Here is a 230,686-nt window from a genome sequence, read left to right as displayed (position 1 = left end):
TGGTGGACGTGGTCCGCGCCGAGGCGGCAGCCGTCCTCGGCCACGACAGCCCGGCCGAACTGAACGAGCGCCGCGCCTTCCGCGACCTCGGCTTCGACTCGCTCGGCGCGATCGAACTGCGCAGGCGACTCGGCAAACTCACCGGCCGGCCGCTGTCCAACACCATGGTCTTCGACCACCCCACGCCCGAGGCGCTCGCCAAGTACGTGCGCGCGGAGATCTCCGGCACCCGGGACGGCGTGACCGGTCCGGTGGCCGCCATCGCCGCCGACGAGCCGATCGCCATCGTCGGCCTCAGCTGCCGCTACCCCGGTGGCATCACCGACCCGGAACAGCTGTGGCGACTCGTCGCCGACGGCGTGGACGCCATTTCCGGCTTCCCGCCCGAGCGCGGCTGGCCCGAGACCGCCATCTACGACCCGGACCCGGACAACCCGACCACCACCTACACCACCCAGGGCGGCTTCCTCACCGACCCGGACGCCTTCGACCCCGCCTTCTTCGGCATTTCCCCGCGCGAAGCGCTGGGCATGGACCCGCAGCAGCGGCTGCTCCTGGAAGTCACCTGGGAGGCGTTCGAGCGGGCCGGACTGGACCCGCAGACCTTGCGTGGCACGCTCACCGGCACCTACGTCGGCTCCAGCTACACCGAATACGGGGCAGGCCAAGAGGTCGACGGCCAGGTCGTCACCGGGACCATCCCGAGCATCCTCTCCGGCCGGGTCGCCTACGTGCTCGGCCTGGAAGGCCCCGCGGTCACCGTGGACACCGCGTGCTCCTCCTCGCTGGTGGCGATTCACCTTGCCGCGCAGGCACTCCGCAACGGTGAGACCACCCTCGCCGTCGCCGGTGGCGTCACCGTGATGCCCAACCCGGGCCCGTGGATCGCCTTCAGCCGTCAGCGCGCCCTCGCCTCCGACGGCCGGTCCAAGGCCTTCTCCGATGAGGCCGACGGCATGGTGCTGGCCGAGGGCATCGGCATGCTTGTCCTGCAACGACTTTCCGACGCCCGCCGCGACGGCCGCCCGGTGCTCGCGGTGCTCAAGGGCTCGGCGATCAACTCCGACGGCGCCTCCAACGGCCTCACCGCCCCCAACGGCCCGTCCCAGGAACGCGTCATCCGGCAGGCCCTGGCCAACGCCCGGCTCACCGCCGGCGACGTGGACGTGGTCGAGGCGCACGGCACCGGCACCGCGCTCGGCGATCCGATCGAAGCCCAGGCCCTGCAACGGACCTACGGCCTGGAACGCTCACCCGAGCAGCCGCTGTGGCTGGGCTCGATCAAGTCCAACATCGGGCACAGCCAGTCCGCCGCCGGTGTCGCCGGTGTGATCAAGATGATCATGGCGATGCGGTACGGGCAGCTGCCGAAGACCCTGCACGTGGACACGCTGTCCACACACGTGGACTGGAGTGCCAGCGCGGTCACTCCGCTGGCCGAGCCGGTGGAGTGGGAACGGCGGGACCGGCCGCGCCGGGCCGCGGTGTCCTCCTTCGGCATCAGCGGCACCAACGCGCACGTCATCCTGGAACAGGACGACACCCCGCCCGCGCCCGCCACGGTTCCGATGACCCCGCCAGCCGCCGTGCCGCTGGTGCTGGCAGCCAAGAGCGAGAACGCCTTGCGCGGTCAGGCCGAACAGCTGTCCACAGTGGACGCCTCCGCGCTGGACCTGGGCTACTCGCTGGTGACCAGCCGCTCCACCTTCGACCACCGCGCGGTGCTGATCAGCGACGCCGAGGGTCACGAAGACCTGGTGCGCTCACTGGCCAACGGCGAGTCCGCGCCCGGGGTGATCAGCGGGGTGGCCGATATCGACGGCCGCACCCTGTTCGTCTTCCCCGGTCAGGGCGCGCAGTGGCTCGGCATGGGCGCGAAACTCTTGGACGAGTCGCCGGTCTTCGCCGCCCGGATGGCCGAATGCGCCGCCGCACTCGACCCGTTCATCGACTTCTCGCTGCTCGACCTGGTCCGCGGCGCGCCGGACGCGCCCAGCCTGGAACTCGTGGACGTGGTGCAACCCGCCTCTTTCGCGGTGATGGTCTCCCTGGCCGCGCTGTGGCAGTCCTATGGCGTGCGGCCGGACGCGGTGCTCGGCCACTCCCAGGGTGAGATCGCCGCCGCGGTCGTCTCCGGCGCGCTCTCGCTGCCCGACGGCGCCCGCGTGGTCGCCTTGCGCAGCCAGGCGATCCGGCGGCGGATGGGTGGCTCCGGCGGCATGATGTCGGTGGCGCTCTCCGCCGAAGAAGTGCTGCCGCGACTGGGTGAGCACCTGCACCTGGCCGCGTTGAACAGCCCGCGCTCGGTGGTGGTCTGCGGTGTGCCCGAGGCCCTGGACGCACTCGGCGAACAGCTGGCGGCGGAGGAGATCCGGTTCCGCCGGGTCGCGGTGGACTACGCCTCGCACTCCCCGCACGTGGCCAACCTGAGCGCCGACCTGCTCACCGACCTCGCGCCGATCCAGCCCCGCGAATCACAGATTCCCTTCTATTCCACGGTGACCGGCGACTGGCTGGACACCACCGGCATGGACGCCGAGTACTGGTACACCAACCTGCGCGAGCAGGTCGGCTTTGCCCCGGCGGTGCGCGCCCTGATCAAGGCCGGGTACCGGCGGTTCATCGAGGCCAGCAGCCACCCGGTGCTGACCATGGCCGTGCAGGAGACCGCCGACGAACTCGGCAAGCCCATCGTGGTCACCGGCACCCTGCGCCGCGAGGACGGCGGTCTGGACCGGGCGCTGACCTCGGTGGCCGAGGCGTTCGTGCGCGGTGTCGACGTGGACTGGACCGCGGCCTTCGCCGGAACCGGCGCGCGGCGGGTAGACCTGCCCACCTACGCCTTCCAGCACGACAGCTTCTGGCTCACCCCGATCATGCCTACCACCGAGGCCAGCGCGTCCGACGACGCTGCCTGGGCGGCACTGGAAGCGGCCGATCCGGCCGAGCTGGCCGTGGACTTCGGGGTGGACCCGGCCTCGCTGGCCAGCGTGCTCCCGGCGCTGACCGACTGGCGGCGGCGACGCGGTCAGGCGGCCACCGTGGATTCCTGGCGCTACCGGGCCCGCTGGGTGCCGCAGAAGATCGGCCGCAAGTCGCAGCTGACCGGAACCTGGCTGCTGGTCACCACCGGCGCCGAGGACCCACTCGCCACCCAGATCGCCGAAGTCCTTGCTGGGCAAGGTGTTGAGGTCCAGCGACTGGACAACCCCGGCACCAACCGCGACGAGATCGCAGCCCGCCTGGGTACCGAACCCGTCGCCGGAGTGCTCTCCACCCTGGCCATCGACGAATCACTGGTCCCCGAGCTTTCCGCGCTGCCACAGGGCTTGTCCGCCACCCTGGCGCTCACCCAGGCCCTCGGCGCGGCTGCCGTCGAGGCCCCGCTCTGGCTGCTCACCCGCGGCGCGCTCGCCATCGGCGGCTCGGACCAGGTTTCCAGGCCGGTGCAGGCCATGGTCAGCGGCTTCGGCTGGACCGCGGCCCTGGAACACGCCGACCGCTTCGGCGGCGTCCTGGACCTGCCCGCCGAACTCGCCGCCGCCGACCACAACGTCGTGGTGGCTGCACTTTCCGGCGACATCGCGGAGGACCAGCTCGCCGTGCGCGGCGGCAGCCTGTACGCCCGCCGGGTGGTGCCCGCGGCCCCCGCGAACGGCCAGCACCGCTGGACCCCGCGCGGCACCGCGATCATCACCGGCGGCTCCGGCACCTTGGCCCCGCACGTGGCCCGCTGGGCCGTCGAGCAGGGCCTGACCCACCTGGTGCTGCTCAGCCGTGGTGGCGCGGAACACCCGCGCTCGATCGCACTGCTCAGGGAACTCGCCGAACTGGGCATCGAGGCCGAGGCCGCCGCCTGCGACGTCACCGACAAGGCCGCGCTGATCGCGTTGCGCGATCGCCTGGTCAGCCAGGGCCGGGATATCCGCACCGTGATCCACGCGGCCGCGATCATCGAACTGGCCTCGATCGAGGAGACCAACCCGGTCGACTTCGACCGGGTGCTGGCCGCCAAGGTCACCGGCGCGGCCAACCTGGACGAGGTCTTCGCCGACACACAACTTGATCGGTTCGTGCTGTTCTCCTCGGTGGCCGGGCTGTGGGGCACCGGCAGGCACGCGGCCTACGTCGCGGGCAACGCCTACCTGCACGCCCTCGCCGAACGCCGCCGCGCCCAGGGCCGGGCCGCCACCGCCGTGTTCTGGGGCATCTGGGCCGATGACAAGGAACTGGGCCGGGTCGACCCGAGCCAGATCGTGCGCAGCGGCCTGACCTTCATGGAACCCGCGCTCGCCCTCACCGGGCTACGCGCGGCGCTGGACGCCGATGAGACCGCGGTCGCGGTGGCCGATGTGGACTGGGCCACCTACTACCCGGTCTACACCGCCGCCAGGGCCACCACCCTCTTCGACGAGATCCCGGCAATCCAGCAGCCCCAAGCAGAAGCGGTCACCGCCGGGCCCGCCGCTGGTGGCGAACTAGCCACCACGTTGCTCGCCCTGGCCCCGTCCCAGCGGGAGCAGAAGCTCCTGGAGCTGGTGCGGGCCGAGGCCGCGACCGTGCTCGGCCACAAGTCCGGCGACGCGCTGCCCGATCACCGGGCCTTCCGTGAGGCCGGGTTCGACTCGGTGATGGCAGTCGACCTGCGCAACCGCCTGGCTAGGGCCACCGGGCTCACCCTGCCCGCCACCCTGGTCTTCGAGCACGCCAACCCGACCGCGCTGGTCGCCTTCCTGCTGGGCGAACTGCTCGGCAACGCACCGGCAATTCCCTCCGCCGCAACAACTTCGGTCGCGGTGGACGACGAGCCGATCGCGATCGTCGGCATGGCCTGCCGCTACCCCGGCGGCGCCAACACCCCCGAGGGCCTGTGGCAGCTCGCTGTGGACGGCGTGGACGCCATCTCCGGCCTGCCCACCGACCGCGGCTGGATCACCGACGGCTTCGCCGACGCGCAGGGCGGATTCCTGCACGAGGCCGCCGACTTCGACCCCGGCTTCTTCGGTGTCTCGCCACGGGAAGCCGTCGCCATGGACCCGCAGCAGCGCCTGCTGCTGGAAACCGCCTGGGAGGCGTTCGAGCGTTCCGGGCTGGATCCGCACGGCCTGCGCGGCAGCCGGACCGGCACCTTCATCGGGGCCAGCTACACCGACTACAACGTGGCCGCGGCCGCCGCCGTACAGAGCGAGTCCGACGCCGCCGACGTGGCCGGGCACCTGGTCACCGGCGCGCTGCCGAGCATCATCTCCGGCCGGATCAACTACCTGTTCGGCTTCGAGGGTCCCTCGCTGACCCTGGACACGGCGTGTTCCTCCTCGCTAATGGCTATCCACCTGGCCGCCCGCTCGCTCAAGACCGGCGAGAGCAGCCTGGCCCTGGCCGGCGGGGTGGCGATCATGTCCACACCGAACTCCTTCATCGGCTTCAGCCGCCAGCAGGTCCTCGCGCACGACGGGCGGTGCAAGGCCTACGCGGACAGCGCCGACGGCATGACCCTGGCCGAGGGTGTTGGCCTGGTGCTGCTGGAACGACTCTCCGACGCCCAGCGCAACGGGCACCAGGTCCTTGCCGTGCTGCGTGGTTCGGCGGCCAACTCTGACGGCGCCTCCAACGGCCTCACCGCTCCGAGTGGCGCGGCCCAGCAACAGGTCATCGTGGACGCATTGGCCGCCGCCCAGGTCAGTCCGGCCGAGGTGGACGCGGTGGAGGGCCACGGCACCGGCACCGCGCTCGGCGACCCGATCGAGGCCCGCGCGCTGCTGGCCACCTACGGGCAGGACCGGGAGCGGCCGCTGCTGCTCGGCTCGGTCAAGTCCAACATCGGGCACACCCAGATGGCCTCCGGCGTGGCCAGCGTCATCAAGATGGTGCAGGCCCTGCAACACGGTGTCCTGCCCAGGACCCTGCACGCGGACACCCCGTCCACGCACGTGGACTGGACCGCCGGGTCGATCGACCTGCTGCACGAGCAGACCGACTGGCCGGAGACCGGCAGGCCGCGCCGCGCGGGCGTGTCCTCCTTCGGGCTCAGCGGCACCAACGTGCACCTGGTCCTGGAACAGGCCCCCAAACAGCCCGAAGGGGCCGCCGCCGAACAGGTCGACGGCCCGCTGCCCGTGCTGGTCTCGGCCCGCAACCCGCGTGCCCTCCAGGCCCAGGCCACCCGACTACTGTCCACTGTGGACTCCTGCGCGGCGCTGACGGTGACCGATCTGGCCGCCGCCACCGCCACCGGCCGCGCGGTGTTCGAGCACCGGGCCGCCCTGGTCGCCGCCGATCTCGACGAACTGCGGCAGGGCCTGATCGAGCTGAGCGCAGGCCGACCGGCTCCCGGGCTGGTCACCGGCCGGGCGCGGCGGGGTCGCACCGCGTTCCTGTTCACCGGACAGGGCAGCCAGCGCGCCGGTATGGGCGCCGAGCTATACCAGCGGTTCGAGGTCTTCGCCGACGCGCTCGACGAGGTCGCCGCGCACCTGGACACCGAACTGGACCGCCCGCTCCGTGAGGTGCTCTTCGCCGAGCCGGACAGCCCCGAGGCGGAGTTGTTGCACCGCACCGGGTTCGCCCAGCCCGCGCTGTTCGCGGTCGAGGTGGCGCTGTTCCGGCTGCTCACCTCCTGGGGCATCACGCCGGACTACGTCACCGGCCACTCCATCGGCGAGCTGGTCGCCGCACACGTCGCCGAGGTGCTCTCGCTCCCCGACGCCTGCATGCTGGTCGCGGCCCGCGCCCGACTGATGGACGCACTGCCTGACGGCGGCGCGATGACCGCGGTGGAAGCCACCGAGGACGAATTCCTGGCCCTGGAACGGGATCGGGTGTCCATCGCCTCGATCAACGGCCCCCGCTCGCTGGTCGTCTCCGGCGACGCGGACGCCGTGGACGAGGTGGCCGAGCACTTCAAGGCCATGGGTCGCCGGACCTCGCGGCTGAAGGTGAGCCACGCGTTCCACTCGCCGCACCTGGACCCGATGCTGGCCGAGTTCGCCGCGGTCGCCCGGACGCTGACCTACCGGGCCCCGCGCCTGGCCGTGGTGTCCAACCTGACCGGCGCCCTGGCTACCGCGGAACAGCTGTGCTCGCCCGAATACTGGGTGCAGCACGCCCGGCAGGCGGTGCGGTTCGCAGACGGCATCGCGTACCTGGCCGAGCAGGGCGTGGCCAACTTCGTCGAACTCGGCCCGGACGGTGTGCTGTCCGGCCTGGCCGAGGGCTGCCTGCCCGAGGACGTCGAGTCCCTGCGCATCCCGTTGCTGCGCAAGGGAGGGCCCGAGGTTCCGGCCACCCTCAGCGCGATCTCGGCCCTGCACGTACACGGCGTATCTGTCGACTGGGCCGCGTTCTTCACCGGCTCCGGCGCCCGCCGGGTCGAGCTGCCCACCTACGCGTTCCAGCGCGAGCGGTACTGGCCGAGCGCGCCTGCGGTCACCCGTCAGTCCACTGTGGACGATCTGCGCTACCGGGTGGACTGGCGCAAGCTGGCCGAGGTGTCCGCATCCACGCCGGAAGGCCGTTGGCTGGTGCTGGCGGGCGAAGGCGAGCCGGACTGGCTGCCCGGCCTGCTGGACCTGGTCGCCGAGTCGTCCGAGCGGGTCACCGTGTCGAACCGGGCAGACCTGGCCGGACTGGCGGACAGCCCGGTGCGCGGCGTGCTGCTGCTCACCGCCCCGTCCCTGCCACAGACCGCGCTTTCCTTGCAGGCACTGACCAACGCGGGCATCACCGCGCCGGTGTGGTGCCTGACCAGTGACGCGGACACCAACCCGGAACAGGCCGCGATCTGGGGCTTCGGCCGGGTCGCCGCACTCGAATACCCCGACACCTGGGGCGGTCTGGCCGACCTGCCCGCCGAGGTCAGCGCGGACGTGCTGGCCCGGCTGGCCGCCGTGGTCACCGGCGGATTCGGTGCTGAGGACCAGGTCGCGGTGCGCCCCGAGGGTGTGCTCGGCCGCAGGCTGGTCCGCGCCGCCAACGCCGCCGAAGGCCAGTACCAGCCCAGCGGCACCGTGCTGGTCACCGGCGCGACCGGCGGCATCGGTGGGCACCTGGCCCGCTGGCTGGCCCGCGAGGGCGCGGCGCACCTGGTGCTCGCCAGCCGCCGTGGCGGCGAAGCCCCTGGCGCGCAGGAACTGGTTGCCGAACTGACCGAGCTGGGTGTCCAGGTCACCATGGCCGCCTGCGATGTCGCCGACCGGGACGCCCTGGCCGCACTGCTCGCCGAACACCCGCCGAACGCGGTCTTCCACGCGGCAGGCGTGGTCGAGGACGGCGTGATCGACAGCCTCGGCCCGGACGCCTTCGACCGCGTGCTGGCCGCGAAGGCGTTGTCTGCCAAGCACCTGCACGAACTGGCCACCGACCTGGACGCGTTCGTCCTGTTCACCTCCACCGCCGGCGTGATCGGCGGTGCGGGCCAGGCCAACTACGCCGCCGCCAACGCCTACCTGGACGCACTGGCCCAGACCCGCCGCGCCGCCGGACTCCCGGCCACCGCGGTGGCCTGGGGCCCGTGGGCCGGGGCAGGCATGGCGGCCGAGGCGGGGACCGAACGGATGCGGCGCGCGGGCCTGTTCCCGCTGGCCGCGAGCCGGGGAATCGGCGCGCTGGCCAAGGCGATCGGCGGCGAGGCCACCCTCACCGTGGCCGATGTGGACTGGTCCCGATTCGCCCCAGCCCTGGCCGCCGCCCGCCTGATGCCGCTGCTGACCGAACTGCACGTGGCCCCCCTGGCCGCGGCCGAACCCGAGGCCCAGCACGGAGCCAAGCTGCGCACCGAGTTGCAGGGCCTGTCCGGCCCGGCCCGGGTGCGGCGGATGGCCGAACTGGTCCGCGGCCAGGTCGCGATGGTGCTGGGGCACAGCGGAATCGACACCGTGGACGTGGAACTCCCGTTCCGCGACCTCGGCTTCGACTCGCTGACCACCCTGGAACTGCGCAACGGCCTGGCCACCGCGACTGGCCTCAAACTCACCGCCTCCCTGGTCTACGACCACCCGACCCCGCGCGAGCTGGCCGCCTTCCTGATCAGCGAACTGCTCGGGTCCGCCACGGCGGCGCCGGTCCAGGTGGCCGCCCGCAACGACGAGCCGATCGCGGTGGTCGGCATCGGCTGCCGCTTCCCCGGCGGCATCAGCTCGCCCGAGGAACTCTGGGACCTGCTGGTGCAGGGCCGGGACGGCATCGTGGACTTCCCGGCCGACCGCGGCTGGGACCTGGAACTCCTGGCCGCGGCCGGATCCGCCACCACCCGCGGTGGCTTCCTGCCCGGCGTGGCCGACTTCGACGCCCCGTTCTTCGGCATCTCCCCGCGCGAGGCCATGGCCATGGACCCGCAGCAGCGCCTGCTGCTGGAAACCGCCTGGGAGGCCCTGGAACGCGCCGGAGTCGACCCGAACTCCTTGCGTGGCAGCAACGCCGGGGTTTTCGTGGGCACCAACGGCCAGGACTACCTGACCCTGCTCGGTCAGGCCGCGGACATGGAACGACTCGGCGGGCACGTGGCCACCGGCAACACCGCCAGCGTCATGTCCGGCCGCCTCGCCTACACCTTCGGCCTCGAAGGCCCGGCCATCACCATCGACACCGCCTGCTCCGCCTCCCTGGTCGCCCTGCACTGGGCTGGCCGCGCGCTGCGGGACGGCGAATGCTCACTGGCCCTGGTCGGTGGTGTGTCGGTGATGTCCACGCCGGGCTCGTTCATCGAGTTCAGCAAGGCGGGCGGACTCGCCGCCGACGGCCGCTGCAAGCCCTTCGGCGCGGGAGCCGACGGCACCAGCTGGTCCGAAGGCGCGGGCATGCTGGTCCTGGAACGGCTTTCCGACGCCAGGCGCAACGGCCGCCAGGTGCTTGCGGTGATCAAGGGCTCGGCGATCAACTCCGATGGCGCGTCCAACGGCCTCACCGCCCCCAACGGACCGGCCCAGCAACGGGTCATCCGAGCTGCCCTGGCCGACGCCGGACTGCGACCGTCCGAAGTGGACGCTGTCGAGGCGCACGGCACCGGCACCACCCTCGGCGATCCGATCGAGGCCCAGGCCCTGCTCACCGCCTACGGCCAGGACAGGCAGGAGCCGCTGCTGCTCGGCTCGGTCAAGTCCAACCTGGGCCACACCCAGGGCGCGGCGGGTGTCGCGGGCGTGATCAAGATGGTACTCGCGGTGCGCAACGGGGTGCTGCCCAAGACCCTGGGCGCGGACGAACCCTCACCGCACGTGGACTGGTCCGCGGGTTCCGTGGCCCTCAACACCGAGAACACCGAATGGCCCGCCATCGACCGGCCGCGCCGTGCTGGTGTCTCGGCCTTCGGTATCAGCGGCACCAACGCGCACGTGATCATCGAAGGCGTCCCGGCCGAGCCGGAAGTCCCGGCGCAGCCGGAACCCACCGTGGTGCCCTGGCTGATCGGCGCGGGCTCGGCAGCCGCGATCACCGCCCAGATCGACCGGATCACCGCCTACGCCAACGGAAACCCCGAACAGTCCCGCGCGGACATCGGACTCGCTCTCGCCACCCAGCGGGCCGCGCTGCGGCACCGCGCGGTGCTGCTCAGCACCCCCGACGGCCTGATCGAGGTCGCCAGGGACACCGCCGCAGCACCGGGTGAGACCGCGTTCCTGTTCACCGGCCAGGGATCCCAGCGCCTCGGCATGGGCCAGACCCTGCACCAGCGCTACCCGGTCTTCGCCACGGCACTGGATGAGGTGCTCGCCGAGTTCGACACCGTGCTGGACCAGCCACTGCGAGACGTGTTGTGGGGCACCGATCCCGCCGCACTCACCAGCACCGACATGGCCCAGCCCGCGCTGTTCGCCATCGAGGTCGCACTGTTCCGGCTCCTCGCATCCTGGGGCGTCACCCCGGCCTTCGTCACCGGCCACTCCATTGGCGAACTGGCCGCCGCACACGTCGCCGGAGTCTTCTCCCTGTCCGACGCCTGTGCGCTGGTCGCGGCTCGCGGACGCCTGATGGCCGCGCTGCCTGCCGGTGGCGCGATGGTCGCGGTGGAAGCCGCCGAGGACGAGGTCAGCGACCTGGTCAACGGCCGGGTGTCCGTGGCCGCGGTGAACAGTCCCGGTTCGGTGGTGCTCTCCGGTGAGGCGGACGCGGTGCACAACGTCGCGGCCAAACTCGCCGGGATGGGCCGCCGCACCACCACCATGCAGGTCAGCCACGCCTTCCACTCCGCGCTGATGGACCCGATCCTGGACGAACTGCGCGCGGTCGCGGCCAAGGTCAGCTACCAGGAACCGTCGATCCCGGTGATCTCCGGGCTCACTGGCCAGCTCGCGACCACCGAACAGCTGTGCTCGCCGGACTACTGGGTCCGGCAGGCCCGCGAGGCAGTCCGGTTCGCCGACGCCGTGCGCACCCTGCACGACCTGGGCGCGCGCACCTTCGTCGAGGTCGGCCCGCACGGTGTGCTCACCCCGATGGCCGAACAGTCCCTGCCGCAGCGCACCGCCCTGGTCACCCCGGTGCTGCGCGGCGACCGGGACGAGCAGCAGACCCTCCTGACTGCTCTCGGCCGACTGCACGCCCACGGAGCCACCGTGGACTGGCCAGCCTTCTTCGGCCCGCGCACCGCCATCGTCAACTTGCCCACCTACGCCTTCCAGCACGAGCGCTACTGGCCCGAACTGGCCGCACCCGCCCCGGCCGCGCAATCCCAGGCGGACGGCGAATTCTGGTCCGCGGTGGAACAAGGCGACCTGGCGTCGCTGGCCAGCTCGCTGGAACTGGACGAGCAGGCCCTGGCCGCGGTGCTGCCCGCACTGTCCACGTGGCGGCGCAAGCAACGCGAACAGCAGGCCGCCAAGTCCTGGACCTACCAGATCGGCTGGACCCCGCTCCCGGCCGCCGCAGGCGTTGCGCTGCAAGGCAAGTGGGCCGCACTCGTGCCTACCGACTGGGCCCAGGACGAGTGGACCACCGCCGTGATCACCGCACTCGGCGAGGCCGTCACACCGGTGGAGTACACCGGCCCGGACAGCCTGCCCGCCGGCGTCTCCGGCATCGTGTCCCTGCTCACCGAGCAGTGGCCCCAAGATGTGGCCGCCGAGGTCCAGGCCCCACTCTGGTGGCTCACCCGCCAGGCGGTCACCGTGACCGACAACGACCCGGAACCCGTTGCAGCCCAAGCAGCCCGCTGGGGCGCGGGCCGAGTAGCCGCACTGGAACAACCAGAGCGCTGGGGCGGTCTGATCGACCTGCCCGAGCCGTTCACCCCGAACCTGACCGAACCCCTGCTGGCCGCCCTCACCGGCACCGAGGACCAGATCGCCATCCGGTCCACCGGCGCACACGCCCGGCGACTGACCCGGGCCCAGCTCGGCGACGCGGTGTGGACGCCCAGCGGCACCGTGCTGGTGGTCGACGCACACGGCGGCGCCCTGGCCCGGCAACTCGCCGAGGCCGGAGCCGGGCACGTGGTGCTGGTCGGCGCGGAGATCGACGCCCAACTCTCCGCCGAACTGGCCGGACGCGGAGTCGGCCTGACCCAGCTCGCGGGCAACCCGGGCAACCGGGAAACCCTTGAGGTGGCACTGGAATCCGTACCAGCCGACCAGCCGCTGACCGCCGCCGTGGTCTCGGTCGCTGCCACCGCGTCCACTGTGGACGATGCGGTCGCCCCGGCCGCCGCGCTCGACGAACTGTTGCGGGACAAGGAACTCGACGCACTCGTGTTCTCCGCCCCCATCTCGGCCACCTGGGGTGCGGCCGGACGCGCGGTGGAAGCCGCCGCTGGCGCCCACCTGGAGGCACTGGCCGCCCGCCGACGTCACCGTGGACTCGCCGCCACCGCGGTCACCTGGGGTGCCTGGCGCGGCGGCGAGGACAGCGACCTGCTGCGCCACCTGGAAGCCAACGGCCTGCTCGCCGTCGACCCACTGGCCGCGGTGACCGCCTTGCGTGGACTCGTCGCCGCGGACCGGCCCTCGGTGGTCGTGGCCGAGGTCGACTGGAGCAAGTTCGCCCCGGCCTTCACCACCAAGCGCGCCAGCCGGTTGCTGACCGGCGTGCCCGAGGCCCGCACCGCGCTGGCCGAAGCCGAACGGGAAAGCCGGGACACCGCCTCCGCCGCGGCCGAACTACGTGACCGCCTGGCCGAACTCCCAGCCGAGGAACGCCCGGCGGTGCTGGTCGAACTGGTCCGGGAACGGGCCGCGAACGTGCTCGGCCTGGCCGGAGCACACCTGGTCGAGGCGGACCGGGCCTTCCGCGAACTCGGTTTCGAGTCGCTGACCGCGGTCGACCTGCGCAACCAGCTCGGCGCGGCCACCGGCCTGGAACTGCCGGTGACTCTCGCCTTCGACCACCCCACCCCGGTGGAACTGGCCGAACACCTGCTGGCCGAGCTGCTCGGCGATCCGGATGAGGATCCGGACGAGTACCCACCGCCCGCCGAAGCAGGCGAGCACCACGAGGCCGGGGAGATCGACGGGTTGGACGTCGACGATCTGGTGCGGCTGGCGCTGGGCGCCACGGACGAAGAGGGGCCGAGGGCGTGAACGACATGGCAGCCCAGAACAACAAGGTCGTCGACGCGCTGCGCGCGGCGCTCAAGCAGGCCGAAACGCTGCGCCAGCAGAACGCGAAGCTGGAATCCGCGGCGGTGGAGCCGATCGCCATCCTTGGCATGGCCTGCCGCTACCCCGGCGGCATCGCCTCCCCCGAGGACCTGTGGCAGCTCGCGGAGAGCGGCGTGGACGCCATCGGCGACATGCCCACCGACCGCGGCTGGGACTTCGCCGCCCTGGACGCACTGCCCGGCCAGGGCGGTCCCGAGGTGCCCCGGTTCGGCGGATTCGTCGACGATGTGGCCGGATTCGACCCGACCTTCTTCCGGATTTCCCCGCGCGAGGCGCTAATCCTGGACCCGCAGCAGCGGCTGCTCCTGGAAGTCGGCTGGGAAGCCCTGGAACGCGCCGGTATCGACCCGGTCGGCCTGCGCGGCGGCGACACCGGCGTGTTCGTCGGCGGCGGCACCGGTGACTACCGGGTGCCGATGGGCGCGATCGAATGGCAGACCGCCCAGTCCAGCAGCCTGCTCTCCGGCCGGGTCTCCTACATCTTCGGCTTCCGCGGCCCCACCCTCACCGTGGATACCGGCTGTTCCTCCTCCCTGGTCGCCCTGCACCTGGCGGCCAGGGCACTGCGCGCGGGGGAGTGCTCGATCGCGCTGGTCGGCGGCGTCAGCGTGCTCTCCAGCACCGCAGGGTTCGTCGAGTTCGCCGCCCAGGGCGCGCTGTCCTCTGACGGGCGCTGCAAGGCTTTCGCCGAGGCCGCGGACGGCACCGGCTGGGCCGAGGGCGCCGGAGTCCTGGTGCTGCAACGGCTTTCCGAGGCGCAGGCGCAGAACCGGCGCATCCTGGCGGTCATCCGCGGCACCGCGATGAACTCCGACGGCGCCTCCAACGGCATGACCGCGCCCAGCGGACCGGCCCAGCGCCGGGTCATCCGGGCCGCGCTGCGCAACGCCCGGCTCACCCCGGCCGAGGTCGACATCGTCGAGGCGCACGGCACCGGCACCACACTCGGCGACCCGATCGAAGCTCAGGCCCTCCTGGCCACCTACGGCAAGGACCGGGAAACCCCGCTGCTGCTGGGCTCCATCAAGTCCAACATCGGGCACACCCAGGCCGCGGCCGGGGTCGCGGGCATCATCAAGGTGGTGCAGGCGATCCGGCACGGCGCGGTGCCCAAGACCCTGCACGTGGACCGCCCCAGCTCGCACATCGACTGGACCGCGGGCGCGATCGACCTGGTCACCGAGACCACTGCCTGGCCAGAGGTGGACCGGCCGCGCCGCGCGGGCGTGTCCTCCTTCGGTGCCAGCGGCACCAACACACACGTCATCGTCGAACAGGCCCCCGAAGCCGCCGAACCGCCCGCGGTGGCGCACCCGCCCGCGGTGGTGCCCTGGGTGCTCTCCGGCCGCACCGAAGCCGCCCTGCGCGCCCAGGCCGCCGCCTTGCTGTCCACTGTGGACAGCCGACCGGTTGACCTTGGTTTCTCGCTGGCCACAACACGATCCACTTTCACCAGCCGCGCCGTGGTGCTGGACCCCGCCGGGCTGGCCGCACTGGCCAACGGCGAGCGCGACTCCGGCGTGATCGAGGGCTCGCCGGTGGCGGGCAAGACCGCGTTCCTCTTCCCTGGTCAAGGCGCGCAGCGACTTGGCATGGGACAGGCGCTGTACGCGCGGTTCCCGGCCTTCGCCACGGCTTTCGACCAGATCGCGGACGCCTTCGAGGGCCACCTCGGCGGCTCGCTGCGTGAGGTGCTCTGGGGCGCGGATCCCAAGCGGCTGGAGAACACCGGCTGGACCCAGCCCGCGTTGTTCGCCATCGAGGTCGCGCTGTTCCGGCTGCTCGAATCCTGGGGTGTGCGACCGGATCTGCTGATCGGCCACTCGGTCGGCGAGATCGCCGCCGCACACGTGTCCGGGGTCTACTCCGCCGCCGACGCCTGCGCACTGGTCGCGGCCCGCTCGCGGCTGATGTCCGCGCTGCCCGCCGGTGGCTCGATGGTCGCGGTGGACGCCACCGAGGACCAGATCACCCCGCTGCTCACCGAGTACCCCGAGGTGGCCATCGCGGCCGTCAACGGGCCGCGCTCGGTGGTGCTCTCCGGAGTCGCGGCCGCCGTCGGCGAGCTGGCCGAGATCCTGGCGAACCGCGGGCACCGCACCAAAACCCTGCCGGTCAGCCACGCCTTCCACTCCCAGCTGATGGAACCGATGCTGGCCGAGTTCCGCACCGCGGTCGCCGCGCTGACCCCCGAGCGCGCCCGCATCCCGATCTGCTCCACGGTCACCGGCGAACTCGTCCGGGGCGAGCAACTCGACGCCGACTACTGGGTCGCCCAGGTGCACCGCACGGTCCGCTTCGCTGACGGCGTGCGCACCCTGGCTGCCGCGGCCGTGGCCCGGTTCGTCGAGGTCGGGCCCGGTGGTGCGCTGTCCTCGATGGTGCACGAGACCCTGGCCGAGACCGAGGGCGAGCGCGCGGTCATCGCATTGCTGCGGGACGACCGCGAGGAACGCGACGACAGCGCCGAGGAAATCGTGCTGCTGCGCGGCCTGTCCCGGCTGCACGTGGCCGGCGGCACCGTGGACTGGGCCGAGTTCTTCCGCGACTCCGGCGCCACCGTCGTCGAACTGCCCACCTACGCCTTCCAGCGCGAGCGCTACTGGCCGGTCGGCGAACAGCGCACCAACAACGCGGCCGGACTCGGCCTGATCCCGATCTTCCACCCGATGCTCGGCGCGGTCACCGCCTCCGCCGAGGACGGCAGCCTCCTGGTCAGCGGCCGGTTGTCCGTCGGCGACCAGCCCTGGCTTGCCGACCACCTGGTAGGCGGCGAGGTGTGGTTCCCCGACGCCGGACTGATGGAACTCGTGCTCACCGCGGCCGATCAGGTCGGCTGCGACCGGATCGGCGAACTCCGGGTGTCCCGCCCGCTGATCGTCAACGAACAACTCGCGCTCCAGGTCCGGGTCGGTCCGGCCGACGACCTGGGCCGCCGCCCGGTCAGCGTGCACTCCCGCCCGGCCCGCAGCGACCGGGAGTGGACCGAACACGGCACCGCCACCCTCACCCCCGGCGACCCCGCCCCAGCCGATGCCCTGCCGTGGCCGCCGCCCGGCGCGGAACCGGTGAGCCTGGACAACCACCACGAGGTCCTCGACCGCGGCCCGATGTTCCACGGCCTGCGCGAGGTCTGGCGACTCGGCGAGGAAATCCACGCCGAGGTCGCCCTGCCGGAAAGCCTGAACAGCCGCAGCCAGGAGGCCGCCGCCTTCGCCCTGCACCCGGCCCTGCTCGACGCCGCGTTGCAGGCCAGCGCCTTCCTGCCCGGCCGCACGGCACTCGCCCCCGGCACCATTGGTGAATGGCACGGCGTCACCCTGCACGCGGCCGGTGCCGCGGTGCTGCGGGTGCGCTGGAGCGAGGGTCCCGACGGACTTGAGCTGTCCGCGGTGGATCCCGCCGGTGGCCCGGTGTTCTCGGTGGACGCACTGCGCACCCGAGACGCCGAACAGGTTGCCCGGCCCGGCGTGACCGACTCGCTGTTCGCGCTGGATTGGGTTGCCCTGCAAGCGAATGGCACCGCACCGACCTGGGCGATGCTCGACTCGCTCGGCGACGGCCCGGTGCCGGAGGTCGTCTTCGCGCCCCTGCACAGTGGCGGCGCGGAGCAGGCCGGGGAACTGGCGGGACAGGCCCTCGAACTGGTGCAGCGCTGGCTCACCGAGGACCGCTTCGCCGACTCGCGCCTGGTCGTGGTGACCAGCGGCGCGGTCGAGACGGTCACCGACCTCGGCGCGTCCGCAGTCTGGGGCCTGGTCCGCTCCGCCGCCTCCGAACACCCAGGCCGCTTCGTACTGCTCGACGTCGACTCCCTGGACACCCTCGAACTCGCCCTGTCGGGCCTGACCGGCGACGAACCCCAGCTGCTGCTCCGCGACGGCGTCCTGCGCGCCGCCCGCCTCACCCGCCTGCCCGCCCAGTCCGAACCCACCGCCTGGGACCCGGACCAGACCGTCCTGATCACCGGCGGCAGCGGCGAACTCGCCGGAGTGCTCGCCCGCCACCTCGCCGAACGTGGCCAGCAGCGGATCGTGCTCGCCAGCCGCCGCGGCGCGGACGCCCCCGGCGTGGCCGAACTCCGCGAAGCCCTCGGCCACCGGGTCGAGTTCGCCGCCTGCGATGTCACCGATCCCGTTGCGGTGCAAGAACTCGTCGCCCGGATCAGCCCGCTCACCGCCGTGGTGCACACCGCCGCGGTCATCGACGACGGCGTGGTCGAATCCCTCACCGCCGACCGCCTCGCCACCGTGTTGCGCCCCAAGGCTTCCGCCGCCTGGTACCTGCACCAGGCCACCCTCGGCCAGGACCTGGCCGCGTTTGTGCTCTACTCCTCGGCCGCCGGCGTGCTCGGCAGCCCCGGCCAGGGCAGCTACGCCGCGGCCAACAGCTTCCTCGACTCCCTCTCTGCCTATCGCCGCGACCTCGGCCTGCCCGGCAGCTCGATCGCCTGGGGCCCATGGGAAGCCGGGCTCACCACCGGCCTGGGCACCGAGCACAGCCGCCGCCTGGCCGCCAAGGGCCTCGCCCTGATCGACGCGGCCCGCGGCAACGCCATGTTCGACGTGGCCTCCGCCGCCGACCGCGCGATCGTGGTCGCCGCCACCGCCGTGGGCGGCGGCACCGCCACCGGACCCGTCCCGGCCATCCTGCGCAACCTGGTCCGCACCGGCCGCCGCACCGCCGCCGCCACTGGCAGCACCCCCGGCACCACCACCCTCAGCGCCCGGCTGGCCGCACTGCGCCCAACCGATCGGTCGGATTACCTCACCGAAATCGTGCGCACCGAGGTGGCCGCCGTACTCGGCCACCCCTCGATCAAACTGGTCGGCCCCAAACAGGAGTTCCGCGAACAGGGCTTCGACTCGCTGTCCGCGGTCGAACTACGCAACCGCCTCGCCGCGGTCACCGGCCTGAACCTGCCGGCCACCCTGGTCTTCGACTACCCGACCCCGATCCAGGTCGCCGCCTTCCTGCTCACCCGACTGGACGGCGCGGCCGAGGACACCGCCACCCCGGCCACCCGGGCCGGCGTGGCACACGACGATCCGATCGTCATCGTCGGCATGAGCTGCCGCTACGCCGAGGGCATCGCCTCGCCAGAGGACCTGTGGCAACTGGTGCTAGACGGCGGCGACGCGATCGGCGGCTGCCCGCCCGACCGCGGCTGGGACATCGAAGGCGCCGAGTCGCTGCGCGGCGGGTTCCTGGCCGACGCGGCCGGGTTCGACGCCGGGTTCTTCGGCATCTCCCCGCGCGAGGCCATCGCGATGGACCCGCAGCAGCGGGTGCTCCTGGAAGTCTCCTGGGAGGCCCTGGAACGCGCGGGCATCGACCCGACCAGCCTGTCCGGCAGCCCGACCGGCGTCTACGTCGGCGCGGGCGACGCCAACTACGTCTCGCTGCTGGCCAGCGAGGGCAGCTCGGTCGCCGGATTCATCATGACCGGCACCACCTCCAGCGTGCTCTCCGGCCGGGTCTCCTACGTGCTCGGCCTGGAAGGCCCCACCCTCACCGTGGACACGGCCTGCTCCTCCTCACTGGTGGCCATCCACCTCGCGGCGCGGGCGCTGCAGTCCGGTGAGTGCACCCTGGCCCTGGCCGGTGGTGTCGCGATCCTGTCCACCCCCGGCCCGTTCGCCGAATTCGCCAAGCAGGGCGGGCTTTCCGCCGACGGCCGCTGCCGCTCCTACTCCGACGACGCCGCTGGAACCGGCTGGGCCGAGGGCGCCGGAGTCCTTGTCCTGGAACGCCTTTCCGACGCCCAGCGCAACGGCCACCAGGTCCTGGCCGTGGTCAAGGGTTCCGCGGTCAACTCCGATGGCGCCTCCAACGGCCTCACCGCCCCGAATGGCCCGTCCCAGCAACGCGTCATCCGCGCCGCCCTCGCTGACGCCGGACTGTCCACAGTGGACGTAGATGTGGTCGAAGGCCACGGCACCGGCACCCGCCTCGGCGACCCGATCGAAGTCCAGGCCCTGCTGGCCACCTACGGCCAGGACCGCGCCCAGCCCCTGCTGCTCGGCTCGATCAAGTCCAACCTCGGCCACACCCAGGCCGCCGCCGGTGTCGCCAGCATCATCAAGATGGTCCAGGCCATCCGGCACGGCGTGGTGCCGCGCACCCTGCACGTGGGCACCCCATCCACCCACATCGACTGGACCGCGGGCGACATCCAGCTCACCATCGACCAAACCGACTGGCCCACGGTCGACCGCCCCCGTCGCGCGGCAGTCTCCGCCTTCGGCGTCAGCGGCACCAACGCCCACCTGATCATCGAACAGCCCCCGGCCACCACACCCGTTGCCGCCACGGCGGTTCGCGAAGGCTCCCCGGTCCCACTCCTGGTCTCCGCCCGCTCCGCCGCCGCCCTGGACGCCCAGATCGAACGCGTGCAAGCGATCCTGGACTCGACACCGTCCCTTGTGGACCTCGCCTACTCCCTGGCCACCACCCGCGCCACCCTGGACCACCGCGCCGTCCTGCTCAACGGCACCCCCCTCGCCCGAGGCGTGGTCACCGAGGGCCGCACCGCCTTCCTGTTCTCCGGCCAGGGCTCCCAGCGCCTCGGCATGGGCCGCCAGCTGCACGACCGGTTCCCGGTCTTCGCCCAGGCCTTTGACGCCGTACTCGCCGAGTTGGCCCAACTGGTACGCCCGGTTGGCCCAAGTGGGCGTACGAGTTTGCCCAAATGGGACGAGCTGATCGACGTGATGTGGGGCGAGGACCCCGAACTGCTTGCGCAGACCGGGTGGGCGCAGCCCGCGCTGTTCGCGCTGGAAGTGGCCCTGTTCCGGCTGATCGACTCCTGGGGCGTGCGCCCCGACTACCTGGTCGGCCACTCCATTGGCGAGGTCGCCGCGGCCCACGTGGCCGGGGTGCTCACGCTGACCGACGCCTGCGCGCTGGTCACCGCGCGGGCCCGGCTGATGCAGGCACTGCCCACCGGCGGCGCGATGATCGCGGTCCGGGCCACCGCCGCCGAGGTCGAACCCCTCCTGGCCGACCAGCCCGGGGTGTCCATCGCCGCGGTCAACGGACCCACCAGCGTTGTCCTGTCCGGGGCCGAGGACGCGGTCACGGCCAGTGCCCAGATCCTCGCCGACCGTGGTCACAAGACCAAGCGGCTCACCGTGAGCCACGCCTTCCACTCGCCGCTGATGGACCCGATGCTGGCCGAGTTCGGTGACGCGCTGGCCGGGATCTCCTTTGCTGAAGCCACCATCCCGGTGGTCTCCACGCTGACCGGCAAGCTCGCCACCGCGGACGAGTTGCGCAGCCCGGCGTACTGGGTCAACCAGGTCCGCGGCAGCGTGCTCTTCGCCGACGCACTCACCGAGCTGGCCGCGCACGACGTCACCGCCGTGATCGAGATCGGCCCGGACGGCCTCCTAGCAGCCGCCGCGACCGAGATCCTGCCCAGCGAGGCGATCTCCACCAGCCTGCTGCGCGCCGACCAGGCCGATGAGGAAACCGCGCTGCTCCGCGGCCTGGCGACGGCCCACGTGGCCGGGGTCGGTGTGCACTGGCCGGACCTGATCGACGGCGGCACGGTCATCGACCTGCCCACCTACGCCTTCCAGCACCAGCGGTACTGGCCCGGCGCCTCTGCTCGCCCCGGCGACCCGGCCGGACTCGGCCAGTCCCCAACTGGGCACCCGCTGCTCGGCGCCTCCGTACCGATGGCCGACGACTCCGGCGTCACCCTGACCGGCCGGATTTCCCTTGCCACGCAACCGTGGCTGGCCGAGCAGGCGCAGACCGCCCTGCTGGAAATGGCCATTCGCGCTGCCGACCAGGTTGGCTGTGGGGGAGTGCGGCGGCTGACCACCGAGGTCCCGCTGACCCTGCCCGCACGTGGCGGCCTGCAGGTCCAGGTGCGGGTGGACGCCGCGCACACCATCACCCTCTACTCCCGCCCGGACGGCGACCCGGAGGCAACGTGGGTGCGCCACGCCGCCGGTGAGCTGAACCCGGGCGGGTACCAGCCCGTCCCCGCCGCAGACACGGAACCGTTCGTCGAGGTCGAGCTGCCGGAGACGGTGCGCGACGGCGGCGAGTACGGCCTGCACCCGGTGCTGCTCGGCGCGGTCCTTTCCGCCGCCTGGCCGGACGAACGCGTCCCGGTGGACTGGGAAAGCGTGACCCTGCACGCCTTTGGCGCCTCGGCCCTGCGCGTCCGGCTGACCCCGCTCGACGACGACCGGATCGCGATCGAGGCGACCGACGGCGCTGGCCTGCCAGTGCTGTCCGTGGCCGCGGTACGCGGTCAGGAGATCGCCGAGTCGTCCACTGTGGACGGTCAGGTCCTGTTCGGCGTGGACTGGGTCGCGGCCCCCGAGGTGCCCGCGGCGAAGATCGACGTGGCCGAGCTGGACGCGCTGGGCGATGACGTGCCCGGCCTGGTGCTGGGCCGGATCAACGCCGACGCCGACATGTCCACGCTCACCACCCGGGTGCTCGGCCTGGTGCAGAGCTGGATTGCCGAGGACCGCTACGCCCACGCCCGCCTGGTGTTCGTCACCCGAGGCGCGGTCGGCGAGATCACCGACGACGGCCTGGCCGCCGCAGCCCTCTGGGGCTTGGTGCGCTCCGCCCAGACCGAACACCCTGGCCGCTTCGGCCTCTTGGACGTCGAAACCGACGCCGACCTGCCGATTGCCTTGCCAGTACTGGCTTCCGGCGAACCGCAGGTCGCGGTGCGCGGGGGAGCGGCACTGGTCGCCCGCCTGCGCAAGATCGTCATCCAGGACACCGACAGCACCTGGGATCGCGACGGTTCCGTGCTGCTGACCGGTGGCACCGGTGCGCTGGGGCTCGCCCTGACCCGCCACCTGATCTCCGCGCACGGCCAGCGGCACCTGGTGCTGGCCAGCCGCCGTGGCCCGGATGCCCCTGGCGCGGGGGACATCCTGGCCGAGTTCGGCGACCGGGTTTCGCTGGTGGCCAGCGATCTCACCAACCCCGAGGCCGTGCGCGGACTCGTCGACGGCATCCCGGACCTCACCGCGGTCGTGCACCTCGCGGGCGTGCTGGACGACGGCATCGTCGACCGCCTCACCCCCGAACGCCTGGCCGCCGTGCTGGCCCCCAAGGCCGAGGCCGCCTGGCACCTGCACCAGGCCACCCTGGACCGCGAGCTGGCCGGGTTTGTGCTCTACTCGTCCTCCGCGGGCGTGATGGGCTCGCCGGGCCAGGCCAACTACGCCGCCGCCAACACCTACCTGGACGCGCTCGCCGAGTACCGCCGCCAGCGCGGCTTGCCCGCCACCTCACTCGCTTGGGGCGCTTGGGAATCCGGCATGGCGGGCGAACTCGGCGAGGACGACCTGCGCCGGGTGAACGCCACCGGCGCCCGCCGGATCTCCGCCGCCCAGGGCATGGCCCTGTTCGACGCGGCCCTGGCCACCGACCGCGCGCTGATCGTGCCGCTGCTGCTCGGCGGCAGCGCCGCACCCGGTGGGGCCGAGGTGCCGCACCTGCTGCGTGAGCTGGTCAAGACCGGCCGCCGCAAGGCCGTTGGCGCGCAACAGCAACCGGGTTCCGGACTGGCCGCCAAGCTGGCCCGGCTGGCCGCGGACGAACGCCTGGACTACCTCACGGAACTGGTCCGGGTGCAGGCCGCCGCGGTGCTCGGACACGCCGGGGCCGAGGAGGTGGACGCGCGCCTGGACTTCCGGCAGCAGGGCTTCAGCTCGCTGACCGCGGTCGAACTGCGCAACCGCCTCACCGAGGCCACCGGGCTGCGCCTGCCCGCCACCCTGGCCTTCGACTACCCGAACCCGGACCAGGTCGCCGCCTACCTGCTCGACGCCATCGAGGGCACCGCCGCCGCGGCCACCCCGGCCGTGGCCAGGACCATCGCCACCGACGACGACCCGATCGTCATTGTCGGCGCGGGCTGCCGGTACCCGGGCGGGGTCGCCTCGCCGGAAGACCTGTGGCAGCTGGTGCTCAACGGCACCGACGCGGTGGCCGATATGCCCGCCGCCCGCGCCGGTGACCTCGGCCTGCCCGCGGGCGCGCAGCCGCCCAGCGGCGGGTTCCTGGACGATGTCGCCGGGTTCGACGCGGCCTTCTTCGGCATCTCGCCGCGTGAGGCCACCGCGATGGACCCGCAGCAGCGCCTGGTCCTGGAAACCGCCTGGGAGGCGGTGGAACACGCCGGCATCGCCGCCGACCGCTTGGTAGGTAGCGCGACCGGGGTTTACCTCGGCTCCTCCGACCCGGCCTACGCCAGCATCGTCGCCCGCGACCCGCGCCTGGAGGGCTTCGCCATGACCGGCGCGGTCTCCAGCGTGATCTCCGGCCGGATCTCCTACACCCTCGGCCTGGAAGGCCCCTCGGTCACCGTCGACACGGCCTGCTCCTCCTCGCTGGTCGCGGTGCACCTCGCGGTGCGTGCCCTGCGCTCGGGTGAGGTCTCGCTCGCCCTGGCCGGTGGCGTGACCGTGCTGTCCTCGCTGTCGCCGTTCTCCGAATTCGACAAGCAGGGCGGTCTGGCCTCCGACGGCCGCTGCCGCTCCTACTCCGACGACGCCGACGGCACCGGCTGGTCCGAAGGCGCCGGAGTCCTTGTCCTGGAACGACTCTCCGACGCCCAGCGCAACGGCCACCAGGTCCTCGCGGTGGTCAAGGGCACCGCGGTCAACTCCGACGGCGCCTCCAACGGCCTCACCGCCCCGAATGGCCCGTCCCAGCAACGCGTCATCCGCTCCGCCCTCGCCGACGCCGGACTGTCCACTTCGGACGTTGACCTGGTGGAGGGCCACGGCACCGGCACCCGCCTTGGCGACCCGATCGAAGTCCAGGCCCTGCTCGCCACCTACGGCCAGGACCGCGACCAGCCCCTGCTGCTCGGCTCGATCAAGTCCAACTTCGGCCACTCCCAGGCCGCCGCCGGCGCCGCGGGCATCATCAAGATGATTTACGCGCTGCGTTGCGGAATCGCGCCACGCACCCTGCACGCGGAGAACCCGAGCGGGCACGTGGACTGGACCGAGGGCGCGGTGCAACTCCTGCCACAGCGCCGCGACTGGCCCACGGTCAACCGCCCGCGCCGCGCCGGAATCTCCTCCTTCGGCATCAGCGGCACCAACGCGCACGTGATCCTCGAACAGCCCCCCGCGACCGCACCCGCGCCAGCCTCCCTCGCCCCGGAAACCCCGCTGCCCCTGGTGGTCTCCGGCAAGTCTGACGCCGCGCTGCTCGCCCGGATCGACCAGGTCAACACGCTGCGGGACGAGGTCCCGGCGGTGGAACTGGCGCACGCGCTGGCCACCACCCGGGTCGCCTTCGACCACCGGGCCGTGCTGCGCGACGGCGCGGTGATCGCCAAGGGCCGGGTCACCGAGGGCCGCACCGCTTTTGTCTTCTCCGGCCAGGGCTCGCAACGTCTCGGCATGGGCCGCGAGCTGCACGACCGGTTCCCGGTCTTCGCCGAGGCTTTTGACGCGATCCTCGCCGAGTTGGCCCAACTCGTACGCCCGGTTGGCCAAAGTGGGCGTACGAGTTTGCCCAACTGGGCCGATGTGCGCGAGGTGATGTGGGGCGAGGACGCCGAGCTGCTGGCGCAGACCGGCTGGGCCCAGCCCGCGCTGTTCGCGCTGGAAGTGGCCCTGTTCCGGCTGCTGGAATCCTGGGGCGTTCGCCCGGACTTCCTGGTGGGCCACTCGATTGGCGAGGTGGCCGCGGCGCACGTGGCCGGGGTGTTCTCGCTGCGCGACGCCTGCGCGCTGGTCACCGCGCGGGCCCGGCTGATGCAGGCGCTGCCCGTCGGCGGCACGATGGTGGCCGTGCAGGCCACCGAAGCCGAGGTCGAGCCACAGCTCACCGCAGGCGTGGCGATCGCGGCGATCAACTCGCCCGAGGGCGTGGTGCTCTCCGGTGCCGAGGACGCGCTGCTCGCCTTGGCCGAAGTGCTTGCCGCCCAAGGCCACAAGACCAAACGGCTCGCCGTCAGCCACGCCTTCCATTCGCCGCTGATGGACCCGATGCTGGCCGAGTTCACCGCCGCCATCGCCGGGATCACCTTCGCCGAACCGGCCATCCCCGTGGTGTCCACCCGCACCGGCCGCCGCGCCGGTGGCGAAGACCTGCGCACCCCCGAATACTGGGCGGCGCAGGTGCGCGACACCGTGCGCTTCGCCGACGCGATCACCGTGTTGTCCGCGGCCAAGGTCAGCCGATTCCTGGAGCTCGGCCCGGACGGATCCCTGTGTGCCGCAGTGCAAAGCTCCCTGGAAACCGGGGTGATCACCGCGCCCACGCTGCGCAAGGACGTCGCCGAGGATGAGGCCCTGCTGCGCGGTCTCGGCACGCTGTACGTGGCCGGTGGCAAGGTCGACTGGACCGCGCTGTGGACGAGTCCCGGCGCCCCGGCCCCGGCGACCCTGCCGCTGCCCACGTACCCGTTCCAGCACCAGCGGTTCTGGCCGACCATCACCACCCGGATGGCCGACGCCGCCGGACTCGGCCTGGCCGACACCGCGCACCCACTGCTCGGCGCCGCGGTCGCACTGGCCGACGGCGGTGGCGTGGTACTCACCGGGCGGCTCTCGCCCACCGACCACCCGTGGCTGCGCGAGCACCGCGACGGCGAGACCATCGTGTTGCCCGCCGCCGCCCTGCTCGAACTCGTGGTGCGCGCGGGGGATGAGGTCGGCTGCCCACTGGTCAAGCGGCTGGCGGTGTTGTCGCCGTTGGTGATTCCCGCTGACGGCAGTGTGCAGGTGCAGGTGCGGGTCGATCCGGGCAGCAGCGGCTGCCGTCGCGTCACCGTGCACTCCCGCCGGGAGCACACCGGTTCCTGGACCCAGCACGCGCTCGGCAAACTCGGCGAGGACCAGCCCGATCCGGCCATGGAATTCGCCGCGACCTGGCCGCCCGCCCAGGCCCAGCCGATCGACCTGACCGACTGCTACGAACAGTTCGCCGACTCCGGCTTCGAGTACGGTCCCGCCTTCCAGGGCCTGGAAGCGGTGTGGGTACGCGGCGACGAGGTCTTCGCCGAGGTGAGCCTGCCCGAGGAAGCCGACAGCGCGGAGGCGTTCGGGCTGCACCCGGCCCTGCTCAGCGCCGCCCTGCTGGCCCTGCCACTCACCAGCTGGGCAGGCCAGACCTGGCGGGAACCCGTTGCCTGGGAAGGGGTTTCGCTGCTCGCAGGGGGCGCGACCACCCTCCGAGTCCGGTTCGCGCCGGTCGGCGAGGACGGCCTCACCCTCGAAGCCGCCGACCCGGCCGGACGACCGGTGCTGAACGTGGATGTGTTGCGGCACCGCGAAATCGAAGGCCGCGCGCACAACCGATCCACCCGCGAATCCAGCCCCGGCTCCCTGCTGGTGGTGGACTGGCCACAGGGCCAGGAGACCGACGCCACCCCGGTCAGCACCGCCGTGCTCGGCGGCGGCCTGGACCTCAGCCACCTCCGCCAGGCCGACACCCTGGACGAACTGGCCGCAGGCCCGGTGCCGGAGCGGGTCCTGGTCCGGGTGCCCGCCGGTGGCGGCGAACCGGCGGAGGTCCGGCGGGCCACGGCCTGGGCCCTGGAACTGGTGCAGCGCTGGATCGCCGACGAGCGTTTCGCCACCTCGAAACTGGTGCTAGTCACCAGCGGTGCGGTGGCCTGTGCGGGCGAGGACGTCACCGACCTGGCCGGTGCCGCGGTCTGGGGCCTGACCCGCTCCGCAGGCGCCGAACACCCCGGCCGCTTCGCCCTGCTCGACGTCGAGTCCACCCAGGAAATCGAACTGGCCACCGCCGCCCTCGCCGACGAACCCCAGGTCGCGGTCCGCGCCGGCGTCGCCAGGGTGGCCCGCCTGGCCGCCCCCACCGACCACAGCAGCACCGACCGCCCCTGGCACCCCGACGGCACCGTGCTGATCACCGGCGGCACCGGCGGCCTGGGCGCCATCCTGGCCCGCCACCTGGTCACGAACTCGGGCCAGCGCAACCTGATCCTGACCAGCCGCCGCGGCCCAGACGCCCCCGGCGCCACCGAACTGACCGCCGAACTCACCGACCTGGGCGCGACCGTCTCCATCGTGGCCTGCGATGTCGCCGACGCGGCCGCGGTCCGCGATCTTGTCCACGGCATCCCCGACCTCACCGCGATCGTGCACGCCGCCGGTGTGCTCGACGACGGCGTGGTGGAAAGCCTTACCCCGCAACGACTCACCGCCGTGCTGGCCGCCAAGTCCGAAGCCGCCTGGCACCTGCACCAGGCCAGCAAGGACCGCGACCTGGCCGGGTTCGTCCTGTACTCCTCCCAGGCGGGCATCATGGGTTCCCCCGGCCAGGCCAACTACGCCGCCGCCAACGCCTACCTGGACGCCCTGGCCGCCCACCGCCGCCACCACGGCCAGGCAGCGCTATCCCTGGCCTGGGGCCCCTGGACGGTCGGCATGGCCGCCGCCGAACAGGACACCGGCGGCCGCCGAGCCGCCGCCCTGGGCGCCACCCGGATGACCGCCGACCTGGGCATGACCCTGTTCGATCAGTCCCTGACCAGCCCAGCCGCCCTGCTGGTCCCTCTGGTCACCACCGGCGCGGGCACCGTCGTCACCACCGAGGTCCCGCACCTGCTGCGCGGCCTGATCCGCACCCGCCGCCGCGCCGCCGTCCGCACCAACGGCGCGGGCACCGCCGACACCCTGCGCGGCCTCAACCCGCAGGAACGCCTGCGCGCGGTCACCACCATGGTCGTCACCGAACTGGCGGCGGTACTCGGCCACCAGTCCAGCGAAGCCATTGAACCCGAACAGAAGTTCGCCGAACTCGGCCTGGACTCGCTGACCGCCGTCGAACTCCGCAACCGCCTGTCCGCCCTGACCGGCCTGCGCATGCCCGCCGCGCTGGCCTTCGACTACGCCACCCCCGCCCGGCTTGCCGAACACCTGACCGAGCAGCTGGATTCGAGTGCGGCGGCGGAGTCCGGCCCAACTGTGCTGAACGAGCTGGACCGCCTGGAAGCCGCGATGGCAGCGGCCGAGGCGGACGAGGTCACCAAGGCCGGGGTCACCTCACGGTTGCGCCAGCTGCTGAACCGGTGGTCCGGTCCGGCGGAGGAGCAGCCGCAGGTGGCGGACCGGATTTCCTCGGCCAGCGCGGATGATCTGCTCGCGTTCATCGACAACGAGTTGGGCCGACGGGACCGCTCCTGAGATTTCCCGGGTCGTGTTCGCCGACCGGCCCGGGGATCAACGCCGGAAGGCGCCCGCACGGTACGCGGGCGTCTTCCGGCGTCAGCTGTCGGTGCCGCTCACTAGGATTCCGCCGTGCACGAGACCCAGGGCCGGTGGGCCGCGATGGTGGAACAGAGCCAGCACGGCCAGGAGGCCTACGTCTGGGCGCTGGGCCCGATCCAGCCCGCGGCCAGCCGCGAGCACGCCAGGGCGGTCGCGGCTGAGCTGGCCCGGAACTACCGCCCGACCCACCCGCGGCGGCTACGGCGCCGGACGGTGTTCCAGCAGAGCGAGGACACCCTGTTCGTCGTGCTGGAGGGCATGACCAGCAAGTACCACCTGCGAATCAGCGTGGTCGAACTGGTCGCCGACCTGGACGCCGAAGGCAGGCCGTTCCAGGGCTGAGGTTATTGCCGCACAACTAGCCGGCCTCAGTGCACAGCGCGAGGTAGCGGTCCAGGTACAGCGGCCAGCCCGCGTCGCCCGCGACGCCGTCGGCCAGGGACTCCCAGCCGGGGCCGTGCCGGTCGATGTTGCGGTGCTCCAGCTCCACCCGGGTGCGCTGCGGCGTCTCGGCGATGAACCGGATCTCGACCTCGCTGGTGTTCTCCGGTTCGGTCTCGACCTGCCACTGTGGACTGATGTCCCAGCTGAACACCACCCGGTCCGGCGGCTCATAGGTCAGTACGCGCGCCCAATGGCATTCGCTGCCGTCCACGCCGCGATCGTAGATGTGCCCGCCGACCCGCGGTTCGAAGACGGTTTCGGAGATTTCCGCACCGAGCAGGTTGTGCTCGGCGGGCTTGAAATCCCCGAACCGCCGGGTGAACACGTCAAAGGCCCGCTCGACCGGCGCCTCGACCACGATCTGCTTGCGTACCACCGCGGTTACCTGGGTCATGAACCCTCCTCAGTCGATTGTTCGACTACGTCCTCGTAGCCGCTCAGTGCTCGGTTCCAGAACGTGTCCAGCTGATCGCGCAACGCGGCCACCCCGGCCGGGTTGAGCCGATAAATCCGCCGGGTGCCCGCCATCCGATCGGTGACCAGACCGGCGTCCTTCAGCACTTTGAGGTGCTGGGACACCGCAGGCCTGCTGACCGGTAACTCCTCGGCCAGCTCCCCGACCGCACGCGGCCTCTCGGCCAGGCATTCCACGATGGCGCGCCTGGTGCGATCACCCAGCGCGTCCCATCCGTCCCCAACTTGGTTAGCGCCCACGAACGGTAAGTATTGACTTACGGTTGCGTCCGAGTCAAGGCCGCGGCCACTCGCCGAGCGCGGCGTAGTCGGCGTCGGCGAGCCCCAGTCGCGGATCAACCCGGTGCAGCGGGGCAGGTCCCGGATGGTGTGCCGACACCCAGGCCCGATCAGCGTCGGTGATCTCGTCATCGACCCAGAGGAACGCCCGCCCCGCCGCCCAGTCGACCAAGGCCCGGGTCTTCCAGTGCAGTCCGGCGCGCTCGTCCTGCTCCTCGAACTCAGCGGATTCCGGCCACTCGACGACCGCCAGCTGTGACAGCCCGAGCCGGGGCGCGATGCACTCGTTCGCCTCGTTCATCCAGGTCGTCGCCCAGACCAACTCGCAGTCGAGCGCCGTCAACCGGGGTCCGTGCTGGGGGTTGATCCTGGCCAGCAGTGGGTTCCCGCCGGACTCGGGATTCGCGTACAGCTGGGACTCGCCATCGAAGGGGATGAGCGGTCCGTCGACGTCGAGGAAGAGCAGTGGCCGCACCCCCCATATACTAACCCGGTTAGTACTTGGGAGGTGTGATGCGCGGTCTGGGTGAGCTGGAGAGCAAGGTCATGGACGTCCTCTGGGACGCCACCGAACCCCTGCGCGTCCGCCAGGTCCTGGACCGCCTCGCCGACCCCCGGCCACTCGCCTACACCACCGTCATGACCATCCTGGACAACCTGCACGGCAAGGGACTCGTCCGCCGCGAACGCGCAGGCCGGGCCTACGAGTACCTGCCAGCGGAGACCCGGGCCGAGGTCGGCGCGCGGTTGCTGCGGGACGTGCTCGACTCCAGTGGCCACGCCGAAAGCGTCCTCCTGCACTTCGCCCGCTCGGCCTCACCGGCCGAGACCGACATCCTGCGGCGCGCGCTACGCAAGCGGCGGGACCCGTCATGACCCTGGCGCTCGGACTGCTGCTCGCGGCGGTGCTGGTCGCCACGGTCGGGCCGGTGTACCTGCTGGGCACGGTGCGGCCGAGTGTGCGGCCGGGGCTGGCGCTGGCCGGGTGGATCAGTTCACTGGTGCTGGTGCCGCTGTGCGCGGTGATCTCGGCGACCCTGCTGCTCCTGCCCTGGTGGAGCGGGTTGGACGGGGCGATCGGGATGGCGGACAGCTGCGTCAACCTGGTGCACGCCGAGGGTGTGGTGGACTGGCTGGATCTACTCCGGCTCGGCGCCGCGCTGGTGTTGTTCGGGCTGCTCGGCTGGGTCGGACTGGTCGCGGTGCGGATGGTGCGGGCGCAGCGCCGGTGGCGGGACGAGCACGTGTCACTGCTGCGGTCGGTGTGCCGGGCCGGGCGGGATCGGGTGCTGTGGCTGGAGGAGGACCAGCCGGTCGCCTACAGCGTTGGCGGCCGGTCGGGTTGCGTGGTCGCGACGCGCGGGGTGGCCGCGTTGAGTGCGCCGCAGCGGGACGCGGTGCTGGCGCACGAGTACGCGCACCTGCGCGGTCGGCACCATCTGCTGGTGTTGCTCGCCGGGATCATGGGCGCGGCGTTGCCGTTCATTCCGTTGTGCCGCAAGGCCGCGGGCACGGTTCCGGTGCTGGTGGAGCTGGCCGCGGATGCCGCCGCCGCCCGGGAACACGGGCCGGGGCCGGTGCGGGCGGCGTTGCTGGCGGTGCGTGAGCACGGCACGCCGGCCGCGGCGCTGGCCATGTCCAGGGACGCCGTGGACGCCCGGTTGTGCTGGCTGGACCAGCAGGGTGGTGGGCTGCGCTGGTTGCCGGTGCGCTGGGACTACCCCGTGGCCATGCTGTTCGCGCTGGCCCCGGCCGTGGCCGCGGCCGCACTCGTCGCCTGCGCGGTGCTGGCCTACTGCATCGGGGCCGCCGGTTACTGACCGCGGACGAACTACTAAGCTACTAAGTAGGTTAGTAGTATGTGTCCCGGAAGGACGGTGCGGACGAGCATGCGGCGGAACCCGGTAGGACGGGATGGCTGGCTGGCCATCGTGGTCGCGGTGGCCGCGATCGGCCTGGTGGTGTACCTCATCGTGCGCCCGGCGGGAGAGAACTCCGGCCCGGCCGCCACCTCCTCGGCGGGTCAGAACACGACCAGTTCACTCGCCAACCTCGCCCGCCGGACCTCGGGTGATCCGCTGGCCCAGGGCGTGGTCGGCGCGCCGGTGGTGCTGGTCATCTACTCCGACTACCGCTGCCCGTTCTGCGCGAAGTTCAGCCGCGAGCACGAGCCCGCGCTGGTCAAGCAGTACGTCGGTGACGGGACGCTGCGCATCGAGTGGCGGGATCTGCCGATCTTCGGCGAGCCGTCCATGCTGGCGGCCAGGGCCGGGCGGGCGGCCGCGGCGCAGGGCAAGTTCTGGGAGTTCAACCACGCGGTGTACGCCGAGGCCCCGGCCAAGGGCCACCCCGACCTGACCCCGGAGGTGCTGCGCGAGTTCGCGCGCAAGGCGGGCGTGCCCGATCTGGGCCGGTTCGCCACGGACCTGGGCGGCACCGCCTTCGACGAGCAGATCGGCCGGGACGCCGCCGAAGCCCAGTCCCTCGGATTCACCGGCACCCCCGCCTTCATGATCAACGGACGTCCGATCGTCGGCGCCCAGCCGGTGCAGCGGTTCCAGGAGATCATCGAAGCGGCGAAGTCCCGGCCGTGACCGACATCGGCCTGCTCGGCGCGCTCTTCGGCGGGGTGTTGTCGCTGGTCAGCCCCTGTTCAGCCTTGCTGCTGCCGTCGTTTTTCGCCTACGCCTTCGATCGCACGGCAGCCCTGCTCGGCCGCACCGCGGTGTTCTACGCCGGGCTCGCGCTGGTGCTGGTGCCGCTGGGCGCCGGGGTCGGCGCGATCGGCTCGCTGGTCACCCGCTACCGCGACACCGTCACCCTGGTCGGCGGGATCGTGCTGGTGCTGCTGGGGGTGATCACCATCCTGGGCAAGGGTTTCGCCCTCGGCGCGGCGCAACGGGCGGCGGCCCGGATCCGGATCTCCTCCACCGCCTCGGTGTTCGCGCTCGGCGCGGTGTACGGGCTGGCCGGGTTCTGCGCCGGGCCGCTGCTCGGCGCGGTGCTCACCGTGTCCGCGGCCGGCGGCGACCCGGTCTACGGCGGCCTGCTGATGGCCGTCTACGCCTTCGGCATGGCCGCCCCGCTGTTCCTGCTCGCGCTGCTATGGGACCGGTTCGACCTGGGCAACCGCGGCTGGCTGCGCGGCCGCACGATCACCATCGGCACCTGGTCAACGCACAGCACCAGCCTGCTCTCCGGACTGCTGTTCATCGGCATCGGCGTGCTGTTCCTGCTCACCGACGGCACCGCCAACCTGGGCGGGCTCGCCGACGTGGACAGCCAGTTCTCGCTGCAGGTCTGGCTCAGCGGGATCAGCGCCCGGGTACCCGATCTGCTGCTGGTCCTGCCGGTGGCAGGGCTGGTGCTGGCAGTGCTGTGGCGGCGGATCCGGGCGCGCTAACCTCGACCGGTGATCGGTCGGTTCGGCTTGGCGTTGCGGCAGGCCAGGACGCTGGCCGGGCTGACCCAGGAACAGCTGGCGGAACGGTCCGGGGTCGGCGTCCGGACCATCGGCGGCCTGGAAACCGGCACCCGCGGCGACCCACGCCCATCCACCGCCCGGCGCCTGGCCGACGCCCTCGAACTGGATCCGCCCGACCGCGCCCGGTTGCTGGCCGCCGCCGTGGACGACCCGGCCCAACCGACCGGTCGGGACGATCTGCCCGGCGACCTCGCCGATTTCACCGGCCGGACCGCGGAAATCGACCGGCTGCTGGCTGTGGGCGACGGCCGGGCGGTAGTGATCGAGGCCATCGACGGCATGGCGGGCGTGGGCAAGACCACCCTGGCGGATCCGGAATTGGTACCCATATTGTGACCTGCGAAGACTGCCAAGCGATCGGCTTCCGGCCCCGTCAGTGACCATCGGCCGGGGTGACCGGCTGAGGTAGAGGTAGGCACCCGGGCTCACACATTGTGGCTATGGATCTTGGGAAACTGGTGGGGTACGGGTAGGGCCCGCTACCTGGCTCTACCCGCTACCTGGCAGGTCACCACGGCTACGGCCTTTCAGTGGAGGGTCTGCCGGGGCCTACCTCAGCAGAGGCTGGCAGACCCTGGCGGTCCTTCGCGGACTGCGGAGCCATGGGCCAGGATGGCGGCATGAGCCTGCTGATGTTGGGCGGATCGTGGTTCTTCGGCCGGACCATCGTTGAAGCCGCGCTGTCCCAATGACGGGATGTCACGCCGTTTCGCCGTGGCTAGACCGGTCATCGTGTCCCGGGGTCAAGCGGATTCCCGTGAGCCGACTAGATCAACTCGTCAACAGCTTTGAACCGGTCGTCAGTCCGGGCCGAGGGCATTCGGGACGCGTACACCTTGGCCCTGTTCAGGGTGGCCTTGGCCGCGTCCAGTGCGCCTGTCCGGGCGTGAGACTCGGCAAGCCAGGACAGATACAAGGCCACCTCACGTGAGTGCGCGTCCGGATAGGTGGCCACGGCCGCTGTCAGCAACGGCTCAGCCGCGCCAGGGTCGCCGAGTTCGATCATGCATCGTCCCGCCATGACGTCGATTTCGGCTCTGTTAAGCCAATAGACCCACTCCGGCTCGTTGATGTCAGGTGATCGCCGTTCGTATGCGTCGTCTACCGCGTCCAATGCCCGTCGCGTCGCGTCGCGGTCCCGAGTCCGGGCGCTAGCCCATGCCACCCGTTCCAGTAGCAGGGCGCGTACTAGCGGCGTAGCACCGTTCGAGCCCTTGACTGCGGTACGGGCGAGCAACAACCCGTCAGCAGCCTTCCCCGTGTTGGACAACTGGTAACTCAGGGACGAAAACAGTTGTGCTGCAAGGCAATGGTTGTCCGCAGCGTCAGCGGCTGAGACCCCAGACAGGTAGTACCGCTGGGCCTCTCCGTATCGCCCTGCGTCGCTGGCGACCCACCCGGCGAGTTGGGACAGTTCCCCTGCTGCCGTGAGCAGTCTCCGGCCGGTCACCTCGGTGTAGGAACCGTTCCGCACCAACGCTCTCGTCTCGCTCAGCTCTTTGACGATGGCAGGCAACAGGTCGGCGCTTCCTACGGTGTCATCCAGGTGCCTGAGTTCGATGACGCGGGCCTCTGCAGCGTCGGTCAGGCTTACTGCCACCCTGCGCCCCGAACGACGCTGTACGGCCAAAGGAGAGTCCTGGACAAGCCACTCGTGGGCGCGGCGTACCGGATCACTACCGATCGCAACGCCTAGGGCCTGTTCGTAGGCGCTGATCACGTCCGGCACGGGTCGACGCCTTCCGTTCTCGATCAGGCTGAGGTACGACGTGCTGTAGTGCACCAGCTCCGCCATACGAGCGAGGCTGACGCGAGCACCCTCCCGCGCCGCCTTCAGCGCGCTTCCCAGCTCCGACACCGAGCCCCCGTTGTCAAGGTCTGTAAACGGCCAAACCGTTCCGATCGCCGACAGCAACCACAAGACTACTCCCCGGGTGGGACGGCCCGGTTGGTGATCGAGTCCCCCGACTCTTCGCCCAAATCCCAGTCGAGGTGATCCCCACCGAACACGCGGAGAAGGAGCAGAAGGACATGGGTGAGGCCAGTATTGCCATTGCAGCTCTTGTGATCCTGTTGTTGGCCGCCTCGCCGGTCGTGCGCGCGGTTTGTCAGCGGCGACGTGCGAGAGCCGCCGCAGAGACAGCCGTCCGCAACCGGAACGGCGGGTGATCGACACATGAGCAGACGCGCTCGGAGTGCGCGGCGGCTGGCCACGCTGTTGACGCAGAAGTCCGGCACCTTCGTACGGATCTCCTATGACCGCGACACACGCCAATACCGGGTCGTCTGGGCCAAAGGCCCAGACGTGCGCCAGTTGCGCGCGACCGCGACCGCGTGCGCTGATCGGGTACCCGATCTAGACGTCTACGCCCTGCGCTGGGAACGTGACCAGTGATGGCAACCGACCTGGAACGAGATGCCATGTCAGCCGTGCGAAAGCTCGTGCTGTTGGGGTTCACCGGATCAAGCATCGGTGACCCTGCGCTACCTGATGTGCTGATGTACGGGCGTCGAAATCTCGACATGCTGGACGCAGTTCGGGTGTTCGGCCCGGATCAGGCGGAAGCTGTCCGCATCGTTCAGGGCCGACTTGTTCACGAGGTGTCCGGAACACTTCCCGATGTGGTTCAGGCTATCGCGCGGTGGTCATCAATAGTTGCCCACGACGGGCGGAAACTCGGATGAGCCACGAATCGGCGGAGGACACGAGATTGGTAGTCGAGGTCACCGAGAAGTTCTGGACACACACCCTGATGTATCGGGGTAGCGTTCCCGCTCTGGTGATTGACTACGGCGGGTATCAACTAGTCCTGACGGCTCACCGGATGACGGCCTACCGTGCGAAGGAATTCGCACTCTCCTTGGCATCAGCCTCCCTTGGGTTCGCCGGTCTCTGCAACCACCTACTTCTTGATACACAGTCGGGTGATCCCTTGCGTGGATGGACCGACGCAGAGGATACGGGAGGTAACAGCACTCGCTAGAATGGGACAACAGGTCAGAACTATCACTACTCAGTCCATGGAGGATGGCAATGGGTGGAGAGAAACACTCTGTTGAGGACGACAAGCAAACCGGGAAGGGCGACGGCGACGTTGACCCCAAGGAGTACGAGAGTAAGTGAACTCTAGCACCGGTAGCGGAAACCCTTCCGCTTTGGCCGCTAAGCTGCGCTCGGGTGGTGATCTGCCAGCCGAGCGCGCTTCGATATTCGAGACAGTAGCCCGAGAACTGTTCGTCCAGGACCGAATTTGGGTACAACAAACTGACGACGGTCCCTATCAGCCGATAGACCGTGCGATCGAGCCTGAACGGTGGCTAGCCGCCGTTTACTCGAATCGTGTGATCGTGACGCAATTCGATGACGGCCACACCACGTGGCCCGACTCCGGCTACCGGCCTACGTCGTCCGCGTCCATGCCCTCTGCGGTCGCTGGGATGCTCGCAGAGTTGGACGTCCAGCCCGGTCATTCTGTTCTGGAAATTGGAACTGGGACCGGATACAATGCCGCTCTTCTCGCTGAACTCGTCGGCCAACAGGGGCAGGTGACTACTGTAGAGGTAGATACAGCGATTGGTGTCAGAGCGAATAAAAACCTAGAGTCGGCTGGATACATTCGCGTCGACGTTCGTGTCCAGGATGCTGCAACCGTTGCTGTAACGGGTGAATTCGACCGAATCATCGCGACTGCTGGTATTCATATCGGGCACGTGCCCTACTGGTGGGTCGAATCTACTCGCGCGGACGGCGTGATCTTGGCTCCAATGCGTGCCGATCTCGCATCCGGCCCGCTCGTGAAATTCGTCGTCGGCAAGGACGGAACTGCCCTCGGTAAAGCGGTGTCCATGCGAGTCGGCTTCATGGAGATCCGTTCTCATCGAGTGGCGTCTCTAGCATCTGAAAAATTTCGATGGGACGACGAAATCGCGGACCGGTCATCTACTGAAGTCAGCCCCTTTAGTATTCTCCTATACGAGGCACCCCGTTGGGCTGCGGCCGTGGCCGTTCCATCCTGCCGGTACAGCCTGGAGAAAAAGGTACCAGAAAGGGACCACGGGATAGCCTGGCTAAACGATCCCCTCACGGGATCGTGGGCAAGTATCGTTCCCGGATCGAACGGGCAGTACATTGTGCGACAATTCGGTCCACGTCGCCTATGGGACGAAACAGAGGCTGCCTACGTATGGTGGAAGCGCAAGGGAGAGCCGCCCATTGAATCATGGGAATGGAGAGTCACCCCCGATCGGCAGACAATTCAACTAGAAGCCAACTAGCCTCGAAGCGACGAAAGACTCCGACTCACGTAGCCCCGACCGCACCACCCCGACCGGTGAGGGCGGAGGCCAGAGGCATCCACGCATGCCACAGCCTCCGCCCTCACCGTTGTTGATCTACTAGCCGCCTACTGCGCGGCTATTGCAGCCCTATTACACTGGGCTTACCCGACTCGGCCGCGTCACTGTCCACACAGGACCGGACAGGTGCCGCCCCGGCGCATCACGGTCGGCAACACCACCGCGCACAGGGCAGAGCCGCGGCACGCGGTCATCCGCAGCGTGCGCCGTGGGCGTGAGCGCCCAGCGAGCGTCCTGGCTACGGTCCGGACCCCGGTCCGATCGAGTGACCTGTTAGAGCGGTAGCCCCTAGCGTCGCTGTTGCTGCTGGTCAGTGGCTATTGCAGGGCTACCGGTGCTTCGCCCGACTCGGTACCTATTAGGGATCTGATTCAGTTCGGCGCGGGCCGGGCGGGCGCGCAGCCCGATCCCCTCTGGGGGCTGTTTGCTTCCGCGATGTCCAATAACGGTGTCACGTTTGGTTTTCAGGGCATCAGGGTTGTTGACCACGGCAACCCGCTTCCCGTGCCCTGGAGGCCGTGATGTCAGCCGACGCCGTTCCCGGTCACCGCGACCACATCCCGCAGGCTCTCCCGGCCGCTGAGAGGCGGCAGGGCCGCTCCGGCGGGCCTGGCCCTGCCCTGGGGGCGCGGGTGTTCTCTCCGCCCCGTCTGCGGGCCTACCGCCACCGCCGTGCCCTGGCACAGCGCGCCCTGGCCCGGCTGGCCAGGGTCAGCGCGGAGCGGGTCCGTGCCGCTGAAGCCGGGACACACACCCCGGCCGGGCCGGTGCTGGCCCGGCTGGCTACGGCGCTGGAATGCAGCCCAGCCGACCTGTGCGCGCCGGAGGCCACCGCGTGCGACAACGCCCACTATTGGGCGGTGGTGGCCGCCACCGCCCCGCCGATGACCACACGCGATATCGACAGCGTGGGGGCGACTCTGCGGCGGATCTCCGGCCAGGACAAAGCCGCCTGACAGACGCTGCGGACCGCCTCACGGACACGGACCGGGCTGAGCTTCACCCCACGCGCCGACTCCGCGACACGGCGACGCCTGGCCGCCGCGCCCGGCGCACTGGAACGACCCGAACCGGGCGGGTCGGCTGAGCCGACAAGGGCGAGTGATTCACCGTCCCATTCTGTATCCCATTCTGTGTCCCATTCACTGTCCCGTATACGGCGGGACAGTGAATGGGACACCCCAACCGCCACTAAACCGCAGGTAACCCCGTCCGAGGAGGACTGACGCCGCAACTCCGACTGGCTTCTATAGCCACTCATTCCAGTGTGCATGCCCTGCCGGGCAGCGTCGCTGACGCGATCGCAGCCCAGCCAGCGAGTCCGTCCCGCTCCGCCTACTCGCCGAACTCCTCGACCCACGCCTGAGACGGAACCAACCGCAACCGCGCCACATCGAACCCATTGCCGCCCTTGGCCGTGGCCTTGTCCAGCACGATCCGATCCGTGCCCAGCGCACGGGTCAGCAGCACGCGCCGTTCCGGAATCTCGCCCTTCTTCCACTGACGTTCCACCTCTTCCGCAGACATCGCTTTCACGGGCCCGTCGATCTGGCCGCCGGTCAGCCGTTCCCGGGTCGCGAGTAGTTCTTTCAGGCGTTTCGACAGCGGGCGGTTCGCCGCGTCGAACTCGTCAATGTCGATTTCCTCCGCACCTAGCCGCTCCGCCAGGCCGCGCTGAATCCTCTTGATTCGCTCAATGCTGTCCGTGGTCGTGTTCAGTTCCTCGGACACGGCTTCGCGTGCGGCGGAGATCGCGGCGGCATAACGGGAATCGGACAGGCGTGCGATCACCAGTTCTCGCAACTGCTCATCGATTCCCGTCATCGAACCCTGAACCTTGCCGCAGCCTTTGCGGTCGAGTCGGCACCGGTAGGAGCGTTTCCCGTCAGCCTGGCAGCGGGAATACATGGTGACTCCGCACGTGCCACACCGGAGAATTCCGGAGGCCAGGCACTTCTCGCCGACGACGTTCCCTCTCCGGCGGGCCGCGAACTTCGCGCGCAGTTCATAGAACAGCTCCGGCTCGATAATCCTGACGTTCTCGTGGTCGCGCATCTTGCCGACGATGACCCCGTCATGCTCGATCAGTCCCGCGTTGCTGGCACGGTTGAGGATAGCGGCGACTGCTTGGGGGCTCATGGGCTGGCCGGAAACGCTGAGCAGATTAATGTCGATCCAGTGTCGCCAGATCGCTTTCAGTGCCACTCCGTCAGCGTGATCCTGACATGCTTTCGCGATCTGCTCACGTTCCCAGAGAACCTGCTCCGCTGGTGCCTCGGTCATCGATTCCAGGGCGTCTCCCGTTTCCATGCGCTTTTTCCGTTCCCCGACCACGCGTCGGTTTCGCCCCGGGAATCCCAGGGCCCGTGAACCGCCGTTGGTGAGTCCTTGCTCGCGGTTTTCCTGCTTCCGTCGTTTCACGCGTCGTTGGGTGTCATCGCTGGAGCGTGCCGCGTGGGCAACCTCAATCCGCAGGATGAACCGGTCATCCGGGTCGGACAGGTCCCGTGAGCCGTGGGAGGAGATGACAACGAAGCCGTTGTCGGCGAGTTCGATCAGGGTTTCCAGGTCTTTCGGTCTGCGGAACAGGCGGTCAACGTGCCACACGCAGATACCTTGGGAGATTCCGGCGCGGACCCGTTCGAGCAGCTTTTCCCAGTCCGGCCGGACCACTCCCTTTTTCCACGCGCTCAAGCCGTCGGACAGCTCAAGGCCCAGCTTGCCGACCTTCGCGATACGGATGCGGTTGTCGTCCCACTGGGTCTCGATCTTCTCCAGCTCGCCCGTGTCCGGCACCCGGGAGAGACGGCCGTAGGAGTCGATCACAGGGAGGAACAAGGGGTTCTGACCTGCGGTAACGTCGTTTGGCTGGCTCATACGACCAGAGTAGGGTACCGAAGTGGGTTCCGCCCTCGCCGTGCACCTCGCGCACCGGCTGGCCGAACGCTATCCCGACGGCCGGTTGTTCCTGGACCTGCACGGACACGCCAGCGCCGAACAGGCCACCGATCCCGTTGCGGCACTGGAGGTGCTGCTGCGGGCGCTGGGCGTGCCGGGGGACCGGATTCCGGTCGGGCTCGCCGAACGGTCCGCGCTGTGGCGGGCCGAACTGGCCGAGCGGAAAGTGCTGGTGCTACTGGACAACGCCGCCGGCGCGACCCAGGTCCGCCCGCTGCTGCCGGGCTCGGCGGGCTGTCTGGCCCTGGTGACCAGCCGCGGCAGCCTGGCCGACCTGGACGGCGCGCAGGTGCTCTCCCTGGATGTGCTGCCCGAGGCGGAGGCCATCGCGCTGTTCGCCAGTGTCGCCGGAGCGGAACGGCTTGCCGGACAACAGGAATCCGTCGCCGAGCTGGTCCGGCTGTGCGGCTACCTGCCACTGGCCATCCGGATCGCCGCCGCCCGGTTGCGCAGCCGTCCAGTGTGGACAGTGGCCTATCTGGCCGGGCGACTGCGCGACGGCCTGACCGAGCTGAGCACCGGCGACCGTGGCGTGGCCGCCGCGTTTTCCCTGTCCTACCAACACCTCACGCCCGAACAGCAGCGCTTGTTCCGGTTGCTCGGCCTGCATCCTGGACCGGACATCGACGCGCAGGCCGCCGCCGCACTCGCCTGCCGCGCCTCGCACGCCACCGAACGGCTGCTGGAGGACCTTGTCGACGCGCATCTGTTGCAGCAGTGCGTGTCCGGCCGCTACCGCTTCCACGACCTGGTCCGCAGCTACGCCGCCACCGCCGCGGCCACCGACCCGGACCGGCAGGCCGCGCTGACCCGCCTGGTCGAGCACTACCTGCACACCGCGCACGCCGCCGACCGCCTCCTGGAACCCCACCGCGAACCGTTCCCGCTCGAACCCACCGCCACCGCCCGCCCGCCCGTCAACCCCGCCGCCTGGTTCGACGCCGAACAGGCCAACCTGGCCGCGATCCACCAGCTGGCCAGCACGCACGACCTACACCTCCAGGTCTGGCAACTCGCCTGCGCCCTGGACGTCTTCCACCGCCGACGCGGCCAGCTGCACGGCGCACTCACGGTGTGGGAAGCGGGCCTGACCGCCGCCGAAGCCCTCCACGAGCCCGCAGCCCGATCGCGTGCCCACCGCCTGCTCGGCCACGCCCACGCCCGCCTCGGCCACCACGCCGAAGCCGTGCGGCACCTCCGCCAGGCCCTGGACCTGGCCGAACACACCGGCGACCTGCTCGCCCAGGCACACACCCAGCACACCCTCGCCTGGGCCAGCGAACGCCAGGGCGACAACCAGACCGCGCTCGACCACGCCACCCAAGCCCTGCACCTGTACCGGAAACTCGCCCTCACCCGGCGGGAAGCCCAGGCGCTCAACGCGGTCGGCTGGTACCACGCCCTGCTCGGCGAGTACGAGCAAGCCCGCGTGCACTGCGAGACCGCGCTGTCTCTGCACCGCGGCCACCAGGACGGCGCCGCGACCCTGGACGCACTGGGCTACACCCTGGACAGCCTCGGCTACATCGCCCACCACACCGGCAGGCACCCCGACGCCCGCGACTACTACCAGCAGGCCCTCACCGTCTTCCGCGACCTCGGCAACACCTACGAGGAAGCCAACACCCTGGCCAAACTGGCCGCCGCCCAGCACTCCCTCGGCGCGGACGACCAGGCAGGCGACTGCTGGCGGCAAGCCCTGCGGCTGTACCGGCAGCAGGGCCGCCGTCCCGACGCCGACCGCATCCGGCACCAGCTGGCCGCCCTGGCGAAGTAACCGGCCACAAATGGCCGATTGCCGCCCTGGTCCGCCACTCGCCCCGGCCAGCACGCTCAGCGGGTCCGCCCAGGAACCGAGGAGCCGCAGTGCCCGCCACCACAACAGACCAGCTCACCGGCACCGAACACCGGCTGCTGCACGCGATCGGCCGTGGCCGCACCAACGCCGAGATCGGCGCCGAGCTGACCCTCACCGAGGACGCGGTGGCCAGCCACATCCAGCACCTCCAGACCAAACTCCACCTCCGTGACCGAGCCGCCCTCATCGTCTACGCCTTCGACCACGGCATCACCACCCCCCAACCCACCCCGGCCCCCGCAGCCCGCCTGCGAATCTCCGTCCTCGGCCCCCTGCGCGCCTGGCGCGGCGCCCAACTCCTTGACCTGGGCCCAATCCGCCAGCAAAGCCTGCTCGCCGCACTGCTCCTGCGCCCCGACACCACCGTCAGCCAGTCCGAACTACGCGACCGGGTCTGGGGCCTGGAACCACCACTGGCCAACGTGATCCAGGTGTACGTCTACAAACTCCGCAAATCCCTGCGCCACAACACAAACCCGGTGATCGAACACAACCGCCGCGGCTACCGCCTGCCCAGCAACGCAATGGACCTCGACCTGACCACCCTCACCAAGCTGACCACCCAGGCCGAATCCGCCGAACACTCCGGCGACCTGCCCGCCGCAGCCCGCGCCTACCAACGAGCCCTGAACCTGTTCCGCGGCAACCCCTTGCCCGGCCTGCCCGGCCCCTTCGCCGAAACCGAACGCCTCCGCCTCACCGACCGCCGCCTCACCCTGTCCCTGGCCAAAGCCCGCTGCCAACTCCACCTCGGCCACGAGGTACTCGACGACCTGTGGTCCCTCACCGCCGTGCACCCCCACCACGAACCCCTGGCCGCCCTGCTCATGCAGGCTCTCGCGGCAAGCGGCCGCCCCGCCGACGCCCTGGCCGTCTTCGACCGGTTCCGCGCCCGGCTCGCCACGGACCTGGATGCCCGCCCGGGGCCGGAATTGCACCGGATGCGGGCGGCGGTGCACCGCGGCGTGGTGGCGGAGCAGCGCGAGGACTCCGCCACCACCTGCGGCGTTACCTGCTGCCGCAGAGCGCGGACTCGATCACGTCCACCGGCGTGGGCTTGATCGTGGTGAACTCCCAGGCGTTGGTCATCATCGAGGCGTACCGCCCGTCCTCGGTCGCCGCGGTGATCGAGGTGTAGCCGGAGAAGCCGTAACCGTTGTGGAACCAGGCCTGTCCGCCACACGACAACGAGATCAGCTGCAACCCGAGCCCAACCCCCAGCCAGCGCGGATCAGCGGGGTTGGCGATGGTCGCGATCTTGCGCATCTCGGTCAGCGCGGCAGGCGAGACGACCTGCCCGGCCAGCAACGCCCGGAAGAACTTGGTCATGTCCGCCAAGCTGGACACCATCGCCCCCGCGGAACTGGACAGCGAAGGCTCGGCGCCCACCGGCATCGTGGTGGTCTCGGTCCAGAACTGCACCGGCCCAAACCGGACGCCGCGGTAGCCGGGGATGAACGGCGCGGGCAACGTCCGATCGCCCGCCGCCGAGTAGACGGTCCGGGTCAGCCCGAGCCGGTTGATGATCCGGCTGGTGACCGCCTCCCGCATGGAAACCCCGGTCACCTGCTCGACCAGCAACCCATTCACCATGTACCCCAGATTGCTGTAGAGCACCTGGGCCCCTGGCGCGGACGCCGGCGGATAAGTCTGCAATGCGAGCTTGACCAGACTGCGCGGCTCCACACTGCCATCCGGCTTGAGCAGCCCCGCCACCTTCGGCGCGAAGTCCAGCACGTTCAGATCCGGAATCCCCGCCGTGTGCTGCAAAATCTGCCGAACGGTGATCCGATTCCCATCATAACCGTTGCCCTGCACCAATCCGGGCAGGTACCGCTCGATCGGCGCGTCCAGCACCACCTTGCCCTCATCGACCAGCTGCATGACCACCGCGGCGGTGAAGGTCTTGGTCTGACTGGCGATCCGGAAATGCTCATCGGACTTGATCGGCCGCGCCGCACTGATCGACGCACTACCCGCGGTCAGATGCCAAGACCCGGCCGCGTTCCCCGCGTACACCGCCGCCCCCGGCCCGGCATGCGACTGGTAGCCATTGAGCGCCGCCTGGGTGTCCGCGTGGTCACCGGCGGCCTGCGCGGTGCCGCCCGTGGCGACCAGCGCCAGCCCGGCCACCAGGGCGACAGCCAGCGACCGGCGCCCACTGTGTCTGATCACGAAGTACTCCTCCTCCGTAGCCTTCGTCCTACGGGCGAAGCGTGGCAGCGGGGGGTGAAATCCGGATGAGATCGCTGGTGGGGCCGTCTATCCGTGGCTCAGTTCGCCGATCCGGTGGGCCGGGTCATCGAGCCAGATCCAGGTCGCGCCCGGGGTCACGGTCATGCCGAACCGTTCCCAGCCCGGCCGGCCCAGCTCCCGCCAGCTGAGGAGTGCGGCCTCCAGGTGACCCCATAGCTGCTGCGGACCGCCTTGGCGGACCGTGCGGTAGTCACCATCGGCTGCCAGTTCGACGTCGCACCAGGACCCGTCGGTGGCCGTGAGGAAGTTCGCGACGGGCTGACCGGTGTCCGGGTCCAGCCGCAGACCGGACCGGATACCGCCGGGCAGGTGGAAGTGGGCGAGGAACCAGGCGACCAGGTTGTCGAACGGGGAGGCGGGCAGCCTGGTCGAGGAGAGCCTGCCTGCGCGGTGGTCGTATCCCGCAGCGGCCGCATCGAGCGGGAAGTGGGCTGACCGCATGGGCATGAAGGTCGCCCATTTCGGCAGGAATCGTCCTTCGAGCCGATCCGCCTTCCTCTGGAGCAGCACCAGGTTTCCCGCGTTGACCAGCGGCTTGACGTCGACCAGCGCGATGCCGCCGACGTGCAGCTGCGCAGCCCAGCTCCACGGCACCGTAGGCATCGCGCAGGTGGCGATGATCCGGTCGTACGGGCCGTGCTCCGGCAGGCCCGCCGCGCCATCGGCGGTGAGCAGCGTCGGTCGGTGTCCCAGTGTGGCAAGCCGGTCCCGGGCGAGATCCACGAGATCCTGGTCCACATCCACGGAGTAGACGTTGGCGGCGCCCAGCGCGTGCGAGAGCAGGGCCGCGTTGTAGCCGGTACCGGTGCCGATCTCCAGCACCCGGTGGCCGTCGTCGAGGTTCAACGCTTCCAGCATGCGGATCATCAGGCTCGGCGTTGTGGTTGACGATCGGGTCACCTGCTGGCCGTTCTCCTCCGCGAGCGCGGTCACCAGTCCGGTGTTGGCGTAGACGGCGGAGAGCCACTGTTCACGTTGACCGGGATCGTCACCGTCGATGAGCTGCCACGCGGTGCCGGTCTGCTGATGGACGCGCGGGGCCAGCCGGTGCCTGGGCACGGCCGTGAGCGCCCGGTGCCACCGCCGGTCGTGCAGCACGCCGTCCGCGGTGAGCTGGTCGGCGAGTCGCTGGGCGCGGGCGGTCCAGTCCTCGGTCATGCGGGGTGTCCTTGGGAGAGTAGATCGGCAGGTGGGTCTGGCAGGGGTGGGTCGACGAGTTCGATGCCGATCGCGACCACACCCAGTGCTTCGCGTTCGGGTGGGTAGATCTGGCGGATGTTGGCCAGCTGCTCCGCCCGCGTCGCGAGCGGGTTGACCGAGGCGATGGGCTCGTGGTTGAACATCTCCTCGAAGCCGGTGTACCGGTTGACCCGGGTCACGCGGGTGAGCACCTGCTCGCCCTGGCAGCGGAACCGGATCAGCGAACCCGGCTTGATCTTGCGTCGGCTGGAGTCGTTGACGCGGATCTCGGTGGTCTTGCGGCCGGTGGCGATCAGGTCGAAGTAGCGTGTGTAGATGCCCATCTCGTGGGCGCGGACAGCGGGTTCGGCGGGGCGCGCGGTCATCAGCCTGCCCAGTTCCTGTGGTGTGGATGATGGTCGGTGCCTGGTCGGCCGCGTCCAGCTTGCACCGATGACCTATCGTACTCGATTCGCCACTGTGGGTAGCCGGTCGGTGAACGCGAAAAACCCGGGGGACACCCCAGCGCCGTGGGGTGCCGCCCGGGTCCGGGAACCGATCAGATCACCGGCTGCGGTAGAAGTCGCGCACCTTGTCCACGATGTACTCCTGGTCCTCCGCAGTCAGCCCCACATACGTCGGCAGATAGAACCCGGAAGCCGCGAACCGAGCCGCGTTCAAACTCGTCCACGAAGCGTCGAAGTACCCCGGCTGCTGGCTCATCGGCTTGAAGAACCGGCGGGTCTCAATGCCCTCGGTCTTCAGGTGCGCCCGCAGCGCCTCGCGATCCTCGGCCAGCACGTCGTACATCCACAGCACATCGCGCGGCGGCATCACCGTGATGCCCTTGATGTCGGCCAGGCCTTCGTCGTAGCGGCGCTCGATCTCCTTGCGGGCGGCCAGGAACTCGTCCAGCTGCTCGGTCTGGGCGAGGGCGACCGCGGCCTGCATGTCGGTCATGCGGAAGTTGTAGCCGAGCTTGCGGTGCAGGAAGCTGTGGTCGGGGGAGAAGGCCATACCGCGGAGGTGGCGCATCTGGGCGTCCAGCACGGGGTCGTTGGTGACGCAGACGCCGCCCTCGCCGGAGGTGATGATTTTGTTGGCGTACAACGAGAACGCGGCGATGTGCGCGACCGGGCGGACGCCGTGGGACTCGGCGGAGTCCTCGACCACCTTGAGGTTGTACTCGTGCGCCAGCTCCATGATGGGGTCCATGTCGCAGCGGCGGCCGTAGATGTGCACCGGCATGATTGCCTTGGTGCGCGGCGTGATCTTCTCTTCGATCTTGCTGACGTCGATGTTGAGGTCGTCGGCGCAGTCGACGAAGACGGGGGTGGCGCCGGTGTAGGTGACCGACCAGGCCGAGGCGATCATGGTGAACTCCGGGACGATCACCTCATCGCCGGGGCCGACGCCGATGGCGCGCATGGCCAGGGTCAGCGCGGCGGTGCCGGAGGAACAGGCCACGCCGTGCGACATTTGGTTGTAGCTGGCGAAAGCCTCCTCGAACTTGCGCACGTGCGGGCCGAGCGAGGAGATCCAGCCCTGCTGGATACCGGCCGTGACGTACTCGAGTTCGCGACCGGCCAGGGCCGGCATGGAGACGGGGTACCGGTAGCTCATGAGTTGCTCGTCTCGGTGAGTTGCGGGAGGGACAGGAGCAGATCCGCGGCGGCGGTGCGCCCGCCGGCCTTGGTCATCGCAGCGGCGAATCGCTGGGAGGCTTCGGCGTAGGTCTTCTGGCCCAGCACCGGGAGCAGCTTGCCGGTCAGGTCGTCGGCGTTGATCTCGGCTGGCCGGTCCACGGTCAGCCCGAGGCCCATGCTCTGTACCCGGACCGCCTGGTCGTAGCAGTCCACCCACAGCGGCCGCACCACCTGCGGTTTGCCGAAGTAGACGCTCTCGTGGAAGGCGTTGCCGCCGCCGTGGTTGACGAAGACCCGGACATTCGGGTGTGCCAGCACGTCAAGCTGGGAGGGCACCCAGCCCTCTACCCGGAGGTTGGCGGGCAGGTCGGCGGGCAGCAGTGGTTGCTGGGACTTGGGTAGCGACCACAGCACGTGTGCCTTGCCCTCGACCCGGCGGGCGACCTCGACCAGCGCGGCCACATCGCTCTTGGTGAGCCGGGTGATCGTGCCGAAACCCATATAGACGACGTTCTGCTGCCCGTCCAACCAGTCGGTCAGTTCGTCTGCAGGAGCCTGGGGGAGCGGTGGCACCATGGCGCCGACGAAGCTGAACTTCGCCGGCACGTCGAAGGGGTAGTCCAGGTCGGGCAGGGAGTAGCAGAGCACCCTCTCCGCCCGCTCGAACCCAGCCAGTGGCTTGCGCGCCTCCGGAGACACGCCCAGCTCCTGGCCGATCCTGGCCGCGGCCTGCACCCGTTTGCCCATGCTCGGGGTGAGGAACAGAGCCAGGGTGCGCAGCTGGAACAGCTTGTTGCGCAGCTTCTGCCCGGCCGACATGGGGTACGGCAGTGCCGACCGAGGGGTCGGGAAGTCGTCGGGGGTGTAACTCGGGCCGAACGGGGTGGTCCGGCTGACGATGTTGCTGGCCACGAACGGGCAGCTCAACACGTACGGGATGCCCTTGGTGATGGCGATGTCCAGTGCGTGCCTGCACATCACGTCGATCACCATCAGCGCGGGCCGATGCTGCTCGACCGCGGCTTCGAGCTGCTTGTGTTTGTCGACGGTGATCTCGGGCTTCATGTTGTGCCGCAGCAGCGCGCGGAAGGCGCCGAAGCGCGAGCGCTGGGTTACCGACCGATAGGTTGGTTCGTCCCACGTGGTGGGAGAAAGCTCCGGGACCTGCTCGCCGAGCGAGACGAACTCGATCTTGCTGGCGGCGGTCAGCGCCTCGACGTCGGCCCGCCGGACCTCGTCGCTGGCGAAGATCACGTCCTGCACACCGCGCCGGGCCAGCTCGCCTGCCAGCACCAGCATCGGGTTGGCCAAGCCGGCCGCCGGCAGGCTGACCAGCATGATGGGCTTACGCGTTCGGTCAGCGACCTCTGCCATGCGAACAGAGTGAAGCCCGCCCATCCCGGAAACTGCTAGAGATTGCGCGCGCCCGTGTCTGGGGGAATCCGCAGTTGGCCGTTTGTAACGTCGCTCCGGGAATCCCCTGGGAAACGGCGGCAAGGTGGTCGGGATGCGAAGTGAGGCCGATACATGTCTGGCACACGTGCGCGCTGCCGCGGCCACGCGGCTAGGAATGGCCGCGGACGCGGTCCCAGCCGAGGTGGCACTGCGTGAGCTGGGTCTGGACTCGGCCGGTCTGACCGGCCTGACCGAGGAGTTGTCCCGCCTGCTGGGGCGGCCGGTGCCCGCCTGGGCGCCCTACCGGCACCCCACGGTGGCCGCGCTGACCGCCTTCCTGGACGGGGCCCCGGCCCCGGCCGTGGCGGTCCAGGCGGCTCCCACGATGCGGGATGAGCCGATCGCGATCGTCGGGCTGGGCTGCCGCCTGCCGGGCGGCATCGGCTCCCCTGGTCAGCTCTGGGAGGCGCTGCTCGGCGAGGTGGACGCGATCGGGCCGGTGCCGGCCGACCGCTGGAACGCCGACGCCTGGTTCGACCAGGACGTGGCCCAGCCCGGCAAGATGACCACCCGCCGCGGTGGGTTCCTGGACGACATCGCCGGGTTCGACGCGGCCTTCTTCCGGATGTCACCCGCGGAGGCCGAGCACACCGACCCGCAGCAGCGGATCACCCTGGAGGTGGCCTGGTCCGCGCTGGAGGACGCGCGGATCGTGCCGACCGGGCTGACCGGCACCCGGACCGGGGTGTTCCTGGGCACCATGTGGCAGGAGTACCAGCAGGCCACCGGTGCCGACCCGAACGCGACCGGCTCGCATTCCGCGGTCGGCTGGGACACCTCGATCGTGCCCGCCCGGGTCGCCTATGCCCTTGGCCTGCAAGGCCCCGCGCTCTCGGTCGGCTCCGCGTGCAGCTCCTCCCTGGCGGCGGTGCACCTGGCCGCGCACAGCCTGCGCCGCGGCGAGTCCGACCTGGCCCTGGCCGGTGGCGTCAACCTGATGCTCACCCCGCACACCACGGTCGCGATGACCAAGTTCGGCGGGGTCAACCCGGATGCCCAGTGCCGGGCCTTCGACGCCGGTGCCAACGGCTACGTGCGCAGCGAGGGCTGCGGCATCGTGGTGCTGCGCAGGCTGTCCGACGCGCTGCGCGAGGGCGACCGGATCTACGCGGTGCTGCTGGGCAGTGCGATGAACAACGACGGCGCCTCCAACGGCCTCACCGCGCCCAACCCCGAGGCGCAGACCGACGTGCTGCGCCAGGCCTGGCAGTCAGCAGGGATCGCGCCCGCCCAGGTGTCCTATGTGGAGGCACACGGCACCGGCACCAAGCTCGGCGACGTGATCGAGGCATCCGCACTCGGCGAGGTTTTCGCGCCGGACCGGGTGGAGCCACTGCGGATCGGCTCGGCCAAAACGAACTTCGGCCACCTCGAACCCGCCGCCGGGGTGCTCGGCCTGCTCAAGACCGCGCTCTCGTTGCACCACGGCGAACTCCCGGCCAGCCTGCACTTCGAGGCGCCCAATCCGGCCATCGACTTCGCCGCCGAACGCCTCCAGGTGGTCACTGATCGTTCTGCCTGGCCCGAGGGCCCGCGCTACGCCGGGGTCAGCGGTTTCGGCTTCGGCGGCACCAACGTGCACCTCGCGCTGGCCCAGCCACCCGCCCGCCGCCGGAACCTGGTCGCGCTGGCATCGGACACCGCCGAGCAGCTCTGGCGGGACATCGCCGACACTACCCGCGGACCGGCAACTTCGATGCTGCACAAGGGATCCGGCCCGCACCGCGCCTTCGCTGCCCTGGACCGGCCCGGCGACCTGGCCGACCTGCTGGCCCGCGCCACCGTCGGCGAGGCCACCGGCGCGCCGCTGGTCTTCGGCTTCTCCGGCCACGGCAGCCAGTGGACCGGCATGGGCCGAGACCTGCTGACCCAGCCCGAGTTCCGCTCCGCACTGTCCGAAGTGGACGCACATCTGGCGCCGGTGCTCGGCCGGTCCGTGCTGGCCGACCTGACCTCCGCCCGGCCCCTGGAAAGGGTCGAGGTGGTGCAGCCCGCGCTGTTCGCGGTGCAGGTCGCGCTCTTCCGCACCCTGGCAGTCTGGGGCGTCCGGCCCGCGGCGGTGTTCGGGCAGAGCGTCGGTGAGGTGGCCGCCGCGGTCGCCGCCGGTGCGCTGACCACCGCCCAGGGTGCCCAGGTCATCGGCCTCTGGTCCCGCCTGGTCGGCGAACGCGCCTCCGGCACCGGAACCGTGCTGGTTTGCGACCTCGACGTGACGGAGGCAGAACAACGCTTCGGCGACCGGCTCACCCTCGCCGGGGAACTGTCGCCAGGACAGGTGGCCCTGTCCGGGCACACCGCCGCCATCGCCGCCGCCGAACAGGAACTCGGCGAGGCCGGGATCTTCACCGCGCGGGTGGCCATCGACTACCCCTCACACAGCCGCGAACTCAGCCCCCTGGCCACTGAGCTGATCACCTTGCTCGGCGATCTCACCCCCGCCGAGACCACGATCCCCTTCATCTCCACCGTCACCGGCGCCGAACTGGCCGGGACCGCCCTGGACGCGGCCTACTGGGCCCGCAACATGTGCGAGCCGATGCGCCTGGTCAAGGCCGTGCGCGCACTCCCAGAGGGTAGCCGGGTGGTGGAGATCGGCCCACACCCGGTGCTGCGCGTCTCGGTCGCCAAAACCCTTGGCAGCGAAGTGTTCTGGACCTGCCGCCGGGACCGCTCCGCACCGGAAACCCTGGAAGACCTGCTCGGTCTACTGTGGACAGACGGCGTGGACGTTGATTGGATCGCGGTCGACGGCGGCACTGACTCCGGCGAACCGGTGGCCTGGCCGCTCTCCGCCCAGTCCGCCCCCGCCCTGCGCGCCCAGGCCGACGCCCTGCGCACACACGTCACCGCCACACCCGGCCTGCGGATCGCTGACATCGGCCACTCCCTGGCCACCACCCGCACCGCCTTCGAACACCGCGCGGTGCTCGTCGGCGACCGCCAGGAACTCCTCGACGGACTCGCCGCGCTGGCCGCCGGCGAGGAAGCACCCGGACTGGTCCTGGGCCGGGCCAAGGACCAGCCCGGCCCGGTGCTGGTCTTCCCCGGCCAGGGCTCGCAGTGGGCGGGCATGGCCCTGGACCTCCTGGACAGCGCCCCGGCCTTCGCCGCCGCCCTCGCCGACTGCCAGCAAGCCCTCAAGCCCTACACCGACTGGATCTTGACCGAGGCGCTCGCCGACGAGGACGCCCTGCGCCGAGTGGACGTGGTGCAGCCCGCGCTGTGGGCGGTGATGGTCTCGCTCGCCGCACTCTGGGCCGCCCACGGCGTGCGCCCGGCGGCGGTGGTCGGCCACTCCCAGGGCGAGATCGCCGCCGCCTGCGCGGTCGGCGCGCTCTCCCTGGAAGACGGCGCCCGCATCGTGGCGCTGCGCTCCCAGGCCATCGCCCGCACCCTGGCCGGACGCGGCGGCATGGTCTCCACCATGCTCTCCCGCGCCGAAGCCGTTGCCCGGCTGGAAGAATGGGACGGCCGGATCTCCCTCGCTGCCGCCAACGGACCCGGCTCCACCGTGGTCTCCGGCGACCCCGAGGCCCTCGCCGAGTTCATCACCCAGCTCGAAGCCGATGGCGTGCGCGCCCGGCAACTCCCGGTGGACTACGCCTCGCACTCCGCCCACGTCGAGTCCATTGTGGACGAACTCCTTGACGACCTGGCCCCGATCCGGCCGCGCAAGGCCCAGGCCGCCTTCTACTCCACCGTCACCGGCGAGGCCCTGGACACCCGCGGCCTCAACGCCCAGTACTGGTACGACAACCTCCGGTCCACAGTGGAGTTCGAGGCCACCATCGGCGCGCTGATCGAAGCGGGGCACCGGATCTTCATCGAGGTCAGCCCGCACCCGGTGCTCACCATGGGCATCCAGGACGCCAGCCCCGAGGCGGTCGCCTTCGGCAGTCTGCGCCGCGAGGACGGTGGCCACCGCCGGTTCATCACCGCGCTCGCCCACGCCCAGGCGCACGGCCTGCCGGTGGACTGGCACCTGCCGACCGCTCGGTTGGTAGACCTGCCCGCCTACCGCTTCCAGCACCAGCGCTACTGGCTGGAGAGCACCCCCGCGGTCACCCCGGCCGCCGCCCAGCCCGCCGAATCCTTCTGGAACCTGGTGCAACAGGCTGATCTCGACGGTCTGCAGAGCCTGCTGGCCGTCTCCCCCGCCGCCACCCTGCCCGAACTCGTCGCCGCCCTGGCCGGCTGGCACCGCAGGGAGAACGCGGCCAGTGTGATCGGCAACTGGCGCTACGCCACCGCCTGGCGTTCGGTCGCCGAACCCACCGCCCGCCCGGCCACCGGCACCTGGCTGGTGCTGGCGCCCAAAGGCGAAGGACCGTGGGTGGAGGCCGTCGATGTCCTTGCCCAGCAAGGAATGCGGCTGATCACCCTGGAATGCGAGCACCACCCGAGCCGGGAAACCCTCGCCGCCGTCTGCGAATCCGCCCTCGGTGAGGACCTCACCGGCGTGCTCAGCCTGCTCGCGCTCATCCCCGGCGACCGGATCGACCACCCCGGTGTGCCCGCTGGCTACGCGGCCACTTTGCTTGCCGTGCAAGCACTTGGCGACGCCGGGGTCAGCGCGCCGCTGTGGTGCGTGACCAGCGGCGCGATGATCACCGACCCCGGCGACCACGAGGTCCGCCCGGACCAGCGGATGATCTGGGGAATGGGCCGGGTCGCCGGACACGAGCACCACGACCGCTGGGGCGGCCTGATCGACGTGCCCGCGCTGCCCCGCGAAGGCAGCTGGCGGCAACTGGCCGCCGCGCTCACCCGCGGCGACGGCGAGGACCAGCTCGCGCTGCGTCCCTTCGGCACCCTGGCCTGCCGCCTGGTCCGCCCCGCCGACCAGCGCGCCGACCACGCCGACTGGCGGCCGCGCGGCACCGTGCTGGTCACCGGCGGCACCGGCGCGCTCGGCGGGCACGTGGCCCGCTGGCTGGCCGACCGCGGTGCCGACCGGATCGTGCTGGTCAGCCGCCGCGGCCCGGCCGCACCCGGCGCGGCCGAACTGCGCGCGGAACTCACCGCCCGCGGCGTGCACACCCGGATCGAGGCCTGCGACGTCGCCGACCGGGTGCAACTGCGCACCCTGCTGGACCGGATCGGCGACCTCGACGCGGTGGTGCACACCGCCGCCGTGCTGGCCGACGCGCCACTGCACGCCCTGCACCTGGAACAGGTCGCGGTGGCCCAGCGGGCCAAGATCGCCGGCGCGTGGAACCTGCACGAGCAGACCGCCGGGATGAACCTGTCCGCGTTCGTGCTCTTCTCCACCATCGGCGCCACGGTGGGCATTCCCGGTCAGGGCAACTACGCCCCGGCCAACGCAGGCCTGGACGCGCTCGCCGAACTGCGCCGCGCCCAGGGCCTGCCCGCCACCTCGGTCGCCTTCGGCGCCTGGGACGGCGAGGGCATGGCTACCTCCGCGGTGCGCCCCACCCTGGAACGGCACGGCATCAACTGCATGGACCCGGAACTGGCCCTGCGTGCCCTGCAGGAGGCCATCGACGGCGGCCGCGCCACCCAGCTGGTCGCCGACATCAACTGGGACCGCTTCACCCCGACCCTCACCGCGTTGCGCCCCAGCGCGCTGCTGGCCGACCTGCCCGACGCCCGCCGCACCGCCCCCGCCGAAACAGTGGCGGAGCAGAGCCTGACCGAACGGTTGGTAGCCCTGCCCGCCCGCCGCCGTCCCGAACTGGTGCTGGACGTGGTGCTGCGGCACACCGCCATCGTGCTCGGCTACCGGCGCGGCGACCGGCCGGAGGAGACCAGCACCTTCCGCGATCTGGGCATCGACTCGGTGACCGGGGCCGACCTGAGCAAGCGGATCAGCGCGGAAGCGGGTCTGCGGCTGCCGGTGACCCTGGTCTTCGAGCAGCCCACCCCGGTCGCGGTGGCACAACACCTGTTAGCCCAGCTCGACCTCGACGTGTCCGAGGACGTCCCGGCCGTGGCGGAAGAAACCGCCGCGCCGATGGAGGACGTCTCCGACGACGAACTGTTCGACCTCATCGACAGCATCACCATGAGCCGGAGGAACACGTGACGGCGACCGAGCAGAAGCTGCGTGAGTACCTCAAGCGGGCTACCAGCGAACTGAACGCGCTCCGCGAGGAGCGCGCCCGGTCGAGCGAACCGATCGCGGTGCTCGCGATGAGCTGCCGGTTCCCCGGTGGCATCAGCTCGCCCGAGGACCTCTGGCGCCTGCTGGCCGCCGGTGAAGAGGCCATCGGGCCGCTGCCCGGCGACCGCGGCTGGGACCTGGACAGCCTCTACGACCCGGACCCCGACAACCCAGGCACGCTGTACGCGCGGGCAGGCGGATTCCTTGACGCCGCAGGCGAATTCGACGCCGCCTTCTTCGGGATCTCCCCGCGCGAGGCCCTGGCCATGGACCCGCAGCAACGCCTGCTGCTGGAAAACGCCTGGGAGGCCCTGGAACGGGCCCGGATCGTGCCGGAGTCCCTGCGCGGCAGCGATGTCGGCGTCTACATCGGCACCAACGGCCAGGACTACGCCGGACTGACTCAAGGCAGCGGCGACTCCGAGGGCCACGCCCTCACCGGCGGCGCGGCCAGCGTCCTCGCGGGCCGGATCTCTTATGTACTAGGGCTGGAAGGCCCCGCCGTCACCGTCGACACCGCCTGCTCCTCCTCACTGGTCGCCCTGCACAGTGCGGTGCGCGCACTGCGCGCGGGGGAGTGCTCCCTCGCCCTGGCCGGTGGTGCCACCGTGATGGCCGGACCGCAGCTCCTGGTCGAGTTCAGCCGCCAGGGCGGACTCTCCCCGGACGGGCGTTGCCGCGCGTTCAGCGAGGACGCCGACGGCACCGGCTTCTCCGAGGGCAGCGGCCTGGTCCTGCTCCAGCCACTCTCGGCCGCATTGGCTTCCGGCCGCCCGATTCTCGCGGTCATCCGCGGCTCCGCGATCAACTCCGACGGCGCCTCCAACGGCCTGTCCGCACCGAGCGCGAACGCCCAGCAGCGAGTCATCCGCGCCGCACTGGCCGACGCCGAACTGGACGCCGCCGAGGTCGACCTCCTGGAAGCGCACGGCACCGGCACCCGCCTCGGCGACCCCATCGAAGCCCGCGCTTTGCTTGCCACCTATGGCAAAGCCCGCTCCGGTGGCACGCCCGCACTGCTCGGCGGCGTCAAGTCCAACCTCGGCCACACCCAGGCCGCGGCCGGTGTCGCCGGATTCATCAAGATCGTCGAAGCCCTGCGCCGCGGCGAGGCCCCTCGCTCCCTGCACGCCCAGGAACCCAGCAGCCGCGTCGACTGGTCGGTAGGCGGCATCAACCTGGTCGCCGAACACCAGATCCTGCCCGCCACCGACCGCCCCTACCGGGCCGGAATCTCCGCCTTCGGCATCAGCGGCACCAACGCCCACATGATCGTCGAACAGGCCCCCGCCACCGAACCCGCCGACGACTTGGGCCAACTCGTACGCCAAGTTGGCCCAAGTGGGCGTACCGGTTTGCCCAAGTGGGACGGTCCGATCGTGCCGTGGGTCCTGTCCGGACACACCGAGACCGCGTTGCGTGCCCAGGCCGAGAGCCTGGCCGAGGCCGTGGCCGGACACCGGCCGGTCGACGTCGCCTGGTCCCTGGTCTCCACCCGCGCCCGCCTGGCCCGCCGCGCGGCGGTCATCGGCTCCGACGCGGACGAGCTGATCGCCGGACTGCGCGCGATCGCCGCCGGTGAGTCCATTCCGGGCGTGGTCACCGGATCCGCGCTCTCCGGCAAGACCGCCTTCGTCTTCCCCGGCCAGGGCGCGCAGCGCTCGGCCATGGGCGCCGAGCTGTACCGCACCTTCCCCGCCTTCGCCGCCGCCTACGACGCGGTCTGCGCGCACCTCGATCCGCTGCTGCCCCGCCCGCTGCGTGAGATCACCTTCGCCGCCAAGGACACCCCGGAAGCCGAACTGCTCAACCAGATCGGCTTCACCCAGCCCGCGCTGTTCGCCTTCCAGGTCGCGCTCTACCGCCTGGTCGAATCCTGGGGCGTTGTCCCGAACTACGTGCTCGGCTACTCCACCGGTGAACTCGCCGCCGCCCACGTCGCCGGGGTCTGGTCCCTGCCGGACGCCTGCTCGCTGGTGGCCGCCCGCGGCCAGCTGATGCAGTCGCTGCCACCCGGCGGCGCGATGCTCGCGGTCCGGGCGTCCGAGCAGGATCTGTTGCCACTGCTGGAAAACCGCGAGCACGAGCTGGTCGCCGGACTGGTCAACGGACCCAACTCGGTCATCCTCTCCGGCACCGTCGCCGCGATCGAGGAGATCACCGAAACGCTGCTGGCCCAGGGCCGCGAGGTCAAGCGCCTGGCCATGGAGCACGCCTACCACTCGCCGCGGATGGAACCGATGCTGGCCGAATTCGCCGAGGTCGCCGGCCGGGCCACCGCACGCGAACCCGAGATCGGCCTGGTCTCCAACGTCACCGGCGGCCTGATCAGCACCGAGGTCTGCGACCCCGGCTACTGGGTCTCGCACGTCCGCTCCACCGTCCGCTTCGCCGCCGGAGTCAGCACGTTGCTCGACGCCGGGGTGACCCGGTTCCTGGAACTCGGCCCGGACGGCTCCGGCGCGGCCATGGTCGGCGACTGCGTGGCCGAGGCCCGCCAGCGCGTCGCGGTGGTCGCCGCCCAGCGCCGCGACCGGCCCGAGGCCGAAGCGGTGCTGACCGGACTCGCCGAGGCGCACGCGCACGGCATCGAGGTCGACTGGCCAGCCGTGTTCACCGACACCGACCCGCACCCGGTTGACCTGCCCACCTACCCGTTCCAGCGCAGCCGCTACTGGATCACCCCGCGCAGCGCCGACGGCGCACTGGAACTGGCCCCGCTCACCCACCCCTGGCTGATCGTGGAACCCGCGCTGGCCGGTGGCCTCGGCCAGGTCCTCGCCGGTCGCCTCTCCGTGCCGGAGCACCCGTGGCTGGGTGATCACGTGGTACACGGGCACATCGTGCTGGCCGGGACCGGGCTGATGGAACTGGCCATCGCGGCCGCGCACCGGCTCGGCCTGGCCCAGGTCACCAGCCTGGTCATGGTCGCGCCGATGATGCTGCCCGAGACCTCCTCGGTCCGCGTCCAGGTCGCCATCGGCCCCGCGGTCGACGCCCGCCACCCGATCGCCATCCACAGCCGCCCCTCCGGCGCCGAACACGAGTGGACCCTGCACGCCGCCGGTGAACTTGACTCCGCCCCCGCCGCCACCGACGCTCCCGAGTTCGCCGACCTGCGCGAATGGCCGGTGCCCGGCGCGGAGCCGGTCGAACTGGACGGCCTCTACGACCGCTTCGCCGACCAGGGCGTGGACTACGGCCCCGGCTTCCTGACCACCACCGGACTCTGGCGCCGCGACGGCATCGGCTACGGCACAGTCAGGCTGCCCGACGGCCTGGACGGCGAGCCCTACGCCCTGCACCCCGCGCTGCTGGACGGCGCGCTGAACGTGATGCGGGCCTGCGCCGACGGCGGCCAGACCGCCGACCACGTGCAGATGCCGTTCGAGTGGTCCGGCGTCGAACTCTTCGCCACCGGCGCGAGCGAACTGCGGGTGCGGGTACAGGCCGAGGCCACCTCCGACGGCCGTCGCCTGTCCGTCTGGCTGGCCGACACCACCGGCGCGCCGGTGGCCCGGGTGCAGCGCCTGGACCTGCGCACCGCCCGGCCCGAGCAGATCCAGGCCGGGGCCGGACGGACCCAAGACCTCTACCGGATCGAGGAGCAGCGGGTCACCGCACCCACTGAGTCCGCCGCCCGGCCGAGCACGTTCACGGGAACGCTCCCGCTCGGCGAACTGCCCGCCGACATCGAGCGGGTGGTGATCGACGCGACCGGCCGGGAGGACTTCCCGGTCGCCGAGGCCGCGGCCGAAGCCCTGACCGCGATCCAGCGCATCCTCACCGAAGCGCCCGCCGCCGAACTGGTCTGGGTCAGCGGCGGCGGACTGGCCGGGGCCGCCGTGCGCGGCCTGCTGCGCTCCGCCCGCGCCGAGCACCCGGACCGGGTGCTGCGCTGGATCGACGTCGGCACCCGCACCCTGCCCGACACCGCCCTGGACCTGCCCGAACCCGAACTCCTGGTCCGCGAGGACGGCCTGTACACCCCGCGCCTGGCCCGGCTGTTCGACGAGATCAACGAGACCGTCCGGCTCGACCCGGACGGCACCGTGTTGATCACCGGCGGCACCGGCCAGCTCGGCGCGGCCGTGGCCGAGCACCTGGTTCGCGCGCACGGCGCCCGCAACCTGGTGCTCACCTCCCGCCGCGGCCCGGACGCCCCCGGCGCCACCGAACTCGCGGAAACCCTGGCCGCGGCCGGAACCGAAGCCCGGATCGTGGCCTGCGACGTCGCCGACCGGGACGCCGTGGCCGCACTCCTGGACAGCATCGACACCCCACTCACCGCCGTGGTGCACCTGGCCGGGGTCCTGGACGACGGCCTGCTGCTGCACCAGAACGGCGCCCGACTGACCGAGGTCTTCAACGCCAAGGTCTCCGGCGCGCTGCACCTGTGCGAGCTGACCAGGGACGCGCCCCTGGCCGCGTTTGTGCTGTTCTCCTCGGCCGCCGGGGTGCTCGGCACGGCGGGTCAGAGCACCTACGCCGCCGCCAACTCCGTACTCGACGAGATCGCCGCCCGCCGCCAGCGCGCCGGACTGCCCGCCACCAGCCTCGCCTGGGGCCTGTGGGAACCCGACGCGGACGGTATGACCGGCCACCTCGGCACCGCCGAACTCGCCCGGATGCGCAGGCAGGGCATTGTCGCCTTCCCACTGCGGCACGGGCTTGGCCTGCTGGACACCGCGCTCGGCCGGACCGAGTCCGCCCTCGCCCCGGTCCGCCTCGACCTGCGCGGACCGCGGCAGGAGGCCGAGCAGGGCGGCCACCTGTCCGCGGTCCTGCGCACCCTCGTCCGGCTGGCCCCGCGCCAGGCCGCCGCCCGCACCGCCGACGAACCCGAAACCCTCAAGGACCGCCTGGCCGCGCTGCCCAGGGACAAGCAGCTCGTCGAGCTGACCGCGATCGTGGTCCGCGAGGCCGCGGGCGTGCTGGGCATCACCGACCCGTCCGGCGTGCCCGCCGACGAGGCCCTGGTCTCCCGCGGCCTGGACTCGCTGATGGCGGTGGAACTGCGCCGCAGGCTCACCGCCGCCACCGGCGCCGCGCTGACCTCCACCCTGGCCTTCGACTACCCAACCCCCGAGGCCATCGCGGGCCGCATCGCCGCCATCCTCGAACTCACCCCGCGCGCGGCCGCCACCACCAGCGCCCGCCCGCAGACCGCCACCGAGGACGACCCGGTGGTCATTGTCGGCATGGCCTGCCGCTACCCCGGCGGCATCGAAGGCCCCGCCGACCTGTGGCGCCTGGTCGCCGCGGGCACCGACACCACCGCCGACTTCCCCCTGGACCGCGGCTGGGACACCGCCCGCCTGTTCGACCCCACCCCGGACCGCCTCGGCACCTCGCACACCCGCCTGGGCAGTTTCCTTTACGGCGCGGGCGATTTCGACGCGGCCTTCTTCGGCATGTCCCCGCGCGAGGCCATGGCCACCGACGCCCAGCACCGGCTGCTGCTGGAAAACGCCTGGGAGGCACTGGAACACGCGGGCATCGACCCCGGCACACTCAAGGGCAGTGAGACCGGGGTGTTCGCCGGTGTCATGTACAGCGACTACGCCACCCTGTTGGGCGGCGGCGAGTTCGAGGGCTTCCAGTCCACCGGCAGCGCGCCCAGCGTCGCCTCCGGCCGGGTCTCCTACGCCCTCGGCCTGGAAGGCCCGGCGGTCACCGTGGACACGGCGTGTTCCTCCTCGCTGGTAGCCCTGCACCTGGGCACCCGGGCACTGCGGTCGGGGGAGTGCTCCCTGGCCCTGGTCGGCGGCGTGACCGTGCTGTCCACGCCGAGCCTGTTCGTCGAGTTCTCCCGCCAGGGCGGGCTCGCCATAGACGGGCGCTGCAAGGCTTTCTCCGACTCGGCGGATGGCACCGGCTGGGGTGAGGGCGTGGGTGTCCTTGTCCTGGAACGACTTTCCGACGCCGTCCGGCTCGGTCACCGGGTGCGCGCGATCGTGCGCGGCACCGCGGTCAACCAGGACGGCGCGTCCAACGGCCTGACCGCACCCAACGGCCCGTCCCAGCAGCGGGTGATCTTGTCCGCGCTGCACGACGCTGGCGTGACCGCCGCCGAGGTCGACGTGGTCGAGGGCCACGGCACTGGCACCACCCTGGGCGACCCGATCGAGGCCCAGGCCCTGGTCGACGTCTACGGCCAGAACCGGCCCAACCCGTTGCTGCTGGGCTCGATCAAGTCCAACTTCGGCCACACCCAGGCCGCCGCGGGTGTGGCGGGTGTGATCAAGATGGTGCAGGCGATGGAACACGGCGCCGCACCCAAGACCCTGCACGTCTCCGACCGGACCAGTCACGTGGACTGGGCCGCGGGTTCGGTCGAGTTGCTGACCGAGACGGTGCCCTGGCCCGAGGTCGACCGGCCGCGCCGGGCCGGGGTGTCCTCCTTCGGTGCCAGCGGAACCAACGCGCACGTGATCCTGGAACAGGCTCCCGACCGACCGGTTGGTAATGCTGCGGAAATTGGTGTGGTGCCGCTCGCACTCGCGGCCAAATCGGCCGAGGCACTGCGCGCGCAGGCCGCCCGACTGGCCGACGCGCTCGCGGGCGCCGACGGCGCGGCGGGCGGGGCCGGTGCCGTTGGCCGGGTGGACGCGGCGGATGCCGGGTTCTCCCTCGCCACTGGGCGGGCCGCGCTGCCGGTGCGCACCGTGGTCGTGGGCGGGAATTCCGCCGAACTGGCCGACTCGCTGCGGGCCTTCGCCGAGTCCGGCACCGTGCCCGCCCCGGGCGCCGGTGCGCGCTCGATCTTTGTCTTCCCCGGCCAGGGCTCGCAGTGGGTGGGCATGGGCCGGGAGCTGCTCGACGAGTCCCCGGTCTTCGCCGCCCGCTTCGCTGAATGCGCCGAAGCCCTTGCCCTGCACGTGGACTGGAACCTGACCGACGCCCTCTCCGACGAGGGACTGCTCGCCAGGGTCGACGTCGTGCAGCCGGTCACCTGGGCCGTGAACGTCTCCCTCGCCGCGGTCTGGCAGTCGCTCGGTGTGGTGCCGGATGGAGTGGTCGGCCACTCACAGGGCGAGGTCGCCGCGGCGGTCGTCGCCGGTGGATTGTCCTTGCCGGACGGTGCTTTGGTCGTCGCCCGCCGCTCGCAACTCATCGCCCGGGTGCTCGCCGGACGTGGTGGCATGGCCTCGGTGGCGTTGCCCGCCGCCGAGGTCGAAGCCCGACTCCGCGACGGCGTTGGCATCGCGGCCGTGAACGGTCCCGCCGCCGTGGTGGTCTCCGGTGAGGTCACCGCGCTGGAGGAGTTCGTCCGCGACTGTGAGGCCGAGGAGCTGCGGGTCAAGCGGATCGCGGTGGACTACGCCTCGCACTCGCACTTCGTCGCCGACCTGGAAGAAGAACTCGGCCAGGTTCTCGCCGAGGTCAACCCGCGCACCGGCGAGATTCCCTTCTACTCCACCGTCATCGGCGACTGGCTGGACACCGCCAACCTCGACGGCGGCTACTGGTTCCGCAACCTGCGCCAGCGGGTGGACTTCCACGGCTCGGTCCAGCGGCTGATCGAGTCCGGGCACCGCCGGGTGGTCGAGGTCAGCCCGCACCCGGTGCTGGTGGCCGAGATCGAGGCCACCCTGGACGCCGCGGGCGTCGAAGGCGTGGTGACCGGCTCGCTGCGACGCGGCGAAGGCGGCGCCCGGCGACTCCTTGACTCCGTTGGCCAGTGGTGGAGTCGGGGTGGCGCGGTGGACTGGTCTGCCTGGTTCGCCGGAACCGGCGCACAGGCCGTGGACCTGCCCACCTACCCGTTCCAGCACCAGCGTTTCTGGCCCGCCGCAAAGCTTTCCGGCGACGCCTCCGCATTCGGCCTGACCGCGACCAACCACCCGGTGCTCGGCGCCGCGGTGCCCCTCGGTGACGGCTCGGGTGTGCTGCTCACCGGTCGACTGTCCAGGGACACCCAGCCCTGGCTGTCCGACCACCAGGTCAACGGCACCGCCATCCTGCCAGCCACCGCGTTTGTCGAACTCGCGGTCCGCGCGGGTGATGAGGTCGACTGCGGGCGGGTGGAGGAGCTGATCCTCGGCGCACCACTGGTCCTACCGACCGGTCGGGAGGTCGAGATCCAGGTCAAGGTGGAGGCCCCCGACGAGGACGACCGCCGCACCCTGGCCGTGCACGCCCGCACCGCCGACGCCGCCTGGACCCGGCACGCCACCGGCGTCCTCGCCCCTGGAACCCCTGACCAGGCAACGGATTTCGACGCCGTGTGGCCGCCGCGCGGCGCGGTCGAGATCGACCTGACCGCCTTCTACGACCAGGCCGCCGACTCCGGCTACCAGTACGGCCCCGCCTTCCGCGGCCTCAGCCGCGCCTGGCACGCCGACGGCGAGGTGCTCGCCGAGATCACGCTGCCGGAACGCCTGTCGGTCACCGGTTTCGGCCTGCACCCGGCTCTGCTGGACGCGGCCCTGCAGACCGTGCTGCTCGCCGACCAGGACGTCGCCGCCGGTGCGCTGCCATTCGCCTGGGAGCACGCCGACCTGCACGCCACCGGCGCGACCGCGTTGCGCGCCAGGCTCCGCCACCTCGGCGCGGACGGCAACGACAGCCTGGTCGCGCTGACCGTGGCCGACGAGACCGGCGCACTCGTGTTCACCACCCAGTCCCTGCGCTTACGGGCGGCTTCCGGCGAGGCAATCACCAGCAACGAGCCTGTCTCGCTGTACACAGTGGACTGGACGCCGCTGACCACCGCGGGCACCGACCCGGCCGGACTGGTCACCGTGGCGGATCTGGCCGAACTCACAGAGATCCCGCCCACCGTCCTTTTCCCACTGTCCACTGTGGCCGGTGACCCGATCAGCTCCGCGCACGACACCGCCGAGTTGACCCTGAACCTGGTGCAGCAGTGGTTGTCCGAGCAGTACGACGGCTCCCGACTCGTGCTGATCACTCAGGGCGCGCGCACCGGCCAGGATCTGGCCGCCGCCACCGCCTGGGGCCTGGTGCGCACCGCGCTCTCCGAACACCCAGGCCGCTTTGGTCTCCTGGACATCGAGTCCACTGAGGACATTCCACTCGCCTTGCCACACCTGGCCGAGGGCAACGAACCGCAGCTCGCCGTGATCGACGGCCAGGTCTGGGTGCCCCGCCTGGCCCCCGACACCAGCACTCTGCTCGCCCCGATCCACCGCTGCGACTGGCGGATGGACGCCCGCAACCCCGGCTCGGTGGACGGACTCGGCTTGGTGCCGACTACCGCCGCCGACCTCCCACTCACCGAAGGCAAGGTGCGGGTGGCGATCCGCGCCGCTGGCATCAACTTCCGCGATGTGCTCGGCACCCTCGGCTACGGCAAGGTCCTCGACCAGATCGAGGGCATGGCCGGGCAGATGGGCGCCGAAGCCGTCGGCGTGGTGGTGGAAACCGGTCCTGGCGTTGACGATCTGGCCCCCGGTGACCGGGTGCTCGGGGTGGTCGACGGCGGATTCGGGCCGATGGTGGTCGTCGATCACCGGCACGTCGCCCGGATCCCGGCCCACTGGACCGACGTCGAGGCCGCCAGCGTGCCCGCCGCCTACCTCACCGCCTACTACGGCCTGGTCGACATCGCCGCGCTCAAACCCGGCGAGAAGGTGCTCATCCACGCCGGCACCGGCGGTGTCGGCATGGCCGCCATCCAGCTCGCCCAGCACCTGGGCGCCGAGGTCTACGCCACCGCCAGCGAACCCAAGTGGGACACCCTGCGCGGCCTCGGCATCCCCGACGACCACATCGCCTCCACCCGCAGCCTGGACTTCGCCACCCAGTTCCCCACGGTCGATGTGGTGCTCAACTCCCTGGCCAACGAATTCGTGGACGCCTCGCTCGGCCTGCTCGCCCCCGGTGGCCGGTTCGCCGAGATGGGTGTCAACGACGTGCGCACCGAAGCCGAACTCGCGCCGTGGCCTGGCGTGGTCTACGAGGCCTTCCACGTGGACGAGGCCGGTCCGGAACGCACTCGCGGCATGCTCAACGAGCTGCTCGAACTCTTCGAGCAGGGCGCGATCACCCCGCTGCCCACCAGGTCTTGGGACCTGCGGCGCGCGGTGGACGCCTTCCGGTTCATGAGCCAGGCCAAGCACACCGGCAAGCTCGTGCTCACCATCCCGCGCACCTGGGACACCACTCGCGCGGTGCTGATCACCGGTGGAACCGGCGGCCTCGGCCGCGAACTCGCCCGGCACCTGGCGAGCCAGGGCTTCGACTGGCTGGTCCTGGCCAGCCGCAGCGGCGCCAACGCCGAAGGCGCGACGGAACTGGCCGAGGAACTGGCCGCCACCGGCACCCGCGCCGAGATCGTCGCCTGCGACACCAGCGATCCCGGTGCGGTGCAAGCACTTGTCGCCGACCTGACCGCGCGCGGCGGGCTCACCGCCGTGGTGCACGCGGCCGGGGTGCTCGACGACGCCACCGTGGACAGCCTCACCCCCGAGCAGCTGCACCGGGTGCTGCGGCCCAAGGTCGACGCCGCCTGGCACCTGCACCAGGCCACCCGCGAACTTGACCTGGCCGGGTTCGTGGTCTTCTCCTCCGCCACCGGCGTGCTCGGCACCGCTGGTCAGGCCAACTACGCCGCGGCGAATGCCTGGCTGGACGCGCTCTGCCAGCAACGCCGCGCCGACGGCCTGGCCGCGGTGTCGCTGGCCTGGGGCGCCTGGGCCCAGGCCACCGGGATGACCGGCCACCTCAGCGCCGCCGACCACGACCGGTTGCGGCGCAAGGGGATCGTGCCGTTCACCGTGGCGCAGGGCCTGGCCATGTTCGACGCGGCCGCCGCCACCGACCGGGCCCTCACCCTGCCCTTGGTGTTGGACCGCAACGCTTTGGCCGCCGACCCCGACCTGTCCGCGGTACTGCGCGAACTGACCAAAAAGGACCGTCGCAGCGCCGCCAAGACCAGTACGGGCACGGGCGGCCTGGAAGCCCGGCTGGCCACGCTGAGCCCCGAGGCCCGGCGCGAACTGCTCGGCGCCATCGCCCGCGAACACGTGGCCGCGGTACTCGGCTTCAGCGGCGCGGACGCGGTCGCCCCCGACCGCACGTTCAAGGATCTCGGCTTCGACTCGCTCACCGCGGTCGAGCTGCGCAACAAACTCGGCGCGGCGGTGGGCAGGCGACTGCCCGCCACCCTGGTGTTCGACTACCCGACGATCAACGCGCTGGTCGGACACTTGCTCACCGAGTTCAACCTGACCGACCTGACCCGGGTCGAATCACCGCTGGAACTGCTGGGACAGCTGGAAACCGCGCTCACCGACCCGGCCGCGGCCCGCGCCGACCGGGCCGTGCTGTTGCGGCGACTGGACGAACTCGCCGCCGCGCTGCGGCGCGACGAACCGCGCGAGGACGGACCCTCCGAAGCCGACATCAACTCGGTGTCGGTGGAGGAACTGTTCGACCTCATCGACGACAACTTCGCTGCACCGCAGGAATGACACGCTCTGTAGCCGACGGGCAGGTACACCGGATGCCAGAACAGCAGGACAAGGTTGTCGACTACCTCCGCAAGGTCACGGTCGACCTGCGCCGCGCGCGCCAGCGCATCGAGGAACTCGAGGCGCAGGGCCGGGAGCCGATCGCGGTCGTGGGCATCGGCTGCCGGTTCCCTGGCGGCGTACGCGGGCCAGAAGACCTGTGGGAACTGGTCCGGGACGAGCGGGACGTCATGTCCGGCGTGCCGGCCGACCGGAACTGGCCGACCGGCGGGGTGGACTTCCCGCGGGTCGGCGGCTTTCTGGACGACGCGGCCATGTTCGACTCCGAGTTCTTCGGCATGTCCCCCCGGGAGTCGCTGACCGCCGACGCCCAGCACCGGCTGCTGCTGGAAACCTCCTGGGAGGCACTGGAACACGCCCGGATCGACCCGGAAACCCTGAAGGGCAGCCGGACCGGCGTCTACACCGGCCTGGTCTACGGCGACTACGGTGATCTGCTCGACCCCGAGGACTCCCGCGGCTACCTGAGCCTGAACAGCGCACCCAGCGTCGCCTCCGGCCGGGTCTCCTACGCCCTTGGCCTGGAAGGCCCCGCGGTCACCGTCGACACCGGCTGCTCCTCCTCGCTGGTCACCATCCACCTGGCCATGCGCGCGCTGCGCAACGGCGAGTGCAACCTGGCCCTGGCCGGTGGCGCCTCGGTGATGACCCAGCCCACCGCGTTCATCGAGTTCACCCGCCAGGGCGGACTCGCCCCCGACGGCCGCTGCAAGGCCTTCTCCGACTCCGCCAACGGCACCGCCTGGGCTGAAGGCGTCGGCGTGATCGTGCTGGAACGCCTCTCCGACGCCCGCCGCAACGGCCACCGCGTCCTCGCGGTGATCTCCGGCAGCGCGATCAACCAGGATGGCGCGTCCAACGGCCTCACCGCCCCCAACGGCCCGTCCCAGCAACGAGTCATCCAGGACGCGCTACGCGAGGCCCGACTGTCCACTTCGGACGTCGACGTGGTCGAAGCGCACGGCACTGGCACCACCCTCGGCGACCCGATCGAGGCCCAGGCGCTGCTCAACACCTACGGCCAGGGCCGGGAAATCCCGCTGCTGCTGGGATCTATCAAGTCCAACCTGGGCCACACCCAGGCCGCGGCAGGTGTAGCCGGTGTGATCAAGATGGTGCAGGCCGTGCGGTACGGTGTGGCACCCAAGACCCTGCACGTCACCGAACCCTCGGCACACGTGGACTGGTCCGTCGGCGCGGTCGAGTTGCTGACCGAGACCACCCCGTGGCCCGCCGTCGACCGCCCGCGCCGCGCGGCCGTGTCCTCCTTCGGTGTCAGCGGCACCAACGCGCACATCGTGATCGAGCAGGCCCCCGAGGAAGCCGAAACCCCTGAGCCCGCAACGGCTCCGGCCGTGGTGCCGGTGGCGTTGTCGGCCAAGGTCGAGCCCGCGTTGCGTGGCCAGGCCGCGCGACTGGCCGCACTGCTGAGCGGTCCGGACGCACCCACCGCGTTGGACGCCGGGTTCTCCTCGATCTCCTCGCGGGCCGCGCTGGCGGTGCGGTCGGTGGTGGTCGGTGCGGACGCCGGTGAGCTTTCCGGGCTGTTGCAGGGATTCGCCGACACCGGGTTCGCTGAGGCCGGGGGAGTGGTCTCCGGCACGGTGTTCACCGGCGGCAACTCGGTATTCGTCTTCCCGGGGCAGGGCTCGCAGTGGGTCGGCATGGCCCTCCAACTGCGGGACGAGTACTCAGTGTTCGCCGCTCGACTGGACGAATGCGCGGAAGCCCTTGCGCCGCATGTGGACTGGAACCTGGTCGACGCGCTCGGCGACGAGCAGCTGCTCGCCAGGGTCGACGTCGTGCAGCCGGTCACCTGGGCCGTGAACGTGTCCCTCGCCGCGGTGTGGCAGTCGCTCGGCGTGCAGCCAGACGCTGTGGTCGGTCACTCGCAGGGCGAGGTCGCCGCCGCAGTGGTGGCTGGTGGATTGTCGTTGCAGGACGGTGCTTTGGTCGTTGCCCGGCGCTCGCAGTTGATCGCCCGAGTGCTGGCCGGACGTGGTGGTATGGCCTCGGTGGCGTTGCCTGTTGCCGAGGTCGAAGCCCGGCTGATCGACGGTGTTGGCGTGGCCGCGGTCAATGGTCCGGCCGCTGTGGTGGTCTCGGGTGAGATTGGTGCGATCCAGGAGTTCGTGCGCGGCTGCGAGGCCGATGGCGTGCGGGTCAAGCAGATCGCAGTGGACTACGCCTCGCACTCGCACTTCGTCGCCGAGCTGGAAACCGAACTGGGCCAATTGCTCGCCGAGGTCCGCCCGCAGGCGGGTGCGGTGCCGTTCTGCTCCACGGTCACCGACGGCTGGCTGGACACCACCGAACTGAACGGCGGCTACTGGTTCCGCAACCTGCGTCAGCGGGTCGGCTTCTACGCCGCGATCGAGGGCCTGATCCGCGCCGGGCACACCCGCGTGGTCGAGGTCAGCCCGCACCCCGTGCTGGCCGCCGAAATCCAGGCCACCCTGGACTTGATCGGCGCCGAGGGCGTGGTCACCGGCACCCTGCGCCGTGGCGAGGGCGGGGCCCGTCGACTGCTGGAATCCGTTGGCCAGTGGTGGGTGCGCGGCGGCAAGGTCGACTGGACGGCCTGGTTCGCCGGGTCCGGTACCCAGGTGGACCTGCCCACCTACGCCTTCCAGCGCCAGCGGTACTGGCCCGCCCCGCGCATCGGTGGCGACGCCGCCGCGTTCGGCCTGACCGCCACCCGGCACCCGGTGCTCGGTGCGGCGGTCCCACTCGGGGATGGCTCGGGCACGGTGCTCACCGGCCGCCTGTCCCAGGAAACCCACCCCTGGCTCGCCGGACAGGCCACCGTGCCGGGCAGCGCGCTGCTGGAACTGGTGGTGCGCGCGGCCGATGAGGTCGGCTACGCCCGCGTTGCCAGCCTGACCGAACTGACTCCGCTGGTCCTGCCCGACGGCGGGTCCCAGCTCCAGATCGTCATCGGCGCGGCAGGCGACGACCGGCGCACCGTGTCGGTGCACGCCCGCCCGGCCGACTCCGATGAGGAGTGGACCCGGCACGCGTCGGGCCAGCTCGCCAAGAATCCCCGCGAACTGGACCTGTCTAGCGAAGGTGGACAGGTCACCGAGGTGTCGCTGCCCGATGGCGCTACCGACCCCGGCTTCGGCCTGCACCCCGCCCTGCTGCACGCCGCGATCGAGGACGACCTGCGGCCGGTGGAGTGGCAGGACGTCACGCTGCACGCCACCGGGGCCAGCACGCTGAAGGTGCGGCTGACCGGGCTGGGTGGGGACGCGTGGGAACTGGTCGCGACCGATCCCTCCGGCGACCCAGTGCTCACCGCCCGCTCGGTCACCCTGCGCGCGGTCGAGATCGCCACGGAGTCCGGGGCCGACCTGTTCACCCTGGACTGGGCAACGCTGACCGACGCGCCAGCAGAGCAGCCCGACCGCGCCCCTACCGACCGTTCGGTAGAGACGCAGCCGGAGGTGGTCCTCGCCGAGATCGCCATCCAGGGCGACGACCTCGACGCCGTCCACGACGCCACCGCCCAGGCCCTTGATCTCGTCCGCGACTGGCTGGCCGAGGGCAACCCCGCCCGCCTGGCCATCGTCACCCCCGACTCCGGCCCGGCCGCCGCGGCCGTGGGCGGCTTCCTCCGCTCGGTCAACGCCGAGCACCCCGGCCGCTTCACCCACCTCGCCGTCCCCTCGGGCACCGACCCCGCCGTCGCCCTGCCCTTCCTCACCGGCGACGAACCCCGCCTGCGCATCCACCACGGCCAGGTCCAGACCGCCCGCCTGCGCCGCCACACCCCCGAACTCACCGCACTCACCTGGGACCGCGACGCCACTGTCCTGATCACCGGCGGCACCGGCGGACTGGGCAGCGTGCTCGCCCGGCACCTGGCTGCCCAGGGCTTCCGCCGCTTGGTCCTGGCCAGCCGTCGCGGCCCGGATGCCCCCGGGGCCGCCGAACTGTGCGCGGAAATCGGCGCCCAGGCCATTGCCTGCGATCTGTCCACTGTGGACTCGGTTCGGCAGCTGATCGACAGCATTGACGGACCGCTCACCGCGGTCGTGCACGCCGCCGGTGTGCTGGACGACGCCGTGGTCGAATCCCTGACCGCCGAACGACTCTCCGCCGTGCTCCGGCCCAAGCTCGACGCCGCCTGGCACCTGCACGAAGCCACCCGCGACCGGGACCTCGCCGGATTCGTCGCCTTCTCCTCCGCCGCCGGGATCTTCGGCAACGCGGGCCAGGCCGCCTACACCGCCGCCGACGCCGCCCTGGACGAACTGGTCCGCGACCGCCGATCCAGGGGCCTGCCCGGCCTCGCGATCTCCTGGGCAGCCTGGGAAATCGGCCTGTCCGCCGCCCTGACCGAGACCGACCGGCAACGCATGATCGCCGCCGGATTCCGCCAGCTCGCCGTCACCGAGGGCCTCGCCGCCTTCGACCGGCTGATCACCTCCGGCACCGCGTCCGCACTGGTCGCCCCGATCGACTTCGCCGCCGTGCGTCGCCAGGATGTGCTGCCGCCGGTGCTGCGCGAGTTCGCCGGTAAGCGCGGGGTACGCCGGGGCAAGGCCGCACTGGCCGGAGTATCGGGTCTGCTCAGCGGCACCCGCGCCGAACAGCTCACCGCCGTGCGCGAACTGGTACGCGCCCGGGTCGCTGCAGTGCTGCGGCACACCGGCGAGGTCCCCGTGGACCGGGCCTTCCGCGAACTGGGCTTCGACTCGATGACCGCGGTCGAACTCAGCCGCGCCCTCGCCGAAGCCACCAAACTCGCCCTGCCCACCACGCTGGTGTTCGAGTACCCCAACGTGATCGCCCTCGCCGACCACCTGCTGGCCGAACTGACCGGCTCCGACGACCTCGCCGTCACCGACCGGCCGAACCGGCGGCTCGACGACTCCGATCCGATCGTGATCGTCGGCATGGGCTGCCGCTACCCGGGCGGCGTGGTCGACCCGGACGGCCTGTGGCAACTCGTCACCGACGGCGTGGACGCCATCACCGAGTTCCCCACCGACCGAGGCTGGGACATCGAAGGGATCTACGACCCCGACCCGGACCGGCGCGGCACCACCTACGTGCGCTCCGGCGGCTTCCTGCACGACGCCGCCGAATTCGACGCCGCCTTCTTCGGCATGTCCCCGCGCGAGGCCATGGCCACCGACGCCCAGCAGCGCCTGCTGCTGGAAACCACCTGGGAAGCCCTGGAACGCGCCGGCATCGAGCCGAGGTCCTTGCGCGGCAGCGATTCCGGCGTGTTCACCGGTGTGATCTACACCGACTACGGGCCGCTGCTGGCCGCCGACTTCGAGGGCGAACAGAGCATCGGCAGCACGCACAGCGTCGCCTCCGGCCGGGTCGCCTACACCCTGGGCCTGGAGGGCCCGGTGGTCTCGGTGGACACCGCGTGCTCCTCCTCCCTGGTCTCGCTGCACCTGGCCGCCCAGTCCCTGCGCACCGGCGAGTGCTCCCTGGCCATCGCCGGTGGCGCGACCGTGATGTCCACGCCCACCGCGTTCGTGGAGTTCTCCCGGCAGCGGGTGATGTCCGCGGACGGCCGCTGCAAGGCATTCTCCAACTCCGCCGACGGCACCGGCTGGTCCGAGGGCGTCGGTGTGGTTGTCCTGGAACGACTTTCCGACGCACGCCGCAACGGCCACCGGATCCTGGCCGTGCTCAAGGGCTCCGCGATCAACTCCGACGGCGCCTCCAACGGCCTCACCGCCCCCAGCGGCACCGCCCAGCGCAAGGTGATCCGCGCGGCGCTGAACTCCGCCGGACTGTCCACTTCGGACGTTGACGTGGTGGAGGCGCACGGCACCGGCACCTCACTCGGCGACCCGATCGAGGCCCGCGCCCTGCTCGCCACCTACGGCCAGGACCGGGACCAGCCGCTGCTGCTCGGTTCACTCAAGTCCAACATCGGCCACAGCCAGGCCGCCGCCGGAGTCGGTGGCGTGATCAAGATGGTGCAGGCCATGCAGCACGGGATCGTGCCGCGCACCCTGCACCTCACCGAACCCTCGGACCAGGTCGACTGGTCCAGCGGCGAGGTCCGGCTACTCACCGAAGAGGTGCCCTGGCCCCAGGTCGGCCGCCCGCGCCGGTCGGCGGTGTCCTCCTTCGGCATCAGCGGCACCAACGCGCACGTCATCCTGGAACAGGCCCCGCCGTCGCCCGAACGCCCCGTCGTCGAGGCCGACCTGGTCCCGCTGCTCCTGTCCGCCCGCACCGCGGCCGCGCTGGACGAGCAGATCGCCCGCCTGCGCCCGCTGCTGACCGCCGAGTCCACTGTGGACATCGCCTACTCCCTCGCCACCACCCGCACCGCCTTCGAGCACCGCGCGGTCCTGCTCGGCGACACCGAAATCGCCCGCGGCACCGCGATTGAGGGCGGGACCGCGTTCGTCTTCTCCGGCCAGGGCGCGCAACGCCTGGGCATGGGCCGCGAGCTGCACGACCGGTACCCGGCCTTCGCCGAGGCTTTTGACTCGGTGCTCGCCGAGTTTGCCCAACTGGTACGCCCGGTTGGCCCAAGTGGGCGTACGAGTTTGCCCAAGTGGTCCGATTTGCGTGCGGTGATCTGGGGCGAGGACGCCGCCGCGCTCAACCAGACCGGCTGGGCGCAGCCCGCGATCTTCGCCATCGAGGTCGCGTTGTTCCGGCTGCTCGAATCCTGGGGTGTGCGACCCGACTACCTGGTCGGCCACTCCATTGGCGAGATCGCGGCCGCGCACGTGTCCGGGATCCTCTCGCTCACCGACGCCTGCGCGCTGGTCTCCGCCCGCGCCCGGCTGATGCAGGCGCTGCCCGCTGGTGGGGCGATGCTGGCGGTCGAAGCCGATGAGGCCGAGGTCGCCGAAGTCCTGGCGGACCGGCCCGCGGTGTCCATTGCCGCGATCAACGCCGCCCGCAACATCGTGCTGGCGGGCGAGGCTGACGCTGTCGCCGAGGTGAAGGAGGTCCTCGGCGGACGCGGGCGGCGCACCAAGCTGCTCTCGGTCAGCCACGCCTTCCACTCCCCGCTGATGGAGCCCATGCTCGCCGAATTCGGCGAAGCCTTGGGCGCCATCAGCTTCCGCGAACCGCGCATCCCGGTGATCTCCACGGTCACCGGCGAACTCGCCCTGGGCGAGGACCTGCGCAGCACCGAGTACTGGGTGCGCCAGGTGCGCGAGCCAGTGCGGTTCGCCGCGGCGATCTCGGCCCTGGCGGCCGCGCGTGTCCGGACCGTGCTGGAGGTCGGCCCGGATGGACTGTTGTGCGCGGCCGCCGCCGAGTCGCTGCCCGAACAGGCCGTGGTCACCTCGCTGCTGCGCGCCGACCGATCGGTAGAGGCCGAATCAGTGCTGGCAGGCGTGGCGAGTCTGCACGTGGCCGGGACGCCGGTCGACTGGACCCGGCTGCTGCCCGCTGGTGAGGTGGTCGAACTGCCGACCTACCCGTTCCAGCACCGCCGCTACTGGCCCGAGGTGGCCGTCACCAGCGGCGGCACCCTGTTCGGCGTGGACTGGCTGCCGCAGACCGTCCAGGCCGTTGCGAACCCGCCCGCCGTGGTCCTGGTTGAGGCCGGTCAGGCCGCCGACGACCCGACCGCTGTGCTCGACGCGGCGACCGAGGCGCTCACCCTGGTGCAGCGCTGGCTGAGCGAGGAAACCGACCGACTGGTCGTGGTCACCCCGGTCGACGGCCTGGCTGCCGCGGCCGTGGCCGGCGTGATCCGCTCCGCCGCCGCCGAGTACCCGGGCCGCTTCCTGCACCTGGCCGCGGACACCCCGGCCGAGATCGAACTCGCCACCCCGCACCTCACCGGCGAGGAACCCAGCCTGCTGGTCCGCGCCGGTCAGGTGCTCGCGCCCCGGTTCGGGCCGCTCCAGCCCCGGGTGGCCGAGGCGAGCTGGGACCGCGAGCGCACCGTGCTGATCGCCGGTGGCACCGGCGGCATCGGCCGCGCCCTCGCCAACCACCTGGTAGGCCAAGGTTTCCGACGCCTGGTCCTGGCCAGTCGCAGCGGCGCCGAGGCCGAGGGCATCACCGAGTGGGCCGCCGGAGTGGACGCCGACATCCGCATCGTGGCCTGCGACCTGGCCGACCGGAACGCGGTCGCTGCACTCGTCGGCAGCATCGAGGACCTCGGCGCGGTCGTGCACTCCGCCGGAGTCGTGGACGACGCGTTGATCCCGGCACTGACCGGCGAGCGCCTGGCAACTGTGTTGCGCGCCAAGGTCGACGGGGCCTGGTATCTGCACGAAGCCACCCGCGACCTGGACCTGCAGGCGTTCGTGGTCTTCTCCTCGCTCGCCGGAATTGTGGGCGCCCGTGGTCAGGCCAGTTACGCCGCCGCGAACGCCGCCCTGGACGAACTCGCCCGCTCCCGCCGCGCCGCCGGTCTGCCCGGCCTCTCGATCGCTTGGGGCCCGTGGACGGTCGGCATGGCCACCGGGCTCTCCGCCGACGACTGGCAGTCCCTGTCCCACGTCGGCCTCACTGGCATGACCGAGGCCCAGGGCCTGGCCCTGTTCGACCGCGCCATCGCCGGTGCGTCGGACGTGGTCGCCGGCGCCCGCCTTGACGTCACGGTGCTCAGCCAGTCCGCCGCGGTGCCGCACGCCTTGCGTGCCCTCGCCACTCCGGCCGCCCAACAGTCCACTGCGGCCGCACCCACGGTCAGCTCCAGCACCCCGGCCGAACTCCGCGCCCTCATCGGCGACCGGATCGCCGCAGTGCTGCGCTACACCGACGGCATCGCCGAGGACACCCCCTTCGGCGACCTCGGCTTCACCTCGCTGTCCGCGGTGGAACTCAGCCGCGCGCTGTCCACGGCCACCGGCCTGGCCCTCCCGGCCACGCTGGCCTTCGACTACTCCACCGTCACCGCGCTCGCCGACTACTTGCACCGGGAACTCACCGGCGGCCAGGCCGTGCGCACCGCGACCCCGGTGGCCACGGTCGACCAGTCCGATCCGATCGTGATCGTCGGCATGGGCTGCCGCTTTCCCGGCGGCATTGACAGCCCGCAGGCACTGTGGAGCCTGGTGGAGGCCGGTGGCGACGCGCTCACCGAGTTCCCCGCCGACCGCGGCTGGCCCCTGGACTCGCTCTACCACGAAGACCCGGACCACCCCGGCACCGTGTACGTGAAGTCCGGCTACTTCCTGCGCGAAGCGGGCACCTTCGACGCGGACTTTTTCGGGATGTCCCCGCACGAAGCCGCCGCCACCGACCCGCAGCAGCGGCTGCTGCTGGAAACCTCCTGGGAGGCCCTGGAACACGCGGGCATCCCGCCACACCGGTTGCGCGGCAGCAAAACCGGCGTGTTCACCGGCGTCAGCGCCACCGACTACGGCACCCTGCTCGGCGCGGAGTACGAAGGCCACCGCTCCACCGGCAGCATCGCCAGCGTCGCCTCCGGCCGGGTCGCCTACCTGTTCGGCCTGGAAGGCCCGGTCCTCAGCCTGGACACGGCCTGCTCCTCCTCGCTGGTCGCGCTGCACCTGGCCGCCCAGGCACTGCGCTCCGGCGAATGCTCCCTGGCCCTGGCCGGTGGCGTCACCGTGATGTCCACTCCGGCCGCGCACATCGAATTCTCCCGGCAGCGGGCGCTGGCCCCGGATGGCCGGTGCAAGGCGTTCTCCGACACCGCCGACGGCACCGCCTGGTCCGAGGGCGTCGGCGTGCTGGTCCTGGAGCGACTCTCCGACGCACAGCGACACGGGCACCGGATTCTGGCTGTGGTCAAGGGATCCGCGGTCAACTCCGACGGCGCTTCCACCGGCCTTACCGCCCCCAACGGACCGGCCCAGCAGCGGGTGATCCAGGAAGCCCTTGCCGCCGCCGGACTGTCCACTTCGGACGTCGACGTGGTCGAGGCGCACGGCACCGGCACCCGGCTCGGCGACCCGATCGAAGCCCAGGCCCTGCTCGCCACCTACGGGCAGGACCGGGAAACCCCGCTGTGGCTGGGTTCGCTCAAGTCCAACATCGGGCACACCCAGGCCGCCGCGGGTGTCGGCGGGATCATCAAGATGGTGCAGTCCATGCAGCACGGCATCGTGCCGCGCACCCTGCACGTGACCGAGCCGTCCGCCCAGGTGGACTGGTCTACCGGCGAGATCCGCCTGGCCACCGAAGCGGTCGAGTGGCACTCGCCGGACCGGCCGCGCCGCGCCGCGGTGTCCGCCTTCGGCGTCAGCGGCACCAACGCGCACGTGATCCTGGAACAGCCGCCAATCGCCGTCCCCGCAACGGAAACCCCGGCCGAGGATCTGGTCCCGCTGCTGGTTTCGGCCAAGAACCCGGACGCCCTAGATGCCCAGATCGAGCGGGTGCAGGCGATCCTGGCGCACGAGCCGGTCACCGATGTCGCTTACTCACTGGCCTTCCGTCGCACCGGGTTCAGCCACCGCTCGGTGCTGCTCGACGGCGCGGCCGTGGCCCGCGGCGTGGCCACCTCCGGCAAGACCGCGTTCGTCTTCTCCGGCCAGGGCGCGCAACGCCTGGGCATGGGCCGCGATCTGTACGAGAGGTTCCCGGCCTTCGCCAGTGCGTTCGACGCCGTGCTCGCCGAGTTCGACGACGACCTCCGCTCGGTGATCTGGGGCGAGGACGCCGCCGCGCTCAACCAAACTGGATCGGCCCAGCCCGCGCTGTTCGCGATTGAGGTCGCGTTGTTCCGGCTGGTGGAGACCTGGGGTGTGCGCCCGGACTTCCTGGTCGGCCACTCCATCGGCGAACTCGCCGCCGCGCACGTCGCCGGGGTGCTGACGCTGACCGACGCCTGCGCGCTGGTCTCGGCCCGCGCCCGACTCATGCAGGCCCTGCCCACCGGCGGCGCCATGGTCGCGGTGGCGGCGGGGGAGCAGCTCGTCACCGACCTGATCAATGACCGCGACGGCGTCTCCATCGCCGCGGTCAACGCGCCCGAGAGCCTGGTGCTCTCCGGCGAGGCCGACGCGGTGCATGAGGTCGCCGAAGCCATTGCCGCCCAGGGCATCCGCACCAAGAAGCTCCCGGTCAGCCACGCCTTCCACTCCTCGCTGATGGACCCGATGCTGGCCGAGTTCGCCACCGCCATCGACGGGATTTCCCCTGGACAGGCCAGCATCCCGGTGATCTCCACGGTCGGCGAGGTCACCGACTTCGGCAGCCCGGAGTACTGGGTCCGCCAGGTTCGCGAGCCGGTCCGGTTCGCCGACGCGCTGGCCGCACTTGCCGAGGCGGGTGTGCGCGCGGTGCTGGAACTCGGCCCTGGCTCCACCCTCGGCGTCGCGGTGGCCGAAGCCTTGCCCGCCGAGGCCGTGGTGACCTCACTGCTGCACGCCGATCAGCCCGACGAGTGGCGGTCGGTGCTGCGCGGCCTGGCCGAACTGCACGTGACCGGGGTTGAGATCGACTGGCCGCGCCTGATCCCCGGTGGGTCCTTTGTGGACATCCCCACCTACGCCTTCGACCGCAAGCTGTTCTGGCCGGGCTCGGTCCCGCAGGCCACCCAGGCCGTCGCCCTCGCGCTGCCCGCCGAGCCCGTGCAGCTGGACCGCTCGGCCGAGGACCAGGCCCGCGCCCTGCGTGAACTGGTCAGCGAACGGGTTGCCTCCGTACTCGGCCACCCGGGCCGGATCCCGGCCGACCGGCCGTTCCAGGAACTCGGCTTCGACTCACTGCTGGCACTGCGCCTGAGCCGCGGCTTGTCCGCCGCGACCGGCCTGAACCTGCCCGCCACGCTGGCCTTCGACTACCCGACCGTCGCCGTGCTCAGTGAGTTCCTGCTCCGGGAAATCTCCGGCGCGCCGAGTGCCGACGGCCACCAGCAGGGACCGATCGCCGCCGACGAACCCATCGCGATCGTCGGTATCGGCTGTCACTTCGCCGGTGGCGTGGACGGCCCGGACGCGTTGTGGGACCTGGTTTCCGACGGGATCGACGCCACCACCGACTTCCCGGTCAACCGCGGCTGGGACCTCGGCAACCTCTACGACCCGGACCCCGACCGCAAGGGCCGCAGCTACACCCGCCGCGCCGGTTTCCTGCACGAAGCGGGCGAATTCGACCCCGGCTTCTTCGGCATGTCGCCGCGGGAGGCCGTGGCCACCGACCCGCAGCAGCGGCTGCTGCTGGAAACCTCCTGGGAGGCCCTGGAACAGGCCGGGATCGACCCGAAGGCGTTGCGCGGCACCGCGACCGGCGTGTTCACCGGGTTGAGCTGCAACGACTACCCGAACCTGCTCGGCCAGGAATACGAAGGCCACCAGGCCACTGGCGGCCTGGCCAGCGTCGCCTCCGGCCGGGTCGCCTACGCACTCGGACTGGAAGGCCCGACCGTCACCGTCGACACCGCCTGCTCCTCCTCGCTGGTCGCGCTGCACCTGGCCGCGCAGGCCCTGCGCGCCGGGGAATGCGGGCTGGCACTGGCAGGTGGCGTGACCGTGATGTCCACCCCGGCCGGGTTCATCGAGTTTTCCCGCCAGCGCGCGCTGTCCCCGGACGGCCGCAGCCGGTCCTTCTCCGACGACGCCGACGGCGTGGCCTGGGGCGAGGGCGTCGGCGTGCTGGTACTGGAACGGCTCTCCGACGCCAAGCGGCACGGGCACCGCATTCTCGCTGTGGTCAAGGGATCCGCCATCAACTCCGACGGCGCCTCCAACGGCCTGTCCGCCCCCAGCGGCCCGGCCCAGCAGCGGGTGATCCGCTCCGCACTGGCCAGTGCCGGACTGTCCACTTCGGACATCGACGTGGTGGAGGCGCACGGCACCGGCACCACCCTGGGCGACCCGATCGAGGCCCAGGCCCTGCTCGCCACCTACGGCCAGAATCGCGAAGAGCCGCTATGGCTGGGTTCTCTCAAGTCCAACATCGGGCACACCCAGGCAGCAGCCGGTGTCGGCGGGATCATCAAGATGGTGCAGGCCCTGCGGTACGGCATCATGCCCAAGTCGTTGCACATCACCGAACCCTCCACCAAGGTCGACTGGTCGACTGGGTCGGTCGAACTGCTCGCCGAGGCGCGTCCTTGGCCGGAGGTTGAACGGCCGCGCCGCGCGGCGGTGTCCTCCTTCGGGGTCAGCGGCACCAACGCGCACGTGATCATCGAGCAGGCCCCGGTGATCGAGGAACCGGTCTCCGCCAACGGATCCGGCCTGGTCGCCTCCGGTGGCGTGGTCCCGTGGGTGCTCTCCGGCTCGGCCGCATCCGCACTGCGCGGACAGGCCAGAAAGCTCGCCGACTACACCGGGGCTGACCCGGTGGACCTCGGCTGGTCCCTCGCTACCACCAGGGCAACCCTGGAACACCGCGCCGTGGTCGTCGCCCCCAGCACCGCCGAAACCATTGCCGCACTGGACGATCTGGCCAACGATGAGCCCTCGGGTTACGTGGTCACCGGTCAGGCATCGGTGGACGGCCGGGTCGCGTTCGTCTTCCCAGGCCAGGGCGCGCAGTGGGTCGGCATGGGCGCGGAGCTGTTGAAGTCCTCGCCGGTCTTCGCCGCCCGACTGGCCGAAGTCGCCGCGGCCCTGGACCCGCTCACTGGGTGGTCGCTGCTGGACGTCGTGTCCGGCGGCGGTGAGCTGGACCGGGTGGACGTGGTACAGCCGGTGTCCTTCGCGATGATGGTTTCCCTTGCCGCAGTATGGGAATCCGCCGGGGTCCGGCCGCACGCGGTGATCGGGCATTCTCAAGGTGAGATCGCCGCCGCCTGCGTCACCGGCGCGCTCTCCCTGCCCGACGCCGCCAAGGTGGTTGTCCTGCGCAGCAAGGCCATCGCCAACGGCCTGGCCGGACGCGGCGGCATGATGTCGGTGGCCGCCCCCGCCGAGGCGATCGACCTCACCCCGTGGGCGGACACGATTTCCGTCGCCGCCATCAATGGCCCCAGTGCCACGGTGGTCGCCGGTGACGTCCAGGCCATGGAACAGCTCGCCGACTGGTGCGCCGAGCGCGGCTACCGGACCCGGGTGATCCCGGTGGACTACGCCTCGCACAGCCACCACGTCGACCTCCTGGAAGCCGAACTGGCCGAGGTGCTCGCGGGCATCACCATCCAGGCGGGCTCGGTGCCCTGGTGGTCCACAGTGGACAATCAGTGGCTCGACCCGGCGGAAGTGCCAGCCGACTACTGGTTCCGCAACCTGCGCCAGACCGTGCAGTTCGGCCAGGCCGTCGGCGCACTGGCCGATGCAGGCTACGCCGCGTTTATCGAGGTCAGCAGCCACCCGGTGCTCACCGCGGCCATCCAGGAAACCCTGGACGGCCGCAACCTGCCCGACACCGTGGTCACCGGCACCCTGCGCCGCGAGGACGGCGGCGCCACCCGGCTGCTGCTCAGCCTGGCCCAGCTGCACGTGCGCGGGGTCCCGGTGGACTGGCCGCGACTGTTCCTCGGCGCGGGTGGCAAGCGGATCTCCTTGCCCACCTACGCTTTCCAGCGCGAGCTGTACTGGGCCGAACCGTCCGAGGTCGTAGCCGGAGTCGCCGACAGCGAGTTCTGGACCTCGGTCGAACAGGGCGATGTCGCCGCACTGGCCGGATCCCTCGGCGTGGACGAAGCAGCCCTGGCCCCGATCCTGCCCGGCCTCACCACCTGGCGACGCCGTCACCAGGAGGCCGTCGCCCTGGACCAGTGGTCCTACCGAATCGACTGGGCCCCGCTCACCACGCCCGGAACCGTTGCCCTGGAAGGAACCTGGCTGCTGGTCACCCGCGACAGCGACGACCTGGCGGCCACCCTCGCCGACGGCCTCACCGCCCGCGGCGCCAAGGTCGTCCAGACCACTCCGGACCAGCTGATCCCCGGCGACTACACCGGCATCCTGTCCCTGCCCGCCACCGACGACCAGCCTGCGGACACCCTCGCGCTGGTGCAGACGGTGGAACGGACCGGACTGCTCGCCCCGGTATGGGTGCTCACCCGCGGCGCGGTCGCGGTGACCGACCCGGCCGAGCTGACCAGCGCCTGGCAGCCGCAGCTCTGGGGCATGGGCATCGTGCTCGGCCTGGACCGCCCCGCGCTCTGGGGCGGCGTCATCGACCTGCCCGCACAGCTCGGCAGTGCCGCGCTCGACCGGCTGGGCGCGGTGCTCACCGGCACTGAGGGCGAGGACCAGGTGGCCATCCGCGAGTCCGCCGCCTTTGGCAGGCGCCTGCGCCGCGATCCCGTTGCCAGCGCGCAAGCCTGGCAGCCGCGCGGCACCGTGCTGGTCACCGGTGGCACCGGCGCACTCGGCGCGCACATCGCCCGCTGGGCCGCCACCAACGGCGCCGAACGCCTGGTGTTGTTGAGCCGCAAGGGCCCCGAGGCCGAGGGCGTCGCCGAACTGACCGCCGAACTGAACGACCTCGGCGCGGAAGTCACCGTGGCGGCCTGCGATGTCACCAACCGGGACCAGCTCGCCGAGGTGATCAACGCCATCCCGGCCAGGCAGCCGCTCACCGGTGTGGTGCACGCCGCGGGTATCGCCCGGCCGGAATCCCCGCTCTCGGAGATGTCCGCCGAGGAGTTCGCCCAGATCAGCCACGCCAAGATCACCGGCGCGGCCCACCTGGACGAGCTGTTGCGCGAACACGACCTCGACGCCTTCGTGATGTTCTCCTCGGGTGCGGCGACCTGGGGCGGCAGCGGCCAGCTGGCCTACGCCGCGGGCAACGCCTACCTCGACGGCCTGGCACACGCTCGAAGGGCGCGGGGTCAGTCCGCGACCGCGATCGCCTGGGGCGCCTGGGGTGGCGAGGCCGGCATGGTCGACCGCGAGGCAGCCGAACAGCTGCGGCGGATGGGCCTGCTCACCCTCGACCCGGCCCAGGCCACCCAGGCCATGGCCCTCGCGGTGGGCGAGGGTTCGCCGCACCGGGTGATCGCCGACATCGACTGGGAGCGCTTCGCCCCCGGCTACACCCTCACTCGCAGCCGCCCGCTGCTCAACGGCCTGCCCGAGGTCGTCGCCCTGCTCGCGCCGGAAGAACCGGCCGATGGGGCAGGAACCAGCGAGTTCGCCGCCAAGCTCAGCGGACTCACCGCCGAGGACCAGGACCGGATGCTCGTCGACCTGGTCCAGGCCGAGGCCGCCGCGGTGCTCGGCTACGCGGACAAGTCGGCGGTGGCCGACCGGGCGTTCAGCGATATCGGCTTCGACTCGCTGACCGCGGTGGAACTGCGCAACCGCCTCAACAAGCGGACTGGGCTGCGGCTGCCCGCCACCTCGGTGTTCGACCACCCCAGGGCCAGCGCACTGGCCAAGCGGATCCGCACCGAACTCGGCCACACCGACAGCAACTCCCTGGAGTACGTGCAGGCCCAGCTGGAACGCCTGGAAGCCAGCCTGCTGGCCCTCCCGGCCGAAGCGGTCGAACAGGCCAAGCTCACCACCAGACTGCACCGCCTCACCGCCCGCCTCACCGAGAACTCGGCGGCCACCGGCGGCACCGTCGCGGAGAACCTGGAAGCCGCGTCGGCCGAGGACGTCTTCGCCTTCATCGACTCGGAGCTGGGCAATGACTAGCTCACCGGCGTGTTGGCCGTTGTCGTACCCAGTCTTGGCCGAACTGGTACGCCTATCCGGCCAACTCGCCGTCCGGAACGGCCAAGACAGCGCCCACAACGGCCAACACGCCGTCCGGAACGGCCAAGACAGCGCCCACAACGGCCAACACGCCGTCCGGAACGGCCAAGACAGCGCCCACAACGGCCAACTCACCGTCCGGAACGGCCAAGACAGCGCCCACAACGGCCAACTCACCGTCCGGAACGGCCAAGACAGCGCCCACAACGGCCAACTCACCGTCCGGAACGGCCAACTCGGCGTCCGGAACGGCCAACACAGCGTACGAGAACGGCCAACACGGTGGCGGGTCTTGCCCGTCCGCCCCCACCACCCTGGAGATCACCGATGACCAGCGACGACAAGGTCCTCTCCTACCTCAAGAAGGTCACCGCCGAGCTGCACACCACCCGGCAGCGACTGCGTGAGGCCGAGGCGGCGGTTGACGAGCCGATCGCCATCGTCGGCATGGGCTGCCGGTTCCCTGGCGGGGTGGCCTCGCCGGATGACCTGTGGGATCTGGTGCAGCGCGGCGGTGACGCGATCACCCCGTTCCCCAAGGATCGCGGCTGGGACCTGGAGAACCTGTTCGACCCGGACCCGGACGCGGTGGGCAAGACCTACGTCACCGAGGGCGGATTCCTCGACGGGGCAGGCGATTTTGACGCCGCGCACTTCGGCATGTCCCCACGCGAGGCGATGGCCACCGACCCGCAACAGCGCCAGCTCCTAGAGACCGCGTGGGAGACCTTCGAGGACGCCGGCATCAACCCGGCCTCGTTGCGGGACAGCGACATTGGCGTGTTCACCGGCGTGGCCACCAACGGCTACTCGATGAACGCCGACAGCTCCCTGGACGAATACCAGGGCTACCTGGCCACCGGCAGCGCGAACAGCGTCGCCTCCGGCCGGATCTCCTACTCCCTCGGCCTGCTCGGCCCGGCCGTCACCGTGGACACCGGCTGCTCCTCCTCCCTGGTCGCCATGCACTGGGCCGTGCAGGCCCTGCGCGCGGGTGACTGCTCGATGGCGCTGGCCGGTGGCGCGATGGTGATGGCCACCCCCGGCGCGTTCGTGGTGTTCTCCTTGCAGCGCGGCATGGCCAAGGACGGGCGCTGCAAGTCCTTCGCCGACGCCGCCGACGGCACCTCCTGGAGTGAGGGCGTCGGCCTGATCCTGCTCGAACGCCTGTCCGTGGCCCAGCGCAACGGGCACAAGGTGCTCGCGGTCATCCGTGGCACCGCGGTCAACCAGGACGGCGCCTCCAACGGCCTCACCGCACCCAGTGGACCGGCCCAGCAGCGGGTGATCCGCCAGGCCCTGGCCTCCGCCGGACTGACCCCGACCGATGTGGACGCGGTGGAGGCGCACGGCACCGGCACCGTGCTCGGCGACCCGATCGAGGCGCAGGCCGTGATCGCCACCTACGGGCAGAACCGGCCCGAGGACCGGCCGCTCTGGCTGGGTTCGCTCAAGTCCAACATCGGTCACACCCAGGCCGCCGCCGGTGTCGGTGGCGTGATCAAGATGGTGCAGGCACTGCGCCACGGTGTGCTGCCCAAGACCCTGCACGCCGACGAGCCGACGTCCAAAGTGGACTGGTCCGCTGGCGATGTCCGGCTGCTGGCCGAAGCCCAGCCCTGGCCCGAATCTGACCGGCCGCGCCGCGCTGGCGTGTCCTCCTTCGGCGTGAGCGGCACCAACGCCCACCTCATCCTGGAACAGGCCCCGGCACCCGAAGCCGTGGCGGAAACCCCCGAACCCGCCGGACTGGTCTCCGCCGGTGGTGTGGTGCCGTGGGTGCTCTCCGCCGCCGTCCCGGCCGCGTTGCGCGCCCAGGCCACCCGGCTCGCGGAACAGCCCGACGGCAGTCTGGTGGACATCGGCTTCACCCTGGCAACCTCCCGCGCCATGCTGGACCACCGCGCGGTCATCGTCGCCGCCGATCGCGCGGAAGCCGTTGCGGGACTTGAAGCCCTGGTGGCCGACGAGACCTCGAACGCGGTGGTGAGCGGCCGGACGGTGGTCGAGGGCAAGACCGTGTTCGTTTTCCCCGGCCAGGGCGCGCAGTGGGTGGGCATGGGCGCCGACCTGCTTAAGGATTCACCGGTGTTCGCCGCCCGGCTGACCGAGTGCGCCGCGGCTCTCGACCCGCTGACCGGATTCTCGTTGCTGGAGGTCATTTCTACCGGCGGCGACCTGGACCGGGTCGACGTCGTGCAGCCCGCTTCTTTCGCCGTGATGGTCTCCCTGGCCGCCGTGTGGGAAGCCGCCGGGGTCAAGCCGGACGCGGTGATCGGCCACTCGCAGGGTGAGATCGCCGCCGCCTGCGTCACCGGCGTGCTCTCCCTGGCAGACGCGGCCAAGGTTGTCGTGCTGCGCAGTCAGGCCATTGCCGAGGACCTGGCCGGACGCGGCGGCATGATGTCCGTGGCTGCGCCCGCCGACAAGATCGACCTGACCCAGTGGGCCGGGCAGATCTCGGTCGCCGCGATCAACGGCCCGACCGCCACCGTGTTCGCCGGTGACGTCGCCGCTCTGGCCGAACTCGAAGCCCGCTGTATCGAGGAGGGCTACCGGACCCGGGTCATCCCGGTGGACTACGCCTCGCACAGCCACCAGGTGGACGCCATCGCCGATCGCCTGCGCGAAGTCCTCGCCGACCTCACCGTGCGGCCGGGCAGCGTGCCCTGGTGGTCCACTGTGGACAGTCAGTGGATCGAGCCGGGCACCGCCGACGCCGAGTACTGGCTGCGCAACCTGCGCCAGACCGTGCAGTTCGCGAATGCCGTGCGCTCGTTGGCCGAGGCCGGGTTCGGCGCGTTTGTGGAGGCCAGCAGTCACCCGGTGCTCACCGCGCCGATCCAGGAGGCCCTGGACGAGCTGGAACTGGACAACACCGTGGTCACCGGCACCCTACGCCGCGAGGACGGCGGCGCGACCCGGCTGCTGCTCAGCCTGGCCCACCTGCACGTGCACGGCGTCACCGTGGACTGGACCGCGCTGTTCACCGGCGCGGGCGCACAGCGGATCTCCTTGCCCACCTACGCTTTCCAGCACCAGCACTACTGGCTGGAACGCAGCGGCATGTCCGGCGACCTGACCAGCACCGGACTCGGCAACGCCGACCACCCGCTGCTCGGCGCGGTCGCCCAGCTGCCCGACACCGGCGGCATCCTGCTCACCGGCCGCGTGGCCCGCGCCAGCCACGGCTGGCTGGCCGACCACATCGTCGGCGACTCAGTGCTCATCCCGGGCGCGGCCCTGGTCGAACTCGCCATCCGCGCCGGTGATGAGGTCAACTGCCCGACCCTGCGCGAACTGGCCATCGTCCGCCCGGTGGTGCTGCCCGACGACAGCCCGGTGTTCCTCCAGGTCCTGGTCGGCGCGTCTGACGGCAACGGGGACCGGGACATCCGGATCTACTCCCGCTTCCCCGGTAGTCCACAGTGGACGGAGAACGCCACCGGCACCCTGGGCGCCGACCTCCCAGATGCCCCCGCCCCGGTCGCCGCCTGGCCGCCCGCGGGCGCGGAAGCGCTGTCCGTGGCCGACCAGCCCGGCATGGAAGCCGCCTGGACCAAGGACGGCGAGGTCTACGCCGAGGTCCGCCTCGCCGAGAACTACAGCAAGTCCGCCAGCCGCTTCGGCCTGCACCCCGCGCTGCTGGACGCCGCCCTGCGCGCCAGCGCGTTCGCCGCCCCGCAGGAGACGGGGGAGGGCATGCTGTTGCCGTTCTCCTGGAACGAGGTCCAGCTGCACGCCGCCGGGGCCAGCGCGGCCCGGGTGCACCTGCGGGTCACCGGCGCGGACACCCTGGCCATCACCCTCACCGACTCCGCGGGCGCACCGATCGCCAGTATCGGCTCGCTGATGATGCGCACCGTCGACCCGGCCCAGCTCCAGGCCTCCAGTGGCCCGGCCGTCGGCGGCGACGCGTTGTTCGAGGTGCGCTGGCGGCAACTCACCGCCGAGAGCGCCAGCACCGCCGTGGTCCTGGGTGACAGCGAGCTGGCCGAGGCGCTGCTGCGCGGTGGCGCGGTCGGCGAACCCTCCGGCAGCATCGCCACCCTCCTGGAGGCCCGCGGCGGGCACGTGCCCGAGTTCGTGCTGCTGCCCGTCGCGGCCAGCGTCGGCGATCTCGCGGACGCGGCCCGGCAGTCGGTCACCCAGACCCTCACCGCCATCCAGGACTGGCTGGCCGACGACCGGTTCGCCGAGGCCCGCCTGGTCGTGGTGACCTCCCAGGCCATCGGCACCGGCCCCGAGGACAAGCTCAACGGCATCGCCGACGCGGGCGTGTGGGGCCTGGTCCGCACCGCCCAGTCCGAGTACCCCGGCCGGTTCGTGCTCGCCGACATCGACGGCACCGACGAATCCGCCACCGCCCTGCTCGCCGCACTCGGCAGCGGCGAACCGCAGCTCGCCGTGCGCGCGAACACGGTCACCGTGCCGCGTCTGGCCCGCGCCGAGGCGGCCGAGCCGAGCTGGCAGTGGCCCACCGAGGGCACCGTGCTGATCACCGGCGGCACCGGCAAGCTCGGTAGCGAACTCGCCCGGCACCTGGTCACCCAGCACGGCATCCGGCACCTGATCCTGGCCAGCCGCACCGGCCCCGACGCCCCCGGCGCGGACGCGTTGACCCAGGAGCTGACCGAACTGGGCGCGGAGGTCCGGGTCGCCGCCTGCGATATCGCCGACCGCACCGCCGTCAAGGAACTGCTCAACTCGGTGCCCGCCGATGCCCCGCTGACCGGTGTGGTGCACACCGCGGGTGTGGTGGGTGACAACCTGCTGCCCAACCTCACCGCCGATCAGCTCGCCCAGGTGCTGCGCCCCAAGGTGGACGCCGCGCTGGTGCTGGACGAGCTGACCCGCGACCACGAGCTGACCGCGTTCGTCACCTACTCCTCCATCGCCGGACTCACCGGCGGCCCCGGCCAGGGCCCCTACAGCGCCGCCAACGCCTTCCTGGACGCCCTGGCCTACCGCAGGCGTGCCCAGGGCCTGCCGGCCACCTCGATTGCCTGGGGCCTCTGGGGCGGCGAGGGCGGCATGGGCGGCGCGCTTGCCGAAGCCGAGTGGGCCCGGCTGCGCCGCTCCGGCATGATCCCGATCGAACCCGCGCAGGGACCTGCGATGCTGGACGCGGTCACCGCCGTGTCCACCGCCCTGGTCGTGGCCGCGCCGCTGGACCTGCGCGCGGTGGACCGGGACGCGGTGCCCGCGCTGCTGCGTGGCCTGGTGCGCGGCACGGCCGCCGGTGAGGCCGTCAGCCCCGCCGCGGCCAGCAGCCGTGGCGCCGAGCTGACCGCGAAGCTGGGCGGGCTCAGCGAGAAGGAACAGGAAACCCTCCTCGCCGATCTGGTCGCCACCGAGTGCGCGCACCTGCTCGGCTACGACAACCACGCCGACCTGGACCGGCTGCGTGGCTTCGTCGACCTCGGCATGACCTCGCTCAACGGGGTCGAGCTGCGCAACGTGCTCGGCGCCCGCACCGGCCTGCGGCTGCCCGCCGCGCTGATCTTCGACTACGCCAACATCCTCGAACTCGCCCGCTACCTGCGCGGACAGCTCGTGGACAGCGCGGGGGAGGGGGCCGCGTTCACCGAACTGGCCCGCCTGGAGGCCGCCGTGGCCGGGTCCGAACTGGATGAGGAGTCGCGGACAAAACTGGTAAATGGCTTGGCCCAACTCCTGTGGACTCTTCAAGACGGCCGCGCCCAGCCGGGAGCGGATCAGCACGAGGTCGGCCTCGCCACGGCGAGTGACGACGAGATGTTCGCTCTGATCGACGAGGAGCTGGGGCTGAGCTGACCCCACCGCCTCGTCGCGACGCGGAAGGGCAACGAGGCGCACATGACCGGTACCGAGGACAAGCTCCGGGACTATCTCAAGCTGGTCACCGCTGACCTTCGGCGCACCCGGCAGCGGTTGCGCGACGTGGAGGCCCAGGACAGCGAGCCGATCGCGATCGTGGGCATGTCCTGCCGGTTCGCCGGCGGGATCGAGACGCCGGAGCAGCTGTGGCAGGTGCTCGTCGACGAGCGGGACACCGTCGGCGAGTTCCCCACCGACCGCGGCTGGGAACTCGACGGGTTCTTCCACGACGACCCCGACCACGCCGGTACCAGTTATGTGCGCGAGGCCGCCTTCCTGGAGGGCGCCAGCGGGTTCGACGCCGACTTCTTCGGCATCAGCCCGCGCGAGGCCCTGGCGATGGACCCGCAGCAACGCCTCGTGCTGGAGCTGTGCTGGGAGGCGGTGGAACGGGCCCGGCTGGACCCGCACGGCCTGCGCGGCAGTGACACCGCGGTCTTCGTCGGCGGCATCAGCATGGGCTACGGCATCCGCGGCACCCCGCCGGAGGAGGTCGAGGGCCAGCTCGCCACCGGCACCGCGGCCAGCGTCATCTCCGGCCGGGTGTCCTACCTGCTGGGGCTGCGCGGGCCCGCGCTGACCGTGGACACCGCGTGTTCCTCCTCGCTGGTCGCCCTGCACCTGGCCGCGCAGGCGCTGCGCAGCGGCGAGGCCAAGCTGGCCCTGGTGGGTGGCGCGACCGTGCTGCCCAACTCCGGTCTGTTCGTGGAGTTCTCCCGGCAGCGCGGCCTGGCCGTGGACGGGCGCTGCAAGTCCTTCGCCGACGCCGCCGACGGGGTGGGCTGGGGTGAGGGCGGCGGGGTGCTGCTGCTGGAACGCCTCGCCGACGCCCAGCGCAACGGCCGCAAGATTTTGGCTGTGGTGCGTGGTTCCGCGGTCAACTCCGACGGCGCCAGCAGCTCGCTCACCGCGCCGAATGGCCCGTCCCAGCAACGCGTCATCCAGGCCGCGCTGGAAAGTGCCCAGCTGACCCCGGAAATGGTGGACGCCGTTGACGGGCACGGCACCGGCACCACCCTGGGCGACCCGATCGAGGCCGACGCGCTGCTGGCGGTCTACGGCCAGGGCCGCCCGGCCGATCGCCCGCTGCTGCTGGGTTCGGTGAAATCCAACATCGGCCACACCCAGGCCGGTGCGGGCGTCGCGGGCATCATCAAGATGGCCCTGGCCATCGAACACGGCGTGGTCCCGGCGACGCTGCACGTGGACGCGCCGACCAGGCAGGTCGACTGGGGTGACGGGCAGGTCCAGCTCGTCACCGAATCCCGCAGCTGGCCGGAAACCGACCGGCCGCGGCGCGCGGGTGTGTCCTCCTTCGGCATCAGCGGCACCAACGCGCACGTGATCATCGAGCAGGCCCCGCCGGCCGAGGACACCCCCGCCGCCGAGCCGGTGGTCTCGGAGCTGCCGGTGCCGTGGGTGGTCTCCGCGCGGTCGCTGGAGGGCCTGGACGCCCGGATCGACCAGCTCCGCGACCTCGCCGGGGACCCGGCCGACATCAGCTTTTCCTTGCTGGCCACCAGGGCCAAGTTCGACCACCGGGCGGTGATCCTCAACGGCCGCGAGCTGGCCAGGGGATCGGTCACCGGCGGCGGCACCGCGTACGTCTTCTCCGGCCAGGGCTCGCAGCGGATGGGCATGGGACGCGAGCTGTACCAACGGTTCCCGGCCTTCACCGAAGCCTTCGACGCGATTATCGCCGAGCTGGGCGAGGGTGTCCGCGAGATCATGTGGGGCGAGGACGCCGCCGCCCTGGACGAGACCGGCAACGCCCAGCCCGCACTGTTCGCCCTTGAGGTTTCGCTGTTCCGGCTCCTGGAGTCCTGGGGTGTGCGCCCGGATCGTGTTGTGGGGCACTCGATTGGCGAGCTGGCCGCGGCACACGTCGCTGGCATCTTGTCGCTGTCCGATGCCTGCAAGGTGGTCTCGGCCCGCGCGAGCCTGATGCAGGCGCTGCCTGCCGGTGGCGCGATGGCCTCACTGCCGGTGCCCGAGGCCGAAGTCCTTCCCCTGCTTGACGAACACGTCTCTATCGCCGCGGTCAACGGCCCCGCCGCCACCGTGGTCTCCGGCACCGAAGAAGCCGTGGAGCGGCTGGCCGCGCGGTTCGAGCGGAGCAGGCGGCTGCGTACCAGCCACGCCTTCCACTCGCCGCTGATGGAACCCATGCTGGCCGAGTTCGCCGAAGCCATCGTCGGGATCACCGTGGGCAAGGCGGACATCCCGGTCATCTCCACGGTCGGCCCGGTGCCCGACTTCGGCAGCCCCGGCTACTGGGTGCGCCAGGTCCGCGAGCCGGTGCGCTTCGCCGACGCCATCGAAACCCTTGCCGCAGTAGGCACTGCCCGGCTCGCCGAACTCGGTCCGGACGGTCGCCTGTGCGCCGCGGTCACCGAGATCGCGCCCACCCTGGCCGCCGCTCCGGTGCTGCGCCGCGACCGCCCCGAGGTGGACAGCGCCGTCGCCGGACTCGCCGCGCTCTACGTCACCGGCGCGCCGGTGGACTGGACGCCCTGGTGCGCTAACGGTTCCCCGGTAGACCTGCCCACCTACCCGTTCCAGCGCAAGCCGTACTGGGTGATCTGCCGCGAGGACGGCGGCGACGCCAGCGGTCTCGGCCAGGAAGCCGTCGGACACCCGCTGCTCGCCGCCCTGGTCAGCATGGCCGACGACAGCGGCGTGGTGTTCACCGGGCGGGTCTCGGTCAACAGCCAGCCCTGGCTGGCCGATCACGTGGTCTCGGCGCGAACCCTGTTCCCCGGCACCGCTTTCCTCGAACTGGCCGGGCGCGCCGGCGACGGTGTGGGCTGTGACCGGGTCGAAGAGCTGACCATGGTCACCCCGCTGATGCTGCCCGACCGCGGCGCGGTGCAGCTCCAGGTCTCCGTCGGCTCGGACAACGCAGGCCAGCGCGAGATCGCCATCCACTCCCGGCCGGAGAACTCCGTCGACGAGCCGTGGACCCTGCACGCCAGCGGTCTGCTCGCCAGCACCGGCCACACCGCCGAACCCATCGACCCCACCTGGCCGCCAGAAGGCGCGGAACCCGTTGACATGGCGGTGTTCTACCCCTGGTTCACCGAACGCGGCTTCGACTACGGCCCCGAGTTCCGCGGCGTGCGCGCGGTGTGGAAGCGACCCGGCGAGGTCTTTGCCGAGGTCGCGCTGCCGCAGGCCCGCGAGGCCGAGGCATTCGGCCTGCACCCCGCCCTGCTCGACGCCGCCGTACAGGCTTCTTCCGTGCTGGGCCACGGGGTTGAGGCTCCCGGCCAGATGCCGTTCTCCTGGCAGGGCGTCACCCTGCACGCCGCCGCCGCCGCTGTGCTGCGGGTGCGGATCAGCCACTCCGGCGGCGCGACCATGCGCATCCAGGCCACCGACACCGCGGGCGACCCGGTGATCTCGGTGGACGCGCTGCTCATGCGCACCCTGCCCACCGGCGACACCGCGGGCCCTGCCCTGGACCGCAACTCGCTGTTCGAGCTGGACTGGTCCCCGGTCACCGCCACCGCATCCGGCGAACCCGTCACGATCGTCGGCGAGGACGTCCTCGAACTCCGCAACCGCCTTGCGGACGCGGTCGAAGTGCGCGTCGCGGACTCGGTGGCCGAGGCCGGGGACAGCGCGGTGGTCAGCCTGGTCGGCACCGACGAACCCGCCTCCGCCCTCGAACTCACCAGCCAGGCCCTGGACCTCATCCAGCAGTGCCTGACCGCGAGCGCGGAAACCCGGCTCACCTTCGTCACCCACGGCGCGGTCACCGGCCAGGACCTGGCCGCCGCCGCGGTCTGGGGCCTGGTGCGCGCCGCCCAGTCCGAACAGCCCGGCAGGTTCACCCTGATCGACCTGGACGAGGAGTCCACCGGCGAGACCCTCGCCCAGGCCCTCGGCTCGGACGAACCCCAGTTGACCGTGCGGGACAACCAACTCTCCGGCGCCCGACTCAACCGGGTCAGCATCCCGGAGCAGCCCGCGCTGTGGTCCGAAACCGGCACCGTGCTGATCACCGGCGGCCTCGGCGGCCTGGGCCGCCTGCTCGCCACCCACCTGGTCACCCAGCGCGGCGTGCGCGACCTGGTCCTGGTCAGCCGCCGTGGTCCGGCCGCCCCCGAAGCCGCCGAGGTCATCGCGGAACTCATCGAACTCGGTGCTGCGGTCAGGGTTTTGGCCTGCGATGTCTCCGACCGCGCCGCCGTGGCCGATCTTGTTGCCCAGCTGCCGGAACTGACCGCGGTGGTGCACGCCGCAGGGGTGGTCGACGACGGCCTGATCGAATCGCAGACCCCCGAACGCCTGGCGAATGCCTTGCGTGCCAAGGCCGATGCCGCCTGGCACCTGCACGAGCTGACCCGCGACCGCGACCTCACCGCGTTTGTGCTGTTCTCCTCCGCCGCGGGCACCGTCGGTTCCGCGGGACAGGGCAACTACTCCGCCGCCAACGCCTACCTCGACGCGCTCGCCCGGCACCGGCACGGCCTCGGCCTGCCCGCGGTGTCCCTGGCCTGGGGTGTCTGGGCCTCGGAAACCGGCATCACCGCCGGACGTTCCGACGTCGACCAGAAACGCGCCGCCCGCGGTGGCATGCCCGCGCTCACCGACGAGCAGGGCCTGGCCCTGTTCGACGCCTCCCTGGCCGATCACCGCCCGGTGCTCATGCCCGCCCGCCTCGACCTGGCCACCCTCCGATCGCTAGGCCGACCGCCACACCTGTTGCGCGCCTTGATCCGCACCTCCTCCCGCCGCGCTGCCGGAGCAGCTGCCGGGGCAGCGGGCGAGCTGGCCGGACGACTGGCCGCACTGCCCGAGGCCGAGCGTTCCGCCACCTTGCTCAAGCTCACCCTGACCGCGGTCGCCGGTGTACTCGGCCACGGCGAGGACGTCGCCCTCGACCCCTCCCGGAACTTCAACGACCTCGGCTTCGACTCGCTCACCGCCGTCGAACTCCGCAACCGCCTCGGCAGCGACACCGGAATCCGGCTGCCCGCCACCCTGGTCTTCGACCACCCCAACGCGCTCAAGCTCACCGAGTACCTGCTCGGCGAACTGCTCGGCGGGGCTGTCACCCCCACCCCGCAGCGACCGTCCACAGTGGTCCGTGCCGACGAGCCGATCGCCATCGTCGGCATGAGCTGCCGCTACCCCGGCGGTGTCGGCTCGCCGGATGACCTGTGGCGCGTGGTGCACGAAGGCGTGGACGCGATCAGCGAGTTCCCGGACAACCGCGGCTGGGACATGGCCGCGCTGTTCGGCCGTGACTCCGACCTGCCCGGCACCTCCTACGTCCGGCACGGCGGCTTCCTGCACGACGCGGGAAAGTTCGACGCCGAGCTGTTCCGGATGAGCCCGCGCGAGGCCCTGTCCACCGACGCCCAGCAACGCCTGCTCCTGGAAGCAACCTGGGAGGCCCTGGAACGGGCCGGGATGGACCCGACCTCCTTGCGCGGCAGCGCCACCGCGGTCTTCGCCGGGGTGATGTACACCGACTACGCCACCCTGCTCGGCGCCGACGAGTTCGAGGGCTTCCGCGGCAACGGCGGCTCCGCGGCCATCGCCTCCGGCCGGGTCGCCTACACCTTCGGCCTGGAAGGTCCGACCCTGACCGTCGACACCGCCTGCTCCTCCTCCCTGGTCGCTGTGCACCTGGCCGGACAGGCCCTGCGCAACGGCGAATGCGAGCTGGCCCTGGCCGGTGGCGTGGCGATCATGGCCACCCCCGGCGCTTTTGTGGAGTTCTCCCGGCAGGGCGGGCTGTCCCCGGACGGCCGCTGCCGCTCCTACTCCGACACCGCCGACGGCGTGGCCTGGTCCGAAGGCGTCGGCATGCTGGTCCTCGAACGCCTCTCCGACGCCCGCCGCAACGGGCACCAGGTGCTCGGCCTGATCAAGGGTTCCGCGGTCAACTCCGACGGTGCATCCAACGGCATGAGCGCCCCCAACGGCCCCGCCCAGCAACGGGTCATCCGGGCCGCGCTGGCCAGTGCCGGACTGTCCACTTCGGACGTTGACGTGGTCGAGGGCCACGGCACCGGCACCCCGCTCGGCGACCCGATCGAGGCCGAAGCGGTGGTCGCCACCTACGGCCAGGACCGGGAAGAGCCGCTGTTCCTCGGCTCGATCAAGTCCAACCTGGGCCACACCCAGGCCGCCGCCGGCGTCGCCGGGATCATCAAGATGGTCATGGCCATGCGGCACGGCCTGCTGCCGAAGACCCTGCACCTGGAAACCCCGTCCTCACACGTGGACTGGCAGGCCGGTGAGGTCGAGCTGCTGGCCGCGGAAACCCCGTGGCCGCAACTGGACCGGCCGCGCCGGGCCGCGGTGTCCTCCTTCGGCATCAGCGGCACCAACGCGCACGTCGTCCTCGAAGAACCGCCGCCCGCCCCGGAACCCGCGCCCACCCAGCACGAAGGCGTGCTGCCCTGGGTGCTCTCCGGCCAGACCGAGAACAGTGTGCGCGCCCTGGCCGAACGTCTGGCCGAGGCCGTCACCGAGTTGCACCCGGCCGACGTCGGCCTGTCCCTGGCCGCCGGTCGCGCCACCCTGCCGCACCGCGCGGTCGTCATCGGCTCGGACACCGAAGAACTCCTTGCCGGACTCCGCGCCCTCGCCGCCGGTGAGGCCGGACCGATCATCGGCGAGGCCCCGGATGCCGGACGTGCCATCGCCTTCGCCTTCCCCGGCCAGGGCGCGTACTGGACCGGCATGGGCGCGCAGCTGCTGGAGCAGTCGCCGGTCTTCGCCGAGGCCATGGCCCGCTGTGCGGCCGCACTCGCCCCGCACCTGGACTTCTCCGTGCTGGACGTGTTGCGCGGCAATCCAGGCGCACCCGGCCTGGACCGGATCGACGTGGCCCAGCCGACCATGTGGGCGGTCAGCGTCTCCCTCGCCGAACTCTGGCGTGCCCACGGCGTCCGCCCCTCCGCCGTGCTCGGCCATTCCCAAGGCGAGGTCGCCGCCGCCTGCATTGCTGGCGCACTGTCCCTTGAGGACGGTGCACTGGTGATCTCGGTGCGCAGCAAGGCCATCGCCGAAGAACTGTTCGGCCAGGGCTCCATGATCGCGGTCGCCCTGCCGCTGGCCCAGGTGCAGCCGCGGCTGGCCGACTTCGCCGACCGCCTGGGCATCGCCGCGGTCAACGGCCCCAACGCCACCGTGGTCTCCGGCGAGTACGCCGCCCTCGACGAACTCCGCGCCATCCTGGAGGCCGACGGCATCCGCGTCGGCTCGGTCGCCGGTGACTTCCCGGCCCACTCCGCCATGTTCGACCGCGTGCACGACCGCGTCCTCACCGCCCTCGCCGACCTCCAGCCACGCACCTCCCTCGATGTGCCAATGCTGTCCACGGTCACGGGGGAGTGGATCGACCCGGCCGGGCTGACCGCCGAGTACTGGTTCCGCAACATGCGCGAAACCGTCCAGTTCGAGCCCGCCGTGCGCACCCTGCTCCGCCAGGGACGCGGCCTGTTTATCGAGGTCAGCCCGCATCCGGTGCTGGTCCCCGGCATCTCCGGCACCATCGACGACACCGGCAGCACCGCCGTCGTCGTGCCCACCCTGCGCCGCGAGGACGGCGGCCTGGACCGGGTCTACCGCTCACTCGCCCTGGCCAACGTGGCCGGCGCCCCGGTGGACTGGACCAGCTGCTACCCGGGCGCGCACCGGGTCGACCTGCCCACCTACGCCTTTGACCAGACCGAATTCTGGCCCACGCCCTTCCGCGCCACCGGCGATGCCGCCTCGGTCGGCCTCAGCTCCACCGACCACCCGCTGCTCGGCGGCGCGGTCACCATCGCCGACACCGGCGCGCTGATGCTCACCGGCCGCCTGTCCCTGGACGCCCACCCCTGGCTCGCCGACCACACGGTAGGCGACCAGGTCCTCTTTGCCGGGGCCGGATTCGTCGAACTCGCGTTGCGCGCGGGCGACGAACTCGGCTGCGCCCAACTGGCCGACCTCACCCTGGCCGCCCCGCTCATCCTGCCCGGCGCGGGCGCGGTGACCGTCCAGGTGCTCGTCGAGCCCGAGGAGGCCGGACGCCGCCGGGTCACCATCCACTCCCGCGGTGACGCACTGGATGGCGACTGGATCTTGCACGCCAGCGGCCTGCTCAGCACCGAGGAAACCCGGGCCCAGCTTGGCTTCGACGCCACCGTCTGGCCGCCCGCCGACGCCGAACCCGTTGACCTCACCGGCTGCTACGAGGAGTTCGCCACCCACGGTTTCCACTACGGCCCGGCCTTCCAGCGCCTGCACGCCCTGTGGCGGCACAACGGCGACCTGTACGCCGAGGTCACCCTGGACACCGAGGCCGACGGCTTCACCCTGCACCCGGCCCTGCTCGATGCCAGCCTGCACACCACCCTGGTCGGCGCGGCGGGCGGCAACCCGGACACGTTGCCGTTCCAGTGGGACGGCGTGACCCTGCACGCCACCGGCGCGACCGCGCTGCGGGTGCGGGTCAGCCAGCCCGAGGCCGGCGCGCTGACCATCGAGGCCGCCGACCCGGCCGGTGAGCCGGTGCTGACCGTGTCCGCCCTGCGGATGCGCGAACGCGCCGCCGCGGCGACCCGGTCGCGCGCGGACTCGCTGTACTCGCTGGGCTGGCTCCCGGTCACGTCCACAGTGGACAATGACCCGGACATCACGCTGGTCCAGATCACCACCGGCGACGACCCACGCCAGGACGCGCACACCGAGACCGCCCGCGTACTCGCCCTGCTGCAACAGCGAATCGCCGGCGGCGGCCCCCGCCTGGTCTTCCTCACCCGCGGCGCGACCACCGGCGAAAACCCAGCCGCCGCAGCGGTGTGGGGCCTGGTCCGTTCCGCCCAGGCCGAAAGCCCCGACGCCTTCGGCCTGCTCGACCTGGACAGCACCATCCCGGCAGGCGACCTCACCCCCGCCGACCTGCCCACCGGTGCCCTCGACCCGGCCGAACCCCAGCTGGCCCTGCGCGACGGCGTCCTGCACGCCGCCCGCCTCACTCGGATCACCCCCGCCGAGGAGCCGTTCACCTGGCCCACCGAGGGTTCGGTGCTGATCACCGGCGGCACCAGCGGACTCGGCGCGGTCATCGCCAAGCACCTGGCCGAGCAGGGCGTGGCCCGCCTGGTCCTGGCCAGTCGACGTGGCGCGGACGCCGAGGGCGTGACCGAACTGGTCGAGGAACTCGGCGTCCCGGTCGAGGTCGTCGCCTGCGACCTCGCCGACCAGCAGGCCGTCACCGACCTGGTCAACGGCATCGCCGACCTGACCGGTGTCGTGCACTCCGCTGGCGTGCTCGACGACGCGTTGATCCCCGCGCTCACCCCCGAACGCCTGGCAACTGTGTTGCGACCCAAGGTTGACGCCGCCTGGCACCTGCACGAAGCCACCCGCGACCGCGACCTGGCCGCGTTTGTGCTGTTCTCCTCGGCCGGTGGCCTGCTCGGCGCGCCGGGCCAGGCCAACTACGCCGCGGCCAACGCCTTCCTGGACGCCCTCGCCGCGCACCGGCACACCCTCGGCCTGCCCGCCCGCTCCATGGCCTGGGGCGGCTGGGCATCCGCCGGGATGGCAAGCCGTCTCGCCGAGGCCGACCGCGCCCGCCTGGCTCGTACCGGCACCCCACTCATGTCCACTGTGGACGGTCTCGCACTGTTCGACCTCGCACTGGCCGTCAACGAACCTTCCGTCGCGCCGATCCTGTTCGACCTGGCCGCGATCCGGTCCAAGGGCGAGATCCCCGCGGTCTTCCGCGGCCTGATCCGCCCCGGCAAGCGGGCCGCCCGTGGCCAGCAGCGGGTCAACGGCGGCCTGGCCGCCAAGCTCGCCGGACTGGGCAAGGACGAACGCCGTATCCTGCTGGAAGACCTGGTGCGCGGGCGGATCGCCGGTGTACTCGGCCACGACAGCGGCGCCTCCATCAAACCGCAACGAGCCCTGCAGGACCTCGGCCTGGACTCCCTGGCCGCGGTCGAACTGCGCAACCAGCTCGGTGCCGACACCGGCCTCAAACTGCCCGCCACCCTGGCCTTCGACCACCCCTCCGCCGCCGCCATCGCCGACTACCTGTTGGCAGAACTCGGCGTTGGCACGGACCGGCCGGTGCAGACCACCCAGGTCCGCGCGGTCGCCGGGGATCCGATCGCGGTGGTCGGCATGAGCTGCCGCTACCCGGGCGGGGTCAACTCGCCGGAAGACCTGTGGCACCTGGTGACCCACGGTGTGGACGCGGTCTCCGAGTTCCCGCCGGACCGCGGCTGGGACGTCGGCCGCCTCTACCACCCGGACCGCGAACACCCCGGCACCAGCTACACCCGCAACGGCGGCTTCCTGTTGCAGGCAGCCGAGTTCGACGCCGACTTCTTCGGCATCAGCCCGCGCGAGGCGGTCACCACCGACGTCCAGCAGCGCCTGCTCCTCGAAGTCACCTGGGAGGCCCTGGAACGAGCGGGCGTCGACCCGAGTTCGTTGCGCGGCAGCCGGACCGGCGTGTTCACCGGCGTGATGTACAACGACTACGCCATGCTGCTGGAGGGCCCCGAGTTCGACGGCTTCCGCGGCAACGGCAGCGCGGCCAGTATCGCCTCCGGCCGGGTCGCCTACGCCCTCGGCCTGGAAGGCCCCGCGGTCACCATCGACACGGCGTGTTCCTCCTCGCTGGTCGCGGTGCACCTGGCCGCCCAGGCCCTGCGGACCGGAGAGGCCACCATCGCGGTGGCCGGTGGCGTCACCGTGATGTCCACCCCGGGCGCGTTCCTGGAGTTCTCCCGCCAGGGCGGACTCTCCGAGGACGGCCGCTGCAAGGCCTACGGCGACGGCGCGGACGGCGTCGGCTGGTCCGAAGGCGTCGGCATGCTCGTGCTCGAACGCCTCTCCGACGCCCAGCGCAACGGCCACCGAATCCTCGCCGTGCTCAAGGGATCCGCGGTCAACTCCGACGGCGCCTCCAACGGCCTCACCGCCCCCAACGGCCCGTCCCAGCAACGCGTCATCCACCAGGCCCTGTCCGCCGCCGGACTGTCCACTTCGGACGTCGACGCGGTGGAAGGCCACGGCACCGGCACCCCGCTCGGCGACCCGATCGAAGCCCAGGCCCTGCTCGCCACCTACGGCCAGGACCGGCCAGAGGGCCGCCCGCTGCTGCTCGGCTCGATCAAGTCCAACCTGGGCCACACCCAGGCCGCGGCCGGTGTGGCGGGCATGATCAAGATGATCCAGGCCATGGACCACGGCGTGCTGCCCCGCACCCTGCACGCCGACACCGCCTCCACCAAGGTCGACTGGACCGCGGGCGAGGTCGAACTACTCACCGAGCAGGTCAGCTGGCCCGAAGTGAGCCGCCCACGCCGCGTTGGCGTCTCCTCCTTCGGCATCAGCGGCACCAACGCCCACGTGATCCTGGAACAGCCGCCCACCAAACCCAGTCGCGCCAAGGAAATCCTGGCGCACAAGGTCCCGTGGCTGGTGTCCGCCCAGTCCGCCCCCGCCCTGGACGCCGCGATCGACCAAACCCGCGTCCTGGACGGCAACCCCGCCGACATCGCCTACTCCCTGGCCACCACCCGGGCCTTGTTCGACCACCGCGCCGTGCTCCTGGACGGGGTCGAACTGGCCCGCGGCGTAGCCACCGAGGACGGCCGCACCGCCTACGTCTTCTCCGGCCAGGGCTCGCAACGCCTCGGCATGGGCCGCGAGCTGCACGCCCGGTTCCCGGTGTTCGCCGAGGCCCTGGACGCGGCCATCGCCGAGTTTGCCCAACTGGTACGCCCGGTTGGCCAAAGTGGGCGTACGAGTTTGCCCAAGTGGGACGAGCTGCGCTCGGTCATGTGGGGCGAGGACGCCGCCGCCCTCAACGACACCCGCTGGGCCCAGCCCGCCCTGTTCGCCCTGGAAGTCGCCACCTACCGACTGGTCGAATCCTGGGGCCAGCGCCCGGACTTCTTGGTCGGCCACTCCATCGGCGAGATCGCCGCCGCCCACGTCAGCGGCATCCTCTCCCTGTCCGACGCCTGCACCCTGGTCGGCGCCCGCGCCCGACTCATGGCTGACCTGCCCGTGGGCGGCGTCATGATCGCAGTGCAGGCCCCCGAATCTGAGGTCCGCCCACTGCTCACCGACCAGGTGGCCATCGCCGCGATCAACCGCCCGGACAGCGTGGTGCTCTCCGGCGCGGCCGACGCGGTCACCGCACTCGCCGACCGACTCGCCGAGCAGGGCCACCGGACCCGGAAGCTGGCCGTCAGCCACGCCTTCCACTCCCCGCTGATGGACCCGATGCTGGCCGAGTTCACCGCCGCCCTCGACGGAATCTCCTTCGGCGAGGCGACAATCCCGATCATCTCCACCCTGACCGGCAAGCTCGCCGAAGCCGAGGAACTGCGCACACCGGGCTACTGGGCTGAGCAGGTCCGTGGCTGCGTGCGCTTCGCCGACGCCGTGGCCACCCTCGGCGAACTCGGCGTGCGCGCGGTGCTCGAACTCGGCCCCGACGGCCAGCTCTCCGCAGCCGCAAGTGATGTGCTGCCAACGGGTTCGGTCGCCGCGCCGGTGCTGCGCCCGGACACCGACGAGGAGGAAGCCGTGCTGCGCGGCCTGGCCGCCCTGCACGTCGGCGGCGCCCGGATCGACTGGACCACGTTGCTGGCCGGTGGCTCCGTGGTCGACCTGCCCACCTACCCGTTCCAGCACCGCCGCTACTGGCCCGCGCCCGGCCCCGGCCGCGGCGAGGCCACCGCACTCGGCCTGGAGGTCACCCGGCACCCGCTGCTCGCGGCGAGCACCGGACTGGCCGCCACCGGCGAGGTCCTGCTCAGCGGCCGCCTGTCCCCGGTCGCGCACCCGTGGCTGCCCGATCACCAGGTCAACGGCCGGATCCTGTTCCCCGGCGCCGGTTTTGTCGAACTCGCCTTCCGCGCCGGTGACCTGGTCGGCTGCGACCTGGTCGAGGAACTCACCATGGCCGCCGCCCTGCCAGTGCCCGCCGACGGCGCGGTCAACCTCCAGGTAGTCGTTGGCGCGCCGGATGATCGCGGCAACCGGCCGATCACCATCCACTCCCGCCCGGCCGACACCGAGGACGAACCATGGACCCGGCACGCCAGCGGCCTGCTCGCCCCCGCACCCACCACTGACGCCACTGACTTCGACACCGCGGTCTGGCCCCCCGAAGGCAGCCACCCAGTTGATCTGACCGACTGCTACGAGGAATTCGCCCGCCGCGGCTTCGCCTACGGCCCGGCCTTCCAGGGCCTGACCGCACTCTGGCAGCGTGGCACCGAGCTGTTCGCCGAGGTCACCCTGGCCGAGGACAGCCAGGCGGGCTACGGCCTGCACCCGGCCCTGCTCGACGCCACCCTGCACGCCCTGATCGCCGCCGGTGAAGGCGGCAGGCCGCGACTCCCGTTCTCCTGGGAACGCGTCCGCCTGCACGCCTCCGGCGCCCAGCAGCTGCGCGCCCGGCTGGCCCCCAGCGTGCACAACCCCGACGCCGTCACCATCCACGCGGTCGACACCGACGGCCTGCCGGTGGTCACCGTCGAGGCCCTGCTCACCAGGGAGGCCGACCCGGCCGAGGCCGTCAACCTGGGTGACTCGCTGTTCACCCTGGACTGGACCCCGATCTCGGTGAACACCGCGCCACAGCAGGAAAACAGCACCACCGTGGTCGAGTTCACCGGCACCGCAGGCGAGCTGCCCGGCTCCGCGCTGACCCTCACCACCGAGGCCCTCACCCTGCTCCAGCAGCACTCCGCCGCAGCCGAACCGCTGATCATCCTCACCCGCGGCGCGACCACGGGCGAAGATCCGGCCGCAGCCGCGGTCTGGGGCCTGGTGCGCAGCGCCCAGTCCGAACACCCCGGCCTGTTCCGCCTGATCGACCTCGACCAGGCAGACACCCCGCCCGCCGCCGCCCTCACCTCCGACGAACCCCAGCTCGTGGTGCGCGGCACCGACATCCTGGCCGGACGCCTGACCAGAGCACCGAAGCCTGAGCCCCGACCGATCGGTTGGGACGGCACCGTGCTGGTCACCGGCGGCGTCGACGGCCTCGGCCGCCTGATCGCCCGCCGCCTGGCCGACACCCACGGCATCCGCAGCCTGGTCCTGGCCAGCCGCCGTGGCCCGGACACCCCCGGCGCGGCCGAACTGCTCGGCGAACTCACCGAACTCGGCGCCACCGCCCGGCTGGTCGCCTGCGATGTCGCCGACCGCACCGCGATCACCGCCCTGGTCAACGAGATCGCCGACCTCACCGCGGTGGTGCACTGCGCCGGAGTGCTCGACGACGGCGTGATCGACTCGCTCACCCCGGACCGCCTGGCCAAGGCATTGGGCGCCAAGGCCAACGCCGCCTGGCACCTGCACGAAGCCACCAAGGACCGTGACCTCACCGCGTTTGTGCTCTTCTCCTCCCTCGCCGGCACCATGGGCGCGGCCGGACAGGGCAACTACGCGGCCGCCAACGCCTTCGTCGACGCCCTCGCCCGCCACCGCCAGCACAACGGCCTGCCCGCCACCGCCCTCGGCTGGGGCGGCTGGGCACCGGAAACCGGCATGACCGCAAGGCTGTCCACCACCGAACGGGACCGCCTGGAACAGACCGGACTGCCGCTGCTGCCGGTGGACCAGGCCCTCGGCCTCTTCGACGCCGCGCTCACCAGGGACGAGCCGGTGCTGCTGCCGTTCCGCCTCAACCTGGCCGCCCTGCGTGCCCAAGACCAGCTCCCGCCGGTCCTGCACCACCTGGTCACCCCGCGCCGCAACAACCGGCGCACCGCAAAGGCTTCGGCCACCGCCACCGGCCTGATCGAACGCCTCGGCAAGCTCAGCCCCGCTGACCGGCACGAAGTCCTGGAAGAAATGGTCCGCACCAGGGTCGCCGCGGTGCTCGCGCACGACGGCGCGCACCTGATCGACCCGGATCGGTCCTTCGCCGAACTCGGCTTCGACTCGCTCACCGCGGTCGAACTGCGCAACCAGCTCACCGCCGAACTCGGCCTGCGCCTGCCCGCCACACTGGTCTTCGACTACCCGTCCGCCACCGTGCTCACCCGGCACCTCCTGGACGAACTGCTCGGCGCGGCCGACGCACCCGCCACCAAGACCCGCACCACCGCCGCCAACGACGAACCCATCGCGATCGTCGGCATCGGCTGCCGCTTCCCCGGCGGCGTCAACTCACCCGAAGACCTGTGGAAGCTGCTCAGCGCGGGCCGGGACGCCACCTCGGACTTCCCCCGGGACCGCGGCTGGGACCTGGACTCGCTCATCGGCCAGGAAGCCGGGGCCGCCGGTGCCTCGATCACCGGGCGTGGCGGATTCATGGCCGACGTGGCCGGGTTCGACGCCGAGTTCTTCGGTATGAGCCCGCGTGAGGCCCTGGCCACCGACGCCCAGCACCGCCTGCTCCTGGAAGCCAGCTGGGAAGCCCTGGAACGGGCCGGGATCGACCCGGCCGCCCTGCGCGGCAGCGACACCGGGGTCTTCGCCGGGATCATGTACGCCGACTACGGCAGCATGCTCACCGCCGATGAGTTCGAGGGCTTCCGCGGCAGCGGCAACGCACCCAGCGTCGCCTCCGGCCGGATCTCCTACATCCTCGGCCTGGAAGGCCCCGCCGTCACCGTCGACACCGCCTGCTCCTCCTCGCTGGTCGCCCTGCACTGGGCCGCCCAGGCGCTGCGGGCGGGGGAGTGCTCGCTGGTGCTCGCCGGTGGTGCGACCGTGCTGGCCACCCCCGGCGCGTTCGTGGAGTTCACCCGGCAGAACGGGCTTGCCCCGGACGGCCGGTGCAAGTCCTACTCCGACAACGCCGACGGCGTGGCCTGGGCCGAGGGCGTCGGCATGCTGGTCCTCGAACGGCTCTCCGACGCCCAGCGCAACGGCCGCCAGATCCTGGCCGTGGTCAAGGGCTCGGCGATCAACTCCGACGGCGCCTCCAACGGTCTCACCGCCCCCAACGGCCCGTCCCAGCAACGCGTCATCCGCCAGGCACTGGCCAGCGCCGGACTGTCCACTTCGGACGTTGACGCGGTCGAAGGCCACGGCACCGGCACTACCCTGGGCGACCCGATCGAAGCCCAGGCGCTGCTCGCCACCTACGGCCAGGACCGGGACACCCCGCTGCTGCTCGGCTCGGTCAAATCCAACCTGGGCCACACCCAGGCCGCGGCCGGAGTCGCCGGTGTGATCAAGATGGTCTTGGCCCTCCAGCACGGCGAACTGCCGCCCACGGTCAACCTGGACACCCCCTCCACCGAGGTCGACTGGACCGAGGGCCAGATCGAACTGCTCGCCGAGACCACCCCCTGGCCCGCGGTCGACCGGCCCCGGCGCGGCGCGGTGTCCTCCTTCGGGATCAGCGGCACCAACGCGCATGTGGTCCTCGAACAAGCCCCCGACCGACCGGTCGGTAAGCGTGCGGAAACCGGTGTGGTCCCGTGGCTGCTCTCCGCCCGCGGCGAGCACGCCCTGCGCGCCCAGGCCGGCCGCCTGCTCGCCCAGCTCCGCACCGGCGAGATCAACCCGGCCGACCTCGGCTTCTCCCTGGCCACCGGCCGCTCGGCGTTCCGGCACCGCGCCGCGGTACTGGCCGACCCAGCCGACCTGTCCACCGCCCGCGCCGCGCTCACCGCGCTCGCCGAGGGCAAGACCGACCCGGCCCTGGTCCTCGGCTCACCCGCCGGTGGCCGCACCGCCTTCGTCTTCTCCGGCCAGGGCTCGCAACGCCTCGGCATGGGCCGCGACCTGCACGCCCGCTTCCCAGCCTTCGCCGAGGCTTTTGACGCGGTGCTCGCCGAGTTTGCCCAACTGGTACGCCCGGTTGGCCCAAGTGGGCGTACGAGTTTGCCCAAGTGGGACGACCTGCGCGAGGTGATCTGGGGCGAGGACGCCGCCGCGCTCAACGACACCCGGTGGACCCAGCCCGCCCTGTTCGCCTTCGAGGTCGCCCTGTTCCGCCTGTTCGAGTCCTGGGGCGCCCGCCCGGACTACCTCGCCGGGCACTCCATCGGCGAACTGGCCGCCGCGCACGTCAGCGGCGCGGTCTCGCTGTCCGACGCCTGCACGCTGGTCAGTGCGCGGGCCCGGCTGATGGCCAACCTGCCGGTCGGCGGCGTGATGATCGCGGTCCGGGCCACCGAGGCCGAGGTGCTGCCGCTGCTCACCGACCAGGTGTCCATCGCCGCGGTCAACGCCCCCGGCTCACTGGTCCTGGCCGGTGCCGAAGACGCGGTGCTGGCCATCGCGGAAACCCTTGCCGCGCAAGGCCGGGACACCAAACGCCTCACCGTCAGCCACGCCTTCCACTCGCCGCTGATGGAGCCGATGCTGGCCGAGTTCGCCGCGGCCATCGACGGCATCACGGTCAGCGAACCGACCATCCCGTTGGTTTCCGCGCTGACCGGCACCCGCGTCTGTGCCGAGGAGCTGGGCGATCCGGACTTCTGGGTGCGGCACGTGCGTCAGACCGTCCGGTTCGCCGACACCATGGCCGCCCTGCGTGAGGCCGGTAGCCAGGTCTTCCTGGAACTCGGCCCGCGCGCCGGACTCAAGTCGGCCCTGCTGGAGAACCTGGAAGAGGGCGGCGAGCAGGCCGGTTTGGTGGTCGCCACCGGCGGCGCCGACCTGGACGAGGTGACCGCGAGCCTGACAGCGTTGTCCGCCCTGCACTGCTGGGGCCGCACCGTGCGCTGGCCGGAACTGTTCCCCGGCGCGAACCTGGTGGACCTGCCGACCTACGCCTTCCAGCACGAGCGCTACTGGCCGCAGGCAAGCCAGGCGCCTACCAACCGGTCGGGAGAGGTGCGCGCGTTCGGCTTGGCCGAATCGGCCCACCCGCTGCTCGGCGCGGTGGCCGAATTCGCCGACGGCCGCGGCGCGCTGTTCGCCAGCAGGCTTTCCCTGCGCACCCAGCCCTGGCTGGCCGATCACGCGGTGCTCGGCCGGGTCCTGTTCCCCGGCACGGGATTGGCCGAGCTGGCCAGCTGGGCGGGCAACCGGATCGGCTGCGGCAGGCTGGTCGACCTGACCCTGTCCGCCCCGTTGCTGCTGCCCGCCGAGGGCGCGGTGCAGGTGCAGGTCCGGGTCGGCGAGGCCAGCGAGGCGGGCGAACGCGAGGTCACCATCCACTCCCGCCCCGAGGGCGAGGACGAACAGTGGACCCTCAACGCCAGCGGCGCCCTGGATGACCAGCTCGCCCGGCCGGCCGAACTCACCGAAGCCTGGCCCCCAGCTGGTGCCGAGGCGGTCGACCTGACCGGCTGCTACGACGCGCTCACCGACGCCGGCTTCGGCTACGGCCCGGCCTTCCGCGGCCTGCGCGCCTTGTGGCGACACGAGCAGGAGCTGTACGCCGAGGTCGCCCTACACGCCGATTTCGCTGACCAGGCAACGTCTTTCGGTCTGCACCCGGCCCTGCTGGACTCGGCCTTGCACGCGGCCATGGTCGCCGCCGCCGGTACCGGCGAGGCCGCTGTCCCGCACACCTGGGAGGGCGTCACCGTGCACCGCACCGGCGCCAACGCGTTGCGCGTCAAGCTGACCCGCACCGAACAGGGCCTCACCCTGATCGCGTCCGATGTGGACGGTCGGCTAGTGGCCACAGTGGACACGCTCCGGGTCCGCCCGGTCTCCACCGAACAGCTCGCCGCCGCCGACCGCGCCCAGGACACCCTGTTCCACCTGGCCTGGACCCCGGCACACACCACCGCACTGCTGCCGGACTGGGCCGAGATCACCTCACTCGACGAACTCGACTCCCCGCCCCCGCTGGTCCTGTTGCGCTGCAATGCAACCGGTGGTGACCTGGCCGCCGCCGCACACGACCGGCTCGGCGCGACCCTGGCCGTGGTGCAGCGGTGGCTGGCCGAGGAGCGCTTCGCCGCCTCCCGCCTGGTCCTGGTCACCCGCAAGGCCATCGGCGCCGAACCGGAAGACGTTGGCGGCGCGGCGATCTGGGGCCTGATCCGCTCGGCCCAGCACGAGCAGCCCGGCCGCTTCGGCCTGCTCGACCTGGACCAGGACGACATCCCCGAAGCCGCCCTCGCCCTGCTGGAGGAGGAGCCGCAGGTGCTCGTCCGCGGCAGCCGCACCCTGGCCGCCAGGCTGCACCGGCTGCCGGTCCAGCAGGACACCGGCACCAAGTGGGACCCGGACCGCACCGTGGTCATCACCGGCGGCACCGGCGGCCTGGGCAAGGTCGTGGCGAGGCACCTGGTCACCCGCCACGGCATCCGCCACCTGCTCCTGCTCAGCCGCAGCGGCGCATCGGCAACGGGCGCGACCGAGTTTGCCGCCGAACTCGCCACCCACGGTGCCACGGCCGAACTCCGGGCCTGCGATGTCGGCGACCGCGAAGCCATCGCGGCCGCCCTGGCCGCGGTACCCGCCGAACACGCCATCCAGGCCGTGGTGCACGCGGCTGGTGTGCTCGACGACGGCGTGATCACCGGCCTCACCCCCGACGCGCTCACCCCGGTGCTGCGCCCCAAGGTCGACGCCGCCTGGCACCTGCACGAACTGACCCAGCACCTGGACCTGACCGCGTTCGTGCTGTTCTCCTCGGTCGCGGGCGTCTTCGGCAACGGCGGCCAGGCCAGCTACGCCGCCGCCAACAGCTTCATCGACGCCCTGGCCCAGCACCGCCGCGCCCAGGGCCTGCCGGCCACCTCCATCGCCTGGGGCCCCTGGTCCCTGGACGACGGCATGGTCAGCACCGCCGAAGCGGCCAGAATGCGCCGCCTCGGCGTACTGCCGCTGTCTGCCGAGGAAGGCATGGCCCTCTTCGACGGCCTCCCGTCCGGCCCCGAAGCCGTCCCCGTCCCACTCCGCCTGGACCTCGCCTCCATCCGCTCCTCCGGCCAGGTCCCCCCACTGCTCCGCGCCCTGGTCCGCACCCCCGACCAGCGCGGCGCAATCGGCGACCCAGCAGCCGACTTCCTGGCCAAGCTCGCCGAAGCCCCCGTGACCCAACGCCACGAAGTAGTCGTCGACCTGGTCCGCGACCAGGCCGCCGCCGTCCTCGGCCACGCCGACCCGTCCGCCGTCGCCCGCGACCGCCGCTTCCAGGAACTCGGCTTCGACTCCCTCACCACAGTCGAACTCCGCAACCGCCTGGGCGCCGCGTTGGGCCGCCGCCTCCCGGTCTCCCTCCTGTTCGACCACCCCACCCCGGAGGTCCTCGCCGACTACCTGCTCCCACTCCTGGCCCCCGCCGAGACCGACCCGGCCACGGAGGTGTTGCGCCAACTCGACAAACTCGGCGCCGAACTCGCCGCCCTGGCCACCGACGACGGCATCCGCCAGCAGATCAGCGGCAAACTCGACCTGCTGCTGGCCGGCTGGAGCGCCAAGAGCGGCAGCGACAACGGCGAGGTCGACTTCGCGGCAGCCACGGATGAGGAGCTGTTCGACCTGCTGGACAACGAGTGGGAGAAGCCGTGACAGCAGGGAACACTGGACGTTTCCGCGTTGGCGAGGTAGCAGAGTGAGAGTCGGCCGGTACGGGGAGGAACCACGGCGCAACGCCGGGTCCGTGCCGGTTACCCAGACTGTGTCATTTTTCTAGGCCACGTGGGCTGGAGTCGGGTGCAATGTCGCCCCGGCCCCAGCCCACGACCATGTCAGCCGTGCGGCCCCCCACTGACGTAAAGCACCTGCCCCGTAACGAAATCCGCGTCCTCGGCCGCGAAGAACAACACGGCCCGCGCGATGTCATGCGGCGTGCCGATCCGCCCCCGTGGAATCGACTTCGCCTGCACCGCGAGATGCTCTTCCAAGGTCCGCCTCGCGCGAGCCGCACTCACCTTGGTCATCGCGGTCTGCACCACCCCAGGCCCCACCGCGTTCACGGTGATCCCGAACGGCGCGAGGTCCAGCGCCGCCGCCCGGGTCAACCCTTCCAGGCCCGCCTTGGCCGCCACGTAGTTGACCCGCTCGTCGTCCCCGAGCGCGGAAATGCTGGAGATATTGACGATCCGCCCCCAGCCTGCCGACCGCATGCCCGGCGCGGTGGCCTTGAGCAACAGGAAGCTGCCCCGCAAATGCGTGTCCAGCACCGAATCCCAGTCGGCAAGCGGCATGTCGAGGACCAGGTTGTCCCTGGCGAACCCCGCGTTGTTGACCAGGATGCCCACCGGCCCCCAGGCCGCCGTCACTTCGCCAACCGCCCGGTCGACATCGCCGGGATCACTGACGTCCGCGGACACCGCCAACGCCGACCCGCCGGCCGCCCGGATCTCCTCGACCACCCCGGCGGCGGCCTCGGTCACCCGGTCCAGCACCGCGACCCGATGCCCCAGGCCCGCCAGCGCCTGCGCGATACCCGCGCCAATTCCGGACCCACCGCCGGTGACCACCGCTACCCGTGACTGCATGCCCGCATCCTGCGGACGGCCCGCTCACCACCACCAGGCATTTAGCCAGGACTGTCTCTGTCCGCGAGCTATCCGCCCCGGTTTCGGGCAGCATGGACCGGGAACACGACACCGGTGGGGGAGTCCGATGATGTTTGTTCGTGTGGTTGTGACCCTGTGCGCCCTGCTGCTCCTGAGCACGCCGAGCCCAGCCGCCGCGGCCCCCGATCCACTGCGGGAGGCGGTTCAGCGCGACGCCACCGCGCTGGTCGCCACCGGCGTCATCGGCGCCCAGTACCGGGTCACCCGCACCGGAGCGTCCTTCCCCGTCGGTGCGGGCACCACCCGGCTCGGCGGCAACCAGCCGGTCCCGCTGGACGGCCGGTTCCGCATCGGCAGCATCACCAAGACCTTCGTCGCCACCACCACCCTGCAACTGGCCGGCGAGGGCCACCTGGACCTGGACGACCCGGTGTCCCGCCACCTGCCCGGCCTGCTGCCCTACCCCGAGGTCATCACCGTCCGGAACCTGTTGCAGCACACCAGCGGTCTGTGGGACCACATCACGCCGATCGGCGAGTCCCCCCAACTCTTCCTGGACCGCCGCTTCGACCACCGCTCACCCCTGGACGCCGTGCGGGCGGTCACCCAGCGTCCACTGGAACACCCACCGGGCACCAGATTCGCCTACACCAACACCGGCTACGAGGTCCTGGCCCTGCTCATCGAGAAGATCACCGGCCGCCCCTGGACCGAGGAGACCCGCCGCCGAATCCTGCAACCCCTGCGCCTGTCCCACACCCGCATGCCGAGCGACCATCCGTTCCTGGACGGCCCCCACGCCCACGGCTACCTCCGGGTGGACGGCCTGCTCCACGACGTCACCACGCACAACCCCACCGTGTGGGGCGCGGGCGGCGGCATGACCTCCACCACCGCCGACCTGGACCGCTTCCTCACCGCCCTGCTGAGCGGCCGCCTGCTGGCCCCCGCCCAGCAGGCCGAACTGACCCGCACCACCCCGGTCAGCGAAGGCTGGGGACTGGGCATCCGCGGCCTGACCTTCCCTTGCGGCGTCCAGGTCTGGGGTCACACCGGCGGCCTGTTCGGCTATCTCAGTCTCGCCTTCGGCACGGCTGACGGCAGCAGACGGGTCATCGGGTCGGTCACCACGGTGGACACGGAGGCTGACGGGGAGGCGTACCTCAAGGTCGTGCAGACCGCGCTCTGCGGCTGAGGCCGGTGGCGAATTCGGTTGGCCCCCGACCGGGGAGCTGGCATGCTGCCCGGGTCCAGGGGTGGGGGAGGACGCATGGCTGTGTTCGCGTGCGCGCAATGCGACGCCGTACTGACCAATCCGGTATCGCGAATCGCGCTCCCGGTGCACGCCCACCAGAGCTACGGGCACGAACTGCTGCGCCCGCTGATGGCACCAGGTACCTACGCCGTCGACCCGGAACCCTCCGGCTCGCCCTGGCGGCCGTGGACCGAGATCGGGGACGACGCCGCAGCAGCGCGCGGCGTGTTCGCGCCGACCCACGCCCTCTCCTGCGGCGAACCGGGAGCGATCGTCCTCGCGCCGGGGGACCTCTACGGCACCGTCCTGATCCCCGATCGACTGGACGGCTACTGCCTGGGGCTGGCCGGGAGCGACGGCCCCAACCTGGCCTGTGAGTGCTGTGGCGAGCCGGTGGCGACCCGTATCGACGACTGCTCGTACTGGCAGGAGGTCCGCCTCGCCCCGCACGCCGTGCGTCAACTACCCATTGCCGGACCCGCGGACCGACCGCTTGGTTGGGCGGAGCTGGTGGCGGCGAGTGAGTCCTTCCCGCCGGTCGACATGTCCGGCTGGAACGACCCGCGCTGGGAGGCGGCGAGCGGGATGACGCTGGCCTACCTGCTGGCAGCCTCGGGCGGCGCACCCGTGACCGTCCCCGACGGCCCGCTCGCGGACCTGTTCCGCCGCCCGCTCGACGCGCTGCTCCCGCCAGGCCCACCGGCGAAGCGGGCGGCCCTGGCCGGACCGGGCCTGCCCGCCGGGGACCAGGACATCGCCCTGGTGCCGCGCCATCCCCAGACCGGCGAGCCGTGGCAGCCGCAGAGCACCGCGATCCCCGTGCCGCTGGCGGCCGAAGTGTGGCTGCACATTGTTTTCCATCCCGTGCAGCGGCCGATTCCGGTCAGTGGCGGCCTGCCCGTGAGCGTCCTGCGCGACGATCCGCTGCCGCGGCATCCACTCGGTCCGACCCGGCCTGACCTGGACGTATTCCGGCACACCCTGGCCAGGCTGCCCGCCGTCCGCGAGCCGTGGCTGCGCGAGATCTACGAGCTGGTGCGGGAGCGGCCGTACTCGGTTCCGTTCTAGCCTGGCCGTACTCCCGTAGCCGCAGGTGAAAGTGATACCGAATGCTGGATTACGGCCTCGATCTGTCCACTGTGGACCGCGACCTCGCGCTGCCCGATCTCGTGGCCGAAGGCGATGAACTGGACGCCCTGGTATCCGCGCACCCCGACTGGACCCACCCCGGAGGCATTCGACCTCGTCCTGAAACAGGCCGAAGCCGGGGGCAGCGACCACGCTGATCTTGACGCCGCCACGGGCGCGGCCACCCCGCGAGCAGAACTGCTGGAGCGCTGGCGCGCAGGTCGAACCGAGGTGGCCGCAGCCCTCGGTGACATCCCACTGGACCACGGCTGCCCCTGGTTCGGCTCGCAGCTGACCGCGACCCTGATGGTTCCGCTCCGGCTGATGGAAACCTGGGCACACGGCCAGGACATCTTCGACATACTCGGTGTCGCCCGCCTACCGACCGGTCGGCTCCGGCACATCGCCGCGCTGGGCGTGGTCGGCCGAGAACTGTCGTTCTACGCCGCCCAGCTACCCACTCCACCTGTGCCTTTCCGCGTCGAACTCACCGGTCCCGACGGCGAAACCTGGACCTGGGGCCCCGCGGACGCCGACCAACTGGTCGGGGGCAGTGCGCTCGACTTCTGCCTTCGCGTCACCCACCGCAGGTCCCTGGTCCAGACCGGCCTCACCGCGGTCGGCGTGGACGCGGGCAAGTGGCTGGAGATCGCCCGGGTGTTCCTGTGACGGCCACACCCTAGGGATTTCCCTGGCCCGTCCCCCCAAGACTTGCCACGCAGGTCCCACGGGAAGGGTCGAAACCATATGCCGGAAGACAGCAAACTCGTCGACTACCTCAAGTGGGTAACCGCCGATCTGCACGACACCCGGCGGCGACTCGAGGAGCTGGAGAGCGGCAGGCAGGAACCCGTCGCGATCGTCGGCATGGCCTGCCGGTTCCCCGGCGGGGTCGCCTCGCCGGAGGACCTGTGGCAGGTGCTGGCCGACGGGGCCGACGTGATGGCGCCGTTCCCCACCGACCGGGGCTGGGACCTGCGGATTCTCAGCGGTGACGGCGAGGGGCACAGTGCTACCGACCGGGGCGGGTTCCTCACCGGGGTGGCCGATTTCGATGCCGGATTCTTCGGCATCTCACCTCGCGAGGCCCTGGCGATGGACCCGCAGCAGCGGCTGCTGCTGGAGACTGCCTGGGAGACCTTCGAACGGGCCGGTATCGACCCGCACGCGGTGCGGGGCAGCAAGACCGGCGTGTTCGTGGGCACCAACGGGCAGGACTACTCCGAACTCGTGCTGCGCGGCGGCGAGGACGTCGCCGGACACGCCGGGACCGGGCTGGCCGCGAGCGTGGTCTCCGGCCGGATCGCCTACGTGCTCGGCCTGGAGGGCCCGGCGGTCACCATTGACACCGCCTGCTCCTCCTCCCTGGTCGCGCTGCACTCCGCGGCCCAGGCCGTGCGGTCGGGGGAGTGTTCGCTCGCGCTGGCCGGTGGGGTGACCGTGATGTCCACCGCGATGGGCTTCGCTGGGTTCACCCGGCAGGGCGGGCTCGCGCCGGACGGGCTGTGCAAGGCATTCGCCGAGGGCGCGGACGGCACTGGCTGGTCCGAGGGCGTTGGTCTGCTGCTGGTGGAAACCCTGGCTGACGCGCGCCGCAACGGGCACCAGGTTCTCGCGCTGCTGCGTGGGTCCGCGGTGAACTCCGACGGCGCGTCCAACGGGCTGACCGCGCCGAATGGTCCGTCCCAGCAACGGGTCATCCGGGCCGCGCTGGCCGCCGCCGGACTCACTCCGTCCGATGTGGACGCCGTTGAGGCGCACGGCACCGGCACCCGGCTCGGTGACCCGATCGAGGCCGAGGCGCTGCTCGCCGCCTATGGGCAGGAGCGGGAGATCCCGCTGTGGCTGGGCTCGGTGAAGTCGAACCTGGGCCACACCCAGGCCGCCGCGGGCGTGGCCGGTGTGATCAAGATGGTGATGGCGATGCGGCACGGTGTGCTGCCGCAGACTCTGCACGTGGACACCCCGTCCAGCCACATCGACTGGACCGCGGGCGAGGTCCGCCTGCTCACCGAGCAGACCCCGTGGCCGGACACCGGACGGCCGCGCCGCTCCGGCATCTCCTCCTTCGGTATCAGCGGCACCAACGCGCACATCTTGCTCGAACAGGGCCCGGCCGAGGAGCCCGCCGAAGCCGAAGCGCCCCCGGTCAAACCCGTCGCACTGCCCTGGCTGCTCTCCGGCCGCAGCCCGCAAGCCCTGCGCGCCCAGGCCGAACGCCTCCTGGACCACCCCGGCGACCCGGTGGACCTCGGCTACTCCCTGGCCGCCACCCGCAGCCGCTTCGAGCACCGCGCCGTGGTCATCGGCGACGGTGACGAGCTGACCGCCGGACTGCGCGCACTGCTCGACGAACTGCCGAATCCCGCGCTGGTCAACGGATCCACCGGCAAAACCGGTCGGATCGCCTTCGTCTTCCCTGGCCAGGGCGCGCAGTGGGTCGGTATGGGCAAGGCGCTGCTGGACGAGTCGCCGGTGTTCGCCGCCAAGATCGAGGAATGCGCGGCCGCGCTCGCCCCGCACACCGACTGGTCGCTCACGGATGTGTTGCGCGGCAACGTGGACAGCGCCACCCTGGACCGCGTTGACGTGGTCCAGCCCGCATCCTTCGCCATCATGGTCGCGCTCGCCGCGATCTGGCAGCAGCACGGCGTACGGCCGGACGCGGTGCTCGGGCATTCCCAGGGCGAACTCGCCGCCGCGGTCATCGCGGGCGCACTCGACCTGCCCCCCGCCGCCCGGGTGGTCGCGCTGCGCAGCGCCGCCATTGCCCGGCGGCTGTCCGGACTCGGCGCGATGGCCGCGATCCCGTTGCCCGCCAACGAGGTCCACGAACGCGTGGCCGCACTCGACGGTGTCGAGGTGGCCGCGGTCAACGGCCCGCGCTCGGTGATCATCTCCGGTGCGGTCGCCGGGGTGGAATCCCTGGTCGAGTCGCTGATCGCGGACGGTGTCAAGGCCAAGCTGATCAGCGTGGACTATGCCTCGCACTCCCCGCAGGTGGAGACCATCCGCGAGGAATTGCTGGCCCAGCTGGGCGATCTGCGGCCGACCACGCCGACGATCCCGCTGTTCTCCCCGGCCACCGGCGCCTGGGTCACCGGACCCGACTTCACCGCCGAGCACTGGTTCCACAACCTGCGTGGCGAGGTCCGCTTCGACCCGGCCGTACGCCAGCTCATCGGCGAGGGCTTCCGCACCTTCATCGAGATCAGCGCGCACCCGGTGCTCACCCCGGCGATCACCGAGATCGGCGAGGACACCGGCGAAACCCTGCTCGGCGTCGGCACCCTGCGCCGAGAGGACGGCGGCACCCGCCGGGTGCTCACCTCCCTCGCCGAGGCGCACGTGCGCGGCGTCCAGATCGACTGGGATCCGGCCTTCACCGCCGCCCAGCCACGCAAGGTTTCCCTGCCCACCTACCCGTTCCAGCGCAGCCGCCACTGGCCGCGCGCCGCCGCCACCAGTGCGGTGGACGTCACCGCCGCCGGACTCGGCCGCGCCGACCACCCCTGGCTGGACGCTGTGGTCGAACCGGCGGGCGGCGAGCAGGTCGTCTGCGTCGGCCGACTTTCTCTGGCCGGACACCCCTGGCTGGCCGACCACGTGGTCGGTGGGCTGATTCTGTTGCCCGGCACCGGTTTCCTCGAACTCGCCGTGCGCGCCGGTGACCTGGTGGACTGCCCGACGGTGGAGGAACTCACCCTCGCCGTGCCGTTGTTGTTGCGGGCCACCGACACCCTGACCATCCAGCTCACCATCGCCGCCCCTGACGCCGATGGCCGCCGCGAACTCGGCATCTACGCCCGACCCGCCGGCGACGCCGCCACCCCGTGGACCCGGCACGCGAGCGCGATGCTCAGCCCCGAACCGGTCGCCGAGCCCGAGCGGCTCGCCGAGTGGCCGCCCGCGGGCGCGGAACCCGTTGCGCTGGAAGGCTTCTACGACAGACTGGAGTTCGGCCCCAAGTTCCGTGGCCTGCAGTCGGTGTGGCTGGGCAAGGACGCGGTCTACGCCGAGGTCGAACTGCCCGGCGCGGAAGAGGACAACGGCGGCTTCGGCCTGCACCCCGCCCTGCTGGATGCCGCCCTGCACGCCGTCCCCTTCGCCACCAACCCCGACCCCGGCAGCCGCCTGCTTCCCTTTACCTGGAACCAGGTTTGCCTGCACGCCGCGGGCGCGGCCCGGCTGCGGGTGCGGCTCACCGAGGCCGGTTCGGACACCGTCTCGCTGACCGCCACCGACACCACCGGCGCGCCCGTGTTCTCCGCGGCCTCGCTGGTGCTGCGCTCGGCCGCGGCGGTCAGCACCGCCGCCCCGGTCGCCCGGGACGAGCAGGAATCCCTGTTCCGCCTGGATTGGGCCCCGCTGAGCACCGAACTGCGTGCGACCGAGGCGAGCTGGGCCATCCTCGGCGGCGACATCTTCGGCCTGGCCTCGGCCATCGAACTGATCGGCGGCCGGGCCACCACCTACGTGGACACCCTGGCCGACCTCGCGGGCAGCGTCCCGGAAATCCTGGTCGTACCACTGCAAAGCAACCCCGGCGCCGAGGTGGTCAGCACCGCGCACCAGCTCACCGCGCAGGCCCTGGAGATCATCCAGCACCTCACCGCCGACGCCGCGCTGGCCCGCACCCGGGTGTTGTTCGTGACCTGCAACGCCGTCTCCGGCGGCGCCGACGACCCGGTCCGCGACCTGGCCGCCGCGCCGATCCACGGCCTGGTCCGCTCCACCCAGTCCGAACACCCCGGCAAGTTCCTGCTCATCGACCTGGACACCGAGGACAGCTCGGCCGCCGTCCTGCCCGGCCTGCCCAGCCTCCTGGCGGACGGCGAAACCCAGGCCCTGGTCCGCGACGGCGCGATCCGGGTCGGCCGCCTGGCCACCCTGGCCTCCGGCGCCGGCCTGCTGCCGCCCGCCGAAGGCCCGTGGCGCCTGGACACCACCGGCCACGGCAGCCTGGACGCCCTTGTCCTGGCACCAAATCCGGACGCCGAACGCGCGCTCACCGGCCGCGAGATCCGCGTCAAGATCACCGCGGCTGGCGTGAACTTCCGCGATGTGCTCAACGCGCTGGGCATGTACCCCGGCCAGGCCGGAGCCTTCGGCGCCGAGGCCGCGGGCGAGGTCGTCGAGATCGGCCCCGAGGCCACCGAACTGCGCGTTGGCGACCGGGTCTTCGGCATGGTCACCGGCGGCTTCGGCACCCACGCGGTCGCCGCCGACGAACGCTTCCTGACCGCGATTCCGGCTGGCTGGACCGAGGAAACCGCCGCCTCCATCCCGATCGCCTTCCTCACCGCCTACCACTGCCTGGTCGACCTGGCCGAACTGCGTGCGGGCCAATCGATCCTGGTGCACGCGGGCGCCGGTGGCGTGGGCATGGCCGCCATCCAGCTGGCCCAGCACCTGGGCGCGGAGGTCTTCGCCACCGCCAGCGCGGGCAAGCAGGACACCCTGCGCGAACTGGGCGTGGCCGAGGACCACATCGCCAACTCCAGGGACACCGACTTCGCCGCCCGCTTCGGCGCGGTCACCGGCGGACGCGGCGTGGACGTGGTGCTCAACGCGCTCTCCGGCGAGTTCGTGGACGCCTCGCTGCGGGTGCTCGCCGAGGGCGGCCGGTTCGTGGAGATGGGCAAGACCGACATCCGCACCGCCGAGGACCTCGACGGCGTTTGGTACCGGGCGATGGACCTGGGCACCGTGCACCCCGAGGAGATCCAGCGCCTGCTGCGCAGCCTGATCGAGCTGTTCGACCAGGGCGAGCTGCGGCCGCTGCCGGTCACCCGCTGGAACGTGCGCCGCGCCAAGGAGGCCTTCCGGCATCTGAGCCTGGCCCGGCACATCGGCAAGGTCGTGCTCACCATCCGCGGCGGCCTCGCCCCCACCGGCACCACCCTGCTCACCGGCGGCACCGGCACCCTGGGCGGCGCCCTGGCCAAACACCTGGCCACCGAGCACGGCGTGCGCAGACTGCTGCTGGTCAGCCGCCGCGGCCCGGAGGCCCCCGGCGCCGACCAGCTCCGCCAGGACCTCATCGAGGCGGGTGCGGACGTGGACATCGTGGCCGCCGACATCACCGACCGGGACGCGCTCGCCGCGGTCCTGGACGGCATCCCGGCCGAGCACCCGCTCTCCGCCGTGGTGCACACCGCCGGTGTGCTCGACGACGGCGTGGTCACCAAACTCGACCCCGAGCGGCTGCGAAAGGTGTTGCGCCCCAAGGTGGACGCCGCCTGGCACCTGCACGAACTCACCCGCGACCGCGAACTGAGCGCGTTCGTGCTCTTCTCCTCGGTGGCGGGTGTGACCGGCAGCCCCGGCCAGGCCAACTACGCCGCCGCCAACGTCTTCCTGGACGCCCTGGCCGCGCACCGCCGCGACCAGGGCCTGCCGGCGACCTCGCTGGCCTGGGGCCTGTGGGCCGAACGCAGCGAGCTGACCAGCGGCCTGGACGAGGGTCAGGTCCGCCGGATCGACTCCTCCGGCCTGCCCGAGATCTCCACCGAGCAGGGCATGCGCATGTTCGACTCGGCAACCGAATCCGACGAACCGCTGATCATCCCGATCAAGGTCGGCAAACGCGCGGCAGGCCAGTCCACCGCCGTCCCGGCCCTGCTGCGCGGCATCATCCAGGGCGGCCGCCGCTCCGCCGCCGCGGGCACTCCCGCCCCCTCCGGCCTGCGCGACCGCCTGCGTGCCCTGGGCGCCACCGGCCAGGAAGAACTGTTGCGCGACCTGGTGATCACCCACGCAGCAGCCCTGCTCGGCCACCACGACCGCGCCGGCCTGGACCCGGAACGCGGCTTCCTGGAATCCGGCTTCGACTCCCTGATCGCGGTCGAACTGCGCAACAAACTCGCCGACGTCACCGGCCTGCGCCTGCCCTCCACGGTCGTCTTCGACACCAAAACCCCGGTCGCCCTGGCCCAGCGCTTGCGCACCGAACTCGCCGAATCCGTCAGCGTGGGCGGCGGTTCCAGCAACGGCAACTCCGGTGGCGGCGGCGCCGCGGACACCCTGGACCAGCTCTTCGCCGACGCCGTGCACACCGGCAAGGTCCGCGAGGGCCTGGGCATGCTCAAGGCGGTCGCCAACCTCCGCCCCACCTTCGACAGCCCAGCCGACCTGGTCGCCCTGTCCAAGGCCACCATCCTCGCCGACGGCCCCACCGCCCCCACCATCATCTGCGTCAGCTCCCCGGTGATCACCGGCGGCGTGCACCAGTACGCCCGCATCGCCGCCCACTTCCGCGGCCGCAGGCGAGTCAGCGCGCTGCCCCTGATGGGCTTCGCCGACGAAGAACACCTCCCCGCCACCGGCGACGCCGCCGTCCGCGCGGTCGTCGAAAGCGCCCTGGAAGCCAGTGAGGGCCAGCCTTTCGTCCTGCTCGGCCACTCCTCCGGCGGCTCCATCGCGCTGGCCGCGGCCGGTGTGCTGGAACAGGTCTGGGGCATCCGGCCCGAGGGCGTGGTCATGCTGGACACCCTCAGCGTCCGCCACGACGGCGAGGGCAGCGACTTCGGCCAGATGACCAACTACTACCTGGACAAGATCGGTTCCTCGCCGATCACCCTGTCCACCGCCCGGTTGTCCGCGATGGCCCACTGGTTCAGCAAACTCGCCACCATCGACGTCCTGGAATCCACCGTGCCGCGCCTGCTGGTTCGCTGCGGGCGGGATCTGGACGGCAACACGGTTGGCGAATTGCCGGAGTCGGCGGTGCCCGCGGGAGAGGTCCGCACCATTGACGCGGACCACTTCTCACTGGCCAAGGAGGATTCCGGGCGGACCGCCGAGACGGTCGAGCAGTGGGTGGGTTCTCTGGTCAAGGTGTAGGCCGAATGCTTCTTCCGGTGGACCGGATCGTGCTGTCCTGGAAACGTGACAGCGGGGACGCGGCGTTGTCGCCGTGTCCAGGCGTCACGGACCGGGGGCGATGCGGGTGGCCGACGTCCCAGCAGGAGCAGGCGAAGCAGCCGACTCGCCTGTTCCCGCGGGCCATCAGGTGGACAACCAGCTGACGGTGTCGGGGAAGACGGACCTGGTGGTGCTGGCGCACACCATTTCCGGGGGCGTCCATCACCACGGGTGGCGCAGTCCGCGCGTGCTGCTGATCGGTGCGGCCGCGGGCGCGGTGCTGCTGGTCGTCGCGCTGGTCCTGGTGCGCTGGCTGACCGACAGTGGCGCGCTGCCTGCGACGGGCAACCCGCTGGCACCACCGGCCAAGGCACGCGAGACCGGCACCCTGTCGGGCCACACCGGGATGATCACGAGAATGAGGTTCAGCGGGAACGGTCAGATCCTCGCCACGGCGAGTGCGGACAAGACCGTTCGGCTGTGGGACGCACCGAACCACCGGGAGCTGGGCACCCTCGCCACCGGCCACACCAACGGGGTGGCGGTGAGCCAGGACGGGCGCACCGTGGCCGTCGCACCATCGGGCCGCGGGGTGCAGCTGTGGGATGTGGCCAGCCGCAAGCAGCTCGGCGAGTCCTTCAGCGAGACCGAAGGCATGCGCGGGATGCCGATCTTCGCCATGGCCGTGGAGTTCAGCCCGGACAGTCGTCTGCTGGCAGTCGGGGAGGTCAGTGGTCAGGTGCGGTTGTGGGACGTGGCCGGCCACCAGCGGGTGGGCAAGCCGCTCGTCGGTCACACCTCCGGCGTGGTCGCCATGGCGTTCAGCGCCGACGGCCGGGTGCTGGCTACCTCAAGCGTGGACAACACGGTGCGACTGTGGGATGCCACCAGCTACCAGCAGCTTGGCCAGCTTTCCCTCGGGTCGCCCGGTTTTGTGCAGAGCCTGGAGTTCAGTCCGGACGGCCGCATCCTGGCCTGCGCGGTCTCGGGCCTCACCACGCAGTTCTGGGATGTGGCCAGCCGTCAACGGCTCGGCGAGCCCATCAACAACAGCGCCATGAGCCTCGCGTTCAGCTCGGATGGCAAGCGACTGGTCACCGCGAGCGCGGGGCAGGGGGTGCAGCTGTGGGATGTGGCCAGCCGGGAACCGCGCGGTGATCCCATCGGGCCTGGCAGCTCTGCCACCAGCGTGTCGTACAGCCCGGTTGGGCAGACGCTGGCCACCGCGATGATGGACAACTCCGTGCGCTTGTGGGACATGACCGGTCTGGGCTGATAGGCCGATCGGGGGAGTAGGGCCCGATTCGCCCCACGGACACCGGTGGCCGGGTCCTATGGTCGCGGCATCACACGGGTTTCCATTGGGGAGGAAGAGAAACGTGCGACGGGCCCTGTCCCTGATCTTCGGTGTGGCGGTGTCGGCCTGCCGGACCTGGAGGACATCCAGCTGACCACCCGGTTCCTCGTGCACCCTGGGGTCAACGCGACGGTCACCTGCACCGCGCAGGTCAGGTCGAAGTCGCTGGGCGAGGACGACCGGCACTTCACCCTGGTCGACGGTTCGGTCGAGTTCGCCGACCGGACACTGCATGTGCCCGTGCCGGCGTTCACCTTGTACGTCAACCAGTGGAAGAGCGACGGGAGCCTCTGCCACGGCGAGAACACCGAGCTGATCAGAAAGCGGATGCTCTACACCACCCACCACGTCTACGTGCCACTGAACCTGAAGTACGAGATCAAGACCGATCCCGGCTGCATCCCGCGGTTCACCGCCTACGTCGAGCTGGACCACCTCGCGGAGTACAACGGTGGCCCGCGCGGAAACCGTGCTCCTGCCCGATCTTCCACCTGTTCTTGTCTTTTTGTACAGTGATCCGCGCTGTCTCAGCGAGCATGATGGTCGGAGTAACCGATCTTGTGTTCTAGGAGGCCAGGTGCTCGGCATTCAGGAGATCTCCGACCGGTTGGAGATCCAGAGCCTGTTGACGGCGTACTCGACCGCGATCGACAGCAAGGATTTCGCCGCCCTGGACGAGGTTTTTGTTGCGGACGCGCATATCGACTACACCGCCTTCGGCGGCATCGCGGGCAATTTCCCCGAGATGAAGGAATGGCTCGCGCAGAGCCTGGCGATGTTCCCGGCCACCCAGCACCTGAACGGGAACCTGGACATCCGGGTTGACGGCGACCGGGCCACTGGGCGGCTGATGTGCCTGAACTCGATCGTGTTGCCGGGCGCTGAGCAGCAGGTCGCGTTGCTGGGCATGTGGTACACCGACGAGTACGTCCGCACGCCGCAGGGCTGGCGGATTGCCCGGCGTGGCCAGGAACGCAGCTGGGCGCAGGGGCTCGACCTGCCCGCCCCGCCCGCACAGGAGCAGTTGTGAGTAGCGCAGAACCGGAATTCAGCCACTTCGCCAACACCCGGCCGCAACACGGACACTGGACGATCATCGGCGTCGCGGGTTCGGCGGATGACCCGGGCGTGCGGTCGGTGGAGATCTTCCAGGGCTCGGATCACCACGAACCGCGACTGGTGCTCGCCGCCGAGGACGTGCCGCGGTTCGTCGCGGGCCTGATCGCCACGGTCATGCCCGGCGACCTGACCGCGGTCGAGGACTGACCGGCCCGATTGCCCGTTTGTACCCCTTGCCCTGCCTCGAAAACCCGCTCGGCCGCCGCTGAGTGTCTCCCGGTGCTAACTCTTGATCTGCCGCGCCTGCGGGCCAAGATCACCGCGCGAACAGCTTGGGAGACAAGCACATGCGACGGACCATGTTGGGCGGGAAGATCCACCGCGCCACGGTCACCCAGGCCGACCTGCACTACGTCGGGTCGGTCACCATCGACGAGGACCTGATGACGGCGGCGGGCATCGTCGAGGGCGAGCAGGTGCACGTCGTGGACGTCACCAACGGGGCCAGGCTGATCACCTACGCCATCACCGGTGAACGGGGCAGCGGGGTCATCGGCATGAACGGCGGCGCCGCGCACCTGGTGCAGCCCGGCGACCTGGTCATCATTCTGTCCTATGTGGACGTTGAGGACGCCGAGTGTGCCGGGTACCGCTCGCGCGTGGTGCACGTGGACGGGTCCAACGCCGTGCTCGCCCTTGGGCACGACGCTGCCGAGCCCGTGCCGGGAGACACCGAACTGCGCTCCGGCGCGGTCACCGCGGGCTGAGCCGGGAACGGAGAAGCCAGGCGAGGCAAGAGAAACGCCGCTGCGGCCTTGGCGATCACCGTCTCGCTGGCGGTGCTGCCCGCCGCCGCGGAGGCGGCACCGCGGTGCCGGCCTCGCTGACCGCTGGACCGGCCGTGCGGTCGGCGGCGTGATCCGCACCCCCGTACCACTTGGGCCAACTGGTACGCCCACTTGAGCCAAATCGGCGTACCAGTTGGCCCAACTCGCCGTCCAGAACGGCCAACAGAGTCGTACGACAGCGGCCAACACGGTGACCCTGCTGATCGGCGCCGGTCAGGAACCGGCGTCCTCGCCCTCGACCACCAACCGCACCGCGGCGAATTCGCGGTCCGCGACCAGGGCTCCAGCCGGGAACCCGCCGCTGCGTGCCACGGCGTCGAGCGGGCCATCGCACACCTTGAGCGCGGACAGCGCCTCGCCGCCGGCCACCTCGACCGAGGACCAGTCCGCGGCGAAGTACTTGTCCTGCCAGACCGGGTTGGTGCAGTCGAAGGCACTGACCTCGGTGGCCGCGTAGGCCGGCAGGGCGCCGAGGGTGCCGATCGCGATCGCCGACGCGGCCATACCGATCAGGACGCGCATTCCCACTCGTTTCCTCATGTGGCCAGCCTCGCCAGCAGCGCGCGCTCTCCGCATCCGTCAGGCGTCCAGAAAAACCACCCGACCGGCTGGATGATCCCCCGCCGGTCAGGCCGGGCGGATCTCGTCCCAGGTGACCGGGAGGGCGGTCGGGCCGTAGACGGTGGTGTCGGCCTTGAACCGGATTTCCTCCTGCGGCACGGCAAGTCGCAGGGTCGGCACCCGCTGGGGCAGGGTGGCCAGCGCGGTGGTCAGTTCCAGGCGAGCGATCTGCTGGCCAACGCACTGGTGCGGTCCGTGGCCGAAGCCGAGGTGGCTGGTGGTCCGCCGCTCGATGTCCAGCTGCTCCGGTTCGGGGAACTGCGCCGGGTCGTGGTTGGCCGCCTGGACGGCGACGACCACGTACTCGCCGGCGGCGATTGGCTGGCCGGCGATCTCGGTGTCCTCGGTGGCCACCCGCAGCAGCCCCGCGCCCACACTCAGCAACCGCAGCAGCTCCTCGGCGGCGCCAGCGGCCAGCGCCGGGTCGGCGGCCAGCCGGTCGAACTGGGCCTGGTTGGCCAGTAGCGCCAGCACGCCGTAGGTGATGGAGCTGGCGGTGGTGTCGTAGCCGGCGACGAGCAGGCCGACGGCCATCTTGGTGAGTTCCAGGTCGTTGAACGGTTGCTGGTGCTCCCGGCCACGGGTGACCAGCACGCTCAGCACGTCCTCGCCGGGCTCGCTGCGCCGGGCCCGGGCCAGGTCGGCGACGTAGTCGTACAGCGGGAACCGCACCGCGTTCAGCTCGTCCACGTCGGTCTCGCCGCTGAACAGGGTCTCGGCGACGCGCTGGAACATGGCGCGGTCGGCGTAGGGCACGCCGAGCAGCTCGGCGATCACGGAGGAGGTGAGCGGCTTGGAAAACCGCTCGTGCAGGTCGATCGGCCCGGTCTCGCCGGCCAGGCCGTCCAGCAGTTCGTCGGCGGTGCGCCGCACCATCGGCCGGAACTCCTCGATCCGGCGCACGGTGGTGATCGCCGGCGCGAACACCCGCCGGAACCGGACGTGCTCGGGCCCGTCCATCTTGAAGAAGTCGCCCTGCTCGACGGGCGAGTCGGGCGGCATGTTGGCGAGGATGTGCCCGGCCGCGCCGGAGCGGCTGCTGAAGCGCCGCGGGTCGCCCAGCACTTCGCGGACGTCGGCGTAGCGGGTGACCAGCCAGGCTTCGAGGCCGGTCGGGCAGGTGACCCGGGCCACCGGGGTCTGTGCCCGCAGCTCCGCCACCTCGGGGGCAGGCCCGAACGGACAGACGTCCTCGCGGGGAACGGGCAGTGGGCGGGCGCTCATCGTCGAGGACAAGACGGCTCCTTTGGCGGAAGGTTGCCTATAAGATCAGGTCGGCACTATTCACCGATGGGTGCGGATCCACGACAGGTCATGGCCGGGGCTGCCTGTTCAGCCACATCCTTGGGTACGAACGGGCAGGCCGAGGCGCAGGATACCCCGGTGTTGTTGTGCGGCAAGGTTCTCTCTTCCTCGCGTGGCGAGTACCGGCCACGTCAGGCGATAGCCGGGCACGGCCGCGGTCGGTGACGATGAGATGCCGCCGCCACGGTCCCCACCCTCGGGAGTTCCGATGCAGCGACGAGCTTTCCTGCGTGCTTCGGCCGGCATTGCCGCCTCGGCCGGTACCGCCGTGGCAGGCGGGTCCCCGGCGGCGAAACCGGTGCGGTTCCAGGTGCTGATGTTCGAGGGGGTGGAGGAGCAGGACTTCATCGCGCCGGTGGAAGTGCTTGGCCTGGCGGCGAAACTCAGCGCCGGGGCGATCGCGCCGCCGCTGATGGTCACCACCGGCGCGCCCGGGATGATCACCTGCACCTATCAGACCAGGGTGGAGGTTCCCGGTGGCTGGTCGCCGGAGCTGGCCGATGTCCTGGTGGTTCCCGGTGGTGGCTACCACCTGCCGCCCTCCGGTCAGCCCAGGCCCGGGGTCCGGAAACTGATGCGGGACAAGGAGTTCCTCGGCAGGCTGGCCGGGGTGCGCACGACGCTGGCAGGCATCTGCACCGGGGTCATGGTGCTCGCCGCGGCCGGGCGTGCCCGCGGCCGCACCGCGACCACCCACGGCAAGGCCAAGGCCGATCTCGCCGCGCACGGCGCCACCGTGGTCAACGCGCGGGTGGTCGACGACGGCGACCTGATCACCGGCGGCGGGGTGACCTCGGGGCTGGACGTGGCGCTGTGGCTGGTCGAACGCTACGCCGGCGCCCAGGTCGCGCTCGCGGCCGAGGAGATCCTGGAGTACGAACGGCGCGGCACAGTCTGGCACGCCTGAGCAGGCCTCCGCCGTCGAGTTGGCCCAAGTCGTACGCCCACTTTGGCCAACTATGCGTACGACTTGGGCCAATTCGGCGGTGTCCGGTCGGGTCGGTGGCCTTTGCTTGACGGGGGTGGGTTTGGCTTGCTACATCTATCTCAGGGTTCCTGAGATGTAGGAGTGAGCTGATGAGCACTGCGATCCCCGCCGACTCCCCGCCGGTCGTGCCCGAACCGTGGGGGAACACTGTTGAGGTCAGCTTCGATCAGGGCATTGCCTGGGTGATGCTGAACCGGCCGAAGAAGCGCAACGCGATGAATCCGACGCTCAACGACGAGATGGTCCGCGTGCTGGACCACCTGGAGGCCGACGAGCGCTGCCGGGTACTGGTGCTCACCGGCGCGGGGGAGGCGTTCTCCGCCGGCATGGACCTCAAGGAGTACTTCCGCGAGGTCGACGCCACCGGCAGCCTCGCCGTGCAGCTCAAGGTGCGCCGGGCCAGTGCCGAATGGCAGTGGAAGCGGTTGGCGCACTGGAGCAAACCGACCATCGCGATGGTCAACGGCTGGTGCTTCGGCGGCGCGTTCACCCCCCTGGTCGCCTGCGATCTGGCCTTCGCCGACGAGCAGGCGCGGTTCGGGCTCTCCGAGGTCAACTGGGGCATCCCGCCGGGCGGGGTGGTCAGCCGGGCCCTCGCCGCGACCGTGCCGCAGCGGGACGCGCTCTTCCACATCATGACCGGCGAGTCCTTCGACGGTCGCAGGGCTGCTGAGATGCGACTGGTCAATGAAGCCCTGCCGGGGGACCGGTTGCGCGAGCGCACCCGGGAGGTGGCACTCAAACTGGCCTCGATGAACCAGGCCGTGCTGCACTCGGCCAAGGTCGGCTACCGGATCGCCAAGGAAATGCCCTGGGAGCAGGCCGAGGACTACCTCTACGCCAAGCTCGACCAGTCGCAGTTCGTCGACCGCGCCGGGGCCAGGGCCAAGGGGCTCACCCAGTTCCTCGACGACAAAACCTACCGGCCCGGCCTGAGCACCTTCGACCCCGGCAAGGAGTAGCCTGCCGCCTGGGCATGAGGAGAAACCGTTGCGAAATCAGGGTTTGGGCTCCTGGCCCGCGCGCAGGGCCAGGATGACCCCGCAAGCGGTGGGGGTCCGGCACGAGGACCGGGAGCTGACCTACGCGGAGCTGTCCCGGCGGGTGACCGGATTGGCGCACGGCCTGTCCGCCGCGGGCGTGCGCTTCGGCGACCGGGTCGCCTACCTCGGCCCGAACCATCCGGCGTACCTGGAACTGCTCTTCGCCTGCGGGCTGCTCGGCGCCGTCTTCGTACCGCTCAACTTCCGGCTCGCCGCCCCGGAAATCGACCACGCGCTGACCGATTCCGGCGCCGCGGTGCTCGTGCACACCCCGGCGCACGCCGGCACGGTCGCCGCCCTGGCCGAACACCCCGGCCTGCGGCTGATCCCGGTGGCCGAGGAGTACGAGCGACTGCTGAGCACCACGGCGGAACCGCCGGACATCCCGGTTAGCCTCGACGACACCTGCCTGATCATGTACACCTCCGGCAGCACCGGCCGACCCAAAGGCGCCCAGCTGACGCACGGGAACCTGACCTGGAACAGCGTCAACGTCCTGGTCGAGACCGACCTCGCCGGGGACGAGCGGGCGCTGATCGCCGCGCCGCTGTTCCACACCGCCGCGCTGGGCATGATCTGCCTGCCCACCCTGCTCAAAGGCGGCACGGTGGTGCTGCACTCCGCCTTCGACCCCGGCGCGGCCCTGGCCACGATCGAACGCGAGCGGATCACGCTGATGTTCGGCGTGCCCACCATGTTCGCCGCGATCGCGGCGCACCCGCGCTGGCCCGCGGCGGATCTCGCCAGCCTGCGCACCCTGTTGTGCGGCGGGGCCCCGGTGCCCAGGCCGATCATCCAGCGCTACCTCGACCGCGGCATCGGCTTCGCGCAGGGCTACGGGATGACCGAGACCTCGCCCGGCGCCCTGCTGCTCGACCCGGCACGGGCCCAGGACAAGATCGGTTCCGCAGGGGTGCCGTCCTTCTTCACCGACGTGCGGGTGGTGGACCCCAGCGGCCACCCGGTGCCGCCAGGCGTTCGTGGCGAGGTGATTGTCAGCGGCCCCAACGTGATGCGCGGATACTGGCGCCAGCCAGGGGAAACCGCCGCCGCGGTGCGCGCTGGCTGGTTCCACTCCGGCGATATCGCCACCGTCGACGAGGACGGCTACGTCTACCTCGTCGACCGGCTCAAGGACATGATCATCTCGGGTGGGGAGAACATCTACCCGGCCGAGGTGGAGGAGGCGATCCACGCCTTCCCCGGGGTCCATGCCTGCGCCGTGATCGGTGTCCCCGACGAGAAGTGGGGCGAGGTCGGCAAGGCGATCGTGCTGCCCGAGCCCGGCGCGCAGGTGCGGGAGTTGGAGTTGCTGGCCTTCCTGCGCACCCGGCTGGCCGCCTACAAGGTGCCCAAGTCGGTGCGGTTGGTGAGCGCGCTGCCGACCTCGGGCTCCGGCAAGATCCTCAAGCCCGAGGTGCGGAAACTGTACTCCTGAACGGGATCAGAACCGCAGCACCGGTTTGATCGACTGTCCAGTGTGGACGGCCGCGGCCGCGGCGTTGATGTCGGCGAAGTCGAACCCGGTGATCAGCTCTTCCAGGGGCAGCCTGCCCGCCTGGTACTGCGCGACCAGGAACGGGATCAGCGTCTCCGGCTCCGAATCCCCTTCGGTCACCCCGATAACCCGCTTGCCCGCGATCAGGTCGTTCACGTCCAGGGCCACCTCGGCGCCGAAGGGCGGCGCGCCGACCACGGCGCAGCCCCCGCGGGCGGCCAGCGCGTCGACCGCGGTGCGCAGCACACCGGTGTTGCCGGTGGACTCCACCGCGTTGTGCACGCCGCGTCCGCCGGTGATCTCGCGCAGCGCCGAGGGCACGTCCTGTTCCGCGGCGTTGATCGTGTGCGTGGCGCCCAGCCTGGCCGCGAGCCGCAACCGTTGTGGCAGCAGGTCGATCGCGATGAGCTGGCCCGCGTTCGTCCAGGTGCCCGCGATGATCGCGGCGAGTCCGACGGCCCCGGAACCGAAGACGGCCAGGGATTGCCCGTAGGCCGGGCGCAGCGTGTTGAGCACCGCGCCGACCCCGGTCTGGATGCCGCAGCCCAGCGGGGCGAGCACGTCCAGGGGCAGTTCCGCGGCCACCTTCACCAGGCTGCGCTCGTCGACCAGCGCGCGGGTGGCGAAGCTGGACTGGCCGAAGAAGTGCCCGCCGATCCCGTGTCCGGCGCGGCGCAGGGTGTGGCTGCCGTCGGCGCGCAGACCGCCGATGAGGTTGGCGGGCAACCAGGTCGCGCAGTAGGCAGGGTGCCCGTCGCGGCAGGCGGCGCAGCGTCCGCAGGAGGTGAAGGTGAGCAGCACGTGATCACCGGGCGTCACCCGGGTGACCGCCGACCCGACCTCCTCCACCACCCCGGCGCCCTCATGCCCGAGCACTCCGGGCAACGGGAACGGCAGTCCACCGGCGCGCACGCTGAGATCGGTGTGGCAGAGCCCGGCGGCGACCATCCGCACCACCACCTCATCCGGGCGCGGCGCGTCGAGCTCGACCTCCTGGATGGTGAACGCGCCGCCCGCCTGTTCGACCACGGCGGCCTGTGCCTGCGACATGGGGACCTCCTGTCTCGTACCACTTGGGCCAACTGGTACGCCCGCTTGGGCAAAACCGGCGTACCAGTTGGCCCAACTCGCCGGGGGAGTGGTCAGAACGGGTAGCGCGGTGCAGTGGCGCGCAGGGTGAGCCACTGGGTGTCGGTGTAGCACTCCAGGTTGGCGCGGGCGCCGCCGACCCGGGAGGTGCCGGAGGCGCGGACGCCGCCGAAGGGGGCGTTCGGATCGTCGTTGAAGGTCTGGTCGTTGATGTGCACCAGGCCGGCGGGCACCCGGTCGGCGATGGCCATCGCCGCGGCCAGGTCGTTGCCCAGCACGCCGAGCGCCAGCCCGTACTCGCTGTCGGCGGCCAGCACCACCGCTTCGTCCACAGTGGAGAATGGGCGCACGCAGGCCACCGGCCCGAAGACCTCCTCGCGGTAGGCCGGGGTCGCCGAGGTGCAGTCGGCCAGCACGGTCGGCCGGTAGAACAGGCCGTCGTGGGTGCCGCCCGCGACCAGCCGGGCGCCGTCGGCGACGCTGCGCTCGACCAGGTCCTTGACGTGGTTGAGCTGCTTCTGGTCGATGATCGGGCCGAGTGCGACGTCCGCCCGGAAGCCGTCCCCGACGGTGAGCGCGTCGGCCTTCTTCGCCAGCAGGGCAACGTAATCGTCGTAGATCGACTCGTGCACCAGGTGCCTGCCGATGGCCATGCAGGCCTGTCCGGAGTGGACGAAGTTGCCGAACGCGCCGCAGGAGGCGGCCGCTGCCACGTCGACGTCGCCGAGTACGACCAGGGCGCTGTTGCCGCCGAGTTCGAGGTGCGTGCGGGTCAGGGTTTTCGCCGCCTGCGCGCCGATCGCGCGTCCGGCGGGGGTGGAACCGGTGAAGGACACCACCCGCACCTGGGGCGCGTCGATCATCGCGCTGCCGACCTCGACGCCGCCGGGCAGCAGCTGCAGCAGCCCTTCCGGTAGCCCGGCCTCCTCGAAGACGCGGGCGATGAGCACGCCACCGCAGATCGCGGTGCGCTGGTCCGGCTTGAGCAGCACCGCGTTGCCCAGCGCCAGGGCGGGGGCGAGCGAGCGCATGGACAGGATGAGCGGGAAGTTGAACGGCGAGATCACCGAGACCACGCCGACCGGAACCCGGCGCTCCATGCTGATCCGGGGCATCGGCGAGTGCAGCAGTTCACCGTAGGGGGCGGTGGCCAGCGCGGCGGCCTCCCGGCATTCGGCGATCGAGGCCGCGACCTCAAGGCCGCTCTTGAGCCGGGTCGAGCCGGACTCGCGCACCACCCACTCGTTGATCTCCTCGGCGTGCTCCTCGAACAGCGCGGCGGCCCGGGACAGCACCGCGGCCCGCTCGACCGCCGGGGTCGCGGCCCAGCCGGTCTGCACCACGGCGGCCCGCTGCGCGGCCACCACCACGTCGCCTGCCGTGGCCTGACCGACCTCGGCCAGTTCGGCGCCGGTGGCCGGTTCGATCGCCGGGTAGCCGAGCCCCGATCCGGGCAGCCAGCTGCCGGTGAAGATCCGGCCGGCCCAGGTTCCATCCCCGAGCAGCGTCATGTCAGCTCCTCTCACCAGGTCACCCAAGATGTCAGGTTCCCTGATATTCAGTCAAGCAGGGCGAAGAATCAAGTCACGGTTGGGACGCGCCAGGCGCGGTCCTCAGTCGCGCCCGCCGTCGGTGCTCTCGCGTTCCCGCGCGAGCGGCGCCAGCGAGCCGATGCCGAGTTCCAGGGCCTCGCGGAACACCGCGCGCTGGCCAGGACTGAACTGTTCGAGCATGGCGCGCTCCAGTTCCAGCACGGCCGGCCTGCACTCGGCGAGCAGTTCCTGTCCGGCCTCGGTCAGGGTGGCCAGCAGGACCCGCTTGTTGCCCTGCTGCGCCTCCCGGCGGATCAGGCCGCGCTTTTCCAAGGTCAGCACCATCTCGTGCATGGTCTGCGGGCGCAGGAAGGAGCGCCGGGCCAGCTGCGCCGAGGAGGTCGCGCCCCGCGCCTCCAGTACGGTGAGCGCGGTGTACTGCAACGTGGTCAGCCCGCGCGGACGCAGCGCGTCGTCCAGCAGCGAGCGGCTCACCAGCTCCAGCCGCTTGATCAGGTACAGGGTCAACGGCGTCCCGTCGGTGGTGGCCATCCGCCCATCCTCTCACCGCGCGCCAGGATTTCAGTATCCCTGATGATGCCATCAGGAGTCCCAGATGGCGCCGTAGGCGGGGATGCCCACCCGTTCGAGGCCGTGCACCACCTGCCAGGTGAGCTTCTTGTTGGAGATGCAGATGACCGCCTCGGCGTCGAAGTCGCGGTAGGCGGCGTAGGCGAGGCGGACCATATCGGGCTTGCCGTGTTCGCCGGTGTCCCAGATCTGCGCCTCGGGTTGCACCGCGAGGATCTCCTCGACCAGCCCGTCGCCGTAGGTCAGCCGCGGGTTGCGGGTGGCCCAGACGAGGCGGGCGGGCACCTGCTGGGCGAGCAGGTGTGGCAGGCAGGGACCGATGCCGCTGCCAGTGGCGACGTAGACGACCCGGCGGAACAGGGTCTCGATGTTGGCCACGCCCGCGGTGCTGATGCCCTTGACCCACACGTGCGAGGGCAGGTCGTCGATGAAGCGGCCGGTCCAGTCGCCCGCGCGGGAGATGGTCAGCCGGAAGCCGTGCTCGCCGGGGGCGGGGATGTTGGCGAAGGAATGCCATTCCCGCAGCGGGGACCGGCTGATCGCGGTGGAGGAACCGGCGAAGGGCTTGCGGCCGTGGGTGAACCGGGCGATGGCCACGTGCGGCGAGGGCCGTTCGATGGTCACCGGAACCCGGCGCAACCGGGTCCACGGCGCGAGGATGGCCGCGGTGAGCGCTACCAACACCCAGAACTGCGGGGTGCTCACCAGTGACTGTCCACTATAGACGGAACGGGTGATGGTCAGTGCCCACAACAGGATCAGCGAGGTCCAACCGCCGAAGCGGTGCATCAGCTCGAAGTGGTTGTGCGACTTGGCGCGCAGCCGGGGGAGTGCCAGCACCACCATGGCGAGGAACAGGGCCACCAGCGCGTAGGTCAGCACCAGCACGGCGGCCGGTGCGCCCGCGGCGGTGCTCAGGCCGGTGAAAGCGAGGAACCACAACGTGCCTGTTACCGCGCCGCCGACGTGCAGGCCGCCGAAGTGGTAGACCTTGCCCAGCAGCCAGCGCACCCGCAGCGGCCAGGTCACCGGCGCCGCGGTGGCCAGCCGGAACAGCAGGTTGATCAGGCGCTGGCGGCGGATCAGGATGGCCAGCGCGAAGTTGGCCAGCGCCGCGTTGGCGGCGAAGTCGGCGGAGATCCCACCGGGCAAAGCGAAACCGAGCACGACGAGGTTGACCAGGAGCACCGTGGCGGCCAGGCGGTTGTGGTGCATCAGCCGCGGGTTCTTCCACATCCGCCGTGGCAGCGGCAGGGGTTCCGGGAGCACGATGTCGTTCACCAGCGCGGTCATGCCACCGCCCCCGTACCGCGTGCGATGCGCAGCAGCAGCGCCTTGTCGATCTTGCCTCGGTCGGTGGTGGGCAGCGTGGGTAAGGGGTGCACGGCGGCCGGAACGCAGTAGTACGGCAGATCCTCGGCGACCGCGCGCAGTGCGGCGGCCGGGTCGACGGTTTCGGGCTGGACAAAGGACACCAGCGTGCGATCGTCCAGTGTGACCGTGGCCGCCCTGGTGCAGCCGGGCACCCGCTCCAGCACCGCGGACACCGAGTCCAGCTCCACCCGGAAGCCGCGGATCTTCACCTGGTCGTCGGTGCGGCCGAGGTGTTCCAGTTCGCCGTCCGGGGTCCACCGGCCCAGATCCCTGGTGCGGAACATCATTCGGCCGTCGCCGAGGAACGGATCGGGTGCGTAGCGCTCGGCGTTGAGGCCGGGATTGGCCAGGTAGCCCGCTGACACGCAGTCCCCGCCGGCCCACAGCTCGCCGACCGCGCCGATCGGGCAGGGCTGCCGGTGCTCGTCCAGGATGTAAACGGTGTTGTTCGGGGTGGGGGTGCCGATGGTCAGGCGTTCGGCGCCGGGGTGGTGGCGCTGCATGGTGTTGACGATGGTGACCTCGGTGGGGCCACAACCGTTGTAGAAGGCGGTGGTCCTGGCCCAGCGGTCGGCCAGCGGGCGCGGGCAGGGCTCGCCCGCGACCGCGACCGTGCGCACCCGAGGGCAGTCCGCGGGGTCGATCGCGGCCAGGATCGTGGGCGTGGCGATCAGGACGTGTGCCCGGCGGGCGATCTCCTGGATGTCCTCGCCGCGGATGAGCAGGGTGCCGCCGTGGACGAGGCAGCCCAGGATCTCCCAGGCGGCCAGGTCGAAGGCGATGTTGAGGATCTGCCCGACCACCGTGCCCGGCCGGATGCCGAGATCACCCGGCTCGGTGCGCAGCAGGTTGGCCACGTTGGCGTGGGTGACCACAACGCCGTTGGGGGTGCCGGTGGTGCCCGAGGTGAACAGGACGTAGCAACCGTGGTCCGGGGTGACCTCCACCCGGGGCGCGGTGAACTCGGTCTGTTCGGCCATGATCACGTCGATGTCGATGCCGAGGTGTCCACTGGGGACGGTCACCGGCTCGTCGGACTGGGTGAGCACGATCCGGGCCCGTGTGCTGGCGAGAATGTGCCGCAGCGTCGAGGGCCGGAGGATCCTGGCGTCCTGCGGGACATAGGCCGCGCCCGCCTTGAGGGTGGCCAGGATGCCTACCACCATCGGGATGCCGCGGTGCACGACCAGCGCCACGTGCTCGCCCGGCCGCACCCCCTGCTCGACCAGGCGCGCGGCCAGCCGATCGGCCTTGCGGTCGAGTTCGCCGTAGGTCAGCTGTTGCTCGCCGTGCTCGACCGCGATCGCACCGGGGGCCGCGGCGGCCTGCCGGGCGATCACCTCGTGCAGCGGCTCGCGTGGCACCACGCGAGCGGGTCCCCACCCGAACCGCCGGAACAACTGGCGGTCCGCGGCACTCAGCCCGGGGTGATTGGTGCGGACATAGACCATGACTACTTCGTTCCATTTCGGACAGTATTGTTCCCGGCGGCACGAACTGAATGTCGTACGCCTGATCTTCGTTATTCGGAATTGTTTTCCGCTGACCGTCAGGTGAGCGGAAGTCGCAGTCGGAGCTGGTATCCGCCGTCGGGGGTGGAACCCGCGTGGAACCGGCCGTCCAGCAACGCGGCCCGCTCCCGCAGGCCGACGAGCCCGTGCTGGGCGCTGGGCAGGGCGAGTGCGGGCCGGGTGGGCGCGGTGTTGGTGACCGTGACGGTCAGATCGCTGTCATCACGCCGGAACTCGACCGTGGCCTTGGCCCCGGGAGCGTGTTTGCGGACATTGGTCAATGCCTCCTGGATGGTGCGGTAAATGGCCCGCTGCATGGGCGCCTCGATACCGGCCGGAGCGGTGCCGACCAATTGGGTGTCGATGCCGCTGTTGTCGATGAGCCTGCGCAGCTCGGCCAGCGTGGGCTGGGGCGAGAGTTCGGATTCCGGGGTGCCGGAGGCGCGCAGCAGATTCACCATGTGCCGCAATTCGTCGAGGGTGTTCACCGACAGGGTGCGGATGTGCTCCACCGCCTCCCGCACCGCGGGATCGGCGGTGCTCACCGTGACCACCCCGGCCTGCACCGCGATCAGGCTGACCTGGTGCGAGACCACGTCGTGCATCTCCCTGGCCAGCTGGTTGCGTTCCTTGGTCAGGATCACCTGGGCGTCCAGCTGCCGCTCGTACTCCCTGGCCTCCTTGACCTCCGCCAGCCGCAACGCCAGTTCACGCCGGGTGTGCAGGAACCGGCCGAGCAGGATCGGGCCGCCCGCGGTCATCAGCGAGTCGATGCCCTCCAGCACCAGGCCCGAGACCGAGACCTCCTCGCCTGGCGCGGGCAGCGGGAAGAACAGGCCGACCATCAGGGCCAGCCCGCAACCGCCGAGCAGCCACCAGTTCCGGTACCGGACGGAGACCGAGTAGAGCGCCACCACCGCCGGGATGAACACATCGACGATCGCCACCGCGGGCAGCGTCACCAGGAAGACCGGCAACGGCCAGCGGTGACGCAGCACCAGCACGAGCACGGCGACGACGCCGACGCCGGTGTTCGGGCTCGGCTCGGTGATCGCGGTGAGGATCACCTCCGCCGTGGTGACCGCCAGCACGGCGAGGTCGATGAGCCATTTGTGCAGCCGGTTTTTCATGATCGGGGTTCCTCGGTGCTGAGCAGGCCCGCGCGCTCGGCCACCAGTGCCGCCTGCACCCGGCTGCCCACCCGCAGCTTGGTCAGGATGGCGCTGACGTGGTCCTTCACCGTGCTGGCGCTGACGTGGATCCGGGCGCCGATCTCGGTGTTGGACAGTCCCTCGGCGATCAGCACCAGCACCGCGTGCTCCCGTTCGGTGAGCTGTTCGGTCAGCGCCGCGGCCGCGGCCTCGGCGTCGCTGCCCGCGCCGAGGTAGCCCTCCACCACCGTGCGGGTGACCTTGGCGGAGAGCACCACGCCGCCCGCGGCGACGGTGCGGACCATCTGGGCGAGCTGGTCGGGCGCGGTGTCCTTGAGGATGAAGCCCGCCGCGCCGGAGCGCAGCGCGGTGGCGATGTACTCGTCGGAGTCGAAGGTGGTCAGCATGGCCACCACCGGCGGTGGTTTGAGGCCCTGGAGCTGGCGGAGCACGGTGAGTCCGTCCACATCGGCCATCCGGATGTCCAGCAGCACCACATCGGGCCGGTGCGCGGTCACCTCGCGCACGGCCTGCGCGCCGGTCGAGGTCGCGACGACCTGGATGTCCCCGGCCGCCTGGAGGATGAGGCGGAAGCCCGATCGCACCAGTTCCTCGTCGTCCACGACGATCACCCGAATCACGCCACGCTCCTTTGCGGGTCCTGTGCCGGTCCAGTGTGGCCAGCACCAGCCCCGGCGACCACCCGGCTCGCCGAGGCGGGAGAGTCGGTGACTCGCCGGCGTGTTGGCCGTTGTCGTACGCAGTCTTGGCCGAACTGGTACGCCGCCCGGCCAACTCACCGTCCACAACGGCCAACTCACCGTCCACAACGGCCAACACGGCGTCCATAACGGCCAACACGGTGCGTGGGTGGTTAGGCTTGGGCGGTCAGGGTTAGCCAGCCGGAGAGCAGGGCGGGCCAGTTGGTGGCCTGTGCTTCCTGGTGCGACATCCGGAAGTGGCCGAAGGCGTTGTCGCCGTGCGGGAACTCGCCGCCGCGCCGGTCGGCGACCAGCAGCACGCACAGCTCGTGCTCGCTCGGCACGAAGATTAGTTCGACCTCGTCCACCCGGTTCGCGAACGGGGCGGGCGAGGCGAACGCGAATGCCTGGTAGAAACCCATTTCCTGGGGCAGTTCGGGCACCCGGCCGGTGGCCACGCCGACCTCGCGGAAGGAGAAGCCGAGCTGGGTGAACGCCTCCAGCACGGTGTCCTGGATGGACATCGGGTTGATCTGCACCCAGTCGAGATCGTCCCGGTCCGGCCTGCCCGCGACCATCAGCTCGGTCCGGAGCCCCACGGCCGTGCGCGGCAGTGGCGCGCCGCCGACCGCGGTGATCGGCGTTTCCCACGGCACCGGCAGCTGGAACGGGAGGATGACCAGCTCACCCGCTGACACCTCGATGTCCTGCTGCAGCACCAGCCGGAAGAACTCCGCGGTGCTGCCCGGCCCGTGCTCGCTCTCGACCTCGGTGACCAGCGACAGCACGATCCGGCTGATCTGGGCCGCCGAGGAACCGGCCTGGAGGTAGACCTGTCCGGTCAGCGGCCTGCCGGGCACGGCGTGCGGTGCGTCCAGCCAGGTCTCGACGGAGGGGTCACTGATACCAAATGCGCTCTGCGTCCGGTGGAACATGAACAGTCTCCTTCGGGACAGGTGGCACAGCCGCCGCCAGGGCGAGTCAGGCCTCACCGCCTGTGTCACCTGGCCCAGCCTCGCTCGGCCAACCGGCGCCACGCATCCCTCATGCGTCCGGAACAACCCCCCACCCGGCTGGATGACACCCCCGCCGGGTGGCTGGAACCGCGGCTGTGCCCGCTCCGGCCCGTGGTCCGTGTCTAGTCTGAAGCAGACGGGCGTTGTCTGCCGCCTCAAGTCCATTGTGGAGAGACCAGCATGACTGATCGAATGCGCGGCCTTGCCTTTCTCGGCCGAGGCGAGGTCGGCCTAGTCGAACGAGACATCCCGGCCGCCGGTCCCGGCGAGGCCATCGTCCGGACCACGGCCTCGCTCATCTGCACCTCGGACGTGCACGCCGTGCTCGGCGCGGTGCCGGTGCCCGACGGGCGCCTGCTGGGCCACGAGAGCGTCGGTGTCGTGCACGCGATCGGCGCGGGCGTCAGCTCGGTCGCGGTGGGGGACCGGGTGGCCGTCAACGCCATCACCCCGGACGGGACCTGCGACTACTGCCAGCGCGGATTCACCTCCCAGTGCGGCGGCCCGCTGGGCGCATACCGTTACACCGCAAGGAAGGACGGGAACCTCGCGGAGTACTTCCACGTCAACGACGCGGACTACAACCTCGCGCCGATCCCGGACGGACTCTCCGACGAGGCCGCCGTCTACGCCTGCGACATGCTCTCCACCGGCTTCGTCGGCGCGGAGAACGCCAACATCCCGATCGGCGGCACCGTCGCGGTGTTCGCCCAGGGCGCGGTGGGCCTCTCGGCCACCCTGGGCGCGCGGCTCTTGGGCGCCGGGCTCGTCATCGCGGTGGAAGGCATCCCCGGACGAGCCGCGCTGGCCAAGCGGTTCGGGGCCGATCTGGTGCTGGACCCGGCGCGCACCGACCCGGCCGCGGAGATCCTCGCGCTGACCGGCGGCGGGGTCGACTCCGCGATCGAAGCCTTTGGCGCGCAAGCGACCTGGGAGGGCTGCATCCGCGCCACCCGGGCCGGCGGCACGATCTCCAACATCGGCTACCACGGTGCGGACGGGCCCACGCTGTCGATCCCGCTGGACGCCTTCGGCCTGGGCATGGCCGGCAAGAAGATCACCACCGACCTGTGTCCCGGCGGCCGCGAGCGGATGACCCGGCTGATGCGGTTGCTGGCCAACGGAAGGGTGGATCCCACCCCGATGACCACGCACCGTTTTCCCTTGACCGAGGCGGAAACGGCCTTCGACATCATGCGGAACAAGAAGGACAACGTCATCAAGCCACTGATCACCTACTGAGAAGTCATCCAGAATGTCTACAAAGGACCGCGGCTGAATGCTGCCCGGAAGTCGTTGGGGGACAAGGTGAATGATGGCGGGAACTGGTCACGCGAAACTGGCGTTGAGCAACCTTTTCACCCGGATGGCTTGCGTATGTTGACAAGTATGAGAGTTCTGTTCTCCAGCCTGCCCGCGTTCGGGCACCTCGTCCCCTTGCTCCCCTTCGCGGTCGCCGCCCGTGCCGCGGGCGCGGAGGTGGCGGTGGCCACGGCGGCCTCGAAGGCGCATGTCGTGGGAGACCTGCCGTTCATCCCGGTCGGCGCGGACTGGCCGGAACTGGCCGCCGAACACGAGCGGCGGGGCTGGTCGATAGACATGACCGACATCAGCGATCCCGCCGGCGTGATCGCCCTGTGCGCCGACACCAGGGTCGACCTGTGCTTCGAGGAGGTGCTGGCTGTCGCCAAGGAGTTCCAGCCGGACCTGATCATCTCCGACGTCGCCGACCTGATCGCGCCGCTGGTGGCCACGGTCCTCGACGTGCCCTGGGCGTTCTTCAACATCACTACGACGATGCCGCCGGAGATGCACGAGGGGTTCGCGGAACGGTTTGCCTTCCAGGCCGAGTCGCGGGGCCTGACGCCGTCGCCCCCGCTGGCGTTGCTGGACGCGGTGCCGTCACTGCTGCATCTGGAAGGTCACGTGCTCGCGGAGAACCGGATCCCCATGCGCCCGAGGGCCCATCGACCGCCGGGCGCCGAACCCGCCGTGCTGGAGCGCGGCGACCGGCGGCGGGTGCTGCTCACCCTCGGCACCGTGGTTGACCCCGAGGCGCACCTGGCCCGGCTGCTGGCTGCGGTGTCCACTGTGGACGCCGAGATCCTGGTCACCGCCGAGCCGGTGCCGGATGCGCCGGAGAACGTCCGGTTCGTTGGGTTCACCTCGCTGGCCGACCTGCTCCCCGCGGTCGACGCGGTGGTCACGGTCGGTGGCGCGGGCACGGTCTCGGCCACGCTGAGCCACGGCCTGCCGATGGTCATCCAGCCCGTGCTCGCCGACCAGCCCTTCGTGGCCAAGGGCGCGGCCGGCACGGGCGCGGCGATCGTGCTCGGTCCGGACGAGACGGACCGGATCGCCGAAGCCGTCGGCACCGTGCTCACCGACCCGGCCTACCGGGACGCCGCCCGCGAGGCCGCGGTCCGGATCGCCGAACTGCCCACCCCGCAGGACGCGTGGGCGGAACTGCTGCGGCGCCTGCCATGACCGCCGCGACCGACCCCGAACTCCCGGACAACTGGGGCAGATGGGGACCCGAGGACGAACTGGGCACGCTCAACCTCATCACCGACCAGGTGCGGGTGCGAGCGGCGGCGGAGGTGCGGATCGGCCGGTGGGCCTCGCTGGCCCTGCCGATCACGCCCAATCCGATGATCAGCAGCCCGTTCGCGCCCAGCACGGTGGACGTCTCGCCCGTGCAGCAGATGATGCAGCACACCGGGATCGGCGTGGCCGCGGATCTGATGCTGGTCACCAACCATCACGCGAACTCGACCCATCTCGACGCGCTGGCGCACTGGTCGACCGACGACCAGGTGTACCCGGGCCGCCCGCGCGCCCAGACCGTGACCCCCGGCGGTGTCACGCACGCCTCCACCACGGCCTTCGCCGCCGGGATCGTCACCCGCGGGGTGCTGCTCGACCTGGCGCACGAGGGACCGCTCGCCTCCGGGCACGCGGTGACCGGGCTGGACTTCGAGCGGGCCGAGCAGCGCCAAGGCGTCGAGGTGGGCTCGGGCGACGCGCTGGTGGTGCGACTGGGCTGGTCGAGCACCCCGGTTCCCGGCACGCCGACCCCGGGCATCAGCCTGGACGCGGTGCGCTGGATGCACCGCCGAGGAGTCGCCCTCTTCGCCGGTGACCGGGGCGACGCCTACCCGCCGCTGGACCCGGTCGGCCCGTCCCCGCTGCACGGGGTCGGCCTGGGTCGGATGGCGATGCCGCTGATCGACGCGGCCGCACTGGACGACCTCGCGGCGCTGTGCGCCCAGCTCAACCGGCACACCTTCCTGCTCAGCATCGCCCCGCCCCGTATCCACGGCCTGACCGGCGTCCCGGTCAACCCCATCGCTGTGTTCTGACCTGAAAGAGGCTGTGATGAAAAGAATGAGAACGCGTGTCCTGACCGTGCTCGCGATGTCGGCGATGAGCCTCGGCACCATCAGTGTCGCCCCGGCCTTCGCGATCAACGAAATCAACGTCGCGGAGTGCAACAACCCGATCTGGGTCGACAAGTACTTCATCATCGGCATCCGGAACAACAACGGCGGTTTCAAGAGGTGCTTCGCCAATGCGGGTAAGCGCTCGCTCGACCAGCCAGGGGTGACCAACTTCAGCTCCGGCAACAACAAGGGCTGGTTCGAATACGAACCGGGCGACGGCAGCCGCTACCGCCACACGTTCCGGAAGAACGAGTCGAAGTACCAGAAGTACGGCGCGGTGGTCAAGATTCACATCGACCGCTGACCGCGGCGGCAGGTCGTTCCGGGCGGACCGCGCGCTGCCCGGAACGACCCATGCCTGGCGAACGAACGCCCAGGTAGCGGGACCGCCGTCCAGCGTGACGGTGTCACATCGTGCACTCTGATTGCCCACTTGTACCCAGGGCCGCCGGCAACACTTCCACCCGGGCCGACAAGAGCGCCTAATGCACTCCCAACATCGATTCGTCGGGTGAAGTGACGGGCGGCGACAGTATGCGGAAATCGGTTGAGGTGAATTGGGCGGCTGGTCGCAATTCCGCTCGCGGTCGCCTCGGCGGAGTTCCCCGCATTCTGCTGGCCGCCGCCCTGTGCACCACGGTCAGCTCCTGCGGGGTCACCGCCACCTCCGAGTGGAACGAGTCGGTGCCGGGGGAGCGGCTGCGCGAGCGCACCAGCATGGACGCGCCGTTCGGGCCGCTCTACCCGGCCGATATCGGCATGCTGTTCGCGGTGGCCCAGGCCGGATTCTGGGAGATGCCCGCCAGTGAGCTGATGGCCAGGGAGAGCGCCAATCCCCGGGTGCGGGCCGTCGGCGCGCAACTGGCCAAGGAGCACCACAAGCTCAACCAGTACAACGAGGCGGCGGCCACCCGGCTGAACGTGCTGCTGCCCGGCACGGCCACCCCGCAGCAGAACGCCTGGCGCGAGCAGATCCTGGCCGCCACCGGCGCGGAGCGGGACCGCCGGTACGTCCGGCTGACCAGGGCCGCGCACGGCACGGTCTACCTCAAGGTCGCCGGTGTCCGGGCGACCACGCAGAACGACGTCGTCCGCACCATGGCCCAGCTCGCCGCCGAGTACGTGGCCCGGCACATGACCCTGTTGGAGAGCACCGAACTGGCGGACACCGACTCGCTCGCGGTGCACTCCGGCACTGACTCGCCGTACCAGCCGGTGCCCTCGCTGGTGTCGGTGCTGGCCGGTTCGGCGCTGGCGCTGGTGCTCGGCTTCGCCACCCTGCTGCTGGTCCAGCTGGGCTCGCGGCGGCGGGCCGGGGAACCGGCCGCGGACCCGGCGGGCGGGGGTGCGATCGAATGAGCGCGGACCTGTTGCTGGCCCAGGGATTCACCTCCTACGACTCCGGCGTGCGCGCGGTCGCCGCGCTCTCCGGACGGCTGGCCTACCTGTGCATGTGCCTGACCCTGTGCTGGGGCGTGCTGGTGTCCACCGGCTGGATCCGCCGGGTCACCGGCCACCAGGCACTGCGCACCGGGCACGTCCTACTGGCCGCCTTCACCCTGGCCACCGCGACCGTGCACGGCCTGTCGATGCTCCTGCTCGACGAGCAGATCGTGGTCGGCACCCAGGTGGTGATCCCGTTCCTGAACGGCTATCTCCGGCACGCGCTCGGCATCCTCGCCTTCGACCTGATGGTGGTGATCATGCTGACCGCGTGGGTGCACCGGATCGTGCGCTACCGCAGCTGGCTGCGCTTCCACCAGCTCGGCTACCTGGCGATCGCGCTCGGGGTGGCGCATTCCTGGTGGGGCGCCTGGGCGAACGCGAACTTCAACCTGGTGTGGCTGGGCGGGATCACCGTGCTCGCCCCCGCGCTCGCGCTGACCGCGGTGCGGTTCCTGCCCGCCGCGGCGCTGGTGTGGATCGGGCTGCTGGATGCGAGCAGTCCACGGCAGAAGCAGGTGGACAAGGCGGCGCCGCTGAGCATCAGCGTGGACAACCAGCGTTGCCACCGCTACGGCTTCTGCCAGTCCGAGGCCCCGGAGGTCTTCCAGCTGCGCGAGGACGGGCGCCTGGCCTACCGGCAGAACCCCGAGGTCGAGCACAACCGGGACGTGCTCTCCGCGGCGCGGGCCTGTCCGACCCGCGCGATCGAACTGGAGGCGGGCAAACGTGACTGAGCTGCCACGAATCGTCATCGCCGGGGCCGGCCTGGCCGGGATGTGCGCCGCGGAACGGTTGCGGGAACTGGGTTTCGACGGGGAGATCGTCATCCTCGGCGCGGAACCGGGCCTGCCGACCTACCGGCCGGCCCTGACCAAACAGTTCCTCAGCGGTGAGTTCAGCGAGCGGGACCTGGTGATCGCGCCCGCGCACCAGCTTGACGTGGTGTGGCGGTTCAACACCCCGGCGTACCGGCTGGACCCGTTGCGGCGCCTGGTGTTCCTGCCCGGCGGTGAGGTGCTCGACTACGACGGGCTGGTCATCGCCAGCGGGGTCGAGGCCCGCAGGCTGCCCACCGGGATCCACGGACACCCCCGCGTCACCGTGCTGCGCACCATCACCGACGCAGCCAGGGTGCGCACGGCACTGACGAACTCGCGCGAGCAGGTGGTGGTGATCGGCAGTGGCTTCATCGGCTGCGAGCTGACCGCCAGCCTGCGCGCCATGGGCCATCAGGTCACCCTGGTCGGCCGGTCCCCGCGACTGATGGGCGAGCTGCTCGACGGCGAGCTGGGCACCCGGCTGACCGAACTGCACCGGCGCAAGGGCGTGCAGCTCCAGCTCGGCACCAAGGTGGCGGGCTGGGCGCCGCGGCCGTCCGCGGTCGAGCTGCGACTGTCCAACGGGCGCGTGCTGTCCGCGAGCCACGTGGTGGTGGCCGTCGGCTCGGTCCCGGCGGTCTCCTGGCTGCGGGACTCGGGCGCGGACCTGGCCGACGGTGTGGTGTGCGAGCCGAGCTGCCACGTCGCCGGGCTGACCGACGTGGTGGCCGCCGGGGATGTGGCCAGCTGGCCCAACCTGCGCTTCGGCCCGCGGGCGCACCGGGTCGAGCACTGGACCAACGCGATGGAGATGGGCCGGGCGGCCGCGGAGAGCCTGCTCAGCGGCCGCGAAGGGGCGCTGCCGTACACACCGGTGCCGCGCTTCTGGTCCGAGCAGTTCGGCCTGCAGATCCAGGCGGCCGGGATGCCGGCCCTGGGCCCGGTGCGCCGGGCGATGGACCAGGGAACCCCCGGCGGGCACACGGTTTCCGGGTTCTTCCTGGACAACCGGCTGACCGGCGTCGTCGGCTTCGACAACACCCCGGCGGTGCTGCGGCACACCGCCGAGCTGCGCGGGCGGGTGGCCACCGGCGCGGACCGGGTCCAGCCCGTGCCCGAGAGCTTGCGGGCGTAGTGCGCATGTTGACGGACTGGAAAGGACCACGGGATGCGACCGAACGTACTCGCGATCTTCTCGCTCGTCGCACTGGCCACGGCTGCCGCGATCGCGGTCCAGCGGTCCCCGAACTTCACCTCGCAGACCACCGGGATCTCCGTGCTCATCGCCGACGACCCGTACTACCAGTCCGCCACCGTGCCCTTGCCCTACCGGGAGCGGCAGCGGATCGCGCGGGCGCCCGCGCCCGAGGAGCTGATGGCGCCTGGCACTGCCGCCCGGCACGCGCACCAGGGGGAGCGGTGATGCGTGGCGGCCGGGCGCCCGCACTGCCGGGCGAGCGGCCGGACGGGGCCGAACCGGTCCGATTCGGCGGCTGGGCGGACTACGGGGAGTGGGCCGACCACGACTTCCGCGACCGGTCCCCGTTCGAGGAACCAGGGCGCGGCGGCGGCCGGCCGGTCGTGGTCGAGGCGCTGACCGAGGTGACCCCGATCCGGGTGCTGGCCGAGACCGAGGGGGAGTCCGGCACCAGGCGGTCCTGCCGGATCGCCCCGGCGGCCGACCACGAGGACGGGATCCGGTTCGAGGCAGGCGATCTGACCCTCGACCTCGACCGCACCGCCCCGCTCATCCGGCCCTACGTCCGCTCCGGCGGCCGGTCGGAGTCCAGCCACGAGCTGGAGTTCGAGACCATGATCGCGGCCGCCCGGCCCTACGCCACCCTGCCGCAGCGGGAGATGAGCCAGGACGAACGGCTGGTGTGCCGCACCTGCGCGGTGCCGCAGTCGGTGGCCGAGATCGCGGTGGCCATCGAGGCGCCACTGGGCCTGGCCCGCACGATCATCAGCGACGGCATCGACAAGGGATACCTGCGCGTGCACAGCATCGCCGGCCCGACCACCGGCGGCCTGCCCTCGCTGGAGTTGCTGCGGCGCCTCTACGCCGGGCTCGCCCGGCTCATCTGAACCCCACGGCTGACGGAGGCACGATGAACAGAGAACAGGCGCGAGGACAGGGCAGGCAGCTGCTGCTCGCCTTCGTCCTGCTGTGCGCCCTGCAGTTCGCCGTCGTGGCCGTCGCCGCGTTCGGGACTCCCTGGTCGCGGTGGACCGCGCTGGCCACCGGGATCGGCTCCCTGCTGCTCGGCGCCCTGATAGCCGTTGGCGCGCGGCGGTTGTGGCGCTCGATGGACACCCTGCGCGCCGAGGTGGACGAGCTGTCCGGGCGACGGCTGTCGGAGATCGTGGGCGAGGTCGTCCACCGGCGCGATCCCGAACGCGTCGGCCTGGAACTGCCCAACCCGACCGACGGCAAGCTGGCCATGCTCATCGACGACGTCCGGCAGGTCTGCACGCACGCGGTGCAGCTGGCCACCAAACACGACGAGATCCGCTCCGGCTACTCCGAGGTCTTCGTCACCATGTTCCGGCGGACCCAGTCCCTGCTGCTGCGCCAGCTGCAGATCATCGAGCAGCTCGAAGCGGGCGACCGCTGTTCGACCGACCTGAACCGGCTGTTCCAGCTCGACCACCTGGTCACCCGGATGCGGCGCAACAACGAGAACATCCTGCTGCTCTCCGGCACCGAGCTGGTGCGCAAGACCAAGGAGCCGGTCCCGGTCGGCGACCTGCTCCGCGCGGCGATCTCGGAAATCGGCTCCTACCAACGGGTCCGGATGCTCGACACCCCGGCGGTGCGGGTGTCCAACACCGCCGCCGGTGACCTGATCCGGATCGTGGCCGAGCTGCTGGACAACGCCACCTCCTTCTCCGCCCCCGATCAGCAGGTCACCGTCAAGGCCGAACTCGGCCGCCACCATGGACTCTCCATCGGCGTGTTCGACAACGGGATCGGCATGTCGGATGAGGACCTGGACCGGGTGAACCGGCAGCTGCGGCGGCTGGGCTCGGAGGAGATCGCGCGCACCCGCCGGGTCGGACTGCTCGTGGTCGGCAGGCTGGCCGGCAAGCACGGGATCCGGGTGGAACTCTTCGGCGGCAACAACGTCACGGGGGTGTCGGCGTTGGTCACCGTGCCCAGTTCCGCGCTGCTGGAGGAGGACGAGGTGCGGGCCGCGCTGCCGGGCGATCCACGCCGCGGCCTGACCCAGGGCGCGGGCGCCACGGTGGGGCAACGACCGGACACCGCCCCCGCGGTGCTGGTGACCACCACGCTGCGGCGGGCCGAGACCGAGGCGAAGTCGCCGGTGCGGGCCAGCTCCCGGCGGCAATCCTCCTGGTACTCCAGGTCCAGGACGCCCGTGCGGGCTGGCCAGGCGTGGCGGGATTCCGCCGAGGTGGTCGCCAAGGTGCACGCGGGCGTCTCGGGTGAGCTGCCGATCCGGGTGCCCCAGCGGGCCGCGCCGGAGTCCCGGCCCATGCCCGGCACCGTGCGCCCCACCTCCCGCTGGTTCCAGGCCAGGGAAGCGGTGGCCCTGCGGCAACAGCACGCGGTGCCGTTGCGCCCGACGGCGGATGAGTCCACACCGGACGAGCAGATGTCCACAGTGGACAGTGAATGGGAGCTGGCGGACACCGTGCGAGACGAGGACGGCTACACCTACACCGAGGACGGCCTGCCGTTGCGGCAGCAGGGGGCGCACCTGATCCCCGGCGGCCCGGACGCGGCGCCCGTCCCGGCCACCCCGATTCTCCTCGCCCCCATCAGCCGCGACCCGCAGACCACCCGCAGCCGCCTGTCCAGCTACCAGCAGGGCGTGCGCAAGGCCAAGGAACAGGAAAACCGGCTGCGGCCCGCGCCGGACTCCGGCGGCTGGACGGTGCTGGAGAACAACTATCCGGAAAGTGGTGACAAGTGATGACCGAGAAGGACGAGAAGCGGGGTAATTTCGCCTGGCTCATCAACGATTTTGTGGACCGGGTGCCCGGGGTGGCGCACGGGGTCGCGGTCTCCTCCGACGGCCTGCTCATCGCGGCCTCCAGCTCACTGCCGGAGGCGCGGGCCGACCAGCTGGCCGCGGTCGCCTGCGGTCTGGTGAGCCTGACCGAGGGCGCGGCGCGCTGCTTCCAGGCGGGCAACGTCAACGAGACCATCGTGGAGATGGACGCGGGCACCATGCTGCTGATGGCGATCAGCGACGGTTCCTGTCTGTCCATTCTGGCCGATCCGGGTTACGACATCGGGCAGATCGCCTATGAGATGACGCTGCTGGTCGAACGGTTCGGCCACATGCTGACCCCCGGCACCCGGGTGAACGAGGACGGCCCGTCCGCGGTCACGGCTGGCGCCCAGTCGAACTGATCGTGCGATCGGAAAGGGACGTACTCAGATGAACAACACTGGAATCGGACGCCCGAGGATGTCTTCGCGGGGTCCGGTGATCTCCTCGAAGATCGTGGTGGCCGGCGGCTTCGGGGTCGGCAAGACAACGTTCGTCGGCGCGGTCTCCGATATCCAGCCGCTCACCACCGAAGCGGTGATGACCGTCGCGAGCGACAAGCTGGATGACCTCAGCCGGATCCCGGACAAGGGGTCCACCACGGTGGCGATGGACTTCGGCCGGGTCGCGGTGGAGGACGACCTGATGCTGTACCTGTTCGGCACCCCCGGCCAGGAACGCTTCTGGTTCATGTGGGACAACCTGGTACGCGGGGCGATCGGCGCGGTTGTGCTCGCCGACACCCGCCGCCTTGCCGACTCGTTCACCTCGATCGACTTCTTCGAGAACCGCAATATCCCTTATGTCATCGGGGTGAACACCTTCGACGGCATCCTGCACCACCCCCTCGAACACGTGCGGCGGGCGATGGCGATCGACCCGTCGATCCCGGTGTTCCGCTGCGACGCGCGGATGCGCGGCGAGGTGAAGAGCACGTTGCTGGGGCTGATCAAGTACGTCATGGAGCGGGTGGAGAAGCTGACCGAGCCCTCGATGGCGTGAGGTCGTAGCAGGAAGGTTGACGTTTGTGGCCAACGGAAATCGCGAGGTCATCTCGCTCGATGTGGACAATTTCAGCCCGACGGTGGAGTCCGGTGAGGTGGTGGTCATCGACATCTCCGCGGAGTGGTGCGGGCCGTGCCAGGCCTTCACCGCGGTGTTCCACGAAGCGGCGGCCAGCACCGAGGGCGTGGTGTTCGGCCACGTCGACACCGACACCCAGCCCGAGCTGGGCGCGGCGTTCAACGTGACCGCGATCCCCACGGTCGCGGTGATGCGCGGCGGTGTGCTGATCTTCCTGCACGAGGGCTCGTTGAGCGCGCGGGCACTCAACGACGTGATCCGGCAGGCGAAGCAACTCGACCCCGACCAGGTCTGCGCCTCAGTGGCGGAAAGGGCGGCGAAGTGATGCGACTCGAAGTCGGCAACCCAGCCCCGGATTTCACCCTGGAGAACAGCCATCGCGAACCGGTGACGCTGTCCTCCTTCGCCGGCCACAAGAACGTGCTGCTGGTGTACTACCCGCGCGCGTTCACCCCGATCTGCCGGGGCGAGCTGTGCCAGCTCCGGGACGAGCTGGACATCTACCAGAAGTACGACGTGCAGATCATCGGGGTGTCGGTGGACACCCCGTTCAGCCTCAAGGCCTGGGCCAGTCAGCAGGGCTACCCGTTCCCGCTGCTGTCGGACTTCTGGCCGCACGGCGAGGTGGCCACCACCTACGGCACCTTCGACGACCGGCACGGCGTGGCCCGGCGGGGGACCTTCCTCATCGACACCGAGGGCATCATCCGCTTCGCCGAGGTGCAGCAGCAGGACGTCGCCCGCGACCAGGACGCCTGGAAGTCCGCGGTGACCTCGATGCTGGGCGCCAGGGACCTCTCCAAGGTCTCGATCCCGGTGGCGCAGGGGAACTGGATCACGCTGCCCGCGAACGCCGAGCCAGGCGAGGCGAACTGAGTCGTTCGGGCAGAAACGGTCGTCGGATGGACAGATCCGCCCGTGCGTCCGCCGGTGCGGATCGCGGCGGTGCTTGTCTGGGAAAGGACCGGCAGGACCGAGGTGTGAGGTGCCGATGTACCTGAACTACGTTTTTGGCCGCCCCGGAACCGGATCCGCGGGCAGACGCCGGACGGCCACGCGGCCGCCGGTGGCCGCTGAGCCGGCCACCCACCCCGTGCTGGGCATCCCGCTCGGATCGCCGGGCCAGGACGGCGGACTGGCCTGGCGATCCGTCATCACCGCCCCGGCCTGGCCGGAACGGGACTGCTACGGCCGGGGCGGCCCGATCGGCGCCGCGCCGGGGGAACTCGCGCTGGCCGCCGGTGCGGAGTTCTTCCGCCTGCGCTGCGCCGACATCGAGGTCAGCGAGCTGTACATGGCGAAATCCCCCGTGTGGCCGAGACTCATCGAACTGTCCATTGTGGTCACACCGGCCGGGCCGGGCGCCGCGCGGTTCGAGTTGTTCCGCGGTGAGCCCGCCGAGGACGCGCTCATCGCCTCCGCCACCCTGCGGATCGCCCTCCGCCCGATGCGCATGCCGGAGTGGTGAGCCCGCCGATGCGCTTCGGCAGCGGCGGCCGGGTACGGGCCGTGCTCATCAGCGGAGACCCGGCCATGTGCGAACAACTGCGGCTACAGCTGGGTTTCGGCGACCGGGTGGAGGTCGTCGACTCGGTGCGCGCCTGCGCGGACGGCGTGCCGGCGACCCGCCTCTACCGGCCCGGCGTGGTGGTGCTGAGCCTGCGCAACCGCCGGGGCGGGTGCTGCCGCCACCTGGTGCGCCCGTTGTCCTTGCTGGCGCCGGTGCTGGTGCTCATCGACCGGCCGGATGTCCCGCTGGTGCCCAAGCTGCTGGCCGCGGGCGCGCGCAGCTTCCTGGTCCGCGGTGAGTACACAGTGGACGAACTGGTGAACGCGACCACGGCCACGGCGAGGAACATCGTGCACCTGAGCCCCGCGGCGGCCACCGTGCTGGTCGACCTGCTGCACGCGCGGCCGGTGAATGTGCCCTTCTGACACCGCGATGTCAGATCGCGGTCAGGTTCGTGGACGGCCTGCCGCTGGGCCGATAACACTCTGCCACTAATGAACTCCACATTTTTGGCTGGTGTCACCTATTCGCTGGGGTCCGCGGGGGAAACCGCGTACGGAGTGGTGGCCACCGCCGAGATCCACGGGCTCAACCAGCAGGGCTGCACCGGGATGCTGGAGGCCCTGCGCCTGGCGCACGAGCTGCTGGCCGTCGAACCGGCCTGGCGCACCGTCCTGTGCGTCACCGTCGACCGGTTGCCCGGTGATGCCCGCTCCTGTGGCGCGGCGGCCTGCCGGGTGTCGGCGACCACCGCCGCGTTCCGCTTCGTGGCTACGCACCAGGTCGCCGAGAGCGAGCTGGACGAATCCGTCGGGCTCTTCTTCGCGCTGCTGCCGAAACTGGTTCGCGAGGTGCTGGCCATGGCCGCGATCAGCACCGACGACATCGACTGGGTGGTGCCGCAGAACACCAACAGCTCCGCCTGGAAAATCGTCGGCAAGCTGCTGGGAATCCCGATGGACCGGGTGTGGCAGAGCAGCTTCGGCGAACTCGGGCACGCCGTCTCGGCGGACAACATCGTCAACCTCTCGGCCTTGATCAGCAGCGGCGCCCTGCGCGCCGGGCAGCGGGTGCTGCTGGTCATGGCGGGGCACGGGCCGCACTGGCAGGCCACGATCCTTGAGGTCACCGAGTTTTTGCCCGTCTGTGCCCCCGCCGGTGCGTGCCTGTCCATTGGTCCAGACAAGTGCTTGCCCCGGTGATTACCTGCTGTTTGCATCGGCGTGACCGGTAAACCCGAAGGCAGTACCTGAAGGGAGAATCAGCTTGCGTGGCAAGAAGGCTGTGGTAGCACTATCGGGTGCGTTGCTGGCGGTATCGGGCACTCTTGTTGCCCCCGCGGCGGATGCGGCGGCAACGGAAACCGCCGCGGACCGCTACACCAGGGTGATGTACCAGCAGCATGGCGGCAAGTACAACGTCATCACGTTCCAGTGGAGCCCGAACCACACGGTGCGACTCGAACGTCCGCAGCAGTGTACGAGGAACGGCAGTTTCATGACCATCGCCTTTGTGCACGGGACCTTCAGACGGTCCGGCGACGGCGGCTACAAGAACTGGGCGTTCCGGGGTAGTTTCACCAGGGGAAGCGGCTCCGAGGAGCGCTTCGTCAAGTTCCGGACCAGGACGAACGCCTCCACCGGAATTCATGGTTGCCCGGACGCCTGGCGCGGGTGAACCCGGATCACCGGTGAGGTGAGCGCGAAGCCCGGCCGCGGCGTGACACACGCCGCGGCCGGGTTCGGTTCACCGGGTGCGACTAGCGGTGCTTGACGTACAGCTTCACCAGGAAGCCACCCCGGCAGTTGGTCTTGTTCGCGCCCTGGTGGACATCCCGGCTCTGCCCCTTGATCCGGTAACCGGCCGCCTTCGGCCCGGTGTGCACGCACTTGACCGGCAGCGGGCCCCGGCTCGCGTCCACCGGGAAGGGGCCGTAGCAGCGCCGCTGGCCCGAACTCATGGTGACACCCACCTGGTTGGCCTTGCAGAAGAAGGCGGCGCCAGTGGCGTCGGTCGCGGCGTCCTGCGCCAGGGCGGCGCCCGCGGGGAGACCCAGGGTGAGCGCGGCGGCCACCGCCGCGACGCCCAGCGCCTTCTTGATCTTCGACATCGTTGACCCTTCCGGAAGTTGGTTCAGGTGACGGCCGATTGTGTTGCGCCGCACCGGGAAACCGGGAGCTTCCGGAGTTGTTCGGGCAAGACCTCTGCCCGAACCAGTCTGCCGAAGTGATCGGCGACGCGTGCGGGATCAGGTCACGTCGAGCGCGGCGGCCAGCCACGCATCGCTCACCGCTCGTTGTCCTGCACATCGTCCACTGTGGAACCTCAACCGACTTGAGATGCAACCCCCGCCCCCGTGTTGGCCGTTGTGGACGGTGTGTTGGCCGAAAGGTGTGCCAGTTCGGCCAACACTGGGTACGACAACGGCCAACACACCGGTGAGTTGCCGACCGGACTTCTGGCTTAGCATCGAGTCCGACGCGAGGCGGGAGTGTGCGGTGACGGATACGCACTGGAGCAGGCGAGCGGGGCCGAATGTCGAGGCCCTGCGCGCGGTCGCCGATACCCCCGACGACCTGACGCCGACCGCGTCGATGTTCGACGGACTGGGCGCCCACGCGGGCGCGGTGGCGGTGGCGGTGGCCGTGCTCGGTCCGGAGGCGCCGCTGCACGACGCCGCGGAACTGGCCCGGCTGAGCCTGCCGGAGGTGCTGGCCGCGGTGGACGTGCTGACCGCGGCCGGCGTGCTGGTCAACCAGGTTCCGCTGTCCTTCCAGGAGCAGGACACCGCCGACACCGTCCTGAATGGACTGTCGGTGGGCGCCAGGGTCACCGTGCGGTTGCGGGCGGCCGAGCTGCTGCGCGCGCTGCCTGGCGCGGCCGAGCGGACCGCGGACCAGCTGGTGCTGATCGGGCCGATCGGGCTGGACTGGGCCGGGGAGGCGCTGCGCACCGCCGCCGCTCAGGCCCAGGACCGGGGCGATGTGCCCGCGGCGGCGGAGTACCTGCGGCACGCGCTGGGCGAGCCGCTGCCGGTGGCCGAACGGGCGGCCTGCGCCCAGCGGCTGGCCTCGATCCTGCTCGACACCGACCCGGTGGCGGCGATCGGCTGCCTGCTGCAGGAGTTGCGCCGCCCGGACACCCCGGCCGAGGTCGAGGTCACCTGCGGGCTGTTGCACCGGCTGGTCGATCGGCTGCCCGGCACCGAGGACGCGCTGCGCCTGCTTGACGAGGCCGCGGACCAGGTGCGCAGGCACGATCCGGCGGCGGCACTGCGGCTGCTGCTGGCCGGGGCCGGGTCCGCGTTGTTCCGGCCCGGCGCGAAGGCCCGGCTGAGCAGGCTGGTGAGCTGGTTCGCCGAGACCGGCCTGACCGGTGCGGTCGCCGAGCGGGGACTGGCCGCGGTGCGGGTCTGCCTGGCGGCGCTGTGCGAACCGCGGGCGGGTGACGCGGTCGAGCTGGCCACCTCGGTGCTGGTGGCGGCCGACCTCCGGCGGGAGTGGGACACCTGCCGGCTCGCGCTCTCCGCCCTGCTGCTGGCAGGGAACGACCAGGCCACCGAACACGCCTGCCATCGGCTGGAGGCCGCACTGCCGCTGGAGGGCGCCGACCTCCAGCGCTTCGGCTGCGTGGTGTACCGCGCCCACGCCATGCGGAGGCAGGGAAACCTGCGCGCGACAGTGTCCACTATGGACAGTCTGTTGGTCGACTGTGCGGAACGCGGCCTGGCTCGGGACCAGCCGATCGTGGCCGAGGCGGCGGCGCTGCTGGCCGAGACCCTGGTGCACACCGGTGCGTTGTGGCGGGCCGAACAGGTGCTCGCGGACTACGGCCTGGACGGTGACCTCCCCCAGCAGGCGCACACGGTGGCGCTGCTGCGCGCCAGGGGCGTGGTGGCCCTGGCCAACGGCGATCTGGCGGCGGCGCGGGCCGCGCAACTGGACTGCGGCAGGCTGGTCGACGGCTGGGCCGAACTCAACACCGAATTGGTCACCTGGCGATTCGACCTGGTGGGGATCCTGCTCCGGTCCGATCGCCACGAGGAGGCGGTGGCCATGGCCAAGGCAGGGCAGACCGCGGCCTCGGCCTGGGGCACCGCCCGCGCGCTGGGGTTCGGCGCCTATGGCCGGGCCCTGACCAGCCGGGGTGACATGCGGATGGCCCTGCTCGCCGAGGCGGTGCGCCAGTTCGCCGAGGCGGGCGCCGCGATGGCGGAGGCGCACGCCCGCTACGACCTGGCCCTGGCCCTGCGCGAGGCGGGCGCCGCCAGGGAGCAGGAAGCCCTCCGCCAGCTCGCCCGTGCCCGCGAACTGTTCGAGCGCTGCGGCGGCGTGCCGGTGGCCGGGAGCCCGGACGACCCCGCCCGCGCCCCGGCCGCCCGCGCGCTGCTCACCCCGCAGGAACGCCGGATCGCCCGGCTGGCGGCCGGCGGCCTCGGCAACGCCGAGATCGCCGCGGAGCTGGGCCTGGCCCGCCGCACGATCGAGTTCCACCTCTCCAGCGTCTACCGCAAACTGGCCATCACCGGCCGCCACGACCTGCTCGACTGGACCGGCCCGGAACTCGGCTAGGAAGCGCGGTCCCGCACCAGGCGGAACGCCTCGATGTACTTGGGCAGTTCCCGCTGGGCCGCTTCCAGGCCCCGCGCTTCCGCGGTGGATCCGCGCAGCAGCAGGTGCACCGAGTCCAGGGTGCGGACCAGGTCGTCCACGATGGCCCCGGCCTGATCCGGGGCCAGGGCGAGCCGCCCGTCCTCGGCCAGGCGCAGGAAGAGGTCACCGGCCAGTCCGCTGTACCCGGTGTCGCTGCTCGTCATCTCTCCTCCACCCAGTTCCGCGGTCAATCCAGCAGCAGTCCAGCACTCTCCGGCGGACCGGAGTGCCGGAACCGCCGAGGTTGCCCGGAAAACCGGCCGGTATGCCCGTATGACCACCTTCCGGTGCCCGCTTCGAAAGCACTGAAGCCCGGTCAGGTCGTAGGTTGCGGGGCATGGTCTCCGCGGAGGTGTGGGTCGGCCGCTCGGCCGAACTCGGCGAGCTGGCCGCCGCGAACGCGATGCGGCCGGATGAATCACCTGGGGGACACTGGGTGTACTCCGCAGGTGCGACCACGGACAACCGTGGACCGTCGGCGGTCACCGCCGTGAAAGGCAGTACCAGTCCCGTTTTCGCAGGTTGGCCCGGTGTCGTTGGGGTGGGTGTCCGATGGCTGATGTCTTCGGCGCCGGTGCCCGCCAAGATGATCCGGTTGCCCCACAGGTATGGAGAGAGCGCAGTGCGAGCCATTCGCGTCACGGTGCACGCACCGGATCCGCTCACCGCCGAAGGCATTGTCAGCACCCTGTCCGCCCAGCCGGAGTTCGTGGTGGAGCAGGGCATCGAATCGGCGCCCGCCGAAGTCCGGGTGGTGGCCACCGACGCGCTCACCCCTGAACTGCTGTCGTTGCTGCGCCGGGTGGCCGGCGACGACGGGGCGCCGGTGGTGCTGGTGGTGGAGAAGCTGGCGGAATCCCAGCTGCTGGCCGCGGTGGAGTGCCGGGTGGTGGCGGTGCTGCCCAGGGCGGTGGCCACCGGCGACCGGCTGGTGCACGGCGTGCGCGCGGCCGCCGCGGGTGGGGGAGTGCTGCCGCCCGCCATGCTCGGCGAACTGCTCAAACACGTGGAGCGGATGCAGCGGGATTTGCTGGCGGCCAAGAGCGTGAACTCCGCCGGACTCAGCGCGCGCGAGGTGGACGTGCTGAGGTTGATTGCCGATGGCTGGGACACCGCGGAGATCGCCGCCCAGCTCTGCTATTCCGAGCGCACCGTGAAGAACGTCGTTTCCGGCCTCGCCCAGCGGCTGAAGCTGACCAGCAGACCGCACGCGGTGGCCTATGCCCTGCGCGCCGGGATGATCTGAGGCCACGCGCCGCGGACAAAGATCAGCCACCAGCCAAATGCGACCGGTGGCTGATCATTCGTTTTTTCCGGACTGGCCGGTTCAGATCATTCCGGTGCGGATGGCGTAGGCCACCAGGTGCGCCCGGTTGCGCAGGCTCAGCCGGCTGGTCATTCCGTAGAGCACGTTTTTCACCGTGCGCTCGGAGTAGCAGAGCTGTTCCGCGATCCGATTGGTGTCCCAGCCTTCCGCGAGCAGGCGCAGCACGGCCTGTTCCCGGTCATTCAGCGCGTTCACCTCGGCCTGGCCCGGCTCGCCGAAATGCGTGGCGGCCCGATCGGCCAGCCTGGTCTGCAGGTGGGCCGGGCTGACCTCGGCACGCTCGCTGGCGGCGGCCACCGCGGTGAACAGGTCCTCCGAGGTGGCCGAGTTGCGCGGCAGCACCTCCACCACCTGCTGCTCGACCAGCAGCCGCAGGTTGTCCACCTGGCTGGTGACCAGCACGGTCGGCGTGTCCCGGTCCACCGTGGGACAGCCCCGGCGCAGCAGCGCCACCGCGGACGGGGTGCCGAACCTGGTGGCCACCACGACCACGTCCGCGATGCCGGTCTCGTCCAGTACGCGCAGCTCAGGGTGGCATTCCAGCCTGGTCCGCAGCCCCCGCCGGCTCAGCCAGTCGGTCGCGTTCACCGCTACCTTGATCGCCGGAGAAGACCGGGAAATCGAATACCCATTCTCTTCTCGCGATGTGCTCTCGGTGTCGATCCAGTTCGGGTTCAACAGGTTATGCGGCGGCATTCTCCGATGGTCACACGTGGCTGGGCGAAGTGCCTGGCCAGGGCGGACGCGGTCATAGGTTTGTCATAGTTGCCCGGTCGGGCAAGTGCTTATGTGTGTTCGGGCAACCGCGGCCGCGGGTTTCGGAAATGTCCGGAAAATGGTGGAAAACCAACTTCGCCCGACGTTGCGTCCGTGCCCTGTTGTCGGTCAGATCGGGCACCCGGGCAGTTCATCTGTACATGTCTAGACCACGGTCGTTGTGCTTGATGCATTCATCCGGTCTGCTGGCGCCGAAGCGGCTTCGTGTGAAGTGGCATCGTTCACTAAGGGAGATGGTTTTTCCATGGCTGGTGTGTCAACAACAACCCCGGGAATGCTGCAGGCCGCTGGGCATCTCGGCAGCACCCAGAGCGTCGCGCGCAACGGCATGAACACGGTGTCCGGCGCCCTCGCGAGCCTGAAGTCCACCTGGACCGGCCGTGCCTACGAGGCCTACGACGCCTCGATGAATGCGTGGATGGACGACTGCAAGCTCATCGTCCACAAGCTGGGCGAGATGATCGAGATGATGAACGGCAACCGCAAGGTCATCACCGAGGGCGAGCAGGCCAACATGGACACCGCGGCCCGGATCCCGGTCGGTGCGGGCGGCGGCGGCCTCCCCGGCGTCTGAGCGCGTCATTCCCTTACCCCGTCAGCGAAACGAGAGGACAGAGCCTTGCCCACCTATACCTTCAACCGGGGTATGGCCGACTCGGTCCGCGACCAGATGGCCGCGATCACCAAGCAGCTGCAGAACGAGCTGGAGAACATGCACCAGCAGATCACCAGCACCCTGCAGGACTGGCAGGACGGCGCCAAGGACCAGTACCTGACCGCCAAGTCGCAGTGGGACGCGGCCGCCCAGCGCATGCCGCACAGCCTCAACGCCGCGGAGACCGCGCTGCAGCAGATCACCGAGGGCTACCTGAAGGTTGAGCACACCGGCATGAACGCCTGGGGTGGCTACAGCGTCAAGTGAGGTCCGGAGCACCGTCGAGGCGCAGACACCCGGCGGTGCTCCGTTCCTGACGGAAATCGTGTGGTACCAAGGAAAATCGTTGGGAGGAACCGGTGTCCACGCCGCGATCGGAGCAGGTGGAACAGCTCTACGCGCAGTACCGCCGGCAGTTCGACCAGGTGCGGGAGACCCAGCGGCAGCTCGGTGAGATCTCCTGCACGGTGTCGGCGCCGCGCAACACGGTGTCGGTCACCGTCGGACATGGCGGTGTGGTCAAGGACATCTCGTTTCCCACCGGTGCGTACAAGAACATGGCGCCGAGGGAACTGGCCGCCGCCCTGCTCGACACCCTGCGCAAGGCCCAGGACCAGGCGACGCACGCGGCCGCGGAGTTGCTCGCGCCGAGTCTGCCCGAGGGCGTTGACGCGCACAAGTTGTTCAGCGGCAAGCTGGATCTCCAGGAACTGATGTCGGCGGAACCACGCACGGGCGCCGATTCCGGTGACCGCGCCAAGAGCGGGGAGTGACACCCGTGTCGACCAAACCAGCCACTCCCGGTGGCGGCGCCGAGAACGGCTCCGCGCCCTCGTCCCCAGCCAGTGGCGGAAACCCGGTGGAGCTGGGCGGTGGCGGGGAGAACATCAGGTTCGACACCGACGCCCTGGCCGGCGCCGCGGAGAACTTCCGGCACCTGGGCGTCGCCTTCGCCCAGTTCGCGGGCCAGTTCGGCGAGTTGCTCAGTCACCCGCCGCTGGTCAACGGCGAGACGGACGAGACGTGGGACAAGTTCCAGGGTGGCTACACGAAAGGCGTGAACTCGGTCATCAGCGTCCTGTACTCCATCGGCACGGCGGTCGGCACGACCGCGGAATCCATGGGGGCGCTGGGAAAACTCGCCGCGGCAGCGGAGGAGCAGGGCGAAGCGGTGGCGGTGGACCTGCGCCGGAACATGCCAACGGGCAAGAAGTCCGGCTGATCGCGAGCACGACCTCACCAGAGACAACAGGAGCGCGGGAGTGGCAAGCAAGAAGGACGAGATCAAGGGGATGTCGGCGAAGGACTACGACATCAACACCAAGGCCGACCCGGCCTGGGGCGGGCTTTCCGACGGTGATGTCGGCAAGAGGTTCCCTCCGCCGCCAGTTCCGTCCACAGAGGACGGATCGGGTGCGGGGACGCGGGTCAGCACGGAGGCGTTGAAGGAGTTCGCGACGAACATCCGGTCGCTGATTCCGCCGTTGAAGGATGTGCTGCACAAGATCCGGGAGACCAAGCTCGCGCCAGGGGTGTTCTTCGACGCCTTCGAGCTGGTGAAGAAGGTGACCGGGTCGAAGACCGGGGACAGCTCGGGCGGGGTGACCTCGATCCAGCACGCCACCGAGAAGTTCACCATCAACGCGATCAACGCGATTACGCAGGCGGCGGAGGAGCTGGAGAAGCTGGCCACCGCCTACGCGACCACGGAGGAGCTGAACTCCGCCACTGGCAAGGATCTCAGCGAGCACATCGAGAACGCCAGGCAGCGCATCATCTCGATGGTCGGCGGTGCGGGCGCGGTTGGCGGCGGTGGCCTTGGCGGTATCGGTGACGGTGCCAAGGGTGGTGGCGGGGAAGACTCCCGCACCAAGTGACTGCCGCCTGCTGACCCCGCGTTCCCCCTGCACACCGCGGTCTGCCCCGCCCTGGACGAAAGCTCTGGACAATGGCTGACGAAGCAAACGACCAGTCCAAGAACACCGGTTTCAAGGTCGTCGACGGCGCGGTCGTCGCCACCGGCGATGGCTCGCAGACCATGTCCAAGGCGGACTACGACTCCTGGGACTGGAAGACCATCAAGGCCGCCATCCACGGGGTGGCCGGCGGGCACGGCAAGAAGGCCGTGCACGAGCTGGACGGCAAGTCCGATCCCAGCACCCTGTGGAACGCCGCGCTGACCTTCCAGGAGGCCAGGGTGGTGCTGACCATGGTGGGCGACAGCATTCGGGATCAGGCCGAGGCGCTGGCCGGCGAAGGCCGTCCCTGGCAGGGCGAGGCCGCGACCGCGTTCCTGGGTCTGATGACCCCGTTCTCCAAGGCGTTCCTGCAGCAGGCCGAGCAGATCGGCGGCGGACCGTCCGGAATGGACCCCGTGCCCGAGCAGTTGTGGTCGGCTGGCAACTACCTTGAGTGGGCGCGCCGCACCGTGCACGACATCGACGTGCACTACGCCGCCGAGACCCGGCGCATCGCGGCGGAGACCCAGGCGCACCACTACGGCATCGACATCACCTTGGAGAACAACAAGACCAAGGTGAGCGAGTTCCCACTCGTCGTCGAACAGATGACCAAGGACATGCGGTCGGTGCTGAAGACCCTCGCCGGGAACTACCAGGAGAAGCGGTTCGACACCGAACTGCAGAAGGTGCCGACCCCTGATCCGCTCGGCAGCGGGCCGGGCGGGCCGAACAAGCTTGGGCTGGACAACCTGCCGCCCGAGCTGAGGAACGGTCCGCCGCTGAGTCCGGCGGTCGCCATCAAGCCGCCGTCGGAGGTGAACGGTCCGCCGTTGAGCCCGGCTTTCGCCATCAAGCCGCCGGGTGGCAAGGGGCCGGGTGAGCACGCCGCGCGTGATTTCACCGCCAGTGCCCCGCCGGATGGCAAGGGACCGGGCAGCCACACCCCGCCCAGCTTCCACGCCAGTGCGCCGCCCGGCGGTGCGGGGATCGGCAATCGGGCTCCGAACGAGTTCACGCCGAAGAGCCTGCCCGGGTCCGGTGGTGCGGGGCCGAACGCGCCTGGCCACAGTGGCTCGATGCCGCCGCTCACGCCGACGCTCGCCCACGTCCCGGGCGGCAAGCACAACCCGGAGTCCGCGCCGAAGAGCGTGCCCGGTGGTGCGGGACTGAAACCGCCGGTCCACAACAATGCGGTCGCGCCGCCCCTGCCCTTCCTGCCGACCCCGCCGCCAGGCTCCGCGGGCGGACCCAGGTCGCCGGGCAGCAGCACGCCGTCCCCCAGGCTGCCGGGCGCGGCCATGCCGCCTCCCAAGTTGCCGGGCAGTGACGTGCCGACCCGCTTCCAGCCGACGCCCCCGCCCGGTGGTGTCAAGCCGCCGTCGCTGCCCGAGCTGCACAAGCCGCCCGCACCGGATCTGCACAAGTGGACCGGCGACAAGCCCCCTGGCGGGCAGAACCTGCCCAACCCCAAGGACTGGGCCGCGGGCAACCACCCCGACGCGCCCAAACTGTCCGACCGCCGTGCGGCCACCGTGCCCCCGCCCATGCCGTTCCACCCCGGCTCGGGTCCGGGAGCGGGCGGTCTGCCTGGCGGCGGCATCGTGGACCGGCATGGCTCGCACGGGCCGATCGGCGACGGCAAGCCCTGGCAGAGCCCCACAATGCCCGGCCTGGGCGATCCCCAGATGCCGCACAACCCGCAGAAGGACTGGGCCGCGCCGGGTGCGTCGAGGCCGAATTCCCCTGGTATGCCGATGATGCCGCCGCCGGGTATGCCGATGTCTCCCGGTGGCGGTGCGCCGGGTGGAGCTGGTGGTGGGGATCGGTCGGATTCCTCCGGGTTGATCGGCGGGGAGGTCAAGCCGTGGAAGGGGAAGGGGCTTCCCGGGCTCGGGGATCCGCGCGGGCCGGGTGAGGTGGCGAAGGGCGATGTGCAGGACTGGGCTGCCGGGCCGGGGGCGAAGTCGCCGAATCCGGCTGGTATGCCGATGATGCCGCCGCCTGGTGCGCCGATGGCTCCTGGTGGTGGGGCGCCTGGTGGCGCGCAGGGTGGGGATCGGTCGGATTCTTCTGGGTTGATTGGTGGGGAGGTCAAGCCGTGGAAGGGGGCGGAGGCGCCCGGTCTGGGTGATCCGCGTGGGGTCGATACCCCGGCGGCTATTGGGAAGGAGCGGGTTGCCGCTCCGAATGTGTCGTTGCCGAATCCGCCTGAGATGCCGATGATGCCGCCTGGTGCGCCGATGGCTCCTGGTGGTGGGGCGCCTGGTGGCGCGCAGGGTGGGGATCGGTCGGATTCTTCTGGGTTGATTGGTGGGGAGGTCAAGCCGTGGAAGGGGGCGGAGGCGCCCGGTCTGGGTGATCCGCGTGGGGTCGATACCCCGGCGGCTATTGGGAAGGAGCGGGTTGCCGCTCCGAATGTGTCGTTGCCGAATCCGCCTGAGATGCCGATGATGCCGCCTGGTGCGCCGATGGCTCCGGGAGGTGGTGCGCTAGGCGGTGCTCCTGGTGGGGATCGGTCGGATTCTTCTGGGTTGATTGGTGGGGAGGCCAAGCCCTGGAAGGGTTCGGAGGCTCCTGGGCTGGGTGATCCGCGTGGCGTGGATACTCCTGCGGCTATTGGGAAGGAGCGGGTTGCCGCTCCGAATGTGTCGCTGCCGAATCCGCCTGGTGTGCCGGTGATGCCGCCCGGTGCGCCGACGGCTCCCGGTGGTGGTGCGCCAAGTGGTGAGGCCAAGCCGTGGAATGGGGCGGAGGCGCCCGGATTGGGTGCGCCGCGTGGGGCCTCGTCGAATTCGGCTGGCGCGCCGGTGATGCCGCCGGGTGCGCCGATGGCTCCCGGTGGTGCGCCAGGCGGTGCCTCGGGTGGGGATCGGTCGGATTCCTCCGGGCTCATCGGCGGTGAGGTCAAGCCTTGGACGGCTCCAGAGGCGCCTGGACTGGGTGATCCGCGTGGGGTGGACACCCCGGCGGCCGCCGGGCAGGAGTGGGCTGCTGCGCCGGGTGGGGCGTCGGCGAATACGGCTGGTGCGCCGATGATGCCGCCGCCGGGCATGCCGATGGCTCCTGCTGGGAGTGCGTCGAACAGCGAGCGGTCGGATGCTTCCGGGTTGATCGGTGGCGAGGTCAAGCCCTGGGCAGCTCCGGAGACTCCCGGCCTGGGTGACCCGCGTGGAGTGGACACCCCGGCCGGCACCACCGCGGAGTGGGCCGCCGCGCGGGAGGAGCCGAAGGCGAAGAAGCTCGAACCGGTTGCCGCGGAAGAGCGGATCGCGGTGGTCGCGCCAGCTGAGAACGAGGAGGACATCAGCTCCTGGGATCTTCCGGTGGCGGGCAGCCTGTTCGGTCTCGGTGGCCTGGCCGGGCAGCGGGCCGAGGAGCCCGAGGCGCCGGAGTACACGTTGCGCGAGAACACGGCCTGGGCGCACAGCGGGGTTTCCGCCTCCGCCCGTGCCGCGCGCGGTCCTGAGTCCGACCGGGCCGCGGACCCCGCGCTGTTCCTGCCCCGGCCGTTCGAGCCGGACGAGCAGGGGACGTGCAGCGAGGAGGACGCCGCGGTGGAGGAGGTCCAGCCGGAGCGGACCGAGGAAGAGACGCCCGAACGCACGGCCGCCGATCTGCTCCGGCGGGACAGCAGTGCCTGGGGCGCACACAAAGCAGCGGCTCCGGGAGTGATCGGATGAGCACGGTCACGGTCAAACGCGGTCCCCGGGTGGCGGGGCCGGAGCTGCCCGAGGGGGAGGAGGAACTCCAGGAACCGCCGGTGATGCCGGAGCCGGCGGCGCGGGATCTCAGCTCGGTGCTGATGTTCATCCCGATGGCCATGGGGCCGTTGGTGATGATCCTGATGTTCTCCTCGGCCGGTGGCGGCGGCGCCTCGCCGCTGATCCTGATCATGGCTGGGGCGATGGGGATCGGCATGGTCGCCATGGGGATCACTCAGTTCCTGCGGGATTCCATGGAGCGCAAGCGCAAGCTCAACGCCGAACGCCGCGACTACCTGCGCTACATCGGCCAGCTGCGTCGCAAGGCGCGGGAAAGCTCTGAGGCGCAACGCAAAGCCGTGGTGTGGAACAACCCCGCGCCCGCCGGACTGTGGTCGCTGGCCGGTGGGCCCCGGCTGTGGGAGCGGCGGGGCAGCCACGACGACTTCGCCAGGGTGCGGCTTGGGCTGGGTACCCAGCAGTCGGTCATGGAGTTCACCCCGCCCGCCACCAAACCGATCGAGGACCTGGAACCATTGTCGGCGATCTCGTTGCGCCGGTTCAGCGAGACCTACCGGACGGTGACCGGCATCCCGATCCCGGTGGGGCTGCGCAGTTTCACCAGTGTCGAGTTCGCCGGTGACCCGGACGCGGTGGCCGGGCTGCTGCGCGCCATGCTCGGCCAGCTGGTCAGCTTCCACGCCCCGGACGAACTGCGGATCGCCGTGCTGACCGGAGCACGCAACCAGTCCGAGTGGGACTGGGTGAAATGGCTGCCACACACCGCGCACCCGGTCGCCCACGACGCGGCCGGGCCCCTACGGCTGCTCTCCTGCGAGCACGACGAGCTGCTCGACCTGCTCGGCCCCGAGGTGCTCTCCCGGGGTGATCACGACAAGAGCGTGCTGCCCGGCGCGGCCGAACCGTTCGTGGTGATCCTCGCGCACCTGGCCGCCATCCCCGCGCACTCGCCGTTGCTGGGGCCGGGGCTGCGCAACGTGGTGCTGCTGGACGCCACCGGGGAACTGCCCGGTGGCGCCAAGGTGCTGCGCCTGACCTGTCAGGACGGCCGGGTGTCCTACCCCGCCGACACCGACACCGGTTCGGCCACCTGCGATCAGCTCAGCCCGGTGCAGGCCGAGACCCTGGCCCGGTTGCTGGCGGCCAAGCGCACCAGCGGCACGGTGGACATCGTGGACCGGCCGTTCGAGAACGACTTCGAGCTGACCACCCTGCTCGGCATCCGCGACGTGCACACCTTCGACGTGGCCGCGCAGTGGCGGCAGAAAACCCCGCAGCGGGCCAGGTTGCAGGTGCCGATCGGGGTCACCGAGGACGGCGAGGTGGTCGAACTCGACCTCAAGGAGTCCGCGCAGGGCGGTATGGGCCCGCACGGAATGCTCATCGGGGCAACGGGTTCCGGCAAGAGCGAGCTGCTGCGCACCCTGGTCTGCGCGCTCGCGGCCACCCACTCCTCGGAGGTGCTCAACCTGGTCCTGGTCGACTTCAAGGGCGGCGCGACCTTCCTCGGCATGGACAAGCTCCCGCACACCTCCGCGGTGATCACCAACCTGGCCGACGAACTGCCCCTGGTAGACCGCATGCAGGACTCGCTCAACGGGGAGATGACCCGCCGCCAGGAGATCCTGCGGGAGAGCGGGTATTCCTCGCTGTTCGACTACGAGAAGGCCCGCACCACCGGCGGCCAGCTCACCCCGCTGCCCACCCTGCTGGTGATCGTGGACGAGTTCAGCGAACTCCTGGGCAGCAAACCGGAGTTCATGGAGCTGTTCGTCTCCATCGGCAGGCTCGGCCGCTCCCTCGGCGTGCACCTTCTGCTTGCCTCACAACGACTGGACGAGGGCCGCATCCACCGGGTGGAGGGCCACCTGTCCTACCGGGTCGCGCTGCGCACCTTCTCCTCGATGGAATCCCGCAGTGTCATCGGGGTCGCCGACGCCTACGAACTGCCGCCCGGACCGGGCAACGGCTACCTCAAGATCGACACTTCCACGCTGATCCGGTTCAAGGGCGCCTACGTCTCCGGCCCCTGCCGGACCACCGCGCCCACCGGCGGCCCCGGCGTCGAGGCCGAGACCGTGGCCGGTGAGGTCGCGCCCTTCTACACCCAGCCCAATCCCCGGCAGCACGAGATCCGCGCCGCTAAGATCGAGGAGGAGCAGGAGGAAGCCACCGAGGCCGAGGCGCAGGCCGCGGGTGAGGACGCGCCGAGTCTGGCCGAGGTGCTCATCGGCAGGCTCGCCGGCGCGGGCCCGGCGGCCCGCCAGGTGTGGCTGCCGCCGTTGTCGCACTCGCCCAGCCTGGACTCGATGCTGCCCAGCGTGGTGCCGCACCCCGACCTCGGCATGACCGTGGACGACCCCGCGGTGCGGGCCCGGCTGCGGGTGCCGGTCGGCCTGGTGGACCTGCCGTACGAGCAGATGCGCGAGCTGCTGGTGGCGGACCTCTCCGGCGCGGACGGCCACGTCGGCGTGGTCGGCGCGCCGATGACCGGCAAGTCCACCCTGCTGCGCACGCTCATCCTCGGCCTGGCGCTGACCCACACCCCGGAAGAGATCCAGTTCTACGGCCTGGACTTCGGTGGCGGCGGGCTGATGTCGATCAGCGGTCTGCCGCACGTCGGCTCGGTGGCCACCCGGATGGACCGCGACCGGGTGGTGCGCACCCTGGCCGAGGTCGTGCAGGTGATGGAAATGCGCGAGACCCGTTTCGCGGAGCTGGGTTTCGAGTCGATGGCCGACTACCGCCTGGCACGGCGGGAGGGCAGGGTCGAGGACGCGCACGGCGAGGTGTTCCTGGTCATCGACGGCTGGTTCACCCTGCGTCAGGACTTCGGCGACCTGGAGACCAAGCTGACCGAGATCGCCGCCCGTGGCCTGTCCTACGGCGTGCACCTGGTGGTCTCCTCCACCCGCTGGTCGGAGATCCGGCCCTGGCTGCGTGATGTGCTGGGCACCCGGTTCGAGCTGCGGCTGGGCGATGCGATGGAGTCGGAGGTGCAGGGCCGCAAGGCCGCCACCGTGCCGAACCAGCCGGGTCGCGGCCTGACCAGCTCGGGCTGCCACTTCCTGGCCGGCCTGCCCCGGTTGGACGGAGTGTCCGATGTGGAGGATCTGGCCGCCGCGACCAAGTCCATTGTGGAGGAAGTGCGTATCTTCTGGCCGGGCCGCAGCGCGCCGGGTGTGCGGTTGCTGCCGACCAAGCTGCCCATGGTGGAATTGCCGCGCTCCCCAGGCGATCTGCGGTTCTGCCTCGGCCTGGACGAGCAGCGGCTCAACCCGGTCTGGCACGACTTCAACACCACCCCGCACCTGTTCATGCTCGGTGACGCCGAGACCGGCAAGACCAACGCGTTGCGGTTGCTGCTGCGCCAGATCGTGGCCGGGCACGGCCCGGACGAGGCGAAGATCGTCCTGGGTGACTCCCGCCGCGACCTCGACGAGATCGTGCCGGATGCCTACCGGGTCGGCCACGCGATCAGCGCGGAGGCGTTGACCGAACTGGCGAACAAGGCCGCGGTGTCCCTGCACCGGCGGGTGCCCGGCGCGGACATCTCCTCCGAACGCCTGCGCAGGCGCGACTGGTGGACCGGCCCGCAGTTGTTCGTGGTGGTCGATGACTACGAGCTGTTCGGCGGCGGGATGGGCATGGGCACACCGCTGGACACCCTGCTGCCGTTGCTGGCCCAGGGCGTGCACATCGGCTTCCACCTCATCCTGGCCCGCAGCAGCGCGAACGCGTTGCGCGGCATGATGGATCCGCTGCTGCGGCGGCTGTGGGAACTGGGCAGCCCGGCGCTGTTGTTCTCCTATCCCAAGGAGGAGGGCAAGTTCCTCGGCGAGGCCCCGCCGCGGACCCTGCCGCCCGGCCGCGCCCAACTCGTCACCCGGCGCGGGATCCGGCTGATCCAGACCGGTTACGTACCAGTGGAAACCACCCAGCAGCACGACCCGGTCGCCGCGAGCACGTGGTCGGGGAAGGCAGAACGATGAGCGCCACGAGGAACGCGGAACTGTGCCGCATCACGGTGTTCGGCCCCAGCGGCCGGGCCGATCTCGCGGTGCCGGTCACCACCACGGTCTCGGCCCTGCTGCCGACCCTGGTCCGGCACGTGCTCCGGGAGGCCGAACGCGTCCCGGACGGCGATGAGGCCGGGGCCTGGGTGCTGCAACGGCTCGGCGAGACGCCGTTCGACCCCGACGGCACCCCGGAGACCCTGGACTGGCTCGACGGCGAGCGGCTGCACCTGCTGCGGGCCGAGGAAGCGTTGCCGGAACTGGACTTCGACGATATCGCCGACGGCATGGCCACCGCGGTCAGCCGCCAGGGCAACCGGTGGAACGAGCAGGTCAACCGCACCCTGTTCCTCAGTCTCACCGGCGCACTCTTCGGCGTGATCGGTGTGTCCTTGTTCAGCAACACCAGCGGACTGGTCGCCTCGATCGTCGCCGGGGAGCTGGCGCTGGTGCTGTGCGTGGCGGCCACCATCGTCGCGCGCATCCTGGCCGATCGGGGCCTGGCCGCGGTGGTGGGCACCGCGGGCTGCCTGTTCGCCGCGCTCTGCGGCGCACTGGGCGTCGAGGGCGTGGCCGGGACACTGGCGCTGGCGCCGTTCGGGGTGCTGGTGGGCGCGTTGGCGCTGACTGGGGTCTCGGCGGCTTTGCTGCTGGTGCAACGGCTGCTGGCGCCGGACCTCCCGATCGTGCCTTTCGGCTGCGCCGCGGTGGCCGGTCTCGGCGGGATCATGGCGATGTGGCTGCACCTGGGGGTCGGACTCACTCCCACCCAGAACGCGGTGGTGGTGGCGACCACGTTCTTCCTGCTGACCCTGGCCGCGCCCAAACTGGCCACCCGGACGGCCAGGCTGCGCGGACCCCAGTTGCCGCGCACCGCCGAGGAACTCAAGATCGACGTGGAGCCGGAGCCCGCGGCCGAGGTGGTCGCCCAGACCGGGCACGCCGACCGCTACCTCAGCGTGCTGGCCATCGGTTCGGCCACGGTCATCGCGGTGGCCCTGTGGTACCTGCTGGCCGCGCCCACCTGGCTGGAGTACACCCTGGCCGGGCTGCTCGCGGTGCTGGTGCTGTTGCGCGCCAGGGAGTTCCTCAACATCGGCCAGCGCACCGGACTCGCGCTGGCCGGCTCCTGGGGCCTGGCGTTGTTCGCGCTGTCCCTGCTCGCCGAGTGGACCGACCTGTGGCGCGGGATCGGCGTGGCCGCGCTGCTGGGTGGCGCGCTGCTGCTGGTGCTGGCCGCGCTGCGCCCGGCGCACCGCAGGCTGCTGCCGATCTGGCCGCACAGCGGCGATGTGCTGGAGAAGCTGCTAGCGCTCGCGCTGATCCCGTTCCTGATGCACGCGCTGGGCGTTTTCGCCTGGGCGCGTGGACTGGCCGGGTGAGCGCCGGTGCAGACCCGCAAGGACCACGTGCACGCCTACCAGACCCTGGTGGGCCGGATGAGCGCGGCTCTGCTGTTGGGGGACACCAACTACGGTGAGCCACCGGCCCGGCGCGCGGTGACCGGGGTGATCTTCGGACTGGTGCTCGGCCTGTTGATCGGGGTCGCCTTCTGGGTGTACGGGCTGATCAACCCGGGCGGCAACACCGCGTGGCGCAAGCCGGGGGTCATCCTGGTGGAGAAGGAGAGCGGCGCCCGCTACGTCTACCAGCACGGGCTGCTCGTCCCGGTGCTCAACCACGCCTCCGCGATGCTGGTGCAGGGCCAGGGATCGACGGTGGAGACCATCAGCCGCGCCTCCCTAGCCGAACTCGACCGCGGCCGGCCGGTGGGCATCCCGAACGCCCCCGATTCGGTGCCTGGCCCCGGATCCCTGGTCACCGGGCCTTGGCTGCTGTGCCTGCCGCAGACCGGCGGCGGGAGCGGGGCGCTGAGCATGAACCTGAGTCCCGAGGCCGAATCCACCCCGATCGGCGAGCGCGAGTACCTGTGGGTGGCCGCCGCCTCCGGCGAGCAGTACGTGGTGTGGGGACAGCAGAAGCTCCGGCTCGCCGACCCCACCGTGGCCATCGCGCTCGGCCTCGGCGCGGGCACCCCGCCGCTGGCCGCGCCCGCCTGGCTGGCCGCCCTGCCGGAGGGGCTGACCGTCGGCGCCGCCACGATCCCCGGCGCGGGCGGCGGAGGTACGTCGGTGAGCGGCGGGACCCGGCCGGTGGGCACGGTTTTCCGGCACGCGGTGGGCAACGGCGTGGAGAACTTCCTGGTGCTGCGGACCGATGGCCTGGCGCCGTTGTCGCGCACCGAGGTGGCGTTGCTGCGGGCCCACGGCGGGACGTCCGTGGTAGAGGTGGACGCCGCCGCGATCGCCGCTGCCCCGCGTTCGGCCGACACCTCGCTGACCAATCGGCTCCCGGACCTGCTCACGATGAAGCAGGTCCCGGCCGGGCAACGGGCCTTCTGCCTGCGGCAGCTGACCAACGGCGCGCAGCTCGCCAGCCAGGTCGTCACCGCGCCGCGCCGGCTGGCCTGGACCGGGATGACCGCGCAGACCGGCGCCTACCTGAAGCCGGGCACCGGGTTGCTGGCCGCCGCCGTGCCCGCGCCGACCAAGGCGGGGGTCAAACCGGACCGCTACCTGATCACCGACCGCGGGTTCAAGTACCGGCTCGCCGACGACGAGGCCATCCAGGCCCTGGGTTTCGGCGGGATCACCCCGCGCCCGGTGGCCGCCGAGGTGCTGGCCGCGCTGCCCAGTGGACCGGCGCTGAGCCGGGCCGAGGTGGGCGTGCCGCAGAGAGGAACTGGCTGAGGTGAGCGTGCTGACCAAGCGCCGCGGCGGACCGGAGGGTGGCCGCGGCATGACCAGCCAGACCATCGGCAACGCGCTGGTGGTGCACCCGCGGGCCGCGCTGCGCAACGAGATCCGCGATCTGGCCCTCGGCCTGGCCGAGGATCCCGATCACCAGCTGGTGGTGGTCGATCTGCCGGGGGAGAGCCCGTTCTCGGTGTGGGAGTCCACGGCGAAGTTGTTGCCGCGCAAGCGTTCCGGCATCCGACTGGTGATCGGCAGCCGGTCCCGGGAGACCACCGCCCTTGCCGGGCAATGGTTGTCCGAGCGGCTCAACCGGGTGGTCATCGCGCCGGACGGCCACATCATGCCAGGGGTGGGCGGCTCGCTGTTCGTGGACGCGGGCTGGGGCAGCGGCTGGGTCCGGTTCCAGCCGGGCCGGCCGCCCAAACGGGACGGCAAGCGATTCCCCCGGCCCGCCTGGGAGGCCCCGTCCTCGCTGGCCGAGATCATGCCGACCAGCGCCAACGGCGTGGCCGAGCCGCTGCCCGGCGGGGTGTGGCTGCGGCCGCGCGGACCCGAGCACATCCTGGGCCCGCAGCGGGCCCGGCTGATCGCCACCGTGCCCTGCCAGCCGGAGATCTGCACCGTGGTGATCGGCTGCCCCGGCGCCGCCCCGGTGACCGTGGACGACATCACCCGGTTCTGGGGCTGGCTGCCCGAGGACGTGCGTCCCCGCCTGCGACTGGCCCGCTTCGGCCCGGTGGAGGGCAGGGGCGGGGTGCCCTACGGCCAGGCCGTGGCCGATGCGTTGGGGGAGCACGTCATCTGCTACCCGGGGCTGCCGGTCGGCGCGCGGATCGAGCCGGACATCCACCTGGTCCGCGCGGACGGCACGCTGGGCTGGCAGGCCAGCGTCGGCGAACTCGGTTACGCGCCAACGGAATCGTGGCAGGAGCCGTCGGCGCCGTACCCGGTGAACTACCGGGCGCCGGTCTTCGGCGTGCAGGAGGTCGGCCGGGCGGTCTACGCCTACGCCCCCGACGCGCTGCTGGAGGTCGTGCAGTCCGGCCTGTGGCTGCGGCCGCACTACGACACCGCCAACGCCGCGGCGATCCGGCTGGCCGAGGCCGACGCCGAGCGCCAGCTGGTGCTCTACGACGAGGGCGACCCCGAGTCCGCGGCCCGGATGCGGCAACTCGCCGAGGACCTCTTCGGCAGCCTGGACAACGCCGCCCAGCGGCTGAGTTGCGTGGCACCCGCGAGCGCGATCCTGCACCGGCGGGCGGAGATCGCGGGCCGGGCCAAGGGCGCGCTGGGGCCGGGCATCGCGGCTGCTGGTTTCGCCGAGGCGGCGACCCTGATCCAGCCGCGGCTGCGACTGGAGCCGCCCGCCCAGCCCGCCGTCCCGCGGCCCGAGGAGCCCGCCACCCTGCGCCTGGAAAGCGCGCCTGAACCCGGCGGGGGTGGTTTTCTCCGCGAGATCGCCGCCCCCGCCGCTCCAGCCGGACTGGCACTGGTGCGCGCGGCCACCGACGCCAGTCCGGACCCGGCGGCCGAGCGGGACTCGGTGCGCCAGCCTTCGCCGTCAGTGGCCCCGAAAAGGGCGGCGGAGGCCCCGGCCGCGATCGGCTCGACCCCCAGCGAGCCGGTAGCGGCCCCCACACCCCCGGCGCCCGCCGTCGAATGGGTCTCGGCCGTGCAGCCCGCGCCGGTGCCCGAGGCCGCCGCACTGGTGCCCAAACGCGGCCTGGACCAGGAACGCGAATGGCTGCGCCGGGCGCTGAGCCGCGAGTACGCGGCGGTGGCGAACTCGGTCGGCCGGGTGCTCTCCGAACACCCCGGCTTCCAGAGCGCCCTGGAACGGTCCTCCGGCCGGGTACTCACCGACGCGGTCGCGGTGCGGCTCTACCTGTCCGCGGCCGGCGACGAACTCGACCTGCCGCTGCGCCGGGCATTGGCCGGTCCGCACGTGCCGTTCGCCCGGTGCGCGGTCTCCGGACTGAGCAGACTGCCCTCGCACCGGGGTGCGGCGATCTTCTCCACCACACCCACCGCAGGCGAGTGGGAGCTGTACCGGAGCCGGACGCTGTGCACCGAATGGGGATTTGTCAACGCGCTCACCGCGCCCTGCGCGCGGCAGCAGGCCGGGCACCAGACCGACGTGCTGCTGTGGTCGATGACCTCGCGCCGCACCAAGCTGCTCGAACCCGACGGCGAACCCACCGCGGACCGGGTGTTGTTCGTGCCCGGCACCAACTTCAAGGTGCTGGACGTGACCGAGCCCGCCGAGGGCAGTCGTGGGCAGATCGTGCTGCGCGAGCTGGCGGCTGGCGAGATCGACGCCGAGGGCCGGGTGGACCGCAACCGGGCCGCGCTGGACGAACTCGCGCTCACCTCGATGCGGCGGTGCGTGGAGAAATGGGCTGCCGCCAACGGCGAACAGCGGATGCCGGAGTCCGCGGCGCGGCGGTTCGAGCTGCTGCCAGGTCTGGTCCGAACCGTGCGTGGGGAAGGGTGAGCCGCCGATGAATCGGCAGTTGCTGGTGGTGTCCGAGGGCAGGCCGGGCGCGTACCCGACGATCGGCGCCGCGCTGCGGGAGGCCAGGGACGGCGCGACGATCTCGGTGTGCGCCGGCCGATACCCGGAGAACTTGGTGCTGACCCGGATGGTCACCATCACCGCCGAGGACGGCCCTGGCACGGTGGAGGTCTCGGCGCGCACCGGCAGCGCGGTGGTGGTCGAGGCGGACGCGGTGCAGTTTGTCGGGCTGAGCTTCACCGGCGCGGACGAGCAGTGCGCCGCGGTGGACATCCGGCGGGGTGAGGTCGCCTTCGACGACTGCCGGATCGCCGTCTCGGCCTGGGCCGCCCTGCTGGCCAGGGACCAGGGTTGTGTGGTGCTGCGCAACTGCGTGGTCACCAACACCACCGGGGTGGGGCTGGTGATCACCTCCGCGCTGCCCAGCGTGGTGGAGCACACCGAGATCACCGAGGTCGCCTCCTCCGCGGTGGTGCTCACCGAGCAGGGTTCGCTCGGGCTGCGGAATGTGGTGGTGCGCAAGGCCGGCGGCAACGGCATCTGCGTCAACGGGCAGGCCAGGGCGGTGATCGAGGGCTGCGAGATCATCGAGGCTGCCAAGCCGGCCCTGGTGGTGGAACAGCAGGCGGGCGCGGAGATCCGGGACCTGGTGGTCACCCGCAGCGCCACCATCGACCTGTACCTGCGCACCACCGGCGAGGTCAGCATCGCCGACTCCGACTTCACCGGCGCGGGCATCCAGTCCGCGCACATCGCCGACGGGGCCGCACCCCGATTCCGCGGCTGCCGGTTCAGCTCGGCGGCGCAGGTCGCGGTCTACGTCACCGGTGGCGCCGCACCGCGCTTCGACGACTGCCGGGTGGCGGACAGCCCGGTGGGCATCGCGGTGGACGGGGCCGCCACACCGGAGTTCGGCGGCCTGCGGGTCGAGGGCGCCACCCAGGCCGCGCTGCTGCTGGACGCGGGGGCGCGGGTCGGGCTGACCGGCCTGCGGGTGACCGACTCCGCCGGGGCCGCGCTGGTGCTCAAGGGCCAGGCCAGGGTGGTGCTCACCGACGCGGTGGTCGAACTGATCGACGGTCTGGGGCTCGCGCTCACCGAGGGCGCCGCGGCCGAGGTCAGCGACCTGCGGCTGAGCGGATCCGGCGCGCGCCTGGTGGCGGTGGCAGGCGGGTCGCGGGCCGAGTTCGCCTCCACGCTGCTGCGTGGTGGCGGGCTGCGCGTCGAGGACGCCGAAGTGTCCATTCAGGACAGTGAGATCGTGGACCCGGCCGAGGACGGGATCAGCGTGGCGGCCGGGGGAGTGCTGCGGGCGCAACGCTGCCGGGTGCGCGCGGCCCGCAGGCACGGTGTGCACCTGCTCAGCGGCGCCCGCGGCGAGGTGCGGGAGTGCGAGATCACCGGCAGTGCCGGGGACGGCGTGCTGCTGGACACCGAAGAGGCGGCCACGGTCGCCGACTGCCGGATCACCGGCAGCGGGGGCAGCCCGGTGCGCCGGGGCGTGGAGCACGAACAGTTGTCGGTGCACGGGATCGTCACCGGCGAGCCCGCCCCGGCGGCCGCACCGCGCCCTACCGCTCGGTCGGTACCGGAGCGCGAGGCCGGCCCCGCGGACGCGATCGGCAGCGCGGCCGGGGTGGTCCTGGATGGGCCGCTGGCCGAGTTGCAGACGCTGGTCGGCCTGGACGGAGTCAAGAGCGAGGTCGTCGGCCTGATCAACCTGATCAAGATGTCCCAGCGCCGGCAGGAGATGGGCCTGCCGATGCCGCCGATGAGCAGGCACCTGGTCTTCGCCGGGCCGCCCGGCACCGGCAAGACCACGGTGGCCCGGCTCTACGGCTCGGTGCTGGCCGAACTCGGCATCCTCAAACGCGGCCACATGGTCGAGGTCGCGCGGGCGGACCTGGTGGCCCAGTACATCGGCGCGACCGCGATCAAGACCACCGAGGTGGTCACCAAGGCCATGGGCGGCGTGCTGTTCATCGACGAGGCGTACACCCTGGCCAGTGGATCCGGTGGCAGTGGGCCGGACTTCGGGCAGGAGGCCATCGACACGCTGATGAAGATGATGGAGGACCACCGGGACGAGATCGTGGTCATCGTGGCCGGCTATTCCGAGCTGATGCAAGGGTTCCTGGCCTCCAACCCGGGGCTGGCCTCCCGGTTCTCCCGCACCATCGAGTTCCCCAACTACAGCGTCGGCGAACTGGTCACCATCACCACCAACCTGTGCGGCAAGCACTACTACGAACTCACCGACGACGCGGTGGACGCGCTCACCGACTACTTCGAGCGGGTGCCCAAGAACGACACCTTCGGCAACGGCCGGGTCGCGCGCAAACTGTTCGAGGCGATGGTCAACAACCAGGCGTCCCGTCTGGCCCAGAGCCCACCGGCCAAGGACACCGAGCTGAGCAGGCTCACCGGCGCCGACCTGAACACCGAACTCGTGGTGCTGGAACAGGTCTCGCCACGCAAGGCCGGTCCCGACCCGGCCACCGACCCGGAGGCCGCGGTACAGGCCAGCCTGGGCTGGCGGCGGCTGTCGCAGCTGTGCGGGCTGGCGGGGGTGGCGGAAGCGGCCGGGGGCACCCTGGTGCGCCTGTGTGCCTTGCGGGCCAAGGGAAAGCCGCCGGGCAGACTGGCCAACGTGGTGCTGTCCGGCCACTCCGGGATGGGGCGTAGCGCGGTCGCCGCGCTGTACGCGCAGGCGCTGACCGAACTCGGCGTGCTGAGCACGGGGCAGGTGCTGCGCCGTAGCCTCGGCGAGCAGCTGTGCCCGCGCTGGCCCGGCCAGGCGAACAGCCTGGTGGACAAGGCATTCCAGGACGCGACCGGCGGACTGCTGCTCCTCGACGCCGACGGCGACTGGGCGGGTGGTTCGCTGGAACGCCGGGTCGAGGCGGTGGACGCGCTCTGCCAGGCGATCCGCCGCAACCCGGGCGGCCCGGTGGTGCTGCTGCTGGGCGAACCGGCGGCGCTGGCCGCCCTGGCCGAGCTGTCCACCGAACTCGGCGACTGCTTCGGCGAGCGCTGGGACTTCGCCGAGTACGAGATCGAGGACCTGGCGGAACTGGCCCTGCGCAAGCTGATCTGGTGCGGCCACGAGGTACCCGCGGAGGTGGCCGAGGCACTGCACGACCTGCTCGCCGAGGGCGAGGACCGCACCGCACGCGGCGCCCACCGGCTGGCCCACCGCCTGGCGACCACAGCGGCCTCCCGCACCCTGGCCGCAGCCGACCTCTACGCACTGACCCGCGCCACCCTGCCCGCCCTGTCCCTGGACGAAGGCCTAGCCCCAGTCGGCTGACCCGTCCCGTACCAACTTGGGCCAACTGGTACGCCCACTTGGGCCAAACCGGCGTACCAGTTGGCCCAACTCGCCGGAACACACCGAGAAGGAGACCTGATGGGCGCGCGGCATGAGCACGCCGTGGTGATTGGGGCGGGCATCGCCGGGCTGCTCGCGGCCCGGGTGCTCGCCGACCACTTCGCCACGGTCACGCTCATCGAGCGGGACCGGCTCCCCGATGGGCCCACACCCCGGCCGGGCACGCCCCAGGACCGGCACCCGCACGGCCTGCTGACCCGGGGCGCGGAGGTCTTCGAGAGCCTGTTCCCCGGGCTGCGCGCGGAGTTGCGCGCCGAGGGCGCACCGGTGATCGACTTCTGTCAGGATGTCCGGTTCCGCTTCGCCACCGGCCTCGCCCCTCAGCTGGCCTCAGGAATCCTCGCCCAGCCGGTCAGCCGTCCACTGCTGGAATACATCCTGCGGCGGCGGGTGCGGGCGCTGGGCCCCGTCACCATCCGCACCGGGTGCCGGGTGACGGCGTTGCTCCCGGACCAGACCGGCCGAGGGGTGCGCGGGGTACGCGTGCTGGCCTGCGGAGATCGGCCACTCCAGGCCACCACCATCACCGCGCAACTCGTGGTCGACGCCGGCGGCCGCTCCTCCCGGCTGCCCGCCTGGCTGGCCGACCTCGGTCTCCCGTTGCCACGCCAGACCACCGTGGACCCCGGCGTCGGCTACGCCACCCGGGTCTATCTGCCCCAGCCCGGCGCCGTGACCGGGTACCAGCACCTGGTGCAGCCGCTGCGGCACCCGGACGCCCGCCGCGGCTGCTTCGCCACCACCGTCGAGAACGGGCGGTTGCTCCTAGCCCTGCATGCCGCGCACGAGCGAGCCCCGCGCACCGACGAGGAGTTCACCGCCTTCGTGGCCGCCCTGGACCCCGGCCTCGCCGAGGCCACCGCAGCCCGTCAACCGGCCCCCGAGATCGCCCAGTACTCCCGCGCCGTGAATCGTCGCGTGCACTACCACCGCCTGCGCCACTGGCCGGCCGGACTGCTCGTCCTCGGCGACGCCGTCTGCGCGTTCAACCCGATTTACGGCCAGGGCATGGCCGTGGCCGCCCTGGAAGCCCGACTGCTGGACCGGATCCTGAACCGTCGGCCCCGCCTGACTGGGCTGCCACGGCGATTCCACCGCCGCCAGGCCCGCCTCACCCTGGCACCGTGGCTGCTGGCCGCCGCCTCCGACCGCTGCTGGCAGCCAGGCCGCCCGCCGCTGGCGGCCCGCGCCGCCCGCTGGTACCTCCGGCGATTACAGCGGCTCATTCCCAGCAGCCCCACCGTCTTCCACCGGTTCGCCCGGGTGCTGAACATGCTCGACAGCCCCGTTGCACTGGCCCATCCCAGCGTGCTGTGGCGCGTCCTGACCGCAGGGAGGCGGCCATGACGGGCTGGGCACCCGACGAGCCAATGTACGGCCCGGACTCGGTGACCCGGCAGGTGATCAAGGAACCGGTCAGCGCACTCGGCGGGTTCCGCGCCCTGTTCCTGCAGGCCCTGCACCCCAGGGCGGTGGCGGCGGTGGCGCAGAACAGCTCCTACCGCGAGCAGCCGTTGCAGCGCCTGGCCGCCGTCCGGCGCTACCTCCAGGCCACCACCGAGGGCACCGTGGCCGAGGCACAGGCGGCAGGCGAGCGGCTGCGGGCGGTGCACGCGGCGCTGACCGCCTACGATCCGGCCACCGGCGAGGAGTACCGGGTGGACAGCCCGGACCTGCTGCGCTGGGTGCACGTGGTGGAGGTCGAGTCCTATCTGGACGCCGCCGTCCGGACCGGGCTGCGGCTGAGTCCGCGGCAGGTCGATGACTACTACGCCGAGCAGACCGCCCGCGCCGCGCTGGTCGGCCTCGACCCGGACACGGTCCCGGACAGTGCCCAGCGGGTGGCCGAGTACTACGAGCGCGTCCGGGCCGACCTGCACGTCACCAAGGAGGCCATCGGCACCGCCGTCTACCTGGTCGTGCCGCGGGTGCAGCTGCCGCAGGGCCTGCTGGCGCCGGTGTGGGCCCCGGTCGCCCTAGCCGCGTACGCCATGCTGCCGGTCTGGGCGCGCGCCCTCTACGGCCTCTCCGGACCACCGGCCACCGACCAGGTCCTGGACCGCGCCCTCCGGCTGGCCGGCACCCTGCTCGGGGGCGCCCCCACCGGGGCCTGGGACGCGCTCGCCCGGTTCCTGCTGGAGCCGTCATGACCGTTGCCACGCTGCTGGCCGAGCTGGCCGCGCGGGTGGCTCCCGCCCTCGCCGAGGCGGTGGAGTCGCTGCCCGAGCCGGTGCTGGGCGCCGCCCGCCACCAACTCGGCCTGGACCACGCAGGCCAGGCCGGGAAATCCCTGCGCCCGGCGCTGGCCCTGCTGTGCGCGGCCGGCTGCGGACAGCAGGACGCCGGACTGCCCGCCGCGGTGGCGGTCGAGCTGGTGCACAACGCCTCGCTGCTGCACGACGACATCATCGACGGCGACGGCCTGCGCAGGCACCGGGCCGCCGCCTGGCGGGCCTACGGCGTGGGCCCAGCCATCCTGGCCGGGGACGCGCTGACCGCACTCGCCCTGGACACCCTCTCCCGCGCGCCCCGCCGCGCCGAACTCGCGCTGGTGTGCCTGGCCCGCACGCTGCGCGAGCTGGTCCTCGGCCAGGTCCTCGACGTCGCGTTCCAGACCCGGCCGTCCGTGGCCGCCGAGCAGTACACCGCGATGGCCACCGGCAAGACCGCCGTGCTCCTGCAGGCCGCCTGCGAGCTGGGCGCGCTGCTGGCCGGGGCCGGGGCAGGCCAGGCGGAGGCCCTGGGCAGCTTCGGCCGCCATCTGGGCATCGCCTTCCAGCTCCGCGATGACTACCTCGGCGTCTGGGGCACCGAGCAGCAGACCGGCAAGCCCGCCGCCTCCGACATCCGCTCCCGCAAGAAGACCTTCCCGGTCACCGTGGCCCTGGCCGAGGTCAGTCCACAAGCCCAGCGCCTGCGGGTGCTTTACGAGCAGCCCGGCGAGCTGTCCACGGAACAGGTGCGGCTCGCCGTCACACTCATCGGCCAGACCGGGGCGCGCGAGGCGTGCCTGCACGCCGTCGACCAGGCCCACGCCACCGCTGTCCGGCGCCTCAACCTGGCCTGCGCCGCCCCGCGGGCGCGACGGGACCTGCTCGACCTGGCCGACCACATCCTGTCCCTCGGCCACCTGGCCAACCCCGAGTCAACCCCGAAGACGTTGATCCAGCACGGATCCGGACGCTAACACCCACTCCACCCGCCGGTGAGTCAGTGCTGGACCGGCAGCACGACGCGGAAGGTGCTGCCGCGGCCGACCTCGCTGGTCACCCGGATCGTGCCGCCGTGTGCCTCCACCAGATACCGGGTGATGGTCAGCCCCAGGCCGCTGCCGCCGGTGCGCCTGCTGCGCGACTTGTCCGCGCGCCAGAACCGGTCGAACACGTGCGGGAGATCCTCGGCCGCGATGCCGATCCCGGTGTCGGCGACCTCCAGCACGGCCTCGTGCTCGTCGACCCGGCCGGTCACCACCACCTCGCCGCCGGGCTGGGTGTAGCGCAACGCGTTGGACACCAGGTTGCCCAGCGCCTGGCGCAGCCGGACCGGATCCGCGGTCAGGTGCAGCGGACCGTCCACATCCGTGCGCAGCGCCACCTCGTTGCCCTCGGCCAGCACCCGGTGCGCGCTCACCACGTGCTCGATGACGTCGGCGGTGTTGATGGGTTCGGGGTGCAGGCGCAAAGTTCCTGCGTCGGCCTGGGCCACGTCCTGGAGATCGTCGACCAGGCGTTCCAGGAACAGCGATTCCTCCAGCAGCATGGCGGTCAGCTGCGGGTCTGGGGCGGCCAGTCCATCTTGGACCGCCTCCAGCCAGCCGGTGATGTTGCCCACCGGGGTGCGCAGTTCGTGCGCGACATCGCTGATCAGCGCCTGGCGCTGGGCCTCGGTCAGGGTGACCCGGATGGACATCAGGTTGAAGGCGCGGGCCAGTTCCCCGATCTCGCCCCGCGCGGTGGTGCACACCCGCGCCTCGCGGTCGCCCGTGCCGAGGCGGCGGGCGGCCTCGGTCAGCTCCCGGATCGGCCGGACCAGCTGGTTGGCCAGCAGCCAGGCGGCCGCACCGGCCAGCACCAGGATCGCCGTCATGATCAGCAGGATCCGCGGCAGCCGGTCGAAGCTCAGCACGGCCGGGGCCGGGATCGCGGTGGGGGAGAGGTAGAGCAGGGCGGGCGGCGCGACCGATCCGGCGAGCTGGTCCCGTCGCGCGGCGGTGAGGCAGTCGGCGACCTGCGTGGGCGAACCCGGCGGCGGTGGGGTCAGGAACCATCGCGAGTTCGCCGGTTCGGCCCAGTTAGTGTCCACAGTGGACGCTGGGAACCCGTTGCGCCGCAGGCAGTCTGTGAGCTTATCGAGCAGTGCGGCATTGGTTGCCAGTTCGCCGGGGGTGGACCGCGTCAGCTGTCGCGGGTCCGGCAGGCAGGGAGTGCCCGGCGTGCTCCAGGTGACCCGGCTGCCGTCGGGCTGGACCAGGTGCGGGCGGCCCGCCGGATCGACCTCCATCCGCAGCCGGGTATCGCAGCGCGCCGCGGCGCCGGCGAGCTGCCACAGCCGCTCACCGTCCACTGTGGACAGCTGGTACGGGCCGAGCGCCCTGGGATCGATGGCCGGACCGGGTTTGACGGCCTGGTCGACGTGCAGTGGATCGACCAGCGTGCTCGGCGCGGCCAGCGGCACCGCGGCCGCGGCGCCCTCCGGCGCGTTGTCCGCGATGAACTGGCCATCCTTGCCGCGCAACACGATCTGCCTGCCGGTCTCGGCCCGCAGCGAGTCCAGCACGGGCTGGATCCTGGACCAGTCCTGGTGCGTGGCGGCGTAGTCGAGCAACCGCTGGTAGAGCTTGCCGTCGGCCTCGATCGAGCGGGACTGCTGCTCCGGCCCGGTGGCGACGGTGGTGGTGAGCAGGGTGGTGGCCACGATCGAACCCGCCGCGATGACCAGGCACACCGCGAAGAACCGAAGCAGCAGAGTGTTCCGGCCGGCCATGGGGTTCGTCTCAGTCCTTGTCGTCGGCGAGCTTGTACCCGATGCCGTAGACCGTCACCAGCAGCCGGGGCCGCCGCGGATCGATCTCGATTTTCTTGCGCAGCTTCATGATGCGCACGTCCACCGCGCGCTCGGTCATGAACTCGGTGCCGAAGGCGTCCTCGATGAGTTGTTTGCGGGTGAACACCCGGTTGGGCGCCGCGGCGAAGATACTGAGCAGCCGGAACTCCGCCGGTGTGATGTCCACCCGCTGGCCGCGTACGCAGACCTTGTGCGCCACCCGGTCCACGGTGATCTCGCCGACGCTCAACAGTGGACTGTCGGTGGCCTCGGCCGGCCGTGGGCTGGTGCGGCGCAGGATGCTGCGCACCCTAGCCACCAGTTGCCGGGGCCGGAACGGTTTGGTGATGTAGTCGTCGGCGCCGAGGTCGAATCCGGTCAGCACATCGGGTTCCATGGACCGCGCGGTGAGCAGCACGATGGCCACATCGGACTCCGCGCGCAGCCGGGCGCACACCTCCAGGCCGCTGAGGCCGGGCATCATCACGTCCAGCACGATCATGTCCGGCTTGAGCTGGCGGGTCCTGGTCAGGGCGGACTCGCCGTCGAAGACGACCGACACCGTGTGCCCGTCGTGTTCGAGGTACCGGCGGATCAGTTCCGCCTGCCGGGAATTGTCCTCGGCCACCAGAATGTCCGCGCACATTGCCGCAGTATGCACGGGCCGAAGTGGCAGCGCCCGTGCCGAAACGGGACTGTCACACTTTCGGTCGGCGCTGATCAGCACACCCCGGCGCGGACGGCGAAGGCGACCGCCTCGGTGCGGTTGCCGAGGTTGTACCGGGTCATCATGCGATAGAGCACATTCTTGACGGTGCGCTCGGAGTAGCACAGCTTGGCGGCGATCTCGTCGGTGTCGAATCCGTCGGCGAGCAGGGTGAGCACATCGACCTCGCGCTCGGTCAGTCCGGCCGCGGTCAGGCCGCTGGGCGCGAGCACGTCCTGGTGAATCCGGGCAAGTTCGCTGACCAGCGCGCCCTGCAGCTGCGCTGGGAAATGCGCGTTGCCCTGGCGCACCGACAAAATCGCCTGGGTCAGGCGCAGGCCGTCGATCTCCTGCAGCGGCAGCACGGCGGCCAGGCCGCAGGAGAGCGCGTAGGCCATGGTCCCGGGTTCGAGGTGGTCGGTCACCACCACGCAGCGCGTCGGGGGCGTGGCGGGTAGTCGCGGGTAGCAGCGGTGCAGCGCGGCGAAGGACGAGCGGGTGACCACGTGCTCGATGAGCAGCACCACCTCCGCCGCGGCGAGATCCACGTGTTCGAGGTCCCGCGCGCTGCGCACGAGGCCGACCGATTCGGCTCCGATCAACTGGTCCGAGGCCAGCACCGCGACCTTGGTGGTTCTCATCTCGGCTCCCGAGGGGTGAATGGGAAATCGAATACCGCCGCTCCTCGCTTCCCTTGGCCGAAGGGCCGCTCCGCCGATACTTGCACGGACCAGGTCCCGGCCAGCGAACTTGACGGGAAGTGGTCATCGGTTCTCCACAGTTGCCCGAGCGAACATCGTCACGGGCCGGGGGAATAGTGAAGCAGTTCTGCCCGAACGTTCTTCGTACATCGATTCAGGCAGCACTCTGGTGAATCCTGGATTCGTCATTCCCGAGCGTGACCGGCGATCGCGGCCGCCACTGTCCAATCCGGAGGAAGTGTGTTGCAGCTCAACGGGTCCTGGCGCGGCGGGCTCCTGGTTCCCGCGTACTTCCAGCCCGACACCGCGCCCGCGGACTGGCGGCGGCTGACCGGCGCGGTGGGTCCGGAGTGCGCGGTGGTGCTCAATGTGGACGGTGGCGCGGGCCCCCGGCCGGAGCCGAAGCTCCAGTGGATGGTGCAACAGCTCAAGTTCGCCGGCACGCGGGTGCTGGGCTACGTCGACACCAGTCACGGCCGCTGCGCCCGGGAGCGGGTGTACCGGGAACTGGTCCGGCACCGGGCCTGGTACCGGGTGGACGGGGTGTTCTTCGACCGGGTGCAGGGCACCGCGAACCGGTTGCCGTTCTACCGGCAGCTGGCTGGGATGTCCCGCAGCGCGGACTGCGCGTGGCTGGTCCTCAACTGCGCGGGCTACCCCCATCCGCGGTACCTGGACTTCGCCGACCTGGTGCTGCCCTTCGACGGCCCGATGAGCCTGCACGAGAACCTGGAGGTGCCCGCCTGGGCGGAGCAGCTGCCACGGGAGCGGTTCGGCCGCCTGGTCAACGACACCCCCGAGTTGCTGACGGAGCAGGTGCTGCGTGAGATCGCGGCCGCCAACGCCGGCTGGGCCTACGTGACCGAACAACGCGGCTGGCAACCCTGGAGCAGACTCGCCAGCACCCTGCACCAGCAGCTGTCCGCGGTGCGCCGCGGCGTGTTCGACCCGAAGTCACCTGCCTTCGGCGGATCGCGCCACCACCGCGGAACCCAACCCCTGGCCGGAGTACTTCAGGGCAACGGGGTTTCACTTCCGCGCTGGAGTTAGGCCATTCGGGTTGCCACGCCCACGATGCGCTCGTTCTACTGCCGGACAGGTCAATGGGTGAAGGGTGCGCGGGTGCCGATGTCGGGTGCGGGGCAGTCGGAGCGGCTTGACGCGCCGCGCCGCCTCCGCGCGAGCCGAGGCCCTCGCCGGTGACCATCGAGTTCGACCCCAAGTACGAGCCCCTGGTGATCCTGGTCGCCGGCTCGAAGGTCCCCAGGGTCAGCCCGAACCAGGCCCGCGCCCTCGGCGACGCCTATGAAGTCCTCAGTGGACTGGTCCGGGAACTGGGCGAGAACGTCCGTTCGCAGATCGGCTCGGTGGAGGGCGCGGTCAGCGAGCGGATGGGCAAGGGCTTCCGCGACTTCGTGCACAAGCTCGTGGAATCCTTGCCACAACTGGAAAAGTCCGTCCACGAGCTGTCCGGCAGCCTGCGCAAACTCGCCCTGGACGTCGAACAAGGCACCTACTCGATGCTCATCGAGATCATCTTCTTCGTCAACTCCATCCTCTGGGCCCTGGCAAGCCCGTTCACCGCCCCCCTGGTGCCCGGTTTCATCACCAGCGCCCGCTTCGCGATCGGCCGCATCGCCGGGAAAATGCACTGGGCCGCCCGCCTCCTGGCCGAGGCGATCGAGGAGGGCGTCGAGGAGGTCCTCCAGGACGTCGCCGTCCAGCTGATCCAGTTCGCCGAAGGCAACCGCCAGGCCTGGGACACCTTGAGTCTTGGCATGTCGGCTCTTGGTGGCGCGGTGGCAGGGGGCGTCGCGGGCGGCATGCATATTGGCATGAACAACTGGCGGCCCAATGTTGGGAACTCCCTTCTTTTCCATGGTGCCACCGAAGCTGTGGCCGACGTCGCGGCGGGCGCCGTCGGCGCGGCTGCCAGTGGTGGCGGTTTTGATGATTTGTGGGTGGGCGCGGTTGGTGGTGCGTTCAGTGGTGGGGCGGAGAAGGGGGCCAGTGGGGTTGGGGATCGGATTGCCGGGTCGCTGCATGGGCCGTCCATTGTGGATGGTTTGGATGCGGGATCCATTGGGGGAGGGGGGCTTGGTGGGGGTGGGGTTGGGGGTTCGGGGGTAGTTGGCGGGGGCGTTGCCAAGGGGGGAGATCGGGGCGTTCTGGGGGGTGGGGCGGGGAGTGTTGGGGAGAAGGAGGGTGGCGGGCATCGGGGTGGACCGAGCGGGGGGCCGTTGGGGCCTGGGGCGTCGCCGGTGTCGCCGTCGTCGCCGGGTGGGGTTTCGGGGCCGCCCGGGGGAGTGGGCTCATCGCCGGTAGGAGCGGGATTGCCGCCCGTGGGTGGGAGTTCGCTGCCGGGCGGAGCGGCTTTGCCGCCTGGTGGCGCCAGGTCGTTGTCGGGGGGAGTGGGTCTGCCGCCTGGTGGCGTGAGTTTGCCGCCGGGAGGAGTGGGTCTGCCGCCTGGTGGCGTGAGTTCGTCGCCGGATGGGGTGTCGGGGCGGCCAGGGAGTGTCTCGTCGTCGCCGGGTGACGTGGGGTCGCCGCCGGGTGACGTGGGGTCGCGGCCCGGTGAGGTGGCGGCGCCTGGCGGGGTGGGGTCGTTGCCGGGTGATGTGCCGTCGCAACCGGGGGGCGTGCCGTCTCCGCCTGGCGGTGCGCCGTCGTCGCCTGGAGGTGTGGGGTTGCCGCCGGTGGCTGAGGTCCCGGCTCGCCCCGATGCGCACGCACCGGCGCCGGCCGCGGGTCCGTCGGCGCCGGTCGCGGGGCCGCCCACTCCCGTCGCGGGACTGCCCGTTCCGGTTGCGGGTCCGTCGGCATCGCTCGGGGGTCCGCCCGTTCCGGTTGCGGGGCCGCCTGTGCCGGGGGCGGGTGTTCCCGGTGCCGACGTGTCCGGGGCCGTCCAGCCGCCCGTTTCGCACCCGCGGGCGCCTGAGCCCCAGCCAGACCAGTCGTTGCCGGGCGTTTCCCCGCGGCAGCCGGATGGGCTGGCTCCGCGAGGTCAGACCGATGAGTGGCAGGCCACTCAGTCTGGTTCGGCTCGCGGGTCGGCTGAGTGGCAGGCCACTCAGTCTCGTTCGGTTGGTGGGGCGGGTGAGTGGCAGGCCACTCAGCCTGGGGCGGTTCGTGGGGCCAGTGAGTGGCAGGCCACTCACTCTGGGTCTGGCGGGGTGCTGGGGGCGTCGGGTGGGTCGTCCGTGGCGCATGGGGGGCCGCCGTCGATGGTGGTGGATTCGCCGGTGTCGGTGCCGGGGCCGAGTGCGGCGGCAGGGACGGTGTCGGAGCAGTCGGCCGGGCAGCGTGGCGCCTCGCTGCCTGTTGCTCCGCAGCCTGGCGCCTCGCAGTCAGCTGGCCTGCAACCCACTGGCCCGCAGCCGGAAACCCGCAGCGGCCCGGAACACAACGTCCGCAGCAGCACCAACCCCACCCCGGCCGACAGCCTCCGCACCGACAGCCTCCGTATCGACAATCTCCGCACCGACGTGGCCACCCCGCACATCGCGCACGCTCCGCCCGGACTCGCGCCCCGGACCGAGACCGATGTGCCGGCGGTGTTCTCCGGCAACGGGCCCGCGGTGAGTCCGAGCGCCGCTCCACCCCTCAGCCTCGAAGCGCTCGCCGACACCGGCTCCGACAGTGACACCGGCCCCGCCCCGGAAACCGAGGTCGCGTCCGAGCCGAGCACCGCCCCCGCCGCGAACATCCAAGCCCCGGCCCTGGTACACGGGCGCGAGCAGCTCGCTGGGGCTGCTGTGGAGCAGCGGGCTGGGTTTGAGGTGCGGCGGGCGGTGCAGGATGGGGTGGCGACCACTGAGGTCACTGTTGTGGTGGCGGTTGATCCGGCGGGGCGGAGTGGCGAGCAGGGTCGGCGGGAGTTGTTGCGGGAGGCGCGGGACGATGTTGACGCGCGGCTCAACAAGCCTGGGCTGAGGCTGCCCAACGGGGACTTGCTTCGCTTCCGGGTGGTTTCGCAGAGCCCGGAGACCGCGGTTGTGCATCGCGTGGCGCGCCTCGACGCCGGTCCGCCGCTCGCCAAGGATCTGTTCGGGGTGGTTGAAGGCGGTTACCCGAAGGGCTTGGCGCAGCTTGTCGCCGAGGTGCGGCCCGGACCCGTCGGCCCGCCCGTCACCGCCGGGCCCCAGCCGGAATCCGCAGCGGCACCCGTGGCCGCGCTGGAATCCGCGACCGCGCCCGTGGCCGGTGACCCGGTGGAAACGGGCGCGCCGCCGCCATCAGACCCGCCTGAGCCGGGTGGCGACCACGACGGCCCCCTCACCGCGCAGCAGCTCCGGGACGGCCTGCCGCGCTACCTGCGAGACAGCCGATCTCTCGGCGCCGCCCAGCAGAAGGAGCACGCCCGGGGCACCGCGCTGGACGTCGAGGCGCGGTTGCGGCAGATCGCGCCGCAGGTCAAGAAATGGGATGGCGCCAAGGAAATCGGCGAGATGTTGGCGCAGGACATGGCGGGCACGCTGGGGGATGGGCTCCGGGTGCGGGTGAAGGGGGATGGGAAGTACTACCAGTTGCGGATCGCCTCGCGGTTCGACTGGGCCGGGGATGGGTTGCGGGACAAGGGAAAGGCCGGGTACCACCTCGAACAGGCATCGAAGTCCAAGGTGAGTTCCGCGGTGCGGGAGGCGGATCGGCGGGACAACAACATCGCGCCGGTGCTGCGATTCACCGGGCTGCCGGGGGTCATCGTGCAGGTGGTTCCCTCCGTGCAGTCCGCGCCGACCGAGGAGGTCGGCAGTGAGTTGCGGCAGGAGCTGGGTGGGTCTGCGGAGATCGAGCATGGCTCGCCGCATGAGGTCTCCGTGCCGTTCCGGGTGGAGTTCGGCCTTTACGACGACGCGGGGAACCTCGTCCGGTCGCCGGTGGGCGGGCCGGTGGTCACCGCGGACGCCGAGGTCACCCTGGCCATGCCGGTGGATCTCGGCAGCCGGGACGGTGCGGGCGCCAGGGTGTTGCGGGCCGAGCGGGCTGGCTGGGGTGGGGTGATTCGGCCGGCGCGGGCTCGGGCGCTGGCCAAGCTTGGGGTCAGTCCGGTCGGGCGGGCCGAGCGGCGGCGGCTGCTGGGGGAGGGCGGACAGCGGTCGGCGCCGAGGCTGGTTCGGTTGCCGGGGCACACGCTTGTGGAGTCCGTTGTGGTCAATCGTGGGCCGCAGCCCACTGACATCCCGACCTTCGCCGATCAGGTCATCGAGAAGCTGGGCCCGCGATACGCCGGGGCGACCGCGATCGGGTCTGAGGGGCGGGAGGCGATCCAGGAGTTTCTCAGTGCGGGCAATATCGCGGCCAAGTTGCGGGCGATGGCGCTCTACGACGACCGCGATCCCAGCGACCCGCCCGAGGTGCGCACGCGGAAGGACGAGGCGTACCAGGACAAGAAGTGGATCCGGTCGCCGGTGATCTTCAAGGGCAAGAACCGGGGCGGGTTCGAGTGGCGGCAGCGCAGCACCCAGCTGGAGATGCGCGCGGTCGCCCGCTGGGTGCGGGTGGACCAGACCAAGAGCGGCGTCAGCATCACCCAGCGCACGCACGAGCACTACGAGCACACCGGCAAGCAAGGGGTGAAACGCCGGTCCGGGGTACACGCCTTCCTCGGTGGCGGCGCCGAGTTCGAGCCCGCGTTCACCGCGGCGGGCGGGCTCACCTCCGACGCCACCCTGGAACAGGGCGCCACCGGCGGGGTCACCGGGTCCACCGCGGCCAAGGAAGCGCTCAAGATCACCGGGGATGCCGTTCGGTACGAGCTGGTCTACGACATTGAGGTCCGGCAGGTCGGTCGCAACGGCGAGCAGCCGTGGCGGTTGCGCGGCAACGTCGGCGCCGTGCAGTGGACCACCGCCCGCGAGGCCGGGTGGGCAGGGCTGGTCGAGGCCGATCCCCAGGACACCGAGTTCCGCTCCGGCGCGGACCGGACCCGTTTCGGGCCGCGGGAGTTCGAGACCGGGCAGGCCGTCCTGGGCATGGTGGAGGAGGTCAGCAGCGGCCAGCTGCTGGCGCGGGCGCTGCGGCCGCTGCTGGGTGACGTGCCGCTGCAGAAGGGCTGGTACCTCAACAAGGACAAGCTCATCCGGTCCTTCACCGACCCCGACATCAAGGACGGCCAGCTCACCTCCAAGGCACTGGCGGCGCTGGAACGGGGCAAGGCGCTGACCTTGGCGCTGTCCGAACTGGAGATCAACCGCCTGACCAACCGGCTGATCGGCCCCGGCCTGCACGTCCCAGTCCGGCGCGCCGGGTACTTCCACGACTACCGCACCACGATCGTGGTCAAGGCCGAGATCGGCGCCATCAAGGAAGGCAACCCGCTCACCGCCGAGGAGTTGCTGGCGATCTACCGGGCCAAGGACGTCACCGGTGTCGACAGCGGACACGGCCGGGAGACCGGACTCGGCGGCGGTCCGCAGGGCCGCCTGCTGGGCCCGCTGGGCAAGACCGGTGGCACCGAGGCGTTCGGGGCGCTGTACTTCGGCGCCCGCGGCGCGCGGACCTGGGCGCAGGAGACCACGCAGACCTTGGGCGGCAAGCACAACGTCGAGCGGTGGCGGGGCGGCTCGCTCACCGAGCAGGGCAAGCTCGGCGACCGCCCGGTCCGCCAGTTCCGGGCCGAACTGACCATCACCAGCGAGATCCACGCCGACCGGCGGCACACCCAGGCGATCCGCAAGATCAGCTTTGGTCGCCGGGGCCGGCACCTGCCCGCGCACGCGCAGCTCACCGCGCCCGACCCGATCACCGTCCCGCTGCGGATGGTGCTGCCGGAAGTGTTGCTCACCAACGGGGATCCCAATCAGGAGCAGGCGATCCAGCCCCGGCCCAACCGACCGCTGGCCGACGCGCCGGCCCCGCACGCGCTGCCCGCCGCGCTGTCCCGCTCCTTCGACGATGTCGAGATCCTCGCCTTCACCGGCGCGGCGGCGGTGCAGCGTTCGGCGGAGGAGATGCTGAGCCTGGCCACCGAACGGGATCCGGTGGTGCGCTCGCGGGTCGGGGACATCGCCTACTCGATCAACTCCCGGCTCGCCCCGGAGGCGCTGCGGCGGGACCCGCGATTGTTCAACCGCACCACGGTGATCGACTCGACCAAGCTGCTGCACGGCCGTCGCGCGGCGGACCTCTTCGGCGCGCTGGGTGTGTCCTTCCGGCCCCGGTTGTCCGCACGGCAGGTCAGCGCGGCGGAGTACCAGGAGGTCACCCGGCAGCTGGAGAGTTCCAGCAAGGCCACCGGCGGCGCCGGGACCACCGACCGCTACGGCGGTTACGTCATCGCCGTGCCCGTGCTGACGAGCGCGGGTCACTCGGAGACCGACGGCGGCGTCCGGGTCTCGCCCCGGGGCGTCTTCGGGGTCTCGGCCTCGGCCTTCACCGTCGAGCGCGGCGAGTCCCAGGCCGTGAACCTCAAGGGCGGGGAGAAGATCGCGCTCCGCGAGCTGCCGACCAAGGTGGTCCTGGCCCGCCTCGACATCGAGGCCACCGTGGTCGCGGAGGCGCGGTACCGGGGCAACCTCAGCTTCGGCCTGGCCGAGCCGGATCCGGCCCGGACCGCGGGCGAGGTCCTCGACCTGCCGGAGTCGGCGCTGGTCTGGCTCACCGAGGACCAGCTGCACGAACTGAGCACCGGGACCCCGCCGCCGCGGGAGGACGCGGCGACGCCCGCGGACCGGGGGATCGAGCCGCCGCCCTCGCTGCGGCCGGGGGAGTCGGCGGGGCAGTCGATCGGCCTCGGCGGCATCATCGAGCGGATCGACCTGAGTCCGCGGATCGCCGACCTCCGCGCGGAACTGGCCCAGGCGCCCGGCATCGGTCCCGACCTGGCGGCCCGGCTGCTGCCGGAGAGCAGCCTGGATCCCAAGAACGGCAACATCGACGCGGTCAAACGGTTCCTGTCCGAGGTCAACGGCGCGGTGCACAACTCGCTCAACGGCGGCCAGGCCAACCCGATCCGCGCTGAACTCCGCTTCAGCGGCCAAACCTATGAGCTGACCCTGGACGCGGCCTTCACCGAGGCCCCCGAACGCGGTGTGGTGCGCAACGTCGGCAAGCTCAAAGCCACCGTCAGCGCCGAATTCGGCGGCCAGGACACCAGGATCAGGGCGCGCACGCTGGTCAACGGCATGTTCCTGGCCCGCGTGGCGATGGTGCTCAGAAGGACACGAGGTCCCCGGGCAGGGGCGTCCTCGGCAGGCGAGGCCCGCACCCGCCACGCCGACGGTCAGGTGGGCGCGGGTCTCGGCGTGGAGATCGCGGCGGGGCGGCGGGGACGGAAGAAGACGGCAGAAAAGTCGGTCAAGCACAACCACTCCGGCACCTTCGCCGGGCCTGCCGCCGTGCACCAGGGCAGGCTGGAGCTGAACCTGCGGATCCAGCGGCACGGCCGCACGATCGCCGCGCTCCCGGTGACCGAGGACGTGCGGATCACCAAGATCGCGGAGGAGTCCTACCCGGCGCCCGAACACGGCGGACGGCTCGGCGCCACCGAGACCGGACCCCGCCCGGTGACCGGCACACTGTCCGAACAGGACCTGGCGACCTGGCGGGCACAGCTGGCCGACGGCACGCCCGCGCCGAAGCTGCCCGCGCTCGAGGGCTACTGGGCCGAGCACTACTTCGGCGATGTCGAGGCCCTGCGCGCGCAGGCCAGGGAGGTGCTGGCCGGGTCCGGGGTCCGGATCACCCCGAAGATCAGGCGCACGCTGCAGGCGGCCATCACCCCGGCGACCGTGCGCGCCGGACTGTCCGCCGCCGCCGACGGGACCTTCGCCGTGCCGCTGCCCGGGGGCGTCGACCGGGACCTGGAGATCCACTTCCGGCTGCCCGCCCAGCCGAGGTTCGCCGGCGCCAGCGCCAGTGTCCGGGTCGGCTCGTACACGACCTCCCGGCAGGCGACCGAGGTGACGGTCAAGACCGGCCAGGAGACCACGCTGGTCCAGAACACGCCGTTCGGCGCCGCCGGGCAGTCGACCACCGTGGAGCGGGCCACCGGTGTCGAACCCGCGCAACCCCCGAGCCGGACCCCCTTTGGTGACAACGCGGCCTACGCGCTGCGCCAGGGGCGGGTGCTCACCGGCCCCGAGTCGGACCGGCTGAAGGCCACCAGGCTCGACGAGGACGGCCCGGCCCACGACCCGCTGATGCCGTGGACGAACAAGGACGGGGATCAGCTCTCCCGGGTCCTGCTGGCCGGTGCGGAGTTCCGGGTGGTCGCGCGGCGCCGGTCCAAGCCCGCGTTCGGCGGGGACCGGGACCAGGCCACCTACCAGGACCTGCGGGTGCACGACGCCTACGCGCTGCGGGTGCGCGAGCCCGACGCCGCCGCGCTGACCGGGCAGGCCCTGCCGGACACGCTGGTCACCGCCACCAGAGACCTGGCGGACCAGGGAAAGGCGTGGCTGAGCGCGGAACAACGCCGGATCGCGGCGACTGTGGCGGCCGAGGAGGCCGGCCGCCCGATCGAGGCGGGCGAGCGGCGGCGGGCCAGGGCGAGCGCGGACCGGCTGCACGAACTCGACACCCGCATCCAGCGCCAGCAGGCCCACCTGGACACCGTCCGCGAGCAGTTCACCATCGCCAGGAACGCCGCGGCCGCCCGCCCCCGGGGGCTGTCCTCGGCCCGCCGCCAGCTGGAGCACCGGCGGCAGGCGTTGTTCAAGGCGGACACCGAACTGCGCCGGCTGATCAACCGCAAGCGCGAGCTGGGCGCGGTGGCGCTGGACCGGGGTGGCGTCAGCACGGCGGACAAGCGGCGCTACACCGAGGCGGTGGCCAGGGAACGCGCCGCGGTGGACGCCGAGCGCGCGGCGGAGCAGGCGTGGTGGGACGCCAAGGCGTTGTACGACAACGAGATCGCCGGGATGTACGCGGCGGAGAGCGGTCGGCGCGCCGAGGTGGCGGAGCAGTCGGCCACCCCGCAACTGCCGCCCGGCGCCCGGGTGCCGCGCGCGCCACTGCCCGCGCCCGCGGTCGCTCGCGCGCATCAGGCCGTGGTCCAGCTGCTGGCCGAACCCGCGGTTGACGGCGGCAGGCTGCTCGGCCAGCTGCACAGACTGATGGGGCTGCCCGACTCCGGCAGGCTCTCCACCCGCCTGGCCGAGGTGCTCTCCGCCGCGCACGACGATGGGCGGCTCTCCACGGCGAACTACCAGCGCGCGCTGCAGGTCATGGGCCGGATCACGGTGTTCCCGGCCGACCCCGCCGCGGCACGCCCGGTCGAGTCGACCGCCGTGCCCGCTGACGAGTCCCCGGCCGACCTGCCGGAGGTGGCGGAACTGGCGCGGGAGGTGGGGACCCGGGTCCGCACCGGCGATTTCGAGGGCGCGGTGACGCTGCTCGGCGGGCTGAACCGGGACCTGCAGGCAATCCAGGCCGTGACCGATGCCTACCGGTCGGCGTTCGACCGCGACCTGTATGCGGACCTGCTGGCGTCCAGGCCGGCGGAATCGGCCTACCTGGATCACCTGCTGGGCCGGGTGAACCCGGATCCGGTGCCGCTGGAGCAGGCCCAGGACTGGTTCCAGCGGATGCGGGAGCTGACCTTCGACCACCCCCGCTCCGGCGCCCTGACGCTGCCGCACGACTACCCCGAGGACGGGTGCTACTTCCGCGCGCACCGCATCTCGCTGGCCCTCTGGCAGCTCGGCGCTCAGCCGCACAAGATCTTCGCGGCCGGGCCCGACATGGAGCTGCGCGTCACCACCGCCGAGGACGCCACCAACGACCAGCCGGTGGACCTCCCGCTGGACTTCCACGTGGCCACCACGCTGCTCGTGGACGGTCCGCGCGGCCCGTCCTGGGCGGTGTTCGACCCGACCGTGGGCCCCGGCGGGCTGCTGACCGTCAACCAGTGGCTCGCCGCGATGAACCTGGCCCCGGGGGCCGTCCGGCGCTACGCGGGCACCACCGAATCCGTCCGGCAGCGGCTGATGACCGAGCGCGCGCAGAATCCGGGCGGGTGGGAGGACGACTACCCGGTCGACACCCCCATCGCGGTGATCACCGGCGCCCGCACCTACGAGTTCGCCGAACTCGTCGAACCCATGCCCACCTCCTTGCGCCGGGCCGACCAGGAATTCCGCAGCGACGTCGAGAACATGCGCAGCTACTACGCCTTCGCCGCACGGCGGCGGGTGAATCGCGCGCTGGCCGATGTGGCGGCGCGGGTCGACCTGGCCCAGCGGACCGGCCACCAGGTCGACGTCCAGGACGTGCTCGACTCCCTCGCCGCCATCGCCGAGCGGGAGCCCGTCGGCCGGGCGGGGCTGCTCGGTCGCGAACCAGAACCGTTGGCACGACTGTACGAACTGCTGCCCGAGTACCAGGAACAGATCGAGGACGCGCTGGACCCCGTGGCGGACAACGAGTCCAGCACCTCGGGCGAGTCCGACGTATCGATGGTGGACACCGCCGACGAGGCGTCGTGGACGCGGTGGCTGGACCAGGTGGAGTTCGCCACCGGGGTGCATCGGCGCGGGCGGACGAGATCCCAGCCGGGTGAGTGGCGGTGGGAGCCGGTTCCGGGGCAGCCGGGGCGCAGGCGGGTGGTGCACCTGTCCGAGCCGGTGTCGGAGCGGTCGGCGTTCGAGGTGTGGCGCGGGCTGATGAACGATCAGCCGACGACCGTGGTGACCGTGCGGGTAGACCTGGATCCCGAGGGGCGGCACGGCGAGGCCGTCCGGGACGCGGTGCTGCGGGACGCCCGGCGCGGGGTCGACCGGTATTTCAACCGGGATGCCGATGGTGGGCCGCGTTTCCGGCCGAACGGTGATCGGTTGCATTTCCGGTTGGTGCCGGACAGCGAGGACGGGCACCGGCATGTGGTGACGATGGATCCGGGGCGTCCGGTTGATCAGAACAACTGGCATCCGGGGCAGTCGCCGGTGACCGGGGCGCACGAGTTCGGCCACATGCTCGGATTGGTGGACGAGAACGGGGCCCAGCCGGGTGAGCTGGACGTCGAGGGCACGCTCATGGGGGACTACACCGCGGTCGAGCCGGGTGCGGTGCGGATGCCGGACCGGTTCTTCCAGCTCGCGGAACTGGCCATCGGTGAGGTGCCGTTGTCCGGCCAGGAGATCGCGGCGCCGGTGCCGGGCCCGGTCACCCGGCAACTGCCGGGCGGTGCGCGGGTGCCGCGCGCGCCGCTGCCTTCGCCCGCGGTCGCTCGCGCCCACCAGGCCGTGGTCCTGACGCTGGCCGAGCCCGCGGTCGACGGCGGCAGGCTGCTCGGCCGGCTGCACCGCCTGATGGGGCTGCCTGACTCGAGCAGGCTCTCGACCAGGGTGGCCGAGGTGCTCTCCGCCGCGCACGAGGACGGGCGGCTCTCGACGGCGAATTACCAGCGCGCGTTGCAGGTCATGGGCCGGGTCAGCGTGTTCCCGGCCGACCCCGCCGCGGAGCGTCCGGTCGACTCGACCGCCGTGCCTCCTGGCGAGCAACCGGTCGACCTGGCGCAGGTGGTGGAACTGGCGCGGGAGGTGGGGACACGGGTCGAGAACGGCGACTTCGAGGGTGCGGTGACGCTGCTCGGCGGGCTGAACCGGGATGCGCGGGCGATCCTGGCCGTGTCGGAGGCATATCGGGTGGAGTTCGGCCGCGACCTGTACCCGGACCTGCTGACGTCCCGGCCGGAGGAATCCGGCTACCTGAAACACCTGCTGGGCCAGGTGAATTCGGATCCGGTGCCGCTGGAACAGGCTCAGGACTGGTTCCGGCGGATGCGGGAGCTGACCTTCGACCACCACCGCTACGGCGCCCTCCCGCTGCCGCACGACTACCCCGAGGACGGGTGTTACTTCCGCGCACACGGCATTGCCCTGGCCCTCTGGCAGCTCGGCGCCGAGCCGCACAAGATCTTCGCGGCCGGGTACGGCGCGCTGCACATGCGGCTCACTACCGCCGAGCACGCCACCAACAACCGGCCGCTGCCCGTCCCGATGCACTACCACGTGGCCACCACGCTGTTCGTGGACGATCCGCACGGTGGTCACTGGGCGGTGTTCGATCCGACCGCGCACCCCGACGGGCTGCTGACCGTCGAGCAGTGGCTCGCCGCGATGAACCTGGACCCGCGAGACGCCAGGCATTACCAGGGCACCGCCGAAGCCGTGCGGGATCAGCTGATGACCGAACGCGAGCAGAACCCGGATGACTGGCACGACTACTACCCGACCGTCACCCCCGTGGTGGCGATCACCGACGCTCGTGCCTACGCCTTCGCCGACCTCGTCGAAGCCGAGCCGATGTCCTGGCAGCGGGCCGATGAGGACTTCCGCGAGGACGTCGAGCTGATGCGCAACTACTACACCCTCGCCGCGCGGCGGCGGGTCAACCGCGCACTGGTCGACGTGGTGATGCAGATCTGGCACAACCGTGCGATCGGCCGTGCGGTCGACGTCCAGGCCGTGCTCGACTCGCTGGAGAACCTCACCGATCGGGAGCCCGTCGGCGGGGAGGGCGTGCTCGACCGTGAACCAGAACCACTGGTGCTGCTGTACCAGCTGCTGCCCGAGCACCGGGAGCAGATCGAGGACGCGCTGAACCCCTGGGATGAGGAGTCCAGCACCTCGGGCGAGTCCAGCGCGTCGACGGAGATCCCCGCCACCGAGGCAGGCCACGCGGGGTGGCGGAACCGCCTGGCGCAGGTGGAGTTCTTCCCAGGGGCGCACCGGCGCGGACGGGTGCGGACCCAGCCGGGTGAGTGGCGGTGGGAGCCGGTTCCGGGGCAGCCGGGGCGCAGGCGGGTGGTGCACTCGTCCGAGCCGGTGCTGGAGCGGTCGGCGTTCGAGGTGTGGCGCGGGCCGATTCACGGTCAGCCGACGACCGTGGTGACCGTGCGGGTCGACCTGGATCCCGAGGGGCGGCACAGCGAGGCCGTGCGGGAAGCAGCGTTGCAGAGTGCCAGGAGGGGGATTGACGAGTACTTCAACCGGGACGCCGATGGTGGGCCGCGGACCCGGCCCAACGGTGATCGGCTGCATTTCCGGTTGGTGCCGGACACCGCGGACGGGCACCGGCATGTGGTGACGATGGATCCGGGGCGTCCGGTCGATCAGAACAACTGGCATCCGGGGCAGCATCCGACGACCAGCGCGCACGAGTTCGGGCACATGCTCGGCCTGGTGGACGAGAACGGGGCTCAGCCGGGCGGCCCGGACATCGCGGGCACCCTCATGGGGGATTACACCGTGGTGGATCCGGGTGCGGTGCGGATGCCGGACCGGTTCTTCCACTTGGTGGAACTGGCCATCGGTGAGGTGCCGGCCGCCGGTCAGGAGGCCGCGGTGCAAGGCCCGGTCACCAAGGTGCTGCCGGACGGGGCGGTCGTGCCGAAGGCCCCGCTGGGCACCGGGCTCGGCCCGTTCAACCGGGCGATGACCTTCGAGCTGCCCCAGGCGCGGCGGGACCCGATGCGTGACGCCGACGAGGAGGTCCTCGGCATCGCCCTGCCCACCAGGAAGGGCGATGACCGGGTGGCCAGGTCGTGGGCGGAGAGTACCACCGCCCATCCGGTCCGCGATTACCACACACTCCACAGTGGACAGTCCGCTGTCATCCACCGCGCCCAGTGGGACAGCGCCGATCCCGCCCGCAAGCCGATCTTCCTCTACCTGCACGCGGGTCCTGAGCGCTTCCGGGCTGCCACGCACCAGGGCACCCTCCGGATCGACGGCGCCACCCTGGCCGACATCGCGCTGGCCGACCCCGACTTCCAGCGGGCGTTGCGGGAACGGCCGGACGCGCCGATCGTGTTGCTGGCCTGCGAATCGGGGCAGCGCAACGAGTCCGGTGGCGGTGGCTACGACTTCCGTCGGCGGCTGACCGAACGCGGGCAGCACCGGCGGGTCTTCGCGCCGACCCAGCCGATCAACCTGGTGCCGGCCTTCGCCGCGATCAACGTGGACAACGGTGGCGGGTTCGTGGAGATCGCCGAGCACGCGCTTGCCCACCGGCCCAACTTCACCCGCGACTACCGGACCGAACCCGAGGGCGTGTCGCTGTTCGAGTCGCTGCGGCCGATCGCCGTGGAGCCGTTGCCCGGCAACGACTTTCCCGCCGCCGGCCGGCCGGAGAGCGGGTTCAACAGGCAGGATCGGCCGGACTTGCGGATCGCGCGGGACGGGACGCTCGCGCTCAACGGCGGCGAGCCCGCGAACGAGGCCAGGGAGTTCTTTGCCACCCCGGAGGTGCTGGACAGGGCTCGGGAAACGTTGCGGCGGCTGGGCAGCCGGATCGAGTTCGAGGTCCAGGACTCCCGGGTGATTGTCGGCGACGAGCAGGTGCTGCACCGGGTGACGCCCAGGATGCCGGCGGAACTGGCCGAGGCCGGCCGGGACTTCGCCGGGCTCGTGCACGGCGCCCAGACTGACACGTTGCTGTTCCGCGAACCGGGTGGTGCCAACGCGATCGCGCGGGTCAACACCGATGACAACCTTGAGATGCCCGGAACCCTGCACCTGGCCGAGGGCTTGGCGGAGAGTGTGGCACGGGACGCGGTGTCCGAAGTGGATGCTGACTCGGCAGCGGCATTCGCCGGGCGGGACACCCGGCAGGTGGGCGGTATCCCCGGCGGGCCACTGCCCGGACGCCGCTACGGCGGGATGTTCGGCCACCCGCCCGAGCGGGCGCGGATGGCGGAGGCGGCGCGCCGGGCCGGGCTCAACCAGTTCGCCTGGGCCAAGCCGGGGGAGCTGTACGTGCGGGTGTCGGTGCCGGACGGGCGGACCGCGGCCGGGTACCACTTCGCCACGGTGATCGCCGAAAGCGCCGATGGCCGCACCCAGGTCACGCTGGAGAACCACGCGCACGCCGCGGAGTTCGAGGCCGCCGTCCGGACCGCGATCAACGAGAACCTGGCCCGGCACAACGGGTTCGAACGGATTGCCGCGGCTCTCGGCACCAGGGTGGAGCTGGCCCGTGAGGCCGGGGACACTGCCGAAGCGCGGCGACTGGAGCGGCACCGCGTGCTGGCGAACGCACTCGGCGCGATCGCGGACACGGGCTATGACAACGCGACCCCCGAGGCGCGGCGGCGGGCCTGGCAGGCGATGGCCGTCGAGCTGAACGTGGTGCCGGGCCCGCAGCGCTGGCACTTCAGGATGTACACGAAGGAACCTGGGGAGTCCTTCTTCGAGCAGCAGGCGGCGCACGCCAACCCGCTGGTCACGGTGGCATTGGGCGGAGTGCACGAGCTGGACCCGGTCGGCGTCTGGTTCGAGCAGGGGCAGCGCACCGTGCCCGCGCAGGCGGGCGGCGGGATCCGGGCGGGCGCGCGCGAGGTGGCCCGTGCGGCGGTGCTGCGCGCGGAACTGGGACTGCCCGCGCCCGAGGTCACGATCACCGGCTACGGCAACGGCCGCCGCGGCTTCCTCGGCGTGGGCACGGCCAGCCCGGCCGCGCGACAGCGCGCCGAGCACGTGCAGGCGGCCTACCGGGCGGCACTGACCGCGGAACTCGCCGCGCTGCAAGGGAATCGACCCACCGTGGCGGCCGGGGACATCAAGATCCGCACCCGGACCGGCGACGGCGTGGGCACGCATGAGGACCGGCGCCGGGTCACCATCGAGGTCTCCTTCGCCTCGCCGCGGAGCACGGCGCAGCGACAGGCCGAGGCCGAGTACGACCGGCTCACCCACGGGCTGCCCGACCTGACCCTGCCGACCGATGTCGTGCGCGCCCGGATCGCCGAGTACACCGCGCTGGCCGCGGACGGCAGGCTTGAACACCACGCACTGCCCGACGGGGTCCGGGACCAGCTCGCCGCACTCCAGGAAATGCTTGCCGGGCAAGGGGATCCGGCGGTCGGGTTGCGGGTGCGCGAGTTCGTCACCGAGGCGCTGCTGGCGGCGTCGCTGACCCCGGCCAGGGACCTGCGTGAGATCAGGCCGATCAGCTCCGCCCGGCTCCCGCAGCTCCTCGACGATCTGAACACTTCCCTTGCCCGGGGCGAGGATCCGTTCACCCAACCCACCTCGCTGGTGCACGGCCTCGCCATCCCGGCGGCCGAACTGCCGGTGCGCCTGGCCGTCCTGGGACAGGTGAACCTCGGCGCGGGTGTCAGGGCGGCGGTGGCCGGGACGCCGTTGTCCACCGCGTTGCGGGCGAATCCGGCGGCGCTCACCGAAGCGCTGTTCGCCGGTACCGGCCACGAGGAGCAGTACTTCCTCACCACCTGCGTCGCGGCCGCGGTCAACACCGGTGTCCGCACCAGGACGCCGGGCCTGCCCGCCCTGCTGCACCTCGGCCGCACCGTGGCCGCCGCCACCGAGAACCGCATCGGCCGGGTCCCCGCCGAGATCAGGAATGCCCGGGACCGGCTGTTCGGCCGCACCCAGGAGCAGATGACCAGGAAACGGGTCGCGGACGCACGGGCCGAGTTCGAGGCCATCGAAGGGCGGGCGCTGGAACTGGTGGTCGCGGATCAGCGCGACCCCGGTGTGCGCCGGGAATGGCGGGCGCTGACCGATCGCTGGGCCCGGTCAATGCAGAAACTGGCCGCCGCCGAGCTGAACCGGCCCACGGTGCCGGTGCTCACGCCGAAGGTCCGCGAGGGTGACTGGGTGGGCAGCGCGGTGCTGGCCGCGCCACTGCTGGTGGACCGGGGCGCGCGCAGGCTCACCGGGGTCGACCAAGAGCAGTATGTCGCCAAGATCCAGGCGCAGCTGGCGCTGGAGCCGGACGGCACGTTGTTCGGCACCACCGATCTGCTCGACGGCAGGCAGCCCCGGGTCGACCTGGCGGCAAACCTGGCGACGGCGGGGGAGCGAGCGGAGTTCTGGCGGCAGGTGGCCGCGGGCGACGGAACCGTGCTGGACACCCCGATCCACGCGGCCTACCTGCGGGCGACCATTGTGGACGGTCAGCGGGCCTTCGTCCTCAACGACCCGGAGTTCGCCGACCCGATCAGCATGACTCCGGCGGAGCTGGCGGCCTGGGCCGACCGGGAGAGCGCCGGGGTCAGCGCGACGTTCTTCCCGCACGCCGGGGACGACACCCGGCGCACCACGCAGCGGCACCTCGGCGGCCCCGGTGGCTTCCTGCGAGTGCCCGTGTCCCGGGGGTGGGCCGGGGCCTTCTTCCCCACCGAGGAGACGCCGACTGAGCTGGGCGCGGGCCCGCGCGCGCCGATCCTCGCGCGCCGATCGGCGCCCGCTGACGGGACCACCTCGCGCGGGTACGGCGTGGACGAGCACGAGTTGCGCGCGGTCGCCGTGCACGGGGTCCTGCCGGACCGGATCGACGACTGGGACCCGGCCTGGCGGACCTCGGCCGAGCCGCTGTACCGGTACGACCTGGCCCGTCCGGAGCAGGTGTTCGCCGACGGCTTCGTGCCGCACGACCGGGTCAACTACGACCTGATGTCCCGGGTGGTCGCCGACAACGACAGCGTGTACGTCTCGCTCACCAGCGACCCGGAGCTGCACCGGCACCCGCGGACCGGCGGGCTGTACCACGGCCGGTTCCGGTACGAGATCCAGGCGCCCGGCGGCATCGTCGTCAACGACACCATGCTGGCGCATTCGCCGCTGCACGAGCACGAGGCGGAGATCGCGTTCGCCGGTGGGGTGCGGCCGCGTTTCATCCGGGGCGCCCAGGAGATCACCGCCGACGGCGGGCTGGGCGAGTTCCGGCCGAACCCGGGCTTCGACCCGGAGATCGCACCGGTCGCCGACGAGCAGGACGAGGAGTCGGAGTTCGACCCGGCCTCGGATCAGGAGTCCGAGTTCGACCCGGCCTCGGACGAGGACGACTCGAACGAGCCGGTCGGCGAGGACCCGGAGTTGGAGGCCGAGCTGGCCGAGTGGCGGGGCTTCGGCCTCACCCCTCGACCGGGCCTGCGTTCGGCGCCCACCATGCCGGGCCTCGCCCTCTCCGACAGTGACTCCGACAGCGACCCCGGGTCGGTGATCTTCGTCGGTAGCTCTGGCGGGCCGGTGACGATTGGTACCGGAGCTGGTCTGACGACTGTCGGCGCCAGTCCGGACAGCGACAGCGACACCGCCTCGGTGGCCTCCGCGGGCAGCCGGTCGACGGTGCGCGTCGCCCAGCCTGGCGGTGGGGAGCACGGGGTGAACGCGAACACCGCGGGCGGCCTCAGCTTCGGCGCGACCGGCGCGTCCGAGAACGACCAGTGGGACGAGCTGCACCAGGCGCTGCCCTCGGTGTCGCAGCGGGCCAAGCCGTTCTACGTCTACGCCACCGGCCAGGGCGACCGGTTCCTGGTCGACGGCGCGCTGATCGACGGGGCCGAACTCGCCCGGCGGGTGCGGACCTCGCCGTGGTTCCACTTCCTCGCCGACCACCACAAGGTGCCGGTGCGGCTGGCCGCCGCGGATCCGGCGGATCCGATGGGGTCGCGGCGGGCCGCGCGGGAGTTCGCCGAAGCGTTGCGCGGCAACGGGAAATACCGCAAGATCAGCGCGGCCACCGACCGGCTGGCACTGGACGCCGCCGGCGTGGCGACCGCCTCGTTCGACCTGGTGTCCGTGGCTGGACCGGACGATCTCCACTGGCACGAGCTGAAACGCGAGCACGGCCAGTCCTTCGGCATGGCCTTCGCCGCCGAATCGGCGGACAGGCTGGCCGACACCACCGACTACCGCCTGCGGGCGGTGGCCACGGAGTCGGTCGACGCCGCGGGCGCCTGGCAGCGGGAGTACACCACCCAGGTCTGGGCCCCGGCCACCGACGGCGACCGGACGCGGCCCGTGGTGCTGATGGTGGGCAGCTCCGGCCCCGAATTCACCGTGCGCCTGGACGACGAGTCCCTGCTGCCGGTCACCCCGGAACACCTGGCCTCGCTGCTGCACCGCTCCTCGATGTTCCAGCAACTCACCGGCGGTCCGATCCGCCCGCCACTGCTGGTGATCGGCAAGGACGACGCGCTGGCCCCCGGCGCGAGGGGCCTGTCCAACGCCCGGTTCCTGGCCAAGCTGCGTGAGCTGAGCGGGCCCTGGGTGAGCTGGGACGTCACCGGCGACACCAGGCCCGACGCCTACGCCGTGGCGGCCGTGCCCGCGGGCTCGAAGTTCACCGAGGGCAAGCCACCGGCGCTGGCCGAGGTGGTGCACGTGTCCGCGGACTCGGTGTTCGGTTTCCCGGTGCGCGGCGGCCTCCGCGACTCCGCGGCGGAAACGGCCGCACTGCGGGACTTCATCGACGAGGTCGAGCGCGGCACCGCCAGGCTGGGCGGGCCGTGGCAGGGCACCGATCCGTTGGTCGTCGCGGTGGACTCCCCGGACGGCAAGCACGTGCGCATCGGGACCGTGGCCGGCCCCGCGCTGGAGCTGGACGGCAGGCAGTTCGGGCGGATGCTGCTGGCGGACCAGGGTTTCCGGCAGCAGCTGGAGACTGATCCGCGGCGGCCGGTGGTGCTGGTGGGCCGCGATGCCGCGGTGCGCAACAACTTCGGCGGGCTCGGCTTCGACTTCGCCGGGGCGCTGCGGGCCGAGGGCTTCTTCCACGACACGCACGCGCCCGACGGCCCGGCCCGGATCGAGGCGGACCGGATCCAGACCGGACCGGGCGTCAGTTTCGTCCGCGTTTCCGAGCTGCGGGCCGGGGACCTGCGCCGGAAGGTGCTGGCCAACCGGGACGGCGTGCCGGTGGCGGTGCACCTGTCCATTGGCGATCAGCGGCAGGACGACGAGGTCGACGTGTGGTCCTGGAACGTCACCGCGGACAGCGTGCGGCGGTCCGCGGTGGCGGGCGGCGCCCGGACGGAGGAAGCGCCCTGGCGGCAGGGCGAACTGCCGCTGTTCGTGCTCGCGAGTTCCGGCGACCTCGGTTACCGGGGCCTGTGGCGGGATCAGACGGATCCCAGGCACGCCATGTCCCTCACCCCGGACCAGCTCGGCCAGGTCCTGCGCGCCGATCCGGAACTGCGGCGGATCCTGGGGCGGGGGATTGGCGTCGGCCGCGACCGGTCGCTCGTGCTGCTGGGACTGGACGGGAAGACCACCGGCGCCCAGAAGTTCGGCAAGTCCCTGCTCAGCGGCGGCTTCTCCCGGTGGATCCACACGCCGAAGGGGGAGACCACCCTGACCCAGGACGGCCGGATCACCTTGACCGGCAACGGTTTCACCTCGCGAGCGCCAATGGTCCCAGGCTCGGGGGACATCGTCACGCACGCCATGGCGAACGAGGCGCTGGGTGTGCACGGGCAGTTCCTGCCGCGCGACGAGACGGACGGCCACCAGATGCACCTGGCCGCCTACCGTGATTCCGCGACCCGGCAGCAGTACTACTTCCGGGAGATCACCGAGCAGGACAGCGCGGGCCAGGACGTCACCCGCAGCGTCGCCTACCTCGCACCGTGGGCGGGGATCCCCGGCCGGTCCTGGTCCCTCGACGGCCACGGTTCCACCGTGGGCTTCCAGTTCGGGCTGCGCACCGACCAGCCGCTGCACATCGGCGACGCCGTCCTGGTCGACGGGGCGGCGGCCGCGACCCTGGTCTTCGGCACCGAGGTGTTCCAGCAGGCGGGCCTGGACCCCGCCGGCCCGGTCCTGCTGGGGCAGTGCTGCTTGAACAAACCCCGCCTGCCGGACCCCACCAGGGCCGCCGAGTTCCAGATCAAGTGGCGGCGGCTCCGCGGTGTTCCGGCGCGGGTGTTCGGCGCCTCCGGGGTGGTCGGGGTGTGGGAGAACGCGGCGACCCGCCAGGTCGAGGACGGTGCCTTCGCCGAGGTGCTGCCCGCGGACGGGGTGGGTCCGCCGGAGGTGCGGATCGCCGATCTCACGATGAGCCGGATCCCGGGGCTGAAGGTGGTTTTCCCCAGGGGGAGCACCATCCTGCCGGGTTCCGAGGTGGCCGAGGTGCGCGGCCTGGCCCGCGCGGTGGCCGCCGCGGCGGCCTGGCGACGGGCCAACAACGTGCCGCCGCCCGAGGTGACCGTCGACGGGTACGGCCACCCCGTCCCGTTCCGCCGGCACCGCGGCCAGGCGAACGGGCAGGCCAGGGCGGACGCGGTCGCCGCGGTGTTCACCGACGAGCTGACCGCCCACGGGGTGCGGCTGGGTGAGCTGGGCCTGGACGTCCGGCCCGAGCACGTGGTGCTGCGCGTGCACGGCCGCGAAGCCGGGCCGCACCAGGACAGCGGCGTCCAGGTCGAGGTGCTGCTCTCCGGGCCCGACGTCGGCGAGCAGGCGCTGCTCACGGCCCAGGCGACCCCCAGGGACGTCGCCGCCACGGACGCGCTGAACCTGGCGCTCGCGGCTCTCACATCGCGGCAGTCCCCGCCCGGCGCACCCCGGCCCGCCACCGCCCGACCCACGACCGCGGTCCCCGGCACCCGCGGACTGTCCTCATCGGACGAATCGACCGAGGGCCGCCAGGCGAAGCGGCCCCGGCACGAGCCGGCCGGGGTGGCGTTCCCGGCCGGCCCGAACGCCCGCGGCGCGCTCGCCTTCGCCCGCGACCCGGCCGAACTGGCCCAGTGGCGGACCGTCTACCAGGGACTGCCCGCGCGTCCTGACCAGCCTGATCCGTTCTACGTCTTCGCCGCCGCCCGTGACTTCGTGCACGGCGCGGATCTGGCCGCCCGGGTCGCCGGTGCCGACGCCTACCGTCAGGCGCTGGCCGCTGATCCGGACCTCACGGTGGTGGTGCTCGGCGCCGATCCCGCCCGTTTCGCCCGCGAGCTGCGCGAGTTCGCTGAGGCGTTGCGTGGTTCTGGTTCCTACCGCGAGGTGCTCGCCGCGGACCAGTCGCGGCCCGGTGGTTTCCAGCGGGTCTCCCGGCTGGGCCTGGCGGATGTGGAGTGGGTGCCGCTGACCGATGTGGGTAAGAAGGTCTACGGCGTCGGTTTCCCCGGCACCGCGGCCGCGAAGCAGGACTGGGCGGCGTTGCCGGAGAAGGCCACCAGTCATTCGCGGCGGCTGATCGCGGAGAAGGACGAGGATGCCGACGACAGCTCAATGGACGGGACCGAGGACTCTTACGACAGCTCGGTGGACGGGACCGAGAGCGAGGACTCCGACGACGGGTTGCGGGAGGGCATCGAGACCGTCGCGCCGTGGTCCCCGGCCACTGCGGCAGGCCGGACCGAGCCGGGCTCACTCATGCTGGAGGCCAAGGATGGCCGGCATGTGGTGCTGCTCAAGGGCAAAGACCGGCAGCTTGAGGTCAGCGGGGATGAGCTGACCGAGCTGGCCCTGGCGACGACCGTGTTCGCCGCGGCAAGTCAGGCTCGGGTGCGGCCGCCGATCGTGCTGGCCACCAACGAGCTGAGCCCAGGTGAAACGGACCCGAACACGGCCCTGCTGGACTCGTTGCGGCGATTGGCCGGACCGTGGCCCGGTCATGCCCTGACCGGCTCGGTCGGCCACGGCGGCTTCGGCCAGCTGACCGTGCGACCGGGCGAGCGGTTCACCGAGATCGGGCTGACCCTCGACGAGGTGAACCACTTCGCCGCCGGGCCGCTGTTCGGCTTCCCGGTCGGGGCGGACCGGGACGCCGCGATCGACTGGTTGCGGCAGTTCGCCGAGAGCACCGGTGGTCCGTGGGGTGACCGGGATCCGATCTACGTCGCACTCGACGGCGCCAGCGGCCACGCGAACGTGGCACTCGGCAATGGCCGGATCGCCGAGACCGAGGGCGACAAGCTCGGCGTGCTGCTGCTGTCGGATCCCGGATTCCTTGCCCTGGTGGCGAATGAGCCGGGCCGGCCGGTCGTGCTCGTCGCCGCGGAGGGCGCGGCGCGGCGGAACCACGGTGGGCTGGGCTTCGATTTCGCCGGCGCGTTGCGGTCCGCCGGCCACTTCAACGACGTCTACGCGCCCAGCGGGCCGGTCCGCGACTCGGCGTTCGAGGTGGTCTCGACCTGGCGGGACGGTGACCTGAAGACGACAGTGTTGTCCAGCGACAACAAGGCCGACATCCTGCTACTGCACGCACCCGGGGACGAGGAGTTCGGCACGGACCTGCGGGCCTGGATCGAGCAGGCCGATGAAGGCGCACTGACCACCTTCCTGGACGCGCACGGGCAACCGCAGGACCTGCCATGGGATGCGGACACACCGCCGGTGTTCATCCTCGCCCAGACCACCGAGCAGGGCTTCGCCGCCCAGCGCGCGGATGGGGCAGCCGCCACCATCTCGGCGACCGAACTGGCCCAGGCGCTGCGAGACGAGCCCGCACTGCGCCGGCTGATGGGCACCGACTGGACCCGCCCGGTCCTGCTGATCGGCTTCGGCGCGCCGGTGACCGGGCTCCGGGAGTTCGCCGCCGCGCTGGTGCCCGGTGGCTATGCCCGCCCGATGTTCGCCCCGGACGGCCGGATCGCCTTCGACCAGCCGGGAGTGCTGCGGGTCGAGCACGGTCGGTTCCACCACGTCGCTGCGATCACGCCCGGACCCGGCGACCTGGTCGGCTACCCGCACGTCCGCGCTGACGGCACGGTGCACGGCCAGTTCTTTCCGACCGAGGACTTCGACGTGCTCTCCGACGCGCTCAACGGCATGCGTTTCGTCGGCGAGATGCAGAACCTTTACCACCGGGAGGTTCCTACCCCCACCCGAGGGCCGAGTGGCAGGCCGCTGCTGAACACCCTTGGACAGAAACAGAAAGTGGGCGCCGCGGCGCCGTGGGCAGGGCGGGACCCGTGGATCGTAGACGGCCACGGCGAAAAGGGGCTCGGTATCGGCTTCGCGATGGCCACCGGGCGGCCGCACGTGCGCGGCGATGTGGTGTGGCTGAACGGATCCGCGGGTGCGCGGGCGATTTTCGGCAGCGAGGTCTACCAGCAGGCAGGCGCCAGGGACGCGGTGCTGCTCGGCCACTGCTCGACCGCTGCCGCCTACCCCGGCCAGTTCTCCGTGGCCTACTTGATCAAGCAGGCAGCCGACCGGGAGTTCGGGCCGGTCACCCTGTGGGGCGCCGATCAGGTGGCCGCGCTGGCGAAAACGGGCAGACGGACCGTGCGTGACAGCGGGATGTTCCACGAGATCGGCGCGCCCGTGGCGTCCCCGCCGCCGGAACTCCCGGCCGCGGGGCCGGGTTCGGGCCCCGTTGTCACCAAGGGCGGCCCGCAACAGCCCCCGGCCAAGCGGCCCCGGCACGAGCCAGCCGCAGTGGCGTTCGCGGCCGGTCCGAACGCGCGCGGCGCGCTCGCCTTCGCCCGCGACCCGGCCGAACTGGCGCAGTGGCAGGCCGTCTACCAGGGGCTGCCCGCGCGTTCCGGTCAGCCCGATCCGTTCTACGTTTTCGCCACCGCCCGCGACCTGGCCGACGGCGCGGATCTGGCCGCCCGGGTCGCCGGTGCCGACGCCTACCGTCAGGCGCTGGCCGCCGATCCGGACCTCCCAGTGGCGGTGCTCGGCGCCGATCCCGCCCGCCACACCGGTGCGTTGCGGGAGTTCGCTGATGCGTTGCGTGGCTCTGGTTCCTACCGCGAGGTGCTCGCCGTGGACCAGTCGCGGCCCGGCGGTTTCCAGCGGGTCTCCCGGCTGGACCTGGCCGATGTCGAGTGGGTGCCGCTGACCGATGTGAGCAAGAAGGTCTACGGCGTGGGCTTCCCAGGGACGGCGGACGCGAAGCAGACCTGGGAGGCGTTGCCGGAGAAGGCCACCAGCCATTCGCGGCGGCTGATCGCGGAGAAGGACGAGGACCTCGACGACAGCGTGCTGAAGGGGACCGAGACCGTCGCGCCGTGGTCCCCGGCCACCGGGGCAGGCCGGACCGAACCGAGCCTGCTCACGTTGGAGGCCAAGGACGGCCGGCATGTGGTGCTGCTCAAGGGCAAGGACCGGCAGCTCGAGGTCAGTGGGGCCGAGCTGGCCGAGCTGACCCTGGCGACCACCGTGTTCGCCGCGGCCGGCCAGGCCGGCGTGCGGCCGCCGATCGTGCTGGCCACCAACGAGCTGACCCCCGGCCAGGTGGACCCGAACACCGCCCTGCTGGACTCGTTGCGGCGACTCGCCGGACCGTGGCCCGGCCACGCCAGGACCGGCTCGATCGGCTACGGCTTCTACGGCCAGCTGACCGTGCAGCCGGGCGAACGGTTCACCGAGATCCAGCTGGCCCTCAACGAGGTGAACCACTTCGCCACCGGCCCGCTGTTCGGCTTCCCCGTCGGGGCCGACCGGGACACCGCCATCAACCGGTTGCGGCAGTTCGCCGAGGGCGCCACCGGCGGTCCGTGGGGCGATCGGGATCCGATCTACGTCGCACTCGACGGCGCCAGCGGCCACGCGAACGTGGCACTCGGCAACGGCCGGATCACCGAGGCCGAGGGCGACAAGCTCGGCACACTGCTGCTGTCGGATCCCGGATTCCGCGCCCTGGTGGCGAACGAGCCGCACCGGCCGGTCGTGCTCGTCGCCGCGGAGGGCGCGGCGCGGCGGAACCACGGCGGGCTGGGCTTCGACTTCGCCGGCGCGTTGCGGTCCGCCGGGCACTTCAACGACGTCTACGCGCCCAGCGGGCCGGTCCGCGACCTGGCGTTCGAGCTGGTCTCGACCTGGCGGGACGGTGACCTGAAAACGTCCGTGCTGTCCAGCATGGAGGACAAGACCGACATCCTGCTGGTGCACGCACCTGGGGACGAGCACTTCGTCGCGACCCTGCATGCCTGGATCGAGCAGGCCGAAGAGGGCGCACTGGCCACCTTCCTGGACGCGCCCGGCCAGCCGCTGGACCAGCCGTGGACCGAGGACTCGCCGCCGGTGTTCATCCTCGCCCAGACCACCGGGCCCGGCTTCGCCGTCCAGCGCGCGGATCAGGCAGGCGCCACGATCTCGGCGACCGAACTGGCCCAGGCGCTGCGGGACGAGCCCGCCCTGCGCTGGCTGGCGGACACGGACTGGACCCGCCCGCTGGTGCTGATCGGCTTCGGTGCGCCGGTGACCGGGCTCCGGGAGTTCGCCGCCGCGCTGGTCCCCGGTGGCTACTCGCGCCCAATGTTCACCCCGGACGGCCGGATCGCCTTCGACCAGCCGGGCGCCCTGCGGATCGAGCACGGGCGGTTCCAGCGGGTCGCCCCGAGCACGCCCGGACCCGGCGAACTCATTGGCTACCCGCACATCCGCGCCGACGGCACGGTGCACGGCCAGTTCTTCCCCACCGAGGACTTCGACGTGCTCTCCGACGCGCTCAACGGCATGCGCTTCGTCGGCGCGACCCAGGACACCTACGAGCGGGAGGTCACCACCCTCGGGCAGCAGCGGATCGTGGGCGCGGCGGCGCCGTGGGCAGGGCGGGACCCGTGGATTGTGGACGGCCACGGTGAAAAGGGCCTTGGCATCGGCTTCGCGATGGCCACCGGGCGGCCGCACGTGCGCGGCGATGTGGTGTGGCTGAACGGATCCGCCGGCGCGCGGGCGATTTTCGGCAGCGAGATCTATCAGCAGGCCGGTGCCAGGGACGAGGTGTTGCTCGGCCACTGTCTGACCGCCGCCGCCCACCCTGGCCAGTTCTCCGTGGCCTACCTGATCAAGCAGGCGGGGGAGCGGGAGTTCCAGCCGCTCACCCTGTGGGGCGCCGATCAGCCGGTCGTGCTGCCGCAGACGGGCAAGCGGCGCGTGCGCGAGGACGGCATGTTCCACGAGATCGGCGTGCCCGTGGCGCCGGTGCCGCCGGAACTGCCCGCCGCGGGGCCGGATTCGGGCCCCGTTGTCACCAAGGGCCGTGCCGGGCGGATCGCCGCCGTCAGCTACCCGCCCAGCGCCAACACCCCCGGCGGCCTGGCCCTGGTGCCGGACCGCTCGCACACCCATGGCTGGCCGCTGCGGATGTACCAGGTGCACGCCGGCTTGGCCGTGGACCGGGAGGGCCCGCTCTACGTCTACCTGGTGGCCACCACGGACGGGTTCCTGGTCGGCGACAGCCGGGACCTGGAAGCGCGCGCGGCGGCCGGGACGATCCTGCGCGACGGCGGGGAGATCGCCGGGGATCCGGGCACCAGGGTGCGGATCGTCCTGCTCGCCCGCGACAGCCCCGACGACGCCTGGCGGCACGCGGCCGACTTCGCCACGGAACTGCGTCACGGAGGCGCGTACCGGCACGTCGAGGCGGCGGTGCTGACCGTCAACCCGGCGGCCGCCGCCGAGCTGCCCGCGGCCGGGGACGCCGACTTCCACCTGGTGTCCACGCCGCGCGCCGAGGAGGTGCGCCCGACCGTGCTGACCAACGCCGAGGGCCACCGCCACGGGTTCAACCTCACCGGCGATCCGTGGCCCGAGCGCGGCGCCAGGAACGCGACCACGCACGCCGAGCGGGTGCTGGCCGTCACCCACTACGACCAGCTGGGCAGGCGGATCGTCGAGGAACACCCGATGCCCGCGCAGTGGCGGCTGGAACCGGGCCGGACCCGGCCGATCGGGATCTACCTGGACGTGGCGCCCTCCGGCGACTTCCGGGTCGGCCTGCCCGCCGGGGTCGCCGTCGAGCGGACCCCGGAGCAACGGGCCGCCGACCTGGCCGCGGACCCTGGATTCGGCCAGGCGATCGGCGGCGGCGTCCGGCCCGCGCTGAACATCGTGGTCCGCGACACCGCGCCGGATGCCCCGCCGCGTCAGCACGTCGAGCGGTTCCTGGCCGAGCTGGGCAGGCGCACCGGCGGGCACTGGGAGAGCAACACCTACTCCGGCCCGGTCGAGTTCGACCCCTACGGCGTGCTGATCATCCCCGAGCCGAACACCTTCCGGCACCGGCCCACCCCGTTCCCCACCCGCGACCTCTTCCATACCGGCCGGGTCTTCGGCCTGCCGGCACCGGAGAACGCGTGGTCGCAGGCGGACATGCGGCCCTTTGCCACCGCGGTCCGGCAGGTCCGTCTCACCGGAGCAGGGCGGGACGGCCGGACACCGCTGTTCGTGCTCGCCGCCGGCTCCGGCCACAGCACGTCCGTGGCGCACCCCGGCGGATTCGTCACCGAGGAGAACGGCTACTGGGCCGGGGACTGGCTGGCCCGGCGGCCCGAGTTCACCGGCGCGCTGCGGCTGCACCCGGGCAGCCCGGTCGTGGTGATCACCCCGAACGGCGCCGCGCACAACGGTTACGGCGGCTTCGGCTTCGATTTCGCCTCCGCACTGCACGCGCACGGCCTTTACCCGGACGTGTACTCGCTCACCGGCGACGGCGGCCTGGCCTGGGACGCCGACCACCCGCCCGAGCTGGCCCTGGTGTCCCAGCCCAGGGCCGGGGAACTGGACGTGCTGCGGATCCGCGCCGCCGACGGCACCCCGCGACTGCTGCTGGTCCGTTCCCCGGGCGATGAGATCCTGGTGGAACGGTTGCGGCAGTGGGCATCGGCGAGCACACCCGGCACCCTGGCCACGGTCACCCTGCCCGCTGGCGAGGCGCCCGCGCCGTGGCGCGGCTCGGCCACACCACCGGTTTTTGTGGTGGCCAGGCGCACGCCCACCGGCTACCTCGGCACCCGCCGCGGCGAGCCGCTGGACCTGAGCCCGCGAGACCTCGCCGGAGTCCTGGGCAACGACCCCACCCTGCGCGGCCTGCTCGGCCGCGGCACCGCGGGCGCCGACCTGGTGCACGGGCAGGAACCCTCGATCGTGCTGGCCGCCCTGGGCGGGACCGTGCTGGGCCGCAAGGAAATCATCGACGGCTTCGCCGACGGCGGCTACTCGCGCACCACCCACACCGCGGCCGGGGAGTTCGACTTCCGGCCCGATGGCACCCTGCGCACCGACCTCGCGGAGTTCCGGTCGGCGCCACCACCGCACCCGAGCGCCGACACCGTGGTCAGGTACCCGGCCGTGCGCGCGGACGGCACGATCGACGGGGAGTTCCTGCCCTCAGAGGACTTCGACCTCCAGGCTGACGCGCTGGCCCACCGGAACACCGACGACGCGGGCAGTCGCTTCTACTTCCAGCAGCAGCTCAACGAGCAGGGGGCCGAGTACGACAACCTGGCCCTGGTCGCCCCGCACCACGACAACACCTGGAAGGTGGTCGCGCACGGCCTGCGGTCCGGCCTGATCGTCGCTCGGAAGACGGGTTTCCCGCACGGCAGGGGCGATGTGGTGACGCTGACCGGCCGGGCCGCCGCCCCGGTGCTGCACGGCAGCGCGACCTTTCTGCAGGCCCATCCGGAGGACTCGCCCTGGCTGGAGGCCAGGGTGTGCTGGCTGAACGCGCCCGCCTACCCCGGCGCGACGCCGGCCGCGTGGTCGATCGTGGACCAGTGGAACCTCGACCTGCCGGACCGGAAGTTGGCGGGCGCCACCGCCGCGAGCAACGTGCTGGAGCTGAAGTACCAGGGCGTCGCGCTCCGGGTACGCGGCGGCGGCACCTTCGCCGAGGTCGGCGTGCCCGAGGGTGAGCAGCCGCTGATCCGGGTCAGGGACCTGCTGGCCGACCGGTTGGACGAGGTGCGGCTGGAGTTCGCGGGGGACCAGGACCCCGCACCCGCCGAGCAACAGGAGGCGTTGCGGGAACTGGCATACCGGACCGCCCGCGCGGCCGCCGGCCGGGCCGTGCTGCAGCCCGGCAGCAGGCTCCCGTCGGTCACCCTGGCCACCGGCGCGCTCGACGGGATGCCGGTGCGGCTGGTCGAGCAGGAGTTCCGGACAGCATTGGCGGCCGAAGCCGAGGTGCTGGCCACACTCGGGTTGTCCTTCGACCTGGCCGACATCCCGATCCACGCGGTCGAGGCGGACGAGCCTGGCACCGGCCGCGAGGTGCTCGTCCAGGTGCACCTGGACAGAGCCACCGCCCACGCCGAGCTGTCCGGCGCCGGGTTCAGCGGCCCACCGCTGGCCAAATCGCCTGCCGCCGACGCCGCCCGGCAGGCGCGGCTGGACCTGCTCACCGACGAGATCGCGCAGATCAACCGGCACCTCGCGGCCTTCCCCGCCGGCTTCCAGACCGAACTGCGCGCCAGGACGCGGGTCTGGACCGAGCTGGGCGAGCGGCTGCGGTCCGGGCCGGACCTCCCCGATCTCACCGACCGGCTGACCGCCGCCCGCGAGCTGACCGGCCGGCTGCGCGCGATCCGGTTGCGGCACCTGGGCGTGATCCACGCCGACGGACTGGAGGTGATCGCGGGCGGCGGACACCCGCTGACCTTCCACCCCGATGGGGTTCCCGGCGGCGTGAGCAGCCGGGCGGACACCAGCCTCGGTTTCACCGTCGAGGTCCAGCCGGCCGACGAGCTGAGACAGGCCATCGAGCAGCGTCCGGAGTGGACGATCGTCTCGGAGTCCGCGCACACCAACGGGATCAAGGTGGTCTCACCGGTCGGCAAGGGCGATCGGGCAGGCTGGACCGGACTCGAGGACGTGCTGGCGGTCATCCGATCCCACCAAGGTCACGCCGGCGGCCAGGTGCACCTCGACTTCGCCGAACAGCTCCAGCCGCGGGAGCACGCCCGGCGCACGCGGCTGGCCAAGGCGTTCGAGGCGATCCGCGACCGCCTGGAGTTCCGGTTCCTCGCCGGCAGCCTGGATCCCGCGGTGTGGCAGGCGCATGCCGAGCTGTCCGCCGCGATGGCGCTGGCCGCCAGGGACCCGGCCCTGCACCGGCGGCTCGACGCGCTGGAAGCCGACCCGAGCAGCACACCGGCCGAACCCGAGGCGGCACTCGAGGTGCTGCTGGGCTTCCTGGAGCTGCTGCCGCTGAGCCCGGCGGCCCAGGAACAGGCCGTGCGGCTGTTCGCCTGGACCGACCAGCTGGACCAGGACGGGTACGCCCCGTATCCGGCCCACCTCTTCGCGGACCGTGCCTATGACCTGTTCGGCACCCCACCGCCCGCCGCTCAGCTCCCGGCCGCCGTGGCGGGACCCGCGCAGCCGGTGGCCGCGGCGGGCCCGCGCGAGGTCGAACTGCTGCTGCTGAACGACGCGCACGGCCGGGAGATCATGCTGGCCACCACCGTCAACGCGACGCATACCCAGCTGATGACCCGCACCGTGGCCAAGTACACCGACCTCGGCTCGCGGACGCTGGTGCTGGAGCGCGAGTTCTCGCCCGGTCAGAAGGTCACCCAGCTCGTCGACGCCGACTGGGCCGACGGCGTCAACCCGGTCCGGATGATGTTCACCGCCGACAACGGTTCGTTCTACGCCATGGGCAAGCGCGGCGCCCCGCAGCGGGTCACCGCCGAGGAGCTGGCCGAGCAGGTCGCGGCCAGCCCGGAGTTCCAGCGGCTGGCCGGCGGAGCGGTCCGGCCCGCGCTGTTGCTGACCACCCACGACACCACCGCGGCGCCCGGCGACCAGCGGCTCAACACGGCCTTCCTGCAGCGGCTGACCGAACTCACCGGTCCCTGGGTGGCCGACCACTACACCGGCCCGGTCGCGCACAACAGGTACGGCGTGCTGCTGCTCAACCAACGGCCGACCAGGTGGACGCCGCTCACCCTGGCCGACATCCAGCACTTCAGCTCCGGTGACACCATCACCTTCACCAACCGGCTGCCGACCTACACGGACAGCCGGATGCCGCTGCTGGTCGGGCTGAGCGGGACCGCGGACACCGCCACGATCACGCTGGCCAACGGGGTGCGCGCCGAGCTGAGCGGCGCCCGGCTCGGCGAGGTGGTGCTGGCCGAGCCCGAGTTCCGCAGGCTGCTGACCGAGAACCCGCTTCGCCCGGTCGTGCTCGAAACCGACGCGCTCGAGGTCAGGGTGGGCCACGGCGGAGTCGGCTTCGACTTCGCCGGCGCGCTGCGGGCGGAGAAGTTCTTCAACGAGGTCCACCTGCGATCCGGCGACGGCAAGCTGACCCTGGTGTCCACGCCCAGGCCCGGCGACCTGAAGACGACGATGATCATGGGGCCGATGGGGCGGCTGGCCGGCATCTTCGTGCACTTCCCCGGCGACGCCGCGGTGTACGACCAGGTGCGGCGCTGGGCGGCCAAGGGCGGGCAGCGCCGCAAGCGGTTCGTCAAGGCCGACGGCCGCTGGGAGCGCTTCCCGTGGCAGCGGGAGCCGGTGTTCCTGTTCGTCGCGCGCAAGGACAACGGCTACCGGGCGCTGCGCGCCGACGACCAGGAACTCCAGCTGGTCCCGGCCGAACTGCCCAGGTACCTGCGGGACGGCGACGACCTGAGGCTCATGCTGGGTCCGGAGGGCGCGGCCAACGGCGTCGAGGGGACCGAGGTCCCGGTGCTGGTGGCGGCCATCGACGGCCCCGTCGCCGACCTCGCCGGGATCGCCGCCGAATTCGTGCCCGGCGGGTACTCGCGGGCCTTCTACGGCCCGAGAGGCGGGCTGACCTTCGAGCGGACCGGCCGCCTGGTCATGGACGGTGACGGGTTCGACCGCATCGACCCGATCCTGCCGGGACCGGACCAGGTGCGCAGGTTCGAGCGGGCGGGCGCCCTGCTGGGCATGCGCGGCGAGTTCTTCCCGAGCAACCCCGAGGACCGCGCGTTCATGGCACTGCAGAGCACCCTGGAGAACCCGGTCCGCAGCCGCATCTACGCCAGTGTCGTGATGCCGCCGCCCGGCCCCGGCCCGCGGTACAAGCGCGTTGGCTGGTTCCTCAGCCCCAGGGGCGCGAACCCCAGCCACGTCTGGGCCGCCACCATGCACGGTGACGCTGACCTGGGTTTCCACTTCTCGATGGCCACCGGCCACCGCACCCGGCTGGGGGACACCGTCGCCATGACCGGGGCCGCGACCTCCGCCATCGTCCTGGGGTCCCAGGCGTTCCGGCGGGCCTTCGCCGGTTCGGCCAACGACGTGGAACTCACCCTGCTCTCGTGCAGTGCCGACGCCCGCGCGGCCGCGACCGGGCGCAGCATCGCCCAGGATCTCCAGGCGAACACCGCCCCGAACGACGCGGTGCGCACGCTCATCGCCGCCGACGGCAGGGTCTCCGCCGTACCTGGCGAGATACTGGGCGTCCAAGGCGGCAGCGGCCACTTCCGGGTGGTGCGGGCGCCGGGCGTGCCGAGGGACGAGCCGGTGTCGCTGTTGCACCTGGCCACCAACAACATCCCGCCGGCCCGGCTGGTCGCCGGCGGCGTGCCCGCTGTGCACCGGACCGCCCGGCTGGCGGCGCGGGCCGCGGTGTGGCGGCTGCGCCGGAACGCGCCGCAACTGACCGTGCTGATCACCGCGTACGGGCCGGACCAGGCGGCGGGCGTGGCGCTGGCCCAGCAGACCGAGGCGGTCTTCCAGGCCGAGTTCTTCGCCGAGTTCGCCCGGCTGGCCGAGTGGGGGCTGCCCAGCCCGCAGACCGTCCCGTACTACTGGTTCGGTTTCGACCTCACCGCCCTGCCCGGCGCGGCAGGCCCCGAGGCCTACGTCGAGGTCATGCTGCCCCCGGTCGAACTGGGCGTGTGGGCACTGCTGTCGGGGGACATCGTGGCGATCGAGCAGGAGTTCGCCCGGCTCGTGGGCTGAGCCGGACACCAGGCAGGCAAGCGAGTACAGAAGTGAGGGAGCACGATGGACACCGTGACCGAGCCGGCCGAGGACGCCCAGCCGGGCGAGAACTGGTTCCTGTTGATGGACCCGGAATGGCGCCCGGCCACCGAGCACGAGCCGCCGCCGCTGGAGGCCGTGGTCGGCCTGTGGCCGGTGGAGGAGGACGGGCAGGTCGGCAAGTTCCGGGCCAACCCGGAGTACGTGCCCGCGGACGAGAACTCGCCCTCGGATCCGCTGGATGCCGTGCTGCGGCTGGTGTTGCAGGGCCGGGCCGAGGTCGACCACATCCAGTTGATGTTGCGGGACACGCTGTTCGACATCGGGATGAACGGCGACGGCCGCCCGCTGCTCACCCGGTCCCCTGACGACCTGCTGTGCGTGGTGGTGGCCAGCGGGGAAGCGCACCGCAGGCGGATCAGTTCACCGGAGTGGCGGCGGATCGACCTGGACGAGCTGGTGGTGTTGCTGGCCGACGGGGTGGACGTGCTGTTCAACCCGGGTGGGATGGCCTCGGTGCGGCTCACCGGTGACTTCATGCGCGAGACGCTGATGATGGGGGAGGAGGAGGTCGCCGAGCTGCATGCCCGGCACCACGATCTGACCGGGCTGCGCGTGGTGCCCTGGGAGCCCGGCACGGGCGAACCCGCCGACGAGGAGCCCGCGCCAGGAACGTGACGGCTCAACGAGACGGGCAACTGGTCCGGCCGGGCGGAGCTGGGGCTCCGCCCGAACCGTTCGGCGACTAGGGGCGGGGCAGCCGGATGAAGTAGGACTTGGCGAAGGCACCGCAGTTCGAGGCGGGCAGGGCGTTGGTGATCACGTAGCCGGGCGGGATGGGCGAGATGTCACAGATCCACATGCCGCTGCTCTGCACGGGCACCACGAACCAGGAACCGAGACCGTTGCACCCTTTGCCGACGATGGTGATGACCTGTCCCGCCGGGATCGGCGACCCGGCGCAGACCCAGTTCAGCGCCCCCGCGGTGGTGGCCGGTGCGGCGGGTGCCGGTGCGGCGCTGACCGGGCTGGCCGGGCTGGCCGGGCTGGCCGCAAGGATGCCGCCAGCGATAGCCATTCCGGCGATTGCGGTGGCCATTCCGGCCATTTTTGGCCAGCGCGAATTGCTTTTCATGGAGTTGTCCCCCTGTTGGATCAGGCGCTTCGGATGAAGTAGGTCGGGCCGCCGCAGTTCAGGTTGGTTCCGGTGAACTCGACCCAGAACCCGGGCGGCAACAGGCCGGACTGGCGGATCCACCTGCGGTCCTGTGCGGGCGTGCTGAACCAGGCAGTATCGGTGCACCCCGCGCCCTTGCCGGTGCTGACGCCCCGACCAGGGCCACGCCGACGAACACCATGACCTGCATGGCGATTGTCGACTAGCGCGGGCGCAGGCGTGCGGAATTGTTCAAAGAATCTCCTCGCTGTGGGATTTGATCCCGAAAGTGCCCCCCTGGGAAAAACGTTATCCGGGTCGGTGGTGGCGGGGAATACGCCAAACGGGCTAATTTCGCTACAAGCTGTAGCGTAATCCGCGGCGGGCGGTGTCGAGGGCAGGATGCGGGGACTCCACAATGGACAAACGGACCGAGCCGTTGCCTGATTGTCCACAATGGAGTAGGCGTCCCGCGTCGCGCGCCGGAACCGGCCGCGGTGGGCGGTAGCGTGCGCCACCGTGCCGGGCATCGGCCCGGTGTTCGTTCGCTGAGTGCAGAGGTTGTCCTTGACCAGGTTGCTGCCCGCGGTCCTCGCCATTGTCGGGGCGAGTCTGCTTGCCGTGGCGTTGTTCGCCCCGTTCGTCGTCCGCAGTTACCGCCGCCGCGGTGAGCTGGGCCTTGGCCAGGCGGTGCTGGCCTTCGGGTTCCTGCTCTACGCGCTGGCCCTGCTGGCCTACACGCTCTTCCCGATCCCGCAGATCGACGCGGCCTGGTGCGCGGCGCACGCCACCCATCCGCAGCTGACCCCGCTGGCGTCGCTGGCCGATGTGGCCAAGCTCCAGCGCGGCAACGGTTTTGGCGCCGTGCTGGCCAACCCGGCGGTGCAGCAACTGCTGTTCAACGTGGCGCTGTTCCTGCCCCTGGGCGCGTTCCTGCGGCACTACACCCGCCGCAGCGCGCCGGTGGTCATCCTGGCCGGGTTCGGGGTGTCGCTGTTCATCGAGTGCACCCAGCTCACCGGGAACTGGTTCCTCTTCGCCTGCCCGTACCGCCTTTTCGACGTGGACGACCTGATCACCAACACCTCGGGCGCCGCGCTCGGTGTGCTGGCCGCGCCGCTGCTGCGGCTGTTCGACCGCAGCACCGAGATTCCCGCGGGCGATCCCCGTCCGGTGACCACCTTCCGGCGGTTCCAGGGCATGCTGGTGGATCTGCTCTCGGTGGTGATCCTGGGTGGTCTGCTGGCCGGTTCCACCAACGTGATCGCGCACTTCGCCTTCCAGGTGTGGCTCAACGACAGCCCCGGCGGGCGGCTGGCGCTGACCGTGCTCAGCACCTGGCTGCCCGCCGTCGTCCTGCTGGCCATCCCGGCCCTGCGACCGAGCGGCGCCACCTTCGGCCAGCAGGCGGTCCGGTTGCGCCGCACCGGTCCGGACGGCGGCCACCCCGGCGTCCGGATCCTGCCCGCGTTGCTGGCAGGCACCTTCGGCTACTACCTGTTCAGCGGCCTGGAGCAGTACTGGCCCGGGCTGAGCTTCCTGCCGGGCCTGCTGGCCTTCGCCGCGGTGGTGTTCGCCTGGCGCCCGCGCAGTCACCGCGGCTTCTCCGGTCTGGTCTCCGGCCTGCGCGTGATCGACGCCCGGACGGCGGTCGAGTCACCACGCGACCGGTAGCGATTCGATGCCGTGGATGAACGAGTCGCGGCGGAAGGCGATGGCACTGCCGGGGTCGGCCAGGCGCAGCTCCGGCAGCCGGGTCAGCAACGCGGTGAGCGCGGCGCGCAGTTCGAGGCGGGCCAGTGGCGCGCCCAGGCAGTGGTGCGCGCCGAAGCCGAAGGCGACGTGTCCCCTGGTGTGCCGGGTCAGGTCCAGGGTGTCCAGGTCGGGGCCGAACGCGGGGTCGCGATTGGCCGCGGCCAGGGACGCGCTGATCATCGTGCCCGCTGGATAGGTCTGCTCGCCGACCGTGGTGTCGGCGAGCGCGAGCCGGGGGAATCCGCTGGACACCACGCTGGTGAAGCGCAGGATTTCCTCCACGGCCCGGCCCACCGCCTCGTGCTCGTCCTGGGCGATGGCGGCCCGGAACAGCTTGAGCTGGTCCGGATTTTCCAGCAGCGCCAGCACACCCAGCGCGATGGTGTTGGCGGTGGTGTCGTGTCCGGCGATCAACAGCAGGTTGGCCAGTCCGGCGATCTCGTCATCGTCGACACCGCCGTCCGCGACGGCCTGCTGACCGTGCTCGCGGACGAGGTAGCCGAGCAGGTCGTCACCGGGCGCGCGCCGGGCCTTGGCGACCAGTTCCCGCATGTAGTCCAGGGCCTCGTCCTCCAGGGCGCCGCGCCGGGCGGGCGGCAGGGTGGAGGAACTGATCAGGGCGGCCCGTCGCTGGAACTGGTCCTGGTCGGCGTAGGGGACGCCGAGCAGGCGGCAGATCACCAGCGACGGAACGGGCATGGCGAAGCCGGACACCAGATCGCCAGGGGCGCCCGCGGCGACGAACTGGTCCAGCTGCTGGCTGACCACGAGTTCTACTTGCGGGGCAAGGGTTTTGATCGCCCGGACGGTGAAACGCGGTGCCACGGTGCGCCGCACCCGGCCGTGTTCGGGCGCGTCCATGAGCAGCAGCATGCCTGCCCGGCGGCGGCGGATCTGCTCCTCGGTCAGGCCGATGGCGGTGCCCTCGGGCGGTGGCACCGAGCCCAGGCTGAGCGTGTCCGTGCCGTGCACCGCGTGCGCCTGGGCGTGCCCGGCCACCAGGGTGCTGACCCGGCCGGTCACGGTGGTGACCGGGCAACTCGTCCCGCTCGCCTGCACCGCGCGCAGCGAGGCGTGCGGGGCGAACCGGTCCCGGCGCGACCCGAGTGGCTGCAAGCTCTCCGCGGCCGGCCGGTGGTCGGTGGATTCGGTCATGGTTGGCCTTTCGTCGTCGGGCCATCAGGTGAGCGGAAGTCGCAGCCGGAGCTGGAATCCGCCGTCGGCCGTGGGGCCCGCGTGGAATCGCCCGTCCAGCAGGGCAGCCCGTTCCTGCAAGCCGATGAGCCCGTGGCGGGCGCTGGGCAGGGCGAGGGCGGGCCGGCTGGACGCGGTGTTGGTGACGGTGACGGTCAGGTCGGTGTTGTCCTGGTTGAACTCGATAATGGCCTTGGCACCGGGGGCGTGCTTGCGGACGTTGGTCAGCGCCTCCTGGATGGTGCGGTAGATGGCCCGCTGCACCGGCGCCTCGATGCCAGTGGGGATGCCGCCGGTCAGCTCGATGTCGATCCCGCTGTTGTCGATCAGCCAGCGCAGCTCGGTCAGCGTGGGCTGCGGGGCGAGTTCGGTGGCGGGGGTACCGGCGGCGCGCAGCAGGTTGATCATGTGCCGCAGTTCGTCCAGGGTGTTCACCGACAGCGTGCGGATGTGCGCCGCCGCCGCCCGCGCGGTCGGATCGGTGGTGCTCACCGTGACCACGGCGGCCTGCACCGCGATCAGGCTGACCTGGTGGGAAACGACGTCGTGCATCTCGCGGGCCAGCTGGTTGCGTTCCTTGGTCAGGATCACCTGGGCGTCGAGTTGCCGTTCGTGGTCCCTGGCTTCCTGGACCTCGGCCAGCCGCAGGGCCAGTTCGTGCCGGGTGCGCAGGAACCGGCCGAGCAGGATCGACCCGCCCGCCAGCAAGATCGAGTCCATCAGGTTGAGCGCCAGTTCGGTGGCCGTGACAGCCGAGCCCGGCGCGGGCAGCGGGAAGAACTGGCAGACCGCCACGGCCAGCCCGCAGCCGCTGATCAGCCACCAGTTCCGGTACCGGGCGGCGACCGTGTACAGGACAACGATTGCCGGGATAAGCAAATCGAGGAACATCAGGGCGGGCAGCGCCAGCACGAAGGCGGGTAACGGCCAGCGGTGCCGCGGCACCAGCGCGAGCACGGCGAGCACGCCGAACGCGGTGGCCGCGGTCAGCTCGGTGAACGCGGCGAAGGTCGCCTCGATCGCGGCGACGCCGACCACAGCGGCGGTGACGGGCCACTCGCGCGGCCGGTGGGTCATGGCCGGGGTCCCGGCTCGGCGAGCAGGCCGGCGCGCTCGGCCACCAGCGCCGCCTGCACCCGGCTGCCCACCCGCAGCTTGGTCAGGATGGCGCTGACGTGGTCCTTCACCGTGCCAGCGCTGAGGTGCACCCGGGCGCCGATCTCGTTGTTGGACAAGCCTTCCGCGATCAGCACCAGCACCGCGTGCTCCCGTTCGGAGAGCTGTCCGGCCCGCGCCACGGCCGCCGCGTCCGTGCGCGCCCCGAGGTAGCCGTCCACCACCGTGCGGGTGACCTTGGCGGAGAGCACCACCCCGCCCGCGGCCAGGGTGCGCACCAGCTGGGCCAGCTGCACGGGCGCGGTGTCCTTGAGGATGAAACCGGCCGCGCCGGAACGCAACGCGGTGGCGATGTACTCATCGGAGTCGAAGGTGGTCAGCATGGCCACCACCGGTGCGGGGCGCAGGCACTGGAGCCGGCGCAGCACGGTGAGTCCGTCCACATCGGACATCCGGATGTCCAGCAACACCACATCGGGCCGCTGCCGTTCCACCTCGCGCACCGCCTGCTCGCCGGACGCGGTGGCCACCACCTGGATGTCCCCTGCCGCCTGGAGGATGAGGCGGAAACCGGACCGCACCAGCTCTTCGTCGTCCACGACGACCACCCGAATCACGCCACGCTCCTTTGCGGGGTCCAGACTCGCCTGCACCAGCTCAGGCGATCACTGGCCGCGCTCGGCGGTCAGGGTGAGCCAGCCGGAGATCATCGGGGCCCAGTCGTTGACCCGCGCGTCCAGGTGCGACATCCGGAAGTGGCCGAAAGCGTTGTCGCCCTGCGGGAACACGCCCCCGCGCCGGTCGGCCGTCAGCAGCACGCACAGCTCGGACTGGCTTGCCACGAAGATCAGTTCGACCTCCTCGATCCGGTCCGTGAACTGGGTGGGCGGGGCGAACGCGAGTGCCTGGTAGCAGCCCAGCTCCTGGGGCGGGTCCGGCACCCGGCCCGCTTCCACCCCGGTGCCGCGGAAGGAGAAACCGAGCTGCCGCAACACGTCGAGGACCCGCTGCTGGGCGGGCAGCGGGTTGACCTGCACCCAGTCGAGGTCGCACGAGCCCGGCCCCACCAGCTCGGTCCGGATCGCCGCGGCCGTCCGGGGCAGCGGCGCACCACTGACCGCGGTGATCGGCATTTCCCACGGCACCGGCAGCTGGAACGGGAGGATGGCCAGCTCACCGGCTGACATCCGCAGGCCGTCCCGCAGCACCAGCCGGGCGTACTCGGCGCCACCGCCGGGCCCGCTCTCGCTCTCCGCTTCGGTGACCAGCGACAGCAGGACCTGGCTGATCTCGCCCGCCGCGGACCCGCCGTGCACGCGCACCTGTCCGCGTACCGGCTGGCCGGGCATGGCGTGCGGCGAGTCCAGGACCGTCGTGACGGTGGGGCCACCGATGCCGACCTCGCTCAGTGTCATGTGGATCAGCCTCGCGGGCGCCAGCTGCCTGCCACATCAGTCAGGAGTCCAGAACGGTGCTCTGACTGGCTGGATGGCCCCCCGCCGGGTGGGGGGAGCTGTCGTGGCTCTCCCGTGCGGTGTGCAGGGCAGGGGCCGACCGGCGGGGGATCTTCCCTCCGGTCGGGGGGTTGTTCTGGTCGCCTGACGGATGGGTCTGCGCCGCGCCACGCGCGAGGCTGCTCCACATGGCCCTAGCGGAGGAACGCCGTCAGTACCGGCTGGGCGACGCCCCAGGGCGATTGCCGTTGCTGGGCAACGCGCTGCACATCTTCCGGGATCCGCTGAACTACCTGCCCGCGCTGCGGGAGCAGGGCGATGTGGTGCGGGTGCGGCTGGGGCGCAGCACCGCGTACATGGCGGTGACGCACGACGTGGTCCAGGAGGTGCTGCACAACCCGCGGACCTTCGACAAGGGCGGGGAGTTCATCGACAAGATGCGGGTCATCCTCGGCGACGGGGTGGGCACCTGCAGCTCGCGGACGCACAAACGCCAGCGCGGCTTCATCCAGCCTGCCTTCCAGAAGGCCAAGATCGAGGCATACAGCGGGGTGATGGCCCGGCACGTGGCCGAGCTGGTCGACTCCTGGCGGCCGGGGCAGGAGATCAACCTGCCGGGCGAGATCAGCAGGCTGACCACCCGGGTGACCGCGCAGCTGATGTTCTCCGACGAGCGGATCGGCGCGGACGCGATCGCGGAGGTCCAGCGCTCCTTTCCGGTGGTGTGGCGGGGGGTCTACCGCCGGATGATGGTGCCGCTGCCGGTGGTGCACCAGGTCCCGACCAAGGCCAACCGGGAGTTCCGGCATGCGCTCCAGCGGCTGGAGGACGTCATCTCCGGCATGCTGGCCGGCTACCGCGCGGGCACCCGGCCGGATGAGGACTTCCTGTCGATCCTGTTGTCGGCGCGGGACGAACAGGGCAACGGCCTGAGCGACACCGAGATCCGCGACGAGTTGATGACGGTGCTCGCGGCCGGTGTCGAGACCCCGGCCGCCGGCCTCACCTGGGCGCTGTACCTGCTGAGCAGACATCCCGAGGCCGAGGCCCGGCTGCACGCGGAGGTCGACTCGGTGCTCAACGGCCGCGTCGCCACCGAGGCGGACTTCCCGGCGCTGCCGTTCACCAACCGCGTGGTGAACGAGGCCCTGCGGCTGTACCCACCGGTCTGGTTCATCACCCGCCGGGCCACCGTGGACACCACCCTGGGCGGGCACCGGATCCCTTGCGGCGCAAGCATCCTGTTCAGCCCCTACGCCCTGCACCGCGACCCGGCGGTGTTCGCCGATCCGGACGCCTTCGCGCCCGACCGCTGGCTGCCCGAGAACCTCCGGACCCTGCCGAAGAACGCGGTGATCTCCTTCAGCGGCGGCACCCGCAAATGCCTCGGCGATGTGCTGGCCAACCACGAGATGACCATCGCGCTGGCCGCCATCACCGCCCGCTGGACGCTGCGGCACAAGCCGGGCCACACGCTGTGCCCGGTGGCCAAGGCGGAGCTGACCACCGGCGACCTGCCGATGATCCTGCAGCCCCGCCGCCCCGGAATCACGTCGTGACCGATGCGCCCGCGGACCTAGCCGGAGCGTTGCGCCTGGATCCGCCGGCCGGGCACCCGCTGCTCGACCTGCCCTCGGCGATTTCCCCGCACCTGGCCGAACTCGAAGGCGGCATCCTCGACTGGGCCGACCGGGACGCGCTGCTGGACGGCCCCAGCGCACGGGACAAGCTCGCCCGCACCCGGCTCGGCGAACTCATCGCCCGCTCGTACCCGACCATCGCCCCAGCCCGGATCCCCGCCGTCACGGGCTGGTTCACCTGGGCGTTCGTCATCGACGACTGCCACGAGCAGCCGAGCGGCGACTACGACGCGGCGGCGGCCCGCACGATGGACATCCTCGCCGGTGCACCAGGATTGGCTGGCGCGACACCGCTGGAAGCCCAGCTGTCCGAGGTGTGGCACCGGCTGTCGGCCGGGATGAGCACGTCCTGGCGGCACCGGTTCGCCCTGCACATGGCGCATTTCCTGGTCGCCTTCAAGTACGAGGCGTTCAACCGGCGGCACCGGCAGGTCCCGGATCTCGGGTGGTACCGCCAGTTCCGCCGGTCCTCCGGCGGCATCACCCCGTCGCTGGACCTGATCGAGGTGGCCACCGGCCAGGAGGTTCCCGCGCTGCTGCACGAGTTCGAGGAGACCCGGCTGATGTTCAACCGGGCGGCCGACGTCGTGGTCTGGGTGAACGACATCGTGTCGCTGCGCAAGGAACTGGCCGCGGGCGAGGTCAGCAACGGCGTCCTGGTGCTGGCCCGCGAACGCGACCTGGACCTGCAAACGGCCGTCGACGAGACCTACGTCCTCATCGGCGGCCAGCTCGCGGAGTTCCACCAGGCGGAGGCCGAGGCGGAAACCCTGCTGGGGCACTGGCGCGGCCTGGAACCCGCGGCGGTCGACGCCGTGCGGACCTTCGCCGACGGTCTGCGCTCCTGGATGCGCGGGAACCTCGATTGGTCCGCGCACAGCGACCGCTACCAGGTCACCGACGGCATCCGGCTGGCCACCGTCAACTGACAATGGGGGCAGGGCAATGGATTTCGAGCCGAACCAGGAACAGCGCGCACTGGCCGAGCGCGCGTTCGAACTGGGCTCCGCACTGAACGGCGGTCTGGCGGAGCGAGTGCGCGCGGGGCGGTTCGACCGGGATATGTGGCGTCGCTGCGGGGAATTCGGGCTGTTGGGGCTGAGCGTGCCCACCGCGGACGGCGGCCTTGACCTGGACTCGCTGAGCACCTCGCTGGTGATCGAAGCCTTCGCCAAGGGCTGCCAGGACCTGGGGCTGCTCTTCTCCGCCTGCGCGCACCTGTTCGCCTGCGCGATGCCGATCGCCGAACACGGCGGGCCGGAGCTGCGCACCCGGCTGTTGCCCAGGCTGATCTCGGGGGAGTGGATCGCCGCGAACGCGATCACCGAGCCGGAGGCGGGCTCCGACGTGCACGCGTTGCGCACCACCGCGATCCGAGACGGCGCGGACTACGTGCTCAACGGCGTGAAGAGCTTCGTCACCAACGGTCCGGTCGCCGACCACATCCTGGTCTACGCCAGCACAAACCCCGCCGACGGGCACTTCGGGCTCAGCGCGTTCGTGGTGGACCGGCACTCGCCTGGACTCACCGTCGGGCCGAGTTTTGCCAAGCCTGGCCTGGCGACCTCGCCCCTGTCCCCGATCTACCTCGATGACTGCCGGGTGCCCGCCGCGAACCGGCTCGGCGCCGAAGGCGCGGGCAGCACCATCTTCGGCAGCTCCATGGCCTGGGAACGCACCTGCCTTTTCGCGGCCTACCTGGGATCGATGGACCGTCAACTGGCACAGACGATCGCGCACGTGCGCACCCGAAGGCAGTTCCGCAAACCACTGTCCCGGCAGCAGGCCGTCGCGCACCGGATCGCCGACATGAAGCTCCGCCTGGAGAGCGCTCGGCTGCTGCTGTACCGGGCCTGCACGCGGCGGGACCGTGGCATGGACAGCACCCTGGAGGTCTCCCTGGCCAAGCTGGCGGTCAGCGAGGCATCCATCCAGAACGCCCTCGACGCCATCCAGTTGCACGGGGCCACCGGTTTCCTGTCCGAGGGCGGCGTGGTCGACGCGCTCGGCGATGCCCTGCCCAGCACGATCTTCTCCGGCACCTCCGAGATCCACCGCGACCTCATCGCGAGAGGACTGGGGCTGTGAGGCTCGAACAGCTCCTGCGCGGACAGGCCCACCGCACCCCGGACGCGCTCGCGATCAGCGCTCCGGACGGTCAGCTGACCTACCGCGAACTCGACGACCTCGCCGACCGGCTCGCCGGTGCACTGGCCGATCTAGGGGTGCGCGGCGGGGACTTGGTGTTGCTGTGGCTGGACAAGTCGGCCTTCGCCGTGGCCGCCATGCAGGCCGTGCTGCGGCTGGGCGCGGCCTATGTCCCGGTCGACTCCCACAGCCCGGCCCGGCGGGTCGCCGACCTGATCGCGGACTGCGCGTCCGCGGCGGTGATCACGACCCGGGAGCGGCTGGCCGAACTGGCTGAGTTAAACCCCGAGCTGACCTCGATGCCCGCCCTGAGCCCTGGGGAGTTCCCGGCCCGGCCCGGTCCCGACCAATCGGTCGGTTCGCCCGGGGAACTGGCCTACGTGCTCTACACCTCCGGATCCACCGGCAAGCCCAAGGGCGTCTGCGTCACCCATCGCGCCGCACTCGCCTTCGTCGACTGGGCGGTCGGTTTGCTTGCTGTGCACGGCGGGGATCGGCTGGCCAACCACGCCCCGTTCCAGTTCGACCTGTCCGTGTTCGACCTGTACGCGGCCTTCCACACGGGCGCCTCGGTGCACCTGATTCCGGCGGGCACCCCGGCCCGCGGCCTGGTGCGTTTCATCCGGGAACACCAGATCACCGTCTGGTACTCGGTGCCCTCGGCCCTGACCCTGATGATGGAACACGGCCGTCTACTGGAAATAGACGACCTGCCGCTGCGGGCCGTGCTGTTCGCGGGCGAGGTCTTCCCACTGCCCGACCTCAAGGCACTGCGGGCGCGCTGGCCAGAGCTGGCGCTGTACAACTTCTACGGCCCCACCGAAACGAACGTCTGTACCTACCACCCGGTCGGTTCGCTTCCCACCGAGCACACCACCCCGATCCCCATCGGCACCGCCGCGTGTGACAACCAGGTCTGGGCCATCCGCCCGGACGGCAGCCGCGCTGGTCCCGGCGAGGTGGGCGAGCTGGTGGTGGACGGGCCAACGGTGATGGCCGGTTACCTGGGCGAAGCCGTTGGCCGGCAAGGGCCTTACGCCACCGGTGATCTCGTCCGGCCGCGTGCCGACGGCGCGTTCGACTACCTCGGCCGCCGCGACCATCAGGTCAAGGTTCGCGGCCACCGGGTGGAACTGGGTGAGATCGAGGCGGTGCTGGCCGCGCACCCGGACTTGGCCGAGGCGGTGGTCCTGGTGACCGGCAGCGGGCACCGGGCCCGGCTGTGCGCCTGTGTCCGTGCCCGCGCGGGCCGCACGCCGTCCGCCATCGAGGTGAAGCGGTTTCTCGCCGAACGGCTGCCGCGTCACCTGGTCATCGACACCCTCCGCCAGTTCGAGCAGCTGCCCCGGACCGCCACCGGGAAGGTGGACCGGCAGCAGCTGCTCGCCGAAATACAGGGAGAGAAACACCGGTGAACGAGACCGAGAAGCAGCTGCACCAGTTCATCGCCGAGGTGTTGCTACCCGGGGAGGACATCGAGTTCGACGCCGACACCCCACTGCTGGAGTACCGGCTGATCGACTCGCTCAACGTCGAGCAGCTGATGGTGCACGTGGAGCACACCTACGCGGTCTCCCTGGAACGACACACCCCGTCCCAGTGGAACACCATCCGCAAGATGGCCGCACTCATCCAGGCGGGCGGTGCCGGTGCGCACTGAGCCTGGCCCGCCGCCGCACCAGCCATTCGACCTGGCCGATCCGGCCGCCTACGCGACGGGCAGCGCGCACAGCACCTGGCACCGCCTACGCCAGACCGAACCAGTGCGTGTGGACCGCACCCCGTCCGGCGTGCCCTACTGGTCGGTCTTCACCCACCGGGACTGCGCGGCAATCCTGCGCGACACCAACACTTTCAGCTCCGCGTCCGGCACCATCCTGGACTCCATCGGAGCCCCGGACCCGGCGGGCGGACGCACCGTGGTCCTCGCCGACCCGCCGGCGCACGCCCCGCTCCGCGCACTCACCATGCGCCACCTCGGCCCGGCCGCGGTGCGCGCGCACGCCGAGGCGATCCGCGAGCGCGTGCACCGCCTGGTCGCCGCCCTGCCCTTGGGCGAGCAGGACATCATGCCTGCCTTGCGGCGACTGCCGATGCTCGCCCTGGGCCCGCTGCTGGACCTGCCCGAGCGGGACTGGGACGCCATGGTGTTCCACGCGATCGGCTGCATCGCCCCCGCCGACCCGGAATTCACCAGGGGCAGCACCACAACCACCCTCCAGCACACGCACGCCAAGCTCTTCCACCTGATCCACACCGCCCTGCAGAACGGCAACGCCTTCGCCGACGACCTGCGCTCGATCACCCTGTCCGACGGACCCACCAGCAGCCGCGATGTGCTGCTGAACCTCTACAGCACCCTGATCGGCGGCAACACCACCACACCCCATGTCGCGGCACACCTGTTGCTGCGCCTGGCCGAACAACCCGAGCTGTGGGACGCCGAACCCGCCCACCTCCCGGCCCTGGTCGAGGAGGGCGTGCGCTGGGCCACCCCAACCCAGAGCCTGGTCCGCCGGGTGACCACCGATATCGAACTCGGCGGCAGGCAACTCCGCGCGGGCGACTGGGTGGCCGCCTGGGTAGCCTCGGCCAACCGAGACGAGTCCGTCTTCCCCGACCCGTACCGGTTCACCCCCGGCCGCCCGGCCAGCGCCCACCTCGGCTTCGGCCGCGGAGCGCACTACTGCGCCGGCGCGCAGGCCGCCCGGCTGCTGCTCAGCTCGCTGATCGAGGAACTGGCCCACCGCCGCCTGCGCTTCAGCCTCGTCCAGGAGCCACAGCACCTCAGTTCCACCG

The 230,686-nt window shown here is 71.3% G+C and carries 106 protein-coding genes and 6 pseudogenes (2 of these 112 running past the window's edge); 79 read left to right on the top strand and 33 right to left on the bottom strand.

Features of this window, described 5'->3' with window-relative positions; genetic code table 11:
* The 3 genes from ACTOWY_RS08850 to ACTOWY_RS08840 form a co-directional block, all read left to right on the top strand.
* Positions 1-13,508: the 3' portion of a type I polyketide synthase gene (locus tag ACTOWY_RS08850; protein WP_441309115.1), read on the top strand. Its footprint begins 9,247 nt before the window's first position; 13,508 of the gene's 22,755 nt are visible here — the last part of the coding sequence; its start codon lies beyond the left edge, outside the window; its stop codon occupies positions 13,506-13,508.
* Complete coding sequence (locus tag ACTOWY_RS08845; RefSeq protein WP_441309114.1) at positions 13,505-28,750, top strand: SDR family NAD(P)-dependent oxidoreductase; 15,246 nt, start codon at positions 13,505-13,507, stop codon at positions 28,748-28,750. The genes ACTOWY_RS08850 and ACTOWY_RS08845 overlap by 4 nt, the downstream gene beginning before the upstream one ends.
* 114 nt (positions 28,751-28,864) lie before the next feature.
* Positions 28,865-29,176, top strand: coding sequence for a hypothetical protein (locus ACTOWY_RS08840; RefSeq protein WP_441309113.1), 312 nt, complete (start codon positions 28,865-28,867; stop codon positions 29,174-29,176).
* A 16-nt stretch (positions 29,177-29,192) separates the two neighbouring features.
* Here ACTOWY_RS08840 and ACTOWY_RS08835 read toward each other — a convergent pair whose 3' ends face one another.
* Genes ACTOWY_RS08835 through ACTOWY_RS08825 form a run of 3 tightly spaced genes read right to left on the bottom strand, consistent with a single transcriptional unit; the run spans position 29,193 to position 30,506 of the window.
* Positions 29,193-29,672 (bottom strand): SRPBCC family protein, encoded by a 480-nt coding sequence (locus ACTOWY_RS08835; protein ID WP_441309112.1) that lies wholly within the window; start codon positions 29,670-29,672, stop codon positions 29,193-29,195.
* On the bottom strand, positions 29,669-29,992 hold the full coding sequence (locus tag ACTOWY_RS08830; RefSeq protein WP_441309111.1) for an ArsR/SmtB family transcription factor: 324 nt from the start codon (positions 29,990-29,992) through the stop codon (positions 29,669-29,671). The genes ACTOWY_RS08835 and ACTOWY_RS08830 overlap by 4 nt, the downstream gene beginning before the upstream one ends.
* A gap of 34 nt (positions 29,993-30,026) precedes the next feature.
* Positions 30,027-30,506, bottom strand: a complete 480-nt coding sequence (locus ACTOWY_RS08825) for an HAD domain-containing protein (protein ID WP_441309110.1) — start codon at positions 30,504-30,506, stop codon at positions 30,027-30,029.
* 38 nt (positions 30,507-30,544) lie between these two features.
* On the opposite strand from ACTOWY_RS08825, the gene ACTOWY_RS08820 reads away from it, so the two are divergent.
* From ACTOWY_RS08820 to ACTOWY_RS08800, 5 genes are all read left to right on the top strand, one after another.
* Complete coding sequence (locus ACTOWY_RS08820; RefSeq protein ID WP_441309109.1) at positions 30,545-30,907, top strand: BlaI/MecI/CopY family transcriptional regulator; 363 nt, start codon at positions 30,545-30,547, stop codon at positions 30,905-30,907.
* Positions 30,904-31,851 (top strand): M56 family metallopeptidase, encoded by a 948-nt coding sequence (locus ACTOWY_RS08815; protein ID WP_441309108.1) that lies wholly within the window; start codon positions 30,904-30,906, stop codon positions 31,849-31,851. Before ACTOWY_RS08820 ends, ACTOWY_RS08815 begins: the two co-directional genes overlap by 4 nt.
* Before the next feature lie 69 nt (positions 31,852-31,920).
* Positions 31,921-32,625 (top strand): DsbA family protein, encoded by a 705-nt coding sequence (locus ACTOWY_RS08810; RefSeq protein WP_441309107.1) that lies wholly within the window; start codon positions 31,921-31,923, stop codon positions 32,623-32,625.
* Positions 32,622-33,434: a cytochrome c biogenesis CcdA family protein gene (locus ACTOWY_RS08805; RefSeq protein ID WP_441309106.1), complete on the top strand. Its 813-nt coding sequence runs from the start codon at positions 32,622-32,624 to the stop codon at positions 33,432-33,434. The genes ACTOWY_RS08810 and ACTOWY_RS08805 overlap by 4 nt, the downstream gene beginning before the upstream one ends.
* 9 nt (positions 33,435-33,443) lie before the next feature.
* Positions 33,444-33,851 carry a helix-turn-helix transcriptional regulator gene (locus ACTOWY_RS08800; protein ID WP_441309105.1) on the top strand — a complete coding sequence of 136 codons (408 nt, stop codon included), beginning with the start codon at positions 33,444-33,446 and terminating at the stop codon, positions 33,849-33,851.
* Between the two features lie 430 nt (positions 33,852-34,281).
* On the opposite strand, the gene ACTOWY_RS08795 is transcribed toward ACTOWY_RS08800, so the two are convergent.
* A complete protein-coding gene (locus ACTOWY_RS08795) occupies positions 34,282-35,373 on the bottom strand; it encodes a helix-turn-helix domain-containing protein (RefSeq protein ID WP_441309134.1) in 1,092 nt (363 codons plus the stop codon).
* A gap of 318 nt (positions 35,374-35,691) precedes the next feature.
* On the opposite strand from ACTOWY_RS08795, the gene ACTOWY_RS08790 reads away from it, so the two are divergent.
* The 4 genes from ACTOWY_RS08790 to ACTOWY_RS08775 all read left to right on the top strand — a co-directional run bounded on the left by ACTOWY_RS08790 (position 35,692) and on the right by ACTOWY_RS08775 (position 38,827).
* Positions 35,692-35,910: a hypothetical protein gene (locus tag ACTOWY_RS08790; RefSeq protein WP_441309104.1), complete on the top strand. Its 219-nt coding sequence runs from the start codon at positions 35,692-35,694 to the stop codon at positions 35,908-35,910.
* Positions 35,910-36,200: a hypothetical protein gene (locus ACTOWY_RS08785; RefSeq protein ID WP_441309103.1), complete on the top strand. Its 291-nt coding sequence runs from the start codon at positions 35,910-35,912 to the stop codon at positions 36,198-36,200. Before ACTOWY_RS08790 ends, ACTOWY_RS08785 begins: the two co-directional genes overlap by 1 nt.
* A 435-nt stretch (positions 36,201-36,635) precedes the next feature.
* Positions 36,636-37,790 (top strand): methyltransferase domain-containing protein, encoded by a 1,155-nt coding sequence (locus tag ACTOWY_RS08780; protein ID WP_441309102.1) that lies wholly within the window; start codon positions 36,636-36,638, stop codon positions 37,788-37,790.
* Between the two features lie 713 nt (positions 37,791-38,503).
* Positions 38,504-38,827: a helix-turn-helix domain-containing protein gene (locus ACTOWY_RS08775; RefSeq protein WP_441309101.1), complete on the top strand. Its 324-nt coding sequence runs from the start codon at positions 38,504-38,506 to the stop codon at positions 38,825-38,827.
* Positions 38,828-39,206: 379 nt separating this feature from the next.
* Here ACTOWY_RS08775 and ACTOWY_RS08770 read toward each other — a convergent pair whose 3' ends face one another.
* Positions 39,207-40,748 (bottom strand): recombinase family protein, encoded by a 1,542-nt coding sequence (locus ACTOWY_RS08770; protein ID WP_441309100.1) that lies wholly within the window; start codon positions 40,746-40,748, stop codon positions 39,207-39,209.
* A gap of 22 nt (positions 40,749-40,770) precedes the next feature.
* Between ACTOWY_RS08770 and ACTOWY_RS08765 the strand changes: the two genes are divergently transcribed.
* Together ACTOWY_RS08765 and ACTOWY_RS08760 are read left to right on the top strand one after the other, a co-directional pair.
* Positions 40,771-42,606 (top strand): ATP-binding protein, encoded by a 1,836-nt coding sequence (locus tag ACTOWY_RS08765; protein ID WP_441309099.1) that lies wholly within the window; start codon positions 40,771-40,773, stop codon positions 42,604-42,606.
* An 89-nt stretch (positions 42,607-42,695) separates the two neighbouring features.
* A complete protein-coding gene (locus ACTOWY_RS08760) occupies positions 42,696-43,748 on the top strand; it encodes a BTAD domain-containing putative transcriptional regulator (RefSeq protein ID WP_441309098.1) in 1,053 nt (350 codons plus the stop codon).
* On the opposite strand, the gene ACTOWY_RS08755 is transcribed toward ACTOWY_RS08760, so the two are convergent.
* The 5 genes from ACTOWY_RS08755 to ACTOWY_RS08735 form a co-directional block, all read right to left on the bottom strand.
* A complete protein-coding gene (locus tag ACTOWY_RS08755) occupies positions 43,696-44,862 on the bottom strand; it encodes a serine hydrolase domain-containing protein (RefSeq protein ID WP_441309097.1) in 1,167 nt (388 codons plus the stop codon). The genes ACTOWY_RS08760 and ACTOWY_RS08755 overlap by 53 nt on opposite strands.
* 87 nt (positions 44,863-44,949) lie before the next feature.
* A complete protein-coding gene (locus tag ACTOWY_RS08750) occupies positions 44,950-46,101 on the bottom strand; it encodes a methyltransferase domain-containing protein (RefSeq protein WP_441309096.1) in 1,152 nt (383 codons plus the stop codon).
* A complete protein-coding gene (locus ACTOWY_RS08745) occupies positions 46,098-46,508 on the bottom strand; it encodes an ASCH domain-containing protein (RefSeq protein ID WP_441309095.1) in 411 nt (136 codons plus the stop codon). Before ACTOWY_RS08745 ends, ACTOWY_RS08750 begins: the two co-directional genes overlap by 4 nt.
* 178 nt (positions 46,509-46,686) lie before the next feature.
* On the bottom strand, positions 46,687-47,745 hold the full coding sequence (locus tag ACTOWY_RS08740) for a DegT/DnrJ/EryC1/StrS family aminotransferase (protein ID WP_441309094.1): 1,059 nt from the start codon (positions 47,743-47,745) through the stop codon (positions 46,687-46,689).
* Positions 47,742-49,142: a glycosyltransferase gene (locus ACTOWY_RS08735; RefSeq protein WP_441309093.1), complete on the bottom strand. Its 1,401-nt coding sequence runs from the start codon at positions 49,140-49,142 to the stop codon at positions 47,742-47,744. The genes ACTOWY_RS08740 and ACTOWY_RS08735 overlap by 4 nt, the downstream gene beginning before the upstream one ends.
* Before the next feature lie 133 nt (positions 49,143-49,275).
* On the opposite strand from ACTOWY_RS08735, the gene ACTOWY_RS08730 reads away from it, so the two are divergent.
* From ACTOWY_RS08730 to ACTOWY_RS08710, 5 genes and pseudogenes are all read left to right on the top strand, one after another.
* Entirely contained in the window at positions 49,276-55,269 is a 5,994-nt protein-coding gene (locus tag ACTOWY_RS08730) for a type I polyketide synthase (RefSeq protein WP_441309092.1), read from the top strand.
* A gap of 74 nt (positions 55,270-55,343) precedes the next feature.
* A pseudogene (locus ACTOWY_RS08725) lies at positions 55,344-57,929 on the top strand (type I polyketide synthase); the annotation flags it as partial.
* Between the two features lie 27 nt (positions 57,930-57,956).
* Positions 57,957-58,886: pseudogene (locus tag ACTOWY_RS08720) on the top strand (polyketide synthase dehydratase domain-containing protein); the annotation flags it as partial.
* On the top strand, positions 58,860-66,788 hold the full coding sequence (locus tag ACTOWY_RS08715; protein WP_441309133.1) for an SDR family NAD(P)-dependent oxidoreductase: 7,929 nt from the start codon (positions 58,860-58,862) through the stop codon (positions 66,786-66,788). The pseudogene ACTOWY_RS08720 and the gene ACTOWY_RS08715, both read left to right, overlap by 27 nt.
* 32 nt (positions 66,789-66,820) lie before the next feature.
* Positions 66,821-83,317, top strand: coding sequence for a type I polyketide synthase (locus ACTOWY_RS08710; RefSeq protein WP_441309091.1), 16,497 nt, complete (start codon positions 66,821-66,823; stop codon positions 83,315-83,317).
* A gap of 52 nt (positions 83,318-83,369) precedes the next feature.
* Here ACTOWY_RS08710 and ACTOWY_RS08705 read toward each other — a convergent pair whose 3' ends face one another.
* The gene (locus tag ACTOWY_RS08705; protein WP_441309090.1) at positions 83,370-83,702 is read right to left on the bottom strand and encodes a hypothetical protein; all 333 of its coding nucleotides are present in this window, start codon (positions 83,700-83,702) and stop codon (positions 83,370-83,372) included.
* A 38-nt stretch (positions 83,703-83,740) separates the two neighbouring features.
* Between ACTOWY_RS08705 and ACTOWY_RS08700 the strand changes: the two are divergent.
* A pseudogene (locus ACTOWY_RS08700) lies at positions 83,741-89,173 on the top strand (SDR family NAD(P)-dependent oxidoreductase); the annotation flags it as partial.
* 42 nt (positions 89,174-89,215) lie between these two features.
* Positions 89,216-109,663 carry an SDR family NAD(P)-dependent oxidoreductase gene (locus tag ACTOWY_RS08695; RefSeq protein ID WP_441309089.1) on the top strand — a complete coding sequence of 6,816 codons (20,448 nt, stop codon included), beginning with the start codon at positions 89,216-89,218 and terminating at the stop codon, positions 109,661-109,663.
* A 179-nt stretch (positions 109,664-109,842) separates the two neighbouring features.
* Here ACTOWY_RS08695 and ACTOWY_RS08690 read toward each other — a convergent pair whose 3' ends face one another.
* Positions 109,843-110,595: an SDR family NAD(P)-dependent oxidoreductase gene (locus tag ACTOWY_RS08690; protein ID WP_441309088.1), complete on the bottom strand. Its 753-nt coding sequence runs from the start codon at positions 110,593-110,595 to the stop codon at positions 109,843-109,845.
* Between the two features lie 127 nt (positions 110,596-110,722).
* Between ACTOWY_RS08690 and ACTOWY_RS08685 the strand changes: the two genes are divergently transcribed.
* From ACTOWY_RS08685 to panD, 10 genes and pseudogenes are all read left to right on the top strand, one after another.
* Positions 110,723-111,811: a serine hydrolase domain-containing protein gene (locus tag ACTOWY_RS08685; protein WP_441309087.1), complete on the top strand. Its 1,089-nt coding sequence runs from the start codon at positions 110,723-110,725 to the stop codon at positions 111,809-111,811.
* 75 nt (positions 111,812-111,886) lie between these two features.
* On the top strand, positions 111,887-112,939 hold the full coding sequence (locus tag ACTOWY_RS08680) for a hypothetical protein (protein WP_441309086.1): 1,053 nt from the start codon (positions 111,887-111,889) through the stop codon (positions 112,937-112,939).
* 114 nt (positions 112,940-113,053) lie between these two features.
* The gene (locus tag ACTOWY_RS08675; protein WP_441309085.1) at positions 113,054-113,668 is read left to right on the top strand and encodes a maleylpyruvate isomerase family mycothiol-dependent enzyme; all 615 of its coding nucleotides are present in this window, start codon (positions 113,054-113,056) and stop codon (positions 113,666-113,668) included.
* A 42-nt stretch (positions 113,669-113,710) separates the two neighbouring features.
* Positions 113,711-119,434: pseudogene (locus ACTOWY_RS08670) on the top strand (SDR family NAD(P)-dependent oxidoreductase); the annotation flags it as partial.
* A gap of 87 nt (positions 119,435-119,521) precedes the next feature.
* Positions 119,522-120,844, top strand: a complete 1,323-nt coding sequence (locus tag ACTOWY_RS08665) for an alpha/beta fold hydrolase (protein ID WP_441309132.1) — start codon at positions 119,522-119,524, stop codon at positions 120,842-120,844.
* A gap of 187 nt (positions 120,845-121,031) precedes the next feature.
* A complete protein-coding gene (locus tag ACTOWY_RS08660) occupies positions 121,032-122,141 on the top strand; it encodes a WD40 repeat domain-containing protein (protein WP_441309084.1) in 1,110 nt (369 codons plus the stop codon).
* 189 nt (positions 122,142-122,330) lie between these two features.
* On the top strand, positions 122,331-122,738 hold the full coding sequence (locus ACTOWY_RS08655; RefSeq protein WP_441309083.1) for a hypothetical protein: 408 nt from the start codon (positions 122,331-122,333) through the stop codon (positions 122,736-122,738).
* Between the two features lie 61 nt (positions 122,739-122,799).
* The gene (locus ACTOWY_RS08650; protein ID WP_441309082.1) at positions 122,800-123,252 is read left to right on the top strand and encodes a nuclear transport factor 2 family protein; all 453 of its coding nucleotides are present in this window, start codon (positions 122,800-122,802) and stop codon (positions 123,250-123,252) included.
* On the top strand, positions 123,249-123,488 hold the full coding sequence (locus ACTOWY_RS08645; protein WP_441309081.1) for a hypothetical protein: 240 nt from the start codon (positions 123,249-123,251) through the stop codon (positions 123,486-123,488). Before ACTOWY_RS08650 ends, ACTOWY_RS08645 begins: the two co-directional genes overlap by 4 nt.
* 140 nt (positions 123,489-123,628) lie before the next feature.
* A complete protein-coding gene (gene panD / locus ACTOWY_RS08640) occupies positions 123,629-124,048 on the top strand; it encodes an aspartate 1-decarboxylase (RefSeq protein ID WP_441309080.1) in 420 nt (139 codons plus the stop codon).
* Between the two features lie 294 nt (positions 124,049-124,342).
* Here the strand turns inward: panD and ACTOWY_RS08635 are convergent, their stop codons facing one another.
* Both ACTOWY_RS08635 and ACTOWY_RS08630 read right to left on the bottom strand, forming a co-directional pair.
* Positions 124,343-124,651 carry a hypothetical protein gene (locus tag ACTOWY_RS08635; RefSeq protein ID WP_441309079.1) on the bottom strand — a complete coding sequence of 103 codons (309 nt, stop codon included), beginning with the start codon at positions 124,649-124,651 and terminating at the stop codon, positions 124,343-124,345.
* Positions 124,652-124,756: 105 nt separating this feature from the next.
* A complete protein-coding gene (locus ACTOWY_RS08630) occupies positions 124,757-125,986 on the bottom strand; it encodes a cytochrome P450 (protein ID WP_441309078.1) in 1,230 nt (409 codons plus the stop codon).
* A 277-nt stretch (positions 125,987-126,263) separates the two neighbouring features.
* Here ACTOWY_RS08630 and ACTOWY_RS08625 point away from each other — a divergent pair, with 277 nt between their 5' ends.
* From ACTOWY_RS08625 to ACTOWY_RS08615, 3 genes are all read left to right on the top strand, one after another.
* Entirely contained in the window at positions 126,264-126,962 is a 699-nt protein-coding gene (locus ACTOWY_RS08625) for a DJ-1/PfpI family protein (protein WP_441309077.1), read from the top strand.
* Positions 126,963-127,132: 170 nt separating this feature from the next.
* A complete protein-coding gene (locus tag ACTOWY_RS08620; protein ID WP_247765066.1) occupies positions 127,133-128,005 on the top strand; it encodes a p-hydroxycinnamoyl CoA hydratase/lyase in 873 nt (290 codons plus the stop codon).
* Positions 128,006-128,078: 73 nt separating this feature from the next.
* Positions 128,079-129,524: an acyl-CoA synthetase gene (locus ACTOWY_RS08615; protein WP_441309076.1), complete on the top strand. Its 1,446-nt coding sequence runs from the start codon at positions 128,079-128,081 to the stop codon at positions 129,522-129,524.
* Positions 129,525-129,530: 6 nt separating this feature from the next.
* On the opposite strand, the gene ACTOWY_RS08610 is transcribed toward ACTOWY_RS08615, so the two are convergent.
* The 8 genes from ACTOWY_RS08610 to ACTOWY_RS08575 form a co-directional block, all read right to left on the bottom strand.
* The gene (locus ACTOWY_RS08610; protein WP_441309075.1) at positions 129,531-130,634 is read right to left on the bottom strand and encodes an NAD(P)-dependent alcohol dehydrogenase; all 1,104 of its coding nucleotides are present in this window, start codon (positions 130,632-130,634) and stop codon (positions 129,531-129,533) included.
* Positions 130,635-130,726: 92 nt separating this feature from the next.
* A complete protein-coding gene (locus tag ACTOWY_RS08605; RefSeq protein WP_441309074.1) occupies positions 130,727-132,184 on the bottom strand; it encodes an aldehyde dehydrogenase family protein in 1,458 nt (485 codons plus the stop codon).
* A gap of 102 nt (positions 132,185-132,286) precedes the next feature.
* Complete coding sequence (locus ACTOWY_RS08600; RefSeq protein WP_441309073.1) at positions 132,287-132,757, bottom strand: MarR family winged helix-turn-helix transcriptional regulator; 471 nt, start codon at positions 132,755-132,757, stop codon at positions 132,287-132,289.
* Between the two features lie 51 nt (positions 132,758-132,808).
* The gene (locus ACTOWY_RS08595; protein ID WP_441309072.1) at positions 132,809-134,089 is read right to left on the bottom strand and encodes a hypothetical protein; all 1,281 of its coding nucleotides are present in this window, start codon (positions 134,087-134,089) and stop codon (positions 132,809-132,811) included.
* Complete coding sequence (locus ACTOWY_RS08590; protein ID WP_441309071.1) at positions 134,086-135,534, bottom strand: amino acid adenylation domain-containing protein; 1,449 nt, start codon at positions 135,532-135,534, stop codon at positions 134,086-134,088. The genes ACTOWY_RS08595 and ACTOWY_RS08590 overlap by 4 nt, the downstream gene beginning before the upstream one ends.
* A 185-nt stretch (positions 135,535-135,719) precedes the next feature.
* Positions 135,720-136,811 carry a sensor histidine kinase gene (locus tag ACTOWY_RS08585; RefSeq protein ID WP_441309070.1) on the bottom strand — a complete coding sequence of 364 codons (1,092 nt, stop codon included), beginning with the start codon at positions 136,809-136,811 and terminating at the stop codon, positions 135,720-135,722.
* A complete protein-coding gene (locus ACTOWY_RS08580) occupies positions 136,808-137,473 on the bottom strand; it encodes a response regulator (protein WP_441309069.1) in 666 nt (221 codons plus the stop codon). The genes ACTOWY_RS08585 and ACTOWY_RS08580 overlap by 4 nt, the downstream gene beginning before the upstream one ends.
* A gap of 233 nt (positions 137,474-137,706) precedes the next feature.
* On the bottom strand, positions 137,707-138,468 hold the full coding sequence (locus ACTOWY_RS08575) for a sporulation protein (RefSeq protein WP_441309068.1): 762 nt from the start codon (positions 138,466-138,468) through the stop codon (positions 137,707-137,709).
* A gap of 261 nt (positions 138,469-138,729) precedes the next feature.
* Between ACTOWY_RS08575 and ACTOWY_RS08570 the strand changes: the two genes are divergently transcribed.
* The 18 genes and pseudogenes from ACTOWY_RS08570 (at position 138,730) to ACTOWY_RS08485 (ending at position 152,545) form a co-directional block, all read left to right on the top strand.
* Positions 138,730-139,791 carry a zinc-binding dehydrogenase gene (locus ACTOWY_RS08570; RefSeq protein WP_441309067.1) on the top strand — a complete coding sequence of 354 codons (1,062 nt, stop codon included), beginning with the start codon at positions 138,730-138,732 and terminating at the stop codon, positions 139,789-139,791.
* A 147-nt stretch (positions 139,792-139,938) separates the two neighbouring features.
* Positions 139,939-141,036 carry a glycosyltransferase gene (locus tag ACTOWY_RS08565; protein WP_441309066.1) on the top strand — a complete coding sequence of 366 codons (1,098 nt, stop codon included), beginning with the start codon at positions 139,939-139,941 and terminating at the stop codon, positions 141,034-141,036.
* On the top strand, positions 141,033-141,911 hold the full coding sequence (locus ACTOWY_RS08560; protein WP_441309065.1) for a cyclase family protein: 879 nt from the start codon (positions 141,033-141,035) through the stop codon (positions 141,909-141,911). The genes ACTOWY_RS08565 and ACTOWY_RS08560 overlap by 4 nt, the downstream gene beginning before the upstream one ends.
* 55 nt (positions 141,912-141,966) lie before the next feature.
* Positions 141,967-142,296: a beta/gamma crystallin domain-containing protein gene (locus ACTOWY_RS08555; protein WP_441309064.1), complete on the top strand. Its 330-nt coding sequence runs from the start codon at positions 141,967-141,969 to the stop codon at positions 142,294-142,296.
* 248 nt (positions 142,297-142,544) lie between these two features.
* Positions 142,545-143,351: a DUF4142 domain-containing protein gene (locus ACTOWY_RS08550; protein ID WP_441309063.1), complete on the top strand. Its 807-nt coding sequence runs from the start codon at positions 142,545-142,547 to the stop codon at positions 143,349-143,351.
* On the top strand, positions 143,348-144,172 hold the full coding sequence (locus ACTOWY_RS08545) for a 4Fe-4S domain-containing protein (protein ID WP_441309062.1): 825 nt from the start codon (positions 143,348-143,350) through the stop codon (positions 144,170-144,172). Before ACTOWY_RS08550 ends, ACTOWY_RS08545 begins: the two co-directional genes overlap by 4 nt.
* Positions 144,165-145,391: an NAD(P)/FAD-dependent oxidoreductase gene (locus tag ACTOWY_RS08540; protein ID WP_441309061.1), complete on the top strand. Its 1,227-nt coding sequence runs from the start codon at positions 144,165-144,167 to the stop codon at positions 145,389-145,391. The genes ACTOWY_RS08545 and ACTOWY_RS08540 overlap by 8 nt, the downstream gene beginning before the upstream one ends.
* A 33-nt stretch (positions 145,392-145,424) precedes the next feature.
* Entirely contained in the window at positions 145,425-145,679 is a 255-nt protein-coding gene (locus ACTOWY_RS08535; RefSeq protein WP_441309060.1) for a hypothetical protein, read from the top strand.
* Entirely contained in the window at positions 145,679-146,341 is a 663-nt protein-coding gene (locus ACTOWY_RS08530) for a DUF742 domain-containing protein (RefSeq protein ID WP_441309059.1), read from the top strand. The genes ACTOWY_RS08535 and ACTOWY_RS08530 overlap by 1 nt, the downstream gene beginning before the upstream one ends.
* A gap of 23 nt (positions 146,342-146,364) precedes the next feature.
* Entirely contained in the window at positions 146,365-148,194 is a 1,830-nt protein-coding gene (locus tag ACTOWY_RS08525) for an ATP-binding protein (protein ID WP_441309058.1), read from the top strand.
* Positions 148,194-148,637: a roadblock/LC7 domain-containing protein gene (locus ACTOWY_RS08520; RefSeq protein ID WP_247765047.1), complete on the top strand. Its 444-nt coding sequence runs from the start codon at positions 148,194-148,196 to the stop codon at positions 148,635-148,637. The genes ACTOWY_RS08525 and ACTOWY_RS08520 overlap by 1 nt, the downstream gene beginning before the upstream one ends.
* 28 nt (positions 148,638-148,665) lie before the next feature.
* The gene (locus ACTOWY_RS08515) at positions 148,666-149,277 is read left to right on the top strand and encodes a GTP-binding protein (protein WP_441309057.1); all 612 of its coding nucleotides are present in this window, start codon (positions 148,666-148,668) and stop codon (positions 149,275-149,277) included.
* Positions 149,278-149,302: 25 nt separating this feature from the next.
* Positions 149,303-149,683, top strand: coding sequence for a thioredoxin family protein (locus ACTOWY_RS08510; RefSeq protein WP_441309056.1), 381 nt, complete (start codon positions 149,303-149,305; stop codon positions 149,681-149,683).
* Positions 149,683-150,138: pseudogene (locus ACTOWY_RS08505) on the top strand (peroxiredoxin); the annotation flags it as partial. The gene ACTOWY_RS08510 and the pseudogene ACTOWY_RS08505, both read left to right, overlap by 1 nt.
* 286 nt (positions 150,139-150,424) lie before the next feature.
* Positions 150,425-150,826, top strand: coding sequence for a hypothetical protein (locus ACTOWY_RS08500; protein ID WP_441309055.1), 402 nt, complete (start codon positions 150,425-150,427; stop codon positions 150,824-150,826).
* Positions 150,823-151,293, top strand: coding sequence for a hypothetical protein (locus ACTOWY_RS08495; RefSeq protein ID WP_441309054.1), 471 nt, complete (start codon positions 150,823-150,825; stop codon positions 151,291-151,293). Before ACTOWY_RS08500 ends, ACTOWY_RS08495 begins: the two co-directional genes overlap by 4 nt.
* Before the next feature lie 69 nt (positions 151,294-151,362).
* Entirely contained in the window at positions 151,363-152,070 is a 708-nt protein-coding gene (locus ACTOWY_RS08490) for a 3-oxoacyl-[acyl-carrier-protein] synthase III C-terminal domain-containing protein (RefSeq protein WP_441309053.1), read from the top strand.
* Positions 152,071-152,134: 64 nt separating this feature from the next.
* The gene (locus tag ACTOWY_RS08485) at positions 152,135-152,545 is read left to right on the top strand and encodes a hypothetical protein (RefSeq protein ID WP_441309052.1); all 411 of its coding nucleotides are present in this window, start codon (positions 152,135-152,137) and stop codon (positions 152,543-152,545) included.
* 82 nt (positions 152,546-152,627) lie between these two features.
* On the opposite strand, the gene ACTOWY_RS08480 is transcribed toward ACTOWY_RS08485, so the two are convergent.
* Positions 152,628-152,978, bottom strand: a complete 351-nt coding sequence (locus ACTOWY_RS08480; protein WP_247765040.1) for a hypothetical protein — start codon at positions 152,976-152,978, stop codon at positions 152,628-152,630.
* A gap of 388 nt (positions 152,979-153,366) precedes the next feature.
* On the opposite strand from ACTOWY_RS08480, the gene ACTOWY_RS08475 reads away from it, so the two are divergent.
* On the top strand, positions 153,367-155,439 hold the full coding sequence (locus ACTOWY_RS08475; RefSeq protein ID WP_441309051.1) for a LuxR C-terminal-related transcriptional regulator: 2,073 nt from the start codon (positions 153,367-153,369) through the stop codon (positions 155,437-155,439).
* On the opposite strand, the gene ACTOWY_RS08470 is transcribed toward ACTOWY_RS08475, so the two are convergent.
* The gene (locus ACTOWY_RS08470; protein ID WP_441309050.1) at positions 155,436-155,684 is read right to left on the bottom strand and encodes a hypothetical protein; all 249 of its coding nucleotides are present in this window, start codon (positions 155,682-155,684) and stop codon (positions 155,436-155,438) included. The two genes, ACTOWY_RS08475 and ACTOWY_RS08470, sit on opposite strands and share 4 nt — an antisense overlap.
* A 422-nt stretch (positions 155,685-156,106) precedes the next feature.
* On the opposite strand from ACTOWY_RS08470, the gene ACTOWY_RS08465 reads away from it, so the two are divergent.
* Complete coding sequence (locus tag ACTOWY_RS08465) at positions 156,107-156,766, top strand: helix-turn-helix transcriptional regulator (RefSeq protein ID WP_441309131.1); 660 nt, start codon at positions 156,107-156,109, stop codon at positions 156,764-156,766.
* A gap of 81 nt (positions 156,767-156,847) precedes the next feature.
* On the opposite strand, the gene ACTOWY_RS08460 is transcribed toward ACTOWY_RS08465, so the two are convergent.
* Complete coding sequence (locus ACTOWY_RS08460) at positions 156,848-157,435, bottom strand: response regulator transcription factor (RefSeq protein ID WP_441309049.1); 588 nt, start codon at positions 157,433-157,435, stop codon at positions 156,848-156,850.
* A 433-nt stretch (positions 157,436-157,868) separates the two neighbouring features.
* On the opposite strand from ACTOWY_RS08460, the gene ACTOWY_RS08455 reads away from it, so the two are divergent.
* The 14 genes from ACTOWY_RS08455 to ACTOWY_RS08390 all read left to right on the top strand — a co-directional run bounded on the left by ACTOWY_RS08455 (position 157,869) and on the right by ACTOWY_RS08390 (position 179,827).
* A complete protein-coding gene (locus tag ACTOWY_RS08455) occupies positions 157,869-158,198 on the top strand; it encodes a WXG100 family type VII secretion target (protein ID WP_441309048.1) in 330 nt (109 codons plus the stop codon).
* A 45-nt stretch (positions 158,199-158,243) separates the two neighbouring features.
* A complete protein-coding gene (locus ACTOWY_RS08450; RefSeq protein WP_185004405.1) occupies positions 158,244-158,546 on the top strand; it encodes a WXG100 family type VII secretion target in 303 nt (100 codons plus the stop codon).
* Positions 158,547-158,638: 92 nt separating this feature from the next.
* On the top strand, positions 158,639-159,052 hold the full coding sequence (locus tag ACTOWY_RS08445; protein WP_247765033.1) for a YbaB/EbfC family nucleoid-associated protein: 414 nt from the start codon (positions 158,639-158,641) through the stop codon (positions 159,050-159,052).
* A gap of 5 nt (positions 159,053-159,057) precedes the next feature.
* Entirely contained in the window at positions 159,058-159,501 is a 444-nt protein-coding gene (locus ACTOWY_RS08440; protein WP_441309047.1) for a hypothetical protein, read from the top strand.
* 40 nt (positions 159,502-159,541) lie between these two features.
* Positions 159,542-160,156: a hypothetical protein gene (locus ACTOWY_RS08435; protein ID WP_441309046.1), complete on the top strand. Its 615-nt coding sequence runs from the start codon at positions 159,542-159,544 to the stop codon at positions 160,154-160,156.
* Positions 160,157-160,227: 71 nt separating this feature from the next.
* Positions 160,228-163,920, top strand: coding sequence for a hypothetical protein (locus ACTOWY_RS08430; protein WP_441309045.1), 3,693 nt, complete (start codon positions 160,228-160,230; stop codon positions 163,918-163,920).
* Positions 163,917-167,954, top strand: a complete 4,038-nt coding sequence (eccCa, locus tag ACTOWY_RS08425) for a type VII secretion protein EccCa (protein ID WP_441309044.1) — start codon at positions 163,917-163,919, stop codon at positions 167,952-167,954. Before ACTOWY_RS08430 ends, eccCa begins: the two co-directional genes overlap by 4 nt.
* Positions 167,951-169,360, top strand: coding sequence for a type VII secretion integral membrane protein EccD (eccD, locus tag ACTOWY_RS08420; RefSeq protein ID WP_441309043.1), 1,410 nt, complete (start codon positions 167,951-167,953; stop codon positions 169,358-169,360). The genes eccCa and eccD overlap by 4 nt, the downstream gene beginning before the upstream one ends.
* Positions 169,361-169,366: 6 nt before the next feature.
* Entirely contained in the window at positions 169,367-170,728 is a 1,362-nt protein-coding gene (eccB, locus tag ACTOWY_RS08415) for a type VII secretion protein EccB (protein WP_441309042.1), read from the top strand.
* A 1-nt stretch (position 170,729) separates the two neighbouring features.
* Positions 170,730-173,228: a hypothetical protein gene (locus ACTOWY_RS08410; protein WP_441309041.1), complete on the top strand. Its 2,499-nt coding sequence runs from the start codon at positions 170,730-170,732 to the stop codon at positions 173,226-173,228.
* A gap of 7 nt (positions 173,229-173,235) precedes the next feature.
* Positions 173,236-176,559, top strand: coding sequence for a right-handed parallel beta-helix repeat-containing protein (locus tag ACTOWY_RS08405; RefSeq protein ID WP_441309040.1), 3,324 nt, complete (start codon positions 173,236-173,238; stop codon positions 176,557-176,559).
* A 99-nt stretch (positions 176,560-176,658) separates the two neighbouring features.
* Positions 176,659-177,987, top strand: coding sequence for an FAD-dependent oxidoreductase (locus tag ACTOWY_RS08400; RefSeq protein WP_441309039.1), 1,329 nt, complete (start codon positions 176,659-176,661; stop codon positions 177,985-177,987).
* Positions 177,984-178,790: an oxygenase MpaB family protein gene (locus tag ACTOWY_RS08395; RefSeq protein WP_441309038.1), complete on the top strand. Its 807-nt coding sequence runs from the start codon at positions 177,984-177,986 to the stop codon at positions 178,788-178,790. The genes ACTOWY_RS08400 and ACTOWY_RS08395 overlap by 4 nt, the downstream gene beginning before the upstream one ends.
* Entirely contained in the window at positions 178,787-179,827 is a 1,041-nt protein-coding gene (locus ACTOWY_RS08390; protein ID WP_441309037.1) for a polyprenyl synthetase family protein, read from the top strand. The genes ACTOWY_RS08395 and ACTOWY_RS08390 overlap by 4 nt, the downstream gene beginning before the upstream one ends.
* 23 nt (positions 179,828-179,850) lie before the next feature.
* Here ACTOWY_RS08390 and ACTOWY_RS08385 read toward each other — a convergent pair whose 3' ends face one another.
* From ACTOWY_RS08385 to ACTOWY_RS08375, 3 genes are all read right to left on the bottom strand, one after another.
* A complete protein-coding gene (locus ACTOWY_RS08385) occupies positions 179,851-181,623 on the bottom strand; it encodes an ATP-binding protein (protein ID WP_441309036.1) in 1,773 nt (590 codons plus the stop codon).
* A gap of 10 nt (positions 181,624-181,633) precedes the next feature.
* On the bottom strand, positions 181,634-182,329 hold the full coding sequence (locus ACTOWY_RS08380; protein WP_247765023.1) for a response regulator transcription factor: 696 nt from the start codon (positions 182,327-182,329) through the stop codon (positions 181,634-181,636).
* A 74-nt stretch (positions 182,330-182,403) separates the two neighbouring features.
* The gene (locus ACTOWY_RS08375; RefSeq protein WP_247765022.1) at positions 182,404-183,030 is read right to left on the bottom strand and encodes a helix-turn-helix transcriptional regulator; all 627 of its coding nucleotides are present in this window, start codon (positions 183,028-183,030) and stop codon (positions 182,404-182,406) included.
* A 303-nt stretch (positions 183,031-183,333) separates the two neighbouring features.
* Between ACTOWY_RS08375 and ACTOWY_RS08370 the strand changes: the two genes are divergently transcribed.
* The 4 genes and pseudogenes from ACTOWY_RS08370 to ACTOWY_RS08355 all read left to right on the top strand — a co-directional run bounded on the left by ACTOWY_RS08370 (position 183,334) and on the right by ACTOWY_RS08355 (position 218,102).
* The gene (locus tag ACTOWY_RS08370) at positions 183,334-184,140 is read left to right on the top strand and encodes a spherulation-specific family 4 protein (RefSeq protein WP_247765021.1); all 807 of its coding nucleotides are present in this window, start codon (positions 183,334-183,336) and stop codon (positions 184,138-184,140) included.
* Positions 184,141-184,289: 149 nt separating this feature from the next.
* A pseudogene (locus ACTOWY_RS08365) lies at positions 184,290-184,616 on the top strand (WXG100-like domain-containing protein); the annotation flags it as partial.
* 1,752 nt (positions 184,617-186,368) lie between these two features.
* On the top strand, positions 186,369-217,403 hold the full coding sequence (locus ACTOWY_RS08360; RefSeq protein ID WP_441309130.1) for a protein-glutamine glutaminase family protein: 31,035 nt from the start codon (positions 186,369-186,371) through the stop codon (positions 217,401-217,403).
* A 45-nt stretch (positions 217,404-217,448) separates the two neighbouring features.
* Complete coding sequence (locus ACTOWY_RS08355) at positions 217,449-218,102, top strand: type VII secretion system-associated protein (RefSeq protein WP_441309035.1); 654 nt, start codon at positions 217,449-217,451, stop codon at positions 218,100-218,102.
* Between the two features lie 67 nt (positions 218,103-218,169).
* On the opposite strand, the gene ACTOWY_RS08350 is transcribed toward ACTOWY_RS08355, so the two are convergent.
* A complete protein-coding gene (locus tag ACTOWY_RS08350) occupies positions 218,170-218,502 on the bottom strand; it encodes a hypothetical protein (protein WP_441309034.1) in 333 nt (110 codons plus the stop codon).
* Positions 218,503-219,147: 645 nt separating this feature from the next.
* On the opposite strand from ACTOWY_RS08350, the gene ACTOWY_RS08345 reads away from it, so the two are divergent.
* The gene (locus tag ACTOWY_RS08345) at positions 219,148-220,254 is read left to right on the top strand and encodes a VanZ family protein (RefSeq protein ID WP_441309033.1); all 1,107 of its coding nucleotides are present in this window, start codon (positions 219,148-219,150) and stop codon (positions 220,252-220,254) included.
* On the opposite strand, the gene ACTOWY_RS08340 is transcribed toward ACTOWY_RS08345, so the two are convergent.
* From ACTOWY_RS08340 to ACTOWY_RS08325, 4 genes are read right to left on the bottom strand one after another with little or no spacing between them, the layout of a single operon-like run.
* Positions 220,237-221,490: a cytochrome P450 gene (locus ACTOWY_RS08340; RefSeq protein WP_441309032.1), complete on the bottom strand. Its 1,254-nt coding sequence runs from the start codon at positions 221,488-221,490 to the stop codon at positions 220,237-220,239. The genes ACTOWY_RS08345 and ACTOWY_RS08340 overlap by 18 nt on opposite strands.
* 24 nt (positions 221,491-221,514) lie before the next feature.
* Complete coding sequence (locus ACTOWY_RS08335) at positions 221,515-222,606, bottom strand: sensor histidine kinase (protein ID WP_441309031.1); 1,092 nt, start codon at positions 222,604-222,606, stop codon at positions 221,515-221,517.
* Complete coding sequence (locus ACTOWY_RS08330) at positions 222,603-223,262, bottom strand: response regulator (RefSeq protein ID WP_441309030.1); 660 nt, start codon at positions 223,260-223,262, stop codon at positions 222,603-222,605. The genes ACTOWY_RS08335 and ACTOWY_RS08330 overlap by 4 nt, the downstream gene beginning before the upstream one ends.
* 48 nt (positions 223,263-223,310) lie before the next feature.
* Entirely contained in the window at positions 223,311-224,060 is a 750-nt protein-coding gene (locus ACTOWY_RS08325) for a sporulation protein (RefSeq protein WP_441309029.1), read from the bottom strand.
* 227 nt (positions 224,061-224,287) lie between these two features.
* Here ACTOWY_RS08325 and ACTOWY_RS08320 point away from each other — a divergent pair, with 227 nt between their 5' ends.
* The 6 genes in view from ACTOWY_RS08320 to ACTOWY_RS08295 are tightly spaced (at most 16 nt apart) and all read left to right on the top strand, a layout consistent with a single transcriptional unit that may run on beyond the window.
* The gene (locus ACTOWY_RS08320; protein ID WP_441309028.1) at positions 224,288-225,658 is read left to right on the top strand and encodes a cytochrome P450; all 1,371 of its coding nucleotides are present in this window, start codon (positions 224,288-224,290) and stop codon (positions 225,656-225,658) included.
* On the top strand, positions 225,655-226,668 hold the full coding sequence (locus ACTOWY_RS08315) for a terpene synthase family protein (protein ID WP_441309027.1): 1,014 nt from the start codon (positions 225,655-225,657) through the stop codon (positions 226,666-226,668). The genes ACTOWY_RS08320 and ACTOWY_RS08315 overlap by 4 nt, the downstream gene beginning before the upstream one ends.
* Before the next feature lie 16 nt (positions 226,669-226,684).
* Positions 226,685-227,827: an acyl-CoA dehydrogenase family protein gene (locus ACTOWY_RS08310; protein WP_441309026.1), complete on the top strand. Its 1,143-nt coding sequence runs from the start codon at positions 226,685-226,687 to the stop codon at positions 227,825-227,827.
* Positions 227,824-229,302 carry an amino acid adenylation domain-containing protein gene (locus ACTOWY_RS08305; RefSeq protein ID WP_441309025.1) on the top strand — a complete coding sequence of 493 codons (1,479 nt, stop codon included), beginning with the start codon at positions 227,824-227,826 and terminating at the stop codon, positions 229,300-229,302. The genes ACTOWY_RS08310 and ACTOWY_RS08305 overlap by 4 nt, the downstream gene beginning before the upstream one ends.
* Positions 229,299-229,547 (top strand): acyl carrier protein, encoded by a 249-nt coding sequence (locus ACTOWY_RS08300; RefSeq protein ID WP_247765007.1) that lies wholly within the window; start codon positions 229,299-229,301, stop codon positions 229,545-229,547. The genes ACTOWY_RS08305 and ACTOWY_RS08300 overlap by 4 nt, the downstream gene beginning before the upstream one ends.
* Positions 229,537-230,686 carry the 5' portion of a cytochrome P450 gene (locus ACTOWY_RS08295; protein WP_441309024.1) on the top strand. 44 nt of this gene lie beyond the right edge of the window, so 1,150 of the gene's 1,194 nt are visible here — the first part of the coding sequence; the start codon lies at positions 229,537-229,539; its stop codon lies off the right edge, out of view. The genes ACTOWY_RS08300 and ACTOWY_RS08295 overlap by 11 nt, the downstream gene beginning before the upstream one ends.

The organism is Crossiella sp. CA198, from assembly GCF_052078295.1.
Taxonomy (GTDB): domain Bacteria; phylum Actinomycetota; class Actinomycetes; order Mycobacteriales; family Pseudonocardiaceae; genus Crossiella.
Note: the sequence above shows the minus strand (reverse complement) of the source record. Positions and strands in the feature narration are given on the sequence as shown.

Bases quoted from the DNA above. Each gene is read 5' to 3' on its own strand.
- ACTOWY_RS08400 (WP_441309039.1), top strand. From the start codon at position 176,659: ATGGGCGCGCGGCATGAGCACGCCGTGGTGATTGGGGCGGGCATCGCC.
- ACTOWY_RS08740 (WP_441309094.1), bottom strand. From the start codon at position 47,745: ATGAGCTACCGGTACCCCGTCTCCATGCCGGCCCTGGCCGGTCGCGAA.
- ACTOWY_RS08810 (WP_441309107.1), top strand. From the start codon at position 31,921: ATGCGGCGGAACCCGGTAGGACGGGATGGCTGGCTGGCCATCGTGGTC.
- ACTOWY_RS08835 (WP_441309112.1), bottom strand. From the start codon at position 29,672: ATGACCCAGGTAACCGCGGTGGTACGCAAGCAGATCGTGGTCGAGGCG.
- ACTOWY_RS08350 (WP_441309034.1), bottom strand. From the start codon at position 218,502: ATGGCTATCGCTGGCGGCATCCTTGCGGCCAGCCCGGCCAGCCCGGCC.
- ACTOWY_RS08340 (WP_441309032.1), bottom strand. From the start codon at position 221,490: ATGACCGAATCCACCGACCACCGGCCGGCCGCGGAGAGCTTGCAGCCA.
- ACTOWY_RS08490 (WP_441309053.1), top strand. From the start codon at position 151,363: ATGAACTCCACATTTTTGGCTGGTGTCACCTATTCGCTGGGGTCCGCG.
- ACTOWY_RS08570 (WP_441309067.1), top strand. From the start codon at position 138,730: ATGACTGATCGAATGCGCGGCCTTGCCTTTCTCGGCCGAGGCGAGGTC.
- ACTOWY_RS08600 (WP_441309073.1), bottom strand. From the start codon at position 132,757: ATGGCCACCACCGACGGGACGCCGTTGACCCTGTACCTGATCAAGCGG.
- ACTOWY_RS08820 (WP_441309109.1), top strand. From the start codon at position 30,545: ATGCGCGGTCTGGGTGAGCTGGAGAGCAAGGTCATGGACGTCCTCTGG.
- ACTOWY_RS08335 (WP_441309031.1), bottom strand. From the start codon at position 222,606: ATGACCCACCGGCCGCGCGAGTGGCCCGTCACCGCCGCTGTGGTCGGC.
- ACTOWY_RS08560 (WP_441309065.1), top strand. From the start codon at position 141,033: ATGACCGCCGCGACCGACCCCGAACTCCCGGACAACTGGGGCAGATGG.
- panD (WP_441309080.1), top strand. From the start codon at position 123,629: ATGCGACGGACCATGTTGGGCGGGAAGATCCACCGCGCCACGGTCACC.
- ACTOWY_RS08320 (WP_441309028.1), top strand. From the start codon at position 224,288: ATGGCCCTAGCGGAGGAACGCCGTCAGTACCGGCTGGGCGACGCCCCA.
- ACTOWY_RS08585 (WP_441309070.1), bottom strand. From the start codon at position 136,811: ATGAAAAACCGGCTGCACAAATGGCTCATCGACCTCGCCGTGCTGGCG.
- ACTOWY_RS08515 (WP_441309057.1), top strand. From the start codon at position 148,666: ATGAACAACACTGGAATCGGACGCCCGAGGATGTCTTCGCGGGGTCCG.
- ACTOWY_RS08455 (WP_441309048.1), top strand. From the start codon at position 157,869: ATGGCTGGTGTGTCAACAACAACCCCGGGAATGCTGCAGGCCGCTGGG.
- ACTOWY_RS08565 (WP_441309066.1), top strand. From the start codon at position 139,939: ATGAGAGTTCTGTTCTCCAGCCTGCCCGCGTTCGGGCACCTCGTCCCC.
- ACTOWY_RS08535 (WP_441309060.1), top strand. From the start codon at position 145,425: ATGCGACCGAACGTACTCGCGATCTTCTCGCTCGTCGCACTGGCCACG.
- ACTOWY_RS08785 (WP_441309103.1), top strand. From the start codon at position 35,910: ATGGCAACCGACCTGGAACGAGATGCCATGTCAGCCGTGCGAAAGCTC.
- ACTOWY_RS08685 (WP_441309087.1), top strand. From the start codon at position 110,723: ATGATGTTTGTTCGTGTGGTTGTGACCCTGTGCGCCCTGCTGCTCCTG.
- ACTOWY_RS08610 (WP_441309075.1), bottom strand. From the start codon at position 130,634: ATGTCGCAGGCACAGGCCGCCGTGGTCGAACAGGCGGGCGGCGCGTTC.
- ACTOWY_RS08390 (WP_441309037.1), top strand. From the start codon at position 178,787: ATGACCGTTGCCACGCTGCTGGCCGAGCTGGCCGCGCGGGTGGCTCCC.
- ACTOWY_RS08525 (WP_441309058.1), top strand. From the start codon at position 146,365: ATGAACAGAGAACAGGCGCGAGGACAGGGCAGGCAGCTGCTGCTCGCC.
- ACTOWY_RS08745 (WP_441309095.1), bottom strand. From the start codon at position 46,508: ATGACCGCGCGCCCCGCCGAACCCGCTGTCCGCGCCCACGAGATGGGC.
- ACTOWY_RS08545 (WP_441309062.1), top strand. From the start codon at position 143,348: ATGAGCGCGGACCTGTTGCTGGCCCAGGGATTCACCTCCTACGACTCC.
- ACTOWY_RS08430 (WP_441309045.1), top strand. From the start codon at position 160,228: ATGGCTGACGAAGCAAACGACCAGTCCAAGAACACCGGTTTCAAGGTC.
- ACTOWY_RS08690 (WP_441309088.1), bottom strand. From the start codon at position 110,595: ATGCAGTCACGGGTAGCGGTGGTCACCGGCGGTGGGTCCGGAATTGGC.
- ACTOWY_RS08615 (WP_441309076.1), top strand. From the start codon at position 128,079: ATGACCCCGCAAGCGGTGGGGGTCCGGCACGAGGACCGGGAGCTGACC.
- ACTOWY_RS08620 (WP_247765066.1), top strand. From the start codon at position 127,133: ATGAGCACTGCGATCCCCGCCGACTCCCCGCCGGTCGTGCCCGAACCG.
- ACTOWY_RS08770 (WP_441309100.1), bottom strand. From the start codon at position 40,748: ATGAGCCAGCCAAACGACGTTACCGCAGGTCAGAACCCCTTGTTCCTC.
- eccCa (WP_441309044.1), top strand. From the start codon at position 163,917: ATGAGCACGGTCACGGTCAAACGCGGTCCCCGGGTGGCGGGGCCGGAG.
- ACTOWY_RS08750 (WP_441309096.1), bottom strand. From the start codon at position 46,101: ATGACCGAGGACTGGACCGCCCGCGCCCAGCGACTCGCCGACCAGCTC.
- eccD (WP_441309043.1), top strand. From the start codon at position 167,951: ATGAGCGCCACGAGGAACGCGGAACTGTGCCGCATCACGGTGTTCGGC.
- ACTOWY_RS08530 (WP_441309059.1), top strand. From the start codon at position 145,679: ATGCGTGGCGGCCGGGCGCCCGCACTGCCGGGCGAGCGGCCGGACGGG.
- ACTOWY_RS08405 (WP_441309040.1), top strand. From the start codon at position 173,236: ATGAATCGGCAGTTGCTGGTGGTGTCCGAGGGCAGGCCGGGCGCGTAC.
- ACTOWY_RS08665 (WP_441309132.1), top strand. From the start codon at position 119,522: ATGCGCATGTTCGACTCGGCAACCGAATCCGACGAACCGCTGATCATC.
- ACTOWY_RS08815 (WP_441309108.1), top strand. From the start codon at position 30,904: ATGACCCTGGCGCTCGGACTGCTGCTCGCGGCGGTGCTGGTCGCCACG.
- ACTOWY_RS08520 (WP_247765047.1), top strand. From the start codon at position 148,194: ATGACCGAGAAGGACGAGAAGCGGGGTAATTTCGCCTGGCTCATCAAC.
- ACTOWY_RS08735 (WP_441309093.1), bottom strand. From the start codon at position 49,142: ATGGCAGAGGTCGCTGACCGAACGCGTAAGCCCATCATGCTGGTCAGC.
- ACTOWY_RS08635 (WP_441309079.1), bottom strand. From the start codon at position 124,651: ATGCGCGTCCTGATCGGTATGGCCGCGTCGGCGATCGCGATCGGCACC.
- ACTOWY_RS08595 (WP_441309072.1), bottom strand. From the start codon at position 134,089: ATGACCGCGCTGGTGAACGACATCGTGCTCCCGGAACCCCTGCCGCTG.
- ACTOWY_RS08625 (WP_441309077.1), top strand. From the start codon at position 126,264: ATGCAGCGACGAGCTTTCCTGCGTGCTTCGGCCGGCATTGCCGCCTCG.
- ACTOWY_RS08710 (WP_441309091.1), top strand. From the start codon at position 66,821: ATGCCAGAACAGCAGGACAAGGTTGTCGACTACCTCCGCAAGGTCACG.
- ACTOWY_RS08310 (WP_441309026.1), top strand. From the start codon at position 226,685: ATGGATTTCGAGCCGAACCAGGAACAGCGCGCACTGGCCGAGCGCGCG.
- ACTOWY_RS08730 (WP_441309092.1), top strand. From the start codon at position 49,276: ATGCGAAGTGAGGCCGATACATGTCTGGCACACGTGCGCGCTGCCGCG.
- ACTOWY_RS08680 (WP_441309086.1), top strand. From the start codon at position 111,887: ATGGCTGTGTTCGCGTGCGCGCAATGCGACGCCGTACTGACCAATCCG.
- ACTOWY_RS08480 (WP_247765040.1), bottom strand. From the start codon at position 152,978: ATGTCGAAGATCAAGAAGGCGCTGGGCGTCGCGGCGGTGGCCGCCGCG.
- ACTOWY_RS08380 (WP_247765023.1), bottom strand. From the start codon at position 182,329: ATGTGCGCGGACATTCTGGTGGCCGAGGACAATTCCCGGCAGGCGGAA.
- ACTOWY_RS08555 (WP_441309064.1), top strand. From the start codon at position 141,967: ATGTCGGCGATGAGCCTCGGCACCATCAGTGTCGCCCCGGCCTTCGCG.
- ACTOWY_RS08470 (WP_441309050.1), bottom strand. From the start codon at position 155,684: ATGACGAGCAGCGACACCGGGTACAGCGGACTGGCCGGTGACCTCTTC.
- ACTOWY_RS08375 (WP_247765022.1), bottom strand. From the start codon at position 183,030: ATGAGAACCACCAAGGTCGCGGTGCTGGCCTCGGACCAGTTGATCGGA.
- ACTOWY_RS08325 (WP_441309029.1), bottom strand. From the start codon at position 224,060: ATGACACTGAGCGAGGTCGGCATCGGTGGCCCCACCGTCACGACGGTC.
- ACTOWY_RS08790 (WP_441309104.1), top strand. From the start codon at position 35,692: ATGAGCAGACGCGCTCGGAGTGCGCGGCGGCTGGCCACGCTGTTGACG.
- ACTOWY_RS08575 (WP_441309068.1), bottom strand. From the start codon at position 138,468: ATGTTCCACCGGACGCAGAGCGCATTTGGTATCAGTGACCCCTCCGTC.
- ACTOWY_RS08465 (WP_441309131.1), top strand. From the start codon at position 156,107: ATGATCCGGTTGCCCCACAGGTATGGAGAGAGCGCAGTGCGAGCCATT.
- ACTOWY_RS08395 (WP_441309038.1), top strand. From the start codon at position 177,984: ATGACGGGCTGGGCACCCGACGAGCCAATGTACGGCCCGGACTCGGTG.
- ACTOWY_RS08675 (WP_441309085.1), top strand. From the start codon at position 113,054: ATGAACTGGACGCCCTGGTATCCGCGCACCCCGACTGGACCCACCCCG.
- ACTOWY_RS08355 (WP_441309035.1), top strand. From the start codon at position 217,449: ATGGACACCGTGACCGAGCCGGCCGAGGACGCCCAGCCGGGCGAGAAC.
- ACTOWY_RS08385 (WP_441309036.1), bottom strand. From the start codon at position 181,623: ATGGCCGGCCGGAACACTCTGCTGCTTCGGTTCTTCGCGGTGTGCCTG.
- ACTOWY_RS08695 (WP_441309089.1), top strand. From the start codon at position 89,216: ATGACCGGTACCGAGGACAAGCTCCGGGACTATCTCAAGCTGGTCACC.
- ACTOWY_RS08605 (WP_441309074.1), bottom strand. From the start codon at position 132,184: ATGACGCTGCTCGGGGATGGAACCTGGGCCGGCCGGATCTTCACCGGC.